General features: G+C 41.3%; 236 protein-coding genes, 1 other RNA gene, 2 pseudogenes, 1 riboswitch and 5 other annotated features (2 of these 245 cut by a window edge). Of the genes and pseudogenes, 195 read left to right on the top strand and 44 right to left on the bottom strand.

Going from position 1 to position 230,686, the window contains the following annotated elements; genetic code table 11:
• Window positions 1–874, bottom strand: partial view of a lactonase family protein gene (locus M2353_RS13090; RefSeq protein ID WP_216894796.1) — the 5' portion only. Its footprint begins 170 nt before the window's first position; 874 of the gene's 1,044 nt are visible here — the first part of the coding sequence; it begins with the start codon at window positions 872–874; its stop codon lies off the left edge, out of view.
• A 432-nt stretch (window positions 875–1,306) separates the two neighbouring features.
• Here M2353_RS13090 and ilvE point away from each other — a divergent pair, with 432 nt between their 5' ends.
• The 14 genes from ilvE to yihA all read left to right on the top strand — a co-directional run bounded on the left by ilvE (window position 1,307) and on the right by yihA (window position 19,656).
• Window positions 1,307–2,221 carry a branched-chain-amino-acid transaminase gene (gene ilvE / locus M2353_RS13085; protein ID WP_284725545.1) on the top strand — a complete coding sequence of 305 codons (915 nt, stop codon included), beginning with the start codon at window positions 1,307–1,309 and terminating at the stop codon, window positions 2,219–2,221.
• A gap of 8 nt (window positions 2,222–2,229) precedes the next feature.
• Window positions 2,230–2,477, top strand: a binding site (T-box leader).
• 122 nt (window positions 2,478–2,599) lie between these two features.
• Window positions 2,600–4,324 (top strand): acetolactate synthase large subunit, encoded by a 1,725-nt coding sequence (ilvB, locus tag M2353_RS13080; protein ID WP_008342854.1) that lies wholly within the window; start codon window positions 2,600–2,602, stop codon window positions 4,322–4,324.
• Window positions 4,321–4,839 (top strand): acetolactate synthase small subunit, encoded by a 519-nt coding sequence (gene ilvN, locus M2353_RS13075; protein WP_007501584.1) that lies wholly within the window; start codon window positions 4,321–4,323, stop codon window positions 4,837–4,839. The genes ilvB and ilvN overlap by 4 nt, the downstream gene beginning before the upstream one ends.
• Before the next feature lie 18 nt (window positions 4,840–4,857).
• Window positions 4,858–5,886 (top strand): ketol-acid reductoisomerase, encoded by a 1,029-nt coding sequence (gene ilvC, locus M2353_RS13070; RefSeq protein WP_007501581.1) that lies wholly within the window; start codon window positions 4,858–4,860, stop codon window positions 5,884–5,886.
• Window positions 5,873–7,426 carry a 2-isopropylmalate synthase gene (locus M2353_RS13065; RefSeq protein ID WP_008342850.1) on the top strand — a complete coding sequence of 518 codons (1,554 nt, stop codon included), beginning with the start codon at window positions 5,873–5,875 and terminating at the stop codon, window positions 7,424–7,426. Before ilvC ends, M2353_RS13065 begins: the two co-directional genes overlap by 14 nt.
• 18 nt (window positions 7,427–7,444) lie before the next feature.
• The gene (leuB, locus tag M2353_RS13060) at window positions 7,445–8,542 is read left to right on the top strand and encodes a 3-isopropylmalate dehydrogenase (protein ID WP_284725544.1); all 1,098 of its coding nucleotides are present in this window, start codon (window positions 7,445–7,447) and stop codon (window positions 8,540–8,542) included.
• A 42-nt stretch (window positions 8,543–8,584) separates the two neighbouring features.
• Window positions 8,585–10,000 (top strand): 3-isopropylmalate dehydratase large subunit, encoded by a 1,416-nt coding sequence (gene leuC, locus M2353_RS13055; protein ID WP_041090960.1) that lies wholly within the window; start codon window positions 8,585–8,587, stop codon window positions 9,998–10,000.
• A 15-nt stretch (window positions 10,001–10,015) separates the two neighbouring features.
• Entirely contained in the window at window positions 10,016–10,615 is a 600-nt protein-coding gene (gene leuD, locus M2353_RS13050; RefSeq protein ID WP_284725543.1) for a 3-isopropylmalate dehydratase small subunit, read from the top strand.
• Between the two features lie 123 nt (window positions 10,616–10,738).
• Window positions 10,739–11,746 carry a DNA damage checkpoint antagonist DdcA gene (gene ddcA / locus M2353_RS13045; RefSeq protein ID WP_284725542.1) on the top strand — a complete coding sequence of 336 codons (1,008 nt, stop codon included), beginning with the start codon at window positions 10,739–10,741 and terminating at the stop codon, window positions 11,744–11,746.
• A gap of 240 nt (window positions 11,747–11,986) precedes the next feature.
• Entirely contained in the window at window positions 11,987–13,261 is a 1,275-nt protein-coding gene (gene tig / locus M2353_RS13040; protein ID WP_017358146.1) for a trigger factor, read from the top strand.
• A gap of 251 nt (window positions 13,262–13,512) precedes the next feature.
• Window positions 13,513–14,778 (top strand): ATP-dependent protease ATP-binding subunit ClpX, encoded by a 1,266-nt coding sequence (clpX, locus tag M2353_RS13035; protein ID WP_017358145.1) that lies wholly within the window; start codon window positions 13,513–13,515, stop codon window positions 14,776–14,778.
• A gap of 139 nt (window positions 14,779–14,917) precedes the next feature.
• Entirely contained in the window at window positions 14,918–16,576 is a 1,659-nt protein-coding gene (gene lonB, locus M2353_RS13030) for an ATP-dependent protease LonB (protein ID WP_284725541.1), read from the top strand.
• A gap of 171 nt (window positions 16,577–16,747) precedes the next feature.
• Window positions 16,748–19,072 carry an endopeptidase La gene (gene lon, locus M2353_RS13025; protein ID WP_284725540.1) on the top strand — a complete coding sequence of 775 codons (2,325 nt, stop codon included), beginning with the start codon at window positions 16,748–16,750 and terminating at the stop codon, window positions 19,070–19,072.
• Window positions 19,069–19,656, top strand: a complete 588-nt coding sequence (yihA, locus tag M2353_RS13020; RefSeq protein WP_007501562.1) for a ribosome biogenesis GTP-binding protein YihA/YsxC — start codon at window positions 19,069–19,071, stop codon at window positions 19,654–19,656. The genes lon and yihA overlap by 4 nt, the downstream gene beginning before the upstream one ends.
• Window positions 19,657–19,900: 244 nt before the next feature.
• On the opposite strand, the gene M2353_RS13015 is transcribed toward yihA, so the two are convergent.
• Window positions 19,901–20,386 (bottom strand): hypothetical protein, encoded by a 486-nt coding sequence (locus M2353_RS13015; RefSeq protein WP_284725539.1) that lies wholly within the window; start codon window positions 20,384–20,386, stop codon window positions 19,901–19,903.
• Window positions 20,387–20,626: 240 nt separating this feature from the next.
• On the opposite strand from M2353_RS13015, the gene hemA reads away from it, so the two are divergent.
• The 8 genes from hemA (at window position 20,627) to ysxE (ending at window position 29,529) form a co-directional block, all read left to right on the top strand.
• Window positions 20,627–21,994, top strand: a complete 1,368-nt coding sequence (gene hemA, locus M2353_RS13010; RefSeq protein ID WP_024718410.1) for a glutamyl-tRNA reductase — start codon at window positions 20,627–20,629, stop codon at window positions 21,992–21,994.
• A 7-nt stretch (window positions 21,995–22,001) separates the two neighbouring features.
• A complete protein-coding gene (locus M2353_RS13005) occupies window positions 22,002–22,832 on the top strand; it encodes a cytochrome c biogenesis protein (RefSeq protein ID WP_008342830.1) in 831 nt (276 codons plus the stop codon).
• A 37-nt stretch (window positions 22,833–22,869) separates the two neighbouring features.
• A complete protein-coding gene (gene hemC / locus M2353_RS13000) occupies window positions 22,870–23,805 on the top strand; it encodes a hydroxymethylbilane synthase (protein WP_024718409.1) in 936 nt (311 codons plus the stop codon).
• Entirely contained in the window at window positions 23,802–24,593 is a 792-nt protein-coding gene (locus M2353_RS12995) for a uroporphyrinogen-III synthase (RefSeq protein WP_284725538.1), read from the top strand. Before hemC ends, M2353_RS12995 begins: the two co-directional genes overlap by 4 nt.
• Window positions 24,590–25,561: a porphobilinogen synthase gene (gene hemB / locus M2353_RS12990; protein ID WP_284725537.1), complete on the top strand. Its 972-nt coding sequence runs from the start codon at window positions 24,590–24,592 to the stop codon at window positions 25,559–25,561. The genes M2353_RS12995 and hemB overlap by 4 nt, the downstream gene beginning before the upstream one ends.
• 27 nt (window positions 25,562–25,588) lie before the next feature.
• A complete protein-coding gene (hemL, locus tag M2353_RS12985; RefSeq protein WP_061419819.1) occupies window positions 25,589–26,881 on the top strand; it encodes a glutamate-1-semialdehyde 2,1-aminomutase in 1,293 nt (430 codons plus the stop codon).
• Between the two features lie 331 nt (window positions 26,882–27,212).
• On the top strand, window positions 27,213–28,460 hold the full coding sequence (locus tag M2353_RS12980) for a LysM peptidoglycan-binding domain-containing protein (protein WP_284725536.1): 1,248 nt from the start codon (window positions 27,213–27,215) through the stop codon (window positions 28,458–28,460).
• A gap of 37 nt (window positions 28,461–28,497) precedes the next feature.
• Window positions 28,498–29,529, top strand: coding sequence for a spore coat protein YsxE (gene ysxE, locus M2353_RS12975; protein WP_251210924.1), 1,032 nt, complete (start codon window positions 28,498–28,500; stop codon window positions 29,527–29,529).
• Between the two features lie 79 nt (window positions 29,530–29,608).
• On the opposite strand, the gene M2353_RS12970 is transcribed toward ysxE, so the two are convergent.
• Window positions 29,609–29,797: a hypothetical protein gene (locus tag M2353_RS12970; RefSeq protein WP_003216497.1), complete on the bottom strand. Its 189-nt coding sequence runs from the start codon at window positions 29,795–29,797 to the stop codon at window positions 29,609–29,611.
• Window positions 29,798–29,966: 169 nt separating this feature from the next.
• Window positions 29,967–30,196 (top strand) — a binding site (T-box leader).
• A 59-nt stretch (window positions 30,197–30,255) separates the two neighbouring features.
• Between M2353_RS12970 and M2353_RS12965 the strand changes: the two genes are divergently transcribed.
• From M2353_RS12965 to pheA, 20 genes are all read left to right on the top strand, one after another.
• Complete coding sequence (locus M2353_RS12965; protein ID WP_284725535.1) at window positions 30,256–32,898, top strand: valine--tRNA ligase; 2,643 nt, start codon at window positions 30,256–30,258, stop codon at window positions 32,896–32,898.
• A gap of 65 nt (window positions 32,899–32,963) precedes the next feature.
• Window positions 32,964–34,268 carry a bifunctional folylpolyglutamate synthase/dihydrofolate synthase gene (locus M2353_RS12960; protein WP_284725534.1) on the top strand — a complete coding sequence of 435 codons (1,305 nt, stop codon included), beginning with the start codon at window positions 32,964–32,966 and terminating at the stop codon, window positions 34,266–34,268.
• Between the two features lie 149 nt (window positions 34,269–34,417).
• Complete coding sequence (locus tag M2353_RS12955; RefSeq protein ID WP_342394145.1) at window positions 34,418–35,149, top strand: prepilin peptidase; 732 nt, start codon at window positions 34,418–34,420, stop codon at window positions 35,147–35,149.
• Window positions 35,130–36,323: an SPOR domain-containing protein gene (locus M2353_RS12950; protein ID WP_284725533.1), complete on the top strand. Its 1,194-nt coding sequence runs from the start codon at window positions 35,130–35,132 to the stop codon at window positions 36,321–36,323. Before M2353_RS12955 ends, M2353_RS12950 begins: the two co-directional genes overlap by 20 nt.
• Before the next feature lie 177 nt (window positions 36,324–36,500).
• Window positions 36,501–37,070 (top strand): Maf family protein, encoded by a 570-nt coding sequence (locus M2353_RS12945; RefSeq protein WP_224558510.1) that lies wholly within the window; start codon window positions 36,501–36,503, stop codon window positions 37,068–37,070.
• Window positions 37,071–37,118: 48 nt separating this feature from the next.
• Complete coding sequence (gene radC / locus M2353_RS12940; protein WP_026050121.1) at window positions 37,119–37,793, top strand: RadC family protein; 675 nt, start codon at window positions 37,119–37,121, stop codon at window positions 37,791–37,793.
• A 90-nt stretch (window positions 37,794–37,883) separates the two neighbouring features.
• Entirely contained in the window at window positions 37,884–38,903 is a 1,020-nt protein-coding gene (locus M2353_RS12935) for a rod shape-determining protein (RefSeq protein WP_007501538.1), read from the top strand.
• A gap of 27 nt (window positions 38,904–38,930) precedes the next feature.
• On the top strand, window positions 38,931–39,830 hold the full coding sequence (mreC, locus tag M2353_RS12930; protein WP_007501536.1) for a rod shape-determining protein MreC: 900 nt from the start codon (window positions 38,931–38,933) through the stop codon (window positions 39,828–39,830).
• Complete coding sequence (mreD, locus tag M2353_RS12925; protein ID WP_008342803.1) at window positions 39,827–40,345, top strand: rod shape-determining protein MreD; 519 nt, start codon at window positions 39,827–39,829, stop codon at window positions 40,343–40,345. The genes mreC and mreD overlap by 4 nt, the downstream gene beginning before the upstream one ends.
• A gap of 54 nt (window positions 40,346–40,399) precedes the next feature.
• Window positions 40,400–41,083, top strand: coding sequence for a septum site-determining protein MinC (gene minC / locus M2353_RS12920; RefSeq protein ID WP_007501533.1), 684 nt, complete (start codon window positions 40,400–40,402; stop codon window positions 41,081–41,083).
• Between the two features lie 2 nt (window positions 41,084–41,085).
• Window positions 41,086–41,889 (top strand): septum site-determining protein MinD, encoded by an 804-nt coding sequence (minD, locus tag M2353_RS12915; RefSeq protein WP_017358134.1) that lies wholly within the window; start codon window positions 41,086–41,088, stop codon window positions 41,887–41,889.
• Between the two features lie 109 nt (window positions 41,890–41,998).
• A complete protein-coding gene (locus M2353_RS12910) occupies window positions 41,999–42,790 on the top strand; it encodes a peptidoglycan DD-metalloendopeptidase family protein (protein ID WP_284725532.1) in 792 nt (263 codons plus the stop codon).
• Complete coding sequence (locus M2353_RS12905) at window positions 42,783–43,652, top strand: M50 family metallopeptidase (RefSeq protein ID WP_024718398.1); 870 nt, start codon at window positions 42,783–42,785, stop codon at window positions 43,650–43,652. Before M2353_RS12910 ends, M2353_RS12905 begins: the two co-directional genes overlap by 8 nt.
• A gap of 66 nt (window positions 43,653–43,718) precedes the next feature.
• Window positions 43,719–43,792: a sequence feature (ribosomal protein L21 leader region), on the top strand.
• 12 nt (window positions 43,793–43,804) lie between these two features.
• Window positions 43,805–44,113 (top strand): 50S ribosomal protein L21, encoded by a 309-nt coding sequence (rplU, locus tag M2353_RS12900; protein ID WP_003216781.1) that lies wholly within the window; start codon window positions 43,805–43,807, stop codon window positions 44,111–44,113.
• A 14-nt stretch (window positions 44,114–44,127) separates the two neighbouring features.
• A complete protein-coding gene (locus tag M2353_RS12895) occupies window positions 44,128–44,466 on the top strand; it encodes a ribosomal-processing cysteine protease Prp (RefSeq protein WP_007501524.1) in 339 nt (112 codons plus the stop codon).
• A 12-nt stretch (window positions 44,467–44,478) separates the two neighbouring features.
• On the top strand, window positions 44,479–44,763 hold the full coding sequence (gene rpmA, locus M2353_RS12890; RefSeq protein WP_003216586.1) for a 50S ribosomal protein L27: 285 nt from the start codon (window positions 44,479–44,481) through the stop codon (window positions 44,761–44,763).
• Between the two features lie 277 nt (window positions 44,764–45,040).
• On the top strand, window positions 45,041–45,634 hold the full coding sequence (locus M2353_RS12885) for a sporulation initiation phosphotransferase B (protein ID WP_007501522.1): 594 nt from the start codon (window positions 45,041–45,043) through the stop codon (window positions 45,632–45,634).
• A gap of 21 nt (window positions 45,635–45,655) precedes the next feature.
• Window positions 45,656–46,942 carry a GTPase ObgE gene (obgE, locus tag M2353_RS12880; RefSeq protein WP_007501521.1) on the top strand — a complete coding sequence of 429 codons (1,287 nt, stop codon included), beginning with the start codon at window positions 45,656–45,658 and terminating at the stop codon, window positions 46,940–46,942.
• A 55-nt stretch (window positions 46,943–46,997) separates the two neighbouring features.
• On the top strand, window positions 46,998–47,441 hold the full coding sequence (locus M2353_RS12875; RefSeq protein ID WP_008342790.1) for an ACT domain-containing protein: 444 nt from the start codon (window positions 46,998–47,000) through the stop codon (window positions 47,439–47,441).
• An 18-nt stretch (window positions 47,442–47,459) separates the two neighbouring features.
• Window positions 47,460–48,338, top strand: coding sequence for a prephenate dehydratase (gene pheA / locus M2353_RS12870; RefSeq protein WP_039167032.1), 879 nt, complete (start codon window positions 47,460–47,462; stop codon window positions 48,336–48,338).
• Window positions 48,339–48,362: 24 nt separating this feature from the next.
• On the opposite strand, the gene M2353_RS12865 is transcribed toward pheA, so the two are convergent.
• A complete protein-coding gene (locus M2353_RS12865) occupies window positions 48,363–48,902 on the bottom strand; it encodes a transcription repressor NadR (protein WP_024718395.1) in 540 nt (179 codons plus the stop codon).
• Window positions 48,903–48,905: 3 nt separating this feature from the next.
• Window positions 48,906–50,054, bottom strand: coding sequence for an IscS subfamily cysteine desulfurase (locus M2353_RS12860; RefSeq protein ID WP_284725531.1), 1,149 nt, complete (start codon window positions 50,052–50,054; stop codon window positions 48,906–48,908).
• Window positions 50,055–50,146: 92 nt separating this feature from the next.
• Here M2353_RS12860 and nadB point away from each other — a divergent pair, with 92 nt between their 5' ends.
• The 5 genes from nadB to M2353_RS12835 all read left to right on the top strand — a co-directional run bounded on the left by nadB (window position 50,147) and on the right by M2353_RS12835 (window position 55,753).
• A complete protein-coding gene (gene nadB / locus M2353_RS12855) occupies window positions 50,147–51,718 on the top strand; it encodes an L-aspartate oxidase (RefSeq protein WP_284725530.1) in 1,572 nt (523 codons plus the stop codon).
• Complete coding sequence (gene nadC / locus M2353_RS12850) at window positions 51,700–52,563, top strand: carboxylating nicotinate-nucleotide diphosphorylase (protein ID WP_024718392.1); 864 nt, start codon at window positions 51,700–51,702, stop codon at window positions 52,561–52,563. The genes nadB and nadC overlap by 19 nt, the downstream gene beginning before the upstream one ends.
• Window positions 52,550–53,659 (top strand): quinolinate synthase NadA, encoded by a 1,110-nt coding sequence (gene nadA, locus M2353_RS12845; RefSeq protein WP_284725529.1) that lies wholly within the window; start codon window positions 52,550–52,552, stop codon window positions 53,657–53,659. Before nadC ends, nadA begins: the two co-directional genes overlap by 14 nt.
• A gap of 131 nt (window positions 53,660–53,790) precedes the next feature.
• Window positions 53,791–54,999 carry a SafA/ExsA family spore coat assembly protein gene (safA, locus tag M2353_RS12840; RefSeq protein ID WP_284725528.1) on the top strand — a complete coding sequence of 403 codons (1,209 nt, stop codon included), beginning with the start codon at window positions 53,791–53,793 and terminating at the stop codon, window positions 54,997–54,999.
• A gap of 133 nt (window positions 55,000–55,132) precedes the next feature.
• A complete protein-coding gene (locus tag M2353_RS12835; RefSeq protein WP_017367717.1) occupies window positions 55,133–55,753 on the top strand; it encodes a YhcN/YlaJ family sporulation lipoprotein in 621 nt (206 codons plus the stop codon).
• A 46-nt stretch (window positions 55,754–55,799) separates the two neighbouring features.
• On the opposite strand, the gene M2353_RS12830 is transcribed toward M2353_RS12835, so the two are convergent.
• Window positions 55,800–56,432, bottom strand: coding sequence for a LysE family transporter (locus M2353_RS12830; RefSeq protein WP_283933180.1), 633 nt, complete (start codon window positions 56,430–56,432; stop codon window positions 55,800–55,802).
• A 238-nt stretch (window positions 56,433–56,670) separates the two neighbouring features.
• Window positions 56,671–56,780, top strand: a riboswitch (TPP riboswitch).
• A gap of 126 nt (window positions 56,781–56,906) precedes the next feature.
• On the opposite strand from M2353_RS12830, the gene thiC reads away from it, so the two are divergent.
• A complete protein-coding gene (gene thiC / locus M2353_RS12825; RefSeq protein WP_284725527.1) occupies window positions 56,907–58,667 on the top strand; it encodes a phosphomethylpyrimidine synthase ThiC in 1,761 nt (586 codons plus the stop codon).
• Window positions 58,668–58,700: 33 nt separating this feature from the next.
• On the opposite strand, the gene M2353_RS12820 is transcribed toward thiC, so the two are convergent.
• Window positions 58,701–58,850, bottom strand: a complete 150-nt coding sequence (locus M2353_RS12820) for a hypothetical protein (protein ID WP_162835670.1) — start codon at window positions 58,848–58,850, stop codon at window positions 58,701–58,703.
• 192 nt (window positions 58,851–59,042) lie between these two features.
• Here M2353_RS12820 and M2353_RS12815 point away from each other — a divergent pair, with 192 nt between their 5' ends.
• A complete protein-coding gene (locus tag M2353_RS12815) occupies window positions 59,043–59,225 on the top strand; it encodes a hypothetical protein (RefSeq protein ID WP_008342761.1) in 183 nt (60 codons plus the stop codon).
• Window positions 59,226–59,457: 232 nt separating this feature from the next.
• On the opposite strand, the gene M2353_RS12810 is transcribed toward M2353_RS12815, so the two are convergent.
• Window positions 59,458–60,102 (bottom strand): serine/threonine protein kinase, encoded by a 645-nt coding sequence (locus M2353_RS12810; protein WP_017367714.1) that lies wholly within the window; start codon window positions 60,100–60,102, stop codon window positions 59,458–59,460.
• Window positions 60,103–60,328: 226 nt separating this feature from the next.
• Between M2353_RS12810 and M2353_RS12805 the strand changes: the two genes are divergently transcribed.
• The 7 genes from M2353_RS12805 to yajC all read left to right on the top strand — a co-directional run bounded on the left by M2353_RS12805 (window position 60,329) and on the right by yajC (window position 65,357).
• A complete protein-coding gene (locus M2353_RS12805) occupies window positions 60,329–60,841 on the top strand; it encodes an intercompartmental signaling factor BofC (protein ID WP_008342756.1) in 513 nt (170 codons plus the stop codon).
• 147 nt (window positions 60,842–60,988) lie between these two features.
• Window positions 60,989–61,594, top strand: coding sequence for a Holliday junction branch migration protein RuvA (gene ruvA, locus M2353_RS12800; RefSeq protein WP_017358123.1), 606 nt, complete (start codon window positions 60,989–60,991; stop codon window positions 61,592–61,594).
• Window positions 61,595–61,605: 11 nt separating this feature from the next.
• Window positions 61,606–62,610: a Holliday junction branch migration DNA helicase RuvB gene (gene ruvB, locus M2353_RS12795; RefSeq protein ID WP_007501501.1), complete on the top strand. Its 1,005-nt coding sequence runs from the start codon at window positions 61,606–61,608 to the stop codon at window positions 62,608–62,610.
• Window positions 62,603–62,803, top strand: coding sequence for a DUF2905 domain-containing protein (locus tag M2353_RS12790; protein WP_008342752.1), 201 nt, complete (start codon window positions 62,603–62,605; stop codon window positions 62,801–62,803). Before ruvB ends, M2353_RS12790 begins: the two co-directional genes overlap by 8 nt.
• A gap of 34 nt (window positions 62,804–62,837) precedes the next feature.
• Window positions 62,838–63,866 (top strand): tRNA preQ1(34) S-adenosylmethionine ribosyltransferase-isomerase QueA, encoded by a 1,029-nt coding sequence (queA, locus tag M2353_RS12785; protein ID WP_024718385.1) that lies wholly within the window; start codon window positions 62,838–62,840, stop codon window positions 63,864–63,866.
• 31 nt (window positions 63,867–63,897) lie between these two features.
• On the top strand, window positions 63,898–65,043 hold the full coding sequence (gene tgt, locus M2353_RS12780; RefSeq protein WP_008342748.1) for a tRNA guanosine(34) transglycosylase Tgt: 1,146 nt from the start codon (window positions 63,898–63,900) through the stop codon (window positions 65,041–65,043).
• A 47-nt stretch (window positions 65,044–65,090) separates the two neighbouring features.
• Window positions 65,091–65,357 (top strand): preprotein translocase subunit YajC, encoded by a 267-nt coding sequence (gene yajC / locus M2353_RS12775; RefSeq protein ID WP_003216659.1) that lies wholly within the window; start codon window positions 65,091–65,093, stop codon window positions 65,355–65,357.
• 49 nt (window positions 65,358–65,406) lie between these two features.
• Here the strand turns inward: yajC and M2353_RS12770 are convergent, their stop codons facing one another.
• Window positions 65,407–65,784, bottom strand: coding sequence for a TIGR04086 family membrane protein (locus M2353_RS12770; protein ID WP_007501492.1), 378 nt, complete (start codon window positions 65,782–65,784; stop codon window positions 65,407–65,409).
• A gap of 165 nt (window positions 65,785–65,949) precedes the next feature.
• Between M2353_RS12770 and M2353_RS12765 the strand changes: the two genes are divergently transcribed.
• Window positions 65,950–66,612, top strand: coding sequence for a DUF421 domain-containing protein (locus M2353_RS12765; protein ID WP_024718383.1), 663 nt, complete (start codon window positions 65,950–65,952; stop codon window positions 66,610–66,612).
• Window position 66,613: 1 nt separating this feature from the next.
• Here the strand turns inward: M2353_RS12765 and spoVB are convergent, their stop codons facing one another.
• Complete coding sequence (gene spoVB / locus M2353_RS12760) at window positions 66,614–68,167, bottom strand: stage V sporulation protein B (protein ID WP_284725526.1); 1,554 nt, start codon at window positions 68,165–68,167, stop codon at window positions 66,614–66,616.
• Window positions 68,168–68,283: 116 nt separating this feature from the next.
• Here spoVB and M2353_RS12755 point away from each other — a divergent pair, with 116 nt between their 5' ends.
• The 8 genes from M2353_RS12755 to dtd all read left to right on the top strand — a co-directional run bounded on the left by M2353_RS12755 (window position 68,284) and on the right by dtd (window position 77,760).
• Entirely contained in the window at window positions 68,284–68,580 is a 297-nt protein-coding gene (locus M2353_RS12755; RefSeq protein ID WP_003216788.1) for a post-transcriptional regulator, read from the top strand.
• A 41-nt stretch (window positions 68,581–68,621) separates the two neighbouring features.
• Entirely contained in the window at window positions 68,622–70,850 is a 2,229-nt protein-coding gene (secDF, locus tag M2353_RS12750) for a protein translocase subunit SecDF (RefSeq protein ID WP_284725525.1), read from the top strand.
• A gap of 199 nt (window positions 70,851–71,049) precedes the next feature.
• A complete protein-coding gene (locus tag M2353_RS12745; RefSeq protein WP_008342734.1) occupies window positions 71,050–71,538 on the top strand; it encodes a cation:proton antiporter regulatory subunit in 489 nt (162 codons plus the stop codon).
• Window positions 71,539–71,637: 99 nt separating this feature from the next.
• On the top strand, window positions 71,638–71,994 hold the full coding sequence (locus tag M2353_RS12740; protein ID WP_284725524.1) for a LapA family protein: 357 nt from the start codon (window positions 71,638–71,640) through the stop codon (window positions 71,992–71,994).
• Window positions 71,995–72,075: 81 nt separating this feature from the next.
• Entirely contained in the window at window positions 72,076–74,409 is a 2,334-nt protein-coding gene (gene recJ / locus M2353_RS12735; RefSeq protein WP_284725523.1) for a single-stranded-DNA-specific exonuclease RecJ, read from the top strand.
• A gap of 23 nt (window positions 74,410–74,432) precedes the next feature.
• Window positions 74,433–74,945: an adenine phosphoribosyltransferase gene (locus M2353_RS12730; protein WP_008342729.1), complete on the top strand. Its 513-nt coding sequence runs from the start codon at window positions 74,433–74,435 to the stop codon at window positions 74,943–74,945.
• A gap of 142 nt (window positions 74,946–75,087) precedes the next feature.
• Window positions 75,088–77,298, top strand: coding sequence for a RelA/SpoT family protein (locus M2353_RS12725; RefSeq protein ID WP_008342726.1), 2,211 nt, complete (start codon window positions 75,088–75,090; stop codon window positions 77,296–77,298).
• Window positions 77,299–77,316: 18 nt separating this feature from the next.
• Window positions 77,317–77,760: a D-aminoacyl-tRNA deacylase gene (dtd, locus tag M2353_RS12720; protein WP_008342725.1), complete on the top strand. Its 444-nt coding sequence runs from the start codon at window positions 77,317–77,319 to the stop codon at window positions 77,758–77,760.
• 93 nt (window positions 77,761–77,853) lie between these two features.
• On the opposite strand, the gene M2353_RS12715 is transcribed toward dtd, so the two are convergent.
• Entirely contained in the window at window positions 77,854–79,407 is a 1,554-nt protein-coding gene (locus tag M2353_RS12715) for an N-acetylmuramoyl-L-alanine amidase family protein (RefSeq protein ID WP_425332884.1), read from the bottom strand.
• Between the two features lie 164 nt (window positions 79,408–79,571).
• Here M2353_RS12715 and M2353_RS12710 point away from each other — a divergent pair, with 164 nt between their 5' ends.
• From M2353_RS12710 to M2353_RS12690, 5 genes are all read left to right on the top strand, one after another.
• On the top strand, window positions 79,572–79,742 hold the full coding sequence (locus M2353_RS12710; RefSeq protein ID WP_003216250.1) for a YrzK family protein: 171 nt from the start codon (window positions 79,572–79,574) through the stop codon (window positions 79,740–79,742).
• A 58-nt stretch (window positions 79,743–79,800) separates the two neighbouring features.
• Window positions 79,801–80,040: a binding site (T-box leader), on the top strand.
• Window positions 80,041–80,113: 73 nt separating this feature from the next.
• The gene (gene hisS / locus M2353_RS12705) at window positions 80,114–81,388 is read left to right on the top strand and encodes a histidine--tRNA ligase (RefSeq protein ID WP_072368032.1); all 1,275 of its coding nucleotides are present in this window, start codon (window positions 80,114–80,116) and stop codon (window positions 81,386–81,388) included.
• Between the two features lie 18 nt (window positions 81,389–81,406).
• Window positions 81,407–83,185 carry an aspartate--tRNA ligase gene (gene aspS / locus M2353_RS12700; RefSeq protein WP_026050119.1) on the top strand — a complete coding sequence of 593 codons (1,779 nt, stop codon included), beginning with the start codon at window positions 81,407–81,409 and terminating at the stop codon, window positions 83,183–83,185.
• A gap of 77 nt (window positions 83,186–83,262) precedes the next feature.
• Window positions 83,263–83,443: non-coding RNA, 6S RNA (ssrS, locus tag M2353_RS12695), on the top strand.
• Between the two features lie 92 nt (window positions 83,444–83,535).
• Complete coding sequence (locus M2353_RS12690) at window positions 83,536–84,300, top strand: tRNA threonylcarbamoyladenosine dehydratase (RefSeq protein WP_008342718.1); 765 nt, start codon at window positions 83,536–83,538, stop codon at window positions 84,298–84,300.
• A gap of 33 nt (window positions 84,301–84,333) precedes the next feature.
• On the opposite strand, the gene M2353_RS12685 is transcribed toward M2353_RS12690, so the two are convergent.
• Entirely contained in the window at window positions 84,334–85,599 is a 1,266-nt protein-coding gene (locus M2353_RS12685; RefSeq protein ID WP_008342715.1) for a replication-associated recombination protein A, read from the bottom strand.
• Window positions 85,600–85,806: 207 nt separating this feature from the next.
• Here M2353_RS12685 and cymR point away from each other — a divergent pair, with 207 nt between their 5' ends.
• The 8 genes from cymR (at window position 85,807) to M2353_RS12645 (ending at window position 92,625) form a co-directional block, all read left to right on the top strand.
• A complete protein-coding gene (gene cymR / locus M2353_RS12680) occupies window positions 85,807–86,226 on the top strand; it encodes a cysteine metabolism transcriptional regulator CymR (protein ID WP_008342713.1) in 420 nt (139 codons plus the stop codon).
• Window positions 86,227–86,244: 18 nt separating this feature from the next.
• A complete protein-coding gene (locus tag M2353_RS12675) occupies window positions 86,245–87,387 on the top strand; it encodes a cysteine desulfurase family protein (protein ID WP_008342711.1) in 1,143 nt (380 codons plus the stop codon).
• Between the two features lie 94 nt (window positions 87,388–87,481).
• A complete protein-coding gene (mnmA, locus tag M2353_RS12670; RefSeq protein ID WP_284725521.1) occupies window positions 87,482–88,600 on the top strand; it encodes a tRNA 2-thiouridine(34) synthase MnmA in 1,119 nt (372 codons plus the stop codon).
• A gap of 61 nt (window positions 88,601–88,661) precedes the next feature.
• Complete coding sequence (locus tag M2353_RS12665) at window positions 88,662–89,315, top strand: tetratricopeptide repeat protein (RefSeq protein WP_008342707.1); 654 nt, start codon at window positions 88,662–88,664, stop codon at window positions 89,313–89,315.
• Between the two features lie 19 nt (window positions 89,316–89,334).
• On the top strand, window positions 89,335–91,719 hold the full coding sequence (gene recD2 / locus M2353_RS12660) for an SF1B family DNA helicase RecD2 (RefSeq protein ID WP_284725520.1): 2,385 nt from the start codon (window positions 89,335–89,337) through the stop codon (window positions 91,717–91,719).
• Between the two features lie 90 nt (window positions 91,720–91,809).
• Window positions 91,810–92,268: a PRC-barrel domain-containing protein gene (locus tag M2353_RS12655; RefSeq protein WP_284725519.1), complete on the top strand. Its 459-nt coding sequence runs from the start codon at window positions 91,810–91,812 to the stop codon at window positions 92,266–92,268.
• 13 nt (window positions 92,269–92,281) lie between these two features.
• Entirely contained in the window at window positions 92,282–92,473 is a 192-nt protein-coding gene (locus tag M2353_RS12650) for a hypothetical protein (RefSeq protein WP_003216308.1), read from the top strand.
• A 20-nt stretch (window positions 92,474–92,493) separates the two neighbouring features.
• Window positions 92,494–92,625, top strand: coding sequence for a YrzQ family protein (locus M2353_RS12645; RefSeq protein WP_008342695.1), 132 nt, complete (start codon window positions 92,494–92,496; stop codon window positions 92,623–92,625).
• 38 nt (window positions 92,626–92,663) lie between these two features.
• Here M2353_RS12645 and M2353_RS12640 read toward each other — a convergent pair whose 3' ends face one another.
• From M2353_RS12640 to M2353_RS12625, 4 genes are all read right to left on the bottom strand, one after another.
• Complete coding sequence (locus tag M2353_RS12640; RefSeq protein WP_008342693.1) at window positions 92,664–93,314, bottom strand: amino acid ABC transporter permease; 651 nt, start codon at window positions 93,312–93,314, stop codon at window positions 92,664–92,666.
• 15 nt (window positions 93,315–93,329) lie between these two features.
• Complete coding sequence (locus M2353_RS12635; RefSeq protein WP_007501460.1) at window positions 93,330–93,983, bottom strand: amino acid ABC transporter permease; 654 nt, start codon at window positions 93,981–93,983, stop codon at window positions 93,330–93,332.
• Window positions 93,984–94,063: 80 nt separating this feature from the next.
• Window positions 94,064–94,873: a transporter substrate-binding domain-containing protein gene (locus M2353_RS12630; RefSeq protein ID WP_284725518.1), complete on the bottom strand. Its 810-nt coding sequence runs from the start codon at window positions 94,871–94,873 to the stop codon at window positions 94,064–94,066.
• A 14-nt stretch (window positions 94,874–94,887) separates the two neighbouring features.
• The gene (locus M2353_RS12625; protein ID WP_007501456.1) at window positions 94,888–95,616 is read right to left on the bottom strand and encodes an amino acid ABC transporter ATP-binding protein; all 729 of its coding nucleotides are present in this window, start codon (window positions 95,614–95,616) and stop codon (window positions 94,888–94,890) included.
• Window positions 95,617–95,867: 251 nt separating this feature from the next.
• On the opposite strand from M2353_RS12625, the gene M2353_RS12620 reads away from it, so the two are divergent.
• The 16 genes from M2353_RS12620 (at window position 95,868) to M2353_RS12545 (ending at window position 112,741) form a co-directional block, all read left to right on the top strand.
• Window positions 95,868–96,905: an AI-2E family transporter gene (locus tag M2353_RS12620; RefSeq protein ID WP_375805735.1), complete on the top strand. Its 1,038-nt coding sequence runs from the start codon at window positions 95,868–95,870 to the stop codon at window positions 96,903–96,905.
• A gap of 43 nt (window positions 96,906–96,948) precedes the next feature.
• Window positions 96,949–97,156: a binding site (T-box leader), on the top strand.
• 79 nt (window positions 97,157–97,235) lie between these two features.
• Complete coding sequence (alaS, locus tag M2353_RS12615) at window positions 97,236–99,872, top strand: alanine--tRNA ligase (RefSeq protein WP_284725517.1); 2,637 nt, start codon at window positions 97,236–97,238, stop codon at window positions 99,870–99,872.
• 89 nt (window positions 99,873–99,961) lie between these two features.
• The gene (locus M2353_RS12610) at window positions 99,962–100,228 is read left to right on the top strand and encodes an IreB family regulatory phosphoprotein (RefSeq protein WP_024718370.1); all 267 of its coding nucleotides are present in this window, start codon (window positions 99,962–99,964) and stop codon (window positions 100,226–100,228) included.
• A gap of 3 nt (window positions 100,229–100,231) precedes the next feature.
• Window positions 100,232–100,648 carry a Holliday junction resolvase RuvX gene (ruvX, locus tag M2353_RS12605; protein WP_003216519.1) on the top strand — a complete coding sequence of 139 codons (417 nt, stop codon included), beginning with the start codon at window positions 100,232–100,234 and terminating at the stop codon, window positions 100,646–100,648.
• A gap of 15 nt (window positions 100,649–100,663) precedes the next feature.
• Entirely contained in the window at window positions 100,664–100,948 is a 285-nt protein-coding gene (locus M2353_RS12600) for a DUF1292 domain-containing protein (protein WP_017358102.1), read from the top strand.
• A 156-nt stretch (window positions 100,949–101,104) separates the two neighbouring features.
• The gene (locus M2353_RS12595) at window positions 101,105–101,671 is read left to right on the top strand and encodes a biotin transporter BioY (RefSeq protein WP_024718368.1); all 567 of its coding nucleotides are present in this window, start codon (window positions 101,105–101,107) and stop codon (window positions 101,669–101,671) included.
• Window positions 101,671–103,128, top strand: coding sequence for an acyl-CoA synthetase (locus tag M2353_RS12590; protein ID WP_284725516.1), 1,458 nt, complete (start codon window positions 101,671–101,673; stop codon window positions 103,126–103,128). Before M2353_RS12595 ends, M2353_RS12590 begins: the two co-directional genes overlap by 1 nt.
• Window positions 103,116–104,204, top strand: coding sequence for an acetyl-CoA C-acyltransferase (locus M2353_RS12585; protein WP_019743021.1), 1,089 nt, complete (start codon window positions 103,116–103,118; stop codon window positions 104,202–104,204). Before M2353_RS12590 ends, M2353_RS12585 begins: the two co-directional genes overlap by 13 nt.
• Window positions 104,205–104,277: 73 nt before the next feature.
• Window positions 104,278–105,360 (top strand): endolytic transglycosylase MltG, encoded by a 1,083-nt coding sequence (gene mltG / locus M2353_RS12580; RefSeq protein ID WP_024718365.1) that lies wholly within the window; start codon window positions 104,278–104,280, stop codon window positions 105,358–105,360.
• Between the two features lie 212 nt (window positions 105,361–105,572).
• A complete protein-coding gene (locus M2353_RS12575) occupies window positions 105,573–106,238 on the top strand; it encodes an O-methyltransferase (RefSeq protein WP_008342672.1) in 666 nt (221 codons plus the stop codon).
• Window positions 106,235–107,164, top strand: coding sequence for a peptidase U32 family protein (locus M2353_RS12570; RefSeq protein WP_008342670.1), 930 nt, complete (start codon window positions 106,235–106,237; stop codon window positions 107,162–107,164). Before M2353_RS12575 ends, M2353_RS12570 begins: the two co-directional genes overlap by 4 nt.
• A gap of 20 nt (window positions 107,165–107,184) precedes the next feature.
• Window positions 107,185–108,453, top strand: coding sequence for a peptidase U32 family protein (locus tag M2353_RS12565; protein ID WP_284725515.1), 1,269 nt, complete (start codon window positions 107,185–107,187; stop codon window positions 108,451–108,453).
• A gap of 7 nt (window positions 108,454–108,460) precedes the next feature.
• Window positions 108,461–109,093 carry a uridine kinase gene (gene udk, locus M2353_RS12560; RefSeq protein ID WP_007501435.1) on the top strand — a complete coding sequence of 211 codons (633 nt, stop codon included), beginning with the start codon at window positions 108,461–108,463 and terminating at the stop codon, window positions 109,091–109,093.
• Between the two features lie 648 nt (window positions 109,094–109,741).
• Window positions 109,742–110,215 (top strand): transcription elongation factor GreA, encoded by a 474-nt coding sequence (gene greA / locus M2353_RS12555; protein WP_007501433.1) that lies wholly within the window; start codon window positions 109,742–109,744, stop codon window positions 110,213–110,215.
• Window positions 110,216–110,265: 50 nt separating this feature from the next.
• Window positions 110,266–112,008: a peptidoglycan D,D-transpeptidase FtsI family protein gene (locus tag M2353_RS12550; protein WP_284725514.1), complete on the top strand. Its 1,743-nt coding sequence runs from the start codon at window positions 110,266–110,268 to the stop codon at window positions 112,006–112,008.
• A gap of 67 nt (window positions 112,009–112,075) precedes the next feature.
• Complete coding sequence (locus M2353_RS12545; RefSeq protein ID WP_017367687.1) at window positions 112,076–112,741, top strand: YrrS family protein; 666 nt, start codon at window positions 112,076–112,078, stop codon at window positions 112,739–112,741.
• 142 nt (window positions 112,742–112,883) lie between these two features.
• On the opposite strand, the gene M2353_RS12540 is transcribed toward M2353_RS12545, so the two are convergent.
• The gene (locus M2353_RS12540; protein WP_024718362.1) at window positions 112,884–113,090 is read right to left on the bottom strand and encodes a YrzA family protein; all 207 of its coding nucleotides are present in this window, start codon (window positions 113,088–113,090) and stop codon (window positions 112,884–112,886) included.
• Between the two features lie 187 nt (window positions 113,091–113,277).
• Between M2353_RS12540 and M2353_RS12535 the strand changes: the two genes are divergently transcribed.
• The 7 genes from M2353_RS12535 to M2353_RS12505 all read left to right on the top strand — a co-directional run bounded on the left by M2353_RS12535 (window position 113,278) and on the right by M2353_RS12505 (window position 118,156).
• A complete protein-coding gene (locus tag M2353_RS12535) occupies window positions 113,278–113,919 on the top strand; it encodes a class I SAM-dependent DNA methyltransferase (protein ID WP_041506826.1) in 642 nt (213 codons plus the stop codon).
• Window positions 113,920–113,934: 15 nt separating this feature from the next.
• Window positions 113,935–114,630, top strand: a complete 696-nt coding sequence (gene mtnN / locus M2353_RS12530) for a 5'-methylthioadenosine/S-adenosylhomocysteine nucleosidase (protein ID WP_039167112.1) — start codon at window positions 113,935–113,937, stop codon at window positions 114,628–114,630.
• Window positions 114,631–114,676: 46 nt separating this feature from the next.
• Entirely contained in the window at window positions 114,677–115,600 is a 924-nt protein-coding gene (locus M2353_RS12525) for a PLP-dependent cysteine synthase family protein (protein WP_284725513.1), read from the top strand.
• Window position 115,601: 1 nt separating this feature from the next.
• Window positions 115,602–116,750, top strand: coding sequence for a bifunctional cystathionine gamma-lyase/homocysteine desulfhydrase (locus tag M2353_RS12520; protein ID WP_284725512.1), 1,149 nt, complete (start codon window positions 115,602–115,604; stop codon window positions 116,748–116,750).
• A 72-nt stretch (window positions 116,751–116,822) separates the two neighbouring features.
• Window positions 116,823–117,053, top strand: a complete 231-nt coding sequence (locus M2353_RS12515) for a YrhC family protein (protein ID WP_148943687.1) — start codon at window positions 116,823–116,825, stop codon at window positions 117,051–117,053.
• A 647-nt stretch (window positions 117,054–117,700) separates the two neighbouring features.
• Window positions 117,701–117,835, top strand: coding sequence for a YrzI family small protein (locus M2353_RS12510; protein ID WP_008342648.1), 135 nt, complete (start codon window positions 117,701–117,703; stop codon window positions 117,833–117,835).
• A 159-nt stretch (window positions 117,836–117,994) separates the two neighbouring features.
• Entirely contained in the window at window positions 117,995–118,156 is a 162-nt protein-coding gene (locus M2353_RS12505) for a hypothetical protein (RefSeq protein ID WP_154666048.1), read from the top strand.
• A 43-nt stretch (window positions 118,157–118,199) separates the two neighbouring features.
• Here M2353_RS12505 and M2353_RS20240 read toward each other — a convergent pair whose 3' ends face one another.
• Entirely contained in the window at window positions 118,200–118,325 is a 126-nt protein-coding gene (locus tag M2353_RS20240; RefSeq protein WP_008342643.1) for a YjcZ family sporulation protein, read from the bottom strand.
• A 267-nt stretch (window positions 118,326–118,592) separates the two neighbouring features.
• Here M2353_RS20240 and M2353_RS12495 point away from each other — a divergent pair, with 267 nt between their 5' ends.
• The 5 genes from M2353_RS12495 (at window position 118,593) to M2353_RS12475 (ending at window position 124,288) form a co-directional block, all read left to right on the top strand.
• Window positions 118,593–119,195: a class I SAM-dependent methyltransferase gene (locus tag M2353_RS12495; protein WP_342394144.1), complete on the top strand. Its 603-nt coding sequence runs from the start codon at window positions 118,593–118,595 to the stop codon at window positions 119,193–119,195.
• A 424-nt stretch (window positions 119,196–119,619) separates the two neighbouring features.
• Entirely contained in the window at window positions 119,620–120,834 is a 1,215-nt protein-coding gene (gene fdhA, locus M2353_RS12490; protein ID WP_284725510.1) for a formaldehyde dehydrogenase, glutathione-independent, read from the top strand.
• A 209-nt stretch (window positions 120,835–121,043) separates the two neighbouring features.
• Entirely contained in the window at window positions 121,044–121,988 is a 945-nt protein-coding gene (locus M2353_RS12485) for an ABC transporter ATP-binding protein (protein WP_284725509.1), read from the top strand.
• A gap of 19 nt (window positions 121,989–122,007) precedes the next feature.
• Entirely contained in the window at window positions 122,008–123,174 is a 1,167-nt protein-coding gene (locus M2353_RS12480; RefSeq protein WP_284725508.1) for an ABC transporter permease, read from the top strand.
• On the top strand, window positions 123,167–124,288 hold the full coding sequence (locus M2353_RS12475; protein ID WP_284725507.1) for an ABC transporter permease: 1,122 nt from the start codon (window positions 123,167–123,169) through the stop codon (window positions 124,286–124,288). The genes M2353_RS12480 and M2353_RS12475 overlap by 8 nt, the downstream gene beginning before the upstream one ends.
• 138 nt (window positions 124,289–124,426) lie before the next feature.
• On the opposite strand, the gene M2353_RS12470 is transcribed toward M2353_RS12475, so the two are convergent.
• The gene (locus M2353_RS12470; RefSeq protein WP_284725506.1) at window positions 124,427–125,320 is read right to left on the bottom strand and encodes a LysR family transcriptional regulator; all 894 of its coding nucleotides are present in this window, start codon (window positions 125,318–125,320) and stop codon (window positions 124,427–124,429) included.
• Window positions 125,321–125,449: 129 nt separating this feature from the next.
• Between M2353_RS12470 and M2353_RS12465 the strand changes: the two genes are divergently transcribed.
• The 5 genes from M2353_RS12465 to M2353_RS12445 all read left to right on the top strand — a co-directional run bounded on the left by M2353_RS12465 (window position 125,450) and on the right by M2353_RS12445 (window position 131,735).
• On the top strand, window positions 125,450–126,892 hold the full coding sequence (locus M2353_RS12465) for an alanine/glycine:cation symporter family protein (protein WP_284725505.1): 1,443 nt from the start codon (window positions 125,450–125,452) through the stop codon (window positions 126,890–126,892).
• Complete coding sequence (locus tag M2353_RS12460) at window positions 126,889–128,046, top strand: iron-containing alcohol dehydrogenase (RefSeq protein ID WP_284725504.1); 1,158 nt, start codon at window positions 126,889–126,891, stop codon at window positions 128,044–128,046. The genes M2353_RS12465 and M2353_RS12460 overlap by 4 nt, the downstream gene beginning before the upstream one ends.
• Before the next feature lie 236 nt (window positions 128,047–128,282).
• Window positions 128,283–129,032, top strand: a complete 750-nt coding sequence (locus tag M2353_RS12455) for a glucose 1-dehydrogenase (RefSeq protein ID WP_025207689.1) — start codon at window positions 128,283–128,285, stop codon at window positions 129,030–129,032.
• 371 nt (window positions 129,033–129,403) lie between these two features.
• Window positions 129,404–130,624, top strand: a complete 1,221-nt coding sequence (locus tag M2353_RS12450; RefSeq protein WP_284725503.1) for an MFS transporter — start codon at window positions 129,404–129,406, stop codon at window positions 130,622–130,624.
• A 70-nt stretch (window positions 130,625–130,694) separates the two neighbouring features.
• Window positions 130,695–131,735: a 2,3-butanediol dehydrogenase gene (locus M2353_RS12445; RefSeq protein ID WP_008342621.1), complete on the top strand. Its 1,041-nt coding sequence runs from the start codon at window positions 130,695–130,697 to the stop codon at window positions 131,733–131,735.
• A 40-nt stretch (window positions 131,736–131,775) separates the two neighbouring features.
• Here M2353_RS12445 and M2353_RS12440 read toward each other — a convergent pair whose 3' ends face one another.
• The 4 genes from M2353_RS12440 to M2353_RS12425 are packed head-to-tail and all read right to left on the bottom strand — an operon-like array spanning window position 131,776 to window position 134,818.
• On the bottom strand, window positions 131,776–132,489 hold the full coding sequence (locus tag M2353_RS12440; RefSeq protein ID WP_041090876.1) for an amino acid ABC transporter permease: 714 nt from the start codon (window positions 132,487–132,489) through the stop codon (window positions 131,776–131,778).
• A gap of 12 nt (window positions 132,490–132,501) precedes the next feature.
• Entirely contained in the window at window positions 132,502–133,200 is a 699-nt protein-coding gene (locus M2353_RS12435) for an amino acid ABC transporter permease (protein WP_008342617.1), read from the bottom strand.
• On the bottom strand, window positions 133,197–134,057 hold the full coding sequence (locus tag M2353_RS12430; RefSeq protein ID WP_039167149.1) for an amino acid ABC transporter substrate-binding protein: 861 nt from the start codon (window positions 134,055–134,057) through the stop codon (window positions 133,197–133,199). Before M2353_RS12430 ends, M2353_RS12435 begins: the two co-directional genes overlap by 4 nt.
• On the bottom strand, window positions 134,054–134,818 hold the full coding sequence (locus tag M2353_RS12425) for an amino acid ABC transporter ATP-binding protein (RefSeq protein ID WP_178930362.1): 765 nt from the start codon (window positions 134,816–134,818) through the stop codon (window positions 134,054–134,056). Before M2353_RS12425 ends, M2353_RS12430 begins: the two co-directional genes overlap by 4 nt.
• 144 nt (window positions 134,819–134,962) lie before the next feature.
• On the opposite strand from M2353_RS12425, the gene M2353_RS12420 reads away from it, so the two are divergent.
• The 15 genes and pseudogenes from M2353_RS12420 (at window position 134,963) to M2353_RS12350 (ending at window position 146,308) form a co-directional block, all read left to right on the top strand.
• A complete protein-coding gene (locus M2353_RS12420) occupies window positions 134,963–136,132 on the top strand; it encodes an acyl-CoA dehydrogenase family protein (RefSeq protein ID WP_284725501.1) in 1,170 nt (389 codons plus the stop codon).
• Between the two features lie 115 nt (window positions 136,133–136,247).
• Window positions 136,248–137,036, top strand: a pseudogene (gene blaBPU, locus M2353_RS12415) (BPU family class D beta-lactamase).
• 262 nt (window positions 137,037–137,298) lie between these two features.
• Window positions 137,299–137,955: a hypothetical protein gene (locus M2353_RS12410; protein WP_284725500.1), complete on the top strand. Its 657-nt coding sequence runs from the start codon at window positions 137,299–137,301 to the stop codon at window positions 137,953–137,955.
• Between the two features lie 381 nt (window positions 137,956–138,336).
• Window positions 138,337–138,573, top strand: coding sequence for a DNA-binding protein (locus tag M2353_RS12405; protein WP_284725499.1), 237 nt, complete (start codon window positions 138,337–138,339; stop codon window positions 138,571–138,573).
• Between the two features lie 43 nt (window positions 138,574–138,616).
• Entirely contained in the window at window positions 138,617–139,231 is a 615-nt protein-coding gene (locus tag M2353_RS12400; RefSeq protein WP_047946475.1) for a hypothetical protein, read from the top strand.
• 71 nt (window positions 139,232–139,302) lie between these two features.
• Window positions 139,303–139,920 (top strand): hypothetical protein, encoded by a 618-nt coding sequence (locus M2353_RS12395; protein WP_284725498.1) that lies wholly within the window; start codon window positions 139,303–139,305, stop codon window positions 139,918–139,920.
• A 1-nt stretch (window position 139,921) separates the two neighbouring features.
• Window positions 139,922–140,320, top strand: a complete 399-nt coding sequence (locus M2353_RS12390; protein ID WP_284725497.1) for a YxiG family protein — start codon at window positions 139,922–139,924, stop codon at window positions 140,318–140,320.
• 58 nt (window positions 140,321–140,378) lie between these two features.
• Window positions 140,379–140,723, top strand: coding sequence for a YxiJ family protein (locus M2353_RS12385; RefSeq protein ID WP_025207677.1), 345 nt, complete (start codon window positions 140,379–140,381; stop codon window positions 140,721–140,723).
• 452 nt (window positions 140,724–141,175) lie between these two features.
• Window positions 141,176–142,045 carry an alpha/beta hydrolase gene (locus M2353_RS12380; RefSeq protein WP_284725496.1) on the top strand — a complete coding sequence of 290 codons (870 nt, stop codon included), beginning with the start codon at window positions 141,176–141,178 and terminating at the stop codon, window positions 142,043–142,045.
• A gap of 71 nt (window positions 142,046–142,116) precedes the next feature.
• Window positions 142,117–142,473: a transcriptional activator HxlR gene (hxlR, locus tag M2353_RS12375; protein WP_029708013.1), complete on the top strand. Its 357-nt coding sequence runs from the start codon at window positions 142,117–142,119 to the stop codon at window positions 142,471–142,473.
• A 197-nt stretch (window positions 142,474–142,670) separates the two neighbouring features.
• Window positions 142,671–143,303 (top strand): 3-hexulose-6-phosphate synthase, encoded by a 633-nt coding sequence (hxlA, locus tag M2353_RS12370; RefSeq protein ID WP_284725495.1) that lies wholly within the window; start codon window positions 142,671–142,673, stop codon window positions 143,301–143,303.
• Window positions 143,300–143,857, top strand: coding sequence for a 6-phospho-3-hexuloisomerase (hxlB, locus tag M2353_RS12365; protein ID WP_284725494.1), 558 nt, complete (start codon window positions 143,300–143,302; stop codon window positions 143,855–143,857). The genes hxlA and hxlB overlap by 4 nt, the downstream gene beginning before the upstream one ends.
• 148 nt (window positions 143,858–144,005) lie before the next feature.
• Window positions 144,006–144,731: a DsbA family oxidoreductase gene (locus tag M2353_RS12360; RefSeq protein ID WP_284725493.1), complete on the top strand. Its 726-nt coding sequence runs from the start codon at window positions 144,006–144,008 to the stop codon at window positions 144,729–144,731.
• 94 nt (window positions 144,732–144,825) lie between these two features.
• Complete coding sequence (locus M2353_RS12355) at window positions 144,826–145,281, top strand: MarR family winged helix-turn-helix transcriptional regulator (RefSeq protein ID WP_202394234.1); 456 nt, start codon at window positions 144,826–144,828, stop codon at window positions 145,279–145,281.
• 10 nt (window positions 145,282–145,291) lie between these two features.
• On the top strand, window positions 145,292–146,308 hold the full coding sequence (locus M2353_RS12350) for a serine hydrolase domain-containing protein (RefSeq protein ID WP_284726004.1): 1,017 nt from the start codon (window positions 145,292–145,294) through the stop codon (window positions 146,306–146,308).
• A 5-nt stretch (window positions 146,309–146,313) separates the two neighbouring features.
• On the opposite strand, the gene M2353_RS12345 is transcribed toward M2353_RS12350, so the two are convergent.
• On the bottom strand, window positions 146,314–147,426 hold the full coding sequence (locus M2353_RS12345; protein ID WP_039167175.1) for a GntR family transcriptional regulator: 1,113 nt from the start codon (window positions 147,424–147,426) through the stop codon (window positions 146,314–146,316).
• A gap of 272 nt (window positions 147,427–147,698) precedes the next feature.
• Between M2353_RS12345 and M2353_RS12340 the strand changes: the two genes are divergently transcribed.
• The 4 genes from M2353_RS12340 (at window position 147,699) to M2353_RS12325 (ending at window position 152,886) form a co-directional block, all read left to right on the top strand.
• Window positions 147,699–149,324, top strand: coding sequence for a xylulokinase (locus tag M2353_RS12340; RefSeq protein ID WP_284725492.1), 1,626 nt, complete (start codon window positions 147,699–147,701; stop codon window positions 149,322–149,324).
• Window positions 149,318–150,022 (top strand): L-ribulose-5-phosphate 4-epimerase, encoded by a 705-nt coding sequence (locus M2353_RS12335; RefSeq protein ID WP_284725491.1) that lies wholly within the window; start codon window positions 149,318–149,320, stop codon window positions 150,020–150,022. The genes M2353_RS12340 and M2353_RS12335 overlap by 7 nt, the downstream gene beginning before the upstream one ends.
• Window positions 150,023–150,039: 17 nt before the next feature.
• The gene (gene araA, locus M2353_RS12330; RefSeq protein WP_256688535.1) at window positions 150,040–151,461 is read left to right on the top strand and encodes an L-arabinose isomerase; all 1,422 of its coding nucleotides are present in this window, start codon (window positions 150,040–150,042) and stop codon (window positions 151,459–151,461) included.
• A gap of 84 nt (window positions 151,462–151,545) precedes the next feature.
• Window positions 151,546–152,886: a sugar porter family MFS transporter gene (locus M2353_RS12325; RefSeq protein ID WP_007501378.1), complete on the top strand. Its 1,341-nt coding sequence runs from the start codon at window positions 151,546–151,548 to the stop codon at window positions 152,884–152,886.
• A 241-nt stretch (window positions 152,887–153,127) separates the two neighbouring features.
• Here the strand turns inward: M2353_RS12325 and M2353_RS12320 are convergent, their stop codons facing one another.
• Window positions 153,128–153,349 (bottom strand): hypothetical protein, encoded by a 222-nt coding sequence (locus M2353_RS12320; RefSeq protein ID WP_224558471.1) that lies wholly within the window; start codon window positions 153,347–153,349, stop codon window positions 153,128–153,130.
• Window positions 153,350–153,376: 27 nt separating this feature from the next.
• Window positions 153,377–153,694, bottom strand: coding sequence for a hypothetical protein (locus M2353_RS12315; RefSeq protein WP_058336779.1), 318 nt, complete (start codon window positions 153,692–153,694; stop codon window positions 153,377–153,379).
• Window positions 153,695–153,878: 184 nt separating this feature from the next.
• On the opposite strand from M2353_RS12315, the gene M2353_RS12310 reads away from it, so the two are divergent.
• Window positions 153,879–154,172, top strand: coding sequence for a CotD family spore coat protein (locus tag M2353_RS12310; RefSeq protein WP_008342559.1), 294 nt, complete (start codon window positions 153,879–153,881; stop codon window positions 154,170–154,172).
• A 54-nt stretch (window positions 154,173–154,226) separates the two neighbouring features.
• Here the strand turns inward: M2353_RS12310 and M2353_RS12305 are convergent, their stop codons facing one another.
• The 5 genes from M2353_RS12305 to M2353_RS12285 form a co-directional block, all read right to left on the bottom strand.
• Window positions 154,227–154,889 (bottom strand): ABC transporter ATP-binding protein, encoded by a 663-nt coding sequence (locus M2353_RS12305; RefSeq protein WP_243824328.1) that lies wholly within the window; start codon window positions 154,887–154,889, stop codon window positions 154,227–154,229.
• Window positions 154,882–155,427, bottom strand: coding sequence for a hypothetical protein (locus tag M2353_RS12300; protein ID WP_045034088.1), 546 nt, complete (start codon window positions 155,425–155,427; stop codon window positions 154,882–154,884). Before M2353_RS12300 ends, M2353_RS12305 begins: the two co-directional genes overlap by 8 nt.
• Before the next feature lie 21 nt (window positions 155,428–155,448).
• Window positions 155,449–155,949, bottom strand: coding sequence for a stage II sporulation protein M (locus M2353_RS12295; protein WP_024718785.1), 501 nt, complete (start codon window positions 155,947–155,949; stop codon window positions 155,449–155,451).
• Window position 155,950: 1 nt separating this feature from the next.
• Window positions 155,951–157,489: a hypothetical protein gene (locus M2353_RS12290; RefSeq protein WP_284725490.1), complete on the bottom strand. Its 1,539-nt coding sequence runs from the start codon at window positions 157,487–157,489 to the stop codon at window positions 155,951–155,953.
• Window positions 157,490–157,788: 299 nt separating this feature from the next.
• Window positions 157,789–158,115: an uberolysin/carnocyclin family circular bacteriocin gene (locus M2353_RS12285; protein ID WP_017358050.1), complete on the bottom strand. Its 327-nt coding sequence runs from the start codon at window positions 158,113–158,115 to the stop codon at window positions 157,789–157,791.
• 287 nt (window positions 158,116–158,402) lie between these two features.
• Between M2353_RS12285 and M2353_RS12280 the strand changes: the two genes are divergently transcribed.
• From M2353_RS12280 to M2353_RS12260, 5 genes are all read left to right on the top strand, one after another.
• Window positions 158,403–159,005 (top strand): GNAT family N-acetyltransferase, encoded by a 603-nt coding sequence (locus tag M2353_RS12280; RefSeq protein ID WP_349773989.1) that lies wholly within the window; start codon window positions 158,403–158,405, stop codon window positions 159,003–159,005.
• A complete protein-coding gene (locus M2353_RS12275) occupies window positions 158,959–159,513 on the top strand; it encodes a delta-aminolevulinic acid dehydratase (protein WP_178930353.1) in 555 nt (184 codons plus the stop codon). The genes M2353_RS12280 and M2353_RS12275 overlap by 47 nt, the downstream gene beginning before the upstream one ends.
• A 154-nt stretch (window positions 159,514–159,667) precedes the next feature.
• On the top strand, window positions 159,668–161,080 hold the full coding sequence (locus tag M2353_RS12270; RefSeq protein WP_284725489.1) for a polysaccharide deacetylase family protein: 1,413 nt from the start codon (window positions 159,668–159,670) through the stop codon (window positions 161,078–161,080).
• 460 nt (window positions 161,081–161,540) lie between these two features.
• Window positions 161,541–161,969 carry an NUDIX hydrolase gene (locus M2353_RS12265; RefSeq protein ID WP_284725488.1) on the top strand — a complete coding sequence of 143 codons (429 nt, stop codon included), beginning with the start codon at window positions 161,541–161,543 and terminating at the stop codon, window positions 161,967–161,969.
• Between the two features lie 20 nt (window positions 161,970–161,989).
• Window positions 161,990–162,391: an Imm1 family immunity protein gene (locus M2353_RS12260; protein WP_284725487.1), complete on the top strand. Its 402-nt coding sequence runs from the start codon at window positions 161,990–161,992 to the stop codon at window positions 162,389–162,391.
• A gap of 680 nt (window positions 162,392–163,071) precedes the next feature.
• Here the strand turns inward: M2353_RS12260 and M2353_RS12255 are convergent.
• From M2353_RS12255 to sigK, 4 genes are all read right to left on the bottom strand, one after another.
• Window positions 163,072–163,926, bottom strand: a complete 855-nt coding sequence (locus M2353_RS12255) for an LPO_1073/Vpar_1526 family protein (RefSeq protein ID WP_284725486.1) — start codon at window positions 163,924–163,926, stop codon at window positions 163,072–163,074.
• Window positions 163,910–164,134, bottom strand: a complete 225-nt coding sequence (locus tag M2353_RS12250) for a hypothetical protein (RefSeq protein WP_284725485.1) — start codon at window positions 164,132–164,134, stop codon at window positions 163,910–163,912. The genes M2353_RS12255 and M2353_RS12250 overlap by 17 nt, the downstream gene beginning before the upstream one ends.
• Before the next feature lie 596 nt (window positions 164,135–164,730).
• Window positions 164,731–165,882 carry a hypothetical protein gene (locus M2353_RS12245; protein WP_284725484.1) on the bottom strand — a complete coding sequence of 384 codons (1,152 nt, stop codon included), beginning with the start codon at window positions 165,880–165,882 and terminating at the stop codon, window positions 164,731–164,733.
• Between the two features lie 482 nt (window positions 165,883–166,364).
• A complete protein-coding gene (sigK, locus tag M2353_RS12240; protein WP_058014952.1) occupies window positions 166,365–167,093 on the bottom strand; it encodes an RNA polymerase sporulation sigma factor SigK in 729 nt (242 codons plus the stop codon).
• A 231-nt stretch (window positions 167,094–167,324) separates the two neighbouring features.
• Between sigK and M2353_RS12235 the strand changes: the two genes are divergently transcribed.
• The 4 genes from M2353_RS12235 (at window position 167,325) to M2353_RS12220 (ending at window position 170,380) form a co-directional block, all read left to right on the top strand.
• Entirely contained in the window at window positions 167,325–168,446 is a 1,122-nt protein-coding gene (locus M2353_RS12235; protein ID WP_284725483.1) for a response regulator aspartate phosphatase, read from the top strand.
• Window positions 168,447–168,612: 166 nt separating this feature from the next.
• Window positions 168,613–169,353, top strand: coding sequence for a polysaccharide deacetylase family protein (locus tag M2353_RS12230; protein ID WP_024718802.1), 741 nt, complete (start codon window positions 168,613–168,615; stop codon window positions 169,351–169,353).
• Window positions 169,354–169,424: 71 nt separating this feature from the next.
• Window positions 169,425–170,153 (top strand): SGNH/GDSL hydrolase family protein, encoded by a 729-nt coding sequence (locus tag M2353_RS12225; RefSeq protein WP_169476094.1) that lies wholly within the window; start codon window positions 169,425–169,427, stop codon window positions 170,151–170,153.
• A 77-nt stretch (window positions 170,154–170,230) separates the two neighbouring features.
• The gene (locus M2353_RS12220; protein ID WP_003217499.1) at window positions 170,231–170,380 is read left to right on the top strand and encodes a hypothetical protein; all 150 of its coding nucleotides are present in this window, start codon (window positions 170,231–170,233) and stop codon (window positions 170,378–170,380) included.
• A gap of 136 nt (window positions 170,381–170,516) precedes the next feature.
• Here the strand turns inward: M2353_RS12220 and M2353_RS12215 are convergent, their stop codons facing one another.
• Window positions 170,517–170,657, bottom strand: coding sequence for a sporulation histidine kinase inhibitor Sda (locus M2353_RS12215; RefSeq protein WP_003217327.1), 141 nt, complete (start codon window positions 170,655–170,657; stop codon window positions 170,517–170,519).
• Window positions 170,658–171,019: 362 nt separating this feature from the next.
• Between M2353_RS12215 and M2353_RS12210 the strand changes: the two genes are divergently transcribed.
• Genes M2353_RS12210 through M2353_RS12175 form a run of 8 tightly spaced genes read left to right on the top strand, consistent with a single transcriptional unit; the run spans window position 171,020 to window position 176,037 of the window.
• Window positions 171,020–171,541, top strand: coding sequence for a YqeG family HAD IIIA-type phosphatase (locus tag M2353_RS12210; protein WP_008356191.1), 522 nt, complete (start codon window positions 171,020–171,022; stop codon window positions 171,539–171,541).
• A gap of 2 nt (window positions 171,542–171,543) precedes the next feature.
• The gene (yqeH, locus tag M2353_RS12205) at window positions 171,544–172,644 is read left to right on the top strand and encodes a ribosome biogenesis GTPase YqeH (protein WP_284725482.1); all 1,101 of its coding nucleotides are present in this window, start codon (window positions 171,544–171,546) and stop codon (window positions 172,642–172,644) included.
• Window positions 172,645–172,665: 21 nt separating this feature from the next.
• Window positions 172,666–173,508, top strand: a complete 843-nt coding sequence (aroE, locus tag M2353_RS12200) for a shikimate dehydrogenase (protein ID WP_061419622.1) — start codon at window positions 172,666–172,668, stop codon at window positions 173,506–173,508.
• A complete protein-coding gene (gene yhbY, locus M2353_RS12195) occupies window positions 173,502–173,792 on the top strand; it encodes a ribosome assembly RNA-binding protein YhbY (protein ID WP_163116348.1) in 291 nt (96 codons plus the stop codon). Before aroE ends, yhbY begins: the two co-directional genes overlap by 7 nt.
• 13 nt (window positions 173,793–173,805) lie before the next feature.
• Window positions 173,806–174,375, top strand: a complete 570-nt coding sequence (locus tag M2353_RS12190) for a nicotinate-nucleotide adenylyltransferase (RefSeq protein WP_135009261.1) — start codon at window positions 173,806–173,808, stop codon at window positions 174,373–174,375.
• On the top strand, window positions 174,365–174,928 hold the full coding sequence (gene yqeK / locus M2353_RS12185; protein WP_284725481.1) for a bis(5'-nucleosyl)-tetraphosphatase (symmetrical) YqeK: 564 nt from the start codon (window positions 174,365–174,367) through the stop codon (window positions 174,926–174,928). Before M2353_RS12190 ends, yqeK begins: the two co-directional genes overlap by 11 nt.
• A 12-nt stretch (window positions 174,929–174,940) precedes the next feature.
• Window positions 174,941–175,297 (top strand): ribosome silencing factor, encoded by a 357-nt coding sequence (gene rsfS, locus M2353_RS12180; protein ID WP_008342502.1) that lies wholly within the window; start codon window positions 174,941–174,943, stop codon window positions 175,295–175,297.
• Window positions 175,294–176,037, top strand: coding sequence for a class I SAM-dependent DNA methyltransferase (locus M2353_RS12175; protein WP_135009260.1), 744 nt, complete (start codon window positions 175,294–175,296; stop codon window positions 176,035–176,037). Before rsfS ends, M2353_RS12175 begins: the two co-directional genes overlap by 4 nt.
• A 48-nt stretch (window positions 176,038–176,085) precedes the next feature.
• Here the strand turns inward: M2353_RS12175 and comER are convergent, their stop codons facing one another.
• Window positions 176,086–176,934 (bottom strand): late competence protein ComER, encoded by an 849-nt coding sequence (gene comER, locus M2353_RS12170; protein ID WP_008342498.1) that lies wholly within the window; start codon window positions 176,932–176,934, stop codon window positions 176,086–176,088.
• Window positions 176,935–177,024: 90 nt separating this feature from the next.
• Between comER and M2353_RS12165 the strand changes: the two genes are divergently transcribed.
• The 3 genes from M2353_RS12165 to M2353_RS12155 all read left to right on the top strand — a co-directional run bounded on the left by M2353_RS12165 (window position 177,025) and on the right by M2353_RS12155 (window position 180,609).
• Entirely contained in the window at window positions 177,025–177,654 is a 630-nt protein-coding gene (locus tag M2353_RS12165; RefSeq protein WP_284725480.1) for a helix-hairpin-helix domain-containing protein, read from the top strand.
• 65 nt (window positions 177,655–177,719) lie between these two features.
• Complete coding sequence (locus M2353_RS12160; protein WP_008356210.1) at window positions 177,720–178,289, top strand: ComE operon protein 2; 570 nt, start codon at window positions 177,720–177,722, stop codon at window positions 178,287–178,289.
• Window positions 178,282–180,609 (top strand): DNA internalization-related competence protein ComEC/Rec2, encoded by a 2,328-nt coding sequence (locus M2353_RS12155; RefSeq protein ID WP_342394159.1) that lies wholly within the window; start codon window positions 178,282–178,284, stop codon window positions 180,607–180,609. Before M2353_RS12160 ends, M2353_RS12155 begins: the two co-directional genes overlap by 8 nt.
• Window positions 180,610–180,648: 39 nt before the next feature.
• On the opposite strand, the gene M2353_RS12150 is transcribed toward M2353_RS12155, so the two are convergent.
• Entirely contained in the window at window positions 180,649–180,783 is a 135-nt protein-coding gene (locus tag M2353_RS12150) for a YqzM family protein (protein ID WP_008342491.1), read from the bottom strand.
• A 238-nt stretch (window positions 180,784–181,021) separates the two neighbouring features.
• On the opposite strand from M2353_RS12150, the gene holA reads away from it, so the two are divergent.
• Window positions 181,022–182,041: a DNA polymerase III subunit delta gene (gene holA, locus M2353_RS12145; protein ID WP_017358025.1), complete on the top strand. Its 1,020-nt coding sequence runs from the start codon at window positions 181,022–181,024 to the stop codon at window positions 182,039–182,041.
• A 135-nt stretch (window positions 182,042–182,176) separates the two neighbouring features.
• On the opposite strand, the gene rpsT is transcribed toward holA, so the two are convergent.
• Complete coding sequence (gene rpsT, locus M2353_RS12140) at window positions 182,177–182,443, bottom strand: 30S ribosomal protein S20 (protein WP_003217506.1); 267 nt, start codon at window positions 182,441–182,443, stop codon at window positions 182,177–182,179.
• Window positions 182,444–182,641: 198 nt separating this feature from the next.
• Between rpsT and gpr the strand changes: the two genes are divergently transcribed.
• The 12 genes from gpr (at window position 182,642) to mtaB (ending at window position 196,645) form a co-directional block, all read left to right on the top strand.
• Window positions 182,642–183,757, top strand: coding sequence for a GPR endopeptidase (gene gpr / locus M2353_RS12135; RefSeq protein ID WP_008342483.1), 1,116 nt, complete (start codon window positions 182,642–182,644; stop codon window positions 183,755–183,757).
• Between the two features lie 66 nt (window positions 183,758–183,823).
• Window positions 183,824–185,032, top strand: a complete 1,209-nt coding sequence (locus M2353_RS12130) for a stage II sporulation protein P (RefSeq protein WP_007501337.1) — start codon at window positions 183,824–183,826, stop codon at window positions 185,030–185,032.
• Window positions 185,033–185,045: 13 nt separating this feature from the next.
• Window positions 185,046–185,378 carry a YqxA family protein gene (locus M2353_RS12125; protein WP_017358024.1) on the top strand — a complete coding sequence of 111 codons (333 nt, stop codon included), beginning with the start codon at window positions 185,046–185,048 and terminating at the stop codon, window positions 185,376–185,378.
• A gap of 165 nt (window positions 185,379–185,543) precedes the next feature.
• Window positions 185,544–187,382 (top strand): translation elongation factor 4, encoded by a 1,839-nt coding sequence (gene lepA, locus M2353_RS12120; protein ID WP_284725478.1) that lies wholly within the window; start codon window positions 185,544–185,546, stop codon window positions 187,380–187,382.
• Between the two features lie 114 nt (window positions 187,383–187,496).
• The gene (gene hemW / locus M2353_RS12115) at window positions 187,497–188,636 is read left to right on the top strand and encodes a radical SAM family heme chaperone HemW (protein ID WP_284725477.1); all 1,140 of its coding nucleotides are present in this window, start codon (window positions 187,497–187,499) and stop codon (window positions 188,634–188,636) included.
• 81 nt (window positions 188,637–188,717) lie between these two features.
• A complete protein-coding gene (gene hrcA, locus M2353_RS12110; protein WP_008342473.1) occupies window positions 188,718–189,749 on the top strand; it encodes a heat-inducible transcriptional repressor HrcA in 1,032 nt (343 codons plus the stop codon).
• 63 nt (window positions 189,750–189,812) lie between these two features.
• The gene (gene grpE / locus M2353_RS12105; protein WP_008342471.1) at window positions 189,813–190,370 is read left to right on the top strand and encodes a nucleotide exchange factor GrpE; all 558 of its coding nucleotides are present in this window, start codon (window positions 189,813–189,815) and stop codon (window positions 190,368–190,370) included.
• Window positions 190,371–190,394: 24 nt separating this feature from the next.
• Window positions 190,395–192,236 (top strand): molecular chaperone DnaK, encoded by a 1,842-nt coding sequence (dnaK, locus tag M2353_RS12100; protein WP_007501326.1) that lies wholly within the window; start codon window positions 190,395–190,397, stop codon window positions 192,234–192,236.
• Between the two features lie 165 nt (window positions 192,237–192,401).
• A complete protein-coding gene (gene dnaJ / locus M2353_RS12095; protein WP_284725476.1) occupies window positions 192,402–193,535 on the top strand; it encodes a molecular chaperone DnaJ in 1,134 nt (377 codons plus the stop codon).
• Between the two features lie 22 nt (window positions 193,536–193,557).
• Window positions 193,558–194,493, top strand: coding sequence for a 50S ribosomal protein L11 methyltransferase (gene prmA, locus M2353_RS12090; RefSeq protein ID WP_017358022.1), 936 nt, complete (start codon window positions 193,558–193,560; stop codon window positions 194,491–194,493).
• 23 nt (window positions 194,494–194,516) lie between these two features.
• The gene (locus tag M2353_RS12085) at window positions 194,517–195,287 is read left to right on the top strand and encodes a 16S rRNA (uracil(1498)-N(3))-methyltransferase (protein WP_284725475.1); all 771 of its coding nucleotides are present in this window, start codon (window positions 194,517–194,519) and stop codon (window positions 195,285–195,287) included.
• Window positions 195,287–196,645: a tRNA (N(6)-L-threonylcarbamoyladenosine(37)-C(2))-methylthiotransferase MtaB gene (gene mtaB / locus M2353_RS12080; protein ID WP_284726003.1), complete on the top strand. Its 1,359-nt coding sequence runs from the start codon at window positions 195,287–195,289 to the stop codon at window positions 196,643–196,645. Before M2353_RS12085 ends, mtaB begins: the two co-directional genes overlap by 1 nt.
• 40 nt (window positions 196,646–196,685) lie before the next feature.
• Here the strand turns inward: mtaB and M2353_RS12075 are convergent, their stop codons facing one another.
• Window positions 196,686–197,615, bottom strand: a complete 930-nt coding sequence (locus tag M2353_RS12075) for a Na/Pi symporter (RefSeq protein WP_284725474.1) — start codon at window positions 197,613–197,615, stop codon at window positions 196,686–196,688.
• A gap of 182 nt (window positions 197,616–197,797) precedes the next feature.
• On the opposite strand from M2353_RS12075, the gene rpsU reads away from it, so the two are divergent.
• Both rpsU and M2353_RS12065 read left to right on the top strand, forming a co-directional pair.
• Window positions 197,798–197,971, top strand: a complete 174-nt coding sequence (gene rpsU / locus M2353_RS12070) for a 30S ribosomal protein S21 (protein ID WP_003152957.1) — start codon at window positions 197,798–197,800, stop codon at window positions 197,969–197,971.
• 14 nt (window positions 197,972–197,985) lie between these two features.
• Window positions 197,986–198,435, top strand: a complete 450-nt coding sequence (locus M2353_RS12065; RefSeq protein ID WP_007501319.1) for a GatB/YqeY domain-containing protein — start codon at window positions 197,986–197,988, stop codon at window positions 198,433–198,435.
• A 58-nt stretch (window positions 198,436–198,493) separates the two neighbouring features.
• Here M2353_RS12065 and M2353_RS12060 read toward each other — a convergent pair.
• Window positions 198,494–199,644, bottom strand: a protein-coding gene (locus tag M2353_RS12060) for an IS3 family transposase (RefSeq protein ID WP_178896435.1) whose coding sequence is annotated in 2 segments (ribosomal slippage) — window positions 198,494–199,371 and window positions 199,371–199,644 — 1,152 coding nt in all. Because the reading frame shifts where the segments join, the coding sequence is not laid out codon by codon here.
• Window positions 199,645–199,866: 222 nt separating this feature from the next.
• Between M2353_RS12060 and M2353_RS12055 the strand changes: the two genes are divergently transcribed.
• The 24 genes and pseudogenes from M2353_RS12055 (at window position 199,867) to M2353_RS11940 (ending at window position 223,701) form a co-directional block, all read left to right on the top strand.
• Window positions 199,867–201,180: an NfeD family protein gene (locus tag M2353_RS12055; RefSeq protein ID WP_007501318.1), complete on the top strand. Its 1,314-nt coding sequence runs from the start codon at window positions 199,867–199,869 to the stop codon at window positions 201,178–201,180.
• A 27-nt stretch (window positions 201,181–201,207) separates the two neighbouring features.
• Window positions 201,208–202,200, top strand: coding sequence for a flotillin-like protein FloA (gene floA, locus M2353_RS12050; RefSeq protein ID WP_008356247.1), 993 nt, complete (start codon window positions 201,208–201,210; stop codon window positions 202,198–202,200).
• Between the two features lie 31 nt (window positions 202,201–202,231).
• On the top strand, window positions 202,232–202,729 hold the full coding sequence (locus M2353_RS12045) for a hypothetical protein (protein WP_058336633.1): 498 nt from the start codon (window positions 202,232–202,234) through the stop codon (window positions 202,727–202,729).
• Between the two features lie 206 nt (window positions 202,730–202,935).
• The gene (gene yqfC, locus M2353_RS12040) at window positions 202,936–203,217 is read left to right on the top strand and encodes a sporulation protein YqfC (protein ID WP_003217398.1); all 282 of its coding nucleotides are present in this window, start codon (window positions 202,936–202,938) and stop codon (window positions 203,215–203,217) included.
• Between the two features lie 18 nt (window positions 203,218–203,235).
• Complete coding sequence (yqfD, locus tag M2353_RS12035) at window positions 203,236–204,426, top strand: sporulation protein YqfD (RefSeq protein WP_041090989.1); 1,191 nt, start codon at window positions 203,236–203,238, stop codon at window positions 204,424–204,426.
• Window positions 204,427–204,429: 3 nt separating this feature from the next.
• Window positions 204,430–205,389, top strand: coding sequence for a PhoH family protein (locus tag M2353_RS12030; RefSeq protein WP_008342419.1), 960 nt, complete (start codon window positions 204,430–204,432; stop codon window positions 205,387–205,389).
• A gap of 114 nt (window positions 205,390–205,503) precedes the next feature.
• Window positions 205,504–207,615: an HD family phosphohydrolase gene (locus tag M2353_RS12025; protein WP_396466850.1), complete on the top strand. Its 2,112-nt coding sequence runs from the start codon at window positions 205,504–205,506 to the stop codon at window positions 207,613–207,615.
• On the top strand, window positions 207,616–208,095 hold the full coding sequence (gene ybeY / locus M2353_RS12020) for an rRNA maturation RNase YbeY (protein WP_007501310.1): 480 nt from the start codon (window positions 207,616–207,618) through the stop codon (window positions 208,093–208,095).
• A complete protein-coding gene (locus M2353_RS12015) occupies window positions 208,073–208,459 on the top strand; it encodes a diacylglycerol kinase family protein (protein WP_024718818.1) in 387 nt (128 codons plus the stop codon). The genes ybeY and M2353_RS12015 overlap by 23 nt, the downstream gene beginning before the upstream one ends.
• A gap of 112 nt (window positions 208,460–208,571) precedes the next feature.
• A complete protein-coding gene (locus M2353_RS12010; RefSeq protein ID WP_008342410.1) occupies window positions 208,572–208,970 on the top strand; it encodes a cytidine deaminase in 399 nt (132 codons plus the stop codon).
• Entirely contained in the window at window positions 208,963–209,868 is a 906-nt protein-coding gene (gene era / locus M2353_RS12005) for a GTPase Era (RefSeq protein ID WP_007501305.1), read from the top strand. Before M2353_RS12010 ends, era begins: the two co-directional genes overlap by 8 nt.
• Before the next feature lie 147 nt (window positions 209,869–210,015).
• Complete coding sequence (locus M2353_RS12000; RefSeq protein WP_008342408.1) at window positions 210,016–210,159, top strand: YqzL family protein; 144 nt, start codon at window positions 210,016–210,018, stop codon at window positions 210,157–210,159.
• Between the two features lie 35 nt (window positions 210,160–210,194).
• A complete protein-coding gene (recO, locus tag M2353_RS11995) occupies window positions 210,195–210,965 on the top strand; it encodes a DNA repair protein RecO (RefSeq protein WP_284725473.1) in 771 nt (256 codons plus the stop codon).
• A 329-nt stretch (window positions 210,966–211,294) separates the two neighbouring features.
• Window positions 211,295–212,182, top strand: a complete 888-nt coding sequence (glyQ, locus tag M2353_RS11990; protein WP_003217487.1) for a glycine--tRNA ligase subunit alpha — start codon at window positions 211,295–211,297, stop codon at window positions 212,180–212,182.
• On the top strand, window positions 212,175–214,220 hold the full coding sequence (gene glyS, locus M2353_RS11985; RefSeq protein WP_284725472.1) for a glycine--tRNA ligase subunit beta: 2,046 nt from the start codon (window positions 212,175–212,177) through the stop codon (window positions 214,218–214,220). The genes glyQ and glyS overlap by 8 nt, the downstream gene beginning before the upstream one ends.
• A 166-nt stretch (window positions 214,221–214,386) precedes the next feature.
• Window positions 214,387–215,025 carry a transcriptional regulator CcpN gene (gene ccpN, locus M2353_RS11980; protein WP_024423017.1) on the top strand — a complete coding sequence of 213 codons (639 nt, stop codon included), beginning with the start codon at window positions 214,387–214,389 and terminating at the stop codon, window positions 215,023–215,025.
• 25 nt (window positions 215,026–215,050) lie between these two features.
• Window positions 215,051–215,872, top strand: a complete 822-nt coding sequence (locus M2353_RS11975; RefSeq protein WP_008342399.1) for a pyruvate, water dikinase regulatory protein — start codon at window positions 215,051–215,053, stop codon at window positions 215,870–215,872.
• A gap of 261 nt (window positions 215,873–216,133) precedes the next feature.
• Window positions 216,134–216,634: a YaiI/YqxD family protein gene (locus tag M2353_RS11970; protein WP_008342395.1), complete on the top strand. Its 501-nt coding sequence runs from the start codon at window positions 216,134–216,136 to the stop codon at window positions 216,632–216,634.
• Between the two features lie 33 nt (window positions 216,635–216,667).
• On the top strand, window positions 216,668–218,497 hold the full coding sequence (gene dnaG, locus M2353_RS11965) for a DNA primase (protein WP_008342393.1): 1,830 nt from the start codon (window positions 216,668–216,670) through the stop codon (window positions 218,495–218,497).
• 204 nt (window positions 218,498–218,701) lie between these two features.
• The gene (rpoD, locus tag M2353_RS11960; RefSeq protein ID WP_008342392.1) at window positions 218,702–219,823 is read left to right on the top strand and encodes an RNA polymerase sigma factor RpoD; all 1,122 of its coding nucleotides are present in this window, start codon (window positions 218,702–218,704) and stop codon (window positions 219,821–219,823) included.
• A gap of 301 nt (window positions 219,824–220,124) precedes the next feature.
• Entirely contained in the window at window positions 220,125–220,484 is a 360-nt protein-coding gene (gene cccA / locus M2353_RS11955) for a cytochrome c550 (protein WP_008342390.1), read from the top strand.
• 120 nt (window positions 220,485–220,604) lie between these two features.
• Window positions 220,605–221,321 (top strand): tRNA (adenine(22)-N(1))-methyltransferase, encoded by a 717-nt coding sequence (locus M2353_RS11950; protein ID WP_024718820.1) that lies wholly within the window; start codon window positions 220,605–220,607, stop codon window positions 221,319–221,321.
• Entirely contained in the window at window positions 221,314–222,435 is a 1,122-nt protein-coding gene (locus M2353_RS11945) for a Nif3-like dinuclear metal center hexameric protein (RefSeq protein WP_017367619.1), read from the top strand. The genes M2353_RS11950 and M2353_RS11945 overlap by 8 nt, the downstream gene beginning before the upstream one ends.
• 114 nt (window positions 222,436–222,549) lie before the next feature.
• Window positions 222,550–223,701 (top strand): annotated as a pseudogene (locus tag M2353_RS11940) (IS3 family transposase).
• A gap of 60 nt (window positions 223,702–223,761) precedes the next feature.
• Here the strand turns inward: M2353_RS11940 and M2353_RS11935 are convergent.
• Together M2353_RS11935 and vrrA are read right to left on the bottom strand one after the other, a co-directional pair.
• Window positions 223,762–224,706: a 4-hydroxy-3-methylbut-2-enyl diphosphate reductase gene (locus M2353_RS11935; protein WP_007501283.1), complete on the bottom strand. Its 945-nt coding sequence runs from the start codon at window positions 224,704–224,706 to the stop codon at window positions 223,762–223,764.
• A 156-nt stretch (window positions 224,707–224,862) separates the two neighbouring features.
• A complete protein-coding gene (gene vrrA, locus M2353_RS11930) occupies window positions 224,863–225,585 on the bottom strand; it encodes a VrrA/YqfQ family protein (protein WP_024718821.1) in 723 nt (240 codons plus the stop codon).
• A gap of 155 nt (window positions 225,586–225,740) precedes the next feature.
• Here vrrA and M2353_RS11925 point away from each other — a divergent pair, with 155 nt between their 5' ends.
• Entirely contained in the window at window positions 225,741–227,060 is a 1,320-nt protein-coding gene (locus M2353_RS11925; protein WP_024718822.1) for a DEAD/DEAH box helicase, read from the top strand.
• Window positions 227,061–227,069: 9 nt separating this feature from the next.
• Window positions 227,070–227,963, top strand: coding sequence for a deoxyribonuclease IV (locus M2353_RS11920; RefSeq protein WP_017358005.1), 894 nt, complete (start codon window positions 227,070–227,072; stop codon window positions 227,961–227,963).
• Between the two features lie 49 nt (window positions 227,964–228,012).
• Here the strand turns inward: M2353_RS11920 and M2353_RS11915 are convergent, their stop codons facing one another.
• Window positions 228,013–228,267: a DUF2624 domain-containing protein gene (locus tag M2353_RS11915; RefSeq protein ID WP_008342377.1), complete on the bottom strand. Its 255-nt coding sequence runs from the start codon at window positions 228,265–228,267 to the stop codon at window positions 228,013–228,015.
• 140 nt (window positions 228,268–228,407) lie between these two features.
• On the opposite strand from M2353_RS11915, the gene M2353_RS11910 reads away from it, so the two are divergent.
• The 3 genes from M2353_RS11910 to M2353_RS11900 form a co-directional block, all read left to right on the top strand.
• A complete protein-coding gene (locus tag M2353_RS11910) occupies window positions 228,408–229,289 on the top strand; it encodes a YitT family protein (protein ID WP_017367617.1) in 882 nt (293 codons plus the stop codon).
• A gap of 136 nt (window positions 229,290–229,425) precedes the next feature.
• Window positions 229,426–230,202: a metal ABC transporter ATP-binding protein gene (locus M2353_RS11905; protein WP_008342368.1), complete on the top strand. Its 777-nt coding sequence runs from the start codon at window positions 229,426–229,428 to the stop codon at window positions 230,200–230,202.
• A protein-coding gene (locus tag M2353_RS11900) for a metal ABC transporter permease (RefSeq protein ID WP_007501274.1) crosses the window boundary here: on the top strand, window positions 230,202–230,686 show its 5' portion. 376 nt of this gene lie beyond the right edge of the window; only the first 485 of its 861 coding nucleotides appear in the window; the start codon lies at window positions 230,202–230,204; its stop codon lies off the right edge, out of view. The genes M2353_RS11905 and M2353_RS11900 overlap by 1 nt, the downstream gene beginning before the upstream one ends.

Raw genomic sequence — 230,686 nt, 5'->3', positions numbered from 1 at the left:
TTCCTTCAGATGAAGCAATTTCAACGAGGCTTAGTTTGCCGTCATGATCTGCTTTGAAAATAGCAATGCTGTCATGTCCACGATTTCCTGCATACACAAAGTGACCGTCAGAAGACACATGAATGGCGCTGCCTTGATTATTCTCTGTGAAGTCATTAGGAATGGTTGCGATTGTTTGGATCTCTTCGAAATGACCATCTTCAAAGTAACGAAGTACAATGACCTCTGAGCTGAGCTCTGTCATCACATAGGCCACAGGCTTCGTTGGGTGGAATGTAATATGACGAGGGCCGCTGCCTGGTTTTGTTTCAAATGTATGGGCAAGCTCAAGTTTGCCGTTTTCTTTCTTATACGTATAAATTCCGTCTGTGCCAAGGTCAACAGCTACTGCAAATTGTTCATCAGGTGTCAAACCCATAAAGTGAGTGTGCGGTTTTTCTTGACGGTCTTCGTTTGGTCCAGTACCTTCATGCTGTGCCTGTGACAGCGTGCGGATCACTGAGCCGTTTTCAGCATCGATTTCATACATCTCTGCTGTTCCTTTATGATAGTTTGCTGTAAACGCCGTTTTCGTTTGGCTGTCCACGCTGACGTGACAAGGAGAAGCCCCATCGGCAAGCTCTTGGTTGATGAAACGAAGTGCGCCGGTGTCGGCATCAATTTGATACGCAGCAAGACCGCCTTGTGCTCCTTCTTTCACAACAGCATACACAAACTTTTGAGAATCTGAGACAGTTAAATATGTAGGATTTTCAAGTTCTGCAGCCACTTCTACTTGTTCAATCTGCTGCTTGTCCGTATTTAAAGTAAAAGAATAGATTCCTTTGCTGTCTCCTTTTGTATACGTTCCGATATAACCTCTGATGTTAGCCATGTATTGCCCTCCTTCTATTAGATGCTCTCATTCTATCACAAATTCATAGGAAAACGCTTTAGAAAGGCATGCTGAAGGTAAAAACAAACGCAATGAAATCTCACAATATTCTTCAAAAACCGTGTGAAAAAATATCACAAAAGCTTGTTCAAAAGAAAACCGTTCATGTAGAGTAAATAAATTGAAGAAAAAATACAAAAAATTTTAAGTTTTTTCATTCCTTGTCTAGCAAAGGTGTAAGCGTATACATTTTATTTTGATTAGTCTAAATTGTCTAATAATTTTAAAAATGCTGTTGACACTGTATGGAAAGCGGCGTAAGATGGGTTCAACAAAAGCAAACAGACACGCAGAGTAAGCGTAAGACACTTCAATATAAAGTGTCTGAAAATTCAACTACTTTTTGTTTGAAAGAGAGGGTGCTCACTGAAGATGGAAGACCAAAAGGAACAGTGGATCTTTTTAAACGATGAACTCGTGAAAAAAGAGGATGCGAAAATTTCAGTTTATGATCATGGCTTCTTATATGGTGACGGTGTGTTCGAAGGAATACGTGTATATAACGGAAATATCTTTCGAATGAAAGAACATTTAGACCGCCTGTATGATTCCGCTAGATCGATTATGCTGAACATTCCATATTCACTTGAGGAGCTCACTGAAAAAATGATTCATACAGTTGAAAGGAACGGCCTAAAAGATGCCTATATCCGCCTTGTTGTCTCAAGAGGAGCCGGTGATCTTGGCTTAGATCCAAACAACTGTGGGAGAGCCAACACAGTGATCATTGTAGAGCCGCTGGCCATCTTTCCAAAGCACCTATATGAAACAGGTATTGATATTGTGACAGTACCGACAAGGCGAAATCGTCCTGACGTACTAAGTCCAAAAGTGAAATCATTAAACTATTTGAATAACATCCTTGTCCGAATCGAAGCCCATATGGCCGGTGTGAGTGAAGCGCTGATGCTGAACGATCAAGGGTACGTGGCAGAAGGTTCTGCAGACAATGTGTTTATTTATAAAAAAGGTAAGCTCTATACACCGCCAGGTTATATCGGCGCTCTTGAAGGCATCACAAGAAATGCCATCATGGAAATCGCAGAAGACATAGGCTACGAAGTGAAAGAAGAACCTTTCACAAGACATGATGTGTATACAGCTGAAGAAGTCTTCCTGACAGGAACCGCTGCCGAAGTCATCGCTGTTGTAAAAGTTGATGGCCGTATCATTGGCGAAGGAAAACCAGGGTTCCACACAAACAAACTTCTTGAACAATTCCGCAAGCGAGTCGTTGAAGAAGGAGAAAAAGTAGTCTTTACCGATGAAAACATTCACGCAAGCTAAATAGATATCGATAAACGTTGAAGAGGACTAGTAGCTTTAGAGTCAGTATCTACAGAGAGCCGGTGCTAGCTGGAAACCGGTGTTACTTTCTAAAGTGAACTCACCTCTGAGTGTCTGCTTGAAATGATAGTAGGGCAGACCGAGTGACATTGCATCACTCGTTACCAAAATGGATGAAAGATGTCCATGAGACGGCAGCATGATTTGCCGTGAACAAGGGTGGTACCGCGAAAAACAAAGCTTTTTCGCCCCTTTGACCTAGTGAAAAGTAGTGTCATTGTGGGGTGAGAAGGCTTTTTTATATGGTCTCATATCTCTATCTTGAATGGAAAAGGGTGAAAGGACTTGACTGAAGCAAGACAAAGAGGAGGAAATCAAATGGGGACAAATGTACAAATGGAGACGGAAAAATCAAATGCACCACAAACGATGAACGGTGCACTCATGTTAATTGAAGCACTCAAAAGAGAAAAAGTAGAAGTCATTTTTGGTTATCCTGGCGGAGCCGTTTTACCGATCTACGATAAAATTTACGATTCTGGTTTATTTCATGTCCTGCCAAGACATGAGCAAGGAGCGATTCACGCAGCGGAGGGATACGCAAGAGTATCTGGTAAACCAGGCGTTGTTATTGCCACATCAGGACCGGGGGCAACAAACCTAGTCACAGGAATTGCGGATGCGATGATTGATTCACTACCTATGGTTATCTTCACTGGACAGGTGGCAACCTCAGTCATTGGATCAGATGCTTTCCAAGAAGCAGATGTACTTGGTATCACAATGCCAATCACAAAACACAGCTATCAAGTGAGACGTCCAGAAGAGTTACCGGGTGTCATTAAAGAGGCATTTCACATCGCAACAACCGGCAGACCTGGTCCAGTCTTGATTGATATTCCAAAAGATGTCGCTGGCATTGAAGGGACATTTGAATACGATCAGCCAATCGACTTGCCTGGTTATCAGCCGAAAATTGAGCCGAATTATTTGCAAATTCGCAAGTTAGTAGAAGCTGTAAGCAGAGCAAAGAAACCAGTTATTCTAGCAGGAGCTGGCGTTCTTCACGGCAAAGCGTCGGAAGAATTAAGGCAATATGTAGAGCAGCAGCAAATCCCTGTCGCTCATACATTGCTTGGGCTTGGTGGATTCCCAGCAAAGCATCCTCTTTTCCTAGGAATGGCGGGTATGCACGGCACATATGCAGCGAACATGGCACTACATCAATGTGACTTACTCATTTCAATCGGAGCGAGATTTGATGACAGGGTAACCGGCAACCTCAATCATTTTGCAAAGCATGCGAAGGTTGCTCACATTGACATCGACCCAGCGGAAATTGGTAAAAACATTCACACCCATATCCCAGTTGTTGGTGACAGTAAGCTAGTGCTTCAAGAACTGATCAAGCAGGACGGGAAACAAGGTGAATCAGACGAGTGGAAGAGCCAGCTAAATCAGTGGAAGGAAGAATATCCACTCTGGTATGTCGAAAACGAAGCTGAAGGCTTTAAGCCTCAAAAGCTGATCGAATACATTCATCAATTTACAAAAGGTGAAGCCATTGTGGCAACTGATGTCGGACAGCACCAAATGTGGGCTGCACAGTTCTATCCATTCGAAAATGCCGATAAATGGGTGACATCTGGTGGGCTTGGCACAATGGGATTTGGTTTACCGGCAGCGATTGGCGCGCAGCTAGCTGATCAAGAGGCAACGGTTGTAGCGATTTTAGGAGACGGAGGTTTCCAAATGACCCTGCAAGAACTTGCCGTTATCCGTGAGCTGAACCTTCCAGTGAAAGTGATTGTTCTCAATAATCACAGTCTTGGAATGGTAAGACAATGGCAAGAAATTTTTTACGAAGAACGCTACTCGCATTCTAAATTTTCAGAGCAGCCAGACTTCGTGAAATTATCTGAAGCTTATGGCATTAAAGGGATCAGAATCTCATCAGACGAAGAGGCGCAAGAAAAGCTAGAAGAAGCATTAACGTCTAGAGAGCCTGTTTTCATCGATGTCAATGTAGCGAGAGATGAGAAAGTATTCCCGATGGTAGCACCGGGGAAAGGACTTCATGAGATGGTGGGGGTGAAACCTTGAAAAGAATTATTGTGTTGACTGTATTAAATCGATCAGGCGTACTGAACAGAATCACAGGCCTTTTTACCAAAAGACACTACAATATTGAAAGCATTACGGTCGGCCATTCTGAGATTCAAGATGTATCACGCATCACGTTCGTCGTCCATGTAGACCAGGAGAAAGACATCGAACAGCTGACAAAACAGCTGAACAAACAAATCGATGTCCTCAAAGTAACGGATATTACAAACCAATCAATCGTTCAGCGAGAGCTGGCTTTGATAAAAGTCGTATCTGCACCAGCATCTAGAATGGAGATCACGGGGGTCATTGAACCTTTTAGGGCTTCTATTGTAGATGTGAGCAGAGAAAGTGTCGTCATTCAGGTGACAGGTGAGTCTTCAAAAATTGAAGCACTCATTGAATTACTTAAGCCATACGGCATTAAAGAAGTCGCCAGAACTGGCACCACGGCCTTTGCGAGAGATAATCAGCAAAAGCCGCAAACAAATAAAACAATTTCAATTGTCTAAACAAAAGGAGAGAGTCAAATGGTAAAAGTATATTATAACGGTGATATTCAAGAAAACGTATTAAACGGTCAAAAGGTAGCTATCATTGGTTACGGATCACAAGGTCATGCACATGCATTGAACTTAAAAGAGAGCGGCGTAGATGTCATTGTCGGCGTAAGAAAAGGCGGATCTTATACAAAAGCACAAGAAGACGGTCATCAAGTATTCACAGTAAAAGAAGCAGCAGCACAAGCAGATGTCGTCATGGTATTACTTCCAGATGAGCAGCAAAAGAAAGTATATGATGAAGAAATCAAAGATCAATTAGAAGCAGGGAATTCACTTGTATTCGCACACGGATTCAACGTTCACTTCCATCAAATTGTTCCGCCAAGTGACGTAGATGTGTATCTTGTGGCTCCAAAAGGTCCAGGACATCTTGTAAGAAGAACATATGAGCAAGGCGCTGGTGTACCTGCACTATTTGCTATCTATCAAGATGTATCAGGTCAAGCGAAAGACAAAGCACTTGCTTATGCAAAAGCAATCGGCGGAGCAAGAGCGGGCGTTCTTGAAACAACATTTAAAGAAGAAACAGAAACGGATCTATTCGGTGAGCAGGCAGTTCTTTGTGGAGGTCTTACTTCATTAGTAAAAGCAGGTTTTGAAACATTAACAGAAGCTGGTTATCAGCCGGAGCTTGCATACTTCGAGTGTCTGCATGAACTGAAATTGATCGTTGACCTTATGTATGAAGAAGGATTAGAAGGTATGAGATATTCCATCTCTGATACAGCGCAGTGGGGTGACTTCGTATCAGGACCACGCGTTGTGGATGCAAAAGTAAAAGAATCAATGAAAGCAGTCTTGACTGACATCCAAAACGGAACATTCGCGAAAGAATGGATTGTTGAAAACCAAGTGAATCGTCCACGTTTCAATGCGATCAATGCAAATGAAAATGAGCACCAAATTGAAATCGTCGGAAGAAAGCTTCGTGAAATGATGCCTTTCGTTAAACAAGGAAAGAAAAAGGAAGCGGTGAGCGTCGGTGCGAAAAATTAATTTTTTTGACACAACACTTCGAGATGGAGAGCAATCACCAGGAGTGAACTTAAATGCACAAGAAAAGCTAATCATTGCTAAGCAGCTTGAGCGCCTTGGGGTTAATATCATTGAAGCGGGTTTTCCCGCTTCATCCCGAGGGGATTTCTTAGGCGTACAAGAAATTGCAAGAACGATTAAGAACTGTTCAGTTGCAGGACTTGCACGATGTGTGAAAGGTGACATTGATGCTGCATGGGACGCATTAAAAGATGGAGCTCAACCAAGAATACACGTCTTTATTGCGACTTCTGACATTCACCTCAAGCATAAACTAAAGAAAACACGTGAAGAAGTGGTTGAACAAGCTGTTTCAATGGTGAAATACGCGAAAGAGCGCTTCCCAGTTGTTCAGTGGTCAGCAGAAGATGCATGCCGGACAGATCTTTCTTTCCTAGCAGAAATTGTAGAAAAAGTGATCGACGCAGGTGCAAGTGTCATTAACTTACCTGACACTGTTGGATACCTAGCACCAAAAGAGTACGGAAATATCTTTAAATATATGAAGGAACACGTTCCAAATATCGATCAAGTCATCTTGTCAGCACACTGTCATGATGATTTAGGAATGGCTGTAGCGAACTCACTTGCTGCCATTGAAAATGGAGCAGATCAAATTGAAACAGCTGTCAACGGTATTGGAGAGCGCGCAGGAAATGCTGCTTTAGAAGAAATTGCAGTTGCCCTTCATATTCGCAAAGACTTTTACCAAGTCGAATCAACCATTCAGTTGAATGAAATTAAGCGCACAAGTGATGTAGTGAGCAAATACTCAGGTATGATTGTACCGCGTAATAAAGCAGTCGTTGGAAACAATGCATTTGCCCATGAATCAGGTATTCACCAAGATGGATTCCTCAAAGAAAAAACAACCTATGAAATTATCTCTCCAGAGCTTGTAGGCGTCACAACAGATGTGCTTGTCCTTGGTAAACACTCAGGAAGACACGCGTTTAAAGACCGCTTAAAAACACTCGGCTTTAAATTGACTGAAGAAGAAATCAATAAGTTCTTCGAAACGTTTAAGAACTTAACAGAGAAGAAGAAAGAAATCACAGATGATGATTTGATCTCTATTATATTAGAAGAAAAAGTAGCAGATCGTAAAATTGGCTATGAATTTGAAAGTCTTCAAGTTCACTATGGGACAGAGCAAATGCCGACAGCAACAGTCTCTCTTAAAAATCAAGAAACGCAGGAAGTCATTCAAGAAGCAGCTACAGGTGCAGGCAGTGTAGAAGCTGTGTACAACACGCTTGAGCGCTGTATGGAGGAAAGAATTCATTTGCTAGATTATCGTATTCAATCCAATGGAAAAGGCAGAGACGCACTAGCGGAAGTATATGTCACTGTTTCAATAGAAGGAAAAGAAACAGCAGGACGCGGTGTAGCGCAAGATGTGCTGGAAGCATCGGCTAAAGCTTACGTCAATGCAGTGAATAGACATTTAATCTTTAAATCAAACCTAATAGAAATTGAGAAACATCACGCCATCTCATAAGAAAGGAGGAAGGGACTCATGAAAAAGAAAATTGCACTTTTGCCCGGCGATGGAATCGGACCGGAAGTCGTCACATCAGCCGTCGCTGTCCTGAAAGAGACAGCGGCTCAATTTCAACACGAATTTGAATTCGAAACAGCTCTCATTGGCGGTATAGCGATAGATGAAAAAAACAATCCGCTCCCTAAAGAAACAGTAGAAGTGTGCAAAAGCGCAGATGCGATTTTATTAGGAGCCGTTGGCGGACCAAAGTGGGATCAAAACCCGCCAGAACTTCGCCCAGAAAAAGGCTTGCTCTCCATTCGCAAGCAGCTGGACTTATTTGCGAACATCCGCCCTGTCAAAGTATTTGATAGCTTGAGTGAGGCTTCACCGTTAAAACAAGATCACATTAGCGGAGTAGATTTTGTCATCGTTCGTGAATTAACTGGAGGCCTCTACTTTGGCGAACCAAGTGAGCGCTACACGGATGATGAAGGAAAAGAAGCTGCGGTTGATACACTTCTTTATACAAAGGAAGAGATAGTTCGTGTATTAAAAGAAGCGTTCGACATGGCGTTAACGAGACGGAAAAAAGTAACGTCTGTGGATAAAGCGAATGTTCTCGCTTCGAGTAAACTATGGCGGGATGCGGTAGAAGAAGTTGCATCCCAGTATCCAGATGTCGCATATGAGCACATGCTCGTCGATAATGCCGCGATGCAACTTATTTATAAGCCCGCTCAATTTGATGTCATCGTGACAGAGAATATGTTTGGTGACATTTTAAGTGACGAAGCATCTATGATTACTGGCTCACTTGGCATGCTGCCATCTGCTAGTTTATCAAGCACCGGCCTTCATTTATATGAGCCGATTCATGGTTCAGCACCCGATATTGCGGGGCAAAATGTCGCAAACCCTCTGGCTACTATATTGTCAGCAGCCAGCTTGCTTAAAACATCCTTTGCTTTAGAAGACGAAGCGGCTGCAATTGAAGCAGCTGTGGAAGCGGTTCTTGCCTCTGGCAAACGAACAAAGGACCTAGTATCAAAAGAGGGGACTTATCAAACGACTGATGATATCACGAAAGCCGTTGTAGATGCACTCAAACAACGGACGAAAACCATTGTATAAATAGAAATCTTGTTGAATTAGGTAGAGGGAGGAAAAAGGGTTATGCCTCGAACAATCATCGAAAAAATATGGGATCAGCATGTTGTCAAAAATGGCGAGGGAAAACCAGACCTTTTATATATTGATCTGCACTTGGTGCATGAGGTGACGTCACCTCAAGCATTTGAAGGATTAAGACAAAAAGGGCGCAAGGTGCGAAGACCACAAAACACATTTGCGACGATGGATCATAACATTCCGACTGTGAATCGATTTGTGATCAAAGATGAGATTGCGAAGAAGCAAGTCAGTGCTCTAGAGCGCAACTGTGCTGAATTCGGGGTCCGTCTAGCTGACCTTCACAGTGTAGACCAAGGAATCGTTCATGTCGTTGGACCAGAGCTTGGTTTAACACTTCCGGGGAAAACAATCGTGTGTGGAGATAGTCATACATCTACTCATGGCGCATTTGGTGCACTTGCCTTTGGGATTGGCACAAGTGAGGTTGAGCATGTGCTTTCCACACAAACACTTTGGCAGCAGCGTCCGAAGACACTAGAAATTAGAGTAGACGGAACGCTTCAAAAAGGGGTAACAGCCAAAGATGTCATTTTAGCAGTCATTGGCGCACATGGCGTGAAGTTCGGTTCAGGTTATGTCATTGAATACACTGGGGAAGTATTCAGAAACATGTCAATGGATGAGCGGATGACCGTTTGTAATATGTCAATTGAAGCAGGCGCAAGAGCAGGATTGATCGCACCTGATGAAGTGACCTTTGAATATTGCCGCGGACGCAAATACGCACCGCAGGGTGAAGATTTCGAAGCAGCGATCAAAGAATGGAAAGAATTAAGAACAGATCCGGGTGCGACCTATGATAAAACCATTGTTTTAGATGGAAATCATATTTCACCAATGGTCACGTGGGGAATTAACCCAGGAATGGTGCTCCCTGTGGATGCAGCAATTCCAGGACCTGAAGATTTTGCACAAGAAGATGACCAAAAAGAAGCAAAACGTGCTTATGAATACATGGGGGTTCACCCGCATCAGCGTATTGAAGATATTACGATTGAGCATGTGTTTATTGGCTCATGTACGAACTCAAGAATGACTGATTTACGCCAAGCCGCTTCTATGATTGAAGGACAAAAAGTAGCTGATCATGTCAGAGCGATTGTGGTTCCTGGCTCACAAAGTGTCAAACTGCAAGCAGAAGAAGAAGGTCTTCATAAAATTTTCCTAGAAGCAGGATTTGAATGGAGAGAATCTGGCTGTAGTATGTGCCTCAGCATGAATAACGATGTGGTGCCAGAAGGTGAACGCTGTGCATCTACATCAAACCGTAACTTTGAGGGACGTCAAGGGAAGGGTGCAAGAACGCATCTTGTCAGCCCGGCAATGGCTGCAATGGCTGCCATACATGGCCGATTTGTCGATGTCAGGAAGTTTAATCAAGAGAAAACAGTCGTGTAAGGAGTTGTGTCATAGATGGAGCCTTTAGTCACTCATAAAGGAAAAGCCGCTGTGCTTAACCGTATAAATGTAGATACAGATCAAATCATTCCGAAACAGTTTTTGAAAAGAATCGAACGAACAGGATATGGCCGATTTGCCTTTTTTGACTGGCGATATTTAGCAGATGGCAGTCCGAATCCAGATTTTGAGCTCAATCAGCCGATTTATGAAGGAGCCTCTATTTTGATCGCAGGCGAAAACTTTGGCTGCGGGTCATCAAGGGAACATGCGCCTTGGGCGCTTGATGATTATGGTTTCAAAATTGTCATTGCCCCATCTTTCGCCGATATTTTCCATCAAAACTGTTTTAAAAACGGGATGCTTCCAATCCGCCTTGATTATGATGTGTGGAAAATGTTTGCTGCATCATATGAAAACAAAGGATATGAAATGACAGTTGATCTGGAAAAACAACAGATTCAAGACCATGAAGGGAATGTTACTCCTTTCGATGTAGATCCACACTGGAGAGAAATGCTCTTGAATGGCTATGATGAGATTTCATTAACATTGTTACTAGAAGATGAGATTCAAGCATTTGAGGAAAAACGTAGCAGCTGGCTGCGTGCATAAACAACGAGAAGCCGTCCCCGTGGTGTGACGGCTTCTTTTTTGCATGAAAACCTCTCGTTACTTGTGTTTACTAACCTTCGTTGGTAAACTGATAAAAAATATGCGCCCGAAAGGAACGTAAGCATGAAACATGACAAGAAGAAAGATAATGTCATTTTGTTTCCTGGTCTGAAAGAAAGACTGATTGAAAAAGGAATGGCAGCATTAAAAGATAAACAGTATCAAGAGGCGCTTCACTTATTTTCAGAAGCGAAATCGTATGATGACGATGAAGAATCCGATATTCATCTCGGTATGGCGATTTGTTTTCTAGAGCTTGGTGAGCGGCAGGATGCAAAGCGAGTATGTGAAAAGATGCTACATGAAGGATATGGACACTATTTCACTGTGCTTCAAGTGTATATGACCATCTTAATTCAGCTGAAAGAGTACGAGGAAGTCAAACAAACAATTGAGGCTGTCCTTGAAGAAAATCACCTTCCAGCAGAAAGCGCGGAGCATTTTTATAAACTGCTTGAATTTAGCAGAAAGATGATTGAATCACCAGAAGAGATTTTAGACGAAGACGAGGAAGGCAGCGGAGAAATCAATATAGATGATATGCTCGAGCGGCCAGAAGAGCAGGTGCAGTTCATCCATTCGCTGAAAGACCGAAACATCACGCCGCATATGGGTCTATTAAATACGATCCTACAAAAGCCTGATGGAAACCCTTTGGTCAAATCATTGATCCTGCAACTTCTGTCAGATCATGATGTGGCAAAGCCGGTTCATGTGACGAAGTTCGGTGATTCTTTAACGCTTGTTCCTTCTGAGGCTGTCAAGCCAGAGCAAATGCCACTGCTTCAGCAAGTTCTTCGAAAGCTCGATGACACTCTCGGCAATGAGAACCCAACCCTTTACCAAGGGGTTGAAGAGTTATGGCGCCGGCACTTATTTGTGCTATATCCATTTCTTCCTAAATATACGGATCCGAATCTTTGGGCTGCGGCACTTCATAAAGTCGGCTATGAAATGCATGGAATCGAGATTGACCTCGAAGAATTGCATTTATTGTATGATTTTAACGAACGAGAGCTGAGAGAAGCTTGTACAATGCTGAAAGATATTGAAGAAATTTCTTATTTGTAATTTGTCGATTTAGTTGAAAGACGGACTTGTTATGTTATAATATAATGGTTGTATTTGTGCATATATCGTGCGGTTGTAAGATTCCAACGGTTGAAAGACGTTATGTATAATCAAGTCAAATGTTGTATACATAAGACCGCTTCTTTAGCGGAGTGCGTGGTTTTTGATTGGACGAAGTCTTTATGATGCTTTAGAATGTAACAACGCACAATCTGAATAGATTTTTGGAGGGAAACACACATGTCAGTAAAATGGGAAAAACAAGAAGGTAACGAAGGTGTCTTAACAGTAGAAGTTGACGCTGAAACATTTAACAAAGCACTTGATGATGCATTTAAGAAAGTAGTTAAGCAAGTATCAATCCCTGGATTCCGTAAAGGGAAAGTACCACGTGGTCTTTTCGAGCAGCGTTTTGGAGTAGAATCTCTTTATCAAGATGCACTAGATATTCTTCTTCCAGTTGAATATCCGAAAGCAATCGACGAAGCTGGTATCGAGCCGGTTGACCGCCCTGAAATCGATGTTGAGAAAATCGAAAAAGGCGAAAGCTTAATCTTCACTGCAAAAGTAACAGTGAAGCCAGAAGTAAAACTTGGTGACTACAAAGGTCTTAACGTAGAAAAAGACGACACATCTGTATCTGATGAAGATGTCCAAGAAGAGTTAAAAGCTATGCAAAACCGTCAAGCTGAGCTTGTTGTCAAAGAAGAAGGCGCAATCGAAAACGGCGATACAGTTGTTCTAGATTTCGAAGGATTCGTTGATGGAGAAGCATTCGAAGGCGGAAAAGCTGAGAACTACTCTCTTGAAGTAGGTTCTGGTTCATTCATCCCTGGTTTCGAAGAGCAATTGGTTGGTCTTGAAGCAGGTGCAGAAAAAGACGTTGAAGTGACATTCCCAGAAGAATATCATGCTGAAGACCTTGCAGGTAAACCAGCTGTATTCAAAGTGAAAATTCATGAAATTAAAGCAAAAGAACTTCCAGCACTTGACGATGAGTTCGCTAAAGATGTTGATGAAGAAGTAGAAACGATTGCTGAATTAACTGAAAAAACGAAGAAACGTCTTGAAGAAGCAAAAGAAAACGAAGCAGAAGGCAAACTTCGTGAAGAGCTAGTAGCAAAAGCTTCTGAAAATGCGGAAGTTGACGTTCCTCAAGCGATGGTTGACACTGAGCTAGACCGCATGATGAAAGAATTCGAACAACGTCTTCAAATGCAAGGGATGAACCTTGAGCTTTACTTCCAGTTCTCTGGACAAGATGAAGATGCGCTAAAAGAGCAAATGAAAGAAGATGCTGCTAAACGCGTAAAATCTAATCTTACTCTTGAAGCAATTGCTGCTGCAGAAGACCTACAAGTGTCTGATGAAGAAGTGGAAGAAGAACTTTCAAAAATGGCTGAAGCATACAACATGCCAGTTGAAAATATCAAACAAGCGATCGGTTCTACTGAAGCAATGAAAGAAGATTTAAAAGTTCGTAAAGCAATTGATTTTCTTGTAGAAAACCGTTAATATGGTGCATAATAATAAAACAGGGCGCGAGTGACTCGTGCCTTGTTTTGTACAATTTTTGACTTATCATCGCTTCTTTTGGAAACGATAGTGTAAGTCGCATCTTTCTGTCATACATATCTCAATGTGCAGTGTTACAAACACATCATTACCGTCTTTTAGGAAAGTATGGTAAAATGCATACATACTGGACCCAGAAGGGTAGCTGACTGTTAGCTACAGGCAAGTGAAGAAGAATAAGGGGTGAAAGAATGTTTAAATTCAACGAGGAAAAAGGTCAATTAAAATGCTCGTTTTGCGGAAAAACGCAAGATCAAGTGCGTAAACTGGTCGCAGGACCTGGCGTATATATATGTGATGAATGTATCGAGCTTTGCACGGAAATAGTTGAAGAAGAGCTCGGTACTGAGGAAGAAGTTGAATTCAAGGATGTTCCGAAACCTCATGAAATCCGGGAAATTCTTGATGAATATGTCATCGGACAAGAGAATGCGAAGAAATCCTTAGCTGTAGCGGTTTATAACCATTACAAGCGGATTAATTCCAACAGTAAGATTGATGATGTTGAGCTTTCGAAAAGTAACATTTCTATGATTGGACCTACAGGAAGCGGTAAAACATTACTTGCTCAAACACTTGCACGTATTTTAAATGTTCCATTTGCGATTGCAGATGCGACGTCTTTAACAGAAGCAGGTTACGTTGGGGAAGACGTAGAGAATATTTTACTAAAGCTGATCCAAGCAGCAGATTATGATGTAGAAAAAGCTGAAAAAGGCATTATCTACATCGATGAGATCGATAAAGTAGCAAGAAAATCAGAAAACCCTTCTATCACTCGTGATGTATCTGGGGAAGGTGTACAGCAAGCCCTTTTGAAAATTCTTGAAGGAACAGTCGCTAGTGTACCGCCTCAAGGTGGACGTAAACATCCTCATCAAGAATTCATTCAAATTGATACAACAAATATCCTCTTCATTTGTGGTGGAGCCTTTGACGGCATTGAGCAAATCATCAAACGCCGCCTAGGTCAAAAAGTGATTGGATTCGGTGCGGAAAATAAAATTGAAGATCTTGAAAAAGAAGTCCTTCTATCAAAAGTTCTGCCAGAAGACTTACTTCGCTTCGGTTTAATCCCAGAATTCATCGGTCGTCTTCCGGTTATTGCAAGCCTAGAGCCGTTAGATGAAAAAGCACTTGTAGAAATCTTGACGAAGCCTAAAAATGCGCTCGTTAAGCAATATACAAAAATGCTTGAGCTTGATGATGTTGAGCTTGAGTTTGAAGAAGATGCTCTTAGCGAAATTGCGAAAAAAGCAATTGAGCGTAAAACAGGAGCTCGTGGTCTTCGCTCCATCATTGAAGGCATCATGCTTGATGTGATGTTTGATCTTCCATCTCGTGATGATATTGAGAAATGTGTCATTACTGGTGAAACGGTTGCTGATGGTGAGCCGCCACGTCTTGTCTTAAAAGACGGTACAGTCGTGAATAAAGATACAAAAACATCAGCATAAGCCCATTTGAATGACTCCTGAATCTTTTGATTCAGGAGTTTTTTATTTATCGTGGAAGTTGTGTTTATTCCGTCCAGCTCTAGGAAATACTAGCAGACAGAAACCAATACATAACGATAGATGAAGGAGGGAGCACCGATTGAGCTGGACAGGAATCGTATTATTCATACAACTGTTCTTTGGTATCGTCATCGGGTTGTACTTTTGGAACTTACTGAAAAATCAGCGCACACAAAAGGTGACGATCGATAAAGAATCGAAGAAAGAAATGGAAGCACTCAGAAAGATGCGATCCATTAAACTGAGTGAACCTTTATCAGAGAGAGTCCGGCCAAAGGGATTTCAAGATATTGTAGGGCAGGAAGACGGTATACGTGCACTTAAAGCTGCCCTGTGTGGACCGAACCCGCAACATGTCATCGTCTACGGGCCGCCTGGTGTTGGAAAAACAGCTGCTGCCCGTCTAGTGATGGAAGAGGCGAAGCGTCACGCTGATTCACCATTTAAAAAAGATGCAGTATTTGTTGAGCTTGATGCCACAACGGCAAGATTTGATGAACGAGGCATCGCAGACCCTTTGATTGGTTCCGTACATGATCCCATTTATCAAGGAGCAGGGGCCATGGGACAGGCCGGCATTCCGCAGCCGAAACAAGGAGCGGTCACACATGCTCATGGTGGCGTTCTCTTTATCGATGAAATTGGAGAACTGCATCCGATTCAAATGAACAAAATGCTCAAAGTGCTAGAAGATCGAAAAGTGTTTTTAGATAGTGCTTATTACAGTGAAGAAAATACGCAGATCCCGAATCACATCCATGATATTTTTCAAAATGGGTTGCCTGCTGATTTCCGACTGATTGGCGCCACGACAAGAACACCGGACGAAATTCCGCCGGCTATTCGATCAAGATGTTTGGAGATTTTCTTCAAGGATTTGGATCAGCATGAGCTGAAAATTGTTGCAGCTAAAGCAGTCGAGAAAATACAGAAGGAATTAAGTGACGAAGGACTGAACCTGTTAACATCCTATGTGAAAAATGGACGTGAAGCGGTCAACATGGTACAGATCGCCGCAGGTATGGCTGTCACTGAAAACCGAAAAGATATTACGATCGCCGATGTAGAATGGGTCATTCATTCAAGCCAGCTGACACCAAGATATGAACAAAAAGTACCGGAAAAGCCAAAGGTAGGAGTAGTAAATGGTCTTGCCGTGTATGGACCGAACAGCGGGGCTCTGCTTGAAATTGAAGTGAACATTTGTAAAGCGCTTGAAAAAGGCAGTATCAATATTACTGGTATTGCGGAAGAAGAAAGCATCGGCAATCAGTCGAAATCGATCAGACGGAAAAGTATGGCGAAGGGCTCAGTTGAAAATGTCTTAACCGTGCTTCGAAACTTAGGCATACGAACAAATGAATATGATATCCACATTAATTTTCCGGCTGGTGCCCCGATTGATGGGCCGTCTGCTGGAATTGCGATGGCCACAGCCATTTTCTCAGCCATTCATCAAATTCCGATTGATCATTTAACGGCGATGACCGGTGAGATTGGATTACAAGGTCAGGTGAAGCCGATCGGCGGTGTCATACCAAAAATCAAGGCAGCCAAACAAGCGGGTGTCAAAACAGTGATCATCCCTTATGACAATCAGCAGTCGATCTTAAAAGAGATTGAAGGGGTTACGATTGTGCCTGTGAAGCACTTCCAAGAAGTGCTGGATCAGTGTTTGGTCAATCCGCCAGATGAGAAGAAAGATGGACTAGAAGAAATGAAAAGGAAATCTGTTTAATCCCCATCTCATATGGGGATTTTTTAGTGAAATAGATCTTTTTTTCTTTTTCAAGATAAAAAGAAAGGGTATACTACGGTAAGATCATCATTTCTCAAGTCTTTTACATTGTACAAGACTGAAACAGGTATATTATAATGATTCATACTAGTGACGGAGGTGTCTATCAACATGGCAGATGAAATCAAAAAGAATGTTCCGCTCCTTCCGCTGCGAGGCTTGCTTGTTTATCCAACAATGGTCTTGCATTTGGACGTTGGGCGCGAAAAGTCTGTTCAAGCATTAGAACAGGCGATGATGAACGATCATATGATTTTTCTAGCAACACAGCGGGAAATTTCAATAGATGAACCAGGTGAAGAGGAAATTTTCAAAGTCGGCACCTACACAAAAATTAAACAAATGCTGAAGCTGCCAAATGGAACGATCCGTGTGCTCGTCGAAGGCTTAAATCGAGCGCAGATCGAATCCTACATGGAGCTAGAAGACTATACGTCAGTCGATATTAAAGAGTTGACAGAAGAAGAATTAAAGGACGCAGAAGCAGAAGCACTCATGCGCACTTTGTTAGATCACTTTGATCAGTACATAAAAATTTCAAAAAAAATCTCAGCTGAAACATATGCAACGGTGACGGATATTGAAGAACCTGGAAGAATGGCGGATATCGTCGCTTCCCACCTTCCTTTGAAATTAAAAGACAAGCAAGAAGTGCTGGAAACAGTCGATGTCAAAAAACGGTTGAATCGGGTCATCAGTCTCATTCACAATGAAAAAGAAGTGCTAGAGATTGAAAAGAAAATTGGCCAGCGTGTCAAACGTTCAATGGAGCGAACGCAAAAAGAATATTATTTACGCGAACAAATGAAAGCTATTCAAAAAGAGCTTGGAGACAAAGAGGGGAAAACAGGCGAAGTCAGTACGCTTATGGCTAAAATTGAAGAGTCCGGTATGCCAGATTCCGTTCGTGAAACGGCTTTAAAAGAACTGAACCGTTATGAAAAAATCCCTTCAAGCTCTGCTGAGAGTTCTGTCATTCGCAATTATATTGATTGGCTGATCAATCTGCCGTGGGGCACTTATACAGAAGATCGTCTAGATTTAAAGCTTGCAAGCGAAATTTTAGATGACGAGCACCACGGGCTTGAAAAAGTAAAAGAGCGGGTACTCGAATATCTTGCTGTTCAGAAACTGACAAATTCATTAAAGGGACCGATTCTTTGCTTAGCAGGACCTCCTGGGGTAGGGAAGACGTCACTTGCTAAATCCATTGCCAAATCACTCGATCGAAAGTTTATCCGTATCTCTCTTGGCGGTGTACGTGATGAATCTGAGATCCGTGGTCATCGAAGAACTTATGTAGGTGCGATGCCTGGCCGTATCATTCGCGGGATGAGCAAGGCGGGCACGATGAATCCGGTCTTTCTTTTAGATGAAATTGATAAAATGTCTTCTGACTTTAGGGGAGATCCGTCTTCTGCGATGCTTGAAGTGTTAGATCCAGAGCAAAATCATAATTTTAGCGATCATTATATTGAAGAGACATTTGATTTGTCTCAAGTCTTATTTATCGCAACTGCCAACAATTTAGCAACCATTCCAGGACCACTTCGTGATAGAATGGAGATTATCACGATTGCAGGGTATACGGAAGTTGAAAAAGCAGAAATTGTGAAAGATCACCTTCTGCCGAAGCAGCTAAAGGAGCACGGATTAAAGAAAGGGAACTTGCAGCTTCGTGAAGCAGCGATTTATGATATGATTCGCTATTACACGAGAGAAGCAGGAGTCCGCGGATTAGAGCGTCAGCTTGCGGCGATTTGCCGAAAAGCGGCAAGAGCAATTGTGGCTGAAGACCGCAAACGCATCACAGTGATGGAAAAGAACTTATCTGAATTCCTCGGAAAAAGACTTTACCGTTATGGTCAGGCGGAAACGACAGATCAGGTCGGCGTTGTCACAGGCCTTGCATATACCACAGTTGGCGGAGACACCTTGTCCATCGAGGTCTCACTCTCGCCGGGTAAAGGCAAGCTTTTGCTAACAGGTAAGCTCGGTGATGTCATGAGAGAATCTGCGCAGGCGGCATTCAGTTATGTTCGTTCAAAAGCAGATGAACTGAACATTGATCCTCAATTTAATGAAAAGCACGATATTCATATCCATGTTCCAGAGGGTGCGGTTCCAAAGGACGGGCCATCAGCTGGTATTACCATTGCGACGGCTCTTGTATCAGCACTCACAGGACGTCCTGTTTCAAAAGAGGTTGGCATGACAGGAGAAATTACGTTAAGAGGAAGAGTGCTTCCGATTGGCGGATTAAAAGAAAAAGCATTAGGCGCACATCGTGCAGGACTGAAAACGATTATTCTTCCAAAGGACAATGAGAAGGATATTGATGACATTCCTGAAAGTGTGAGAGAAGGATTAACTTTTATTCCGGTTTCACATTTAGATGAGGTGCTTGAGAAAGCGTTAGTAGGAGAGGGAAGATGAAAGTAACAAAATCAGATATCGTCATTAGTGCGGTGAAACCAGAGCAGTACCCGAGCGGGGGACTGCCTGAGATCGCACTTGCTGGACGATCAAATGTTGGAAAGTCCTCGTTCATTAACTCATTGATTAATCGGAAAAATTTAGCGCGTACGTCTTCTAAACCTGGAAAGACCCAGACGCTTAATTTTTACATTATTAATGATATGCTCCATTTTGTGGACGTCCCAGGTTATGGCTTTGCAAAAGTATCAAAAACAGAGCGCGAAGCATGGGGGAGAATGATCGAAACGTATATTACAATGCGTGAAGAGTTAAAAGCAGTCGTCCAAATTGTGGATCTGCGTCATAAACCATCCGCTGATGATGTGAACATGTATGAATTCCTTAAATACTATGGAGTTCCTGTGATCATTATTGCGACAAAGGCCGATAAAATTCCAAAAGGCAAATGGGAAAAGCATGCGAAAGTCGTCAAACAGACACTCGACATCGACCCATCAGATGAATTAATCCTTTTCTCTTCTGAAACAAAAAAGGGAAAAGATGAAGCCTGGAATGCGATCCTTGCGAAGATTAACAGTTAAAAGAAAGGCATCTGCACAAAGCAGATGCCTCAGCGTGAAGACAAACCCTCGCATTCGTTGTCAGTCCTGCGCGCTGGTGCTCACGAATGTCAAATTCGCTCCGCGCCAGTACTCGTCCTTCCTAGACTGCAAAGGTTTTCTATCACGCTGAAAAGAAGAAAAATGGCTAAAATCAAGTTCATTTTAGCCATTTATCAACATTCTAAGGCATCTGCACATAGCAGATGCCTTTTTATTGTATAAGTTATTTCCTTTTTAAAAATAATAAGAGGAGACTGACGGCAATCAATACATATGGCCAGTACAATTCAAAACCGGAAGTAGGGATCGAAAGTGTGCTAAGTTGCTTTGTAATTTGTTGAAAGAAATAAAGGAATAGACCGAGTGCAATGAGAACAACACTTTCTATTCGATATTCCTTTTTCTGTGATGATTTCATCAAAAGTGCGAGGCCGACGATGAACACAATCATCGTAAATGTATCTGGCCAGTGTTCTAATTTCGGCTGAAGGATAAAGTGTAGCGCAAGGCCTGTCATGAGCATACCGATAAACACATGAGAGGTTTCCTGCTCCTTCTTTCCTTGATATAAGAAAGCAAGGCCAAAAAGCAGTACAAGTGTATACCATTTCTCCTGATCTTCCCAAATGTCAAATTGATCTCCTGAGAGAATGGCATATAGCGCTACAGCCAGCAAAGTGAGCGGCAGCAAAATAGATTTCTTCTTCAAAGATGTCACCTTCTTATAAGCAGATCATTTGTCCGCACGCGCCAAATCTGGTAAATTGCTTGAAGTGATGATATGGCATTCGATGTCGAACATTTTTCTACTATATCACAACATTTTTGAAATCTGTTCACAATTTTTATCCAGTTAAAAATGAATATATGTTATAATCATTATAAATAATAAATTCTATATTGTAATTATTATAAATTAGACAGGGCGTTGGGGGTGCAAGCTGAAGTTATGCATATTCTTGTTGTGGGTTTAGATTATAAAACAGCCCCTGTTGAGATACGGGAACAGCTGAGCTTTGAACCGAGCGAGCTCGGAACAGCGATGTCCAAGCTTAAAGAAGAAAAAAGCATTCTAGAGAATATCGTCATCTCAACATGTAATCGAACAGAGATCTACGCAGTTGTAGATCAGCTTCATACTGGTCGGTTTTATATAAAAAGATTTTTAGCAGATTGGTTCGGTTTAGAAAAAGAAGATGTCTCTCCATATTTGAAGTTTTATGAAAATGATGGAGCGGTTGAGCATTTATTCCGGGTTGCCTGTGGACTTGATTCTATGGTCATTGGTGAAACACAAATACTCGGTCAAGTGCGCTCAAGCTTTAAAGTCGCTCAAGAGGAGAAGACCATTGGTACCGTTTTCAATTATTTGTTTAAGCAGGCGGTAACAGTTGCGAAGCGCTCTCATGCGGAAACAGATATTGCGTCTAATGCTGTATCTGTCAGCTATGCGGCAGTGGAACTTGCCAAAAAAATCTTTGGACGTCTTTCTGATAAGCATGTCCTTATTCTTGGTGCGGGTAAAATGGGCGAGCTGGCGGCTCAAAACCTTCAAGGTCAAGGGATTGGCCAGGTAACAGTCATCAATCGAACGTTTGAAAAGGCCAAAGAACTGGCCGGCCGCTTTTCAGGAGAGCCTAAGAGCTTGAATCAATTAGAAAAAACTTTATCTGAAGCGGATATTTTAATTAGCTCTACTGGGGCTAAACAATTTGTGATCACAAAGGAAATGGTCGAAAAAGCGAACAAACAGAGAAAAGGCAGACCTCTATTCATGGTGGATATTGCAGTACCACGTGATTTAGATCCAGCTATTTCTGAAGTAGAAGGTGCTTTTTTGTATGACATTGATGATCTTGAGGGCATTGTGGCAGCTAACCTGAAAGAGCGCCGTGCAGTAGCTGAAGAGGTGGAGCTTCTCATCGAAGCTGAAATTGTGGAATTTAAGCAATGGCTTAATACGCTCGGAGTGGTTCCTGTGATTTCTGCTTTAAGAGAAAAAGCACTCTCGATTCAAGCGGATACGATGCAAAGCATCGAACGAAAGCTTCCAAACCTCACAAATCGTGAAATGAAGCTGTTAAATAAACATACGAAAAGCATCATCAATCAAATGCTGAAAGATCCTATCTTAAAGGCCAAAGAAATTGCCGGGGAGCCGAATGCAGAGGAAAAACTTTTACTCTTTAAAGAAATCTTTGATTTACAGGTTGAAGATGAAGAGCAAAAGGCAGAGCCGATGCAGGTGGAGCAAGGGGCATTTCAGCTGTTTAAAACAAATATGGCACAAGGCCTTGCTACAGTTGCCAGTGAGTGATTAGGCGATGATGGAATCCATTGTAGCGAGACTAGGTGAAGCGACGATCTTGATCTATGCACTCAGCGTCTTGTTCTATTTCATAGATTTTCTTCAACACAACCGGAAGGCTGGAAAAATGGCTTTCTGGTTGCTTTCTATTGTCTGGCTGCTGCAAACAGTCTACATGTTTTATATTATGATGGAAACAGACCGATTCCCTGTGTTGAATGTAGCAGAGGGGTTATATTTTTATACGTGGGTGCTTGTGACATTGTCACTTGTTTTGACAAAAGTATTACGCGTTGAATTTATTGTCTTTTTTACAAATGTGATTGGTTTTTCCATGATGGCGATTCACACCTTTACACCATCTGATCTTCATTCTGCCGAACTGACGGGAAAGCTGACGAGTGAGCTGCTCGTCATTCATATTACGATGGCCATTTTATCATACGGCGCTTTTTCACTTTCATTTGCTTTTTCACTACTCTACCTATTTCAATATCGTTTGCTGAAAAAGAAAAAATGGGGAAAATGGCTTTTGAGAATTGAAGATTTATCAAAGCTTGATCATATGGCGTATGTCTTAAATATTATTGGCGTGCCGATGCTCTTGCTTAGTTTAATTCTTGGCATTATATGGGCATATATTTCGTATGATACGTTGTACTGGACAGATGCAAAGGTGCTCGGCTCGTTTATTATGCTGTTTTTATACGGCTTTTACTTATACATTAGACTGGTGAGAAATATGCAGGGCAAAATCGTGGCGCGATGGAATGTCGCTTCATTTCTTGTGCTGATGATCAATTATTTTCTGCTTGGTAGCTTATCAACCTTTCATTGGTTTCAATAATGATGAGTCTTAAGGGCATTGTCGGGAGGAAGACGGAATGCGTACAATTAAAGTAGGTTCTAGACGAAGCAAACTTGCGATTACACAAACAAAATGGGTCATTCAAAAGTTGTCTGAACTAAACCCTTCTTATTCTTTTGAAATTAAAGAGATTGTGACAAAGGGTGATCAAATTTTAGATGTGACCTTATCAAAGGTTGGCGGAAAAGGTCTGTTTGTTAAAGAGATTGAACAGGCAATGCTGAACCATGACATCGATATGGCAGTACACAGCATGAAAGATATGCCGGCCTCTCTTCCGGAAGGTTTAGTCATCGGCTGTATTCCTGAGCGTGAAGATGTGCGGGATGCATTGATTTCAAAGGATCATCTCCGTCTTCATGAACTGCCAAAGGGAGCGGTTGTGGGAACGAGCAGCTTACGGCGCAGTGCCCAGCTTCTTCAGGAGAGACCAGATCTTGAGATTAAATGGATCCGTGGAAACATTGATACGAGACTCGAAAAACTGAAAAATGAAGAATATGATGCGATTATTCTAGCGGCTGCCGGATTGTCTAGAATGGGCTGGAGTCAAGAAGTCGTGTCGGAATTTTTATCTCCTGATACTTGCCTTCCTGCTGTGGGGCAGGGCGCATTGTCGATAGAATGCCGGGGAGATGACGAAGAGCTATTGCAGCTGTTAGCTCAATTCACAAATGAGTATACAAAGAAAACGGTCCTTGCTGAAAGAGCTTTCCTTCAACAAATGGATGGAAGCTGTCAAGTGCCGATCGCTGGTTACGCAACGATGAATGAGCGTGATGAAATTGAATTGACAGGTCTTGTGGCATCTGCGGACGGGCATACGATTATTCGAGAAACCGTAACAGGTACTGACCCTGAGGCAATCGGAACAGCATGTGCGAAGCAGATGGCTGATAAGGGAGCAAAGGATTTGATCGACAAGGTGAAAAAGGATCTGTCTTCCCAATGACGATAGCCAAATCGCTTTACGGACAGACGGTGCTTGTCACTCGAAATGAACGTCAAGCGGGTGCGTTTCAGCAGAAAATTGAAGCGCTGAACGGCCATGCTGTTTTAACCTCTCTTATCAGGTTTGAGCCAACGCTGACAAAAGAAAAAGCGAAGGCATTTCTAGAAGACTTAGAAGCAAGCCATTGGCTTGTGTTTACGAGTGTAAATGGTGCGTCTTTTTTTCTCAGTTATATAGAGGAGCATCAATTACATCAAAGCTTATCCCACTTGAAAGTGGCGGCCGTAGGTGAAAAAACATCTGCCTATCTGATGCAGCACGGCTTAAAAGTGGATGTGGTTCCAGAACGTTTTATAGCAGAAGAACTGGCAGATGCTTTAATTGAACATGTACACCCAGAAGAATGTGTCTTTGTAGCAAAAGGTCACCTGTCACGAGATGTGGTGAAGAATACCCTCGTTCCGCTTGGCATTGACGTAAAAGAGTGGATTATATATGAAACAGTGAAGGATGAGGACGGAATTATCGCACTCAAGTCGGCAATGATGGAGCAATCATTTGATTTTATTACATTTACAAGCTCCTCCACTGTTCATTCTTTTATGCACGCTATGGAGGCTGATATCGATAGATTAGATGCATCAGACACATGTTTTGTGAGCATCGGTCCTCTTACACAAGAGGCACTGCTTCAATACGGGATTTCTTCTGAAACCCCAGATACTTATACGATAGACGGGATGCTTGATTTGATGTGCCGTTTATCTGAAAGGAAGTTGAACCAATGATGAAATTTAACAGACACCGCAGATTGCGTACAAGCGCAGGAATGAGAGAATTGGTGAGAGAAACATTTTTAAGTCCCTCTGATTTCATTTATCCCATCTTTTTTGTAGAGGGAGAGAATGTCCGGAAAGAAGTCCCTTCAATGCCGGGTGTCTATCACATTTCAGTTGATCTTGTGAAAGAAGAAGTCCAAGAGCTTGTTGACCTTGGGATTAAATCTATCATTGTTTTTGGGGTACCAGACCATAAAGACCATGTAGGCAGTGAAGCTTATCACGATCATGGGATTGTTCAAAGAGCAACGCTTGAAATCAAAAAGCATTTCCCAGAGCTTGTGGTCATTGCTGATACTTGCTTATGCCAATATACAGATCACGGACATTGCGGAATCGTTGAAGATGGAGAAATTTTAAATGATGAATCTCTTCAGCTCTTAGCGAAAACTGCTGTCAGTCAGGCTCGTGCAGGTGCAGATATCATTGCTCCATCAAACATGATGGATGGCTTTGTTATCGCAATTCGTGAGGCGCTTGATGAGGCCGGCTTTGTTCATGTGCCTGTCATGTCATATGCTGTGAAATATGCAAGTGCTTTTTACGGTCCGTTTCGTGATGCGGCGCATAGCACACCGCAGTTTGGAGATCGTAAAACGTATCAAATGGACCCTGCAAACCGCTTAGAAGCACTGAGAGAAGCGCAGTCTGATGTAGAAGAAGGCGCTGACTTCCTGATCGTGAAGCCGTCACTTTCATACTTAGATATCATGCGTGATGTGAAAAATGAATTTACACTTCCTGTTGTTGCGTACAATGTGAGCGGAGAGTATGCAATGGTGAAAGCAGCAGCTCAAAATGGCTGGGTTTCTGAAAAAGAGCTTGTTCTTGAAATGCTGACTAGCATGAAACGTGCAGGCGCAGAATTAATCATTACGTATCATGCGAAAGATGCAGCGAAATGGCTCTCAGAATAAAGAACGGATAGACAGGAGGACATTGAAATGGGACGTAGCTATGAAAAGTCAAAGCAAGCATTTAAAGAAGCGCAGCAGTTAATGCCGGGTGGTGTGAACAGCCCTGTGCGCGCATTTAAATCAGTTAATACAGACCCGATTTTTATGGAACGAGGAAAAGGCGCAAAAATATACGATATTGACGGAAATGAATATATTGATTATGTTTTATCGTGGGGACCGCTTATTTTAGGGCATACGAATGACCGTGTGGTTGAAAGCATTCAGCGAGTAGCTGAACATGGTACAAGCTTCGGTGCTTCTACTTTAGTTGAAAATGAATTAGCTAAGCTTGTATCAGAACGAGTTCCTTCTATTGAGGTCATTCGTATGGTCAGCTCTGGAACAGAGGCGACGATGAGTGCGCTTCGTCTAGCACGTGGTTTTACAGGCAGAAACAAAATTGTGAAATTTGAAGGCTGTTATCATGGCCACGGTGATTCTTTGCTCATTAAAGCTGGTTCGGGTGTGGCAACGCTTGGACTTCCGGATAGCCCTGGTGTCCCTGAAGGTACAGCAAGCAATACGATCACCGTTCCATACAATGATTTAGAAAGCATCAAAGTCGCTTTTGAAGAATTTGGAGACGACATTGCAGGTGTCATTGTAGAACCAGTTGCAGGAAATATGGGGGTTGTCCCTCCGCAAGAAGGTTTCTTGCAAGGATTGAGAGACATTACAGAGGAATATGGCTCTTTACTCATTTTTGATGAGGTCATGACAGGCTTCCGTGTGGATTATCATTGTGCACAAGGCTATTTTGGCATTACGCCTGACCTGACATGTCTTGGTAAAGTCATCGGAGGCGGCTTGCCAGTTGGTGCTTATGGCGGTAGAGCGGACATTATGAGACAAATTGCGCCAAGCGGCCCGATTTATCAAGCAGGAACGTTATCCGGTAACCCGCTTGCGATGACAGCAGGTCTTGAAACATTAAAACAGCTGACACCTGAGTCTTATGAAGAGTTTAGACGCAAAGGAGATCGTTTGGAAGAAGGCATTTCAAAAGCGGCGAAAGCACATGGGATTCCATTAACATTTAACCGTGCCGGTTCCATGATCGGATTCTTCTTTACAAACGAACAAGTCGTCAATTACGATACAGCGAAAACAGCTGACCTCGCTTTATTCGCTGAATTCTACAAGGAAATGGCTGATCACGGCATCTTCCTTCCACCTTCACAATTCGAAGGGCTGTTCCTCTCAACTGCTCATACGGATGAAGACATCGAGTATACAATTGAGACAGTTGAAAAGGTATTTCAAAAATTAGCTCAGTAACCAAAAGCCGATATGGAGACATATCGGCTTAGATCGTTGACAAAGGGTTAAAATGAACTTTATTTTAGCCCTTTGTCTTCTTTTCAGCGTGAAAGAAAACCTTTGCAGTCTAGGAAGGACGAGTACTGGAGCGGAGCGAATTTGACATTCGTGAGCACCAGCGCGCAGGACTGACACCGAATGCGAGGGTTTGTCTACACGCTGAGCCGATATGGAGACATATCGGCTTTTTGCTTTGCATAAAACCAATCATATTTTCACCGCCTCCTTCATACACCTGTATTGACATCTAATTTTATTTTGAAGGATTAGATGAAAGGAGGACACCGACTTGTCTCAAAACAATCGATTACAGTTTTCGGTAGAAGAGTCCATTTATTTCAAAAACGGACAGGAAGTCAGTGAGCTACTGTCAATTTCTCTCGATCCTGACATTCTCGTTCAAGAAGTGAATGATTATGTTTCCATTAGAGGTTCACTCGAGCTAACAGGAGAATACAACATAAATCAAGAGGGGCTAATGGGTGAATCCAGTTCCTATGCATCATACAGGCAGGCTGATGAGGTGAAGGTAAGAGAGGACGGAACGGCGGAGCTGCTGCATCAATTTCCGGTGGATATCACGATCCCCAAGAACAAAATTAGTCATTTAAATGATGTATTTGTGTTTATTGATGCATTTGATTACCAGCTGACAGAAAGTCGTTTGCTCACGATTCAGGCTGATTTGGCCATTGAAGGTCTGTTAGATGAAGGAACGCCTGAACCGCTTGTAGAAGGGCCATATGAATTTGTCCATCGTGCTGAAGAGGAATATGGCGATGTCACTTATGAATATCAGGCGCAGCCTGAATATGAAGAGCAAGAAATGCTGCCACGTGAAGAGCATGAAGAAAATGCAGAACAGCAGGCCGCTTTGCAACATGAAGCGCGAACTGAACAAGAAGAGGATGAAATAGACATCGAGACGGTGATGGTGGAAGAAACAGAAGAAGAGGAGGAATACGAGGAAGAAGAAGCCGTGGCGCTTGGGTATCGTTCCTTCCCAGAAGCTCAAGTACAAGAGCCGCCATTCTTTGACCCGCCTAAGCTGCTAGAAGAAGAGGAGCGGGATGATACGTTCTTTGAGGTGGAAGTGAGGAAAGCCCCTGAAGCAGAGAGCAAGGAGGAAGAAGAAGAGCCGCCAGCTTATCCAGCCTTTGAATCACCTACTTATCAGATGGAACAGACGCAGGAAGAGCGGGATGACAGCTATCAGTTCGAACGATTATATGAACGTGAAGCACCAAAGGTGTATGAATCAGCTCAAGAAACTGAGGAGTTTGAACATGACCAGAGAGAAGCGTCTGGCAGTGAGAATTCTCTTTATTTAACGAAGCTGTTCGCTAAGCAGGAGGAGGAAGATTTTTCTCGCATGAAAATATGTATAGTTCAGCAAGAAGATACGGTCGATCGTATTTGTGAGCGATATCAGTTGAATGTGCAGCAGCTCCTTCGAACGAATTCATTATCGGTGGATGCAGAGCTTGAAGAAGGGCAGATTCTTTATATTCCTGAGTATCAAAAAAGCAATGCATAGTATGAGATGATGGACCGAGAAAATGTGGTGAGAGAACGTGGATGAAATCCAATCTGTCCTATACGAATACGGGCTTGAGGCTGAATATATCGAACCTGTCAGTCCAGCTGTCGTTAGAGTGTATACAAAGCAGGGCGTATTTGCACTAAAGCGGGTAAAGCCCCATCGACACATGCAGTTTACAGAGCAAATGCTTGAACTAGAATCAAAAGGCTATCGCTCCTTTGTGCCGATTTATCGCACGAAGAGCGGTTCCTTTTTCTCAAATCATCGAGAAAGCCAGTACACGTATTATCTCATGCCATGGCTGACCAATGAAAAGAGAGAAGAGCAGGACGATAAACATGAATATTTATTTCAAGAGATTGCAAGACTTCATAAACGAACAGAAGTCATGATGGACATTACTGAGCAGGAAATAGAGGCTCACTACACCCAAATGAAAAGCAAATGGGAAACAGAGAAAGACATGTATGAACGATTTATCGAGCGGGCAGAACAAACATGGTATATGTCGCCATTTGAGCTGGCTGCTGCTATGTATTTTTCAGAAGCGATGTCTGCAAGTGAATTTGCACTTGAACGTTTAGAGGATTGGCATGAGGAAATGAAAGACCAAGAGACGACACGTATTGTGTTAAACCATGGGCAATTGTCAATCCATCATTTTTTGTACAATGATGTAGGTACAGGACATTTCACCAATTTTGAGAGGTCCAAAAAGGCTGCCCCCATTTATGACCTTTTGACCTTTTACTATCGCACATTCAAAACCTACCCTACTCCTTGTCCTGAATGCACATCTTTGTTTTATACGTATCAAAAGGGAAATCCACTTCGTGAGGAAGAGATTCATTTGTTCTTGAGCTACCTCGCTTATCCGCAGAGTTTGTTTGATACGGTGAAAGCCTATGAAGCAGGCGGACAGGATGAGATGGAAAGTTGTCAGGAGCTGTTAAGGGCGTATTGGCAAATGAAAAATTCTGAGCCGACCGTCATGAAAATACACGAAATTGAGCAGGCTAGACGCCTTGAAGAAGAACAAAATGCCTCGTCATCAGAAGAGTGACGAGGTTGTTTGCTGTTGCGCTATGAAATGTCTAACGAGGGACCTATACATAAGAGTGAGCCTGCAGCTTTCAGCTCTCTTAAAACCAATCAAGGTGAAAGGCACAGGCGAGAAATATAAGAATTCCTAAGATGAGGACGTCAAATGTTGTGGGAAAAATGATCGTGCGAAAGCCTTGAAATATGGCAATCGGGAGAACGACTTGGGAGGCAACTGCCCGAATTTGTCTAAGCCATGGGGGGAGTGTGTAAGGATTGATCTTTTTCAAAATAAAACGCCCTCCTTCTTTATTTTGTTATTATCATATGGGCAAAGAGGCAAAGGGTGCCTGCCCAATTTGTATAAAGAAGAAGAAAAGCGGAAAAGATGATTGACGAAAACAAAAGGCATTTAGTAATATTAATAAAAGATGAGTATAAGCTGATGAACGTGATATATCGTAAGCGTGGATCAGGAAGAGTACGAGCAAGACCCTAAAGAGAGGGAAACCAATAGCTGAAAGGTTTTCTAGGATGCACTTGTTTGGAAGGTCGCCTGTGAGCTTAATTTCTTGAAACATGTAGTAGAGAAATTCGGGAGATCCCCGTTATCCTTTAGAGAGTACGGGACACGTCTAAGTGTTTCGTGAAAAAAGGTGGTACCGCGAAAAAGCTTTTTCGTCCTTTTACAAGGATGAAAAGGCTTTTTTTATGTTTCATCAGCCGAAAAAATGTGGAGGTAACACAAATGGGAACAAATAATCAAGAAATGCCAACAAAGTACGATCCAAATGCGATTGAAAAAGACCGCTATACGTACTGGCTTGAAGGGAAATTCTTCGAAGCACAAAATGACAAAACGAAAGATCCATATACAGTCGTCATTCCTCCACCAAACGTGACAGGAAAATTACACTTAGGGCATGCTTGGGATTCAACCCTTCAAGACATCGTGACTCGTATGAAACGGATGCAGGGCTATGATGTTTTATGGCTGCCAGGAATGGACCATGCGGGTATTGCAACACAAGCCAAGGTAGAGGCGAAGCTTCGCGAAGAAGGTGTGAGCCGCTATGATCTCGGACGTGAAAAATTTGTAGAAGAAACGTGGAAGTGGAAAGAAGAGTATGCCGATTTTATTCGTAGCCAGTGGGCGAAAATGGGTCTAGGTCTAGACTATTCGCGTGAGCGTTTTACATTAGATGAAGGCTTGAATAAAGCGGTCCGCCAAGTGTTTGTTCAATTGTATGAAAAAGGATTGATCTATCGCGGAGAATACATCATTAACTGGGACCCAGCAACAAAAACGGCCCTTTCTGATATTGAAGTCATCTACAAGGATGTGCAAGGTGCGTTTTATCACTTGAGATATCCGCTTGCAGATGGATCAGGTTCGATTGAAATTGCGACAACAAGACCTGAAACGATGCTGGGAGATACGGCAGTCGCTGTACATCCTGAAGATGAACGCTATCAGCATTTGATTGGGAAAACAGTTGTTTTACCAATTACAGGCCGAGAGATTCCAATCGTCGGGGATGACTATGTTGATATGGAATTTGGATCAGGAGCTGTAAAAATAACGCCGGCTCATGACCCGAATGACTTCGAGCTTGGAAACCGTCATAACCTAGAGCGCATTCTTGTGATGAATGAAGATGGCACAATGAATGGAAATGCGCTTCAATACAAAGGAATGGACCGCTTCGAATGTCGTAAACAGCTTGTGAAAGATCTTCAAGAAGAAGGCGTTTTGTTCAAAATTGAGGACCACATGCATTCAGTTGGTCACAGTGAGCGTAGTGGCGCTGTAGTGGAGCCATATTTATCAACACAATGGTTTGTGAAAATGCAGCCGCTCGCAGATGAAGCCATCAATCTGCAAAAAGGTGATGAGCAAGTTCAATTTGTTCCAGACCGATTTGAAAAGACGTATTTACACTGGATGGAAAATATCCGTGACTGGTGTATTTCTCGTCAACTATGGTGGGGACACCGCATCCCGGCTTGGTATCATAAAGAAACGAAGGAAGTATACGTGGGACTTGATGCGCCAGAAGATATTGAAAACTGGGAGCAAGATAACGATGTACTTGATACATGGTTTAGTTCAGCGCTTTGGCCTTTCTCTACAATGGGCTGGCCAGATGCAGAAAGTGAAGACTTCAAGCGCTACTACCCAACCAATCTGCTTGTAACAGGCTATGACATCATCTTCTTCTGGGTATCTCGTATGATCTTCCAAGGTCTTGAATTCACAGGAGAAAAACCGTTCAAAGATGTCCTCATTCACGGTCTTATCCGCGATGAACAAGGGCGTAAAATGAGTAAGTCACTTGGCAACGGAATTGATCCAATGGAGGTCATCGACAAGTACGGAGCGGATTCATTGAGATATTTCTTAGCGACTGGAAGCTCTCCAGGTCAAGATTTACGTTTTAGCTTTGAAAAGGTTGAATCCACTTGGAACTTTGCGAACAAAATTTGGAACGCATCCCGTTTTGCTCTCATGAATATGGATGGTTTAACGTACGATGAGCTTGATTTGACAGGAGAAAAATCAGTTGCTGATCAATGGATTTTGACACGCTTAAATGAAACAATTGAAAGTGTCACACAGCTTGCTGACAAGTATGAATTCGGTGAAGTGGGCAGACATTTATACAACTTCATTTGGGATGATTTCTGTGATTGGTACATTGAAATGGCGAAACTTCCGCTTTATGGAGAAGATGAAGCAGCGAAGAAAACGACTCGTTCGATCCTTGCGTATGTATTAGATCAAACGATGAGACTTCTACATCCGTTTATGCCGTTCTTAACAGAAGAAATCTGGCAGCATCTACCTCATGAAGGTGAGTCCATTACTGTAGCGGCATGGCCTGAAGTGAAGCCGGAGCTTTCCAACGAACAAGCTTCTGCTGACATGAAACTGCTTGTTGAACTGATTCGTTCTGTTCGTAACATTCGCAGTGAAGTGAACACGCCAATGAGCAAACAAGTTGAGCTTTACATTAAAGCATCTACGTCTGATGTTCAGGAACGTTTAGAGAAAAATCGTTCATATATTGAGCGCTTCACGAATCCAAGTGTTCTTGAAATTGGCACAGATGTCCCAGCTAGTGATAAAGCGATGACGGCTGTTATTTCTGGAGCAGAACTCATTCTGCCGCTTGAAGGCTTAATCAACTTAGATGAAGAAATTGCTCGTCTGCAAAAAGAGCTTGATAAACTGACAAAAGAAGTGGAACGAGTTCAGAAAAAGCTTGGCAATGAAGGCTTTATGAAAAAAGCGCCTGAAAGTGTCGTAGAAGAAGAGCGTGCGAAAGAACGTGATTATGTCGCAAAACGCGAAGCTGTTCAAAAGCGTATTGAAGAGCTGAAAGCATAAGAGTGAAAAGACGGCTCCTAATGAATTGGAGTCGTCTTTTTTGAAAATTTCGTATGAAATGAGAGATGACATTGTTTACAACCTATCATGAAGCCATTGAATGGATTCATAGCAGACTCGCTTTCGGTGTCAAACCGGGACTTGAACGAATGAAATGGCTGATGGACAGACTAGACCATCCTGAACAAAAAATAAAAGCGGTGCATGTAGCTGGAACAAATGGAAAAGGATCAACGATAGCATTTACTCGATCCATTTTACAGTCAGCGGGCTATTCAGTTGGAACCTTTACCTCGCCATTTATTTTAACGTTCAATGAACGAATTAGTGTTAATGGGGAGCCGATTTTGGACGAAGAGTGGCTGAGTTTGGTGAACGAAATCAAGCCTTTAGTTGATGAATTAGATGATACAGAGCTTGGTGCAGCAACAGAGTTTGAGATCATTACAGCATGTGCGTTTGCTTATTTTGCCCATGTGCACCAAGTAGACTTTGTCCTCTTGGAAACAGGACTTGGCGGAAGACTTGATTCTACAAATGTGGCAGCGCCCATCTTAACAGCAATTACGTCGATTGGTCACGATCATATGGCCATTTTAGGCGACACACTTGATCAGATTGCAGCAGAAAAAGCTGGCATTATTAAAGCTGGGATTCCGATGATCACGGCCGTTCATCAAGCGGAAGCTCTTACTGTGATTCAACACAAAGCCGAAGAAAAGAATGCGCCGTTTATCTCGTTACATGATACTTGTACCTTTAAGGACCAACAGCCGACGGAAACAGGTGAACGCTTCACATTCACTACCCCAAAAAGGGAGTACTCGCAGCTAGAGACAGGGTTAATCGGAACGCATCAAATGCAGAACGCCTCCCTTGCCATTCTACTGATCGAATGGCTGGAGCAAGAAGGATATATCCATGTGCTAAATGAGCAAGTGTATGAAGGAATTCGGCAGGCGGTGTGGGCTGGAAGATTTGAAAAGATCCAAGATCAGCCTCTTGTTTATTTAGATGGTGCTCATAACGAAGAAGGAATGGACCGTTTAATCGAAACTGTACAAGCTCATTTTTCTAGTAAACAGGTTCATGTATGTTTTAGTGCGTTAAAAGATAAACCTTACAAACAAATGATCGAAAAGCTTGAAAGGATTAGTTCATCGATTCATTTTGTTTCCTTTGACTTTCCAAGAGCTGAGTCAGCGGAAAAGCTTTATGATTGCAGTCATTTAGAAGCAAAATCGTTTGATGAAGACCCTCGTGCAGTGCTTGACTTCATTCAGAAGAAAAGAGATGACCCTTCAGCAATGATTCTGGTGACAGGTTCCCTTTATTTTATCTCAGATGTACGAAGTCGTATTTTACAGTAAGGAAAAGACGCAAATTGCTTCTATGCAATGTGCGTCTTTTTTCTTTTGATATGTAGAAGAGGGGGGAAATCACTTTTTCGCAAGGTGATCAAAGGTGAATCGCTATGGTACAATCCGGTCTATTCTATTTCCGGAAGGAGTCACTCAATTTGATTGATTTTTTTATGTTTTTCACAGGCATGGTCATGGGGTCATTTTTTCATCTAGTTGGTGAGAGGCTTCCAATGAAGCGATCCATTCTTTTTCCTCGTTCACACTGCGGAGCTTGTAAAGAGCCGCTTTCTTTTCGCGACATGCTCCCGCTTTTTTCTTATATTGTATTGAAAGGGTCATGTAAGCATTGCGGAACCCGGCTCTCTTTGCTTTATCCAATGGTTGAGCTGTTGACAGGCGTCCTTTTTTTCCTCGTTTATAGACATGCTGGTTTCTCTTTTGAGGGCCTTTTTCTTGTGAGTCTATGTAGTTTATTCGTGATTGCTGTCGTGAGCGATCTTTTTTATATGAGAGTACCCAACGAGCTCTTTCTCTTCTTTTTTCCTCTTTTCGTCATATACCGCACGCTAGAACCGCTTTTTATTTGGTGGGAAGGAGCGGCATCTCTTCTTATTTGTCTTCTTTTGTTTTATAGTTTAGAATATTTCAAGCCAAATAGTATGGGGGGAGCGGATGTCAAACTATTTGGTGTATTTGCATTTTGCTTCGGATTTAAGCCGTTTCTGATCATTCTTTTTCTTTCCTCTGTCACGGGAATGGTTTACGCAAAGGTGTTTTCTTACAAGGCAAATGAACCCTTTCCTTTTGTTCCTGCCATCGCTTGTTCTTTCTGGTTTTATCTTTTTTGTGGTGATCTGTTAAACCCAATTGGTGATTTTTTTGGATGAGAAAATTGGCGAACACTTTTTGAACCTGCCGACAAAAGTCTTGTTCTTTTTTTTATTGGCTATGTTAAAGTGTGAAACAGAAAGAAGGACGGGTTACATTCGCGCTATTTCATTGGACAGAAAGGTCTTTCTTACAAACAATGTCAGAAAGCGGGGAATGACAGTGAAAAAAAGGCAGGCAAAAAAACAAGGGTTAAAGGTCAATATTAATGGCAAGGAAGAAATGCTGCATGAAGAAGAGCATCAGCCTCAAAAACAGCAAGAGGATCAAGTGACGTTTTCGAATTGGGAGGAAAAGAGGCAGTCGGAACAGGAGACAGCCGCTTCCGGGGAAGAACCGTCTAAACCTAAAGAAGAAGATTTTCAATGGGACGATGCGGCTGATCACATTTACCATTCGGATCCAAAGGTCGTCACACCTTATCAAAAGAAAAAAGGTTCTTTTGACCAGAAGTTCAATAAAAACCGCGGTCCCTTCAAACGAGTGATGACAACGATTGTGTTTGCAGTCGTTCTAGGGACAGGCCTCGGTGTATTTGCATTAAGTTTAAGTAAAGATGGGTCTGCCAATCCATCAGGAGGCGATCATATCAGCGTCTCAGCATCTGGAAGCGGGCCTTCGGCGAAAGCTGGGGGAGATGCACCACCGGCTGATCTTGCAGATACGTCAAAGGACAATGAAGGTGAAAAAAGCGCATCAGGTCATTTTTCAACCTTTGTGGTGCAGGCTGGAAAGTTTTCTTCTGAAAAAGGAGCAGATGACTTAGTTGACAGTTTAAAAGAGGCTGGATATGCAGGTAAAAAGGTATCAATGGATGATGGATATTATGTTATTGCCGGACTTGCCACAGAACAAGGAATGACAAGTGCCGTTGGGAAAAAATTGATCGATCAGCACTTTGAAGCATGGGGAGGAAAAGAGCTTTCGTTTCAAGTGCCGGATGAGCTGACAGGTTTAATAGAGAAGGCATCTGTCTTATCCTCTAAGGTGATTGCAGGAGAAGATGTGGATCAAAAAGAAGTCACTCAGTTGATTTCTGAGCTTGAAAATGCCAAAACAACCGACGCACCAGCTAAAAGCAGTTTGCTGAAAGCTGTACAGCTTTTAAATGCCCCATCTGCTGAAAATGGCTGGAAATCTCAGCAAGCGCTATTAGATCAACTAAATACGTAAAATCATGTTTTTAATAGCCAAACTAGTCAAAAAATGACTAGTTTTTTTCTTTTGCTTCCAACATAATGATGTAGGAACATGAAAATGGCATTTTCGTTAATTGTCGGTAAGATGTTCATTTGATAGGATGAATGGGTATCTTACTTCTTAGGCTAAACCCTGAAAGGATGAACAAACATGAACCAGTTAATACTCGCATCTCAATCACCTAGAAGAAAAGAATTGCTTGATTTAGCAGGGTTTTCTTATGACATTCAAGCAAGTGATTTAAAAGAAGAAATAAATCGAAACCTTTCTCCTGCTGAGAACGTCCAATGGTTGGCAGAACAAAAAGCAAATGATATTCAAAAAATACATCCCAAAGCTGTGATCATTGGTGCAGATACAATTGTTGCAATTGATGGCAAATGTCTTGGAAAGCCAAAAGACAAGGAAGATGCAGTCTCAATGCTTCAATTATTGTCAGGTAAGACACATCAAGTCTTGACTGGTGTCACGATTCAATCAGAGAATAGAAAAGAAACATTTTATGAACAGACAGACGTGACATTTTGGCCGCTTACACAAGATGAAATAGACCGCTATATTGAAACCGGTGAGCCTCTTGATAAAGCTGGAAGCTACGGCATTCAAGGAAAAGGTGCCCTGTTTGTACAAAAAATAGACGGTGATTATTTTTCCGTTGTAGGACTCCCTATTGCTAAAACAGTCAGAGTGCTTGAAACATTTGGTATTACCCCTTTTTGATGACGGGAAGGAATCAAAAAAGGAGTGTAGATCTTGAATCATTTCCCTATGCTGCTGAAGCATTTTCCTCATGATGAAAAGCCGCGCGAACGATTTGTCAAATATGGCCCAAGCAGCTTATCAAACCATGAACTTGTCGCGATTCTTTTGAGAACAGGCACAAAAAAGGAATCAGTTCTTCAAGTGTCTGCAAGACTTTTGCAAACATTTGGTGGTCTTCGTTCTGTGAAGGAAGCTTCGATTGAAGAACTGTCAAAGATTCGAGGAGTTGGAAAAGCGAAGGCGATCTCTCTTTTAGCTGCTTTAGAACTCGGCACTAGATTACACCATCAAACGACGGACAATCGTTATGTGATCCGCACGCCGGAAGATGGTGCGAATTTTGTGATGGAAGATATGAGATTTTTGACGCAGGAGAATTTCGTTTGTCTTTATCTCAATACCAAAAATCAAGTTCTTCATAAACATACTGTGTTTATCGGAAGTCTAAATTCGTCGATTGTTCACCCGCGCGAAATTTTTAAAGAGGCCTTTAAACGTTCGGCCGCTTCATTTATATGTGTGCACAACCATCCATCTGGAGATCCGACGCCCAGCAGGGAAGATATTGAAGTCACACAGCGACTTTTTGAATGTGGGAAGCTGATTGGAATACAGCTGCTTGATCATCTAGTGATCGGTGATCAAAAATTTGTGAGTTTGAAGGAAAAAGGGTATTTGTAACACTTTTTTTTTCAATGTTTTACGATATAATAGAGTTTATGAGTTTTTCCCTAAAGGGAATTTTGGTTTAAGAAAGGAAGATACATACATATGTTTGGAATTGGTACAAAAGACCTTGGAATAGATCTTGGAACAGCGAATACGCTTGTTTTTATTAAAGGAAAAGGCATTGTTGTGAGAGAACCTTCGGTCGTAGCTTTGGAAACTGATACGAAGTCTATAGTGGCGGTTGGAAATGATGCTAGAAACATGATCGGTCGTACACCTGGTAATGTTGTGGCACTGCGCCCAATGAAAGACGGAGTCATTGCAGACTACGAGACGACAGCAACAATGATGAAATATTACATTAATCAAGCATTAAAAGGTAAAGGGCTTTTTGCTCGTAAACCGTACGTGATGGTGTGTGTACCATCTGGTATTACAGCAGTCGAAGAGCGTGCAGTCATTGATGCAACAAGACAAGCTGGTGCTCGTGACGCATACCCTATTGAAGAGCCATTTGCTGCGGCAATCGGTGCTAACCTTCCTGTATGGGAGCCAACTGGAAGCATGGTTGTTGATATTGGCGGCGGTACAACAGAAGTAGCCATTATTTCACTTGGCGGTATTGTGACATCTCAATCGATCCGTGTTGCAGGAGACGAGATGGATGATGCGATCAGCAGCTACATTCGTAAAACGTATAATCTTATGATTGGTGATCGCACGTCAGAAGCGATTAAAATGGAAATCGGTTCTGCGCAGCCTGACGTACATGATGAGATGGACATTCGCGGCCGTGACCTTTTAACAGGTCTGCCAAAAACGATCTCTATTACGGCAGAAGAAATTGCAAAAGCGCTTCGCGATACGGTGGAAACAATTGTCGATGCGGTCAAAATGACACTTGAAAAAACGCCACCTGAGCTGGCAGCAGATATTATGGACCGTGGAATCGTTTTAACAGGCGGTGGTGCATTGCTGCGTAATCTTGACAAAGTCATTAGTGATGAAACAAAAATGCCGGTCATTATTGCTGAAGATCCGCTTGACTGTGTGGCGATCGGAACAGGGAAAGCACTAGAACATATTCACTTGTTCAAAGGAAAATCTAAAGATAATCGATAATTGGGCGTAAATAAAGAGGTGTAAGACATGCCGCAGTTTTTTATGAATAAAAGATTAATGTTGCTCCTTGTCTGTGTCATCGTACTGGTGGCCATGATTGGTTTTTCAGTGAAAAGCGGCAGAGGTGCTTCATGGCCGGAAAAATTAGTGGGGGATACGACAGGCTTTTTTCAAGGTGTCTTTCATAAACCATCACAATTTATTGCCGGTATTTATGGAAACGTACAAGATTTAAAGAACACATATGATGAAAACGAGCGTCTTCGAAAAAAACTTGATGGACAAACCCAATATGAGGCGAAACTTCAAGAACTAGAAGATGAGAACAAAAAGCTTCGCAAGCAGCTCGGATATGTGAACTCTATTCGTGACTACACGCCCATTCTTTCAACAGTCATTGCGAGAAACCCGTCCCTTTGGGATAGTTTTGTCATGATTGATAAAGGGAAAAAACAAGGCGTTGAAAAAGATATGGCGGTCACCAATGAGAGTGGTGCGTTAATTGGGAAAATTGAAAGTGATAAGCTCAACAATTTTACGTCGACTGTAAGGTTGCTAAGCTCTACAGATCAAAATAATAGAATTTCAACGAAAATTTTTGCGAAAAAGGGCAAAGAAGAACTCAATGGAATTATTAACGGTTATGACAGCAAGAAAAAAATGCTGACAATGAACATTTTAAAATCCGATGCTGATGGGGATGTCAAAAAAGGAGATCTTGTTGAAACATCTGGAGCAGGGGGCGTATTCCCGCAGGGCTTGACGATTGGAAAGGTAAGCGAAATTGAGCCGGACCATTACGGACTGACAAAAATTATTTATGTAGAACCAGCTGCTGAACTCAATAATTTAGACCGCGTGATTGTTGTGAATCGCAGCACAAGTACGGCAGATGCATCTCAATTAACGAAGGAGGAAGGCTCGTGAAACGTGTCCTTCTTGCTTTCGTCATGTTGTTTATTTTCGTATTTGACAGTATTTTTGTCGATTTAGTGAAGCTCCCATTTGTTTCAGACAATCAAATTTTAGCACCTCATTTCATCTTACTCGCACTTGTATTTATGACAGCTTTTGTGAATCAAAAATATGGTGTGATTTATGGATTTATCTTTGGACTTTTATATGATATTTCGTATACAGGTATTCTTGGTGTTCATATGTTTGGCTTTGGTGCGCTCTGCTATTTGTTAGCAAAAGCCTTCAAAGTTCTCCAAACGAATATGTTAGTCGTTGTCTTTCTATCGATGATTGCTGTTGCAGTGATGGAGTTTTATGTGTACGGCGTTCAAGCGACGATTCAACCAGGTATTATGCCTTTTAATACGTATGTCATCGAACGCTTTATTCCAACGATTCTTTTAAATACTGCTGCGTCTCTCATACTTGTTGTGCCGCTTAGGCTCTTTTTCATCAATGTGAAACAAGGACTGATCGACGAATAAAAGCAGGAGTTTGTCCAATTACGGCGAAATGAGTATGTTGTTGAGGTGAGCATCTTGAAAACTCAAAAACAGCAGTATGTGACAATAAAAGGTACAAAAAACGGATTAACATTACAGTTAAATGATGACTGTTCGTTTGAAGACCTTCTTTCTGGCTTGCGAGAGGTTCTTTTACTTGAGCAATATACAGATGGAAGAGAAGGACATAAAGTCAATGTGCATATTAAACTTGGTTTTCGATATTTAACAGAGGATCAAGAGGCGCGTTTAACTGAAGCGGTGTCTGAAAATGAACATCTCGTCATTCACTCTATTGAAAGTGACGTCATGTCAACTGAAGAAGCGAGACGTTTAAAAGCAGAGGCTGAGATTACTTCTGTAGCAAAAATTGTACGCTCTGGACAGGTGCTTTATGTCGAAGGAGATCTCTTATTAATAGGAGATGTCAACCCTGGCGGCACCATTCGTGCAGGGGGGAATATTTTTGTGCTTGGTGCGTTAAAAGGTGTAGCGCATGCTGGATGTAATGGAAACAAACAAGCTGTGATTGCGGCATCTCATATGATTCCAACCCAGCTTCGTATCGCACAGGTGTTTAACCGTGCACCGGATCAAAAAGAAGATGGAAATGAAATGGAATGTGCTTATTTAGATATAGATGGCAATATGATCATTGAACGCCTGCAGCAATTGGCTCATATAAGACCTAATCTGACAAGGCTTGAGGGAGGAATGTGAAATTGGGCGAGGCTATTGTGATTACCTCAGGAAAAGGCGGCGTTGGCAAAACAACAACATCTGCAAACTTAGGCACAGCACTAGCAATTCAAGGAAAAAAAGTGTGTCTAGTTGATACCGACATCGGCCTTCGGAACTTAGATGTCGTGATGGGGCTTGAAAACCGCATTATTTATGATCTAGTCGATGTAGTAGAAGGAAGATGCAAGATTCACCAAGCGCTTGTGAAAGATAAGCGGTTCGAGGATCTTTTGTATCTTTTACCTGCTGCTCAAACAAGCGATAAAACGGCGGTAGAGCCGGAGCAGATCAAAGAATTAATTCAATCATTGAAACAAGACTTTGATTATGTTGTCATTGATTGCCCTGCTGGAATTGAGCAAGGCTTTAAAAATGCTGTATCAGGTGCTGACAAAGCGATTGTTGTCACGACACCTGAAATCTCAGCTGTGAGAGATGCAGACCGAATTATCGGCTTGCTGGAACAAGAGGATATTGAACCGCCTCGTTTGATTGTGAACCGCATTCGTACACACATGGCGAAAAATGGCGATTCGATGGATGTGGATGAAGTTGTCCATCATTTATCAATTGATCTTCTCGGCATTGTAGCCGATGATGATGATGTCATTAAGGCTTCAAACAATGGTGAACCGATTGTCATGGATGCTAAAAATAAAGTTTCCATTGCGTATCGCAATATTGCTCGCCGCGTACTAGGTGAATCTGTTCCTCTTCAATCCTTTGAAGAAGAAAACAAAGGGATGTTTGCAAAGCTGAAAGCATTTTTCGGTGTAAGAGCATAATGATTCACGTGAGATGAGACCGATTCGATGAGAATCGGTCTTTTTGTTGCATATCATATGAGGTCGCCACATAAAATGTACAAACTGTTTGTATGTAAAGGGTGATCTTATGAAAAGAGTGGACGAGTATCGAAAGAAAATAGCGCAGCGCCGCAAAATGAAGCAGCCAGCTGCTGCCCCTAAGAAGGCAGCTTTCAAGAAGAAAGATGATATTCCGCCATGGGTCATGTTAACAGAAGAAGAAAAGCATTCTAGCTCGGCTTCCTACGAGTCAACGTCTCATCAGCCGAAAAAATTTCGCCATCCGTTATTTCATTCAAATACATTTGTGCTTAAATGTTTACTTTCTGCCTCTCTTGTACTGATTGCCGCTATTTCATTTAAAGGGCAGGCGGGGCCTTTTCAGCAGCTGAAGCCGATGATCAGTCAAACCTTTGAACAAGATTTTCAATTTGCCGCCGCCAACCGGTGGTTTGAGAAGACTGTCGGAAACCCACTTGCCTTTTTAACCGATAAAAAAGAAGGACAAAAGGACGTACAAGCCAATCAAGAGCTGGCTGTCCCTGCCTCTGGAAAAGTGCAGGAATCCTTTACGCAAAATGGTGCCGGAGTGAAAGTTGAAACATCTGCTGAAGCCATCGATAGTATGAAAGAAGGCTATGTCGTAGAAGTGAAAAAGAAAAGTGATACGGGGCTCACAGTCGTGGTGCAGCATGCAGATAACAGCTACAGCTGGTACGGGCAACTAAAAGAAGCTGATGTGGCTTTATACGATTTTGTCGATAAAGGGGAAAAAATTGGTCAAATTGCGCTTGATAAACAAGGCAAGGGGACATATTACTTTGCCATTAAGCAAAATGAACAGTTTATTGATCCCATTCAGGTGATGACCTTTGAATAGATGGCTGCTCATGCTGACAAAGGTCCATGTTCACCCGCTCCTTTGGATAGTCATGGCATTTGCCATGCTATCAGGTCAAATTAAGCCGCTGCTTTGTCTGCTCATCATCGTCTGTGTCCATGAGCTTGGACATGCAGCGGCTGCTTGTTATTATCACTGGCGGATTCGGCGGATTTTTTTACTGCCATTTGGCGGGGCGGTAGAAGTAGAAGAGCATGGGAACCGTCCGCTAAAAGAAGAGCTGGCGGTCATTTTATGCGGACCGCTTCAGCATGTCCCGCTCCAGCTCGTCGCCTGGCTTCTCATGGAAGCCTCACTTATCTCATATGACGTCTTTACGATGTTTACTTTTTATAATGTAGCGATTTTTTTAGTGAACCTTTTGCCCATTTGGCCACTTGATGGCGGGAAATTATTCTTTTTGCTCTTATCTGTTTTTTACCCTTTCCAACAGGCACATGCCCTTGCAATAAAAGGCTCTCTCATTTTTTTCGGTCTTTTGACAGCAGGGTTACTCTGTTTTGCTCCGCTGCAATTCAACGGCTGGATCCTGCTCACTTTTTTAGCCTACTCGCTTGTGATGGAGCACCGGCAGCGGCATTATATCAGGGTACGTTTTTTACTAGAACGTTATTACGGTAAAAAAGAGCAAAAGGTAGAGAAACTCATTCCGCTGAGAGCCAGTGCTGAGGAGAAAATATATGAAGTGATGGCGCGATTCCAAAGGGGCTGTAAGCATCCCATTATTATCGAACGGAATGGTGTGAAAATGAGCCAGCTCGATGAAAATGAATTGCTCCATGCTTATTTTTCAGATCGAAGAACCACCTCTTCCATGGAAGATCTTCTTTTGCCGTACTAATGGTGAAAATACATTGACATTCAGCGTCTAATTTGATATATTTTTTAATGTTATGGATATGTAGCACCCGTGCTACAACCGCGCGGAGCAGGTGTAAAGTGCCTATTGGCCCCCTGTATTCGGCGAGTCTGAGTTTATTAGGAGGTGCAGAGATGTACGCAATTATCGAAACTGGTGGTAAACAAGTAAAAGTTGAAGAAGGTCAAACTGTTTATGTTGAAAAACTAGCTGCTGAAGCAGGTGAAACAGTTACTTTCGAAAACGTATTGTTTGTCGGTGGAGACACTGTCAAAGTGGGTAACCCTTCAGTTGCTGGAGCAACAGTAACGGCTAAAGTTGAAAAACAAGGTCGCGGTAAGAAAATTACTGTGTTCAAGTACAAACCGAAGAAAAACAACCACAAAAAACAAGGTCATCGTCAACCTTACACTAAAGTTGTTATCGAAAAAATCAACGCTTAAGGCGTGTGAGTGATATGATCAAAGCAACCATTACTCGGTCGCCAGCAGATGAAAGCATTACGTCTTTTCAGATGACTGGACATGCCGAGTTTGCTGAAAAAGGTCAGGATCTCGTTTGTGCAGGTGTATCTGCTGTTGTTTTCGGGTCAGTCAATTCAATTATTGCACTGACAGGAATGGATCCACTGCTTGATATTGGAGATGAAGGCGGGTATTTCTCTTTTGAACTGCCAGCTGATACAGATCCAGTCACCTTTGAAAAAGCCCAGTTGCTTTTAGAAGGCATGGTCGTTTCCTTAGAAACAATTGAACGAGATTATCACGATTATGTGAGAATATCTACAAAAAAATAGGGGGTGAACTTCATGCTTAGATTAGATCTTCAATTTTTCGCATCTAAAAAAGGGGTAGGTTCTACAAAGAACGGACGTGACTCTGAGTCTAAACGTTTAGGCGCTAAACGTGCTGATGGTCAATTCGTAACTGGTGGTTCTATCCTTTATCGTCAACGTGGAACGAAAATCTATCCAGGTGAAAACGTTGGACGCGGAGGCGACGACACTCTTTTCGCTAAAATCGACGGAACAGTTAAATTCGAACGTTTCGGTCGTGACCGTAAAAAAGTGAGCGTATATCCTGCGGCACAATAATTGCTAAAAACTCCGGTCATTGACTGGAGTTTTTTTCACTATTCAGGGAGCTTTTACGCTTTTTACAAGTAGTACCGAAGATGATAAAAGAAGATGCACTCCATAAATATCAAAGAATGTTTGCTGACTTTGCCTCATTTTCTCCTATACGATCAGAAAAAACAACCTTTCCTCACATAACTAGTGTTTTTCTAAGCTGTCTTCTCTGTTATAATTCAGGGAGACATATTGATGATAAGACTCCTAAAAGAGAGACCAAACGATTGGGAGTGCGATAATGGAAGAGATACCAAGTAAACAAAACGAAAAATTAACTCACGTTGCATTAACGAATGAATTGATCCATTTGCTTAGTCGTTCAAGACACGACTGGATGAATAAATTGCAGTTAATCAAAGGCAACTTGACATTAGAAAAATATGACCGAGTGTTCGAAATAATAGAAGAAATGGTCATTGAAGCACAGCATGAATCCAAACTCTCAAATTTAAAAATTCCCCAATTGGCCTATTACTTTCTAACCTTTAATTGGGAGTCGCATTTTATCACCCTAGAATATGAAGTGCTTGGTGAAACCCGAGACTTATCAGCATATGAATCGCAGCTGCTAACGGTATCACGGGAGTTGTTTTCGATATTCGATCAATCAGTTTGCCAAAAAACTGAAAATCATTTAACGGTCACTTTCCAAACGGATCATGAAGAGAATGATGTGATCTTATATTTTGATTTCAAAGGAAAATTAACAAGTTTGGATGCGTTAAATGCGTTTCATGACGCAAACTATCCATGTATGAGTATAACGCAATTTCATGTGACGAATCACGAGTCCATGATTGAGCTTTGTTTGAGGCAAGAACGAGATATGTGATGCAGAGAAACGGAGGAAGTTATGTTTGTAGATCAGGTTAAAGTGTATGTTAAAGGCGGTGACGGCGGAAACGGTATGGTGGCGTTCCGTCGTGAAAAATATGTGCCAAAAGGCGGGCCAGCAGGCGGCGACGGCGGAAATGGTGCAGATGTAGTATTTGAAGTAGACGAAGGACTCAGAACGTTAATGGACTTTCGTTATAAGCGTCATTTCAAGGCGGACCGCGGTGAGCATGGAATGAGTAAAAACCAGCATGGTCGAAATGCGGAAGAAATGATTGTTAAAGTTCCGCCGGGTACAGTGGTGACAGATGCTGAGACGGAACAAGTACTAGCTGACTTGACAGAGCATGGACAGCGGGCTGTGATTGCCAAAGGTGGACGTGGCGGACGTGGAAATTCACGCTTTGCAACACCAGCAAACCCTGCACCACAGCTTTCTGAAAACGGTGAGCCAGGTAAAGAACGTGACGTCATCTTAGAATTAAAAGTACTTGCAGATGTTGGACTTGTTGGTTTCCCAAGTGTCGGGAAGTCAACGTTGCTTTCGATTGTCTCTTCTGCGAAACCAAAAATTGCGGATTATCATTTTACAACGCTTGTGCCAAATCTCGGAGTTGTTGAAACAGACGATAACCGAAGCTTTGTCATGGCGGATCTGCCAGGACTGATCGAAGGAGCGCACGAAGGTGTTGGCTTAGGTCATCAATTTTTACGCCACATTGAACGTACACGTGTCATTGTCCATGTCATTGATATGTCTGGACTTGAAGGGCGTGACCCATACGAAGATTACGTGACGATTAACGAAGAGCTTGAGCAATACAATATGAGATTGACAGAGCGTCCGCAAATCATTGTAGCGAACAAAATGGACATGCCGGATGCAGCTGACAATCTAGCGGCATTTAAAGAAAAATTAACAGATGACTATAAAGTGTTCCCAATTAGTGCGATCACAAGAGAAGGGCTTCGTGAGCTCTTATTTGAAATCGCCAATCAGCTTGAAACAACACCGGAATTCCCGCTCTACAATGAAGAAGAGCTCTCTGATAACCGTGTGATGTACAAGTTTGATGAAGGAGAAGCAGCATTTGAGATCTCAAGAGATCCTGATGGTACGTTTGTCTTAACTGGTAAAGCACTTGAGCGACTGTTTAAGATGACAGATTTCTCAAGAGACGAGTCAGTGAAACGATTCTCTAGACAGCTGCGCGGAATGGGCGTTGATGATGCCCTGCGTGAACGTGGTGCAAAAGATGGAGACATCATTCGTCTGCTTGAATTTGAATTTGAATTTATCGATTGATCAAAAGGAGGGTCCAGTTCATGGGCTCTCCCGTTTTTAAAAGGGGAGAAAACAGGTGAAAGAAGAAACGTTCTATTTAGTAAGAGAGGATGTACTTCCGGATGCGATGCGAAAAACGCTTGAAGTCAAAAAGCTTCTCGATCGCAAAAAAGCGGATTCAGTTGCTGATGCTGTTCAAAAAGCGGATTTAAGCCGCAGTGCTTTTTATAAATATCGAGATGCTGTTTTTCCATTTTATACTATGGTCAAAGAGCAGATCATCACATTGTTTTTCCACCTGGAGGATCGGTCTGGGGCTCTGTCTAGGCTGCTGCAAATTGTGGCTGACTCTGGCTGTAATGTGTTATCCATTCACCAAACGATTCCGCTGCAAGGAAGAGCGAATGTTACCCTGTCGATCAGTACGGCCGGCATGGCAGATGATATCAATACAGTCATGAATCAATTAAGAAAACTTGAATTTGTCGAAAAAGTTGAAATTCTAGGTTCTGGGGCGTAAAAGGAGAGATCATAGCAGATGAAGCAATTAACGGTAGGTTACTTTGGACCAGAGGCCACATTTACTCATTTGGCTGTCTGTTCTTGTTTTCCAAAAGAAGCAGAGCAACGGGCTTATGCAACCATTCCGCAATGTATGGATGCCGTGTCAAAGGGAGAAGTAGATTTGGCGGTCGTTCCACTTGAAAATGCACTCGAAGGATCTGTGAACTTAACGATTGATTATTTAATTCATGAGGACGCTTTGTCCATTGTGGGCGAAATGACAGCACCGATTCGTCAGCATTTGCTTGTCCATCCATCGAGAGCGGAGAGCTGGGAGACATTAGATGTGATTCAGTCACATCCGCACGCCATTGCGCAGTGTCATCAATTTTTGAAGAGGCAGTTCCCTGATATTCCGCATCGGCCAGTGGAATCAACAGGCTATGCAGCAAAATACATCAGTGAGCATCCAGATGAAGCTGTTGGTGCGATTGCGAATGAAATCGCCGCAAAAACGTACGGATTGACGATTGCGAAAAAAGACATTCATGATTATCCGCACAATCATACACGTTTTGTTATTTTACATAAAGAGGCGAAGGCATCGTTCCCAATGAATTCTGGTTTTTCTTCAAAGCCAAAAACAACCATTGTTGTCAGCCTGCCAAAGGATGATCAGTCTGGTGCATTGCACCGCGTGTTATCAGCTTTTTCATGGCGGAATCTCAATTTGTCCAAAATTGAATCGCGTCCGACAAAAACAGGCCTTGGACACTATTTATTTATCATTGATATCGAAAAAGAGATGGATGATGTACTTGTCCCTGGCGCCATTCAAGAATTAGAAGCGATTGGCTGTGAAGTGAAACTACTCGGCAGCTATCAAACATATGAATTAACGAATGAAAAATAGTGTCCTGCAGGGGACACTGTTTTTTTAGTCTTTAATGAGAAATCCAGCGTCATCAAGCGCTTGAATGGCTTGGTCAAGCTGCTTTTGGCTGTAGGAAGTAAGGGTATGTAAGTGTACGCCGTCTGTCAGCTCTGATAAGTAGGAGGCGCCAGTATTAGAAATATGATGAACGAAGTCAGCCACTTGTTTGCGCGTACTCACTCGAATAGAGGCCGTCAGCTCCCCGTAGACAGGGTGCTCAATCATCACGTCTTTCACCGTTACACCGTAGTCTACAATCAGTGTCAGCTCCTCTTCTGTACGATGAGGATCGTGCTTGCAAGCGATAATCTGTTCAATTTCAGTTTCCGGTGTATGCTGCGCCATATACACATAGCCTTGGCTTGTGGCAATAATGGGTTCGTTTTTTGCTTTGAGTAATGAAATATCTTGTACAATGACTTGTCGTGAGACAGCGGCTTTTTTGGCTAAAAAACTTCCAGTGAGTGGTGTATCAGTCTCTTTCAGCCACTTTAAAATGGCGTTTCTTCTTTCTTCGCCAATGAGTTTTCTCTCTTGTTCCACGTTTTATGCTCCTTTCTTCTCCTTTTGCAAGCGCTCAAATGTATGCAAAAGCTGATCGATGTCATCCTTTGATGATCCTCGTCCAAATGATAGTCGAATAAATTGAAGGGCATCACGATCTGATACATGTAATGCCTTTACAGCAGGGGAAGGGTGATGATAACCAGAAGCGCATGCACTTCCAGTAGATATACAAATTCCCTGCCGGTTACAAGCTAACATTACATATTGTCCTTCAAACCCTTCAAAAAAACAACCAATAATATGAGGGAGCGTGCGGCGCTGGTCATTTTCTTGCAGCATGCGGACAGGCAGCTGCCTTTTTTTTAGCTGCTGAAGAAAATAATCACGAAGCTGAATATCCAGCTGCTGCTGATGCTCTATTTTCAGCATGATTTGCTCGCTTGCGGCCACAAAAGCACCAATGCAAGGTACGTTCACTGTCCCTGGGCGTAGACCATTTTCCTGTACAGTATGTTGATATATAGGCTTCCAAGGGACATGTGCTCCCATATAGACAGCACCGGCGCCCTTAGGTGCATACACTTTATGACTCGAAATGGAGAGGGCATCAACCCCAAGTTCTTTAATCGATACATGCATTTTTCCGAATGTCTGCACTGCATCTGTATGAAAAAGAATATCTCTTTCTTTTAAGAGCGTCGCTAATTCAGCTAATGGCTGAATAATCCCAGTTTCTGAGTTGGCATGCTGGATGGATACTAGTCCGGTTTCAGGCAATAGAGCCTGTTTGAGAATCTCCTTTGTGATAATTCCTTCTTGATTCGGGTCTATGACCGTCACCTTCACACCGAGACGCTGCAAGGCATTGACCGCATGATGAACGGAAGGGTGCTCTACTGATGTGGTAATGACATGCTGTTTATGTGGAGGTAGCCCATTTATGATCGATTGAATCGCAAGGATATTGGATTCAGTTCCGCCACTTGTAAAGTAAATGCCATCAGGTTCGCCCTCTAGAATCGCTGCAAGTGATTGTCTGCTGTAAGACAAGATTTCATTTGCTCTTCCTCCTGCATCATGCAGGCTGCTCGCATTTCCGTAACATTCTTTGCTCAACTGCTGAAATACATGCAGTGATTCCTCAGAAACAGGTGTAGAAGCTGCATAATCTAAATAAATCAAATCCATCCATCTCCTGTGTGAAAATTTTTTCTTGTATTTATTGTAGTGTTGTGTAATGATATGTGTCAAGACAGGTGTAAATGACAGGAGGGGCAATTGTGTCATCTATTAAAAAAGTCATTGTGGTGGGGTCGGGCATTGCGGCTCTTTCCTTTGTGAATACGATCTCAGAGAACTGCCAAGTCATCATGATGACAAAAAAACAATTTTCCTCTAGTAATTCCATGCTCGCACAAGGGGGAATCGCTGCAGCCTTTTCCGCACATGATTCTGTCGATCAGCATGTGCAAGACACTTTAGCTGCGGGGTGTGGTCACAATGATGACAAAACTGTACAGGAGATCGTCCGTCATGGAAAAGATCTTGTAAAGAAGCTCGTAGAAGAGGGCTGCCCATTTGATCGAGATGAAACGGGAATCCCGCAGTTAGGTAAAGAGGGAGCCCATACGACCCATCGTATTCTGCATGCAGGAGGAGATCAAACGGGAAAAACCCTCGTGCAGTTTTTGAAAGGGAAGCTCGGCTCACACATTCATGTATACGAAAATCATCATGTCATGGATCTGTTAGTTCATGATGGGGTATGTACAGGTGTTGTGTGGAAAGACGAAAAAGGTCATGTACATACAATGACCGCAGATGCAGTTATATTATCCACTGGCGGCTGTGGATCCTTATATGAGACAAACACAAATGATCCGTCTGTGACAGGAGACGGTCTGATGATGGCCTATCGCGCAGGGGCACAGCTAGTAGATCTCGAATTTGTGCAATTCCATCCGACCCTTTTGACCACTTCAGGTAAAGCGATCGGGCTCGTATCAGAGGCAGTCAGGGGAGAGGGCGCCTATTTAGAAGATGAATCAGGCAGGCGGATCATGAAAGGAATCCACCCACAGAGCGATTTAGCGCCTAGAGATGTGGTGGCAAGGACCATTTTCCATGAGCAGCAACTCGGTCATTCCATTTATCTGAACATCCGTGATATTCCGCATTTTTCTGCACGTTTTCCTGCGATTGCTTCGATGTGTCAGCGTGCGGGAGTTGATATGGCAAGCGGAAGGCTGCCAGTTTCACCCGGTATGCACTTTTTAATGGGTGGAATTAAGGTGAATGAACATGGAGAAACAACAGTTCCATCACTTTTTGCCATTGGTGAAGCAGCTTGTACAGGTTTACACGGCGCCAATCGACTGGCAAGTAATTCGCTCTTAGAAGGTCTCGTTTTAGGAAACAACGCAGCACGGTATATTGAGCGGTTGCAAACCTGGCAAGATAAAAACCTTGCTCCTTCAATTCAAGAAGTATGGTCTGTCCCAACGGTGTCACTGGCTCAGCTCAGAAAATGGATGACGGCATATGCCGCAATTGTGAGAGATGAGAAAGGCTTACAGACTTTGCTCGATCATTTAGAACAAGTCTCTTTTCAGCAAATCAATGTGAAGAATATCACAAATGAACAGATCGAAATAACTAATCAATGGGCTTTAGCCATATGCCTTGTCAAATCTGCATTACTCCGAACAGAAAGCAGGGGCGGTCATTATCGCACAGATTATCCTAATCGGCATGATGCTTCGTGGCGAGCAAAACAGATTGTACATGAACAGGGCCATATTTATATCGTAAAAAATGAAAGGATTGGTGCCAAATGGAACGTTTACAGTTAAAGCAAATGCTCACTCATTTTTTAAAAGAAGATATTGGGTTTGGAGATGTATCCGCTGATGCCATCTTTGGAGACAAGAAAGGAACAGCTTACATCATGGCGAAACAATCAGGCGTATTGGCCGGGACGCAAGTCATTGATATGGGATACAAACTGCTGAATGAACAAGTTCAAACTGAGCTGTTTTTCCAGGAAGGTGATTGGATTCAGGAAGGGGCTGTACTGGCACAAATAACAGGCCCCGTCAACGACTTGCTGAAAGGGGAGCGGGTGGTGTTGAATATCCTGCAAAGAATGACAGGGATTGCTACACTAACGCATGAAGCAGTAGAGCGATTAGCTGATCCATCTATTACGATTTGTGATACGAGAAAGACGACACCCGGTTTGCGCATGCTGGAGAAGTACGCAGTAAAAGTCGGAGGCGGAAAGAATCATCGTTTCGGCTTATCCGATGGGGTGATGATTAAAGATAATCATATTGCGGCTTGTGGTTCTATCAGGGAAGCTGTGGAGAAAGCAAGAGCATACGCCGGTCATATGGTGAAAATTGAAGTGGAAATTGAATCAGAAGCACAGCTGATGGAAGCCATTGATGCCAAAGCAGATGTCATCATGTTTGACAACTGCTCTCCAGACGAAGTGAAGCGCTTTAAACAAATGACCCCTGAAACCATATTGACAGAGGCATCAGGCGGCATCACGTTAGAGAATGTGGCTAACTACCGGGGAACAGGTGTAGACCTTATTTCACTTGGATTCCTCACACATTCTGCTCCATCATTCGATTTTAGTATGAATATGGAATTCAGCCATAAAGGGGGAACGACTCATGTCCATGCTTGATGTGTTAGCAGCGCAGCATACAGCCATGATGCCAGATGAATATAAACGGCGCTCTTATGGTGAAATGAAAGAGAGAGTATTAGAGATTAAACGCGCCTTTGGATCAAAGCTTTTTATACCGGGTCATCATTATCAAAAAGATGAAGTCATCCAATTTGCTGATGTGACAGGTGATTCATTGCAGCTTGCACAAATTGCTGCTGACAATCACGAAGCAGAATACATTGTATTTTGCGGGGTTCATTTTATGGCAGAAACGGCCGATATGCTATCAAAAAAGAATCAGCACGTCTTTTTGCCAGATATGAGAGCAGGTTGTTCAATGGCAGATATGGCGAATATGAAACAAACAGACAGGGCGTGGGATAAGCTCACTGAGCTGTTTGGAGATACGATCCTTCCACTGACTTATGTAAACTCAACGGCTGATATTAAAGCATTTGTCGGCAAACATGGCGGATCGACTGTCACATCTTCAAACGCTAAAAAAGTATTGGAGTGGGCGCTGACCCAAAAAGAGCGGATTCTTTTTCTTCCTGATCAGCATTTAGGGCGTAACACGGCCTATGATTTAGGGATTCCGCTAGAGGAAATGGCTGTCTGGGATCAAATAGAAGAAAAGCTCATCACCGACCAACCGCTTCATCGAATCAAAATGATTTTATGGAAAGGTCATTGCTCTGTTCATGAGAAATTTACCATTGAGAATATTGAACAAACGAGAAAACGAGACCGTGACATACAGATTCTTGTTCATCCAGAGTGTACGCATGAAGTCGTAAAGGCATCTGATCTAGCTGGTTCAACTAAATTTATTATTGATACGATCAAGCAGGCACCAGCAGGAAGCAAGTGGGCCATTGGAACAGAAATGAATTTAGTGAAACGCATCATTGACCAGCACCCTGACAAACAAATCGAATCCCTTAATCCAGATATGTGTCCATGTTTGACAATGAACCGTATTGATCTGCCTCATCTACTATGGTCACTTGAAAGCATTGAAAAAGGGGAGCCGGTCGGTTTGATTCAAGTGAATGAAGAGACGACAAAAGAGGCATTGCTCGCTTTAAATAAGATGCTCACCATTAAATAATGAAGTGTCCCCTCCTATCAGAAAACAAGTTTTTATCATATCGGCTTGTAAATAGGCATAAATTTATGTTGAAACATATTGTACTTCTGACATAACCGCTACGTTCACGTTTTGCATAGGAGGGGAAAACGTTGAAAATTCATATTGTGCAAAAAGGAGACTCCCTTTGGAAAATTTCAAAGAAGTACGGAGTCGACTTTCAAGAATTGAAAAAATTAAATTCGCAGCTCAGTAATCCAGATTTGATCATGCCAGGAATGAAAATCAAAATTCCATCTAGTGGTGTTCCTGTGAAAACCGATCATCACAAAGCAAAAGAAATGCCAAAAGCAAAAGAACACCCGTATGTAAAAGAAAAGCCAAAGGATGTCGTGCAAGTTCAAGATACGAAGCCGAAGGAAAAGCCGAATGAACCGGTACCTTATGTGCCACCAGTACCAAAGATTGAACAGCCAGTTTTTCCACAAGTTGATGTAAACTATTATCAGACGAATCTCTACCAGCCATTCACGCCTCCTCCCAAAAAAGAACATCATGAGAAAAAAGATCACGTTCATGAAAAGAAAGATCATGTTCATGAGAAAAAGGATCATAAAGATCACAAGGACCATTTTCATCATGAAAATAAGGATCATTTCAAAGATGATGTGGCAAAGGGATATGATCCATTCATTCATATCCCACATCAAAAAGAGGAGGGAAAAGATATGGAACATAGTAATTACCCAAACCTTCCTAATTTCCCGCAAATGCCGAATGTTGGAGGGGCAGCAGTAGGGGGCATGGCTGAAAATAAAGAGCATCACCACCATCATCAAGAGTCATATGATCCTTATTATGGTTATGGTCATTACATGCCAGCAATGTATCCATATCCGCAGCAAATGGTACCCGCTTCTCCTATTTTACCGGGATCAGGCCTTTGTTATCCGGTACAGCCGTATTATCACCATCACATGATGCCGTACCCTTACCCGGCGGCTCAGCCTTATTATCCTGCGTATCAAGCACCGGCTTATTACGGTGAACATCATGAGCATCATGCAAATGATGGGCATCACTGGCACCACCATATGCATCCAAATGCAGGCGCAAATGTAAATGCAAATGCAAATGCCAATGCCAATCAAGGCTTTTATCCAAACGCTCCAAATGAAGCATATGGCAAGGAAGACTGCGGATGCGATGATGGTATGAAGCATCATCAACCATGGCCTGGACATTATCCAAACCCTGTTCCATATGGTCAAATGGGTGCTTATCCAGCTCAGCCTTATATGCAGCAGCCTTATCAAAACCCATCTGTTTTTGCAAGACCAGAAGAAGACGAAGAAGATTAATGACACAAGGGACGATCTCAATCGTTCCTTTTTTTGTTTATAACTGACAGCTTGTTTTTGTCCTCAACTGTACATGCTAAAACAGAGCCTGTTTTGCGCTCATGAGATTCAATTTGTACAGGGGGTTTTTCGTTTGAGACAAAAATGGCAAAAAACAATCGCCTTAGTGCTTCTACCTATTGGATTAACGGCATGTGGTACAAATAACAATGCGGGTGTAGATACACGTCATAATCAATCAGGCCAGCCAGTTGGATACCACTCCAATCAACAGGCAACAGACAACAATCAAGATCATCAAGGACCAGTTTCTGAGCTTATGGAGGGAATGAACGGAAGAAATACAACGAATGTTGATTATCGTTCACGCCCTACACAGGATCAAGTGAGAATGCCGCTTACTGGTGGAGATGGACGCTACAGTCATGGAGATATGAACTATCATAACCAAATGTCGTTCTCTGGCTACGATAAACAAGAGAATATCCAGCGTTCAAGAAAAATCGCCAACCGAGTGAACAAAATGAACCATGTGACAGACTCACAAGTTATGGTGACGGATGAAAATGTGTATATTGCTCTTAAAACAGATGGGCGCTTGACATCAGAGGGTGTATCACAAGTAGAAGAAGCAGCGACTCGTTATGCAGATGGAAGAGCTGTCCAAGTCATTAAAGACGAAGGCGCATTTACACGCTTCAGAGATATGAGAAAAACGCAATTTGAAACAGGTCAGACAGGCATGACCCGATAGGCTGGAATAAAAAAGGCTAAAGTTCATGACGAACTTTAGCCTTTCTTTAAAAATAAACTTTGATCCCGATATAAAATTCATAAAAGAAATAACAGCCAAATCCAAGTAATAAAATACCGGCAATAATGGATGTCCACTTAATCATTGTTCGGTTCATCACTTTTCTTGTTAGGGAAACAATCGTGAGAAGACCGATGTCATGAAGAAGAATCCCTGCCAAAATACCCGCAGCAGCCAATATAAATTCAGATGAATTTGTATTTTTATAAGCATCTGCCAGTACAGCACCAAACACAGATACCCAGAACACAAGGTTTCCAGGGGATACCGCGACGAGCAGCCCATTTCGGTATGTTTTAGCGAATGATTTATTCACTTTTTCTCCTGCTAAATGGATGTCTTGATCCGCATTTTTAATCGAATCGTAGGCAAGAATTATTAAAAAGATGGCACCGATCAGCCAGAGCGGAATTTGGATAAAGGGCAAAGATAAAAATTGAGCAAATCCAGCATATAAAGCCAAGATGAGCAATATATCGATGGTCATACCACCAGCGCCTACAGTTAATCCATGAAAGAATCCGTTTTTTAATCCCTGCTTTGTCATTTCAACCGTGATCGCTCCAACAGGTAGAGCAATTGAGAATCCAACGACGATAAATGTAAGAAATGTTTGCAATCGACTAGAACTTCCTTTGAATCATGTTTGTATAAAAATTCTCCGTTTAGATTAATTATACATAATAGGAGAAAAGGATCAATGATTATTTCTGATTTAATCGAAATGAGAGAGATAGATCGTGTATAGAAAGATGTATATCGTGAAGATCATGTATTCATTGTAGGGGAAAGGAACTATTTTCCTGAAACTTCTTTTTTTCATTTCTCAGCTATGCTACACTGTTGTGGAAATCAATATAAGTGACTAGGGGTGCCCGGAAATGCGGGCTGAGAGAGAAGACAAGCTTCTTAACCCTTTGGACCTGATCTGGCTCGTACCAGCGTGGGGAAGTTGAAGATGATACGTGTGCCATATGAATGGCATACATGTTTTTTTCTGACGACGAAACCAGGTTCTTTACATAGAATCTGGTTTTTTGCTGGTGCTGATTCCATCCTGACCGGTCACACGAAAAGAAGGAGAGAACAGCAAATGAATGAAAAGACAAATGTTCCATCAACGCAATCTTTATTATCAAATTTTGAAGGCAGTCGAAAGGTATATGAACAAGGTTCAAGACCTGACATTTTGGTGCCAAAAAGAGAAATCGTGCTCACAAATACAGTGACACAAGCAGGTGATATCCAAAATGAACCGATTCGTGTGTACGATACAAGTGGACCGTATACAGATGAGGAGGCTCATATTGATGTCACAAAGGGATTAAAGCGTCTGAGATCAAAATGGATTAAAGAAAGAGAAGATACTGAAAGCTATGAAGGGCGTCAAGTAAAGCCAGAAGATAATGGATATCGCTTGAATGGGAAAGAATCCTATCAAGCTGCCCATACAGATTTTCATCATGTGCCGCTCCGCGGGAAACAAGGTGCTTGTGTGACGCAAATGCATTATGCAAAAAAGGGGATCATTACGCCTGAAATGGAGTTTATCGCTTTGAGAGAACAGCTAAGTCCTGAGTTTGTTAGAGAGGAAGTGGCTAGTGGAAGAGCGGTCATTCCAGCGAATATTAACCACCCTGAAAGTGAGCCGATGATCATCGGGAAGAATTTTCACGTGAAAATTAATGCGAATATTGGCAATTCAGCTGTGACGTCGTCCATTGAAGAAGAGGTGGAGAAGATGACATGGGCAATTAGATGGGGGGCAGATACGATGATGGACCTGTCTACAGGAAAGGATATTCATACAACGAGAGAATGGATTATCCGCAATTGCCCAGTCCCAGTAGGAACTGTCCCGATTTATCAGGCACTTGAAAAAGTGAATGGAATCGCAGAAAATTTGACGTGGGAAGTATACCGAGACACATTAATTGAACAGGCAGAGCAAGGGGTTGACTACTTCACCATTCATGCGGGCGTCCTGTTAAGGTATATTCCGCTCACAGTCGACCGGGTCACAGGAATTGTTTCAAGAGGCGGAGCCATTATGGCAAGATGGTGTCTCGCTCATCATCAAGAGAACTTTCTGTATACCCATTTTGAAGAAATTTGTGAAATCATGAAAACGTATGACATTGCCTTTTCGCTTGGGGACGGGCTCAGACCTGGATCCATTGCGGACGCAAATGACGAAGCGCAGTTTGCAGAGCTGGAAACGTTAGGGGAATTAACAGAGATCGCTTGGAAACATGATGTACAGGTCATGATTGAAGGACCTGGTCATGTTCCAATGGATAAAATCAAAGAGAATGTCGATAAGCAGATGGAGATATGCAAAGAGGCACCTTTTTATACGTTAGGTCCTCTAACAACAGATATTGCACCGGGATATGATCATATTACATCCGCGATCGGTGCGGCGATGATTGGCTGGTACGGAACCGCCATGCTGTGCTATGTGACACCAAAAGAGCATTTAGGTCTGCCGAACAAAGAAGATGTAAGAGAAGGCGTCATCGCCTATAAAATTGCCGCACATGCAGCTGATGTAGCAAAAGGACATCCTGCTGCTCAAAAGCGTGATGATGCCTTATCGAAAGCGAGATTTGAATTCAGATGGCGGGATCAATTTCACCTGTCACTTGACCCAGAACGAGCGCTGGCATTCCATGATGAAACATTGCCTGCTGAAGGTGCTAAAACCGCTCATTTCTGTTCCATGTGTGGACCAAAGTTTTGCAGTATGAAAATTTCCCATGACATCCGCAACCAATCAGAAGAAGTGAAAAGAGAGATGGAGAAGAAGGCAAAAGAGTTTATCCATCAAGGCAGCCAAATCTATCAATCCTAAAAAAAACCTCGCACTCTCCTCTAGTGCGGGGTTTTATAAAACGGCTGAAATGGCTTTTCTCACGAGGTGGAAAAATGCTCTTACTGCAATCGCCATCGTTTCAATACTTGGGATGAGGGCATCTGTTAAATGAAACAGGACTGTTTGTCTCTCTGGAGATGTTCGTTTTTTCTTTTGTTTCATAAAGGCAGCCTCCTTTTCATTCAATATACTTCTTTTGAAGAGTATATAGATAGATATGTTGTGCGAATTTAAACAAAATTTAAACTTCTTGTGTTTAGAAGGAAAGAAGCAGGGGAAACGGATTGAATAGAGAATGAATGAAAAGAGCTGACCGATTCGGTTAGTGAACAAGACAGAGTGGAAGGTGATCTTATGATGAAAGTATTTAAGGTAACATTTCATATGAACAATGGGGAAGTGCTCGATTTCGAGCTAAAACGTCCAGCTACCTATGATGTGTATAAAAAAATTGAGGAAGCCAATCATTGGTTTAAGCTGAATAATGAAATCATTAACCTATTAAATGTGAATAGTATCCATGTAGAAACAGAATAAAACAGAAAGCCGCTCAAAGAGAGCGGCTTTCAGCGTGTAGACAAACCCTCGCATTCGGTGTCAGTCCTGCGTGCCGGTGCTCACGAATGTCAAATTCGCTCCGCGCCGGTACTCGTCCTTCCTAGAATTCAAAGGTTTTCTATCACGCTGAAAAGAAGACAAAGGGCTAAAATTAAGTTCATTTTAGCCCTTTGTCAACAATCTGAAAGCCGCTCTTTTCGAGCGGCTTTCATTATGCAGTAAAATCATTTCGGTTGTTCAGCTGACCTCGAGACAGCCAGTTTTTCTTATACAAATAGGCAATCACTTCAAGCCACAGACGCGGCGCTTTTTTAGGGAAAAAAGGTTTTTGATAATAGGCGTATGCAGCTTTTAAATCATCCCATTGATGACATGTTTTCGTTTGCGTGAAGCGGGCGACGTCAATGACCCTGACGCGGCCATCCTTTGTTAAAATTAAATTTCGCAGATGAATATCAGAAGGATTTAAACCTTTCGCGCGTGCTTCTTCCAATGCATCATCTACTTGTTCAATCATTTGTTTTTTGATCGGAATTCCTTTTGTCAGGCATTCATAGAAAGTATAACCTTTAATATATTCCATTAAAATATACTGATCCCCAGACTCGTAAATCTCAGGATAATAGGAGGAGCCGGAAAGTTTTTCATAAATTGCAGCCTCTTTGCGGGCGATGTTTCGATAAGAAGGAAAAAAGACTTTTAACGCCATTTTCTTGCCGTCTTTTTTGTATGAAAATACATAGGCACTTCTTCCTTTGCCGCACAGCTCAAGCTCAGCCGGTTTAAAGACGAGCTTATTAAAACGCTTTTCTTCTTGATACTGAATCGATTCGGCTAATCTTTTGACATCTGACATTGACTTCACCTTCTTTGGTTTCAGTTTATGCGGCTGAAAAACGAATGATGAAAAAACCATGTAATTCGGTAGAGCAATGGATTGTATAAAACATAACATTTACGCACGAAGGATACAACGAAAGACTCTCATTATGTGTCAAGACATCGATTTGGTTAATGTGTAGCAAAATGGGTCAAACTACATATGTCATGCATCGATCTTATGTTCTAAAGAGGTGTAAATAGTGAAAGTGAAAATAAAGTATTTCGTTACAGGACTTATCATGACAAGTGTACTCTTTTTCGCTGTTGATATGGAAGCAGCAGAACACTTGCAAAAAGAGTCAAAAACCATCAACGTTCAGCTTGAAAAGGTCTATCTAGACGGCGATGTAAGTATTGAAAGACAGCGGGCATCATTAGAAGACAAAGACACATTTTGGGCCCAGTATAAGGGCTGGACATTGGTAGAACAGCGAGAGGATTTTGCCCTTTTTAGAAAGCAAATTGACGATATATCGCCTTTGAGTAAAGCAAATGGATATATCGGATTATCAGAAGACGGCGTGATTTCTACGTTTCATGGAAGGCCTGACGGGTGGGCGGAGCCTATTCATCTCTTTTTTCAAATTGATACGTCCCGCTTGGAAAGTCATGTAGAGCAGCAGCTTGCACAAGGCATTCCATTTCGAACAAAAGATGAATTTGAGCATGTGCTTGAAGTCATGAAACCTTACCGAAATGAACAATCGTTTTAATCGTATGACAGCTTGCTGGTGTGAAGACCGCAAGCTCTTTTTCATGGGTTAACTATGAAAAAAGGCTGAGCGAACGTATGTTAACTTTTATTACGGTTTTCTCTTCGATTTATGTTACAATGGAGAACAGTCAAAGAGGTGAAAACGGTGATAGAGTTTGTAAAAGGGACCATTGATTATGTGTGCCCGCAATATGTTGTCATTGAAAACGGCGGAGTGGGATATCAAGTCTATACCCCAAATCCGTTTATCTATCGAGTAACAAAACAAGAAACGATTTATACGTATCATTACATAAAGGAAGACGCTTTTTCGTTATATGGATTCCAAACACGAGAAGAAAAAGCGTTGTTCACAAAACTGTTAAATGTCACAGGCATTGGACCGAAGGGTGCGCTTGCGATTCTTGCTTCCGGTGATCCTGGCGCTGTCATTTCAGCGATCGAACGAGAGGATGAAGCTTTCCTCATTAAATTCCCGGGTGTTGGCAAAAAAACAGCACGTCAGATCATTCTAGATCTGAAAGGGAAGCTCGCAGATGTGGTGCCTGAAATGATAGGAAACTTATTTAACCACGAGGATCATATCCAGATTGAAACGCAGCAAAGCGCTTTAGATGAAGCGGTTGAAGCCTTAAGTGTCCTTGGGTATGGTGATCGTGAAATCAAAAAGGTTCTTCCTTTATTAAAAGAAGAGAAGAATCTGACAACCGATCAATATGTGAAAAAAGCTTTACAAAAAATGTTGAAATAGGGTGATGTCTCATGGATGAACGGCTCGTCTCAACTGAAGCAGACAACCATGAATCAGCCATTGAGCAAAGTCTGCGTCCACAGACGCTTAGTCAATATATTGGCCAGCAGAAAGTAAAGGATAATCTCAGCGTATTTATTGAAGCTGCCCGAATGAGGCAGGAAACACTGGATCACGTCCTTTTATATGGACCGCCGGGACTTGGGAAAACAACGCTTGCGTCGATCATTGCCAATGAAATGAATGTTCAGCTGCGTACAACGTCTGGACCGGCGATTGAACGCCCTGGCGATTTGGCGGCGATCTTAACATCTCTTGAACCTGGCGATGTTCTGTTTATTGATGAAATTCATCGCTTGCAGCGTTCAATAGAGGAAGTGCTATATCCAGCGATGGAGGACTTTTGTCTAGATATCGTGATTGGAAAAGGAGATACAGCACGCTCTGTGCGGCTTGATTTACCGCCATTTACGCTTGTAGGTGCTACAACCCGTGTTGGGCTTTTAACAGCGCCGCTTCGTGATAGGTTTGGAGTTCATGCAAGATTGGAATACTATGAGCAAAGAGATTTGGCTCACATTGTAGCAAGAACAGCCGAGCTGTTTGAGATTGGGATCGACATTCGTTCAGCTGAAGAGATTGCAAGAAGATCTAGAGGCACACCGAGGGTCGCCAATCGTCTGCTCAGAAGAGTAAGAGATTTTGCGCAGGTGCTTGGAAATCATGCGATCACACAAGACATTGCAGAAGATGCTCTTGAGCGTCTGCAAGTTGACAGACTCGGACTTGATCATATCGATCATAAGCTGCTTTTAAGTATGATTGAAAAATTTAGAGGCGGTCCTGTTGGACTTGATACGATCTCAGCGACAATTGGAGAAGAATCACATACGATTGAAGATGTGTACGAACCATATTTACTGCAAATTGGTTTTCTGCAAAGAACACCAAGAGGGCGGGTCGTCACAAGAGAAGCGTATGAACATTTTCATATGGAGGTTCCGATTCGTGACTGAATTCCCTAAAATGTTGATGATTTTAGGTGGTGTCCTTTTTGCCGCAGGTTTAGTGTTTCAATTGGTTGGGAAACTTCCAGGCGATATTTTCGTGAAAAAAGGGAACGTAACGTTCTTTTTTCCTGTGATTACATGCATTGTCATTAGCATCGTCCTAACCATTTTACTCAATGTCTTCGGACGGATGAAATAACGTTAACTAGTTAACTACAGAATAGGTGAAGGAAATGAAGTTAGAACTATTTGATTTTGATTTACCAGAAAGATTGATTGCACAAGTGCCGCTTGAAAAACGAGATGCATCAAGACTGATGGTCTTACATAAACAAACAGGTGACATCACACATGATACATTCTCGCAAATCACAGATTACTTTCAAAAGGGTGATTGTCTCGTTTTAAACAATACACGTGTATTGCCTGCACGTCTGTTTGGAACGAAAGAGGATACGGGTGCTAAAGTGGAGCTGCTTCTTTTGAAACAAGAAGAAGGAGACAAATGGGAAACACTCGTGAAACCAGCAAAACGTGTGAAAAACGGAACAGTCATTACATTTGGTGATGGACGATTAAAAGCGGTATGTACAGAAGAACTGGAACATGGCGGAAGAAAAGTTGAGTTTCAGTATACAGGCATTTTTTATGAAGTACTTGAATCTTTAGGTGAAATGCCGCTGCCTCCGTACATTAAAGAGCAGCTTGACGATCGTGAGCGTTATCAAACCGTTTATTCCAAAGAGGTTGGTTCGGCTGCTGCGCCTACTGCCGGTCTTCACTTTACAAATGAACTGCTGGATGCACTGAAAGCAAAAGGAGTGCATATTGCGTTTATTACGCTCCATGTAGGGCTTGGCACATTTCGACCGGTCAGTGCTGAACGCATTGAAGAACATGAAATGCACGCAGAGTTTTACGAAATGAATGAAGAAACGGCAGAAGAGCTTAATCGCGTGCGCAAGGAAGGCGGGCGGATTATTTCAGTCGGAACAACTTCGACAAGAACGCTTGAAACCATTGCAAGTGCTTATGATGGTGAATTCAAAGCGTCAAGCGGCTGGACGTCGATTTTTATTTATCCAGGCTATACATTTAAGGCAATTGATGGCATGATCACGAATTTCCACTTGCCAAAATCGTCTTTAATTATGCTTGTCAGTGCATTAGCTGGACGAGAATACGTCCTAAAAGCGTACAATGAGGCTGTAAAAGAGGAATATCGATTCTTCAGTTTTGGCGATGCCATGCTGATTCAATAACATCATACAACAAAGACAGGAGGGCTCATTTTTGTCGCAATTACCGATACGTTATGAGTTCATTAAATCATGCAAACAAACAGGTGCACGTCTTGGACGCGTTCATACACCGCACGGCTCCTTTGAAACACCTGTATTTATGCCAGTTGGTACACTGGCTACAGTGAAAACAATGGCGCCTGAAGAGTTAAAAGCAATGGAAGCAGGCATCATTTTAAGCAATACGTATCATCTATGGCTGCGCCCGGGGCATGACATTGTCAAAGAAGCAGGCGGCCTGCACAAATTTATGAACTGGGATCGAGCGATTCTAACAGATTCAGGCGGTTTCCAAGTGTTTTCTTTAAGTGAATTTAGAAAAATTGAAGAGGAAGGCGTTCACTTCCGTAATCACTTAAATGGAGATAAGTTGTTCCTTTCTCCTGAAAAAGCGATGGAGATTCAAAATGCGCTCGGCTCAGATATTATGATGGCATTTGACGAATGTCCTCCGTACCCAGCAGAGTATGATTATATGAAACGTTCTGTAGAGCGGACAAGCAGATGGGCAGAGCGCTGCTTAACAGCGCACCAGCGTCCAGAGGATCAAGGGCTGTTTGGCATTGTACAGGGCGGAGAATACGAAGAGCTTCGTAAACAAAGTGCAAAAGATCTTGTTTCACTTGATTTCCCAGGCTATGCCATTGGAGGTTTATCTGTTGGTGAACCTAAAGACGTGATGAACCGAGTACTGGAGTTCACAACGCCATTTTTACCGGATGACAAGCCGAGGTACTTAATGGGTGTCGGCTCACCAGATTCATTAATTGACGGCGCGATTCGCGGTGTCGATATGTTTGACTGTGTACTGCCAACGCGAATTGCAAGAAATGGTACGCTCATGACAAGTGAAGGACGCCTTGTTGTGAAAAATGCTAAATATGAGCGTGATTTCAGACCAATCGATGAAAACTGTGACTGCTACACATGTAAAAATTACACACGCGCTTATATTAGACATTTGATCCGTACAAATGAGACGTTCGGAATTCGATTAACAACTTATCATAATCTTCATTTTCTGTTAAAATTAATGGAGCAAGTGAGAGAAGCTATCCGTGAGGATCGTTTAGGTGATTTTAGAGAAGAGTTTTTTGAGCGTTATGGCTTTAACAAACCGAATGCGAAAAACTTTTAACGCATAAACGAAAAGCTTTACAATGCTTTAGAAAGGGGTGAGATAGAATGGATGGTGGTATGGGTTCAATCATTATGATTGTTGTCATGTTTGCTGTGCTTTACTTCTTGTTAATCCGTCCACAGCAAAAGCAACAAAAAGCTGTGCGTCAGATGCAGCAATCTTTATCAAAAGGCGATAAAATCGTCACAATCGGTGGTTTACACGGTGAAATCGACTACATTGATGAATCAAAAGTGGTCATCAAAACAAGCGAAAACAACCGTTTAACTTTCGACCGACGTGCTATTAGAGAATTAGCTGACAAAGGTTAATCCTCCAATACATAGCGATAAAAAAAGAGCGATATCATTCGCTCTTTTTTTATTTGCCCCGAAGATTAACGCCAATCATTCCCCCTAGCATACAAATTCCCAAAAAGGCTGCATGATAGATGAATTGTTCTGGTGAAAAGGTTTCTCCAAACCCTAAATATTGAAATAAAAAGACAGTGAGTGAAAAGATAAAAGAGGTCATGGCGCCAATGAGCCAGCCTCGTTCCTTTGCTTTCCCTCCAGAAATCATTCCTCCTAGAAAAAGTGCCGCAAAGGACAAGATCATGATCATCCATTTAAACGATGATTCCTGCATACTTGTGAAGGTAAGCATCAGTGATACAAGTAAGCTTGTGACAATCATCACGACAAAAATAGCAATTAAGCCAGATAAAATGCCTTTTCCTATTTGTTTCGTTTCCTGCATGTGATTCGTCTCCTCTCCAATTAACCGAAGCTTGTCTTTTACTAAAATGTATTCACGGAGAAGAAAAAATAGACATGTTTCTCGTGATAAAAACCGAGGCTTTCTTTTCTACATAAATAAAGTGTTTTGACACAAGCTATGGTGGAGAAGGAGGGTTTACATCATATGCAGGACATCTTAATTATCTCCATGAGAACAATCATTTTATATTTTCTCATTTGGTTTATCTTTCGTTTAATGGGCAAAAGGGAGATTGGGGAACTGAGTATTTTAGATCTTGTTATTTTTATGATGATCGCTGAAATTGCGGTGCTCGCCATAGAAGAAGTAGAGGATCACATGTTACATACAGTATGGCCGATCCTGCTGTTAACCTTCATTCAAATCACCCTTGCCTATTTGTCACTAAAATTCCAAGGTGTCCGGCGTTTTCTCGACGGTAAGCCGGCCCTGCTCATCATCAACGGAAAAATAGATGAGGGTGCGATGAGAAAACAGCGATACAATTTTGATGATTTGCTGATTCAATTAAGAGAAAATAACATCGATAGTATCCAGGATGTCTCATATGCCATCTTAGAGCCTTCAGGAAAGCTCGCCGTTGTTGAAAAAGAAAACAAGCGCAAACATGCAGCGCTTGAGCTCCCGCTTATTGCAGATGGTGTGGTTCAGCATGATCATCTCAAGCAGATCAACCATGATGAACAGTGGCTGATAAAGGAGCTTGCCAAAAGAGGCTATCATGATATCGAGCAAATCTCTTACTGCAGCTTTAATCAGAAGAATTTTTATATTGATTTGAAAGATGAAATTATAAAGAAAAGATGAGCTACAGCAGCTTCCCAATAAACGGGATGCGGCGCAGCTCTTCTCGTTTCACTAGCCCAAGACAGATTAATAGAATGACATACAGCACGCACGTCAAAAAGATCATCATGACAAGCTCTAAAGGTGCGGAAAAGAGTCGTCCGCTCGCTTGATGTTTCATCCATAAGCTGACTGCCCCAGTGCCGATGATCACAAGGACGCAAAGTCCATATTCTTTTAATGGTAAATGAATAGGCAGCACTTTACCGACAGTTGCCGCATGGAGCAACGTGACAAGAACGATGCCAATGAGGATCGCAAGCGCTGCGCCCATAATGCCAAAGCTTGGCTGTGAAGCAAGAACAAAGATCATGCCTGTTTTCACAACAGCTCCTATCAAACTGTTGGTCATCGCTGCCCCCGCTAAATTTAATGCTTGCAGGACAGCCTGCAGCGGCCCTTGAAAGTAATAGAGCAAAAAGAAGGGCGCCATGAATTTTACATAGACAGCGGCATGAGATGAACCATACATGAAGAGGGTTAAATTTTCTGCATACACGAAAAGGATAATACATGAAATGCCCCCGCTTAATAAACAAAGGCGCATCGCCTGCTTGAGCCGGTATTCGACCGTTTTGCGTTTGTTCTGTTCCATCCCCTCACTAATCGCTGGAACTAGTGCGGTGGAGAGAGAATACGTGATAAAACTAGGAAGTGTCAAAAGGGTGAGCGCAAGTCCCGTCAATTCTCCATACTGCCTTGTTGCTTCCACAGCTGCATAACCGGCAATCGCAAGGCTTTGCGCGACTACAATCGGTTCTAAAAACCAAGAGATATTGCCGATGAAACGGCTGCCTGTCGTTGGCAGGGCAATACTCATGAGCTGCTTAAACGTATCCTTCCCATCATGAATTGCCTTGAAAAAACGTTTTCGGATACGGATGGTCTTTTTATAACGAAAGGCAATCAGTAAGTAAGCAAGTGAAATCATTTCCCCGATGACAGATGAAATCATAGCGCCTGCGGCTGCGTATTCAATTCCATAAGGCAAGAACGCTGTTGTACATACTGCCACGAGTGAAATTCTTGCGACCTGTTCTAGTACTTGCGACATCGCAAGCGGGCTCATTTGTTGTCTTCCTTGGAAATAGCCCCTTAACACACTAGAGATCGCAATAACGGGTACGACGGGTGTAATGGCAAGCAGAGGATAGACCGTTCTAGGGTCTGTCAGCATATTTTCCGCCATAATAGGGGCAAACCATAAAAAGAGCGGCGTGAAAATCAGGCTGAGTGTTCCTGTTATCGCAAGGGACATCACTAGAATGCGTTTTGTTTTCTGTTTGTCACCACGGGCTTCTGCTTCTGCGACTAGCTTACTAATAGCAACAGGAAGTCCGAATTGTGTCAGCGTCACGGCGAGAAAAAAGGTAGGCGCTGCCATCATATAAAGCCCTACGCCTTCTTCACCAATGAACCTTGCAATCACAATTCGATTGACAAAACCCAATATTCTTGTAATAAAACCTGCTAAAATTAAAATAATCGTCCCTTTTAAAAACGTTTGCTTCGTCAAATCACAGATCACCTGCCTTCTCAAACGACATAGAATCATATACAATAAGATATGCGTGTATATCGTCCAAGCATGACAAGTCTCTCGATAAAAAACTGAAAAGGGGGAGCCTCACAATGACACAACATCCGGCTGCTATATACAAAGACCATCTAAAGCCTTTTCTGTTCAGTAAGCTTGAAGAATTCATCGTTTTGGGCTATAAAGATGTAGATTTAGAGGAATTATGGTCATACTTAGAGAATAAGAAGTGGAAGAAAAAACAAGAGTATCCAATTCATGAAATGGTTGCAGATATTTTATCTGTGAAAATTGGCGAATTTATGAACTATGCAACCGTTCAGTCGTTCAAAACGTCTGCTTTTTTGGACAGTGAAGATGGCAAGAATATGCTGGACGAACTGTTGAAATAAGCCATCTAAATGGATTCAGGTGTTTAAGGAGGAAATACATAATGAAAAAAGGGCGCATACTTGCGTTTTTCTTAGTGGTTCTGTTAATCGGAACTGGTGTGGGCTTATTAACGAAGCCCGTTGCGAAAGATATGACGCTAGGGCTGGACTTACAGGGTGGATTTGAGGTTCTGTATGATGTACACCCAGTGAAAAAAGAAGACAAGATCACAAATGGTGTTCTCGTCAGTACAGTAGAGGCTTTAAACCGAAGAGCCAACGTGCTTGGGGTCAGTGAGCCGAACATTTCGATTGAAGGAAACAACCGTATCCGCGTACAGCTTGCGGGTGTAAAAGATCAAAACAGAGCACGGGAGATTCTATCGACTGAAGCACAGCTTTCCTTCAGAGATACGAATGACAAAGAACTCCTAAACGGATCTGATCTTGTTGAAAATGGTGCAAAACAAACATTCAATCAAACGAATGAGCCGATCGTGACGGTCAAACTAAAGGATGCGAAAAAGTTTGGTGACGTGACAAAAAAAGTAGCGGCGATGGCACCAAACAATCAGCTTGTCATTTGGCTTGATTATCATAAGGGAGATTCCTTCAAAAAAGAAGTCTCTAAATCAAATCATAAGTATGTATCTGCGCCGAATGTAAACCAAGAAATTAACAGCAGTGACGTACAAATCGAAGGAAACTTTACGGTTCAAGAGGCAAAAGACCTTGCGAGCATTTTAAATGCCGGCGCATTGCCAGTAAAATTAACCGAAAAATATTCAACATCTGTGAGTGCACAGTTTGGTGAGCAAGCACTAAACGAAACAGTCTTCGCAGGAATTGTAGGAATAGCATTTATCTTCTTATTCATGCTGTTTTATTACCGATTACCAGGTCTTGTTGCTGTCATTACACTGTCAGCTTATATCTATATCACACTGCAAGTCTTTGACTGGATGGGGGCGGTCATGACACTGCCTGGAATCGCTGCATTGATTCTTGGGGTAGGGATGGCTGTCGATGCCAACATTATTACGTATGAGCGGATTAAAGAAGAGCTTAAGCTCGGTAAATCTGTCCGTTCTGCTTTCAGATCGGGTAACCGCAGATCGTTTGCCACGATCTTTGATGCAAACTTAACAAGTATTATTGCCGGCGGGGTTCTATTCTTCTTTGGAACAAGCTCTGTCAAAGGGTTTGCAACCATGCTTATCCTATCAATTTTGACAAGCTTTATCACGGCTGTCTTCCTATCAAGATTCCTTCTTGGCTTACTTGTAGAAAGCCGTTATCTCGATCGCAGAAAAGGCTGGTTTGGTGTTCGTCAGAAAGACATCATTGATATTCATGAAACAACTGAAAATACTGAACCGAAAACACCATTTGATAAATGGGATTTCGTCAGCAAACGTAAAGGCTTTATGATTTTCTCAGCAGCCATTACCATTGCTGGAATCATTGTGCTGTCGATCTTCAAGCTCAATGCAGGTATTGACTTTGCAAGTGGTACTAGAGTTGATATTCAAAGTGACCATAAACTGTCAACAGAACAGGTGGAGCAAGATTTTAAAAAGCTAGACCTTGAGACAGACAGTGTTGTGTTATCGGGGCAAAAAGAAAATCAAGCAGTAGCTCGATTTGTCGGTGTTCCGAATAAAGAAAAAATTGCTGAAGTGAAAGATTACTTCAAAGATAAATACGGAACGGAGCCTAACGTAAGTACAGTGTCTCCGACAGTCGGAAAAGAGCTTGCGCGTAACGCATTATACGCTGTCATCATTGCTTCGATCGGGATTATCTTATATGTATCCGTCCGATTTGAGTATAAAATGGCGATTGCAGCGATTGTCTCTCTGCTTTACGATGCATTCTTTATCGTTGCCTTCTTTAGCATTACGCGCTTAGAGGTGGATGTCACCTTCATAGCAGCGATACTCACGGTCATTGGGTATTCGATCAATGACACGATTGTCACCTTCGACAGGGTGCGTGAGCAAATGAAGAAACGCAAACCGAAAACGATCGAAGATTTATCGTACATTGTGAATTTAAGTTTACAGCAAACCTTTACGCGTTCTGTGAACACTGTACTCACTGTACTTGTAGTGGTGATTGCACTTCTCATTTTCGGTTCAGCATCTATTACAAACTTCTCCATCGCCTTACTTGTCGGCCTATTAACAGGGGTGTATTCATCCCTTTACATTGCGGCACAAATTTGGCTGATATGGAAAGGCCGTGAGCTGAAAAAGCCGGCTAAAATAGATACAGAACAAGATATTTAAACGGAAAGACTGCCACCTTGGCAGTCTTTTTTTCATGCATCATATTTGTCATCGTCACAACAATAAGATGATATGTAAAAACATTTCGGGTTTCATTGATCTTGAAATGGTCTTTTGCTATAATGACATACGTTTAGATCAGTATAGAAAGCAAGTGTCCGTTTGGGGCATTTGGCTTTTATTCATTGGAGGGGCTGTTATGAAGGTTCGGGAAACTGAACTGCCAGGTATCGGTCACAAAGCCGAAATGATCACAAGAAATAATGAGAAGCTTGCCATTATCACACATGATGACGGCAGAAGAGAGATGTATCATTTTCAAGAAGATGATCACGAAGAATGTATTTCTGGTATCTTGCTGAGCGATGAAGAAGCAAGACAAATCTCGGCTATTTTAGGCGGCATGGTCTATAAACCAAAAGCGCTTGAGACAGTGGAGGTGGCCATTGATGAACTCATCATTGAATGGTTTAAGATTGAAAAGAACGCACCGGCTGTTAACCAGACGATCGGAGACCTGAGTGTTCGCCAAAACTATCAAGTGACAGTCATCGCCATTGTGAGAAAATCACATGAGAAAATTTTAAACCCAGGACCAGATACGGTGATTGAAGAAGGAGACACCCTTGTCATCTCTGGAGAAAGAAAAGAATTAAAGAGCCTCATTAAAGAAAAACTCAGCAGCTAAGCGCCCATGCTGATAGAAAACCTTCCGCCATGTTCTTTCGGTGTTTAAAAAGGACAAGAAAGAGGGAAGAATAAAAGAAAAAGCTTGGGGGATTTGTAGATGAATAAACAACAATGGACCATCATACTCGCATTTATTTTCGTATTAATTGTCTCAGTATTTGCTGTTATTAACGTGCGGCCTGTACAGGTAGACTACTTATTTGGAACGGCTGAATGGCCGCTGATCCTTGTCATTATCGGTTCTGTTCTTATGGGCGGACTCATTGTGGCTTTTGCGGGGATTTTCCAAATTGTGAAACTAAAACGTGAATTAAAAGCATTAAAAGCTGAACGTTCAGCCGCTGTGACTGCCCCTACTGCTTCTCCAAAAAAGGTAGACAAAGACGTTCAAAAGAAAACGAATGTCACACCTTTAAAAGAACAGCCAGCGTCTTTTGACCGGAAGGAAAAATAATCTTCCAGTACAATTTCATAAAATAAAAATTGAAACCCCTCAGTCCACTCTAGTATAATAGTGTGGTTGAGGGGTGAATTTATGTTATTATCCAAAATGCGTTGGGAATATGAACATCCTAGCGAAGAAAAAGTGAAATCACTCTCTGAAAATCTGAATATTTCAGCGCTGACTGCATCACTTCTTGTACAAAGAGGGCTCGAAGAAGTAGAAGAAGCGAGGTCTTTTTTATTTGATCAAAAAGCCGAATTTCATGATCCATTCTTATTAAAAGGAATGAAAGAAGCAGTAGAGCGCATCAACAAAGCGATCGAAGAGCAGGAATCGATTGTGATCTTCGGAGATTATGATGCAGATGGTGTGACAAGTACGTCTGTACTTTTACATACACTTAAAGAACGATCTGCGAAGGTAGACTTTTATATTCCAGATCGATTTAAAGAAGGATATGGGCCAAACGAACAGGCTTTCCGATATATCAAAGAGCAAGGAGCATCGCTTGTCATCACCGTGGATACAGGGATCGCTTCTGTAAATGAAGCACGTATTGCAAAAGAAATAGGATTAGACCTGATCATCACAGATCACCATGAACCAAGCGAGGAACTGCCTGAGGCACTTGCGATTGTACATCCTAAGCAGCCAGGGTGTGAGTATCCGTTTAAAGAGCTGGCGGGTGTCGGTGTGGCGTTTAAAGTGGCACATGCACTCCTCGGTAAACTCCCAGTAGAATTATTAGATCTTGCTGCAATCGGTACAATTGCGGATCTTGTCCCGCTGTATGATGAAAATAGATGGATTGCCAAAAAAGGTCTGATGCAGCTTCGTCAATCTAGACGGCCTGGATTAAAAGCTTTATTAAAAGAAGCAGGCGCCACTCTTGAAGAAGCAAATGAGGAAACGGTCGGCTTTCAAATTGCGCCAAGGCTGAATGCTGTTGGACGAATTGAGCAGGCAGATCCGGCTGTTCATCTTCTCATGACTGAGGATATGGATGAAGCAGAAGAACTCGCTCGTTTTGTACAAGAATTGAACAAAGAACGGCAGAAAATTGTGAGTACGATCACGGAAGAAGCCATTCAAATGGTCGAAGAGACAGGTGCTGACCAGTCTGCTATCGTCGTAGCAAAAGCTGGCTGGAATCCAGGCGTTGTCGGCATTGTTGCCTCAAAATTGACGGATACATTTTCTCGTCCGGCGATTGTGCTTGGAATAGATGAAGAAACGCAGATGGCGAAAGGGTCAGCCCGAAGTATTCCTGGCTTTGATTTATTTTTCCATTTGAGCAAGTGCCGTGACATCCTGCCGCATTTCGGTGGACACCCGATGGCAGCAGGAATGACACTTCGAGCGGATGATGTTCCTTTACTTAGGGAAAGATTGAATCAATATGCAAATGAAACGTTGACAGAAGAAGATTTCATTCCAATTCAACGGGTCGATGCAGTATGTAAAGTGGACGAAATGACGGTGCAAGCCATTGAAGAAGTGGGGCTGCTGTCCCCGTTTGGCATGCAGAATCCTAAGCCGTTCATTATGATTGAAGACGCCCAGCTTGAAGACATCCGAACGATCGGGGCCAATCAAAATCACATTAAAATGTCACTAAAAGACGAAGACAAGCTGCTCGACTGTGTCGGTTTTCACCAAGGCAAACTAAAAGAAGAACTTGTCCCAGGGAGTCAAATTTCTGTCGTTGGCGAGGTCTCGATTAATGAATGGAATAACCGAAAGAAACCTCAGCTCATGCTAAAAGACGCTAGAGTCGATGAATGGCAGCTGTTTGATTTACGCGGGAAAAAAGATTGGGAAAAGAAAGTATCAACACTTGATCCAGCAAAAACGATGGTCTTCTGTTTTGACGAAGAAACAAAAAAGCAATCGGAGCTGGTGGATATTCCGATTCATCTTATTGATGCAGAAAATGTATCCACGTTTGATGTGCAGGAAAAGTATGTGATCTTTGCCGATGTTCCTGCCGATGAACACTTGCTCAAGCTGCTTTTAGAAAATCAACAACCAGCAAGAATTTATACGGTGTTTCAGCGGAAAGAAGATCACTTTATGTCCTCATTCCCGAGCCGTGATCAATTCAAATGGTTTTATGGGTTCTTGTTCAAACGGGGAAGTTTTCCTATTAAAGAACAAGGCATGGAGCTTGCCAAACATAGAGGTTGGACAAAAGATACAATCATTTTTATGACAAAGGTGTTTTTTGAACTCGGTTTTGTTAAAATAGAGAATGGTGTGCTGTCAATAGTGCGTGATGCCCCTAAAAAAGATTTAACCGCATCATCGTCTTATACAGCAAAACAACGATTGATGGAACTCGATCAAACACTAACATATTCCTCAGCCAAAGAGCTGAAGGAATGGCTGAATAGCATGATGAGCGAAGTCTCACCTGTGCTTTGACGTACGAGGAGGAAAAGGAAAAGATGGATTTAAAACAATATGTGACAGTTGTACCTGACTACCCAAAGGAAGGTGTACAATTTAAAGATATTACAACGTTAATGGATAAAGGCGAAGTGTACCGTTATGCAACGGATCAAATCGTTGAATACGCGAAGGAAAGAGACATTGATCTGATTGTTGGCCCTGAAGCGCGCGGATTCATTATTGGCTGCCCTGTAGCATACGCACTTGGTGTAGGTTTTGCCCCAGTTCGTAAAGAAGGAAAGCTTCCTCGTGAAGTCATCAAAGTCGATTACGGTTTGGAATACGGTAAAGATGTATTAACGATTCATAAAGATGCAATTCGTCCTGGTCAGCGTGTACTGATCACAGATGATTTGCTTGCGACAGGTGGAACGATTGAAGCATCCATCAAGCTGGTTGAGGAATTAGGCGGCGTTGTGGCAGGGATTGCATTTTTAATTGAGCTGACGTATCTTGATGGCAGAAAGAAGCTTGACGGTTACGACATCTTGACGTTAATGCAATACTAATGGAGTTTTACGCAAAAAGCACTCAGTAAGAAGGGTGCTTTTTTCCTATCAAAAATCTTTTAGCGGACTTCTTCTCTTTACATCTATCGAATTTTTCTTGATAATAAACTACAATACAGTTTTCATTTAAAAAGGTGATTCCATGGCGAACGAACAAGTTTTAACGGCGCAGCAGGTCATTGATAAGGCAAGAGAATACCTGTCCGCTGAACATATTCAATTTATAGAGCGTGCATACGAATATGCTGAAAATGCTCACAAGGAGCAATACCGGAAATCCGGTGAGCCCTATATTATCCATCCTATTCAAGTGGCGGGAATTCTTGTTGATCTTGAAATGGATCCTTCGACCATTGCTGGCGGCTTCTTGCATGATGTTGTCGAAGACACGGATGTGACATTAGAAGATTTAAAAGAGCATTTTAACGAAGAAGTAGCCATGCTTGTTGATGGTGTGACAAAGCTCGGAAAGATTAAATATAAATCACAAGAAGAACAACAGGCTGAAAACCATCGTAAAATGTTTGTTGCAATGGCGCAGGATATTCGCGTCATCTTAATTAAGCTGGCAGACCGTCTTCACAATATGAGAACACTCAAACACCTTCCGCAGGAAAAGCAGCGAAGAATTTCAAATGAAACCCTTGAGATCTTTGCACCGCTTGCGCACAGATTAGGGATTTCAAAGATTAAGTGGGAGCTTGAAGATACAGCCCTCCGCTATTTAAATCCGCAGCAATACTACCGGATTGTGAATCTCATGAAGCGTAAACGAGCGGAACGTGAGGAATACTTGGACGAGGTTGTCAATGAAGTAAAAGACCGCGTGTCTGAGGTGAACATTAAGGCTGAATTCTCCGGCAGACCGAAACATATTTATAGTATTTATCGAAAAATGGTCATGCAAAATAAGCAATTTAATGAAATATATGATTTGCTGGCTGTACGTATTTTGGTTGACAGCATTAAAGACTGCTATGCGGTACTTGGTATTATTCATACATGCTGGAAGCCGATGCCAGGCAGATTTAAGGATTATATTGCGATGCCAAAGCCGAATATGTATCAGTCTCTTCATACAACGGTGATTGGTCCAAAAGGGGACCCGCTTGAAGTTCAGATTCGTACAGTGGAGATGCACGAAATTGCTGAATACGGAATTGCCGCACACTGGGCGTATAAAGAAGGCAAAGAGTCAGCAGAATCGACGGAAGAAGCCGTTTTCCAGAAGAAGCTGTCTTGGTTTAGAGAAATCCTTGAATTCCAAAATGAATCCACAGATGCGGAAGAATTTATGGAATCGTTAAAAATCGATCTCTTCTCTGATATGGTGTTTGTATTTACACCAAAAGGAGACGTCATAGAGCTGCCGTCTGGTTCAGTTCCAATTGATTTCTCATACCGAATTCATTCGGAAATTGGGAATAAAACAATCGGAGCCAAGGTCAACGGTAAAATGGTCACACTTGATCATAAGTTAAAAACAGGTGACATTATTGAAATTCTGACATCTAAGCATAGCTATGGACCAAGCCAGGATTGGGTCAAACTTGCCCAAACCTCCCAAGCGAAGCACAAGATCAGACAGTTTTTCAAGAAACAGCGCCGTGAAGAAAATGTCGAAAAAGGCCGAGAACTTGTGGAGAAAGAAATCAAAAACCTTGAGTTCGATGTCAAAGACATCTTGACCGCTGAAAATCTGCAAAAAGTGGCCGATAAATTTAATTTCTCAAATGAAGAGGACATGTATGCAGCTGTTGGTTATAACGGAATTACGGCACTCCAAGTGGCGAATCGTTTAACGGAAAAAGAAAGAAAACAAAGAGATCAGGAAGAGCAAGAGAAAACCGTTCAAGAAGTGTCTGTAGAGTCAAAACCATATCACGGGAAAAAACGAGAAGCTGGCGTGCGAGTGAAAGGCATTGATAACTTGCTTGTCCGTTTATCTAAGTGTTGTAATCCTGTTCCTGGTGATAGCATTGTTGGCTTTATTACAAAAGGCCGTGGCGTATCTGTTCACCGTGATGACTGTCCGAACGTGAAGACAGGAGAAGCGCAGGAACGGTTAATCCCGGTTGAGTGGGAGCATGAACAGCCTGCTCGAAACCGTAAAGAATACAATGTGGAAATTGAAATATTAGGATATGACAGACGCGGCTTACTTAATGAGGTGCTTCAAGCAGTCAACGAAACCAAAACGAACATCTCGTCGGTTTCTGGTAAGTCTGATCGTAACAAAGTGGCGACGATCCATATGGCGATCTTTATCCAAAATATTAACCATTTGCACAAAGTGGTAGAACGCATCAAACAAATCAAAGACATTTACTCAGTTCGCCGATTTATGAATTAGAAAGGAAGTATATCGTCTATGAGGCTTGTTGTTCAGCGTGTGACGAGTGCATCTGTGAAAGTAGAAGAAGAGATCACAGGTGCCATCAATGAAGGCTATATGGTGCTCGTTGGGGTTACACATGAAGACACAGAAGAAGATGTGCATTACTTAGCTGAAAAGCTCGCACACTTGCGTATTTTTGAAGATGAAAACGGGAAAATGAATCATTCTTTGTTAGATGTAAAAGGGAGTGTGCTGTCTGTGTCTCAATTTACCCTTTATGGTGATACGAGAAAAGGCAGACGGCCGAACTTTATGAAAGCTGCCAAACCGGATGTAGCGAATTCACTTTACGAATGCTTCAATGAAACGCTTAGAGAAAAAGGCATCCATGTTGAAACTGGACGTTTTGGGGCGATGATGGACGTCTCATTGACCAATTCGGGGCCTGTCACCATGTTGATGGACAGCAAAGAATAGAAAGACATTAGACTGTAGATAAACTCTTGCTGAGAGTTTGTTTAGAGTCTTTTTCTTTTGGTATCAAAAAAGAGGCGCAGCGGCCTCTTTTTTCTATCGGAAATATTGTTTTAATCCTTCTGTCATTCCTTCTGTCACTCGTTCTTGGTAAGAGGCGCTATAAATGATCGCTTCTTCTTGAGGATTGCTTAAATAGCCGAGTTCATATAAAAGGGAAGGGCGCTTGTTTTCTCTTAAAACAAAATAATCTCCAAATTTGACTCCTTTATCAGGGATCTGTGATCGTTTTGCGACTTCCGTATGAACGCTTGTCGCCAGACGTTGATCTTTGGATGCCTGATAATAATATGCGGTGCTCCCTCTGATACTTGGGTCCATAAAGCTATCATAATGAAGACTAATAAATGCATCTGCATTTCGGTAATGTGAAGTGGCAACCCTCGATTGAAGGCTGATGAATGTATCATCACTTCTTGTTAAATAGACATTTGCTCCAGAAGCTCTTAACTTACCCGCCAGCAAATGAGCGGTTTTGATCGTGATATTCTTTTCAAATGCACCGTCTGCGCCGATCGTGCCGCTGTCTTTTCCGCCATGACCAGGATCAAGAACAATTGTTTTGCCTTTTAAAGATCCAGTGCTAGACGATGAATCCTGCTGAGGTCTTGGTGCTTCGCTGCTATTTTTCTTTGTTTGAACGACCCAGCTCGCCACGTAGCCTGTTCCGCCGTTTGATAATGTCACCTCGTACCAGTCACCTTGCGTACGAACAATTTGATAAGCAGCTCCTTTTGTTCCTCTTTCTGCAATACCAGCAGAGGTAGAAGCGCTTTTTCTAATATTCGTTCCATCATAAACGATGTACGCTTTCTGATGAGATGACGAAGAGGATGAATTCTTTTCAGGTGCTGAACTTGTTCCTTGGCTTGAGACAATATAATAACTTGCAACCCAGCCTTTAATGCCTTTTGCTTCGATTTCATACCAGCCATTTTGCTCCCGTAAAATGGTGACTTGAGTGTTGCGGGAAAGTGAAGCGGCTACTTGTGCATTTGGTGCCGCCGATTTTCGAACATTCAAGCTTGATACGCCAACTGTGCCGGACTGTTTAGAACGAGCGGGCTCAGCTGAACTGGATGAAGAAGCGTTTTGTCCGCCGGAAATATAATCAGAGTGGACCCAGCCTTGCGCTTGTTTGTACGATATTTTTGTCCATTCGCCGCTTGTGTCCAGCTTTTTAGCGGAAGCGCCCTGCGGGAAAGTGCCAATGACTTGATAGGAAGTCCCTGGGCCTGTCCGAATGCGAAGGTCGGAGGCTGTTGACGTAATCGAACTGCTTCCTTGCGTACTTTGACCTTGCGTCTTTTGCTTAGCAGGCTTTTGTGCATCAGATGACTTGGTAATCAGCCATGAGACGACCCAGCCTTTTTGTCCGTTCGATAGCCCGATCTGTACCCATTCTCCTTGTTCAGTGAGAATGGGATAGCTTTCTCCTCGTTTCACAACTGCTGCGATCCCGTAGCTTAAACCAGGTCCGGTTCGCACATTGATTTCATCTGTTGCAACGACAGCTTGATCTGTTTGAGCCGTCGCATGTGTCATTGGCCAAGTGCTGGCAATGAGGATAAAACAGGTGAGCAGCAACATGATGTGATGGTGTGTTTTCAGATTCAAAACGGTGTTTTCCCCTCCCTTGTAAAACCGATGAATGTTAATTCGTTATGTAATGGATGAATTCCTTGCAGTTTCCCTAATAAAAATGAATCAATCTGTTTATACTAGATAAAAATGTGATAAAAGGATGTACAAACATGAGATTAAGCAGAAAATTAGGACGAGTGCAATATAATGGACATCGTGATATCGACCGCTGGCAGCACGACGAAATGGATCAACCAGGCTTCCTTGAAGAAACGGCATCTGAATACGGATGCACGTCAAAAGAAGAGCTGGAAAAGAAAAAGAGACACGGCAAGGGTTGACAGAGTGGCAGCACCGACCTTATTATAATATAAATCAACACACTTGAAAATTTAAAATGTGGAACTGATGATAGAGAATAGTAGGGTAAATTGCGTGAGCAGAGAGGAATCGCCTTAGGCTGAAAGCGAATCCGCATGGCATTTATCACGAAAGAACACTCTGTAGGTTTCCTGCTGAACACTCAAAAAATGAGTCATTAGGCGGAGAACGTGAATCTGCGTTAAGGATTTGAGCGGGAACATGGCTAGATCATGTTCCAACTAGGGTGGCACCACGGGTATAACTCTCGTCCCTACTATACACATAGTAGAGGCGGGGGTTTTTTATATGTCCACATAAAAAATGAATGATGGTCGTAGGAGGACGAAAAATGAGTTTTAATATTCCAAGAGGCACACAGGATATTTTACCGGGAGAATCAGAACGCTGGCAGTATGTTGAACAAATTGCGAGAGATACATGTGCAGCCTTTCAATACAAAGAAATCCGCACACCGATTTTTGAGCATACGGAACTGTTTGCACGAGGAGTAGGCGAGTCAACAGATATCGTTCAAAAAGAGATGTACACATTTGAAGACAAAAAAGGACGTAGCATCACACTTCGCCCAGAAGGCACAGCTTCAACTGTCCGTTCTTATGTTGAAAATAAACTGTTTGCACAGCCTTCACAGCCTACAAAGCTGTACTACATTGGACCAATGTTCCGCTATGAGCGTCCGCAAACGGGAAGATATCGTCAGTTTTATCAATTCGGAATTGAAGCGATCGGTTCAAAAGATCCTGCCATTGATGCAGAGGTCATTTCATTAGCGATGAGTGTGTATGAGAAAGCGGGTCTTTCCAACTTAAAACTCGTCATTAACAGCCTTGGTGACAAAGAAAGCCGTGCAGATTACCGTCAAGCACTTGTCGAGCATTTTGAACCAAGAATTGATGAATTCTGTCACGACTGCCAAATTCGTTTACATCAAAATCCATTGCGTATTCTTGATTGTAAAAAGGACCGCGATCACGAACTGATGGCAACGGCACCATCCATTCAAGATTACTTAAATGAAGAATCACGGACTTATTTTGAAAAAGTAAAACAATACTTAACCGATCTAGGCATTGAATATGTCGTCGATCCAAACTTAGTGCGCGGTCTTGATTATTACAATCACACTGCCTTTGAGATTATGAGTAATGCAGAAGGCTTTGGCGCGATCACAACATTAGCCGGCGGCGGCCGTTATGATGGACTTGTTGAAGGAATTGGCGGTCCTGAATCACCAGGTATCGGCTTTGCGATGAGTATTGAACGTTTTCTATCAGCGATTGATGCAGAGAAGATCGAGCTTCCTGTTCAAGACGGCATTGATTTATATATTGCGGCATTAGGAGATCAAGCAAAAGATTATGCTGTTGGCTTATTGAATCGCCTAAGAAAAGAAGGCATTTCAAGTGAAATGGACTATACAGGGAAAAAGCTAAAAGCACAATTTAAAGCCGCAGACCGCTTGAAAGCCAAGTTTATTGCAGTTCTTGGTGAAGATGAGCTGGCGCAGCAAATTGTAAATGTAAAAGATACGACAACGGGTGAACAAATTGAAGTGAAGCTTGATGAGCTGATTCAAATGATGAAAGCCCACCAGAAAGCGTAAAGAAGGAGTGGAATGTTTGTGTTTGGTAGAACTTTTTATTGTGGAGAAGTAACAGAAGACCAAATTGGTCAAACAGTTGTATTAAAAGGATGGGTACAAAAACGTCGTGACCTTGGTGGATTAATCTTTATTGACCTGCGTGATCGTACAGGCATTGTGCAAGTTGTCTTTCATCCAGACCAATCAAAAGAGGCTCTTGAGACAGCAGAATCGATTCGTAATGAATATGTCCTTGATATTAAAGGGACAGTGGTCGCAAGAGAAGAAGCCACGATCAACCCAAATTTAAAAACAGGTAAAATTGAAATTCAAGTCGACACAGTCACTGTTTTAAATGAAGCCAAGACGCCTCCATTTGTGATTTCTGATCAAGCAGATGAGGTATCAGAAGATGTGCGCTTAAAATACCGCTACCTAGATCTTCGCCGTCCTGCGATGTTTGAAACGATGAAAATGCGACATGAAGTCACAAAAGCATTCCGCCATTTCTTAGATGATCACGGCTTTCTAGACATTGAAACGCCAATTTTAACAAAAAGTACGCCAGAAGGTGCGCGTGACTATCTTGTGCCAAGCCGTGTACACGAAGGAGAATTCTATGCGCTGCCGCAGTCTCCGCAATTATTTAAGCAATTACTCATGGTGTCTGGGATGGACCGCTACTATCAAATCGCTCGCTGCTTTAGAGATGAAGACTTGCGTGCTGACCGTCAGCCGGAATTTACACAAGTCGATATTGAAATGTCCTTTATGAGCCAAGAAGACATCATGACGCTTGCTGAAGAGATGATGGCAAAGGTGATGAAAGATGTCAAAGGTGTTGACCTGACATTGCCATTACCTCGTATGACGTACGATGAAGCGATGAATTCCTATGGTTCTGACAAGCCAGATACCCGATTTGACATGAAGCTTGTCAACATTTCAGATACGGTAAAAGACTCAGATTTCAAAGTCTTCAGCGGTGCTGTAAACAATGGCGGAGCTGTCAAAGCGATTAATGTCAAAGGGGCTGCAGCAAACTACTCAAGAAAAGACATCGATGCACTTGGTGCATTTGCAGCGAACTATGGTGCAAAAGGTCTTGCTTGGCTAAAAGCTGAAGGGACAGAGTTAAAAGGACCAATCGCTAAATTCTTTGATGAGTCCAAACAAGCAGAATTAAAAGAACAGCTTCAAGTTGAAGAAGGCGACCTTTTACTTTTTGTTGCAGATAAGACGTCTGTTGTCCATGATGCGCTTGGCGCACTTCGTTTAAAACTTGGCAAAGAGCTTAAACTCATCGATGAGTCTGTCTTCAATTTCTTATGGGTAGTCGACTGGCCGCTCCTTGAAAAAGATGAAGAAGAAGGCCGCTTCTATGCTGCCCACCATCCTTTCACAATGCCAGTTCGGGATGATCTTGAATTAATTGAAACAAGTCCAGAAGATATGAAAGCTCAAGCGTATGATCTTGTGCTGAACGGCTATGAGCTTGGCGGAGGTTCTATTCGTATTTTTGAAAAGGACATTCAAGAGAAAATGTTTGGTTTACTTGGCTTTTCTAAAGAAGAAGCGTACGATCAGTTCGGCTTCCTTCTTGATGCATTTGAGCATGGTGTGCCTCCGCACGGCGGAATTGCGCTTGGGCTTGACCGCTTAGTGATGCTGCTTGCCGGCCGATCTAACCTAAGAGATACCATTGCGTTCCCGAAAACGGCAAGTGCAAGTTGTGTTCTCACAGATGCTCCTGGCACTGTAAGCGCAGCGCAGCTAGATGAACTGAGTTTGGCTATTAAAACAAAAGTAAAACAGTAAAATAGGCGCATGTTTATAGGCATGTAAACGCTTGAAAAAGGGACATGCCTATGATATGCTTTCATCAACCAATAAATAAAGTCCTGATACGTACGGTGGTTACCTAGTTTTGACCGAACATTTTTTTCTACGGGAGCTTGCCTTTCCTTTCTGCATAAATGCCTCTTCTGAGGACTTATAAAGTGAGGAAGAAAGCACCCACCTGCATGGTGCGGGGTTCAAAACGAAGGAAAAGCTGGCGGCGTGATCGGGACTTTTTTGTGTTTTTTTCTATTTGAGAAGGATGACGGAGAACTCTGAATATGATATGATTCTTTCGATTCATTTTAAATAAAGGTGGAGTGAGGCACTTGTTACATCAGTTTTCAAGAAACGAGCTTGCCATTGGCAAGGAAGGCTTAAATATATTAAAAAACAGTACAGTTGCAGTGCTTGGAGTAGGCGGCGTAGGTTCTTTTGCAGTAGAAGCTCTTGCTCGTTCAGGTGTTGGCCGTATTGTTCTTGTTGATAAAGATGATATTGATATTACAAATGTAAACCGGCAGCTGCCAGCTCTGCTATCAACGGTTGGTCAGCCTAAAGTTGACTTAATGCAGGCAAGAATTGCTGACATCAACCCAGAATGTGAAGTTGTTGCGCTCAAAATGTTCTATACAGAAGAAACATATGAACAATTCTTTGAGTATCCACTTGATTATGTCATTGATGCATCAGATACAATTCATTATAAAATTCATTTAATGAAAGAGTGCCTGAAACGCGATGTGAACATTATTTCGAGTATGGGTGCTGCAAATAAAACAGATCCGACACGCTTTAAAATTGATGACATCTCGAAAACACATACAGACCCAATTGCGAAAGTCGTCAGAACACGCCTGCGGAAGGAAGGCATTCGTAAGGGAATTGAAGTTATTTTCTCTGATGAAAGTCCGATTGTCATTCGTGAAGATGTGAGAAAAGAAGTTGGAAATGATGAAGCGAAAATTCGTAAGGCACAAATGCCGCCATCATCCAATGCATTTGTTCCATCTGTGGCTGGACTGATCATGGGTGGTCATGTCATTATGAAACTGTTAAAAGACATTCCGATTACACGTGTGAAAGATAAATAAATAGCCCGCCTGCTTAGAGCAGGGGGCTTTTTTTTATTTTTGCCGTCTTAAATTTTCATACACTTGCTTTAGTGCACCTTCAAATTTTCCAGTTTGCTTTGGTTCATAATATTGTTTGTTTTTCAGCGGATCAGGTAAATATTGCTGCTTCACCCAGCCATTTTCATAATCGTGCGGATATAAGTAATCGGCGCCCCTTCCAAGTGCTGCTGCTCCTTTATAGTGGGCATCTTTTAAATGAACGGGAACTTCACCAATTTTCCCCGTGCGAATATCATGCAGTGCCGCATCAATCGCTTGGTAAGCGGAGTTTGACTTTGGAGAAAGACACAGTTCAATCACGGCATTAGCGAGTGGAATTCGTGCTTCTGGAAAACCAACTCTCTCAGCTGTTTGAACAGCGCTTAACACACGTGGCCCTGCCTGCGGGCTGGCTAAGCCAATATCTTCATAAGCCATCACAAGTAATCGTCTCGAAATGCTTTCAAGGTCTCCCGCTTCAATGAGTCTTGCAAGGTAATGTAGCGCAGCATCTGCGTCAGATCCTCTGATGGATTTTTGAAAAGCCGAGAGGACATCATAATGGGCATCACCGTTTTTATCATGCGAGAAGCTCTTTTTTTGTAAACATTCTTCTGCTGCAGCTAGAGTGATCGTGATCTGTCCAGATTCATCCGCTTTTGTCGATAAGACGGCTAGTTCAAGCGCATTTAAAGCGGAACGCACATCTCCTCCGCATCCATTTGCAAAATGATTCATTGCCTCCTCATCAACTTTGACCGAATAACCGCCAAGCCCGCGATGTTCATCCTGTAAAGCTCGAGATAATGCAGCTTTAATTTGCTCTGTTTCCAGCGGCTTCAGCTCAAATATTTGTGTCCGGCTGCGGATGGCTGGGTTAATTGCATGATACGGATTAGCTGTTGTCGCGCCAATTAAAATGATCATGCCATTTTCTAAATACGGAAGAAGGAAATCCTGCTTCCCTTTATCGAGTCTGTGGACTTCGTCTAAAATCAAGATGACCTGACCACTCATTTTCGCTTCAGCGGCGACAGCTTCCATATCTTTTTTGTTATGAATCACCGCATTCAATGTACGGAAGGCAATGCTTGTACTGCCAGCAATTGCAGTTGCAATGGATGTTTTGCCGATTCCCGGCGGTCCGTATAAAATCATCGAGGACAAATGTTTTGCCTCGACCATTCGTCTAATAATTTGACCTTCCCCAACGAGATGCTCCTGCCCAATAATGTCTCCAATATGACTTGGGCGCATCCGATACGCTAAAGGTTTCATGATTATCTCTCCTAAAGCAATGTCTTGTTTGTATAGAGTACCGAAATTTCTTCAAATAGAAAAGGGATGCGTCCTCGTTTTGAGCTCAGAACCCGCAAATGAAAGTTGGCTAAAAGTATGATATAATTGCTTTTGGTCTATATAAGCGTATATGAAATCAGAAAAATAATTGATGACATAGAAATAGAAAACGCAGAGGTGTTTAACTTGAAAATTTCTACTAAAGGCAGATATGGTCTGACGATCATGATCGAATTAGCCAAAAAACATGGCGAAGGCCCTACATCATTAAAATCAATCGCTCAAAACAATGATTTGTCTGAGCATTATTTAGAGCAGCTTGTATCACCACTTCGTAATGCACGTCTTGTGAAAAGTATCCGCGGAGCGTATGGCGGCTATGTGCTTGCCCATGAGCCAAACGAGATTACAGCCGGTGATATTATTCGTGTATTAGAAGGACCTATTAGTCCTGTTGAAGTGATTGAAAACGAAGAACCAGCAAAGCGTGCACTTTGGATTCGTATTCGTGATGCAGTAAAAGACGTACTGGACAATACAACTCTTGAAGACTTGGCAAGCTATAAAGATGACGAGGATCAAGAGGCGTATATGTTCTATATTTAGATCAGAGGTGTACCGGAAATGGAACGTATCTATTTAGATCATGCAGCCACAACGCCGATGGATCAGCGAATTGTGGACAAGATGATGCCTTACTTTACAGAGATATTTGGCAATCCCTCTAGTATTCATTCATATGGGCGCGAGGCAAGAAAGTGGCTCGATGAAGCAAGGGAAGTCATTGCAGGAGAATTACACTGTAAGCAGCAGGAGATCATCCTCACAAGCGGGGGAACAGAGGCAGACAACTTGGCCATTACAGGTGTGGCAATGGCAAGGCAGCATGAAGGAAAACATATCATCACAACAAAAACTGAGCATCATGCAGTGCTGCATACATGCGAACGCTTAGAGAAGCTTGGTTTTGATGTGACGTATTTAGATGTGGATCACACTGGATTGATTCATCTTGATCAATTAAAACAAGCACTAAGAGACGATACAATTCTTGTGACCATCATGTACGGCAATAATGAAACGGGTGTGATCCAGCCAATTAAAGAAATTGGTCAACTTTTACACGAACACACTGCTTATTTTCATACAGACGCTGTACAGGCATTTGGGACAATATCAATTGATGTCACAGAACTTCATATCGACCTCTTATCTGCGTCCGGTCATAAACTAAATGGCCCGATGGGAACAGGCTTTTTATATGTGAATGAGCGTGTAAAACTTTCTCCACAGCTATTCGGAGGAGAACAAGAGAGAAAACGCCGTGCTGGCACTGAAAATGTGGCGGGAATCATTGGACTTGCAGAAGCAGTTCAATTAACAAAGCAAAATAGAAGAGAAAAAGCAGTGCATTATGGTAAGCTCAAAGAAGCGATGCTGCAAGTATTCGAAGAGGAATCACTCAATTTCTCTATCAATGGACATCCGAAAGAGACATTGCCGCATATTTTAAATGTCCACTTCCCGGGCGTTTCTATTGAATCGTTACTTGTGAACTTAGATATGGAAGGGATTGCTGTTTCGAGCGGGTCAGCATGTACGGCTGGATCTGTCCTTCCTTCGCACGTATTAAGCGCCATGTATGGTGAAGAAGCAAAAGAGCTGACATCCTCAGTCAGAATAAGCTTCGGTCTTGGAAATGAAGAGGAACATGTGAAGCAGGCGGCGCATAAGATAGCGGCTGTCGTGAAACGCCTAGCCAAATAAATGCTTCCCTTTGTTCGTGTGTGAAAAATGAAACAGCTAGGCACCTGAAGAACGAAACGCGCACGTTGTTTCATTGAAATTGGAGTTGATGAAGATGACAAAAAGACCTGAAGACACAAGAGTTGTGGTCGGTATGTCCGGAGGCGTCGATTCATCAGTTGCTGCGCTCATGTTAAAGGAGCAAGGCTATGATGTGATCGGCATATTTATGAAAAACTGGGATGACACAGATGAAAATGGTGTATGTACAGCAACGGAGGACTATGAGGATGTCATTCGTGTTTGTAACCAGATTGGAATCCCATATTATGCAGTGAATTTCGAGAAACAGTATTGGGACAAAGTGTTTCAATATTTTCTTGATGAATATAAAGCAGGCAGAACGCCGAACCCAGATGTCATGTGTAACAAAGAAATTAAGTTCAAAGCATTTCTTGAGCATGCATTGTCGCTTGGAGCGGATTATTTGGCAACAGGGCACTATGCCCGTGTCGACAGAACAGGCGATGAAGTGAAAATGCTAAGAGGTCTTGATACAAACAAAGACCAAACTTATTTCTTGAATCAGCTGACTCAAGAACAACTTGATAAAGTGTTGTTCCCAATCGGCGATTTAGAGAAAAAAAGAGTGCGTGAATTAGCAAAAGAAGCAGAGCTCGCAACAGCAACGAAAAAAGATTCTACGGGCATCTGCTTTATTGGGGAAAGAAACTTTAAAATGTTCCTTAGCCAATATTTGCCTGCACAGCCCGGTGTGATGCAGACAATGGACGGAGAAGTAAAAGGTGAACATGATGGACTCATGTATTACACGATCGGTCAACGCCAAGGACTTGGCATTGGCGGAAGCGGTGATCCGTGGTTTGTTGTTGGGAAGGACTTAGAGAAAAATATCTTATTTGTTGAACAAGGCTTCCACAATCCGCTTTTATACTCTGAAAGTATTTCAGCTGTTAACATCAGCTGGACTCGTCCTCATATTGTCGGCGAAAACGGTGAACTCACATGCACAGCGAAATTCCGATACCGTCAAGAAGACCATCATGTAAAAGTCAAAATGACAGGTGAGCAGGAAGCAATGGTGATCTTTGATGAACCCGTTCGTGCTGTTACTCCAGGACAAGCTGTTGTTTTTTATGATGGCGAAGAATGTCTTGGCGGCGGAACCATTGACGATGTCTTTAAAGATGGCCAAAAGCTGTCGTATGTGTAACATGTGTTAAAAACCTCAACGTCGCTGTTGAGGTTTTTTAATGAAAGGATGAAGAGAGCGAATGAATCATAACGAAATCGGTATTGAAGCTTTAAATCAAGGGAACATCGAACAGGCAGCTGAAGCTTTTACGAAAGCCATTGAAGAAAGCCCAAAGGACCCGGTTCCATATATCAACTTTGCGAATTTACTTTCAAGTGTTCATGAATTTGAACGTGCTTTGAACTTCTTTCAAAAAGCCATTGAACTTGATCATACAGCAGCTGCAGCCTATTACGGAGCAGGAAATGTTTACACGATGAAAGAAGACTTTATGAAAGCGAAAGACTATTTTGAGCAAGCGCTACAAGCTGGAATGGAAAACAGTGATTTGTTTTATATGTTAGGGCAGACACTGATGAAATTAGAGCAGCCAAAGCTTGCGATGCCTTATCTTCAGCGTGCAGTTGAGCTAAACGAAGAAGACAACGAAGCAAGATTTCAATTTGGCATGTGCTTAGCGAATGAACATCTGCTGGAGGAAGCGGTCGCAGTCTTTACTGAAGTGATTACGCGAGATCCGCAGCATGCAGACGCCTTTTATAATGCAGGCGTTGCGTATGCGTATTTAGAGAAAAAGGACGAAGCGCTTGAAATGCTAGGAAAAGCCATTGACGTGCAGCCTGATCATATGCTTGCATTGCATGCGCAAAAGCTGATTCAAGAGGCAGAATAACCGGAAGGAGGGAAGACCTGTGCAGGAACATCCAGATCAAATGAAGCTTGAAGACGAACCGTTTTTAAAAGGGACGGTTCAAGCCGTTATTTTCCATAACGAAAGTAATTTATACTCGGTGTTAAAAGTAAAAGTCATTGAAACATCAGAGAATTTAGAGGAAAAAACAGCATCTGTCACAGGCTACTTCCCAGCACTTCATGAGGATGAAACCTACACCTTCTATGGCAAGGTCACAAGTCATCCGAAGTTTGGCGAGCAGTTTCAAGCCACTCATTTTCAAAAGGAAGTCCCTACAACAAAGCAAGGCATCATTCATTATCTCTCTAGTGACTTGTTTGAAGGGATTGGAAAAAAGACGGCGGAAGAAATCGTCGGCAAGCTTGGCAATCAGACGCTTCATCAAATTATGCGTGATCCGTCTGTGTTGTATGACGTCCCTCGCCTGTCAAAAAAGAAGGCCGATAAGCTGGCTGCCGCACTTCAAGAGCATCAAGGGCTTGAGCAAATCATGATCAGCCTGAATCAATATGGTTTTGGTCCTCAGCTTAGCATGAAGATTTACCAAGTATACGAGAGTGAAACGTTGCAGAAAATTGAAGAAAATCCTTATCAGCTCGTCAAAGACGTCGAGGGGATTGGCTTTATTAAAGCAGATGAACTCGGCGCTAGAACAGGGATATCTGGAAATGATCCAGACCGCATTCGTGCAGCCCTTTTGTATACCGTTGAGACAGCAAGCCTGCAGGACGGTCATACGTACATACAAACGAAAGATCTGATCGTCGAAACCCGTAAACTGCTGAATCAAACCGGCAATGACTACAAAGTGACTGAAATGGACGTTGCCAATCAGATCATTGCACTTGGTGAAGGGAAAGAAATGATTATTGAAGATGAGCGCTGTTATCATCCGTCGCTCTTTTATGCGGAGCAAAGTGTGGCAAAACGCATTCAAAAAATTGTCGCTCAAACGGAATATGCAGATCAATTTCCTGAATCAGAATTTCTGCTTGCACTCGGTGAACTGGAGGAACGGCTTGGTGTCCAGTATGCACCAACCCAAAAAGAAGCCATTCAAAAGGCACTCATGTCTCCAATGCTGCTTTTAACAGGCGGACCGGGTACAGGGAAAACGACAGTCATTAAAGGGATTGTCGAGCTTTACAGCGATCTTCACGGCGTATCTCTTGACCCGGGTGATTATAAAAAAGATGAAGCATTTCCGTTCGTGCTTGCCGCACCAACTGGACGTGCTGCGAAACGAATGACCGAATCCACTGGACTTCCTGCTGTGACCATTCACCGGCTGCTAGGCTGGAATGGATCAGAAGGCTTCTCACATGATGAAGACCAGCCGATTGAAGGAAAACTTGTCATCATTGATGAATCGAGTATGCTGGATATTTGGCTGGCGAACCATTTGTTTAAGGCGATCCCAGATCATATTCAAGTCATTATGGTTGGAGACGAACATCAACTTCCATCTGTCGGACCTGGTCAAGTGTTAAGAGACCTGCTTGCTTCACAAGCTATACCGGCAGTGACACTAACTGATATTTACCGGCAGGCAGACGGTTCAACAATTGTTGAACTTGCGCATGATATGAAAAATGGTGTATTGCCAAAGGATATTACTGCACGCTCGAAGGATCGATCCTTTATTCAATGCTCTAGTGACCAAATGAAAGAAGTCATCGAGAAAGTGGTCAGCAATGCTGCGCAAAAGGGTTATTCAGCAAAGGACATACAAGTGCTTGCCCCGATGTATAAAGGAAAAGCAGGCATTAATGAACTGAATAAAATGCTTCAGCAAATTTTGAATCCTAAAAAGCCAAAAGGAAGAGAGATTCCATTTGGTGATGTCGTCTACCGGACAGGTGATAAGGTACTTCAGCTTGTCAATCAGCCGGAGAATAACATTTTTAATGGAGATATTGGCGAAATTGTCTCGATCTTTTATGCGAAAGAAAACACGGAAAAAGAAGATATGGCGGTCATCTCCTTTGATGGAAACGAAATCACGTTTACGAAAAAAGATTTTCATCAATTTACACACGCTTATTGTTGCTCGATTCATAAATCTCAGGGCAGTGAATTCCCAATCGTGGTGCTGCCAGTCGTGAGAAGTTATTATCGAATGCTTCGAAGAAATTTGCTTTACACGGCCATAACACGAAGTAAAAAGTTTTTAATTTTGTGCGGTGAGGAATCAGCATTAGAGTGGGGCGTGAAAAATAATGAAGACTCCCTCAGACAAACATCTTTAACCATGCGTCTTACTGAAACGGAAGAAATCATGGACGCTGAGCTAGCAGCCCTCCAAAAAGAACTTCCTTTCAGCGTACACGATGCCAATATTGGCATGGAGGGAATCACCCCGTTTGATTTTATGCAAGAGTAAATGGCTTCCTTCATGGAAGCCATTTCTTCGTATGAGTCATAGAGGAAACGCACACGATAAGACTGTTCCGAAAAGGTGGTTGATCACATTTTGAGAACATGTCGAGAGCTTGAAGGACTGACGATCTATACAGACGAGCTGTCTCATTCACTTGGGGCGATCAAAGATATTTGCTTTTTAGCCGGCGGCAGCTGCGGGGGATATGTTTTAGATGGGAAAAAGAAAGACTGTGCTTTCATCCCATTCTCAGCTGGCGACAAACTGACAGACAAAGGTCTATATGTGAGCTGCCAGAAGGGCATCGAGATAGATACCTCCGCCCCATCCTTCTTCTTTTCGAAATTAAAAAAGAAAATGATCCGTACGCCAGATGGTGAAACATTAGGTGTTTTGGAAGATGTATACTTTTGTACAAATTCGGGCATAATCGTAGCATATGAACTCTCGGACGGCTTCTTTACAGAGCTATCAGGGATTCGAAAGCAGCTGCATGCTGCCGGAACCTTGATGGATGTTCAAAAGGAAGCACTTGTTCTAAACCGAACGTAAAGAGGTGCTGAGTATGCTCATTTGCCCAAATTGCAAATGTAAAGACATCGGAAAAATTGGGGTCAATCAATATTATTGCTGGGGCTGTTTTATTGAATTGACACTGTCAAAAGGCAAAATATCTACTCACCAAGTGGAGGAAGACGGTACACTAAGCAGTTTAGATGACCTGTTTAGTGACGATGAACGTTCAATTCAACTATAAGTGTTAAGGGGGAATTTCGAATGGGCAAAATGACTTCTTCACTATTAACGCTTGGTGCAGGTGCACTCGCATATCACTTTGCAAGTCGATATGATATGCCATCTAAGCGGGATATGAAAAAGATGAGAAAACGAGTTATGCGAATGCTTTAAACAGAAAGGGACATCCATCATGAGCGGATGTCCTTTTTTTATGCCTGCCTGTACTCTAATCTCCGTGCAAGTATAGACAAGCTGAAGTTCACAACAAAATACATCATGGCCGCCAAGAGGAAAATAGGAAGTAAGTAAGATTGGCTTTGACCATTTAAAATCTGCGCGTGATGCAATAGTTCTGGAAGGGCAATCACAACGGCAAGCGATGTATCTTTTAAAAGAGAAATAAATTGACTGACAATCGGCGGGACCATTCGGCGTAATGCCTGTGGCATGATAATCATTTTTAATGTTTGAATATAGGTTAAACCAGAGGATCTGGCCGCTTCGATTTGTCCTTTATCAATTGATTTTAATCCACTGCGAATGATTTCTGACAGCATGGCAGATTCAAACACGGTTAAAGCCGCAATGGCAGAGGCCGTAATGCTCAGCTTAATACCGATTTCAGGTAGGGCGAAATACGTAAAAAAGATGATCAGCAAAAGCGGCAGGTTCCGAACGGTTTCAACAATGACCGCAAGCACCTTTGATAAAATAGGGATTTGTGCGAACCTCAATGTGCCAACGACTAATCCGATGATAAAGCTTAAAATGATGGAGATAAAAGCCACTTTTAAGGTGACAGCAAATCCTTCAAGTAAAAAGGCGAGATGATCGGGCTGGTAGGCACCTATAAAATCCATTGTGTTTCCTCCTTTCTAGTGGCTTCGGGCTAATCTTTTTTCTAAATAACCAACGCCTAGACTAAGCGGAATGGTCAATAGAAGATAGAACATGGCAACAAAGATGTATACATCAAATGTCACAAACGTTCTCGAAGCGATAAGGTCTCCTTGGTACATCAGATCAAACCCTGCAATGACACCTAAAATAGACGAGTTTTTCACAAGATTGATAAATTGATTCCCAAGTGGTGGAATGACAATTTTGATTGCCTGCGGCAGAATAATATATCGCATCGTTCCGCCATATGACAGACCAGAAGCTCTAGCTGCTTCCATTTGTCCAAGCGGTACAGCTTGTATACCTGCACGAATGGCTTCAGCGATAAAAGCAGACGTATAAATGGAGAGGGCAATGGTTCCTGCTGTAAAGCCATCTGCCACAATGCCAAGTACCGGTAAACCAAAAAAGAACACAAAGGTGATCAATAATAACGGAATATTCCGAATAAATTCCACGTAAGCCGTCCCTAACCAGTTGAGCGGCCTTAGTGGCGCAATTCTCATAATGGCAATGAGTGTACCGATGAAAAAGCTTCCAATCAACGCAATGACACTTGCACCAATCGTATATTTAAACCCTTCTAAATAAAGATGGAAGTTCTCAGTTAAAATGGAAAACCGCAGCAATCAGTTCACTTCCTTCCTAATCAACAGAGGAGCCGGCAAGCGGCTCTCCTGAGGGTGTTGAGATTAATCGAGTCAATTGATTATTCTTTGATCCATTTTTTATGAATCTTGTCATACTCTCCATTATCTTTTAATGCCTTTAACGCTTTATTAATGGCTTCTGTCAATTTTTCATCGCCTTTTTTCACAGCGATGCCATAAGGCTCATCGGTAAATGTTCCGCCAACGACTTCATAATTTGAATCTTCGTCTGCCATGCCAAATAAAATTGCATTATCAGTTGTCAGAACTTGCCCTTGATTTGATTTTAAGGCTGTAAAGGCTTCTTGGTAATTTTCAAATTCTAAAACGGATGCTTCTGGTGCTTTTTCGCGAATGTTTTGAGAAGAAGTGGACCCTTTCACTGCAAGCACCTTCGTACCTTTTTTAAGATCATCAATCGATTGAATGTCGCTGCCTTTTTTCACAAGCAGTGATTGTCCTGCTTCAAAGTAAACATCTGAGAAATTGACCTCTTTTTTACGCTCTTCTGTGATCGTCATTGTGGCAACAATGGCATGAATATCTCCTTTTTGCAGTAAAGGAATCCTTGTTTTAGATGTCACTTCTTTGAATTCTGCTTTTCCTTCATCACCGAGCATTTCTTTAGTGATCGCTTTTGCGATATCAATATCAAACCCTTCAATATCCCCGTTACTAGGATTTTTTAGACCGAATAAACGAGTATCGTTTTTCACACCGAAAACGATTTTTTTGTCTTTCTTAATGGCTTCTAATGAGCTGCCTTGTTTTGCATCAGTTGAGCCTTTCTCGGCAGATCCACAAGCAGCGAGAGCGATCATACAGCAAGTCATCAACAGTAATAGGCCAAAGCGTTTCATTTTTTTCATCAAATTCATTCCCCCTAGTGATTTAAAATACGGCTTAAAAAGAGCTGAGCGCGTTTCTCGCGCGGTTTTTCATAAAAGGCAGCTGGTGTAGATTCTTCAAGAATTCTTCCTTCATCAATAAACACAATGCGATCTGCGACTTCACGGGCAAATCCCATCTCGTGCGTGACAACGACCATTGTCATCCCTTCCCTTGCCAGCTGTTTCATCACATCTAGCACCTCACCGATCATCTCTGGATCAAGAGCTGATGTTGGTTCATCGAAAAGCATGACCTCAGGTTTCATTGCAAGTCCCCTTGCGATTGCCACACGCTGCTGCTGTCCTCCTGAGAGTCTAGAAGGGTAGGTGTCTGCTTTCTCAGGAATGCCAACTTTATTTAAATAAAATTCAGCTGTTTCCTTTGCTTCTTCTTTGCTCACTTTTTTAACCTTCATCGGCGCAAGCATAATGTTTTCAAGCACCGTCTTATGCGGATAAAGATGGAAGTGCTGAAACACCATCCCGATATTTTGCCTGATGAGATTGATGTTGGTTTTCGGATGCTGAACAGACACTTGATTGACAAGGACTTTTCCTTCATCAATGCTTTCAAGACGATTGATACATCTAAGCATCGTGCTTTTTCCAGACCCTGAAGGACCGATGATCACAACAACCTCACCTTTTTGAATATGTAGGTTAATGTCCTTAAGTACATGGAACTGGCCGTAATGCTTGTTGACTTCTTCGAATGTGATCATGAAGAACCTCCTCTTCTAATGATTGAGCTAAAGTGGATTCTAGCATAAATGAGGCAAAAATAAGAAAATAATGGAATATTTTCTAACGAGATTTTACAGCAAACAGTGACTTTGGATGGAGCCGTATGTTTCATGTGTATTCATTTTTAACAAAGTTAGGACAAATTTTATTTACATGGATAATTGCAGAAGTTGGTTAAACAATAAGAAGAGAGGTGAAAAAGGTGAAGAAACGTCCGATCGAGTTTCTAATGTATGCTGCAGGTGTACTGCTTGTCCTTGCGTCTTTACTCATTTTGGTTCAGCTCGACGAGTTATGGATGCCTATTTTTTTATTGCTCAAAGCGGTTTTGATCCCGCTTCTTATCGCTATTTTTATTTCTTATCTTCTTTATCCAATTGTTGAAAGACTACATAAGCGAGGTTTGCCAAGGACGGTCAGTCTCTTATTGATATATGTGCTGTTTTTTGGCGGTATTGGTTTGGCTGTGTATAAAGGGGCACCGGTTTTAATCGCTCAGTTAAATGAATTGTCGGAGCAAATTCCCATGCTTGCCGAAACGTATAATGGTGCTTTATCACATGTTCATCGTCATACAAGCCACTGGCCTGATGGACTACATGAACGGCTGGATCGTTTTATTGTCCAATCTGAGACGTATGCCGCAAATGGGGCAGAGCGGATGATTCTTAGCTGTAAAGTACTGCTTGATTACGCCTTAGTTGCTGCACTTATTCCTTTTCTTGTCTTTTATATGGTGAAAGATATGAACACGATGAAGCGGGCAGCATGGTATTTAACCCCGCCAAGCTTCCGAAAAAGGGGACATGCCTTTGTGAAAGCAGTGGATGACTCACTTGGGGATTATATTAGAGGGCAATTGCTTGTCTGTTCTTTAATTGGGGGAGCTGCTGCCATTGTTCTTTGGCTGTTTCATATTCCATATCCGCTTGTACTAGGTATGTTAATCGGTGCAACGAATGTCATTCCGTATTTTGGCCCGATTATTGGAGCGATTCCAGCTGTCTTTATTGCTTTTACCATCTCAGTGAAGTCAGTGATCATTGTGCTAATTACAGTAGCCGTGCTTCAATTTTTAGAAAGCAATGTACTGAGTCCGATCATTGTCGGGAGAAGCCTGCATATGCATCCTGTCGTGATCATGCTGGTGTTACTTGCTGGAGGTGAGTTGTTTGGCTTGATTGGGATGATTTTAGCCGTGCCGTCCGCAGCCATTATGAGGGTCATCATTGTGCAATATATTCACATGAGACGAAGCGTTCATTGACAAGACGAGCCGAGTTGTCTATAATAATTTCGATTCATACATATTGAATTCAATGACGGACCCGAGTACGTTAAAAAGCTGTTGCAGAGAGAGGCTTTGTTTGCTGAGAAAAGCCTTATCAGACCTTTAACGGAAGCTAGTCCCGAGTGCAGATAAACACTGCCGCTCTCTTCCGGCGTTATCGGATGTGAAGGTGATAGACGCATATGTCTATAATCAGGGTGGTACCGCGAGAGCATCTCGTCCCTGTGTAAGTAGTTTTTTGCTTGCATAGGGCGGGATGTTTTTTCGTTTGTGTGAAGATTGAGAATAAAAAAGGGAGGATTTATGATGAAAACTTTAACTTCAGCTCAAGTACGTCAAATGTTTTTAGATTTTTTTAAAGAAAAAGGACATGCTGTCGAACCGAGTGCGTCCCTCGTACCGCATGACGATCCAACACTTCTATGGATTAACAGCGGGGTGGCAACATTAAAGAAATACTTCGATGGCCGCGTCGTGCCTGAGAATCCACGTATTTGCAACGCACAAAAATCAATTCGTACAAATGACATTGAAAATGTAGGGAAAACAGCACGCCATCATACGTTTTTTGAAATGCTGGGCAACTTCTCTATTGGAGACTATTTCAAAGAAGAGGCAATCGAATGGGCTTGGGAATTCCTCACAAGTGACGAGTGGATTGGCTTTGATCCGAATCTGTTATCTGTAACGGTACATCCAGAGGATGAAGAAGCGTATGTTCTTTGGAGAGATAAAATTGGTGTCCCTGAGGAACGAATTATTCGTCTAGAGGGCAACTTCTGGGATATTGGCGAGGGGCCAAGTGGTCCGAATACAGAAATTTTCTATGATCGCGGCGAAGCATATGGCAACGACATGAACGACCCTGAATTATATCCAGGCGGAGAAAATGAACGTTATCTAGAAGTATGGAATCTTGTTTTTTCTGAATTTAACCATAATCCAGATGGTACATACACACCGCTTCCGAAGAAAAACATTGATACAGGAATGGGTCTTGAGCGTATGGTCTCTGTTATTCAAAACGTACCGACGAACTTTGATACAGACCTGTTCATGCCGATTATTCGTGCAGTAGAAACGATTTCAGGAGAAAGCTATGGGGAGTCAAAAGAAAAAGACACAGCATTTAAAGTCATTGCTGACCACATTCGTACTGTTGCCTTTGCCGTCAGTGACGGAGCACTTCCTTCTAATGAAGGCCGAGGTTATGTGTTAAGACGTTTGCTGCGCCGTGCTGTGCGTTATGCAAAAACGATCCATATCCACCGTCCATTTATGTATGACCTAGTTCCAGTTGTTGCGGAGATCATGAAGGATTTCTATCCAGATGTTCAAGCAAAAGAAGAATTTATTGCAAAAGTGATCAAAAATGAAGAAGAGCGTTTCCATGAGACACTGAATGAAGGGTTAGCCATTTTATCAGAAGTGATCAAAAAAGAACGAGACAATGGCAGCTCACAAATTTCCGGTATAGATGTGTTTAAGCTTTATGACACATATGGATTCCCGGTCGAACTCACAGAAGAATATGCAGAAGATGAGAACATGACAGTCGATCGTGAAGGCTTCCAGCTAGAAATGGAGAAGCAGCGTGAACGTGCAAGAAATGCCAGACAAGATGTAGGTAGTATGCAGGTTCAAGGCGGGGCTTTAGGCGATATTAAAGCAGAAAGTACGTTTGTAGGCTATGAAAATTTAACTGCAGATGCTCGTATTATCGAATTGCTTCAAAACGGTGAAATTGTCACAGAAGCTCACGAAGGGGAAACGGTGCAAATTTTATTAGATGAAACACCTTTCTATGCGGAAAGCGGCGGACAAGTGGCGGATAAAGGAACGTTAAAAAGTGCCGAAGCGATCATTGATATCAAAGATGTGAAAAAGGCGCCAAACGGCCAGCATGTCCACGAAGGAGTCGTCGTAAGTGGTACGGTTCAAAAAGGCATTGAAGTCACTGCAGAAGTCGAATCAGCGCTTCGAAAAGGCATTGTGAAAAATCACACAGCGACACATCTTTTGCACCAAGCGCTAAAAGATGTATTGGGCAGCCACGTTAACCAAGCGGGTTCACTTGTGAATGAAAACAGACTTCGCTTTGACTTTTCTCACTTTGGACAAGTAACAAAAGAAGAATTGTCACAAATTGAAAAAATCGTCAACGAAAAGATTTGGGAAGGCATTTCGGTTGCCATTGACCTGAAACCAATTGCTGAAGCAAAAGAAATGGGCGCAATGGCGCTGTTTGGCGAGAAGTATGGCGATATTGTCCGTGTGGTGCAAGTGGGTGATTACAGCATCGAGTTATGCGGAGGCTGTCACGTTCAAAACACTGCGGAGATCGGATTGTTTAAAATTGCATCTGAATCGGGTATTGGTGCTGGAACACGCCGTATTGAGGCTGTAACAGGTAAAGGTGCTTATGAAGAATTAAATGATCAGCTTGCGATTTTAGAAAAGGCAGCTAATGAACTGAAATCAAATACAAAAGATGTACCAAAACGCATCGCTTCCTTGCAGGCTGATTTAAAAGAAGTTCAAAGAGAAAACGAATCACTTCTTGCGAAATTAAGTCAAGCAGAAGCTGGCTCTATTTTAGAAAAAGTGATCGAAGTTGGCGGAGTGAACGTGTTAACTGAAAAAGTAAACGCCAAAGACATGAACCATTTAAGAACGATGGTTGATGACTTAAAAGCGAAATTAGGTTCAGCTGTCATCGTACTTGGCGCTGTTCAAAATGGAAAAGTCAACATTTCAGCCGGTGTGACGAAAGACGTCATTGAAAAAGGTCTTCATGCAGGAAAACTTGTGAAGCAGGCAGCTGAAATCTGCGGCGGAGGCGGAGGCGGACGCCCAGATATGGCACAAGCAGGCGGGAAACAGCCAGAAAAGCTTGAAGAAGCACTGGCAACTGTCGAAGAATCTGTCAAATCCGTTTTATAATCAGTCAATGTAGTGTAGAATAATGGTATTAGATGAGCGGTTAGAAAAAAGCTTGCTAGTAGAATGTTGGAAGAGAGGTGCAAGAAGCAGTGAGTTCATTTGATAAGACAATGAAGTTTAACTTCTCTGATGATTCAGCTGAAACCAATGTGAATGAAGTGCTCATAACAGTTTATGACGCACTCCAAGAAAAAGGATACAACCCGATCAATCAAATTGTCGGATACTTGCTGTCAGGCGACCCTGCTTATATTCCAAGACATCAGGATGCACGCAACCTAATTCGTAAACTAGAACGAGACGAATTAATTGAGGAATTGGTTAAATCGTACTTAGAAACACATAAAGAGGCGTAAAACATGAGAATTTTAGGCTTAGATTTAGGCACGAAAACCCTTGGTGTGGCAATCAGTGATGAAATGGGATGGACAGCTCAAGGGATTGAAACCATTAAAATTGATGAAGCAGGCGGAGACTTTGGTCTCAGCCGCCTGTCTGAGATCGTCTCGCAATATGGAACGGATAAAATTGTACTTGGTTTTCCAAAAAATATGAACGGTACGGTCGGTCCAAGAGGCGAGGCCAGCCAATCATTTGCGAAAGTGTTAGAAAACACGTACAATGTTCCTGTTGTGCTTTGGGACGAGCGTCTGTCAACGATGGCAGCAGAAAAAATGCTCATCTCTGCAGATGTGAGCAGACAAAAGCGTAAAAAAGTCATTGATAAAATGGCGGCTGTTATGATCCTTCAAGGGTACTTAGACAGCTTAAATTAAAATGAGGTGAATCAAATGGAACACGGAGAAAAGCAAATTACAATCGTTGATGATAATGGAAATGAGCAGCTTTGCGAAGTACTATTTACTTTTGAAAGCGACCATTTTAACAAATCATATGTTCTTTACTACCCAATTTCTGAACAAGATAACGAAGAAATTGAAATTCATGCATCAAGCTTCACACCAAACGAAGACGGTGAAGATGGCGAATTAGAGCCAATTGAAACGGATGAAGAGTGGGACATGATTGAAGAAACGTTAAATACGTTCTTAGATCAAGAAGACGAAGAAGAATAGAACGAATATAAGGCCTGTGAACATGATCTCTGTGATCTTTCTTCACAGGTCTTTTTTTACATTCTATATGTAAACTATTATTGAAATTTAGTTGACATATATCACTCGACCTTTTACGCTATTTTTATCAAAAACATCGAGTGAGGGGTATGAAAATTGAAAATTCACGATATGATGCAAATGGCATTCATGACAGCAGTTATTGGGATGTTAGGATTGATTCCGCCTATTTTTCTTGCGTTTACACCTGTACCAATCACCTTACAAACCGCAGGTCTTTTGCTTGCTGGAGGGCTGTTAAAACCAAAGCAAGCCCTGATTAGTTTACTTCTGTTTCTTCTAATAGTGGCAGCAGGCGCACCTCTTTTATCTGGAGGAAGAGGCGGAATAGGGGTCTTTTTTGGGCCAAGCGGTGGTTTTTTACTTGCTTATCCAGTGGCTGCCTTTATGATCAGCCTGTGGCTGAACCGGCTGAAGAAAGTGACGGCCTTACGACTATTTTTGATCTATGCGGTATGCAGTATCGGGATATTATATATAGGCGGAATTCCCTTTCAAGCCATGATGATGCATATAAAGATCACGCAAGCAGCTCTGTTCAGCGTCATTTATTTACCGGGTGATCTGATCAAAGCAGGGATATGTGCCGTCTTCACGGTGAAAATCATTCAAGCGATGTCATATCGAAAAAGGGACTTACATAGAGGGAGGCGAGCAGTTTGATGAGAATAACGGAAAGCTATGCAGCTCATGCAAAAGTGAAGCCAGATCAGATGGCGATCATAGATGAAAAAGAGCAGATCACTTATGAAGAATGGCATGAGCGTGTGAAGTCATCTGCACAATGGTTAAAAGAAACGCCTCATCAGCAAAAAAGAGTCGCTTTTTTAGTATCAAATGGTGTTCCGTTTCTCCAACTATTTGCTGGTGCAGCTTCTGCAGGATGGACAGCGGTGCCTCTTGATCCGCGGTGGAGTGATAAGGAATGCGCGGAAAAGCTCTTATTAAGCGAGGCAGACCTTGTCATTGTGGAAGATCGATATATCAAAAAAATTGAAAAGTACAAGCTGGATATGCCAGTGCTCTCTTTATCTGAATGGAAAGAAAGAATCAGCCTCAGCATAAGAGTTCAATCGAACAAAAGTGATACGGAGGAAGATCCTGCTTTTTATATGGGATTTACTTCAGGATCAACGGGATCGCCCAAAGCCTTTATAAGACGCCAGCAGTCATGGATCCAGAGCTTTCAAATGACAACATCCGTCTTTGGGATCACACATAAAGATCATGTACTGATTTTGGGCACACTTTTATCCTCTCATTTTTTATACGGTGCGATCAGCACACTTTATTTCGGTGGCACTGTGACATTGTTAGAAAAATTTGTGCCAGAGAAAGCAAAGAAAACCTTAGAGAAAGGAGACATTACGGCTATTTATACGGTTCCGACCATGACAGAATCGTTACTGCAAATGGATGCTTTCGGAAAGAATCCGCTTCTTGTCCTGTCGTCTGGTGCAGATTGGGGAAACTCTTCAAAAAAACAGCTCGTCAACCGCAATCCCCACATCACATTTTTTGATTTTTATGGAACATCAGAATTGAGTTTTGTCTCCTATTTATCTTCAGATGACTTTTTGCAAAAGCCTACTTCTGTCGGAAAGCCTTTTCCTTCTATTCAGGTTGAAGTCAGGAGGGCAGATCAAACCGTTTGCAAGCCAAATGAAATAGGGAGAATTTATGTGAAAAGCCCAATGTCTTTTTCAGGCTATTTACAAGATGAAAAGCCGCCCGAAGAGTGGCTGACCGTATATGACATGGGGTGGCTCGACGAAGATGGTTACTTGTATATGAGCGGCCGCGAGAATGGCATGATTGTCTATGGGGGACTGAATATTTTTCCAGAGGAAATTGAGCGTGTGCTGAATGAACAGCCAGAGGTGAATCGGTCAATCGTGATTGGACTTCCTGATCCTTATTGGGGCGAAATCCCTGTTGCCATTATTGAGAATGTACAGCAAACAAAAATCATTCGGCAAGCTGTAAAAGAAACATTAGCGGCATACAAAGTACCAAAAAAATGGCTCGTCACGGACAAAATGATCGAAACATCAGGAGGGAAAATCGCTCGTGCCAGTATGAAAAAGTGGGCGGAGGAACAATTATCATGCAAGCCGTGATCGTACAAGCGAAGCGGACGCCCTTCGGTGAGAAAAATGGAATGTTGAAGGATTACCGGCCAGAGCATCTAGCCGCGCCCTTGATCCAGCATTTTTCAAACGTGACCAAGCCAGATGACATCATTTTAGGCAATGTCGTCGGGGGTGGTGGCAACATTGCCCGTCTGTCCTCGTTAGAAGCAGGGCTTTCATTACATATTCCGGGTATGACCATTGATAGGCAGTGTGCTTCCGGTCTTGAAGCCATTAGAACGGCGTGCATCATGATTCAGTCGGGGGAGGGATCAATGTATATCGCTGGTGGAACGGAAAGCATTTCTCGGTCACCAATGAAAGAAAGGGCCCGCTTTTCTCCAGAGTGGATAGGGGACCCTCATATGGGGGAAGCGGCAGAGCTGACGGCGTCGAGATTTTCAGTTGCGAGACAAGAGCAAGATGACTATGCACTTTTAAGCTGGGAACGAAGTATAACCGCATTCAAGCAAGGAACGTATTCAGAAGAAATTGTTCCGATTAGCGGGATGAGTACAGATGAAGCGGCAGCTAAAATAAGACCGATTGCAAGCTTGATAAAGCGAGCAAAACCTGTCTTTTTACCAGGCAAAGGTACTGTGACTGTGACCAATAGCTGTAAAGAAGCAGATGGTGCAGCTGCCGTCGTTGTGATGGAAAGAGCAGAAGCGGAGGCAAAAGGCTTCAGCCCTATGCTGCGGTATATCGGGAGTGCCGTGACCGCTATGGACCCGCATTATCCTGCTGCTTCACCAATTGATGCAATCAAGAAACTTTTACATAAAGAACAGGTGAAGATAGAAGATGTTGCACTTTTTGAAATCAATGAAGCGTTTGCGCTCAAAGTAGTGCTCATTGCCCGGACACTAGGTATTCCTTATGACCGTATCAATAAAAGAGGCGGTGCGCTTTGTCTTGGTCATCCATATAGCGCCTCGGGAGCTGCTATGATGGTGAGACTGTTTTACGAAGCCCGCGCCTTACCGAATGGAAGTTATGTCATGGCTGCAATTGGCAGTGGAGGCGGTGTCGGTTTAGCCACACTATGGCAAGTTCTGTCATGACATGCATGAGCAAGTAATTGCCGAACTCCGTCGAATCATGTACTATAAAAGCTAGATGTGAGGAGGGCCATGCATGTTTTCAGAACAAAAGAAACGACCATTTTTTAAACGAAAAATGGGGATCGTCCTGTTATCTGTACTTGCTGTGATCATCATTGCAGCATTATCAGGTTTTTTATATGTAAAATCAGCACTCGGGCCGGTCGATCAAAAAAGCAAACAAACCATTAATATTCATATTCCAAATGGGACATCTGTCAGTGGAATTGCGAGCATTTTAAAAGAAAATGAGCTGATTTCAAATGACACGATTTTCACTTACTATGCAAAGTACAAAAAAGCGTCAGGCTTTAAAGCGGGCTATTTTCATCTCAAACAAACAATGGATGCGGATCAGCTAATTCAAAAGCTGACATCTGGCGGGACAGATTACGCATTTCAGCTTGTGATACCTGAAGGGAAACAGTTGTCTGATATTGCAACTATTATCGCAAACCAGACGAATTTTTCAGCGAAGGAAGTTGAAGCGAAGCTGGATGATCCAGCCTTTATTAAAAAATTGATGAAAAAATACCCGAAAACGGTGACATCACAAGTGAACGGGAAACAGGTCAAGCATCCGTTAGAGGGATATTTATTCCCGGCGACGTATCCGTTTTATCGTGAGGATGAATCACTTGAAACCATCATTGACACGATGATTAAACAAACAGATCAATATGTGAAAACGTATGAAAAGGACATGAAAAAGAGAAAGATGTCCATCCATGATGTCCTAACGATGGCATCCCTGATAGAAATGGAAGCAACCGAAAAAACAGACCGGTCAAAAATCTCAAGTGTGTTTTATAACCGGTTGAAAAAGGACATGCCGCTTCAAACAGATCCAACCGTTCTTTATGCGCTTGGCGAGCATAAGTCCCGTGTTTATTACAAAGATTTAAAAGTGAAATCACCTTATAATACGTATACAAACAAAGGACTGCCGCCTGGACCTATTGCCAATGCTGGAGAATCTTCTTGGAAAGCAGCACTCCATCCAGAGAAAACAGATTTTGTTTACTTCCTAGCAAAGAAAAATGGGGAAGTCGTCTTTACGAAAACGTTAAATGAGCACAACAAAGCGAAAGCGAAATACATCACAGGCAGCAACTAGCGCTCATGTGAGAGGAAAAAGACTGTAGACAATGGTGAAATTGCCTGCAGTTTTTTTCGTTGTTATATCCATTTTATAGATTCGCAATTACCACATCTTTGTGGTAAAATATATCGGGTTGTTTTTACTTAGATGAACGAAAGATTGACGAGAAAGAGAGCTGCAGCAGGCAGGACTCTTCTTTTTCAGGTCATGAAGGAGCTAGACATATAATGACAATCGAAGATGATCAAATAAATGATTATATTGAAGATTTAATTGAGCCGAGTCCTGATGCCATCGCTCAATTAGAGGAGTATGCGAAAGAGCATCATGTGCCAATCATGGAAAAGGTGAGCATTGAACTGTTATTGCAGCTGCTTTCTTTGAAAAAACCAAAGAAGATTCTTGAGGTTGGGACAGCGATTGGCTATTCAGCGATTCGAATGGCAGAAGCTCTGCCAGATGCTGAAATCTATACGATTGAGCGAAATGCGAAACGTTATGAGGAAGCGACACGAAATATTGAAGAATTACATTTCAAAGATAGAATTCACGTGTTTTTTGGCGATGCGATCGAATCAGCTAAAACGGTTCAGACGATGGCGCCCTATGATGTGATCTTCATTGATGCGGCAAAAGGCCAGTATCAACGCTTTTTTGAGCTGTTTGAACCGATGCTGTCCGATGACGGAATGATTATTACAGACAACGTATTATTTAAAGGCTTAGTTGCGACAAATTATGAAGAAGAAATTGAAGATAAACGAAAAAAACAATTAATAGGCAAAATTGATCGATACAATCAATGGCTGATGTCAAATCCTGACTACCAAACGTGTATCATTCCGGTTGGAGATGGGATCGCTATTAGTACAAAAAGAGGTGACCAATCATGAAAAAACCAGAATTGCTTGTGACGCCAAGCAAGGTGTCGGATGTACTGCCGCTCATTGAAGCGGGTGCTGACGCATTTTTAATAGGTGAACAAACATATGGAATCCGTCTTGCAGGTGAGTTTTCAAGAGAAGATGTGAAACAAACGGTTCAACTCGCACATGCACATCACAAAAAAGTATATGTCGCCATGAATGCGATTTTTCATAATGACCGTGTGGCACTGCTTGGAGATTATTTAACCTTTCTCGATGGGTTAAACGTGGATGGTGTCGTTTTTGGAGATCCGGCCGTGATCATGGCCGCAAAAGAAACAGGTGTCAACTTGAATCTGCACTGGAGTACAGAAACAACTGGGACAAACTATTACACTTGTAACTACTGGGGCAGAAAAGGCGCAACACGTGCTGTTCTTGCCAAAGAACTCAATATGGATAGCGTGATTGATATCAAAGAAAACGCCGAAGTGGAGATTGAAATTCAAGTCCACGGCATGACCTGTATGTTCCAATCCAAACGGACACTTGTTGGCAACTATTTTGAATATCAAGGCAAACAAATGGACGTGGAAGGCAGAAATATGGAAGAAGGTCTATTCCTTCACGACCAGGAGCGTCAAAACAAATATCCTATTTTTGAGGATGAAAATGGCACACACATTATGAGTCCAAATGATGTATGTATGATTGATGAATTAGAAGAATTTGTTGACGCAGGCATTGACTCATTTAAAATTGACGGAATTTTAAAGTCACTTTCTTATATGACAGAGGTGACATCCCTCTATCGAAAAGCCATTGATTTACTAGTGACTGATAAGGAAGCCTATGAAGATCAGAAAGATGAATGGGTGGAGCGTATTGAAGAGATCCAGCCTGTCAATCGTTCAATCGATACAGGGTTCTTCTTTAAAGAAACGGTTTATTAAGATAAAAGGAGGCAGAGGAAATGGCACTTTTAAAAGATGGAATTTCTGAAATGATCGATGGAAAACGTGTCATTACAAAAAAACCAGAACTGCTAGCGCCAGCAGGTAACTTAGAAAAACTAAAAATTGCTGTGCATTATGGAGCAGACGCTGTTTTTATTGGCGGGAAAGAATTTGGACTTCGTTCAAATGCAGATAACTTTTCAATTGAAGAAATGGCAGAAGGTGTCGCATTTGCGAACAAATACGGTGCTCGTATTTATGTGACAACGAATATTTTCGCCCACAATGAAAACATGGACGGGCTGGAAGAATATCTTCAAGGGATTGAAGGAGCGGGTGTAGCGGGAATTATTGTCGCTGATCCACTCATTATTGAAACATGCAAACGAGTAGCTCCAAAACTTGAAGTTCACTTGAGCACACAGCAGTCTCTTTCGAATTGGAAAGCGGTGCAGTTTTGGAAGGAAGAGGGGCTTGAGCGTGTGGTCCTTGCACGTGAAACAAGCGCTCTAGAGATTAAAGAAATGAAAGAAAAAGTGGATATTGAAATCGAAACGTTCATTCACGGGGCGATGTGTATTGCTTATTCTGGCCGCTGCGTGCTCAGTAACCATATGACAGCGAGAGATTCAAACCGCGGAGGCTGCTGCCAATCTTGCCGCTGGGATTATGATCTTTATAAACTAGAAGGCTCTGAGGAAGCGCCTTTATTCGGTGAAGAAGACGCACCATTTGCGATGAGTCCAAAAGATTTAAAACTCATCGAATCCATACCGCAAATGATCGAAATGGGAATTGATAGCTTAAAGATCGAAGGACGAATGAAGTCCATTCATTATGTAGCAACAGTTGTCAGTGTCTATCGTAAAGTCATTGATGCTTACTGTGCGGATCCAGACAATTTCGTCATTCAACAAGAATGGCTCGGTGAATTAGACAAATGTGCCAACCGTGACACGGCTCCTGCCTTTTTTGAAGGTGTACCAGGAACGGATGAACAAATGTTTGGCATTCACGGAAAGAAAACGACCTTTGATTTCGTCGGTCTTGTACTTCATTATGATGAGCAAGAACAAATTGTCACATTACAGCAGCGTAATTTCTTTAAAGCTGGCGACGAAGTTGAATTTTTCGGTCCAGAAATTGAAAATTTCACATGCAAGATTGAGACGATTTGGGACGAAAAAGGGAACGAACTCGATGCAGCTCGTCATCCACTGCAAATTGTGAAATTTAAGCTTGATCAAAAAGTATACCCTAGCAACATGATGAGAAAGGGGAAATAACCGGCACATGGGGAAAAAACCAGTGGTGATTGGAATCGCTGGCGGCTCGGGTTCAGGTAAAACGAGCGTCACCAATTCCATTTACGAAAAATTTAAAGGACATTCAATCCTCATGCTTCAGCAAGATTTATATTATAAAAATCAAAGTCATATGCCATTTGAAGAGCGCCTGCTGACCAATTATGATCATCCGCTTGCATTTGACAATGACCTGATGATTGAGCATGTAGAAGCGCTGCTAAAGTACGAGTCCATTGAAAAACCGATTTATGATTTTAAACTAAACACACGTTCAGAAGAGACGGTACATGTTGAACCCAAAGATGTCATCATCGTTGAAGGAATCTTTGCCCTTGAAAACGAACGTCTAAGAAACCTAATGGATATTAAACTGTATGTGGATACAGATGCAGATCTTCGGATCATTCGCCGTATTTTACGTGATACGAAAGAAAGAGGTAGATCGATTGATTCCGTGATTGAACAATATGTATCTGTCGTCAGACCGATGCACAATCAATTCATTGAACCGTCAAAACGATACGCGGATATCATCATCCCAGAAGGCGGTCAAAATCATGTGGCTATTGACCTCATGGTGACAAAAATTCAAACGATTCTTCAAAACCGCGGAGAGTAAATGGTGGAGAAGAACAAAGACCTTTACGACGTAAAGGTCTTTTCAACATCATGCTCTTGTAGTCAATACTTTAGTAATGGCTAGTCCGAAATCATCGGTGAGCATTGTAAGAAGCAGTCCTCTGAATAAAAGATTTGATATGATAGGAAAACAATGCTGCGAAATGGAGACAGGAAAATCACGATGGGATGCTGAAAGTTTCAGTTATTCCTGCTTTGTAAAAGTATATTAAAAAAACGACAAACAAATCATCACAAATTTTCAAACAATTCTTGATCAAAATGCAATTTTGTAATAATATAGCATAGACATATCGTACACTGACCATATTATGTATTGGAAGATGGAGAATGGATAAGCTATTCTTCTACATATGATCGAAATGGCCGAACGAGGTACAGGAGCTTCCTGTGCCTTTCCACAGTTTGTGCGATGAAGATAATATATCATCATGAGACCGCTGCTGTTCCTGCCTAATAAAAAGGCATAATAGTTGCATCTAAAAGGGACGCCATGTAAGATGGACTTTTACGAATATGGGACAGAAGGAATGAGGGCCGGAATATGTCCTCATTCTTGTATATTTCAGTCGTCACTCACATGCAGAAAGCTTGTATGATGAGGATTAATAGAAGGAGTGAATGATTCATGGCACAAGAGAAAGTATTTCCAATGACAGAAGAAGGAAAGCGCAAATTAGAAGAAGAGCTTGAATATTTGAAAACGGTTAAACGTAAAGAGGTTGTAGAGCGTATTAAAATCGCTAGAAGTTTTGGAGACCTCTCTGAAAACTCGGAATATGATTCTGCTAAAGAAGAGCAAGCGTTTGTAGAAGGTCGTATTACAACGCTTGATAATATGATTCGTAATGCCAAAATTATTGAAGATGAAGGTAACTCAAATATTGTTTCACTCGGTAAAACGGTGACATTCGTTGAATTACCGGACGGTGAAGAAGAGTCTTATACGATTGTAGGAAGTGCAGAAGCTGATCCGTTTGAAGGCAAAATTTCAAACGATTCACCAATTGCAAAAAGCCTTTTAGGCAAACAAGTAGACGACAAAGTCACGGTTCAAACACCTGGCGGAGAAATGTTCGTCCAAATTGTAAAAATTTCATAATTACGTTTATACGATCAACACCTCGTCCACAATAGGGACGAGGTGTTTTTATGCTGAAAACAAGAAGAATCCAATGGACAGGTGTCATTATTTTTATCTTATTGCTCGGTCTCCTATTTAGACTAGCGGAAATTCAGTTGTTTTTCACAGAATCTTTTTCAAAGCTTGATATTAATTTGATCCAAGAAAGTGTCAGGCAGCGGACAGAAGAAGTAGTCATTTCAGATGGACGCGGCGAATTTTTAGATCGAAACGGCGAGGCACTTCTCACAAAAGAAGAGCCTGCGGTCATCATATTTCCTTTCCTGCAATATGACCTCCCTCACTTAAAACAAACCGCTTCTATACTTGAGATGGAAGAAGATGAATTGAAGAGCCAGCTGACAGAAACGAAGAAACCACTCATTTTAAAAGATGATATCACGAAAAAAAAGCTAAAAGACATCAATGATATGAAATATTCAGGTGTTTACGGCGTATATATGAAAGAGAAGGACAAAAAAAGACTTGCCCTCCACACATTAGGTTTCACAAGCGAGAATCCAGAACTCTTGAGAAAACGTTATCCGGACAAAAAAGAGCTTTCAATCCGCACTGAGATCGGTACATTCGGTTTGGAAAGTACATTTGACGAATTTCTATTACCAGAGCAAGACACAAAATTGTTATATCATGTGGACGGAAGGGGAAACCCTTTGTTTGGGATGGACGTCAAATATACAGCAGAAGCTCATTCGTTTTATCCGCTGCAAGTGCAGACAACCATGGACGAAGACATGCAGAGGGAAATGGAGAATGTTCTCAAAGCACAAGGTGTTGAAAAAGGCGGAGCGGTTCTGCTCGACATTCAAAATAGCAGTGTGCTGGCGATGGCGAGTGTTCCAAATGTGACCAGCAAAAACCGGCATGAGGCAAGAAATTACATGCTGACCGCAATGGCTCCCGGTTCTGTATTTAAAACGGTCGTACTTGCCGCAGCGATTGAAAAAAACTTGAACCAGCCACAAACGATGTATGATTGTCGAAAGAATTTATATGGAGAGCCAGAAGGAAAGCAGGAAGTACTGAATCTGTCTGAAAGCTTTGCGCAAAGCTGTAATTATACATTTGCGACACTCGCTGAGCAGCTCATCCAAACAGATGATCAAATCCTTGAAAAGACAGCTTCAAAGCTGGGGCTTGTGGATCGAGCCGGCTGGGAAGGGGATGTATACCATAAGCAACAATTCAAACAGTTTGATCGTGAAGAAACAGGCAGTGTGTGGGGAGATAAAAGAGACAAGCATGTCAAAAAAGCCATTGCGCAAACGGCGATTGGTCAAAAAAATGTCAAAACAACCCCCTTACAAATTGCCAATATGATGGCAACGATTGCAAGGGGCGGAGAACGAAAAGAAGTGAGGATTGCAGATAAAGTAATGTATCAAAACGGAACAACGATGCTATCTTTTCAAAACAAACGACCTGATGGTGACAGTATTGACCGCTATACAGCTCAAACCTTGCAAAAGTACTTAAGGCAGGTGGTGACGTCTGACAAAGGAACAGGAAGAAGATTTCAAGACCTGCCGTTCCATATAGCAGGGAAATCAGGCACGGCCCAAACCGGCAGCAAAGATAAACAGGGAAATCCACTTTATCACAAGTGGTTTGCCGGATACTTTCCGGCAGAAAAACCAACATACGCTCTCGTCGTTGTTCACCTTGATGAGACAAGTGGCCGGGCTAAGACAAATGAAGCGTTTTATGATATTGTAAAAAAGGTCAATGAAATTGAAAAGAAACAGACATAGAACATCCCTTCATGTCATGTTAGAATAGTAACGACTTAGGGAACAGAGGCAAAGGAGTGCAGAGATTTTGAGTAGAAATTCTCGATTTGAACATCGTGATAAGCGCAGAAAGGCGAATATGGTGCTTAACATATTAATTGGTATCGTTGTGGTGCTTATTTTGGTTGTCGCATCGAGTTTGTTAATTTTTAATAAACCGAAAGATACAAATGTAGCAGACGAACCATCCAAAACAGCACCTGCATCGAGTGAAAATAAACAAAACTCAGAAGAAGATGTGAAAGATCAAAAGAAAGATACATCCGATGATGCGGATGCGAAAAAAGACGATTCATCTGACAAAAAAGACGATACAAAGAAAACAGATGATGAAGAAGAGCCAAACAAAGATGCGTTAAAAGATGCCACAGAAACAGATGGCGGTAAAACAAGTGACGTAGACAAAACATATGAAAACGATAACTGGGAGCCTGTAGGAACAGAGCAATCGGGATCACATACAGCAACCTATGATGCTAACTCAAAAGACTGGAAAGAAATGATCAAAGCCATGTCCTATGCGACAGGGATCTCAGAAGATCAAATGACTGTTATTTGGTTAGGAAATAACGGAGGACCTCAAGATGCAAAAGGAACCATCCGTGATAAATCAACAGGTGAACGCTACCGTGTAGAAATTACGTGGGTGGACGAAAAAGGCTGGAAACCTGTGAAGGTTGAAAAATTAAAATAAAATAAAAAAGATGCATGCAAAAAGGCTAAAATGAACTTCATTTTAGCCTTTTTCTTCTTTTCAGCGTGATAGAAAACCTTTGCAGTCTAGGAAGGACTAGCACCGGCGCACAGACCTGACTGCCTATACGCTGATCTTTTTTTTATGAGACATTCGCTTTAAAATGAACAACTGCTGTATACAAAATCTTATCATCAATGACAGTCGTTTGATGACTCACAGAATGAACAGTCAGCAAGATCGCCTGATTATGTTCAATTTGTTTTTGGATCTTTTGTTCAAGTTCTTTTAAAGACGTTGCTTCAAAAAATTCAATTTTGTCCTTTAAAAAATCCAGTTGAAAATCCATTTCATTCATCCCTCCATGCTCTAGATTCATCATAATCTCTCCCATTCAAAAGGGCAAATATTTTTCTACCCCACTCAGTATTTTTTAGTAGGAAAGAATCAGAAGATGTGGTAGGATAGGAACTGTTCGACGGAATAAAACATACTATACGGATAGGAATAAATAGATAAAGTGGAGGGAAAGAAAAATGGGACGTGAGTTTCTTTCTTTATTTGATCATTGGGCTGAATCTTATGATGACACTGTAAGTGGTCATGACGAGCAGTATAAAGAAGTGTTTCGCCGGTATCCGGCCATTCTAAAAGAGATTACTCGCCGTGCAGGTCAACATGTCATTGAGTTTGGAAGCGGCACAGGAAACCTAACGGCGGCACTGCTTCAAGCAGATAAGAAAGTGTTTGGCGTTGAACCTTCAGAGGCCATGAAGAAAGCGGCTCTTCAAAAAGGAATACCAAATGTATTTCATGACGGAGATTTTTTATCGTTTCCAGCCCCACCTTTTGAGCCTGATACGATCGTCAGTTCATATGCTTTCCATCATTTAACGGACGAAGAAAAAAAACAAGCCATCCACACCTATGGCAACATCCTTCCCTCAGGTGGTAAAATAGTCTTTGCTGATACAATGTTTCAAAATCAAGCAGCACATCAAGCTGCAACGAACAAAGCGAAAGCCGCTGGGTTCGATCAGCTTGCAGAGGATTTAGAAACGGAATATTATCCATCCATAGGTGTGTTAAAGCAAATCTTTGAAGAAGAAGGTTTTAGCACATCTTTTCATCAAATGAATGATTTTGTGTGGATCGTAGAAGCGAAGAAAAGGGAATGAAAGGATGTTTTTGATTTGAAAATCGCAGTGATAGGTGCAATGGAAGAAGAAGTGACGATTTTAAGAGACCAACTAAAGAATGCCACACAAGAAAACATCGCTGGGTGTGAATTTACAACAGGTGTTTATGAAGATAAAGAAGTGATTTTATTAAAATCAGGGATTGGAAAAGTAAATGCAGCGGTCAGCACAACACTTCTCCTTGACCGCTTTCAGCCAGATTATGTGATCAATACAGGATCAGCTGGCGGTTTCCATCACTCATTAAATGTAGGTGATATTGTCATCTCTACAGATGTTAGACATCATGATGTGGACGTGACGATCTTTAATTACGAATATGGACAAGTGCCAGGATTACCAGCTGCTTTCATCGCAGATGATCAGCTTGTGAAGCTGGCAGAGGAATCTGCTTCAGAAATCGATCATATTCAAGTGGCAAAAGGAACGATTGCAACAGGAGATTCATTTATGGATGATCCTAGTCGTGTCGCGTTTGTGAGAGAGAAATTTCCAGAGCTGTATGCAGTGGAAATGGAGGCAGCAGCAGTTGCGCAAGTTTGCCATCTATTTGAAACGCCATTTGTGGTCGTTCGAGCGTTGTCAGATATTGCTGGGAAAGAATCCAATATCTCTTTTGATCAATTTCTAGAGCAAGCAGCGATTCACTCAACAGACCTTGTCCTGCGTATGATAAAGCAAACACAATAAAAGAAGGGGTTTCCCCCTTCTTTTCCATACAAAGGAAGGGATTTATATGGCTGTCATACATGATATTACGGAATTAATTGGCCACACACCGCTTTTAAAACTGTCAGGGATGGGTGTGCCGGCAGGTGTTGATGTTTATGCAAAACTTGAAATGATGAACCCAGGCGGAAGTATTAAGGATCGCTTAGGTGATATGCTGATTAAAGAAGCGTTGGCATCGGGCAAACTGCGCCCAGGCGGAACCATTATTGAAGCAACTGCAGGAAACACAGGCATCGGGCTTGCGCTAAGTGCAAGAAAACATCAATTGCATCCGATCTTCTGTGTACCAGAACATTTTAGTCAAGAGAAACAACAGCTCATGAAGGCGCTTGGTGCAGAGATTATTCATACACCAAGAAAAGATGGGATGAAGGGTGCGATTGATCGAGCCCTTGAACTAGAGGCAAGCCTTGACAATGCTTATTGCGTCTTACAATTTAAAAACCAAGTAAATCCATTGACTTACTATAAAACACTCGGGCCAGAAATATGGTCCGACCTCCAGGGGAACATAGACGTGTTTGTAGCAGGAGCGGGCTCTGGCGGAACGTTTCAAGGCTGTGCTGCCTATTTAAAAGAGCAAAAAGAAGCGCTAAAAACAGTGATCGTGGAACCAGAAGGATCTATTTTAAATGGTGGAAAGCCGGGACCGCATAGAACGGAAGGAATTGGCCTTGAATTTATTCCAGATTATATGGAATCGACTTTATTTGACGAGATTTATACCGTCAGTGACGATGATGCTTTCCGAATGGTGAAAGAAGCAGCTGAAAAGGAAGGTGTTCTGCTCGGAAGCTCGTCTGGAGCCGCTCTATTTGCCACTTTAGAGGAAGCGAAAAAGGCATCACCTGGGACGGTGATCGTGACTATTTTTCCTGATAGCAGTGAGCGTTATCTAAGTAAAGGTATTTATGAGGGAGGAAAATAAAATGAAGCCAAAAACAATGATGATTCATAGTGGAATCACTGGTGATGAAAAAACAGGAGCCGTGTCTGTTCCCATTTACCAAGTCAGCACCTATAAGCAGCCTAAAGCAGGCGAGCACACAGGATATGAATATTCCAGAACTGCGAATCCAACAAGAACAGCACTGGAAACAGTCATTCGTGATCTTGAAGGCGGGGCAAACGGCTATGCATTCGGTTCAGGGATGGCTGCAATTACAGCTGTGATGATGCTGTTTAACAGCGGAGATCATATCGTACTGACTGACGACGTGTACGGCGGAACCTATCGTGTGATGACAAAGGTGCTCAACCGGATTGGCATTAAAGCCACATTTGTAGACACAAGTGATCCTGAAGCAGTGAAAAAAGCAATTTTACCAGAAACAAAAGCCGTCTATATTGAATCACCAACCAATCCATTGCTGAAAATGACCGATCTACAAACCATAAGCCGGATCACAAAAGAATCTGGCATCTTGATGATTGTCGATAATACGTTTTTTACCCCATATTTTCAAAAGCCGATTTCATATGGGGCTGACATTGTCTTGCACAGTGCCACAAAATATTTAGGCGGCCATAGTGATGTGGTGGGCGGACTTGTCGTGACAGCTACTGAAGAGCTTGGTGAAGAATTGCACTTTGTTCAAAACTCTACAGGCGGTATTCTTGGACCGCAAGATGCGTGGCTTCTAATGCGAGGGATGAAAACGCTCGGGCTAAGAATGGAAGCACATCAACAAAACGCGCAGAAAATCGCTGAGTTTTTAGAACAGCATCCTGCGATTACACGTGTCTATTACCCAGGTTTAAGCGCTCACCCAGGTCATGAGCTTGCAAAAACTCAAGCAACAGGCTTTGGCGGTATGATTTCTTTTGATATTGGAAAAGAAGAAAATGTCGACGTGTTTTTAAGCCAATTGAAATTGTTTACAATCGCAGAAAGCCTAGGGGCGGTTGAAAGTTTAATCTCTGTTCCTGCTCGCATGACCCATGCATCCATTCCAAAAGAGCGCAGAGAAGAGCTTGGCATCACAGATGGTTTAATCCGTATTTCTGTCGGTATTGAGGATATTGATGACTTATTACATGATATTGAACAAGGGCTCGACGCAGTAACGAATGGATAGATTTACATGCCCCTCGCTTTCTCCCACTATGGTAAGCTATCAATAGACATTGATAACGGGAAGGTGAAACAAGTGAAGAAAAAGTGGGATGGTTTAGTGACAGATTACAAGCAATACGCTTTTATTTTGCTTGCTGTTAGCACCTTTTTATATATTGGTACGATTTTACCGAATCAGCACCTAGAAGCATCACCAAAAATGCTGATGCTGGCAGTTGATTGTGTTTTCCTATTGGCTGCTTTTCTTTGCGTGAAACGTGCGATCTTTTTTCAAAAAAAGCTACAAGAACTAGATGAAGATTAAGCAAAAAGTCTCCTCATATGATGAGGAGACTTTCAGCGTGTAGACAAACCCTCGCATTCTTTGTCAGTCCTGCGTGCCGGTGCTCACGAATGTCAAATTTGCTCCGCGCCGGTACTCGTCCTTCCTAGAATTCAAAGGTTTTCTATCACGCTGAAAAGAAGACAAAGGGCTAAAATCAAGTTCATTTTAGCCCTTTGTCAACAGTCTGAAGTTTCCTCATGTGATGAGGAAACTTTTTTTAATTGCACTGGATAATCGGACAAGAATCACTGTAGAAATTTAGTCAAACACACAAAAATCATCTAATTTACTAAAAACAGGTTTACAAAATGGTGCTTGCTGGATATACTTACAAAGTAATTAAAAACGTAAAGGAGGCTGAAGAATATGTTATTCGTATCTACTTGTGATCAATTCAACAACCAATTTCATCATGTCATCAGCCTGTGGAAGAGCTCGTGTCCTTCCTTTACCTTTTACGGTTCACGCTACAAAACTGTTTAAGTAAACGAGGATTTCACGTATCATCCATCGCAGGTTAGAAGACACTGTCTTTTGATCTGCATTTTTGTGTGCCCGCAGGTCAACTGATAAAGAAGATCTGCGGGCTATTTCGCGTGCTGCGAACTGAAGGGAGGTGAGCGTATATGACAATCCATTTATTTTTTATCACATTGACGATCCAACGTAAATACAAGGACATTGAAACCGTTCTTTATGAACAACAAGTCGAAACGTTTTATGAAGAAATGAAGCAGAAACAACTAAAGTACATGAACTAAAAAGGACAATAAAAACATGAAAAGGAGGAGATTGACATGTTTATGATGCTTGCAATGCTTGATTGTTATACAAGGGAGAAGGACCAGGTTTAGACACGCTCCACATTGATCACCTGCACATATGATAACCGTAAAAGGAGATTGTGAGGTGATCAATGAATGTCGATGTCACCATATATGAGGTTTCCGTCAGTGGGGCACGGGTATGCGTCTATTCCGCATTCTTTAAAGCACGGATACGGCAATCCATACAGAATGCAAAGAGAGCAAGAAGAAATGCTCAGACGCTATATGTACAATTATCCAACCTATTGGTATTAAAGAAAAGGAGCAGGAAACGTTATCGTTTCCTGCTCCTTTTACATTAGCAAATCCAGCTTGCACCTATGATGATTAACAAAATGAACAGTACAACAAGCAATGCGAATCCGCCTGCAAAACCGCCACCGTAGCCACCGCAGTAGCCTCCAGAATAACCGCCAAAGCCCATAATCTAGCACCACCTTTATCTAATCAAGATACATTCATAAAATATGCAGCTCATGCAGAAAACGAAATCAATCTGAGCACAATTAATGAAAATGCCTATTTGTTTAAATATTTTTCATTACGTGCGAAACATTTTCAGAAAAGGTGCCGTCTAATAAAAGACAAAGAAATTAGGACTAGGTCTTAACTTTTGTTAGGCGAGAGCCGATATGAAAAGTAAGAAAATTCGTAAATAGTTTTATTTACTGGTGCAAAGCAGGTGTTGACATTGATTCAAAGCTGGATTGGAAAACAAATGAGGGAACCAAAGGGCTTGTTCTCAAAATGGGTTGCCCGCTATATGGAAAAAAATCATCATAATATCAATCAATGGACGATTCAACTCTTAAATATACAAGAAAACGACCGGATTTTAGAAATTGGTACTGGAAGAGGTATGACATTATCTAAAGTAGCGGAAAAACTTGACCGAGGAAAAGTATATGGAATCGATGCTTCGCGTCATATGGTAAAATACGCGAAAAGAAAACATAAGAGACTTGTCGAGCAGGAAAAAGCCGTTATCACACTTGGAAAAGCTGAGCAATTACCTTTTGAAGACAGATCATTCAATAAATTGTTCACAGTGCAGACCATCTATTACTTGCCAGATATCGAACAAGTCATGAAAGAGGTATATCGTGTTCTTCAAGTGGATGGAGAAGTATTCTTATCTTTTCAAAAGCAGGAACTAATGAAGGAACAAAAACGCTCACAGTCTCTTTCAACGTACAGTGAAGCAGACATCAGCTGTCTTTTTTCAGCGTATCACTTTAGAGACGTCTCTGTTTACCATTATGATACATACATCTGTATCAAAGCCTTAAAATGATGAAAATATTTCCCAGGTAATGAACAAGCACTCAAAAAAAGGCTCTTCGCCAGAAGGGCCTTTTTTGCATGTGGGAATTGATCATTCATCAATAAAAAAGACTCTTCACAAGAAGAGTCTTTTGCATTCATTTCATATGTAGGGGCCAGCCAGGTGTGTAAGGAATGATAGTATATATAAGGAATTTGTTTGTCGATTAAGGATACCTGTCTGGCTTATTCCTTATATCGACAATGTTCTGCAAATGTTTAGCTTTTTTTCAATATTTTCTTTTTTATTTGACTGGAAAATACATTTTTCTATCCTAGATAGACATTTGTCACTTATTTTTTGAGTCAATGTGCGGTTAAAAGAAGGAAAAAGCCCGAGAAAGAGAGAATTTTGGAGAGACTTCATTTTTAAACAAAAAGGGAGGAATGAAAACATGTCGGGAAACAAAGGTGTCGTTTACAAAGGAGCAGGAAATGTAGCAGTTGAGGATATTGGATACCCTGATTTGGTTTTAAGGGATGGCCCTGGTGTACCTAAAGCCAATGTTGGACGTAAGTGTGAGCATGGCGTCATTTTAAAAGTAGTGACAACAAACATTTGCGGGAGCGACCAGCATATGGTAAGAGGGCGCACAACTGCGCCTGAAGGACTTGTCCTTGGTCATGAAATTACTGGTGAAGTCGTTGAAGTTGGACGAGATGTAGAGTTTATCCAAAAGGGTAATCTCGTATCAGTTCCGTTTAATATTGCCTGTGGTCGCTGCGTCATGTGTAAGGAACAAAAAACCCATGTGTGTTTAAATGTGAACCCCGATCGACCTGGCTCAGCTTATGGTTATGTAGATATGGGCGGATGGGTTGGCGGCCAATCAGAGTACGTCATGGTGCCATATGCTGATTTCCAGCTGCTTAAATTTCCGGACAAAGATCAGGCGATGGAGAAAATACTTGATTTGACAATGCTTTCCGATATTTTCCCGACAGGTTTTCATGGTGCGTATTCGGCTGGCGTAAAACCAGGCTCTACTGTCTATATTGCTGGTGCAGGGCCAGTAGGTCTTGCAGCAGCGCATTCCGCTCAGCTCCTTGGCGCTTCTGCTGTCATCGTCGGCGATCTCAATGAACAAAGGCTCGAGCAGGCGAGAAGCTTTGGCTGCGAAACGATTAATTTACGAAAACATGATCGAATCGGTGAACAAATGACAAACATCCTTGGAGAGCCAGAAGTCGACTGTGCGGTCGATTGTGTCGGCTTTGAAGCTTCAGGTCATGGAGATCAAGGAGAAGCACCAGCCACCGTTTTAAATACAATTATGGATATTACCAAAGTTGGCGGTAAGCTTGGAATTCCAGGACTTTACGTCACAGAAGATCCAGGTGCTGTGGATGAAGATGCAAAAGTTGGATCTCTGAAAGTGCGAATTGGACTTGGCTGGGCCAAAGCCCATACCTTTGTGACAGGCCAAACCCCTGTCATGCAATATCACCGCAGCTTGATGAAATCTATTTTAAGCGGAAGAGCACAAATCGCCAAAGCCGTTAATGCAACCGTCATTTCCCTTGATCAAGCCCCTAAAGGATATAGCGATTTTGATTCGGGTGTGGCGAAGAAATTTGTGATTGACCCGCATGGCATGATTTCTAAATAATGATCCATCGAAAAAAACTTACAGGATTTTTCCTGTAAGTTTTTTTGTTTATAAATATAAAAAGACCTATACTGTTCTTCTGCATTTCATAACGTGGTAAAATGAGTAAATTGGAAAAAATGATCTTTAGTTGAAAGACATACCATAAAATAGTTGGCAATGATTGGACAGGGTTATGATAGATAGGAAGAATAGAGGAGAGATTGCGATTGCTAAAAGTACAAAACATCATCAAAAATTATGAAGGTAGACAAGTATTAAAAGGGGTTAGCTTCCACTTAAAACAAGGTGAATCATTTGGACTGTTGGGCCCTAATGGTGCAGGGAAATCAACCTTAATCGGTATCATGACAGGACTTATACATGCAACGAGCGGGACTATTACGATTGGAGGCATTGATCTACATAAAGAAACAAAGCATGCACAGCAATTGATTGGCATTGTTCCGCAAGAGATCGCTTTATATTTAGATATGTCAGCAAAAGAAAATTTAACATTTTGGGGGAAAATGTATGGACTTAAAGGAGAAGAATTAAAAAGCAGAGTACAAGAAATCCTTGAATTAATTGGTCTGGGCAATAGAGCGAATGATAAGGTGAAAGTATTCTCAGGAGGGATGAAAAGAAGAGTGAATATCGGATGTGCGATTTTGCATCGGCCAAAACTATTAATAATGGATGAGCCTACAGTGGGTATAGACCCGCAATCCAGAAATCATATATTAGAAACAGTTAAAACGCTAAATAGTGAAGGAATGACGATTATTTATACGAGTCATTACATGGAGGAAGTCGAATATCTATGTGAAAAAATAGCTATTATGGATCAAGGTTCTTTCATTAAGGTAGGTGATTTAAGTGAATTGGCTGAGCTTGTTGGAGAAAAAAGAGAAATCATTTTTACGATTAAATGTGAACAAGGACAAAAGGATATGGAGCGAGTGTGCCAATATATAAATGAATACCACCCACTGAATGACTTTATGGTGCAGGAAAATCAAATCAAATTATTTGATGACAATCCTCAGCATTTACTAAGTCAACTTATTCAAGGTGTAACCGCATTAAATGTTCAATTAATTTCAGCAGAAGTTGTAGAACCAAATTTAGAAAATGTATTCTTGTATTTAACAGGTAAGAAATTACGAGACTAGATCGAATAGAGGTGAGTATATGAGTATTTGGGTTGTACTGAAAGATCTATTATTGTTTTTTAGGGATAAGAAAAGCTTTTTTACACTTTTTTTTATGCCTATCATATTAATTGCTATATTAGGTGCAGCATTTGGAGACAACATGAAGAAAGATAGCGAAATTAGGATCAATTCATTTCGAGTAGGAATAACAGATCAAGATAAGTCCGCTACAAGTAAAATGTTTCTTTCAACATTGTCTAAGAGTGAACTCAGTGACATATTTGAAGTGAAGGTCACCTCGAAAAATCAGCTAGAGAAAGATTTAAATAGTAGAGACATTACAATGGGTACAATCATCAAGCCGAATTTTGAAAAAAGCATATTAAATCACGATCATGTGCAATTGAATATTTTGAAAGGACCTAATTCAAGCTTACAGGAAATGGTCCTAGAAAATGTGGTTTTGCAATTCTTTCAAAATTATCATATGAATCGTATTCTGGTGCCGTTGAATCAAGGTAAAGAAGTGGAGATCGTGTCTGATCAACTGAAAAAAGAACTAGTGAACGAAAGGAACATTCATATCAACAGCCAGCCGATTACATCCTTCCAATACTACGCAGGCGGGATGGGTGTGCTTTTTTTATTAATGACTGTTGTTTTCTTGGTTGGCAGTATGATAGAGGAAAAAGAAGAAGAAGTCTATAAAAGACTACTAGTATCAAAGTTAAGCAATACTAGTTATATCATTGGAAAGTTATTGGGCATTTTTTTAATGAGTATGATTCAACTTGCGGTCATTATTTTATTTACTAGTTTTGTCTTTAAGGTGAATTGGGGAGAGCCTTTTACTGTTGTTATGATCGGATTTAGTTTTATATTAAATGCTGCGGGTTTAGGGGTGTTGATTGGTTCTTTTATCAATAGAGAAAAAACGTTTAACAGTGTGGGGATTTTAGGAACTCAAGTGTTAGCTGCTTTAGGTGGGAGTATGGTGCCCTTATACTTATTCCCACAATGGGTGATGAATATCAGCTATTTTTTACCTAATTCTCTTGCACTTCAAATGTTTTTGAAAAGTATGGCAGGTGCTGATTTTAGTGAAATTCAAAGTGGATTATTACTTAGCTGTGGGATGGGACTAGCTTTCTTCATCATTGCTTTATTAAGAATGTCTTTTGAAAGGAAGCATCGCTATGCATAAAATATTAGCCATTATCACGTTAAAGTTAAAAGAAACATTAAAGTCTCCATTGGCTCTCATTTTTTTATTTGTTATGCCAATCATATTTAGTTTTATCTTTGGCAGCGCGGCATCAGATACAAAAAAACCCACAGTTGCTTTTGTTCAAAATCCTCAACAAGACGAACTCAATCAGGAAATATTAAAAGTGCTCAAAAAGAACACGACATTTCTTTGGATAAAGGCGTCTGAAATTGAAGCGGAAGAATTAGTATCTGATGAAAAGGTAATTGCGTCGGTTAAAGTCTCTGATCAATTAGAGTCCCATTTAAAAGAAAATAAAGAGATTTTTGATGTGACAGTTTATAAGAAAACTGAGGAATATGCAGTCTTATCTCCCTATTTAAAAGAGGCAGCAGCGATCATTTATCAGATCAATTACGGTGTGAAAGATCAGAGAAGTGCTTCTCTCACCACTGCATTGAATAAGTTAAATGAATCTGGCACCATTTCGTTGGTTGAAAAAAAACAAGATGGTCAAGCAAACCAGCAACCAAATTTAATACCGCTTGGCTTTACCATTATGTTTATGATGTTTGCGATTTCAAGCTCTTTGTCATCTATACATTTGGAGTATAAAAATTATACATGGCAAAGATTGCTTTCGAGTCCAATCCATAAAATATATGTACTTCTGGGCTATTTAATGGCATATTTCCTTCTTGGATGGATACAATTGGGTGTTCTTTTGACCATCTTATCTATTTTCTTTAATGTCTACTTAGGCAACCTGTTTCTTATTTTATTGTTCGGATCATTTGTTATAGGCCTTGTCGTAAGTTTAGGGTTTATGATAGCTACTTTATCTCAAACGAAAAAACAAGCTGAAATCTTTAGTGCAATTGTCATTGTAGGATCGTGCATGCTGGGTGGTATTTATTGGCCTCTAGATATCGTTCCAGACATTATGAAGAAGATTTCTTTGACTATACCGCAAACATGGATGATGTCTGGTTTTGGTGAGATCATGAGCGGCAATGTTAATCTTTCTATCTTATTATTAGATGCGACGGTTTTAATTGCTTTTACGGTGATCTTTATGATCATTGGTTTGAAGAGTATCAGATCCTATTAATCCTTTGTTCTTCTAAAAAGCCCTCTATAGCTATGTAGAGGGCTTTTTGTATACACGTGATTTACTTTAAATGATTGGATAACTTGTTAATATTTAATGGTGAAAGAAATTGAAGGCTGCCCAAATAAATATTTCAGATTACCCATTGAGAAGGATATAATCCTCTGTTAAATCAACAAACGCCTTCAAAGCAGGAGACATCCATTTATTTTTATGCCAGAATAGTTGGATTTTCGTTGTGAGACAGGGTCCCATCCAATTGATTTTAATCATATGGCCTTCTGTTATTTCTCTTTTTATAGAAATTTCGGGAAGTACAGCAATTCCTAAACCAGCCATTACACATTTTTTTATGGCTTCTACATCTGCTAGTTCTAGTTTACTTCTCGGTTTTGCTCCTGCCTGTGTCAAAGAGTGTTCGAAGGCGTAACGATAATCGCAGTCTTCAGTTAACAACAATCTTTGCTCGTCTAAATCGATAGGATATACTTTTTGTTTTTTGCTCAATGGATTTGTTGGACAGCATACAATGGCCATCGGTTCATCTTTTAATTCTCTTACAATTAAATGTGAGGATACGACAGGATTCATCGATAATAGGGCGACATCAATTTGTCCTTCCAGTAATAGATTTAAAACATCCTTTTCAGCTATTCCGGGACGGAAAATCAGTTCTACTTTAGGATACGTTGTTTGAAAGTCCGTTAAAATATGAGGAAGTCGATAGGTACATTGTGTTTCAGATGCACATATTCTCAAAATGCCGCTTGGCTCACTCATCCCGCCAACAGCCTCTAATGCTTCTCCTGTTAAACCTAAAATCTTATCCGTATAATCTTGAAACTTCATACCAGCTTCTGTTAAAATTACCCTTTTTCCAAGCCTTTCAAAAAGAGGGGTTCCTAACTCTTCTTCTAATGCAGCGATATTTGCCGTGATACTAGATTGAGCATAGCCAAGTATTTGTGCTGTTTTTGTAAAGTTTAATACTTTTGATGCTGTTTGGAACATCATCAGTTGCTTTATTTCCAACGTCAATTCCTCCTAAATCGGGTGAGCCGATTGATGCAATCAGAAAACTTCTATAGATAGATCATAACATTTTTACTATGATAAAAGTAGGCGCTTTCATTATTTAGAATGTTCAGATCTTATAGGGGGATGGCTTTGTTTGAAACGATTGTCAATTCAATAAATGACTTTTTATGGACATATATTTTAGTCGTTATGTTAATAGGGATTGGAATCTACTTTACGGTGAGAATGAAGTTTATGCAAATTGTCTTACTAAAAGAGATCTTCCGTTCTATTTTTGAAAAAGCCCCAAAAATAAAAGGGAGTCAAGACATTTCTTCAATGCAAGCTTTCTTTATCGGAGCAGCGACGAGGATTGGAACTGGAAATATGGCAGGTGTTGCTATTGCTATCACAGTTGGTGGTCCTGGAGCTATTTTCTGGATGTGGTTTGCAGCAGTTTTAGGGGGAGCTTCTGCATTTGTCGAAAGCACACTCGCTCAAATATATAAAGTGAGAACAAGTGATGGTTTTAAAGGGGGGCCAGGCTATTATATACAAAAGCAATTTGGACTGAAATGGCCAAGTAGGATCTTTGCCTTTTCTGTTATTCTTAGTTTTGGCTTAATTTTTAATGCAGTACAAACGAACACCATCACAAATGCCTTTCGATATTCATTTGGTATCAGTCCGATTGGTATGGGGGTATTCGTAACCATTCTTACGGCTTTCATCATTTTTGGTGGTGTAAAGAGAATTGCCCGCTTTACCCAAATCATTGTGCCAATCATGTCCTCGTTTTATATTATTTTAGCACTTTATGTGATTGTGACAAATATCGCTGATGTACCCGCAGCATTGGCAAGTATTATGAAAAGCGCGTTTGGATTAGAGCAAATGGTTGGAGGCGGAATCGGCGCTGCAATAATGAACGGTGTCAAACGCGGTTTATTTTCCAATGAAGCAGGAATGGGAAGTGCGCCAAATGCAGCAGCAGCTGCCCATGTTTCACACCCAGTAAAACAAGGGTTTGTTCAATTATTAGGCGTATTTTTTGATACATTAGTTGTTTGTAGTTGTACAGCATTTATTATTATGCTATCAACAGTAGAAACAGCAGGTGATTTGTCAGGTATTGAAATTACTCAAGCTGCAATGGCGCAGCATTTTGGTTCTTGGGCTAGTATTTTCTTAGCATTTGCGATCTTTACTTTTGCATTTAGCTCCATTGTAGGTGGCTACTATTACGGTGAAGCCAATATCGGTTTTATTCATCACAGTGTAACCGCACTATTCGTGTATCGAATCACTGTTTTAATGATGATCATGTTTGGTGCTCTCGCCAACTTACAAATCGTTTGGACGTTAGCGGACTTGTCGATGGCGATTATGGCTATTGTTAACTTGGTTGCCATTGCGATTTTAGGCAAATTTGCTTTTGCGGCTCTAAATGATTACATGGGACAAAGAAAGGTAGGAAAGAACCCTGTTTTTTACGCTTCTACCATTCCAGGTTTAAAAGGAATAGAATGGTGGGGAGCAGAAAAACAAGCGATTAAATCAACAAATGAAGGGGTAGAAAATCAATGATAAATTTTGAATATGATTGTCATACGAAAATGATCATGGGGACCGGTAAATCTAAAGATATTGCCTCTATTGTAGAGGACATTGTTTTGCCTAGTGCTACACTTATGATTGTGACTGACCCTGGTGTAAAAAGCGCAGGATTGGTGGCGCCTATTGAAGCGTATTTGCAAGAAGCTGGTTATTCCGTTGTCGTCTTTGATCAAGTATCTCCAAACCCAAGAGATCATGAATGTCTAACGGGTGCAGAGCTCTTTAGAAAAGTACAAGCATCAGCGGTTATTGCGATTGGTGGAGGCAGCCCAATGGATACGGCAAAAGCCATTGCTTTATTAGGTCCAAATGGCGGTAATCCTGAAGAGTATATAGCAGGGAAGAAGGCGTACACAAATGTATCACCCTTAATTTGTATTCCAACCACGGCTGGAACTGGCTCTGAGGTGACCCGCTCATCTGTGATTACGTTAGCTGCTTCACATAAAAAAATCACCTTAAAACATGCCTTGCTTCGACCAACTATTGCTATTTTGGATCCTGCTCTTACTTCTACTGTGCCAAAAAGTATAACAGCGGCAACAGGTGTTGATGCACTGGTCCATGCGATTGAAGGCTATACATGTAAAGAAACAAACCCTATTTCTAAGGCGATGGGGGCAAGCGCAATGAAAACCATTGTGACCTATTTACCGAAGGCGTATGAAGACGGGTCTGATTTAGAAGCAAGATACAAAATGCAGGAAGGCAGTTTACTCGCTGGCTTATGCTTCGGTTCCGCTGATGTAGCAGCCGTGCATTGTTTAGCCGAAGCGCTCGGCAGTCTTTATGATACGCCTCATGGTATCGCAAATGCTGTGTTTTTACCTTATGTCATACAATTTAATGCAGCTGAAAACAAATCATTGCACATAGAGCTTGCAAACATCATGGGCTTTGCAGATAAAACGGATGCAGATGATGTGGCGATTCAAAAATTAATGGATGGTATGTATACATTCACAAAGAATTTAGGTATTCCATCACTAAAAGAATTATCTTATGTAAAAGTAGAAGATTTTGAAAAAATGGCTGAACTAGCAGAACAAAACAACTCTACAAAAAGCAATGTTCGTGCCGTTACGAAAGCGGACTACTTAGATATACTAAAGGCTGCTTTTTAATATAGTCATACAGAAAAAGAGCCGAATAGAATGACTGAATGATAAACACAAACTTTCCCAGACTTTACACAAGAAGCAAACGACTATGTCGTCAATATGGAGAATTACAAATATACCACCCTCCTAATGTATGATTTAGGTGGTGGTTTTTCTATGTCCCATTTGACTAGGTATCATGTATACATGAGTGGTATGATAGACGACAACATCTCAAGAGAGAAAGGATAGGATAAACGATGAACTTTCACAATAAAACAGTTGTCATCACTGGCGCAGCCAATGGAATTGGTGAGTCGATTGCGTATGGCTATGCGAAAGAAGGGGCGCGTGTTGTGCTTGCGGATATTGACGAAGAGAAGGGCAAGCGCTTGGAAGATCAGCTGAAAAAGGAGTCCTTTGAGGCTTTTTTTAAAAAGACGGATGTGAAACAAGAGAAGGATATTCAAGACATCATGTCGGCTGCTGTGGCTCGTTATCAAACGATCGATATTCTCATCAATAATGCAGGGGTTATGTGTACAAAATCGCCTTATGAGCTAACGGTTGATGAGTTTGATCATGTGCTGCATACAAACCTACGAGGTGCTTTTTTATGTGCAAGGGAAGCGGCACGTTATATCAAAGAGAATCCAAACGGCGGTTCCATTGTGAATATTTCATCTACCCGTGCGACCATGTCAGAGCCTCATACAGAAGCGTATGCTGCATCAAAAGGCGGGATATCAGCACTTACTCATGCGCTGGCTGCTTCTTTTAGTCAGGATCACATAACAGTAAACAGCATTTCCCCTGGATGGATTGAAACGAAGGATGAGAAAAGCCTGCGAGAAATTGACCATCAGCAGCATCTTTCCAATCGAGTAGGAACGCCAAAGGATATTGTCAAAGCTTGTTTTTATTTAACAGATGAAGACAATCAATTTGTGACTGGAACCGATTTGGTTGTTGATGGCGGCATGACGAGAAAAATGATTTATGCGGATTAACATGAAAAAACATTGACGCCTTGACGGAGGCGCAGTACAATATAGAACAATTCAGCTGAAGATCGTGATGAAAAAAAGATAAAGCGCAAATAGAGAAGAGTATGTAATGGCTGCCTCACACAGAGAACTCCGTGAAGCTGAGAAGGAGCTGGGAAGCGTTACAGAACCAAGCCTCTTAGCTCTGCACCGGATTCATTGTGATGGTGATGCAGCGGCATTCTCCCGTTATAGAGAAGGGTTAGCGATAACCTGCTAAGGTTCATCTGGTAACAGGTGAATGAACTGAGGTGGCAACGCGGAGTCAATCCCGTCCTCAAGACAGAAATGTCTTGGGGGCGGGATTTTTTTATGACAAAAAGGAGGGCACCACGATGAAAAAACATTGGCGGGATATGAGCATGTTACTTGGAGCGATTGGTATTGCGAACATAGGAGAATGGATTTATATGATTGCTCTCCATCTGCTGATTTTTCAGGAAACGGGCTCCGTTCTTGCTGTAACAGCCGTCTATATGTTAAGACCTGTCTCGGCTCTTTTAACAAATAGCTGGTCTGGTAGCTTAATAGATAGACTGAATCAGCGGAATGTCATGATCAGTCTAGATCTATGCCGGGCCATTCTGATTGCTTGTTTACCCTTTGCCTTATTTTCAGGCCACTTATTGATCGTATATGTGATGCTATTTCTCATTCATATGGCACAAGCCATGTTTCATCCAGCTTCGATGGTGTATATGACAGCACTAATCCCGGCGGATAAACGAAAACGGTTTAATGCCATTCGATCTTTGCTTCAGTCTGGTGGATTTTTACTCGGACCCGCCGTAGCAGGGTTGCTTTTTCTCATTGGTACACCAGTCCTTTCAATTTATGTAAATGCAATCTGCCTTTTGATATCTGCTGTTTTGACGATGTGTTTACCGATTTTGTCAAAAGCAGCCGGGGCACAAAAGGGCTTTTCTCTCTCGGTATTAAAGGAAGATGCAAAACTTGTGTTTCGTTTCAGTCTCACATCCAGGCAAGTGATGGCCGTGTATTTATTATTTAGTGCCGCCATCACAGTGCTGCCGACTGCCATTGACTCACTTGAAGCAGCTTTTGCAAAGGAAGTGCTGATGTTGACCAATACCGAATATGGGTTTCTTGTCAGTGCAGCTGGGGCAGGGATTATCGCAGGGGCATGTCTCAATACGGTCATTGTCGAAAGGCTGCCTATTTCAGTGATGCTTGGTGCGGGGAGTTTGTTTGTGGCTTTTGGATACTTGATCTATGCTTTTTCAAGCACATTGACTGTCGCAGCAGCTGGCTTTTTTGTTCTCGCTTTCTTTTTAGCATTTGCAAACACCGGTTTTATGACTTTTTATCAAACGAATATCCCGGTAGAGGTTATGGGGAGAGTGGCAAGTTTTTATGCGTTATGTGAAGCTGTTCTGACGATGATGATGACAGGAATATGCGGCGCATTGGCGCATGTTTTATCGATACGTACTTCTGTCATGATTGGCTGCCTATGTATGCTTCTTATTTGTCTGTTGCTATGTTTTGTCATTTTTCGTCCATTGACTGTCAAAAAAATAGTGCATCTTACTTAGAAAATTAAAAAAATTATGTTATCATTATTTAAGTAAGTTAATTAAATTGATGAGAAAAGGAGTCTTACAAATGAAAGCACTACGCTGGCACGATCAAAAGGACATTCGACTAGAGGAAATTGACGAACCAACAGTTGCTCCAGGAAAAGTGAAACTGAAAGTAAAATGGTGCGGCATTTGTGGTAGTGATTTACATGAATATTTAGGCGGACCGATTTTCATTCCTGTGAATGAACCTCATCCACTTACAAAAGAAAAAGCACCCATTACACTGGGACACGAGTTCTCTGGTGAAATTGTAGAAGTTGGAGAAGGCGTGAGTAATTACAAAGTAGGCGATCGAGTGGTTGTTGAACCTATTTTTGCAACTCACGGGCACCAAGGTGCTTACAACTTAGATGAAAACATGGGCTTCTTAGGACTTGCTGGTGGCGGTGGAGGATTCTCTGAATATGTATCTGTCGATGAAGAATTACTTCATTTGTTACCAGACGAAATTTCATATGAGCAAGGTGCACTTGTTGAACCTTCTGCAGTTGCTTTATATGCGGTTCGTTCTAGTAAAGTGCAAGCTGGGGATACAGCAGCTGTGTTTGGCTGTGGGCCAATCGGTTTACTTGTCATTGAAGCATTAAAAGCAGCTGGTGCTACTGACATTTATGCAGTGGAATTATCAAAAGAGCGCCAAGAAAAAGCAAAAGAACTTGGAGCGATCATTGTAGATCCTTCTCAGTATGAAGATGTTGTTCAAGAAATCGCACGCCGCACAAATGGTGGAGTCGATGTTTCTTTTGAAGTGACAGGTGTACCTGTTGTATTGAAGCAAGCAATCCAATCAACTAGAATTTCAGGTGAAACAGTCATTGTAAGCATTTGGGAAAAAGGCGCAGAAATTATGCCGAATGACATTGTCATTAAAGAACGTACAGTCAAAGGAATCATCGGCTATAGAGACGTATTTCCATCTGTATTAAACTTAATGAGAAAAGGCTATTTCTCTGCAGATACACTCGTCACGAAGAAAATCAAGCTGGACGATGTGATCGAAGATGGCTTCCATGCATTAATCAATGAAAAAGATCAAGTGAAAATTTTAGTCAGTGCTGAATAAGTAGGACGATAAAGAGAATGGCAGATGCCGTTCTCTTTTTTTAACGTCCAAGAGATTTTCCGTACACGCTGACTCGTTTCTCTAACAAAGCAAAAGCGAGTTCAAAGAAAATACTAAGCATCCAATAGATCAAAGCAGAGACGAGATACGTTTCTAAAAACTTGTAGCCGTCATTTGCAATGATGCGAGAGATTCCCATGATTTCCAGTACACCAATTGTAAACGAAAGGGATGTGGCTTTTAATAGCTGAATGAGCTGATTGCCTAGGTTTGGCAGGGCAACCACAAACGCTTGCGGTAAAATAATGCGCATCATCGCCTGTCTGGTGGTCATGCCAACGATTTTCGCCGCTTCAAGCTGCCCTCTGTCTACCGCAAGGAGTGCGCTGCGGACCACTTCTGTTAAATGTGCGGCTGAATGCAGGCTGAAGGTGATAAGGGCAACGGTAAGCGGGGAGACCATATCCGGGTGAAAGGTCAACCCAAAAGTGCTATTCATTTTGGTCAGAACAAATGGAATGCCATAAAAGAAAGCAAACAACTGAACAATGAGAGGTGTTCCTCTAAAAAATGAGACATAGAGCGTGACCAACTGGCGGAGCACAGGGATACGAAAGAGGCGAATGAAAGCAAAAACAGATCCAATCAAAAGGCTCACAGCCATAGAAACAAGTGCAATCAATAAGGTAAAGGGAACGCCTTTTAGAATATGTGGTATTTGGTCAATCGCAAATGATATATCAATGGTTTGCATCAAATCGCCTCCTTAGCGTGACAGGCTGGTGCGGCCTTTCACAAATTTTCTTTCCAGTAGCATCGTGATCAGTTCAATACTGATGCAAATCAGCCAATACACAATTGCAATGATGACGTACACTTCAAACATCCCTATCCCGTAGTTATTGCCTAGGATGATTTTGACCTGTCCCATCATATCAATGAGTCCGATTGTAAATGCAATGGCGGTATCTTTCACGAGATCAATGGTGTAATTTCCGAGGTTCGGAAGTGCAATGAGAAAGGCTTGCGGAATAATGATCCTCATTAATGCCTGCGTATCTGTCATCCCAACAATGTAAGCTGCTTCAAGCTGATCTTTCCCAACAGAGGAATATGCACTGCGAAAGACTTCAGATAAATAAGCGCCCGTATGTAACGAGAATGTGATCATCACAAATAACACACGATCCCAATGATTGATTTGAATTCCGGCCATGAGTAAAAGCTGAGGCAGGCCAAAATAAATCAGAAATAACTGAACAATGAGCGGCGTACTTCGTGTAAATGACAAATAAATGACCGCCAATTGTTTCAGCACTGGAATTTGTTTGATTCGAATGCAAGCAAACAGCAATCCGATGATGATGGCAAAAAACAATGACACCACAATCATCAGAAATGTGAGTGGCAGGCGATCAACCACCTGTAAAAAGATTCTTAACCAATCTCCAGCTGTAAACGTCATGGCGTTTCCTTCCTTTCTTCATATTGATAGCCTTGCTCTGATATATAGTCAATATCTTGAAAGAAATCAACGCCAAACCATTTCTTCGCAAGGTCAGGTAATGTTCCGTCTTCTATCATCTCTTGTGTTACTCGGTCCAATTGTGATGCTAGTTTCTTTTGACTAGGCTGTAAGACAAGATAAATAGGTTCCTTTGAGACAATGCCGCCCACTTTGACTTTCAGGTGAAGATGTTTTTGAATCGTATCAAAGGTCGAAATATTCATAAAAGCCGCATCGGACCGTCCACTTTCGACTCGTTTTAAATTGAGTTCGTTTGAAGGGCTTTCAATGGTCGTGAGCGGAATTTTCCGATCATTTTCTTCATTATATTGATTTAATATGGAACGAAGGCCGCCGCTAGGACTGACGGGAGCGAGCTTTTTTGATGTCATATCGTCTAGAGATTGAATATCTTGCTCTGATTCATTCACAATTAAACCTGTCATCGAATAGCCGTATGGAACCTTAGGATAAAGAAAGCGTTTTTCACGTTCAGGATTACTAAAAAACCAATTAGCCGCCATTTCAAATTTCCCAGCGCCGATCCCAATTAAATTGGATTCTTCCTCGCCAAAGATATAATCAAAATGAATGTGTGGCAAACGTTTCTCGACTTCATTTAAATAATCGATGTTATAGCCGATCGGCTCGTTGCGGTCATTTGTGGCTAAAAAAGGCGGATTGACTTCTGCGCTTAGTGCGACTTTGACAATTTGTCTGCCATCATCTGTTGTCGTTTTCACACTGCTGCAGCCAATGAGAGAGAGGAGAAACAGAAGGATACTAGCGGCGGTGAATAAAGTCTTGCGCTTCATCTGTCTTCCTCCAATCCTTGCCACATCCCGCGATGAATTCTTGATAAAAATTGTTTCGTCCGTTCATGCTGAGGCTTCATCAGGACGTCTTCTGGTGAGCCTTTTTCAACGATTTCCCCATCTGCCATAAAGATCACTGTATCCGCTACATCTTTTGCAAACGAGATTTCATGCGTCACAATGACCATCGTCATTCCTTGGCTCGCAATATCTTTCATCATTTCAAGGATTTCTCCGACCATCTCTGGGTCTAGTGCGGACGTTGGTTCATCAAACAAAAGCACCGCGGGATTCATGGCAAGCGCACGGGCAATCCCAATCCGCTGCTGTTGACCGCCGGATAATTCACTTGGAAACGCATCTTTTTTATGAAGCAGCCCAATTCGCGTTAACAATTGCTCTCCGATTTTTTCCGCCTCTCTTTTAGACATGTTTTGAGACACAATCAATCCTTCTGTGATGTTTTCAAGTGCTCGTTTATTTTGAAACAAGTGATAATGCTGAAACACCATAGACGATTGCTGTCTGAGTTTTAGAAGATCTTTTTTTCGATATTGTTCAAATTGAATCGTGGCTTCTCCAACTGTCAGCGTTCCTTTGTCTGGGATATCAAGGCTGTTTAAACTGCGGAGAAGGGTTGTTTTTCCTGATCCGCTCGGTCCAATAATGGCGACCACTTCACCTTCTTGTACGGTGAAATCAATTCCTTTTAACACATGAGTTGACCCATAGGATTTATGTAGATTAGTAGCAGAAATCATAAAAGCATCACGTTCCTTTGACATATGTACTTAATATTGATAAAATTTAACACATTAAATCCTATAAGTAAAGTGTGTTTTAATAATACCTATTGGATAAATCGGATATGATAGATTGCGAGAAACAGAGGAGTTGGATACGTTTTGTCTAAAGCATTATTTGTCGATACAGATTTTCAAAAAAATTGGCTAGATCAACTAGAATCCCTTCGTGAAACGATCGAACAATCTGCAAAAGAACATGATGAGGGTGCCTATTTTCCTAAACAGAATATCGAATCATTAGTTAAACTGGGCTATACAACGTTGTCTCTGCCTGTTGAGTACGGGGGCGGGGGTCAATCTGTAAAGGATATGGTCCTTTTTCAAGAAACACTAGGAAGTATGGATGGAGCAACTGCCTTATCGATCGGCTGGCACCAAGGAGTTGTAGGTGAAATTTATGAAAAGAAACTATGGAATGAGAAGCAGCTGCAATTTTTTGCTGAAGAAATCAAAAATGGGGCTCTTGTGAACCGGGCTGTCAGTGAAGCGCAGACAGGTAGTCCAACAAGAGGAGGCAAACCTGGAACAACTGCAACGAGATCAGGAGATCAATGGGTGATCAATGGCCGGAAAACATTCACAACGATGTCACCAGCACTCACATATTTTCTCGTCGGTGTATGGATCGAAGAAAAAGAAGCGATGGGCTTCTTCTTAATTCACCGTGATACAAAAGGTGTTTCTATAGAAGAAACGTGGGATGTTGTTGGCATGAGAGGAACAGAGAGCCATGATTTAATTCTAGATCATGTGGAAGTTCCAGATGACATGTTGGTTGAAGTGCAAAAAGGACCTCGGGGCGGTACGTTAAACCCTTGGATCGCACATATTCCTTCCTGCTATTTAGGGATTGCACAAGCGGCAAGAGACTATGCTGTTCAGTATGCCATCACCCATTCACCGAACAGTATTAGCGGAACGATTAGCGAACTGCCAAATGTCCAAACACTGATTGGCGAAATTGATTTACTACTAAAGCAAGCACGCCATGTCATCTATTCAACGACAACATTGTATCAGCAGCCAGAGAAAAGAGAGCTGTTAATCAATGAATTCGGTGCTGTGAAGCATACAGTCGTCAATGATAGTCTACAAGTGGTCGATAAAGCCATGCGTTTAGTCGGTGCAAAAAGCTTAAGCCTTAGCTGCCCGCTTCAACGTTACTATCGAGACATTCGTGCTGGCCTTCATAACCCACCAATGGACGATATGACGATTTCGAAAATTGCAAAGCAAGCGATAGAAGAGAAAAAATTGAACGTACAATAAACAGAAAGCCGGATAAAACCGGCTTTTTTTATTGAAAAAGAGGACGAGCGGCTCTTATTTCTGATCAGTCATCATGCTACAATCGATTGCAATCATGAGCAAAGAGGGTGATTGTTTGCAAAAAAAGAAGATGAAATGGCTGATTGCTGGCGTGATGCTTGCAGCACTTTGTATGAGCAAGCCTGCATCAAGTGAAGGAACATCTCCAAAATGGTCCGTCGATGAATTCATGAAAGAGCGGGAAGGCACATTTGTGATTCAAGAAGTAAAAGAAAAATCACCATGGGTGTATAACAAAAAAAGAGCGAACAAGCGCTTTGCACCTCAATCAACGTTTAAAATAGCAAATGCCTTAATCGGACTTCAAACTGGCGCAGTTAAAGATGAATACGACATTAAATATTGGGACGGAGTAAAAAGAGAGATTGATAACTGGAATAAGGACCATACACTGGGCTCTGGCATGAGAGATTCAGTCGTCTGGTATTATCAAGCCATGGCACGTGACATCGGGGAAGAACGCATGGGCCATTGGATAAAAGCCATTCATTATGGGAATCAAGACATATCTGGCGGAATTGATCAGTTTTGGCTAAGCAGTACGTTGCGCATTTCTCCAGTAGAACAAGTCCATTTCCTTAAACAGCTATATGAAGAAAGTCTCCCATTTGACCTATCTGTTATGAGAACTGTCAAGCGAATGATGATACAAGAAGAATAGAAACACGCCACGCTATACGGAAAAACAGGCTCCGGATCAGGCATCGGCTGGTACGCAGGCTTCATCAAACATGAAAATAAAACCTACATTTTCGCTACAAATATCGAAGGCACCGGACTAGAAGCAAAAGAAATTACCTATCGTATTTTGAAAAAATATCATTTGGTAGAAGCATCCGTTTAGGATGCTTTTTTATATGTGAAAAAGGGGATATATAGATAAGTTGATGATATATGGGTTAGTTTGAAAGTATGGTATATTTATAGAAAAATATTGAAATTGACTAGAAACAAAAAATCTCTTCTTAAGCAATTATATAGGAAGTACAAGAGTTGGAATTATGAACAAAATAAAATTGAATGTTTTGACCAAAGAATTTAACAAAGATATCGGAAAAGATACAACAAATAAGGTGATTAAAATCTCATTAGGAGGCTTATAAGAAGTGCATTTGAAAAATATACAATTAATGTCAGATGACGATCGTGGGAACTTAGCCAGCCAATCCCTTTGTATGACTGAAATGTTTTTATACGAATTAGAAAAGAAATTTCAAACGAAAGATTGTGAGGCTATTGTTTTGATATGTGGGTCTTTTAAAGAATACAAATTAATTAGTACTTCAAAAGATGAACCAGACATCTTATTTTTAAAAAATACGTACGAGCTGGAAGTACCCTTCCGTTACAGTGAATTTGAAAATGCAACAAATAAGAAAAAGATATTAGCAGATACTTTGGAAAAAGCGATACTCTATCTTTGTGAACTGAAGAATTGGGACAGTCAGCTAGTCAAAGCAACATTTAAGAAAATGAAAGAGAAGGAATATAAAGCGGAGATTAAAGGGAGAACAAAACTAAGTCCCGATAAAAAAAGAAAAGCTTACCCACTTATCGAATTAGATTTAAAACAGTTTACTCTTTATCTTGTAGTTGAAGACAAAAAAAGAAATATCTTAGATAAAAAATTAATTGCTAAAACCGATACCTACTTAGAAGAAATTTCCTATCATATGAGAGAGCTTAAGTGGTTAACGGATCATGAAGTGGCACTTTTCAAACGTGCACATAAAACAGTTTATACAAGTATACGTTTATCGTGATAAAGCAAATTGAGAATAATATAAAGAACACAATATATAAAGAGGGTATTCTAAATGGGTATGGAAAGTCATTACAAAAATAAATCAAGATTTTATAAAAGAAGAGGATCTTCAAAATCTGAAATTCGTGGAATACCGAGATGGAAATTATTACGTAAGCAAGGGGAAAGAAGGTCACAATGCACCTGTTATGGACTTAGAGGTTGCTGACCCAAAAACGGCTAAAATGATATTTAACCCGATTGGTATGCTTGGCGAATACACTATTATAAGCATTCTTTCATTATATTTTAAAGGTATGTCAATGGAGGATATTATTAAATATGAAATATAGGCAGTTTACAGCGTAAAATGAATTTTGAGAAAGGAATGGTGTAATAAATGGCTGAACCAAAAATGCTAGACTGTTTAAATAAAATACGAAATGTCTTAAAGGGGACGATCACAAGAGAACAAGTGTCTGATTGGGCTGAAATTTACGTTTCTGCAGACGATCCAGAAATAGACGATAATGAAGTTTGGGATATGCTGATTCTTTTAAGTGGAATTGATTTGAAAGATTCACCTAATTCTTACTTACATTCTGTAGATGATTTGAATGACTGGTTAGAAGAATGAAGAATTAAAAAACTATTAGTTCGACAAGAGTGGAGGTAGTTGTTTGAAACGGCTTGAAGACTTATTTATTCGTTCAGAAAAAGAATTCAAATTCTATCAGAATTTAGTAGACCATGTGTTTGAAACAAGTAAAGAGCTGCCACAACAAGTCTTTCGTAAGACATTTGATTGTTTTTTGTTTCAAGAGTTTGATTGGGCATTGAGTGATGATATTTTACCAACCATAAAAGAGTTATCAACTGTTACACAAGATAGAGAATTTTTGACTGCAGTCCTTCAACCAGATCCAACCGCATATTATTTGAAGGAATTTGGTTATTATCATTGGCTGAAAGCGAGTGTGAACATTTCAGGTGAGGATTATGTAAATGCACTATGGATGCACCCAAAAGGTTCCATAGCGGATAATATAATCACGAATTCGAATATAGTTGTCTGGTTATCTCATTCTTTGCAGTGGGCGATTTGGGCAGATAGAGATATGGAAATTTGTATCATAGGGATGGTATCAACAAAAGATTCTGCAAAAAATATGTTATTAGAAGAAGGATGGAAGCCACTGGATCACCCTGTTTTAGCAAAATGGCTACAACTATTATTAAAGGATCAAAAAACATTCGATGACTATTTCACTCAAATGCTTTCTAGTTATGCATAATGTTCCAAGCGGTGGAATTGAGAATCAATGACTGATAATAGCCTTACCCGAAGATATGAAAGGAGCATAAAGTGAAACATTTGTTTATATCCGATCCAAAAGAATTTGAACATGTTCTATCGTTTGTTCATTCGCTCATTCACAGTACGAAGACATTCCCTGATCAAGTGTTGAAAACGAAAACCCCTCATTATTTATTCGAAGAATTCCATTGGTTGTTATCAGATGATGGCTGGGAAATGTTAAAAGGTTTAGCTTTGAATCATCATGATGACTATATACTCATGGCTGTATTAGATGAGCAGAAGAGCATGGATGATTATTATCATGATTTTGGTTATTATCCTTGGGTGAAAGTACCGTTAAACCTCACACCAAGTGATTACCTCGATCTCTTAACGGATTATCCGATAGAGAGTGTAAATGATAGCATAATGGGTATTGCTTCACGTGTGATATGGGTTTCCCCTTCTGCGAAATGGATCATTTATGGCGAAAGAGGTTATGAGATAGGAGTACTAGCGATTCATCAATTAGAACATATGAATAAACAATTGCTAAAAACGTGGAGAACTTTAGATGAGATTGTATTAGGCTGGATTTCAGTTGTATTTCCGAATCAAAAACTTCCTGATGATTTTAAAAAAGAACTGATTCGAAATTATACTAATTTTTGGGGGAGTGAATGAGATGTTTAGCAGTATTGAGAAATGGATCGATTATTTAGATGGTGTCTGTGATGTACTGGCATTCTCATTTGATTTTTTTCGTAAAGAACTAGTCATAAACATTAGTATAAGTGAAATAAATGATGCTCGGTATCATGAATTGCGATTTATGAATGTGGCGAGTCTTTATTATAATGGGGGTGAAGGTAATGATAGATTTGAAGAATTGATACAAGAAGAGATGAATTGGCAAATTTTTGAATGCAGTTACCATCCTAATGGGATAGGGAACTTTAAAAATGTACTTCTTGAAGAATTTGATTCAAATGCAAATTTTCTATTTAACATCAATGGGATGTTACTCGCAATAGAATCGAAAAACGTATGTTTCGATTCACAAGAATTTATTTGCAGTGTATAGGAAGATCTCATTAGCGTCTAAATAAGAATTAAAAACAATGAGAGATTGGAGAAAATCCATGAGATTCAGCCGTGATAAACAAGGTTTATTCGATGATGTAAAACAACGTTATCAATACTTATTAGATTCTGCTTATCCAGATGATATCATCTCTTTTGAAGAAGAAACTGGGATATCCTCAGATGATTTTTATATGTTTTTTTCACTTGTTGCAGGTAGCTTAAGTCTTGTGATCGATCATAAACGAATACCGAAAAAACAGTTAAACGTGCTGCGTCAGTCATTTGAAGAGCAATATCCTCAAATCAAAACATATCAACATATCCTTGATTGTTATCCTTTATTGCATTCCTATGTTCAATACCATGAAGAAACAAGAAAACGAATCATTGCACTTATTTAATAACCTTCTGGAGGACAAACGATGACATAGTTTTTAGATGAAAAAATCCAGAAACAAATCCCGATTTCAATATCAAGCATCTAAAGCAAATCAATGAATTTCACTACTTTAAAGAGTATAATGAACATTACGACTTGATCAACTGTATTGTAATGTACATCCCATATGATTCCCCGAACCTGCAAGCAGACATTCATCTGAAATTTACCAATGTCTCTTCTGGTCAAAATCAAAGATTTGGAGTTAACAAACGATTCCTATCTTTTTTTGAACGTTCAACTTTTGGATAGAGGCTGGGAATATTTGAAATACTTTGTCGAAGATTATGAAGAACAGTATTTCTCTTTTTACTGTCAAACAGTTCAAGTCATACAAGTCGTATCAAATGAATCGGGCTAGTCGCTCTACATATGTGCGAATCATGCTTCCCCATCCCAACACAGAAAGGTGCAATGACATTGAATCGAATCATGAAATGGCTCTTATTTGCGGCGGTCATCGCTGGATTATTGGTATGCGCATTCTTTGTGTTCCGTTTCAACCAGCCTAAGCCGACGACGAACATCCATTATGCAGACACACAAAATAAACAACAAACACTCGATATGTATATGCCAAAGGGAAAAGATGAAGACAAAAAGAAGAAGCATCCAGTCATGATCTATCTCCATGGCGGCGGCTGGACAGGCGGCGATAAGAATAGAGTCGCTTCAAAGGCTGATTATTTTACGGGTCAAGGGTATGTGTTTGTTTCAATGAATTACAGGCTTCACCCTGATGCCAACTTCGAGCAGATGGCAGATGATACGGCAAGCGCTATTAAATGGGTGAAGGATCATGCAGATGAATATCAAATCGATTCGTCAAAAATCAATGTCATGGGTCACTCAGCGGGTGGTCATTTGACAGCATTGGTTGCTACAGATTCGACTTACTTAAAACGTGTGGGGCTGTCGCCAAAAACGATCAATTCTATCGTGATTTTAGATGGGCCGTTAAACATCAATCAATTTATACAAGCCATTCCATCGTATAAAAAAGTCTTTGGCAAACACGAGAAGAACTGGACAAAGGCATCACCTGTCACTTATATGAATCAAACGAATGTACCGCCTGTTTATTTGGTCACAGGCTGGGAAAACCCTGAGGTGTACCGATTTGCAGAAAAACTGAACCATGATCAAGGCTCACGGTTTGTTTTTCGGGTTCATTCGCTGAGCCACAGTGATTTAAATAAATGGTTTGGATCTGACAGAGCGCCAAAAGAAGCGCAAGAGATGACAAAGGCTGTGATGGCTTTCGTCAAAAAACAAAATCAATAACAAAGACTGTATGCTAGGGCAATCCATTTTGCCGAAGTATATGATAAAGTGGTTTGAAATTAAAGGAGTGTATGTTGTTGTCATCACGTATGGAAAATAAAGTGTTCAATTGCGAAAAAGAGCTGACGCTGAATATTATCGGCGGGAAGTGGAAAATGTTGATCTTATGGCACCTTGGCAGAGAAGGGACAAAACGGTTTGGTGAGTTAAAGTCGTTAATGCCTGGAATTACGCAAAGAATGCTTGTCAATCAGCTAAGAGAATTAGAGGAAGATCACATTGTGCACCGGGAGGTTTATCCTGTCGTTCCGCCAAAGGTTGAGTATTCTCTCACAGAACTCGGAGAAAGCTTAATGCCAATTTTAGAGGCGATGTATGATTGGGGCAAACAATATCTCGACAGCAATTTCTTAAAAGATGATAAATAGAAATACCTACATGAGATACTGGTCGAAAGACAGTATCTTTTTTGTGCCCATATGCGAAAAAGTATAGTATGTAAAAAAAAAGTGCGTACTAGGATTGCGTTATTTCTGTTGTTATACTCGTTTCATGCAAGAAAGATTCAAGATGCATCATCCGCGGAGCTCTTGAATATGACATGATGAAACAGGAGTGAATGTAGATGAAATTACAATTAGCGTTAGATTTAGTGAATATACCAGAAGCGATCGAGCTGATCAAAGAAGTAGAAGCGTCTATTGATGTGGTGGAAATTGGGACACCTGTTGTGATCAACGAAGGGCTTCGTGCTGTGAAAGAAATCAAACAGGCGTTTCCGAATTTACGTGTGCTGGCGGATCTCAAAATTATGGATGCTGCCGGTTATGAAGTGCAGCAGGCATCCGAGGCTGGAGCGGATATTGTGACCATTCTTGCGGCGGCAGAAGATATGTCCATTCAAGGAGCGGTGAAGGAAGCAAAAGCAAGAGGGAAACAAATTTTAGTCGATATGATTGGGATCAAAGATATCGCCGGCCGCGCGAAAGAGCTTGATGAGCTTGGGGTAGATTATATTTGTGTGCACACAGGCTATGACCTGCAAGCGGTTGGTCAAAACTCATTTGCTGACCTCATGACCATTAAACAAGTGGTCAAACAGGCGAAAACAGCGATTGCAGGCGGTATTAAGCTTGATACATTACCTGAAGTCGTCAAATTAAACCCTGATTTGATTATTGTCGGCGGCGGTATTGCGGCTCAAGACAATAAAGCAGAAGTGGCTGCGCAAATGAAGCAGTTGATCGCACAATCATGAAAACAAGTGACTATGTGAGAGCGATTCTAAGCGAGCTTTCTGAGCACTCGCCCGCGATTCAAGACGAACAAGCAGAGCAGCTTGTCAAAAGCATTTTAGCGGCTCGAAAGGTCTTCGTCGCAGGGGCTGGCAGGTCTGGTTTGATGGGGAGATCGTTTGCGATGAGACTCACGCATATTGGTGTCGAAGCTTATGTGATCGGTGAAACGAATACGCCTGCTTTTACATCTGAGGATTTATTGATTGTAGGGAGCGGTTCTGGCCGAACAGAGACGCTGCTTGTGCTCGCGAAAAAGGCAAGGGCGATTGGCGGAAGCGTGGCGTCGTTCACGCTTTCAGCTGAGTCACCTATAGCTGATCTATCGGATGAAGTCATCTTACTGTCAGGTGCGCCAAAGGATCAACATGAAGGAAACCATCATACGATTCAGCCGATGGGCTCATTATTTGAGCAAACTTTGCTTCTTATGTACGATGCGATCATCTTGAGATTGATGGAAATGAAAGAGCTCGACACCCATAAAATGTACGGTCACCATGCGAACTTAGAATAGCCGTGATGAAAACCTTTCCTTTTTTGAAGGAAAGGTTTTTTTAATACATGGTACTTAAAAAGAAGGATCACTTGACATAAACGATAAGATGTAACTATAATAGTTACATCTTGAAAGAAAAAACGTAAGCAACGGAAGGAAGATGAAGATGAAAGTGCAAATTTGGTCAGATATCGCCTGTCCTTTTTGTTATATAGGAAAAAAACAGTTGGAAACAGCGCTTGAGCAATTCCCTCATAAAGAACAGGTAGAAGTAGAGTTTAAAAGCTTTGAGCTTGATCCGAATGCACCTGTTGCAGTGGATTATGATGTGCATGATATGCTTGTCAAAAAATATGGCATGAGCCGTAGCCGGGCCATCGCAATGAATGAACAGGTGAAACAGGCGGGCAAGGAGAAAGGAATCGATTTTCAATTCGATCCACTCGTTTTGACAAACACCTTTGATGCCCACCAGCTCGCACAATATGCTGGAAAAATGGGAAAAGGCGATCTTGTCATGGGAGAGCTGTTTCAAGCGTATTTTACAGATGGAAAGCATGTTGGTGATCGTCAAACCCTTTTAGATATCGCAGAAAAAGCAGGTCTTGATCAGAACGAAGTACAAAAGGTTCTAGACGGGCAAGAATTTGCAGACGATGTACGAGAAGATGAAAAAGAAGCAAGACAGCTCGGGATTTCTGCTGTGCCTTTTTTCTTGATCAATGATCAATATTCGGTTGCTGGTGCACAGCCAGCAGATACGTTCCTTCGTGCACTTGAAACGGCTTGGACAGAAGAGGCAGCGCAAACGGAGAAAGCGGCTGATACTTCATTTGAAGAAGCATGTGCAGATGGCGTATGTGCAGTACCTTCACCTAAAGAAGAAGTATAATCGGCATTTTCCCTATCTTTAATAAAAGATAGGGATTTTTGTTGATTAATAATTAATATACCTTTATACTTAAGTTATCTTAATTGTGAAGGTGATGACAGTGACATCCAAAACAACGATGATCCAAGAATTAAACCAAATCGAAGCGCGCATCCATCAAAAGCTCCGATTAGAGTTTGAAGAGTTATTTGTAGATGAGTTAACTGATAAGCAGCACATTGTCCTTGATTTCGTAGAGAGAAAAGGGGGGAGCTCACCTATTCAAATTGCTCAGCAACTAGGCATCACCCAAAGTGCTGTGAGCCAGTTGTTAAACACGCTTGAAAAAAAAGAATGGGTTCGCCGCAGCATCAACCCGCAAAATCGTCGGGAATTGCACGTTGAACTTTCTGAAAAGGCAAAGACGTACTTGGAGAATATGAGAAAGATAGAACTTGCGATCATTGAAAAATACTATTCAAAATTAAGCCTCGAAGAGATCAACACATTGACATCCATTTATACAAAGCTTGATCAATTGATTGTAGATCAAAATGAAGGGGAAGGATGATGATCCATTGATGATGCTCAAACAAGAAGTACAGCGAATTGCCTCTTCTTATACGGAGAAAAAGAAACAGGCACTGCTCGTGATCGGTCTGATTCATCAAGGAGAAAGACACGTTTTTCATTTCGGAGATCACCCCATACAGCAGCGCGTCCAGCCTGAGGAGGTCATTTTTGAAATCGGCTCTATTTCAAAAGTCTTTACGACAAGTATATTGGCAAGCATGATTCAAAAAGGGCAGATGATGCTAGACGATTCCATTTCACTGTATTGTCCCGAAATAAGAAAGAATCACCCCATCCAATTGGAACAGCTGGCAACCCATACGTCTGGACTTCCTTCACATCGTTTTCTCAGAGATTTACAACTAAGGTTTCTTCCAAAAGTGAGAAGAGATATGTACTGTCAATACTCCCTTGATGAATTAATGAAACTGTTACACTCGAAAAAATGGAATGAGCGAAAAGAATACCCATCTCGTTACTCCAATGTAGGGATGGGACTCCTCGGGTTGATCATGGGGTGGTCTCTTCACAAAACATATGAAGAGTTGCTGACTGAATATATCGTGGATGAGCTGAAACTATTGAACACCTTTATTACGATCAAGGAGGATGTCCAAGAGAAGATGATCCTCGGTCATCAAGAGAATGGAAAAGAGGTTCCTCCGCTTCAGATGCATGACTATCAAGGGGCTGGTGCGATTCGTTCGACGATCACTGATTTGCTTTCATTTCTCTCTGCGCATATGAGTGCAGACGTCGCTTCTCCATGGAAAATGACCCACGAGCCAAAGGTGAAGATAGGGAAAAACATGTCAATGGGACTCGGGTGGGTCATAGATGATACGGGATTGATTTGCCATAATGGTGCAACTTCTGGTTTCTCCAGCTTCATAGGCTTCCGCCCGCATTCAAAAACAGGAGTGGTCGTCTTGTCTAACTATCGCAATCGTATCACGCAAGATTCTCCTGACCGAATTGCCTATGATGTGATGAATATGCTTGAACAAGAGCCTAAAGCCAAATGAGCCTCCTATGAAGAGGGCTCATTTTTTCTTGCGTTCAGCGCTTTAATCGTTTCACCAGGAACGAGTTCAGGCTCATAAAATGTTTGATCAGGGAGATTCTTTTTCCCTTGTACTTTTTTAATCATCCAGTCTGCCGCATCTCGTCCCATTTGCTCTTGAGGGTGTGTCAGCGTTGTCAGTTTCACATGGGCATTTTTTTGGGCAATATACGAGTTATCCTGTCCGATAATGGAAAGATCATCTGGAATAGATAAACCCATTTCACTACATACATTTGCTACTTCTAACCCGACTTCATCGTTATAGCAAACAAGGGCGGTCAGCTCATGCTGGTGCGCTTGTAAAAAGGTTTTGATATGATCCCCCAAATACTGCTTCGATTCTGTATCGAAAAAAAGGACATGCTCTGGCAGGAAATTGAGCTTGGCTTCACCAAGTGCCTGAATATAGCCCTTCATTCGATATTTCCCTTGTAAATCATCTGTTTTTGAAATCAGTCCAATGTGCTGATGTCCAGAGGTGATCAGCTCCTTTGTCGCTAAATAGCTGGACTTCACATCATCCAAACAAAGGAAGGGAACCTCTAACTGCTCATAGTAGGCATTGATCATAATAAGCGGGACATCCTGCTCTTTAAAGGATAGGTAGTACGAAATGTTTGGATTATATAAGTTGCTTTTTGTCGGTTCGACAATTAATCCGTCCACACCAAAGGACAGCATCATTTCAAGCGCTTTTTTCTCTTGCTCCACATCGTTATTTGTACTCGCCAGTAACAAAGAATAGTTCTCTTCATTTAATCGGCTTTCGATGCCCCGAATGATCGACGGAAAAATGTAATCGGATATGTATGTGGTGATGACGCCAATCGTTTTCATATGAGCATGTCCAGCAGGTTTTGTTTGATATTGATTGGTGACAAATGTGCCCGAGCCTTTTTCGCTTCGTAAAAAACCTTCACTTGATAATTCCAAGATGGCTTTTCGCACCGTATGCCGGCTTACTTGATACATCTCTTGTAAGCTTGATTCGGTTGGAATACGCTCCCCGATCCGGTAATCCCCTGTCAGTATTTTGCTTTTTATATCATCCATAATGATCTGGTACTTCTTTTTCATCGTTTCACTTCTTTCACAGTTGATCCTCTACTCGGATTGAGAAGAACTTGTATGGACATATTTTAACATGGTTGCTTAATCAAAAACAGGCGCTTGCAGTGTCTACCGTCTAATCCTTAGAGAATATGAAAGTTTTTGTCTAATTATGTATGCACAACTATATTTATTATTGACATATGTACGTACAAATATTATATTGTTTTTGTGCACAGGTAAAGATGGATCAAACGAAATAGATATTTGAAACCGCTATCATCACGGGGGTGAACAAAATGAATCGTGAAGAGACGGCCAAAGCCATTAGAGAAGGCAGGACATCTTTGGGCATTGAATTTGGTTCGACACGAATTAAAGCCATTTTAATAGATGAAGAGTTTCAGCCAATTGCGCAAGGTGCATTTGAATGGGAAAGTTCTCTTCAAGAAGGAATATGGACGTACAACTTAATTGAGATCATTACAGGTCTTCAAGTGGCGTACCGTCAGATGAAAGAACAGGCTGCACAATTGTATGGGGTGACGATTCAAACCATTGGCTCCATCGGGATATCTGCGATGATGCATGGCTACGTCGCCTGTCATCATACAGGAGAGCTCCTCGTCCCGTTTCGAACGTGGCGGAATGGAACAACGACCGAGGCGAGTCAAAAGCTAACAGATGTATTCCAATTTCATATTCCAGAAAGATGGAGCATCGCTCACTTATACCAAGCGATACTAGGAGAGGAAAAACATCTGTCCCGGTTAGAGTATGTGACCACTTTGTCCGGCTACATTCACTGGCTGTTAACAGGGAAGCAGGCCATCGGAATTGGCGATGCGTCAGGAATGTTCCCCATTGATGAAAAAACGAAGGATTACAACGAAGTGATGCTTCATCAATTTGAAGCATTGATTGCAGAAAAAGGCTACCCGTGGAAGCTTCGTCATCTTTTGCCGCGCATCTATTTAGCAGGCGAAGAAGCTGGTGTGTTAACAGCAGCTGGAGCATCGATTTTAGACCAAGGCAAACAGTTGCAGCCAGGTATCCCTTTTTGCCCGCCAGAGGGTGATGCAGGAACAGGGATGGTCGCAACAAACAGTGTGGAAAAGAGAACTGGGAATATTTCAGTTGGGACATCTGTATTTGCCATGATTGTGTTAGAACAACATCTAAAAGGTGTGTACCCAGAAGTGGACCTTGTCACGACACCAGATGGCCTGCCAGTCGCGATGGTTCATGCCAACAATTGTACAAGTGACCTCAACGCTTGGATGAATCTATTCAGAGAAGCGTTTGAAGCAATGGGTCAGCCAGTTGAAACAGAAAGATTGTACGAAACCCTATTAAATCAAGCTTTAGAAGCAGATCATGATGGGGGCGGGCTTTTAAGCTATGGCTATTATTCTGGTGAAAATATTACGAGACTAAAAGAAGGAAGACCCCTTTTTGTTAGATCTCCTCAAAGCCGGTTTACCCTTGCTAATTTCATTCGGACGCATCTCTTCTCTGCATTTGGCGCAATGAAAATCGGGATGGATCGGTTAAAAGCACATGAACAAGTCAAGATTGATCGCTTACTAGGACATGGCGGTTTATTTAAAACACCGATAGTTGGGCAAAAAATGGTCGCTGCTGCACTCGGGACACCTGTATCCGTCGTATCAACGGCGGGAGAAGGCGGTGCGTTTGGGATGGCGGTCCTTGCTTCGTATATGCTCAATCACCAGCAGCAAACACTGAGCCATTTTCTCAAGCATCAAGTATTTGCCCATACATTAGAAGAGCTTATTGATCCTGATCCACTGGATGTTAAAGGTTTTGAGGAATTTATAAAGCGCTATCAAGAAGGACTCCCGATAGAAAAAGCGGCAGTAGAACATTTGACGCCACAGAAAGGAGCGGCACCTGTATGTTAGAGCGGTTAAAAGAAGAAGTGTTTCAAGCGAATCTAGATCTACCAAAGTACGGACTTGTGAAATTTACATGGGGCAATGTCAGTGCGTGCGATCGTGACAGTGGACTGTTTGTCATTAAGCCAAGCGGCATAGCGTATGACAAATTATCAGCAAAAGACATGGTCGTGGTCGATTTTAATGGTCAAGTGGTCGAGGGAGAATTCAATCCTTCTTCCGATACTGCCACACATGCTGTTCTTTACAAACACTTTGAGGAAATTGGCGGCATTTCACATAGCCATTCAATGTGGGCAACGGTATGGGCGCAAGCTGGACTTGATTTACCAGCAATGGGCACAACACATGCAGATACATTTTACGGACCTGTTCCGTGCGCTCGATTTCTCACAGAAGAAGAGGTGAATCGCGGGTATGAGGTGGAAACAGGACACTTGATCATTGAAACGTTTGAGAAAAGACAGATAGATGTCATGGCGGTTCCTGGTATTTTGCTACAAGGTCATGGTCCCTTTACGTGGGGAAAAGATGCAAAAAGTGCGGTAACGAACAGTGTCATTTTAGATGAAGTAGCGAAAATGAACCTGTTTGCAAAGCAATTGAACGAATATGCGGAGCCTCTTCCGCAGGTGATTTTAGATAAACATTATTTAAGAAAACATGGAACACATGCGTATTACGGACAAAAACCTTCAAGATAAAGAAAAGAGGGATTTCTATGTTAACAAGTCAGAAGAAAGAATGTTGGTTTGTCGTCGGGTCACAGCACTTATATGGGGACGAGGCACTGAAGCAAGTGAAGGCAGATGCGCAAAAGATAACAGATGCCTTAAATGAGAGCGGTTTGCTGCCTTATCCAATTATTCTGCAGGAACTGGCGGTCAGTGCGGATCAAATCACACAGCTGATGAAAGAGGTCAACTATCGTGATGAGGTCATCGGTGTGATGACTTGGATGCATACGTTTTCTCCAGCAAAAATGTGGATACGTGGTACGTCTCTTTTGCAAAAGCCTCTTTTGCATCTCGTCACGCAATACTATGAAAACATTCCGTGGGACACGATTGATATGGACTATATGAATCTCCATCAATCGGCACATGGAGACAGAGAGTACGGCTATATCAATGCACGTTTAAATAAGCAAAACCAAATCGTTGCAGGTCATTGGTCGAAGCAGGAGGTGAAGCAGCAAATCGCTGATTGGATGGACGTTGCGGCTGCCTATCATGAGAGCTTCCACATTAAAGTGGCTCGGTTTGGTGACAATATGCGCCACGTTGCGGTGACAGAAGGAGATAAAATTGAAGCGCAGATCCAGCTGGGATGGACCGTTGATTACTTTGGAATTGGCGATCTTGTGAACTATGTAAATGCTGTGGAAGAAGCAGAAGTTAATGCTCTGTTTGCTGAGTACTTAACATTATATGACGTGGATTATGGGAGCTATTCGGCGGAAGAATGGGAACAAAGTGTGAAAGTGCAGGCGCGATATGAAATTGCCATCAAGCGTTTTTTAGATGAAGGCGGCTACAATGCCTTTACGACAAACTTTGAAGATTTACATGGCATGAAGCAGCTTCCGGGTTTAGCCGTTCAGCGACTGATGGCAAAGGGATATGGCTTTGCGGGTGAAGGGGATTGGAAAACCGCCGCACTGGATCGTTTATTAAAGGTGATGAGCCATCATCAATCGACTGGTTTTATGGAAGATTACACATATGAAATGACTGCTGGTCAGGAAGCAGTGCTGCAATCTCATATGCTAGAAGTAGATCCTGCGCTTGCACATACAAAACCTGTCATTGTCGTGTCTCCGCTAGGCATTGGAAACCGGGAAGACCCAGCACGTCTTGTGTTTGATGGAAAAGCAGGCGAGGGCGTTGTTGTCTCCATTGCTGATTTTGGAACACATTTCAAATGGCTGATTCAAGAAGTGGAAGCCTTTGAGCCGCAGGAAGCAGCACCACATTTACCGGTGGCACGAGTCCTCTGGAAAATCAAACCGAACTTTCAAGATGGTATCAAAGCATGGATTAAGCACGGCGGAGGTCATCATACAGTCGTATCTCTCAATTTAACGGTTGATCAAATTGTTCATTTTGCAAAGCTTGTGAATGCAGAATATGTGGTTTTATAAAGAAGGGTGAAATGCATTCTACTGTGAACGGTAGAATGGCAGGGAGAAATGAAAGCGGTTTATTAAGTGAGGGGGGTCATCCACTTGGAGAAAAAAGTATCAAGTAAATTTATCTTCTTTTTCGGGTCCTTTGCAGGTATCTTATTTGGATATGATATTGGTATTATCGCAGGGGCAGAAGGGCACATTCAGGAAGAATTTCAGCTCAGCCCGTTATGGCTTGGCATCGTCGTTTCTTCATTAATGGGCGGGGCGATCATTGGTTCCATTTTAAGCGGTCTGATGGGGGATAAGTTTGGCCGCAGAAAGCTCATTTTGGTGTCATCGATTATCTTTTTTGTCGGTGCGCTTGGCTCAGCCATTGCACCAGAAGAAATCTCATTAACCATTGCCCGGATTTTCTTAGGAACAGCTGTAGGGACAGCCTCATCGCTCGTGCCTGCTTACATGTCTGAAATCGCTCCGGCCAAAATTCGCGGGAAATTGTCCGGCCTGAATCAGCTGATGATTGTGAGTGGATTATTGCTTAGCTATATCGTCGCATTTGTGTTTGAACCAATTCCAGACAGCTGGCGCTGGATGCTGGGAAGTGCTGCTTTATTTGCGATCGTGCTTTATATTGGCATGCTGAAACTTCCTGAATCTCCAAGATATTTAATTAAACACGGAATGGCTCATAAGGCACGTGAAGTATTAGGATCACTTCGTTCATCACGTGAAGAGATTGAAGCAGAAATGCAAGAAATTTTAGAAGTGGCAAAAGAAGAACGCTCAGGCATTCGTGAATTATTTCAAAAGAAATTCCGAATGGCTCTCTTTATTGGGGTCGGAATGGCGACACTCCAGCAAATACAGGGGGCGAACTCCATTGTGTATTATGCAACGAGTATCGCAAGAAATGTAGGTCTTGCTCCGCAAGTTGCCGCAGGTTTTACCGTCATTGTTGGTGTCATATTTGTTGTGACGACCGTGATCTTTTTACAATTCGTCGACCGGTTCGACCGCCGAACGATTCTCACAGTTGGGGGAACGGGGATGGCCCTGTCTTTCTTTGCACCAGCGGCATTAGGTGCGCTCGGAGTGAGTGAAGGCATATTAAACTGGGTCACATTGATTTCACTTTGCTGCTTTATTTTGTGCTATGCCTTCTCATGGGCACCGATCACATGGATTATCATTGGTGAAATTTTCCCACTTTCTGTTAGGGGTATTGGAGCAGGCATTTCATCTGCCTTTAACTGGACGGGATCATTAGCAGTTGGCCTTGTGTTCCCTATCTTGGCTGACCAATTCAGCTTTGGCGTCATTTTCTCCTCATTTGGGGTCATCTGCTTAATTGGCCTGTTGTTCACGCGCTTTGTATTAGTTGAAACAAAAGGAAGAAGCTTAGAACAAATCGAAACCGATATGGCTGCACGTGTCTAAAGGAAACCATCTATCCACACAGGATAGATGGTTTCAGCGTGTAGACAAACCCTCGCATTCGGTGTCAGTCCTGCGTGCCAGTGCTCACGAATGTCAAATTCGCTCCGCGCCGGTACTCGTCCTTCCTAGAATTCAAAGGTTTTCTATCACGCTGAAAAGAAGACAAAGGGCTAAAATCAAGTTCATTTTAGCCCTTTGTCAACAATCTGAACCATCTATCCACACAGGATAGATGGCTTTTTTAATCAAGTATTTGTTTCAGTTCATCTGGCAGTAAATCCATTAATTGATCAGATGAGGATACGTCCAGTACTTCAAGAAGCGCATAATATTTCGCATAAATTTCACTCAGCTGATCAGGATGATTTGCTTCATATCGATTCAAATGCAATTGTGTCAGTTCAAGTGCAATGTCCAGTTTGTTTCGTTCGATGGTTTGTGTTGTGTTGATCAAATCGTTCACCTCTAATTTTAAAGTTATTGAAAAATGTTATGGTGCAGTTCCGCAGCTGACCTTATATTCATGGTCTTCTATCTTTTTTGAATAACAGACGGAAGGTGTCATTCCTGTCTCGCTTTTCCAAGCCTGCCAATACACATCATACAGCTGACCATATTGAGGGTCTACATCGTCCTTTTTTTGCAAAATAGCAAAATAGCTTTGGTAAGGGTAGCCTTCTTGATAAATGGCATGCCGTATCGCGCCTCTTTCAGTCGCATTTGTAAAAACCATAGGCGACAGCAAGGGAAGGGTGATAACTACGACGAGCAGGATGAAAAATGAAAAAAGTTTATGTCTTGTCGTCATCAATGAATGTCCTTTCCTTCACAAGAGATCATTTGTATAATATGTTAAAATTGTCCTAATGTAAAGAAAGAGACTACTAGATCACAAGCGGATTTTTTCAAAAATAGACAAGCATCTAATCACTAATCGTGCCTCTGACATACGATAGAGTGTAAGTGAAAGACAACTTGAAGGGGTGTTGAGAATGAGCCGGAATCGATTAGACAATTTTTTCTTTGGGCCTCGCAGAGGGAATCATGGAGAAGTTGAAACGGTTGTATCCCCTACACGTCAAATTGTCAACACGACAACAAATGAACAAACGATTAGAAAAATTCATCCAACTCATATCACAAACGTCAATAAAAACATCAAAAGAATTGAAAACTACTACCCTGTGACGCAATCTACTCGAAATGAGTATATTGTGGAAGAATATGACTGTGGCAGTGATATCAAGAATCCTTGCTGCCGCCCGGTCAAACGCTGTAAGTGGTAGTTTAATAGTAAAAAAAGAAGTGAGGCATCCTGTGATGGGATGCCTTTTGTATGTTTAACGCTCATTTAGTTGTCCGTGATCAAGCTCGAAAAAACGATTTCCTAATTCTGAATAAAGGTAGCGCTGATGGCTTGTAAATAAAACACATTGATCAGAGAATTCTTCTTTTAATAAAGAAATAGACTGCATTTGAGATGCCTCATCAAGAGATGTAAAAGGTTCATCAAGAATGATTAGCTCTGGTGATCTGGCCGCCATACAATTAAAGAAAAGCTTATATCTCATACCTAGTGAATATTGTTTGACAGGCATCTTAAGTGCATGAGTTAAATCAAATGCATCACAAAGCGAGAGAAAGGTCTTTTTGTATACCTCTTTTTCTGACTGATTCATTTTCCATAGCGACTGTATAAGAGTCATATGCTCGATACCAGTCAGCGCATCATAAACCAAAGGCTTATCTGGGATGTACGCGACCAACCCTTTATAAAGAGCTGACCCAGGATGATGCTGTTCATTGAGTAAAACCGTTTCGGATACTGAAGGAAGCAGACCTGCGATGATCTTTAAAAGTGTCGATTTACCGCTGCCGTTTTTTCCGATAATACAAGCACGATCACCTTCTTTCAGATGAAAGGATACTTGATCAAGGAGGGGAGAGCTTTCTTCAGTTGTTTCATAACGAAAAGATAGCTGAGACACTTGCAAACTAGCCATTGATAAATCCTCCAATAACAAAAACAGTGGTCACCAGCATATACAAGATGACGGTCGCAAGGGCGGCTTTTTTTGACCCTTTAGCATAATAAATGATCCCATCATATAGGATGCGTAAAAGGTACAAGTTGATCAAAAACGAAACCGCTTGGATGAAGATAAAATAATGATCTAAATCGAGTACCATCACACAATAGATTGCTGCGCTATTCACTAATAGAAGAAACGCATTATAAAGCAAGATGACAAAATACATTTTGCGCAAAATAAACGTTTTATGAAAAAAGTACATATAAATTGAAGTCACGACAGTACCGAGAAAATTCAATATGAAATAAAGTGGGATTGTCAGTAAAAAGATAAACACAATGCTGGCTAATTGTTTTCCCGCAGATAATGGTTCCTCTACTAACAAATCAATAATGAAAAATGTTAAAAAAACAGTTGAAACAAATAAAGATAGTAAGACTAAGCCTATAACAGTTTTGGTCGATTGATGTTGGTTGAAAAATTGCTTAGGGCGTAGAAGTAGCTCCATAGAACCACATTCTCCTTTCTTCTAAGATAGATGTACATGGCTGACATATTCCTCTAAAAGAGAGGCAATCAACAAGAGCACTACAGCGGCAAAGATTAACTGAATCACAGTCCGAGTCAGCTTTCTTACATCAATGGCCTTACCTTTCATAAACCGGTAAAGATAAATAAATGGAAAAGCACTGACGATTGAAAATAGGATCAAACCAAGAACCTCAACAAAAGCATGTGGCATGAGGCCAGTGAATAACTGCTGCACTTCATGCTGAGCTATCAAAAACTGAATGAGTTTTCCAATGATATAGCCATTATAAAAAAGAATGCCAGCAGACATAATGCCGCCAGTAAAAGCCCCGATACCTAGAATGGCAAGCCCAACCTGTAAATTGTTTGAAAAAATAGAGAGAAAAAACATGTCTTCATCCTTTTTTAAATAAGGAATCTGATCATAAGGAAGGAGACTTCCAATGAGCAAAGCTACAATAAATACACTGGCATAAAGATAGCCGAGGCGTAGAATCAATCTATTCTCCGATAGAAAATATCTTATTTTTTTCAACATACTCAATTCCTTTATAAATGGTCTTGCGGCATAATATCCAGCAAATCACTGAAACGATCACAAAATATATAGCGAACAGCACGTTTACGAGCCCTGAGGATTGCTGCAATATAGGGAGAAAAGAGGTCAAAATCAAATAGTACATAAAAGGCAGAACAAGAAAGTTTCTTGCAAATGCCTGACCTTTATCGATGATCTCTAGTTCCTCATTTGTTGTCCCTATTTCATGCTCATGAATAAAATTGAGTTTCGTTGTGAATGGAAACAAGTAAAGCTGAATCAAAGGAAAAATGAAAAAGCCAACCCCTAATACCACCAGTTGAATGAGCATCTGAACATGAAACAGTTGATACACAGTCATAATAGATAGATTAATGAATAGTAAAAAGAGCGCTGGTATGGAAAATAAACAATAAAATAACTGGATTTTTGATAAGAAAAATTGCAAAAGAGATATTTGAGAAAGCTCGTAAAGCCAAATGTTCTTTTTTTCAGCACTTAAAGCAAAAATAGAAGGTGTCAGCATTCTCATCTCATAAGATTGATTCGCTAGTATCATAATATTGAGTGTGAATAGCAGCTGAATTTGCAAGGCTTGATGATCGATGATCGAGATCAATCCGGTAAAAACACCAATATAAAAGAAGGCTTCATATGACATGAACATATAATTAAAAAATTCTTTAGATAAGAGCCACCTTTTTTCTTTCAGCAGCTTGATGTCTTTTTGGATCAACACATTTTGTCTAAACAGCGAACCCTGAATTTTATGCAGTACTTGAAAGTACCAATAAAATAAATCCCGAAAATGCTTTGAGCTTTGGTCTTGATCTTTTTCCGTTGGAATCCATCGAACAGGACTTCTCATGACAAGCGCACTACCTAATAGCACAACAATCAATGTAATAGGTGAATGGAACAGAGCTTGAAATTGTAGAAAAACAGAGCCATCTGAAAATAAAGCATGATGCATTTGCTGAAGATCATGTTGATATAAAGAGATCAGCTTGTTTGAAAGAGTGATCCAAAACGAATCCTCTGCAAGCGATGAGATCGATTGAAATAGTTGCCGGAAGGTGTGATAAAAAGGGAAAATGATGTTTAATATGAGAACCCTTCCGAAAAAGAAAAAAAGCAAAGCGATGCTTGCAAAAAAGAGGACACGAATAGCCCCGATTTTTTTCACGACGATGTTATAGATATAAGCACCGAATATCTTATTGCTGATGATAAATAGGAAGATACTTGTCAGCATCACATTGACATGTTTTAACCAGAATGCCAGATCGTGTGTTTGAACAATATCATATTGGAACAAAAAATAGATCAAATAAGTGCTCAAACTCGTAAACACAAGCCAAATCAATTCTGAAAACAGAAGCGTTTGAAAAAGTTGTCTAGAGGAAACAGGTGCTAGCTGTATCAATTCTTTAAAAGGAAGAAGATGAGTTCTTCTATAAGATTCAATTCCTTTGACGATAGAAAATAGAAATAAAAACATCACAAAAGCACTTTCCCATTCTATTTGATAGACGGGGGAGTAAAGAAATGAAGATATAACGAATACAATCATGCATCCGAATATGATATCAAGAATACAAGAAAAAAATATGTACTGTTTTGAAGAAAACGACTTGAGAAATGGAATTTTTCGTATAACGAACTGAGCGATATTAGAATACTGTTGCTCCAGTCTAATGGATAGAAGTAGTGATAATAATGGATATAACATCTTCTCACCTGCACTAAAATTTAAATAGAAGGAGAACAGAGTCTCCTTCTATTGAGTCGTTAAATAAATTACCAAGCGATAACGGCTTTACGGCCTTTTTTCTTAATTTCGTTTTTAAGGTATTGACGAATTGTCTCTTTACCAGCCGCAGCAATAAGAGAAAGACCGCCTGAACCTACAGCAGTTAAAATGGAGACAATTGTAGTGACAGCTCCACCCGCTTCAACCACATTAAGAACTACAGCGGCAACACTGCCTGGAATACCAAATTCTTTTGCTAGATCAGCAACTGGCAGTACTTGTAGCGAGAAGGAAAAAAGAGCTAGCATAAGGAATCCTACTGCTAAAGCACCAAAAAGAACATGTAGTTTGATTTCATTTCTTGTTTCTGTCATATCAAATTCCTCCCTTTTTTGTCTTTTTATTACTATTCTATCTTATGATATGTTTTTGTTCATATCAATCCTTTTTTTTCTTTTTTTTATGAATTAGTTATAGGTTAATATAAAAAAAGTGAAAAGATAAGTGAGAAAAGAATCGTTTTGGATAGGAAATATCGAGTGAACATGATCAAAATGACCTTGTTTTCACAAAAACGAAAGAGAGCCTAAAAGTCTATAAGAAATGTGCTATATGTAAATGAACCAATATTCTTTGATCAAAAGCGCCTTTCAAGATAAAATTGGAAGTATCAATTCATTCTGATGGAGGCGATTTTCTGAATATTCGATTGTTAACACCAGAAGATGCTCAAGAATATGCGAACTTGAGATTAGAAGCACTCCGATTAAATCCAGAGAGTTTTGCTATGAGTTACGAGGAAGAGAAGCTAGATACGAAGAATAAATATAAGGCTCGTTTTGCCTCTACACAATCTATGTGGACATTCGGCGCCTTTCATCAAGGTCAGCTGGTCGGCTCGGTTACACTCATACAAGAAACCTTGCAGAAATTAAAGCACCGTGCCAATGTGGCAGCGATGTATGTAAAGGCTAATGGCCGTGGAAAAGGAATTGGGAAAGCGCTCCTGACAAAAGTTCTTTCTTTTGCGCGCGAAAGAAAAGATATCGAACAACTGTATTTAACAGTGGTCACAACAAACGACTCAGCCAAACATCTTTACAAGTCTGTTGGATTTAAGTCGTATGTGGTAGAGGAAAAAGCACTAAAAATAAATGGTGCTTATGTAGATGAGGAAAAAATGGTGCTATGTTTATCATCGTTTGGAGGGGATATAAATGAGCCAGCCAGTCATGCGCATCACATTGGCAGCCGGACCAAATAGTGAGCTGGAATCGTTTGCGCTTCGTGCATCACTTGAAAACTTTGGCGCAAAAGTCGATATGCATTGGATAGGCAGACCGAATGACCTGATTGATGTATTATCCGGGAGGAATAGAGGCGAGACGGATTTCATTCTTTTATCCTTTCACGGAGAAGAAGGAGCGTTTCTCATGCCGGAGTTAGGAGAAGATGTATACGAAGAGGGTGAGCCGAGAGGTGCTACTTTTGATGCGGATGACATAAAGCGGTATGCTTCGTTAAATGGAGTCCACATTATATGTACAGGCTGTACACTAGGTGAAAAAAAGGTGGCAGAAGCTTTTTTAGAAACAGGAGCGATATCCTATACAGCGCCCGATGACTACATCGATGGAAATGCGTCATTTATTTTTGTTCTCACCATGCTGTATGAGCTGGTGAACAACTCAAAAACAGTCAGAGCAGCTTTTGACCAGGCACGCTCTATTGATGAAGAAACAAAGTTATTCCAACTGTATATGCAAAAATAAGGGCTGAGCGATCAAGCCCTTTTTATATGTCTCTTGTGAAATATGTTGAAAATGTGACAAATGTGTTTTTTGCAAACTAAAAAGGGGCTGAGAAAAGTCTATCCTACAAACACACGCCATCCAGACATGACGGCATCACGAGAGGAGAATCATTGTGTCAATCAAAGGGAAGATCAGCCTCGTCCTATGTGGACTTGCAATCGTCATCGGAATCGCTGCGTTTTATCATAACCAGCAGGCAAGCGGGACAGAGAGAAAAAAAGTAGAACAAGATGCGAGCTACAAACAAGTTGAAATTGTCACACTTGTGAATGACGGGAAATTCATGAGATATGCTGTCAACTATCCGCTGTTTCATCAAGAAAAACTAGATCAGGAGATCAAAAGATTTGCAGAGACCGCGTTAGAAAGGTTTAAAACATCGTTTAGTCAAGCGAGTGATGTCAATGAAGAGAAACGATACGAACTAAACATCGATTATGAGATCATTCATTATGCCAAGCAAACAGTCGCAATCAAATTCAATACATATGAAGTGAAGGGCGGAAAGCAAGGCGTCAATCAAACGAAGGTGATGAACTTTGATTTCAAGAAACAGACATTTTTATCAATCAACGATATTTTTCTATCAAAGAAGGACAATCTTCAAAAATTATCTCATATGACTTTTGAGGAATTAAAAAAAGATCGAACGCTAGCTGAAAATCAGCCGCTGCTCAAACAGGGAACGTCTCCTGCGGCGAAGAACTATCAGTATTTTGCCATCAAGGATCGCTATATCGAATTCTACTTTCCAAGAGGACAAATCGCTCCAAATCATCAAGGCCCTCAAGTGTTAGCGATTAAGAAAACACTGCTGAAAGGAATATTAAAACCTGAATATATGAAGAAAGAAATGAACAAAAACGAGAAAAAAGAACCGATTCCAACAAGAAAGATTGTGAAACTGCCGAAAACATCCACATTTCATCCGAATCAAAAAGCCATTGCACTCACATTTGATGATGGGCCCAATCCATCAACGACCTCAAAAATTTTAACAGCATTAAAAGAGAACAAAGGACATGCCACATTTTTTGTATTAGGCAGCAGGGTTCAGTATTATCCCGATATGCTAGGTGAAATTAGAAAGGGTGGAAATGAAATTGGAAACCATTCCTATAACCACCCTTTGCTCACAAGACTTCCTTTAAAACAAGCGGTCAAACAAGTAGAAGACACGCAGCAAATCATTGAAAAAGCGAGCGGGTTCACACCGACTCATTTTAGGCCACCATATGGCGGGACAAACGGGCAAATCAACGAAGCTCTTCACATGAAAGTGACCCTTTGGGATGTGGATCCTGAAGACTGGAAATATCGAAACAGCCAATACGTCGCGAACTACATTCTAACTCATGCATCTAGCGGTGAAACGATCTTAATGCACGACATCTATGACACCTCAGCCAACGCAGCCGTCACGATTATCAAAGAACTCACCAAACAGGGATATCAATTATTGACGGTGTCTGAGCTTGAGCAGTGGAAGGAAGCGCGTGAGAAGAGAAGTGAGTCGAATAGGTAATACCCCTTTTGGTGTGAATCTTAGCGGATTCGCATCTTTTTTTAGGCAGGTCATGAAAATAAAGGGAAAATCTGTTATGGTGAATATGAAGGGGGACTTCAAGTGGTATTGATAAGATTTATAAGTCTCGTTATGCTGACAGTGGTTGGTTTGGCTTTTGTCATAAACAATGTACCTAGTTTGATGCTGCCCATCTATATACTTTCAATGATCGGGCTTATGTTCTGTCTCGGTCATATTGCGCTCCATTATCTACAGCGGATCAGATATTTGTTATACGATGAGAAACAATTGAAAGAGAATCAAATAAACAAACCTCCCGCTAAATGAAGGAGGTTTTTTACTTGTCTGTTTTTCAATGATTTTCTCGTTTGACTCCTTGAATTGTCTCAAAAGAGAGACGATGTTCCTCGTAAATCTGATTTGGACATATTTTCGACAATGGGTGAGGAGGATTCAGTTGAAGAGAGTAGACGTGGTGTCAGCTTTGATTTATGACATGGATGAACATATTCTCATGGTGAAAAATGTGAAAGATTATTGGGAGTTTCCCGGTGGTGCAGTGGAAAAAGGAGAACATCTGCAGCAAGCTGTGATCCGTGAGGTGAGAGAAGAAACAGGATATGTGATCAAAGTAAATGAACTTCATTCTGTTAGAGAAATACTTTTTCAAGATAACATGCATCACGCACTTATTTTTACGTTTTTTGCGGAAATCATTGGGGGAGAGATGAACATTTTAGATCCTGATCATGATATTGAAGAAGTAAAATGGGTAAGCACCCAAGATGCTGAAAAATTAAATCCACAGTTATTCAGCATGCTAAAATTAAATAAACAGACGCGTGCATTTTACACATTTGAAGGAAAGAGAACAAGGGATCAATAAATGAATAAGGAGAAAATGGAATGTTTTTGTATTATGGACCAACCGGTGCTCCAGTGGAAAATCCAGGAGAAGAATGGATGAAAGAAATCTTCTTCCATAAGGGTGAAGACTATTGGAAACAAGGGAATGGAGAATCTTCTATTGAAGTGGATGAAGATTGGGAAACGGAAAGTCTTGTTTTCTTTTATCATGAACCTTATGGCTTTTTTCTCATGAGATATCCAGATTTTTTGGTTCCTTTTAAAAAAGTAGAGAAGATAGAAACGATCAAGCATGTGGTTGCAGGAACTCCATTGCATGTGCCATCGTGCAGCTTCATCAATAGGGAGCAAGCTTATCAAATTGTTCATCTTTTTTTGTCAACAAAAACGGTTCCTGATCATGTTGAATGGGTCGAGTTAAGGGGAATTGATTTTCCTTAAAGGGTGTACAGATGAAAGGTTACATAGTTAAGATGATACTATGCATTTCCATGTAGGGTATGATGAACATGGTTTTGATTATAAAGGCGTGTTTTTTCTGAGATATCCCCGACAAACTTTATAAGTACTGTGCCGTTGTCTTGTTGGTGTATAAATTTTCGTTGATTTCGGTTGAACAGGTACCTTTCGACTTATTTCCAAAATTGAAGCACATACAATGTCTTTCTTGTTCATTTGTAAGTGCCTCATTAGAAATGTACATAATAAAACTTTAGCTTAAGCAGAGGAGTATTTTAAGAGATGATTGCTAAAAAAGGAAAAGTATAATTTGTTATAGATTAGTGCTTTTTTCTCGATAAGCAATCAACTTCTCGTAATAACTGTCCGATTCTTCTTTGAATGGTTTGTTCGAATATTTTGTTGAAGAACTGATTCGTTTTGTTCTAAATTTACCTCCGTCAAACTTGAAGAGCATTGTATTGGAGAACGCTATCAATTTTCATTTCTTTTTGGAAATAGAACGATTCAAGATCAACATTTTGTTCTTTGGCTACTAATTGTGTTTCTATCGAAAGAATAAGTAATGGGACTTTAATACGCTTATTCATCGATACAAGTCTTTTTTTCTCTAAATATAACATGCTTTTTTTATTGGATAGGAATTACTCATTGTAAATAATTTAATTAAGCCAATTATCTAAATCAGGATTTATGTTTGTTAGTCTACAAATGTTTGAATGTGCTATAGTAATTCCCACACTGGTCAATTCAAAATTCTTCATTGAGGTAGTATTCCAGTGGTTAGCTAAATCAGCCACTTTATGAGATAACTTTCCTACAGTTTCTATAACTTCTTCTTTTGTTTGAAATAAGTTTGGATAAGATAGGTGAAATACTTCTTCAAAAGATATTTCTCCTAAAGATACAGTTCCACAACCGGCATATTGAAGATGCAGATAGTTTGAATTTATTTGCAATTCTTCTATCTCTAGAGGTAGAGGTTCGTAGAATTGTTTAAGGAATTTCTGTAATTTCAATAAATTGTCTGCTTGATTGTAATGCACTCTTCGACAAAGGAATACCCAAGTGAGGATATTGACTTGGGTACTATTCAATTTTGGTAATACTGAGATGGATTCATTCAAAAGTATTTGTTTCAAATTTCTATCAGATTCCTTTACACGTGCAACTAATAAGTCTGTCAACATTTCCGCAAGATCTTTATCACCGTTTCGGGCGTATTCTTTTTGGACGTTATAGATTTGGTATTGGACATCCGGGTCTCTAAAAGATTCAAAAACTTTATCTTCAATTTTTTCTAATTTAACCATAAGATCATCTAGAACTTCATTTGCTCTCTGCTTCGCTACTTCACCAGCTTCAGCAGACAACTCATGAAAATTCTTTACAAAGACATCTTGGGCTATTTCCTTGGCATCGCTATAGGTAATACCATGATAGTGAACGTTTTCTCCTTGTAGATTTACTGAATTTTGTCCCCCGTTCTGCTTATATTTATTATTGTTGTTTAGCATTTTTTTTCTCCTTTTTTTGGCTAGTATGACAGTTTACATTATTACCCTGTATATTGGTTGAATTATCGCCTGAATTTTGTATATATGTACTACCTTTATCTGTGGAATCTGCTCTTCTATCAAAAATCAATTTGCCTATGCCACTTAAAATAACAACTCCAATCCCACTAAAAATCCATTCTTTATTATGATTAATCCAATGGATCATTTAAGTTCCTCACTTTCGTCTAATAATAGTCTTTTGTATACAGTAATTCGTTTTTGTAATATAAAAATTAAATATATTATATCATCTATGATAGAATGTTTTTCTTTAAAATTAATAAGGAGGAAAAGAAATGATGAAACATAAATTTGTGAGTACTGTTCGTTTATCTTTAACTCCAAATGAAATTGATTCGTTTGTTGACTAGATAAAACACTTAGTAAATTTATTTCAGAAAGAATTAGCTTCTTATGAAGGATAGAGTAAAATGTGTGGCTGCAGGATTGAAAGAAAAATATAGAGATCACCATATAGATGAAGTAAGGCAAAGCAGTAGGGGATTTCTAACAATTATGTGTAATTTCTCATTTGTAAGTATTTATACATACCTTGAAAGTGAAATTGCACATCTTTGTGTTTTGGACAAAAGAGTCTATTTCTGATTTTAAGACGTCAAATAATGAAATTTTGTTACTTTACATATCCTTACCGCTGGGAGCATGTAAGGATACGTCCTTTTTGTGTTTTTGAATGCACATAAATGTATGAGGATTTCATTATTAATGTCAAAAGAGGGGGCTATAAAAATGAAACAATGTCTATTGTACTGGTTCAGTTCTATATTTTTCATCCTTAATCCGTATTAATTGAGCTTCTCTTGTTGAGATGTATAGAATTTCGTTCTTATCAATAACCAATATTCCTTCTATCGGTTTTTCCGAATATGAAGAATGTATTAGTTCATATTTTAACGAAGTATCTGGTGTTACAGTTCGCATGAGCTTACCTATTTCTTTAGAAATTAAAGGAATAATTACAACGAATAATAATGTTAAGATAGTTAGTAAAGGTACCATAATAGATGTTTTTTTCTTCAAATACATAATAAAATTATTAATTTCTAATTTGTTTGTTTGAGCATAATTTTGAGTTGGATTTACAATTTCACTTTCGAGCCAAAACCGAGGATATATTTTAGCGTAAGAGTAACTAAATATAATTGTTGTTAGAATTAAAATTAAGAGATTAACTTTATTAGGAACACTGATGTTTAAGGAATCTTGATTATATATGAATATACTATTTGTAAGTACAATAATGGGTAAAATTTTTATGAAACGAATAAAAAATTTTTTGTTAGAAAAAAATTTTGTACTAAAGAGAAAGAGGAGAAAGAAAACTGTGAAAATGAAGAATTCTTCTTTGAAAAAATATTTAATTAAATAATTGATTATAAACCCATATAATAAAGCTGAAACAATAGACAGGAACATCTCTCTCATAGCTATTTTTATAAGAATAGCTATCATTATAGTTAAAAATGCTGGGAAAATCCAAAATAATGAAAGATACAATAAATTTGTTGGAGTAATTGCACCTGTAAAAATTATAGTTAGCAAAATATTGAGAAATAACCAAAGGATAATAAAGATAAACAAATCTTTTATTTGTTTTGATTTCAGCAACTTAATTATATGGAAAATATAGAATAAAGAGAGTATCCCTATAGAGCTTACTATTAGAACTGAATAAAAAGGAAAGGGGACTATAACCGTAACGATTTCTAACCATGTGTTGGTGTGTTCTAATTCACCACTAAAATAATAGCCATATAAAAATGCATAGCCGACTGAATAAATAAACAAGCTGCCACTAGTTAAGAGTAAAGAGGCAAATGAAGTTATTTTTAAGATGGAAACTACAACCAAAAATAAGTCTGAATTCATTAATTTATCTGGTAATCTTAACATGAGTTTCTCCTTTATCATTTAATTCACCCCTTGAAGAGTAGACTTCTTATAGGAGATTTAAATTTTTGTGTATGAAACTATGCGAGTATATCCAATAAATTATTTTAATGGATTTTAAGTGAATTTTGTTAATTTCGACAAAAAAAGACAAAAATTCTATTAATCGATTTTTAATTATTAGTTGTTTTAGTTGAATTACATCCATGTTATTAATAAATAATTGTATTAAAATAATTAGCCATTTTTTCAATGTATCATAATCAGGCTTATAATCTCTAAAATTTAGCTGATATAGAGTTTTAGATACAGTTTGTTATCAAGCTTATCAAGCGTATAAACGAGAAAATAAATTAGATATTTAATTGGCAATTGATTAGAAACTATTCTTATAACCAAATTCAGATGGAAAGAAAATAAAAAACAGACCTCATATGGTCTGTTTTTTATCCACTAACATGAAGGGTTCTTTTACAAAATTCAAATCACTTCCCCTTCTCCCGTTTCCGCTTCTCCTTCTCTGCCCGGTAAAACTCATGAAACATCTTCATCAGCGCTCGCTTCTCAATCCGGGATACATAGCTCCGCGATATCCCGAGCTCTTTGGCTATTTCCCGCTGTGTTTTTTCTTTCTTTAAGTCCAAACCGAACCGGCCGACGATCACTTCTTTTTCCCGGCCGTCGAGAATGTCGATATATTCTTTTACTTTTTCAAGCTCCATGTTGAGCTGAATGGTATCAATCACGTCCTCATTTTCTGATTTTAAGACGTCAATTAATGAAATTTCGTTGCCTTCTTTATCCTGACCGATGGGGTCATGCAGAGAGACGTCTTTTTTTGTTTTTTTGAGTGCGCGTAAATGCATCAGGATTTCGTTCTCGATACACCGCGCCGCATATGTCGCCAGCTTTGTTCCTTTTCCAGAGGAATAGCTTTCGATGGCTTTAATGAGTCCGATCGTCCCGATGGAGATGAGGTCTTCAGCGTCTTCCCCGGTATTTTCAAATTTCTTGACAATATGGGCGACGAGCCGAAGGTTATGTTCAATCAGCATGTTTCTTGCGTGTTCATCGCCCTCTGCCATAAGGGCTAAGTATTTTTTCTCATCATCTCCCGAAAGGGGTTGTGGAAAGGCATTGTTTTTGACATAGGACACTAAAAACACCAATTCTTTGACCATCAATCCCATCGCTGTAAATACTCCTGCCACGATTTTCACCTCCACCATGTTTAGGCCGTTGCCTATATCCTCAAATGTATGTGAAGGAAGGATTGTCTGTGTCTGTACGATGAAAAAATCATCTTATTTGAAAGAAACGTGCTTGTGTGCGTATGTTTTTGCTGCACCTCTCATATGTTTGCGGTTTCTTTGCGGTGCTTGGCGGTCTAGAAGCGTGCTAAAATATGTAATATTAGACCGAAAAGGAAGGGGTTTTTTCGGAACATGGGGAAGGTTCTTTCTTCACATGTCGGTATGAAAATTAATGAATGGTATCGAATGATACGGCAGTTCAGTGTTCCAGATGCGGAAATCTTGAAAGCGGAAGTAGAAGCGGAAATTGAACGTATGGAAGAGGACCAGCATTTACTGATTTATTATCAGCTCATGTGTTTTCGGCACCAAATTATGCTCGACTATATACACCCTTCAAAATATCAACCTTTCTCAGTATCTAACCTTGTCGATAAAATCGAAAATTCCAATCATGAGTTATCTGATATGCTGCATTATTACCATGCATTTTTTCGTGGCATGCATGAGTTTAGTCAAAAAGAATATTTGGAGGCCGTCAAATATTATCGCATGGCAGAAAAACAGCTGTCTATGGTATTTGATGATATTGAGCAGGCCGAGTTTCATTTTAAAGTAGCAGAAGCCTACTATATAATGAAACAAACGCATGTCTCCATGCACCATATTTTAAAAGCGCTTGAAATATACGATCAGCATGATGCATATTCCATTCGCATTATTCAGTGCCTCTTTGTCATCTCGGGAAATTATCAAGATTTAAAACGTAAAGATCGAGCACTGCCTCACTTGAAAAAGGCGAAACAACTCGCATCCGAAATTGATCACCCGCGCATCTATAGCTCAGCACTCTATAATTTAGGGAAATGTTACGGGGAGTTAGGTTATCGAGAAGAAGCAGAACGATATTTAACCGAATCGGCTGACCTCGCCAAAAAAGAGCTGCTTCCCACGCTCCCTCATACACTTTATACACTGGCCAAGCTGCTTTTTAGACAAAATGAGCAGACTGAAGCAAGGCGCATATTAGAGGATGGGAAATTGGCCGCAAAGGAGCATGAAGACCAGCTGTTCTGTCATATGTTTGAGTATCTGGATGCTTTATATGTTCAGGAAATCAATGAAGAACAACTGCAAAAAACCATTGATTATTTGGAAAAACTTAGCCTATACTCTTATATAGAGGATATCTCACTAGAAATTGCGACAGCCTTAGAAACCTCTCAACAATACCAGAAGTCCAACCAGTATTATCAAAAATTGCTATGGGCTCAAAATCAAATCCAAGAAGGAGAGTGTCTGTATGAATTCTAAGCAACGTTCGACAGTTGAAGAGAGAAACCAAACGTGAGACAAAAAGCGGGCCTGATGGGCCGGCTTTTTTTATGTGAAAAAGAAGCGTAGACGTTCACGAAACTTGAATGAATTCATCAGAAAGCGGGCAATTTAATGTGTAATGATGTTCTGTGGAGGCGGTCTGATGAAAGGGTTGCATATCTTGTTATGTATATTGGTAATATGCGCTTTTGTTCCTGGTAACATAGAGGCGCGTACATTAAAAAGAATCGACCTAGAAAAAACGGGACGAGCCTTTTGGGACATGAGAGAGGAACGGAAAAAGATTGCGTTAACCTTTGATGATGGACCTCATCCGGTATACACAAATCAAATACTAGATGTACTGAGAGAGCATGAAGTGAATGCCAGCTTTTTTGTCATCGGAAGCCGTATTCATGCATATCCCCTGCTCGCAGAGCGGATTGTGAGCGAAGGAAATGAGCTTGGCAATCACACGATGAACCATACGTATTTTGACCTTTTGTCATCGAAAGAAATCAAGCAAGAATTAAAAGAATCAGCGGCTCATATCGCTTCTCTCCAGCCTGGCGGACCCTTATTATTTCGTCCCCCGGGCGGGCGCTTGACGATGAAGTCATTCCGCATTCTTTCAAAGCAAGGATACGATGTCGTGATGTGGTCCTTTACGCAAGATCCGAAGGACTGGTCTAGGCCAGGTGCACACAAAATTGCCAGCCGTATTATTGAGAATATTCAGGGCGGTGATATCATCCTTTTACATGATGGCGGAGGAAATCGTAAGCAGACAGTAGAAGCGCTGAAGCAAGTCGTACCTGAACTAAAGAAAAGGGGCTATGAGTTTGTGAAAGTGAGCGAACTGGTGCACCATAACAGAGATTATCTGCCGGTTCAATTACAATAAGAAACAGTCATTCATTGAAACCAAAAGTCTTGTCGTTTACTATATGAAGAGGGCTTTTGGAGGTGAATGTTGTGAAGAAATTTGTTTTCCTTTTCATCCTGTTATGTGTTGCTGCTGGGTGCTCAAAACCAGTTCAGGAAAGTGTGATTGCATTTGGTGACAGTAACACAAGAGGATCGAACTGGGATTTTCGAGATTATCCAACATCTGAAAAATGGGTGAATCTCATGAAAAACGTCGAGCGCGGCCAAATCAAGGTACAGAATGCCGGAATTGGCGGGCAGACAACAGAAGATGCGAAGCTGCGCTTTGAGCAGGATATTTTAAAACAAAAACCAACTTACGTCCTCATCATGTTCGGTACAAATGATGCGGCGATTCTAGACGGGAAACATCCCCGTGTGACCAAAAAACGATTTAAAGAAAACTTATCCTACTTCATTTCTGAAAGTAGGAAAGAGGGAATTACCCCGATCCTCATGACGTGCGTGCCTGTGGTGGAAGGAGGCAAAAAGGGCTTGTATTATTATTCAAGATATAAGTCATCTTATTTTGCTGAGAGAGGCGGGGCGAGAGCTTGGCAAAACTCATACAATGACATCACAAGACAAGTAGCTGAAAAACAGCAAGTGCCGCTTGTCGACAATTGGAAAGCGTTCATCCGAGAAGCAGGTGAAGATAGTGACAACGCCTTGATTCAGTCTGGCCTCATTGACCCTTCTGGCAATCATATGACACCAAAAGGGGCAAGAATCATTTATAACGAAATCAAAGAGCGTGATGTCATTAAACATTTTTAAATGCAGGCATCTGCCTAAACAAGACGATCCATCTTGCATATTCTAACAGTATATCTTCCTAGAAGGAGGTAACTGATATGTGGGGATGTCCTTATCCTTACCCTGCGTGTTCGCCTTATCCAGCTCAAGGAGCAGGAATCGGTTACGCTTTTCTTGTTGTGTTCCTTGTCGTCATTTTGGTCGTAGGTGGAGGGTTATGGTTTTGGAATGAACAGCCTTGCAAATAAGACACCTCTTCTTTGATCAGAAGGGGTGTTTTTTACGGAAAATAGTAGTAAGCCTATAGCGCAAGTGATATAATATCAGTCACCTGAGTTTAAAAAAGGAGAGTGCTCGGGAGGCATGGTTCCTGGATATATGGAATTAAGAGGAAACAGAGAGCATATGCCCGAGCGAACGTCTTTTCATTTCTGTCTCAATTAATTCAATGAAGTCGCGATTTAAGTTCATTTCATTTGCTTTATAATACGATTCTATAAGTAAATCATCTGACAGCTTTTTCATACTAGAAACCCATATGATGGGAAAAACACCTCCCCTGAAAAAGTTGGCATAAAACTTGAGGAAAAGACATATCATCATAGGTTGATCGAATGTCTTTGAAGTACCTTTAATCTACCATGAATGGGAAACAAGAACAATCGTTCTGTTATCCACATGGTTAAGTGGATAACTTGTGGGTAGAGTGTTTATAATTGAATGAAAGCGTGATGAAATATAGGTGGATAATGTGTGTAAAATTATCCACACCTGTTGAAGGTCCTCATCATATGTCGAAAACTTTTTCATTGTATTCGATAGACAGACAAATTGTGATTTGATTCGACACAATCGCTGAAAAACCAATGGAAGAAAGGGTGCAAATTGTGCTAAAGAAGTATTTCTTACCGGATGAATTTGTGAAAAGTATTTTCCACATTTCGCCGCAAAAACTAAAAGAACGAAATGTAAAAGGAATTATTACGGATTTAGATAACACACTAGTAGAATGGGATCGTCCAAGTGCGACCCCGCGTTTAATTGAATGGTTTCAAGAGATGAAAGATCACGGGATACAGGTGACGATTGTATCGAACAATAATGAAAAAAGGGTCAAGCTTTTTTCTGAGCCGGTTCATATCCCGTTTATTTATAAAGCGAGAAAACCGATGGGAAGAGCCTTTAATAAGGCCGTCGCTGATATGCAATTGAAGAAAGAAGATGTGGTTGTCATTGGCGATCAGCTTATGACAGATGTGCTTGGCGGAAACAGGCATGGCTTCCATACCATTTTGGTTGTACCTGTTGCGGCATCGGACGGATTTTTCACGAAGTTTAACAGGCAGATTGAACGCAGAATTTTAGGAGCCTTAAAGCGTAAGGGCCACATTCAGTGGGAGGAAGAGTAATAATGGAAAAGGTTGTTTGTATTGGCTGCGGTGTAGCCATTCAGACGGAAGATAAAGATCAATTAGGATATGCGCCGGCAGCATCTCTATTGAAAGAAGATGTGATCTGTCAGCGCTGTTTTAGGTTAAAGAACTACAATGAAATTCAGGATGTATCTTTAACAGAAGACGACTTTTTAAATATTTTACACAGCATTGGCGAGACTGATTCTCTGATCGTCAAGGTCGTTGATATTTTTGACTTTAACGGAAGCTGGATTAATGGACTGAGCCGTATTGTTGGTGGTAATCCCATTTTACTTGTCGGCAACAAGGTAGATATTTTACCGAAATCCGTGAAAAAAGACCGTCTTGTTCAATGGATGAAGCGGGAAGCAAAAGAAAATGGGCTCAATCCGATTGATGTGTTTTTAATCAGTGCGAGCAGAGGACAAGGTGTGCCTGAGGTTATGGAGGCCATTGATCATTACCGTGAGGGCAGAAATGTCTATGTTGTCGGCTGTACAAATGTTGGGAAATCAACATTTATTAACCGCATTATCAAAGAGGTGTCTGGAGAAGAGAATGTGATCACCACATCCCAATACCCAGGGACAACACTTGATGCGATTGAAATCCCGCTTGATGATGGGTCTGCTTTATTCGATACACCGGGGATCATCAACCGCCATCAAATGGCGCACTATGTCGGCAAAAATGACTTAAAGATTTTAACGCCGAAAAAAGAATTGAAACCGAGAACGTTCCAGTTAAATGAAGCTCAAACGCTTTACTTTGGCGGACTGGCTCGATTTGATTATGTAAAAGGCGGCAGAACATCCTTTGTTTGCTACATGCCAAATGAACTCAACATTCACAGGACAAAGATGGAGAATGCAGATGACTTATATGAAAAGCATGCAGGTGAACTGCTTTCACCGCCACCAAAAGAGGGAATGGAAGATTTCCCGCCGCTCGTTCCGCACACTTTCACCATCGATCAGCCAAAAATGGACATTGTCTTTTCAGGATTAGGCTGGGTGACGGCAAATGATGCTGGGAAACAAATCAAAGTGTATGCGCCAAAAGGTGTGCACGTGTTTATGAGACGTTCATTAATTTAAATGTTCAGAGGGGGAGAGACCTTGAAACCTTTATACGGAGTAATCGGTAACCCTGTTGGCCATTCAATGTCTCCAGATATTCATAATGCAGCATTAAAGGATGCTGGAATTGATGGACATTATCATGGCTTTCAAGTAGAAGAAAACGACCTGAAAGATGCCATTAACGGTATGAAAGCCTTAGGAATCAGCGGCTTTAACGTCACTGTTCCGCACAAGGTAGACATCATGCAGTACCTTGACAAAATTGATGTGACAGCTGAACGTCTGCGTGCCGTCAATACAGTTCGCCTCGAAAATGGTCAACTCGTTGGGTACAATACAGATGGAGAGGGTTTTCTTCATTCATTGCTTGAAGCGTTGGATCAGCCGTTATCAGAGCTGTCATTTCTCCTGCTTGGTGCTGGTGGAGCAGCAAGAGCGATTTACACGACAATTGCTGAGTATGCACCGAAACAATTTGATATCGCCAACCGCACCATTGAAAAAGCTGAGGCTTTAATTGAAAGTGCCGATGGGAAAATCACATCTCGTGCCATTGCATTAAATACAGCAGAAGAGGGGCTTGGGGAATATGATGTCATCATCCATACGACCTCAATTGGTATGTATCCGAATGTTGAAGAAACCCCAATTTCTTTAGCGAACGCAAAAAAAACAGCGGTCGTTTGTGATATTGTGTATAATCCAATAGAAACAAAGCTGCTAAGCGAAGCAGCCGGGTTAGGTTTGAAAACAGTCGATGGCGTCGGCATGTTTGTTGGTCAGGCGGTAAGAGCCTTTGAACTGTGGACGGGCATTACACCTGACGCCCGAAAAATGAAGTCAATTGTCATAGAGAAATTAGGAGGAACACCATGTTAAAAGGTAAGCAAAAACGTTTTTTACGTGCGCAAGCACATCATTTATCACCTATTTTTCAAGTTGGAAAAGGCGGGGTAAATGACAATATGGTCAAGCAAATTTCCGAGGCGCTTGAAGCAAGAGAACTTTTGAAAATCAGCGTATTGCAAAACTGCGACGAGGACAAAACAGAGGTTGCAAAAGCACTTGTAAAAGGTGCAAAAGCTGAACTCGTTCAAACGATCGGAAATGTGATTGTCCTTTATAAGGAATCAAAGGAAAATAAACAAATTAAGCTGCCGTAAAGGTGGATATGATATGAAAAAAATAGGATTGTTCGGCGGTACGTTTGATCCCCCGCATAATGGGCATTTGCTGATGGCAAGTGAGGTGCGTTTCCAAGTAGGGCTTGATGAAATTTGGTTTATCCCAAATCACCAGCCCCCTCATAAAACGGGCCGAAAACGAGCAGAGAGTCATCACCGCGTAAAAATGGTGGAAAAAGCGATTCAGACAAATCCTCATTTTCGAGTTGAGCTTATTGAAATGGAGCGGGAGGGCCCATCTTATACAGTAGATACGGTTGAGCTGTTAAAGAAGCGCCATCCTGAAGATGAGTTCTTTTTTATGATTGGAGCGGACATGGTCGAGTATTTGCCGAAATGGCACAGAATCGATGATTTGCTTCAGATGATCACCTTTATTGGGATGAAAAGACCAGGTTATGAAGGAAATACGGCGTATCCTCTTTTGTTTGCAGATGTTCCGGCTTTTGATGTATCATCGACATTGATTAGGCAGCGAATGAAGCAGGGGCAACCTGTTGATTATTTGATTCCGAAAGCGGTTGAGTGTTATATAAAGGAGCATCATTTATATGAATCGTGAAGAAGCTTTAAACTGTGTCAAACAGCAGTTAACAGAGCATAGATATACACATACATTTGGGGTAATGGAGACGGCCATTTCATTAGCTGAACGTTTTGGTGCAGATGTGAAAAAAGCAGAGGTCGCGGCTATTTTCCACGATTATGCTAAATTTAGACCGAAAGAAGAAATGAAGTGCATCATCCAGCAAGAACAGATGAATCCTCTATTGCTTAAATATTCACCTGAGCTTTGGCATGCCCCAGTTGGTGCCTATTTGGTCAAAAAAGAAGTTGGAATTGACGACCAAGATATTTTAACAGCCATTGAATTCCATACATCCGGCAGACCGAACATGACATTGCTTGAAAAAGTTATTTATGTCGCCGACTATATAGAGCCAGGACGCCATTTTCCTGGTGTGGAGGAAGTAAGAGAGTTAGCAGAGCAGGATTTGGACCTTGCCTTGATTCAATCTTTAAAAAACACCGTCAGCTTTTTAATGAAAAAGAATCAGCCAGTTTTCCCAGATACACTTGCTACTTATAACTCACTTGTGCAAAAGAACAACTAAGGAGGAATTTTGATGGATGCATCATCAATTTTAAACATCGCAGCAGGAGCGTGCGATGATAAACGGGCAGAGGACATTATCGCCCTGAATATGCAAGGGATCTCACTTGTTGCAGATTATTTTCTCATTTGTCACGGGAATTCTGACAAACAAGTACAGGCCATTGCAAGAGAAGTGAAACACCTTGCAGAAGAAGGCGGCATCGAAGTTAAAAAGATGGAAGGCTTTGACGAAGCAAGATGGGTCTTGATTGATTTAGGAGATGTCATTGCTCATGTGTTCCACAAAGAGGAAAGAGGATACTATAACTTAGAGAAGCTTTGGGGAGATGCGCCGAGAGAAACGCTTTCGCTTGGCATTAACTCATGATTTATCAAGGGTTTGCAGGTGTGTATGATGAGCTCATGACACATGCCCCTTATGATGAATGGGTTCAGTGGATACAGCGGTATATCAAGCCGAATAGTGCGATTATCGATGTAGGTTGTGGAACTGGAGAAATCTCTCTTCGGTTAGCTGCAAAAGGTCACATGGTCACAGGAATTGACCTAAGTGAAGAGATGCTGGCATTTGCGCAGCAAAAAGCACAGGCTCATAAGCAGTCTATTCAATTTTTACATCAAGATATGAGAGAGCTTGAGGGGTTTGAACAAACTTTTCAAGCAGCGGTTATTTGTTGTGATTCTTTGAATTATCTAAAAAACGAAAATGACGTCAAAAAAACCTTTAAAAACATGTTTCAGCTTTTAGAGACAGGTGGGGTTTTATTGTTTGATGTTCATACCCCTTATAAAATGGAAGAGGTATTTCCTGGCTCTACTTATGCCGATCAAGATGAAGAAATCAGCTACATTTGGCAGAGTGATAAAGGAGATCATCCATATTCGATCATTCATGATTTAAGCTTCTTTGTAAAAGACGGAGACGTGTATGAACGTTATGATGAAACGCACGAACAACGTACATTTCCTTTTGAGACATATGCAGCGTTCCTTGAGTCCGCTGGCTTTGAACAGATTGAAGTGACCGCTGATTTTACAAATGAAGCACCTCAAGAATGTGCAGAAAGATATTTTATTTCAGCGAAGAAACCAAAAACCATCGTTTAATGGACGATGGTTTTTTTAAAACCCTTTTTTCGCTTGTTGCGAACATGTTTAATTTCTGAGATCATCAGTAAACACACTCGGTGGGTATTGATGCGCAACCGCTTCTACATCCTCATCGAACTTGTCATGAGTGTTCTGAAAAAGCTGATGGAACATATCTTGAACACCTGCTTCAAGTGCTTTAATGCCCTCGCCGGTGACGCCGCCTTTTACACACACCTTCTCTTGCAGTGTCGGCAGGGTATACACCCTTTTTTCAATCAAACGGCCAAGTCCTACAAGCATATCTTCTGATAAGGTGGTGGCTTCTTCTTTTGAAATATCCGTTTCTTCAACAGCGGCTTCAATCATTTTCTGAACAAGAAAGCTAATAAAGGCAGGACCGCAGCTGACAATATCTGAGGCTGCCCGTGTGATTGAATGATGAATTTCTATTGGTGTTGAAATGCGGGAAGCGAGTTGTCTGAGCGCTGCTTTTGTCGTGACATTGCATGATGAACCAAATGTTAAAAGTGATGCGCCTGATAATGCGCGGTTGGTGATGCTTGGGATCAGTCTGGCTGTTTGACAAGGAACAATGTCTTGAAGCTGTTCAGGATGAACCGGACTTGTAATGATGACAATGGTTTGCTGTTCTTTTAAAAGTGGGCTCAGCTCTTTTAAAAGCGGATAAATATCAAGTGGTTTGACACAAACAAAGATGAAATCTTTATCTGTTACAGCTCCTGAAAGCTGTTTCGTCACTTCGACCTCTGGGTGATTCTTTTTTATATTGAACGCTTTTTCGATGGTCCGATTTGTAATGGTGATGGATGAGGGATTGACTGCTTTTGATTCAATAAATGCCTCAGTAAGTATGGTACCCATGTTTCCTGTACCGATTAACCCTATATTCAAACGTTCTCCCTCCTTAGACGCATAGGATCTGTTATCTTCTAAACAGTATGTGAAGCAGCGTGAAAATATGATTGAAAGAAGCGTGAACAAGTGAAGCAGCTCATTTCGTTGAAAAAATACAGACTTTATCTGATAGCGGGCATCATCATCCTCCTCATCATCTGTTTCTGTTTTTTAGTAGGAAAAGAGAAAGGCAGCGCCGAGCCAAGTGAATTGAAAGAACAACATGAAACGCGGGTCACATTAGAAGAAAAACAAGAGAGTGCAGAAAAAGAGCCAACATCCATCGTAGTAGAGGTCAAAGGAGCTGTACGGAAGCCTGGCGTTTATGCATTTATGGCTGAGGACAGAGTTGAAGAAGCGATTAAAAGAGCAGGTGGTTTTACGAGCAAGGCAGATACAGTTGACATCAATCAAGCAGCAAAATTAGAGGACAGTATGATGATTTATGTACAAAAGAAGGGGGAAGGTGACAAGCAGGGACAAACAGCAGCGGCTAATACGCCGCCGGGAAATGAACAGAGTCAAGGGGTGAATGTCAATCAAGCTGATGCAGCGGATTTGCAGACCATTAACGGAATAGGCCCAGCCAAAGCGGAAGCCATCATTGCGTATAGAGAAGAACATGGAGAATTTCAGCAAATTGAAGATTTGCGGAATATTTCGGGTTTTGGAGAGAAGACCATTGAACGACTAAAAAATCAACTGACGGTTAAGTAGAATTGACGGTATAGAAGAAAGGCATGTACACTTAATACCATACATCATTCTGGAGGGATCAGCTCGTGGAGAGAATTTCATGGAATCAATATTTTATGGCTCAAAGCCATTTGCTTGCTTTGCGAAGCACCTGTGAGCGGCTAGCTGTTGGGGCAACGATCGTAAGAGACAAGCGCATCATTGCAGGTGGATATAATGGATCCATTGCCGGCGACGTACATTGTGCAGATGTAGGATGCTATGTCATAGATCATCACTGCGTTCGTACAATCCATGCGGAGATGAACGCTATTTTACAATGTGCCAAATTTGGTGCACCAACGGCTGATGCTGAAATATATGTGACGCATTTTCCTTGCTTGCAGTGCTGTAAAGCGATTATTCAAGCAGGTATTCGAACAGTGTATTATGCGAAGGATTATAAAAATCATCCATATGCTGTTGATTTATTTGAACAGGCCGGAGTTCAAACAGAACAGGTTGAACTAGATGAGATGATTATTGACTTAAAAAACCAAGAAAAATTAGCCTTTGTTGCGGATTTAATAGGCAAACTAAGTGAATCAGGACTTAGCGAAACAGAAATTCGTCAAATGCATGAAAAGGCGAATCAATTATTTACTTCCTATGTTTAAGTATTTGCCGTTCGGGGCGATTTCAGCAGCTGTTGGAATTGCTCTGGCCGCATATCATCTTCATTTGTATTTTCTCCTTTTTCTTCTTGTATGGCTTCTTTTCAGTCTGCTGAAAAAAACACCCCAGCTCTTTCTAATGGTCAGTTTGTGTGGAACGATCTATATGCTCATTTTTATGGTGCATCAGTCTTTTGAAACGGATCATTCCGTACAAGAAAAAGCATTTTCTGATTCGGTTGTGATTGAAACGATTCCGAAAATAGATGGCAATCGCTTTTCAGCGACTGTTTCATCAGAGAATCGTCGACTAGCGGCATTTTATACGATTCAAACGGAGCGTGAAAAAGAAGCGCTAAAAGATGTTGGGCCAGGTATGAGCTGTCATATGACAGGTGAGATGCGGTTGCCCAAACATGCAACCATACCGAATGGCTTTCAATATGATCAATTTCTAAAAACAAAAGGCATTGATGCTATTTTCCTAACGCAGTCTATGAAAAGCTGCACGAAACATGACAGCCCTTCACATTACCTTTCATCTATTAGGCAGAAGGGGTTGAAATTTCTAGAAGATCACGTTCCGAAGAGTTCTGTTGGGATTGTGCAGGCACTTATTTTTGGCGATCGTGATTTAATAGACCCTGATACATTAAGAGATTATCAAATGCTTGGCATCATTCATTTATTAGCCATTTCAGGACTTCATGTTCAAACATTGCTCGCTTGTCTATTTTGGTGTCTACTCCGCGCTGGCGTGACAAGAGAGACAGCGCGTATTCTTTTATTATCCTTTTTGCCGGTTTATGCTTGTTTAACAGGTGCTGCACCATCTGTGTTAAGAGCCTGTCTCATGGCTGGAATTTATTTAGTCATCACAAGCCTGCCAAAAGAAATGAAACAGCCTTCTGCGGTCGTGTTAAGTGCAGCGTTCTTGCTTTTATTAGCCATTCAACCACTTTATATATTTGATGTCGGTTTTCAACTGTCATTTGTGGTGACCTTATTTATTTTGCTATCCACTAGTATTTTATCAAAAGCAAAAAGTTCGGTGATGCAGTTATTCCTCATTTCCTTGATTGCACAGCTTGCTTCGCTTCCTGTTCTTTTATATTATTTTCAACAATTTTCCTTGCTGAGTGTTCCTTTAAATATGATGTTTGTTCCTTTTTATACAATGGTTGTCATGCCTCTGTCCTTATTCTTTTTTCTTTTATCTATCATTTATCTTCCGCTTGGACAAACACTGTTTCAGTTGCTTGATTGGGTGATCCAGTTTAGTCATCAATTGTCTGCACATATGGCTACTTACGATGGTCTTACTCTCATTTTTATGAAATCGACATGGTGGCATGTGCTCCTAGAGGTTTCCTCCATTGTTTTTCTATTCATTGTGATGGAATGTAAAACTTCTATCAAATCTTATCTTGTGCCTATTTTGATTCTCGTTTGTGTGCTGGCTGTACACTATTTCACGCCGAATTTTCTTCAAAAAGGAGAGGTCACAATGTTAGATGTAGGACAAGGGGATAGTTTGTTTATTCAGCTACCTTATCGAACTGGGCATATATTAGTCGATACAGGAGGCAGACTTTCTTTTGAAGAAGAGCCATGGAAAAAAAGACGTAAAGTATCTACAATTGGGGATCAAACGCTTATTCCATTTCTGCATTCTAAAGGCATAGCAAAACTTGATGTCCTCATCCTTACCCATGCAGATCAAGATCATATGGGAGAAGCGATGCGGTTAATAAAGCGAAATAAAGTCAAGCGCCTTGCAATCCCAAAAGGCTTTGCTCGAAATCCAGAGGATGCGCAGCTTTTAAAGGAAGCGGTTGATCAAAGGATTCCTGTAGATGAGTTGGAAAGAGGGGATCAGCTGAGAATTGGAGGACAAAAATTTGACGTTCTGCATCCTGCACGTGACCAGGTGACGAGTAAAAATAATGATTCACTGGTCCTCACCTTTATGCTTGGCGGCAAGCGTTTTATGCTGACTGGGGATCTTGAACAAGAAGGGGAACGAGACATCATTCAAGCTTACCCCAAGCTACGAGCGGATGTCTTGAAGGTTGGACATCACGGGAGTAAAGGATCAACAAGTGAAGAATGGCTTCAGCATTTGAACCCGTCATATGCACTGATTTCAGCAGGTGAACGAAATCGGTATCACCATCCTCATCAAGAAGTTTTGAAAAAATTAAATGAGCATCAAACAAAGGTGTATCGTACAGATATCGATGGAAGTGTGACCTATGAATTTCTTGAAGAGGATGGAACATTTTACGCTCATCCTCCATATGATATCTTACAAAATCAATAAAAAAACTGCCAAAACGGCAGTCATCTTGCATTCATGTAGTTAAGATCCAACGAGGTGTATCACTGTTGCCAAAATAAACATTGAGGCGAAAAATCCGAATGTGACGATAAAACCAACAGCTGAGTCGGTCACATCATTCCGCTTGCTTTGAACATTCTTTTCAAATTCATTCATTTTCATCCCTCCTGGCTATTTTTAGTATACTTGAACTCATTTGGAATTGCTAGAAGGTAAAGTAACCGTTTTCCATTTTCATGATCATTTTGTGAATATCGTCTGACTGTAAGCTGACCCGGGAGCTTACGTGAGACGTTTACTATAAATGAGGAGGCGGCACTTTCAGCTTCCTCTTTACTAATGTCTCTACACGCTTTAGGATAGAGGAGGAAGTGAAAGAGAGGGATTTAAGCGAATGGTCTTTGAAGTATGGAACAATTTAAAAAAAGGGGATATCCATCCCGTTTATTGCTTATATGGAAAAGAAACGTATTTACTTCAAGAGACAGCTGCAAAATTGAGACAAGCTGTCGTCGACGAAGAAACAAAGGATTTTAATTACTCTGTCTTCGATATGGAAGAGGTGCCGCTTGAGCAGGCTGTGACGGACGCAGAAACATTTCCGTTTATGGGAGAGCGGCGTCTCGTTGTGATCAAAAACCCTTATTTCCTCACTGCAGAAAAGAAAAAAGAAAAGATCGAGCATCAGCTTTCTGTGTTAGAAGCTTATTTAGAAAAGCCAGCACCCTACACGATTCTCGTGTTATTAGCACCATATGAAAAACTGGACGAACGTAAGAAAATCACCAAATTGTTAAAAAAGAAAGCGGCTGTGGTTGAGGCGAAAGAGTTAAATCCGAAAGAAACAACGGATTTCACCATTACATTAGTGAAAACAGAAGGAAAAACAATCTCGGCTGAAGCGGCAGAACAGCTTGTCATGTTATGTGGTGGGAGCCTGTCCTCACTTTTTCAAGAGGTTCGAAAGCTAAGTACATATATTGGGCAGCGAGAGGAAATTGAGCTGGCGGATGTCAATCAGCTCGTTGCACGAAGTTTGGAGCAGAATATTTTCGAACTGATTAACCAAATCGTGAACAGGCGCCGGTCTGAAGCGATGCAAATGTTTTATGATCTCCTAAAGCAAAATGAGGAGCCCATTAAAATATTGGCACTCATTTCAAATCAATTTCGGTTGATATTGCAGACAAAGTACTTTGCTCAACAGGGATACGGGCAAAAACAAATTGCGTCAAACCTGAAAGTCCACCCTTTTCGGGTCAAACTCGCGATGGATCAGGCAAGACTGTTTTCAGAAGAAGAGCTAAAGTACATCGTCAAAGAGCTCTCCACGATTGATTATGAAATGAAAACGGGTAAAAAGGACAAGCAGCTATTATTAGAATTGTTCCTGCTTCGGTTATTAGGGGCTTGAACATAAAAAAAACGACCTTCTCAAAAGAGGGTCGTTTTTGTTTAGATGTATAATTGCCAGTCTGTCCTTATGGCTGAGCCGTTCAGGACGGACGTACAGTTAAACAGGTGCCTCATCACTGAGGCGTTGCAAACATTATGCAGAAAGTCCGTTTACTTGTTTCGCAAGTCTTGATTTGTAACGCGCAGCTGCGTTTTTGTGTACAAGACCAGTTTTAACGGCTTTGTCAATGCGTTTTGCAGCAGAAGAAAGAGCAGCTTTTGCTTGCTCAGCATCGTTGTTAGCTACAGAAACTTCAACTTGTTTAATCGCAGTACGCATCGCAGACTTGATTGTTACGTTGTGTGCACGGCGTTCGTTATTCGTTTTTGTACGTTTGATCGCTGATTTAATATTTGGCATGTGTTTCACCTCCTAAGATACAACCTAAACACAATTGTCTTAAGGTTAAATCTTCACAATAGAACAAATTGTATTCTATCAAACACACCTTTAGAATGCAATATAAATGTAAAGTATTTTTCATTGATGAAGCGCTCGAATGTTTCTTGAAAGAGATGGAAAGACTACTGTTAATTACTTGATGGAAGGAGCCTTTTCATGAAGAAACAGAAACTCGATTTAAGCGCTTATCAAATCCGGACCGATTTGGCCGTTGAAACAAAAGAGATACTAGAACAAGAGAACGATCCGAATGTGGTCAAAAAGGACGGTATTCAAGGAATTGTTGAGAAGGAGAAGGAAGAGCACGGCATCCGCATCCGCACTGTGGAGATTACGACAGAAGGAGAAGAGTTGACCGGAAAAAAGGCAGGGACATACTTGACGCTTGAGGCGCAAGGAATTCGGGAGAAAGACTCTGAGATGCAAGAAAAAGTGGTTGAAGTTTTTGCCCATCATTTTGCTCAGTTTTTAAAAGATCACGGCATTCAGGCAGATGCGAGCTGTCTTGTCGTAGGACTCGGAAACTGGAATGTCACGCCGGATGCTTTAGGGCCGCTCACAGTTGAAAATTTGCTGGTGACACGCCACTTATTTGAATTACAGCCTGAGAATGTGCAGGAAGGCTATCGCCCGGTGTCTTCACTATCGCCTGGAGTCATGGGGCTGACTGGTATAGAAACAAGTGACATTATACAAGGTGTCATTGAACGATCTAAACCAGATTTTGTGATCGCCATCGATGCACTAGCTGCACGCGCAGTAGAACGGGTGAATACGACGATTCAAATTTCTGATACAGGTATACATCCAGGATCGGGTGTCGGAAATAAACGAAAAGAATTAAGCAAAGAGACCTTGGGGATTCCAGTCATTGCCATTGGTGTACCGACAGTGGTCGATGCAGTGACGATCGCAAGTGACACGATTGATTACGTGTTAAAGCATTTTGGTAGAGAACTGAAAGATGATAGACCTTCCCGATCTTTAGTACCAGCGGGTCTGACATTTGGGAAGAAAAAAGTGCTGAATGAAGAAGATTTGCCAGATGATGAAACGCGTCAATCCTTTTTAGGAATCGTCGGAACGCTTCCTGAAGAAGAAAAAAGACAGTTGATCCATGAAGTACTTGCGCCGCTTGGACAAAATCTAATGGTCACACCGAAGGAAGTGGATACATTCATTGATGACATGGCGAACGTACTCGCCAATGGGTTAAATACAGCACTTCATCAAAAAATCTCTCAAGACAACATGGGTTCTTATAATCATTAATCAGTTCTACTTTCTCTAGCTCGCTCATAGTGTAATTACTAGAAAGCGTGCTGGAGGGAGTAAATCATGAAAAAAAGACCTCGCCGTCCTCGACAGTTGGTCGTTGCGATTAATGGAACAAAAGTAGTGAAGAGTATTTTTTTGTTTATTGTCTCTCTGGTGGTTGTGTTTGTCATGTCAGGGGCTTTGACGTCTTTAAAACCTGAGCTTAGGCCTCAAGCATCATTATATGGTGTAGCAGATGAGCTGTCAGGGGCATTCTTTGCAACTCTAATGGGGATGGAAAATCAATATTTTGCCTCAGCAGTCCCTGAAGATCAAAAAGGCTTTCATTTCTCCGGGCTGTCACTCAAACTTGCCACAAGTATCAATTTAGAAGACCCCCGCAGTTTTCTAGGAAGAGAGCTGCCAGGCTTTGAACATTTTGATACAAAAATCATCCTAGCAGGTGAAGGTACAGACTATACGAATATGCCAATGGAATCGCCGCCTCCAAGTGAAGTCATCAAAGATGAAAAAGAAGCAAATCTAGCTGAGCTGGACAAGCTTGATGAAGATGAACCGAAAACGCCTGCAAAAGAGCCGGACCAGTCGACAGGAAAACGAAAAGCTGTGTACATTTATCACACACATAATACGGAATCATATTTACCATTTTTAAAAGGAGAAACAAACCCAAACAATGCGCGCCACTCAAAAGTGAACGTCACCCTTGTCGGGGAGATGTTTGGTAAAGCGCTCGATCAGCAAGGAATCGGGAACACAGTGGATAAAACAGAAATTGAAAAAAGACTGCTGAAAAAAGGGTTGAAGTACCCACAATCGTATAATGAATCCAGATTGGTTGTAAAAGAAGCTCTCGCTAAAAATGATGACTTAGATTACTTAATCGATATTCACCGGGATTCAAGAAGAAAGAAAGATACGACAGTAGAAATCAAAGGCAAGAAATATGCGAGAATCGCATTTGTTGTTGGGAAGAAGAATCAAAGCTATGAGAAAAACTTAAAGCTGGCGACAGAGTTCCACCATTTGATGGAGAAAAAATATAAAGGACTTAGTGTCGGTGTGTTTGCCAAAGGAGAAATTGGTGATAATGGAATCTATAATCAAGATTTATCTGACAAAGCCCTTCTATTAGAATTTGGCGGTGTGGATAATAATATGGAAGAACTGAAAAACGCATCCAATGCAGCAGCTGATGTGTTCAGTGAAATTTTCTGGGACGCAGAAAAGGTAGACGGCAAAGCAAAGGATGAGAAAAAACGGTCTTAAGGTGGTGGAGGATATGGGCTCATTTATCGGAAAAACCATTATTTTATCGCTCGTATTGCTATTCGGTGTCTTTTTAGGAATGCAGCAAGCCAATAATGGCATGCTGCAAATGAAAGGGTATCATGATCCGCAATTAAAAGGTGCCTTCACTGTCCAAACGAATGATGATCAAGAAAAAGAAGCTTCTATCCTCGGAACAGCTGTCACACAAAAAGACTTAGCAGAAAAACAAAAGCAGCTAGAAGAAATGGAGAGCTTTAATGCCTTCTCTAAGGCCGGAAAAGCATTATCAGATGGTATGACGCATGCAGCCCGTACACTTTATGATTGGGTGAATGGTAAATAAACTGTTGTAAGCATCATGTTGGATGTTATTTCATAAGATATCACACCTTTTCGTGAAAGCCGCTAACCGATGAGCGGCTTTTCTTGATTTCGATTGAATCTTTACAGCCCTATTGATATAATCTAACCTAGCGCAACCCGCGTTTTATAGTAGGAGTGATAGATTGTGACAGATAAAGAAAAACGATTAGAACGGCAATCAAGAATTCGAAATTTCTCCATTATCGCCCATATTGACCATGGGAAATCCACATTGGCTGACCGTATTTTGAAAAAAACAGCGGCGATTACGCAACGAGAAATGAAAGAACAATTACTTGATTCCATGGACTTAGAGCGTGAACGCGGCATTACGATCAAATTAAACTCTGTCCAGCTGAAATATCAGGCGAAGGATGGAGAAGAATATATTATGCACCTGATTGATACACCAGGGCATGTCGACTTCACCTATGAGGTATCTCGAAGCCTAGCTGCCTGTGAAGGTGCAATTCTTGTGGTGGATGCAGCACAAGGCATTGAAGCACAGACACTAGCGAACGTTTATTTAGCTCTTGATAACAACTTAGAAATCCTGCCGATCATTAACAAAATTGATCTGCCGAGTGCAGAACCTGAACGTGTAAGACAAGAAATTGAAGATGTCATCGGGTTGGATGCATCTGAAGCTGTTCTTACCTCTGCTAAGGCGGGCATCGGGATCGAGGATATTTTAGAACAAATCGTCGAAAAGGTGCCGGCACCAGCTGGAGATCCAGAAGCACCACTTCAAGCCCTCATTTTTGATTCTCTCTACGATGCGTATCGTGGCGTCATTGCTTACATACGAATTGTCGAAGGAACCGTCAAACCAGGTCAAAAAATCAAGATGATGGCGACAGGCAAAGAATTTGAAGTGCTTGAAGTCGGCGTATTTACACCGAAAGCAATGCCAACAGACGAACTCACTGTTGGAGATGTTGGCTATTTAACAGCTGCTATTAAAAATGTTGGCGATACACGTGTAGGGGATACGATCACAAGTGCGGTAAACCCTGCGAAAGAAGCTCTACCTGGATATAGAAAGCTGAACCCAATGGTGTACTGCGGCCTTTATCCAATTGACACAGCGAAATATAACGACTTGCGTGAAGCGTTAGAAAAGCTTGAATTAAATGATTCTTCACTTCAATATGAGGCAGAGACATCCCAAGCACTGGGCTTCGGTTTCCGCTGCGGCTTCCTTGGCATGCTTCATATGGAAATCATCCAAGAACGGATTGAGCGTGAATTTAAAATCGACCTTATTACGACAGCGCCAAGTGTTATTTACGATGTGTATATGACAGACGGAGAAAAAATCGTCGTAGATAACCCGTCCAATTTGCCTGATCCGCAAAAGATTGAGCGAATTGAAGAGCCATACGTGAAGGCAACAATGATGGTGCCAAATGATTATGTTGGTTCTGTGATGGAGCTTTGCCAAGGAAAGCGCGGCAATTTCATTGATATGCAATATCTTGATGCAAACCGCGTGAGCATTGTGTACGAAATTCCTCTGGCAGAGATCGTATACGAATTCTTTGATCAATTAAAGTCCAATACAAAAGGGTATGCATCCTTTGATTACGAGCTGATCGGCTATCGCCCATCCACTCTAGTGAAAATGGATATCATGCTTAATGGCGAAAAAATCGATGCGCTTTCCTTTATTGTTCACCGCGATTATGCATATGAACGCGGAAAGATCATTGTAGAAAAGCTGAAAGAACTGATTCCGCGCCAGCACTTTGAAGTACCAGTTCAGGCAGCGATCGGTCAAAAGATTGTTGCTCGGTCTACCATTAAAGCAATGCGCAAGAACGTACTAGCGAAGTGTTATGGTGGAGATATTTCCCGGAAAAGAAAGCTTCTTGAGAAGCAAAAAGAAGGGAAAAAGCGCATGAAGCAAGTGGGTTCTGTAGAAGTCCCACAAGAAGCATTTATGGCCGTGCTGAAAATGGACGACAGCACACCGAAAAAATAACATCCTCAAGGCAACCTGCTTTACAATGCTCGCCTTGACGTTTATAGTCGAAAACAAACGAAGAGGCCGCAGCGATAAACTGCGGCTCTTTACCTGTAAAGAAGGTGTCAACAAATGAAAGCAGCATACATTCACATTCCATTTTGTGAGCACATTTGTCACTATTGTGATTTTAATAAATTTTTCATTAAAACCCAGCCGGTCGATGAATACTTAGCGGCTCTTGAAAAAGAAATGCAGCACACGATCGATCAAAAAGGGGAGCAAGAACTAAAGACGATCTTTATTGGCGGGGGAACCCCGACATCACTGACAACCAGCCAGTTAGATAAGCTTATGGACAGCATTCACCGCGTATTAAAACCAACCAAAAACTTAATCGAGTTTGCAGTAGAAGCAAACCCAGACGAACTATCGCTTGAGAAATTGAATGTCTTAAAATCAGCAGGCGTTAATCGGCTGAGCTTTGGTGTTCAAACATTTGAAGATGACCTGCTCAAAAAAATCGGACGGGTTCATCAAAAGAAAGATGTTCTCACATCTTTCGAGCGAGCAAGAGCAGTTGGGTTCGACAATATTAGTCTTGATCTTATGTTTGGTTTGCCTCATCAAGAGAAGCATCATGTCATGCATTCACTAGAGACCGCTTTTTCATTAGGTGCAGAACATTATTCGGTTTATTCGTTGATTGTCGAGCCAAAGACGGTCTTTTACAATTTGATGCAAAAAGGGAAACTGCATTTACCACCGCAAGAACGTGAGGCTGAAATGTATGAGCTCGTCATGGATGAAATGGAGCGGCACGGACTCAAACAATATGAGATTAGCAATTACGCCAAACCAGGTTTTGAAAGCCAACATAACCTCACCTATTGGAGCAACGAAGATTACTTTGGTTTTGGCGCAGGAGCGCACGGGTATGTAGATGGCGTCCGCAATGTGAACGCTGGACCAGTGAAGCATTACTTAGAGCTCATTGAACAAACAGGGTTTCCATATAAGGAAACGCATCAGGTGACAAAAGCAGAACAGATCGAAGAGGAAATGTTCTTAGGTTTGCGGAAAATTGAAGGCGTGAAAAGTGCTCACTTTCAAGCGAAATTTGGAGCAACACCAGAAGCACTCTTTCCCGCCATTCTTGAAGAATTAGCAGAAAAAGGTCTCATTGAACAGGATGAGATTGGCATTCGTTTAACAAGAAAAGGAAAATTGTTAGGGAATGAAGTATTTCAAGCGTTTCTCGGTGAGTTATAATTGACATTTTAATTTGAGTTTGGTAATTTTGTTTATACAATTAGCACTCGTTGAAAGAGAGTGCTAACAGGGGTGATGATGATGTTAACAAATCGTCAGCTTTTGATTCTACAAGTCATTATTAATGACTTTATTCGTTCGGCGCAGCCAGTTGGATCAAGGACTCTTTCCAAAAAAGAAGACATTACATTCAGCTCTGCGACGATTAGAAACGAAATGGCTGATTTGGAGGAACTCGGTTTTATTGAAAAGACCCATTCTTCATCAGGAAGAATTCCTTCCGAAAAAGGATATCGTTATTATGTAGATCATTTGCTCTCTCCGCGAAAACTGTCATCTAAAGAGCTTGTGCTCATCCAGTCAGTATTTCAGGAGAAAATTTTTGAGCTGGAAAAAACAGTTCAAAAATCGGCGGAAATTTTATCAGATCTCACAAACTACACATCGATTGTCCTTGGTCCAAAGCTAAGTGAAAATCGATTGAAGCAAATTCAGCTTGTCCCTGTCCAGCCTAATAAAGCAGTAGCGATTATGATTACAGACAGCGGGCATGTTGAAAACAAAACCATTACCTTCTCTGAGCATCTTGATGTCTCCGATATTGAGAAGCTGATGAATATTTTAAACAGCCGCTTAGCCGGAGTCCCGATGGATCAGCTGAAGGACAGGATGTATAAAGAAGTAGTGATGCTCCTTCGTACGCATTTAAAAGACTATGATCATATTTTAGATGCGCTTGGTAACACATTCACTTCAACACAAAATGAATCAAAACTTTTCTTTGGCGGGAAGATTAATATGTTGAACCAGCCAGAGTTTCATGACATTGACCGCATTCGTTCACTCATGATGCTGATTGAACAAAAGAATGATGTCATGCAGCTGTTTCATCCAAATCAGCAAGGAATCACCATTAAAATCGGTTCAGAAAACAATTTGGAAGCAATGGAGAACTGCAGTTTAATCACAGCAACTTATGCGATTGATCAAAAATCACTCGGCTCCATCGCTGTCATTGGTCCAACCCGTATGGATTACGGGCGAGTCGTTAGTCTTTTGCATCATGTATCAAAAGACTTGTCAAACGCACTTTCCAATTTGTATGATGAGTAGGGTGATAAAAGGTGGGGGCACAGCCCCTTCGTATAATTGAATCTTTTGAGGGAGGTGAACACAATGTCAGAAGAAAAACAGACACCTGAGCAAGCAGCAGAGGTTGAAGCGCAAGAAGAAGCAGTTCAAGCAGAAACTGAGGAAGTAAAGCACGATGAACAGTCTGCCTTCCAAGAGAAGATTGATGAATTGCAGCAGCTTCTAGATGAAAAAGAAAACAAAATTCTGCGTGTTCAAGCAGATTTTGAAAACTATAAACGCCGTGCTCGAACTGAAGTGGAGACCGTGCAAAAATATCGTTCTCAACATGTTGTCAGCGACCTTCTCCCAGCTCTCGACAACTTTGAAAGAGCGCTTGGAATCGATCCAGACAATGAGCAGACGAAAAGTTTGTTAGAAGGTATGCAAATGGTTTACCGCCAGCTGGTAGAAGCGTTGAAAAATGAAGGCGTTGAACCAATTGAAGCTGTCGGCAAAGAGTTCGATCCAAACCTTCATCAAGCCGTCATGCAAGTTGAAGATGAAAACTACGATTCAAACATCGTTGTAGAAGAATTGCAAAAGGGCTATAAACTCAAAGACCGAGTTATTCGTCCATCAATGGTAAAAGTAAATCAATAACTACATAATGGGAGGTCATCGAATATGAGTAAAATCATTGGTATTGACTTAGGAACAACAAACTCATGTGTTGCAGTACTCGAAGGCGGCGAGCCAAAAGTTATTGCAAACGCTGAAGGAGCACGTACAACACCATCTGTTGTCGCTTTTAAAAATGGAGAGCGCCAAGTAGGTGAAGTAGCAAAACGTCAATCAATTACAAACCCAAACACTATCATGTCTGTTAAAAGACATATGGGTACAGATTATAAAGTAGAAGTTGAGGGTAAGAACTACACGCCGCAGGAAATCTCTGCAATCATCCTTCAACACCTTAAATCTTACGCTGAAGCTTATCTTGGCGAAGAAGTAACAAAAGCGGTTATTACAGTTCCTGCTTACTTTAACGATGCAGAGCGCCAAGCAACAAAAGATGCTGGTAAAATTGCTGGTCTTGAAGTAGAACGTATCATCAACGAACCAACAGCAGCTGCACTTGCTTATGGTTTAGATAAAACAGATGAAGATCAAACGATCCTTGTATATGACCTTGGTGGCGGTACATTTGACGTATCAGTCCTTGAGCTTGGAGACGGCGTCTTTGAAGTACGCTCAACTGCTGGGGACAACCGTCTAGGTGGAGACGATTTTGACCAAGTCATCATCGATCATCTAGTGGCTGAGTTCAAAAAAGAAAACGGCATTGATCTTTCTAAAGATAAAATGGCGCTTCAGCGTTTAAAAGATGCTGCTGAAAAAGCGAAAAAAGATCTTTCTGGTGTATCTTCTACACAAATCTCACTGCCATTTATCACAGCTGGAGATGCAGGTCCTCTTCACCTAGAATTAACGCTAACGCGTGCTAAATTCGAAGAGCTTTCTGCAGACCTTGTAGAGCGTACAATGACACCTGTACGTCAATCACTGAAAGATGCTGGTCTATCTGCTAGCGAGATTGATAAAGTTATCCTTGTTGGTGGATCAACTCGTATTCCTGCAGTACAAGAAGCAATCAAAAAAGAAACAGGTAAAGAGCCTCATAAAGGCGTAAACCCTGATGAAGTGGTTGCACTTGGTGCAGCAATTCAAGGTGGAGTTATCACAGGAGATGTCAAAGACGTTGTTCTTCTTGACGTCACACCACTTTCTTTAGGAATTGAAACAATGGGCGGCGTATTCACAAAGCTGATTGAACGTAATACAACCATTCCAACAAGTAAATCTCAAGTATTCTCAACGGCTGCTGACAACCAAACTGCTGTAGACATTCACGTCTTACAAGGTGAGCGTCCAATGGCAGCAGACAACAAAACATTAGGTCGTTTCCAATTGACTGACATTCCACCAGCACCACGCGGCGTACCACAAATCGAAGTATCTTTTGATATCGATAAAAACGGTATCGTAAACGTACGTGCGAAAGATATGGGTACTGGAAAAGAACAAAACATCACAATCAAATCTTCTTCAGGTCTTTCTGATGATGAGATCGAAAAAATGGTCAAAGAAGCAGAAGAAAATGCTGAAGCAGATGCGAAGAAAAAAGAAGAAATCGAAGTGCGCAATGAAGCAGATCAATTAGTGTTTACAACAGAAAAAACATTAAAAGATCTTGAAGGCAAAATCGATGAAGAGCAAGTGAAAAAAGCAAACGACGCGAAAGATGCACTAAAAGCTGCGATCGAAAAAGGCGAGCTTGAAGACATCAAAGCGAAAAAAGATGAGCTACAAACAATCGTTCAAGAATTAACGACAAAGCTCTATGAAGAAGCTGCAAAACAAGCACAAGCTCAGCAAGAAGGCGGAGCTGAAGGTGCTCAAAAAGCAGATGACAATGTAGTGGATGCAGAATACGAAGAAGTAAACGACGATCAAGAGAAAAAATAATCACCTTTACTTTTGAAAAAGACTGCTGAAACGTACTCGTCAGAAAGTCAAAGTCAGGATCTCTTGGCTTTGACTTTTTTCTTTTCAACGATGAAAAGGAATTGAAAAAGATCAATTTAAAATGATACAATCGTATTTATGTGAGAAAATCGGGAGTGTGAAGAGATGAGTAAGCGTGATTACTATGAAGTGCTTGGCGTGAGTAAGAGCGCCTCAAAGGACGAAATCAAAAAGGCATACCGCAAGCTTTCAAAAAAGTATCACCCTGATATTAATAAAGAAGCTGGCTCAGATGAGAAATTCAAAGAAGTAAAAGAAGCCTATGAAACCCTTTCTGACGATCAAAAACGTTCACATTATGACCAGTTCGGTCACACCGATCCAAACCAAGGATTTGGTGGCGGCGGATTTGGCGGTGGAGGAGACTTTGGCGGCTTCGGCGGATTTGATGACATCTTCTCTAGTATTTTTGGCGGCGGAGCCAGAAGAAGAGATCCAAATGCACCGCGTCAAGGAGCGGACCTTCAATATACAATGACCCTTTCATTTGAAGAAGCGGCATTTGGGAAAGAAGCAACGATCGAGATTCCCCGCGAGGAATCATGTGAAACGTGTCATGGATCAGGTGCAAAACCTGGAACACAGGCGAAGACATGCTCACATTGCGGCGGATCAGGTCAACAAAATGTCGAGCAATCCACGCCATTTGGTAAAGTAGTCAACCGCAGAGTATGTAACTACTGTAGCGGAACTGGTAAACAAATTGAACATAAGTGTTCAACATGTGGTGGATCTGGTAAAGTGCGTAAGCGTAAGAAAATCAATGTGACGATCCCAGCAGGTGTGGACGATGGTCAGCAGCTTAGAGTATCTGGTCAAGGTGAACCAGGTGTAAATGGAGGACCTCCAGGCGATCTATTTGTTGTTTTCCATGTGAGGGCGCATGAATTCTTCGAACGAGATGGAGATGACATCTACTGCGAAATGCCGCTTACCTTTGCGCAGGCTGCACTAGGTGATGAAATTGAAGTGCCGACATTACATGGGAAAGTCAAATTAAAAGTTCCTGCGGGCACACAAACGGGCACGAAGTTTAGACTCAAAGGAAAAGGTGTAAAAAATGTACGCGGTTATGGTCAAGGCGATCAGCATATCGTTGTACGCGTCGTAACACCGACGAATTTAACTGAAAATCAAAAAGATATCATTAGAAAATTTGCTGAAGTGAGCGGAAATAAACCGGACGAACAAGAAATGAGCTTTTTCGATAAGGTGAAACGCGCATTTAAAGGCGAGTAAGACGGATAAGGAGTTGGTAGTATTGAAGTGGTCAGAAATTAGCGTCCATACAACAAATGAAGCGGTGGAACCGATCACCAATATTTTGCATGAAGCAGGTGCAAGCGGTGTCGTGATTGAGGACCCGCTTGATTTAGTCAAGGAACGTGAAAATGTATACGGTGAGATCTACCAGCTCGATCCGAATGATTATCCTGAGGAAGGGGTCATCGTCAAAGCCTACCTTCCGATGAATAGCTTTTTGATGGAAACGGTAGATGAGATCAAAGAAGCCATCAATAATCTTCTTCTATACGATATTGACCTTGGACGAAATACACTGTCAATTTGTGAAGTAAACGAAGAAGAATGGGCGACTGCATGGAAGAAATACTATCATCCTGTGAAAATCTCTGAGAAATTTACCATCGTCCCAACATGGGAAGAGTACACACCCGTTCATTCTGATGAATTGATCATCGAAATGGACCCTGGAATGGCATTTGGAACCGGTACACATCCAACAACGGTTCTTTGCATTCAGGCGCTTGAGCGCTATGTGAAGGAAAACGACACGGTGATTGACGTTGGAACAGGATCTGGCATTTTAAGTGTTGCCGCTGCAATGCTCGGTGCAAAAGACATTCATGCATTTGATCTCGACACCGTTGCAGTGGAAAGTGCAAAGCAGAACATCGAATTAAATGGTGTGAGCGAGCAAGTAACGGTAAAACAAAATAATTTACTTGATGGGATTTCAGGTGAACGCGATGTGATTGTGGCCAACATCCTCGCAGAGGTCATCATGCGCTTTACAGATCAAGCGTATGATCTATTGAAGAAAGACGGTTACTTTATTACATCAGGCATTATCGGACAAAAGAAATTACAAGTCAAAACTGCTTTAGAAGAAGCCGGTTTTGAGATTGTTGAAGTGCTGTCAATGGAAGATTGGGTCAGCATCATAGCGAAAAAATAAAGCGAGTAGGTGTCAGGACACGTATGCAACGATATTTTATCGACCTCACAAAAGAAGAAGTGACGGAAAAGGGAAACATCGTCATAAAGGGTGAAGATGTTCATCACCTTGCAAACGTCATGCGGATGAAAGCAGGGGAGGACATCCTTTGCTTAACGACAGACGGCTTTGAAGCGCTCAGTAAAATTGATACAATAACAAAGGAAGAAGTGATTTGTCACTTGGAAGGCTGGACGAATCAGAATCGAGAACTTCCGATCAAGGTGACGATTGCAAGCGGTCTGCCAAAAGGGGATAAGCTTGAATGGATTATCCAAAAAGGCACCGAGCTTGGCGCAAGTGCTTTTATTCCGTTTCAAGCGACTCGTTCGATTACAAAACTTGACCAAAAAAAGTCATTAAAAAAACGAGATCGCTGGGAAAAAATTGCGAAAGAAGCTGCCGAGCAGTCTTACCGGAATACCATTCCGCGCGTTTATCCAGTATCAACATTTAAAGAGCTGATTCAACTGGCCGGTGAATTCGATAAATGTGTCGTTGCATACGAAGAATCATCGAAAGAAGGCGAGCAAAGCCGGTTTCAAACGGTGCTCCAACAGATGAAGGGCGAACAAACCTTATTAGTGGTTTTTGGTCCAGAAGGCGGTTTAGCAGAAAAGGAGATTGAAGAACTTGAAGCGCATGGTGCAGTCATTTGCGGGCTTGGACCACGCATTTTAAGAACAGAAACAGCTCCTCTTTACGCGCTTTCTGCTATATCTTATCAAACAGAGTTATTAAGAGGTGAATCATGATGGGAACAGTAGCGTTCCATACACTTGGCTGTAAGGTCAATCACTACGAAACAGAAGCCATCTGGCAGCTGTTTAAAGAAGCTGGCTATGAAAGAAAAGATTATGAATCAAAAGCAGACGTATATGTCATTAATACATGTACCGTCACCAATACAGGCGATAAAAAAAGCCGCCAAGTCATTAGAAGAGCCATTCGTCATAATCCGGATGGTGTCATTTGTGTAACAGGCTGTTACGCACAAACGTCTCCGGCAGAAATCATGGCGATTCCTGGTGTTGATATTGTGGTTGGCACACAAGACAGACATAAACTGCTTGGTTATATTGAAGAATACAGAAGAGAAAGACAGCCGATCAACGGAGTTAGCAATATCATGAAAGCACGGGTCTTTGAAGAACTAGATGTTCCTGCGTTTACTGACAGAACACGTGCTTCATTAAAAATCCAAGAAGGCTGTAACAATTTCTGTACATTCTGCATTATCCCTTGGGCTCGCGGATTACTGCGTTCTCGCGATCCAGAAGAAGTCATCAATCAAGCGCAGCAGCTTGTCGATGCTGGCTACAAAGAAATTGTATTAACAGGTATTCATACAGGTGGATACGGTGAAGATTTAAAGGATTATAACTTTGCTAAGCTTCTGAAAGAATTAGATGAACGTGTGGCGGGATTAAAACGAATCCGCATTTCATCCATTGAAGCAAGTCAAATTACAGACGAAGTGATTGAAGTGCTCGATCAGTCAGATAAAATTGTGAGACACTTGCACATTCCGCTTCAATCTGGCTCTAATACTGTACTGAAAAGAATGCGCCGTAAATACACAATGGAATTCTTTGCAGAGCGTTTAACGAAGCTCAAAAAAGCATTGCCAGGTCTTGCTGTCACTTCAGATGTGATCGTTGGATTCCCAGGAGAAACAGAAGAAGAATTTATGGAAACATACAATTTTGTCAAAGACCATCAATTCTCTGAGCTCCATGTGTTCCCTTACAGCAAACGGACAGGTACGCCTGCTGCAAGAATGGAAGATCAAGTAGATGAGAATGTGAAAAACGAACGCGTTCACCGCCTCATTGCTCTTTCTGATCAGCTTGCGAAAGAATATGCATCGGCATATGAAGGCGACGTCTTAGAGATTATTCCAGAAGAATCTTTCAAAGAACAAGACGGAACGCACAATCTGTATGTAGGATATACTGATAACTACATGAAGGTCGTATTTGAAGGAACAGAGGACATGATCGGCCGTTTGGTAAAAGTGAAGATTACGAAAGCAGGTTATCCTTATAACGAAGGACAATTCGTCCGTATAAGTGATGACGTGCAGACGGATCAAGTGAGAATGACCTCATAATGAATGAAAAACCGGCAGCCATTAGGCAAGCCGGTTTCTTTTATGTTGACCGATTCGGAAGAAGGAACAAAATCAAGGAATGAAAAGGGCGGATGAACGGGAAAAAGAGGAGAGAACTTGCAACATTAAACAGCAGACTAAAGTGCGCAATCTGCTGGGCAGGAGAGCTTGCTAAAAGCGCAACAAACTCTGTAATAAAGGCGAGAAAAGGAAGACATAAAAGAACACCTAGAACATTAAACACAACGTGTGCATACGCGGTTTGGCGGGCTGCATAACCGCCAGAGATAGCAGCCATCACGGCAGTAATACATGTTCCGATATTGGACCCTAAAACAAAGCTGATGCCTTCTTTTAGAGCGACAGTCCCTTCATTCATAAATCCCATCAAAATACCGATACATACAGAACTTGAATGAACAATGGCCGTGAGCACTGTACCAGAGAGAAGAGCTGTCCAATCTGAGTGCTGCATCATTTCAAGGAAACGCAGTGTCTCTGGCTGACTGGTCATCATACCTGCAATTTTTGAAAAACCTTGAATACAAAAAAAGATCATGCCAAGCCCAAATAAACTTTTTCCTGCATATCGAAAAGACTTCCTGCCCAAAATGATACATAAAAGACCAGCTGCAATCAGAACCCACATAAACACGTCCATCTTAATGGCAATAAATTCTGTCGTAAATGTTGAGCCGATATTCGTTCCAAGAATCATGGGTATGGATTTTTTAAACGTGAGAATGCCTGTACTCACAAAGCCGATAACGATGACCATAAACGCCGAACTGCTTTGAAGAACCCCTGTAAACACAATACTGACCAAGAATGCTTTGACTGGATGATCTGTAAAGAGAAGAAGAGATTTCTCAATACGAGACGACGTGAGCGCCATTAATCCTTTCCTAAGCAAACCCATTGCCCATAAAAAAATGAAAATAAGTGCACAAAAATAAATGATCGCCATCATAGAAAAGTCCTCCTCTTACCAATGAATATATGGACTTGTCTACCTGCTCATGACGAAAATATATTTCCAAATCACTTAGTTGACCTCAACCTAGGCTTATATTATAATGTCTAGGTACATGTTTTGCATGTATATCTTTTTTTAATGCAGTCGATTGGTGTATTCGGAGGGAGGGAAAGAGAATGTCAAAAACGGTCGTTAGAAAAAACGAATCGCTTGAAGATGCTCTTCGTCGCTTTAAACGCAGTGTATCCAAAACTGGAACATTGCAAGAAGCAAGAAAGCGTGAATTTTATGAAAAGCCTAGCGTAAAGCGTAAGAAAAAGTCTGAAGCTGCTAGAAAACGTAAATTCTAAAGAGGGTGGATTTTATGAGTCTTCTTGAGCAATTAAATTCTGATATGAAGCTTTTTATGAAAAACCGAGAGAAAGACAAGCTTATTGTCATTCGTATGGTAAAGGCTTCACTGCAAAATGAAGCAATAAAGCTTAAGAAAGACAGTTTGACCGGAGATGAGGAACTAACCGTCCTTTCCCGCGAGATTAAGCAACGTAAAGACTCCCTCCATGAATTTTCGAAAGCTAATCGCTTAGATTTAGTAGATAAAGTTCAAAAAGAGATTGACATTTTAGACGTTTATTTACCTGAACAGCTTTCTGAAGAAGAACTGCAGGCGGTTGTGAAAGAAACAATCGCCGAAACCGGTGCTTCATCGAAAGCTGATATGGGTAAAGTGATGAGCGCTATTATGCCAAAAGTAAAAGGTAAAGCTGATGGTGCTGTGATTAACAGACTTGTCAGCGAGCAACTGTCTCAATAAAAAAGTATCCTTCTCATGGGGACTGACCCCCGTTTTTGAGACAGGGATCAAAACACCTTTATACAGCCAATTGCCGATAGTTTATCGGTGATTGGTTGTTTAGTTTCGTTTGAATACGAATGTTGTTATAATAATAAATGTATTCTTTGACAGTGCGTTCTACGATGGTGGTCGTAGTGCGATCAATCCTGTTAAGATAGAACGTTTCAGACTTTAGTGAGGAATGAAACGATTCGATGGAGGCATTATCAGCGGGTGTCCCTTTACGGGACATGCTCATGGTAATGCCTTTTATATGAACAGCTTTCTGATACTCGTAAGATGTATACACAGAACCTTGATCGCTATGTAACACGCAATTCTCAGGCAGTGCTGGGAGCTGATTAAGTGTGTTTAAGATAAAGTCTGTGTCCTGCTTATCACCAATCGTAAAAGCAATCACTTCTCCATTATATAAATCCAATATACTGGAAAGGTACAATTGTTTCTGTCCATAAGGCAAATACGTGATGTCCGTGACTAGTTTTTCAAGAGGGCGATCAGACTGAAAATTCCGATCCAGTATATTACCGGCTACGGCATAAGGCTGCCCACTCTTCTTACGCTTTTTCATTTTAACCCGGCATTGCCACTGGTTTTTCTGCATGATACGTTGAACAGTTTTATGGTTAATACGCATTCTCATTTTTAGTATGGCTGTGATTTTCCGATAACCATATCGATATTTGTGCTTTCGGCACAACGTGCCGACCTGTTTCTCTAGTTGTCTTTTAGAATGAGTCTGAGTCAAATCCTTTTTCCATCTATAATACGAAGTACGTAAGATGCCTAAATGGACACAGATGTCCTGTACCGTCATCGTTTTGCACAATTCTTCTACCAGTTTGATTGACGTTTCCTTATCAACTTCCTTTCCAATTCGTTGTACTTTTTTAAAACTTCATTCTGTTGACTCAAATAGCGATTTTCTGCCCGCAGTCTCTCTAATTCGGAAGAGTACTCGGGGCCCTTTCCATAGGAATATTGTTTTCCAACAGGTTGTTCGAACCGGTGTGTATCCCCAGCTTTATGCCATCTCACCCATGTCTGAACCTGCGTCTTATTCTTGATATTCAATTCCTGCATGATCTCTTTCATAGGTACGCCTGCCAATCTCATTTCCACAGCCTTCTGTTTGACTTCAACCGGATAACTCACTCTTGTCCCCATAGAAAAAACACCTCCATGTTTTATTTCGGATCACAACGATCTGTTTTCAAACTTGAAGGTGTTTTTTATTTGTCTCATCTTAGGGGGTCAGTCCCCATGTTAGAAGGGTACTTTTTTTATGCCTCCATAAACCTGTCATATAAAAATGAAACCTATGATACATTTGTAACGTATGTAAAGGAACGGTAAAATGAAAGAAAGAGAGGGGGGATCACCAAATAGATGAAAAAAATGAAAATTTCTATTGCTCTCTTCAGTTGTTTTATAATATGCTTGTTATTAGGGGTTCAATTGACCGCGAAATCAGCAGATCAGAAAGTTCATGTAATCCCAATTGAAGATACAGTAGAAAAAGGACTTTCTAAATTCATTGAACGATCATTTGAGCAGGCAAAGTCGGAACGGGCGAAGCACATCATTCTCGACATCAATACACCAGGTGGTGCAGTCGATGCGGCGCTTGAAATAGCCGATACCATTCGTGCATCCGACATCCCAGTGACAGCGTTTGTGAATCATAGAGCGCTTTCAGCCGGGGCATTCATTGCCCTAAATGCCGATCAAATTTATATGACCCCAAACGGAAAGATGGGGGCTGCTGCGATCATTGACGGTGAAGGCAACGCTGCCGATCAAAAATCTGAATCTCTATGGCTTGCTGAAATGAGTGACGCTGCTGAAAAGCAGGGGCGTGATCCAAAATATGCTCTTGCGATGGCAGATGTAGATATAGACGCAAAAGAAGCTGGTGCACCAAAAGGAGAATTGCTGACCTTTAACACAGATCGGGCGCTTCAGTTCGGTTATGCAGAAGGAGAAGCGAAAAATATGGATGACTTGCTTCAGAAGCTGAACTTAGCAGATGCCTCTGTTCAATACGATGAAGTGAGCTTTGCTGAAAAGGTTGCGCGTTTTCTCACGCATCCGATCGTCATTCCTATCCTTTTATCCATTGCGAGCTTAGGGTTAATTGTTGAATTATATTCTCCGGGCTTTGGGGTCCCAGGCACCATGGGAGTCACAGCGCTTCTTCTATTCTTTTATGGTCATCTCGTGGCAGGTTTTGCAGGATATGAGACATTGTTCCTGTTTTTGGCAGGGATTGTGTTGATCATTCTGGAATTATTTTTGCCAGGGGGAATCGTGGGTGTCATTGGACTAATCTGTGTCGTTGTCAGCTTATTTTTAGCAGCTGGAAGCTTTACAGAAATGGCGATTTCCATCTTGATTGCCACTGCTGTTTCAATCATAGCAGTTATTTTATTGACAAAGGTGTTGGGGAAACGTATGAAATTTTTTAAAAAGTTCATTTTAACCGATTCAACCAATAAAGAAAGTGGTTATGTCTCAAATGAAACAAGAGATGATCTTGTAGGACAAATCGCAGTGACAGCAACAGCACTTCGTCCATCTGGTACGATTGTATTCGGAGACGAGCGCATTGATGTTGTGTCAGAAGGTGCTTTTATCGATAAGGATGAACAAGTAAAAATTGTGAAAGCGGAAGGCTCACGCATTGTCGTGAGGAAAGTATAGATATACTGATTTTATAGGAGGAATAAAATGGATCCATCTACTTTACTATTATTCGTGATTATCGCAGCAGGTTTGATCGTTCTATCGATCTTCTTCACCTTTGTACCGGTGATGCTGTGGATTTCTGCCCTAGCGGCTGGCGTAAGAGTGAGCATTTTTACACTTGTAGGAATGAGGCTTCGCCGAGTGATTCCAAACCGAGTGGTCAACCCGCTCATCAAAGCGCATAAAGCAGGTCTTGATGCGACGATTAACCAATTAGAAAGCCACTATCTTGCAGGTGGTAACGTTGACCGCGTGATCAACGCATTGATCGCAGCTCAGCGTGCGAATATCGAATTGAACTTTGCTCGCTGTGCGGCAATCGACCTAGCAGGCCGTGACGTACTTGAAGCTGTCCAAATGAGTGTAAACCCTAAAGTCATTGAAACACCATTTATCTCAGGTGTTGCGATGGACGGGATTGAAGTAAAAGCAAAAGCACGTATTACAGTTCGTGCAAACATTGACAGACTTGTCGGTGGTGCAGGGGAAGAAACGATCATTGCTCGTGTAGGTGAAGGGATTGTTTCGACAATCGGTTCATCAGATAATCATAAAAAGGTTCTTGAAAATCCTGATATGATTTCTCAAACGGTTCTTGGTAAAGGATTAGATTCAGGTACAGCATTTGAAATTCTCTCGATTGATATCGCAGATGTTGATATCGGTAAGAACATCGGGGCAATCCTGCAGACAGACCAAGCAGAAGCCGACAAAAACATTGCACAGGCGAAAGCAGAAGAACGCCGGGCAATGGCTGTTGCACAAGAACAAGAAATGCGTGCGAGAGTTGAAGAAATGCGCGCGAAAGTAGTAGAAGCAGAGGCTGAAGTACCACTTGCAATGGCCGAAGCACTACGTGAAGGTAATATTGGAGTTATGGACTACATGAACATTAAGAATATCGATGCTGATACGGATATGAGAGATTCATTTGGCAAAATGACAAAAGGTCCATCTGATAATGAAAACAAATAAGCATCCTCTCACGCTTTAAGGAGGGAGCCCATTGGACATTCTATTTGAAAATCCGTTACTAATAGCGATTATCATCGGTATTATCTCTGCAATCTTTGGGAAAATCGGTAAACAAGAGGAGAACGAACAAAAGAACCAGCAAAACAAACCGGCTCCTCAGCGTAAACCAGTGCCGCAAAAGCAAACAAAACAAACAAGTCCAGATCCGGTCGTAACGGACCAGCTTGACGATTTTGGCGATGTACATGATCATGGCGGGATGAAAAAACAAGGTTCACAGTCCTTACAGGATCGTTATACCGCTACACTTGCCGAAATGGAAGAAAGAAAAAGCGAGCTGAATAAAGAGTTTCAATCGCTTGAAAGAGAACTTACAAGGCCAAAAGCAGCATCTGCTGGAATGAAGCCAAAAATGATTGAGAAACTCAACCAAGATACGGTCGTTCAAGGGATGATCCTTGGTGAAGTATTTGGAGAGCCTCGTGCCAAAAAGCCGCATCGAACGATGAAACGACCATATAAAAGATAAAGAAGTAAGCCCCCTCATCCTTAAGGGGGCTTTTTTGTTGTGTAATGGAGACTTTTCTTAGTCAAAATGGTGAAACGGCTGTTTTACGGGATTCATTAGCATGATATGAACCGCTGAGGAATAGGATGATATAGAGGCTTTCTCATCAGTCTCACCATCTTTCAGTTTGATCTCATACACATGAGGTGGGAAGGGGTTCTTATTGAATGGGAAAAAGAAAAAATCAACTTAAAGCATGGCTGACAAGAACACTTGAAATCCCTCCGGACGTGATGATGGATCTTCCCCGTATTACGATGGTTGGCAGACTCCATATTTACATAGAGAACCATAAAGGGCTTTTACTTTTCAGTGATCAAGAGGTAAGGCTGATGCTCAAGCAAGGACAGTGCATTATTTCAGGAAAAGACTTTGTGATTAAAACGATTTTGCCAGAAGAGATCTTATTAGAGGGGAAAATCGATGAGGTCCGTTATATTGATTCTTAACTGACGGAGGGGAGAAACGTGAAGAACAAATGGTTTGCCTATTTTATTGGCAGAGTGGAAGTAGAGATAAGAGGAAGCGGTATTGAGCGGCTAATCAATGAGTGCACGAGACAGGGGATCACAATTTTTCAAGTGAGCCGCCGTCAAGACAGCGTGCGCTTATTTATTCGCCTCTCAGATGTACATGCCTTTAGAAAAGTGCGCAGACATCATGAGGTGAAATGTTCATTTCATCAAAAGAAAGGGTTCCCGTTTCTTCTTCTGTGGTCGAGAAGAAATATTGGATTTACCCTCGGGATGGCTTTTTTCCTAGTGACGATATTGGCTCTTTCAAATATGGTGTGGAAAATTGAGATTAAAGGTGCGAATCCAGAAACAGAACACCAAATGAGAAAGCATCTGGACGAAATAGGGGTACAAAAAGGGCGTTTTCAGTTTCTTATGGGGACACCTGAAAAAATACAAAAGTCATTGACGACCAATATTCAGAGCATTACATGGGTCGGAGTTGAACTGAACGGAACGACGTTTCAAATGAAAGTGGTCGAAAAAAATGAACCTGAAAAGGAGAAATATACGAGTCCTCAGCACATCGTTGCCAAGAAAAAGGCGGTCATCACGAGAATGTATGTAGAAAAGGGGGAACCGCTTGCCCAGGTCGATGAACATGTGAAAAAAGGGCAGATGCTCGTCTCAGGTTTAATTGGGAGTGAAGATCAGAAAAAAACAGTCGGAGCCAAAGCGAAAATCTATGGTGAAACATGGTACCGATCTGAAGTTTCTGTCCCTCTCCGAACATCTTTTGATGTCTTTACGGGTAAAATGAAGACAAAGCACAAGCTCTCCTTGTTTGGAGGCTCCATCCCATTTTGGGGATTTTCCTTTAAAAAAGATGATTTTCAGCAGCCGAAAACAGAAACAGAAGTTCACCCGCTTCATTTTTTGAATATGCAACTACCGTTCTCCTATGAAAAGGAAATCACACGAGAAAGTGAAAAAATAAATCGAGAATACACAAATAAAGAAGCGGTTCAAGCAGGGATTAAAATGGGTAAAAAAGAATTAGAAGAAAAGCTAGGTCAAACAGGTGAGGTGAAAAGTGAAAAAGTTTTGCACGAGACAACAGGGAATGGTAAAGTTAAGTTAATCATCCTTTACCAAGTAATAGAAGATATTGTTCAACCAACACCTATTGTTCAGGGAGACTAGAGAATGACAGAACATTTACTTGAGATTCAACAAAAATTGGATAGCCCAAACGAAGCCATTGCTTTATTTGGCAATCAAGATGCTTATCTGAAACTGATGGAAAACGAGCTGAATGTCTCCATTATCACACGTGGAGAGAAAGTGTATGTTTCTGGTCAGGAAGCATCGAGAGATACTGTAAGCCGTTTGATAACATCTCTCTTACATCTCATTCGTAAAGGAATTGAGATTTCTGAACGGGATGTCGTCTATGCCATTAAAATGGCGCAAAAAGACAAGCTCAATTATTTTGAAAATATGTATGAAGATGAAATTACGAAAAATGCCAAAGGAAAGTCGATCAGAGTCAAAACGATCGGCCAGCGTGAATATGCTGCGGCAATGAAAAAAGATGATCTGGTCTTTGGGATTGGCCCTGCTGGTACAGGTAAAACGTATTTGGCAGTGGTCAACGCAGTACATGCCCTCAAAAATGGACATGTCAAACGGATTATCCTGACAAGACCAGCTGTTGAAGCAGGGGAAAGTCTTGGCTTTTTGCCAGGAGATTTAAAAGAAAAAGTCGATCCTTATTTAAGACCGCTATATGATGCTCTGCACGATGTGCTTGGCAGTGATCATACGGAACGTTTAATTGAGCGCGGAGTGATTGAAATTGCCCCTCTTGCCTATATGAGAGGGCGGACGCTTGATGATGCATTTGTGATTTTAGATGAAGCGCAGAATACAACGCCAGCTCAAATGAAAATGTTTTTGACGAGACTAGGCTTTGGTTCTAAAATGGTCATTACAGGAGATATTACACAAATTGATCTGCCTAAAGGTATGCAGTCAGGTCTTGCGGCTGCAAAGGACATGCTTGCTGAGATCAAGGGTATCTCATTCATTGAATTAGATCAGACAGATGTGGTCAGACACCCGCTTGTGGCGAAGATCATTGGAGCATACGAAAAGCAAAAATGAACTGAGTGACCCGATCGCCTTAATCGGGTCATTTTGTTTCGATCGTGGTTTAAAGTAAAAAAGGAGGTACTTTCCTTGAGAAAGAATCAGAAAGGCAGTAAGCGAAAAAGACTGCTGTCTAAAAAAGAACCTCAAAAAATGGAGCGCTCACGCTATTTAAACGTACTGCTATACGCTGGTTTAGCGGCCATCATGTTTGTGGTGCTCTTCTTCCATGTAAAACCTGAATCGCTCGACCTAGATTTGTTTTCAGTGAGCGAACAGACCATCTATTCTCCGTCTACCGTTGATGATCAAGAAGCAACAGAAGAAAAGAAACAAGAAGCAACGGATCAAGTGGAAGACCAATATACACTCAAAAAAGCGTATTCTGATAATCGTGTTGACCTCATTTCATCCCTCTTTGAAGCCATTAAAGAAGAGAAGAAAGCAGCTGATGACAAAGAGAACCCGCCAACAGATCAAGAGATGGTGAAGCGTGTAAAAGAGAAACTCACAACCGATATGCAGGAAGCTGTTTCGGATCAATCGATTAAAGCACTGCTCCAAGCAAGTGACGAAAACCTTTCTTTTACAAAGGACTCCATCATCACAGTGGTCAATTCTCTCATGAGTAAAGAAATCACAGCTTCTAAGCTGCAAGATGAAAAGAAACAAGTGAAAGCAGAGCTTGAAAACAATTCGATTCCGTCAAAATATTTAAATGCAGCGAAAGAAATTGGTGAATTTGCGATTATTCCAAACTATGTATTTGACCCGGTCGCAACAGAGAAGAAAAGACAAGAAGCAGCTGATAATATCCAGCCAGTTCAAATTAAGCAAGGGCAAATTTTAGTGGAAGAAGGCGAGCTCATTGACCGTGAAGTGTATCGCAAATTAGAACTGACCGGCCTTTTAAACAGCTCCAATTTGTTTAAGCCTGTAAGCGGTCTTATCATCTTAATCGGTCTCTTCTTAGCGGCGATTGTCCACTCACTGGAATCGAGGAAAAAGTCGCTCGTCCATAAGAATAAATCGTTACTGCTGTACTCGCTCATTTTCACCATTATTTTAATCATCATGGAAGTATTCAGTCTCTTCCAGGAAACGAAGTATACGACCATCGGCTATGTCGTGCCTGTTGCACTTGGTACGATGCTGATTAAGCTGCTGATCAATGAGCGGCTGGCAATCTTCTCCGGTCTTGTATTTGCCCTTTGCGGCAGTATGATGTTTAATCAAGGAGTAACAGGTGTCTTTAACTATGTCATCTGTGCTTATTATTTAATAAGCGGGATGGCGGGAATTTTATTTTTGAGAAAACATAATGCGAGATCGAAAATTTTGCAGGCGGGGCTTTGGGTAGCTTTGGTGAATGTACTTGTCGTGCTGTCCATTACGCTGATTCAAAATTCTTCTCCATCAGGGCTTGAAATAGGTGTGAACCTCATCATGGCGATTGTGTCAGGGTTTGCATCGGCTATTTTGGTTATTGGGTTAATGCCAGTCTTTGAGAGCATGTTTGGCATTCTTTCGACCATGAAGCTTATTGAATTATCGAACCCGAATCATCCGCTGCTGAAAAAGATCTTAACAGAGACGCCAGGTACATATCATCATAGTGTCATGGTGGCGAATTTAGCGGATGCTGCATGTGAAGCAGTCGGTGCAAATGGATTGTTAGCAAGGGTTGGAGCTTATTATCATGACATTGGAAAAACGAAAAGACCACAATACTTTATTGAAAACCAAATGAACATTGATAATCCGCACGACAAGCTTTCTCCTCAGCTGAGCAAGAATATTATTATTGCCCATACGACAGATGGTGCTGAAATGCTGAGAGAAAAGAAGTTTCCAGAGGAACTTGTGGACATTGCAGAACAGCATCACGGAAAGTCCCTGCTGAAGTTCTTTTACTATAAGGCAAAAGAACGGGATGATCAGGTGACAGAAGAAGAATTTCGCTATCCTGGTCCAAAACCGCAATCAAAAGAAGCGGCCATTATTTCTGTAGCTGACAGCGTGGAGGCGGCGGTTCGTTCGATGCATAATCCAAACCCTGAGCGGATTGAAAAGCTTGTGAAAGGCATTATTTCAGATAAGATGCAGGATGGACAATTTAGTGAATGTGATCTGACATTTAAAGAATTAAATATTATTAGCCAAACAATTTGTACAACATTAAAGGGGATTTTCCATTCTCGGATTGAATATCCAGATGCCCCGAAGCAGAAGGTGAAGTAAATGACATTGTTAATCGATTTAATAGATGAAACAGGACAAGTATCGAAAGAGCAGCTTGAAGAAGTGGAAAAACTTCTTCAATTTGCTGCGGATGCTCTTGAAGTAAAAGATCAAGCAGAAGTATCAGTATCGATCGTTTCAAATGAAGAAATTCATCAAATTAATAAAGAATACCGAGGAAAAGATGCACCAACAGATGTAATTTCATTTGCCCTTGAGGAAGAAGGCGAAGGGGAAATTGAAATCATTGGAGCTGATGACATTCCGCCTGTACTTGGTGACATTATCATTAGTGTTGATCGTACGAAAGAGCAAGCAGAGGAATATGGACATTCCTTCATGAGAGAGCTAGGATTTTTAACGATTCATGGTTTTCTTCATTTGCTTGGTTATGATCATATGACAGAAGAAGATGAAAAAGAAATGTTCGCCAAACAGACAAAAATCTTGGATGATTATGGCCTTTCGAGATCATCGTAAGAAGCGAACGCCGCTTGTCCGTTTTTTTCGGAGTTTTTATTATGCATTTAGAGGAATATGGCGAACTTTCTTGAATGAACGGAATTTTCGGTTTCACACAGTCGCAGCCATCATCGTGGTGATTTGCGGCTTTTGGTTTCACATTCATCCGGTTGAATGGATGATCATTCTGCTTTTATGCGGCGGGATGTTTGCGTTAGAACTTGTGAATACAGCGATTGAACATACAGTAGATCTTTTCACAGAAGAGAAGCATCCTCTTGCTGAGAGAGCGAAGGACGCGGCAGCAGGCGCTGTTTGCGTTTACGCCGCCATTTCGGTTATGATTGGGTTGATGATCTTCTTACCGAAGATCATGCAATAGAACAATATTACTATTTATTAACATTTTTAGAAATGGGCGTGAAAATGTCACGTGAATTATGTAAAATATAAATGTGACAGTGGTACCATTTCTTCTGAAAGTGGGAACTAGAATGAACAAACAAGAGTTGATTTCAGAAGCAGTCAAAGCAAGAGATTTTGCATATGTACCCTATTCTAAATTCAAAGTCGGTGCAGCATTATTATCGCATGACGGAAAAGTGTATGGCGGCTGCAATATTGAAAATGCAGCATATGGTATGTGTAATTGTGCGGAAAGAACAGCACTTTTTAAAGCTTACTCAGAGGGCATCACATCTTTTCAAATGCTTGCAGTAGTGGCTGATACAGATCGACCTGTTTCACCATGTGGCGCATGCAGACAGGTCATTTCAGAGCTATGTGCACCTGATATGCCAGTGATTCTAACGAACTTAAAAGGACATATATACGAAACGACAGTAAACGAACTATTGCCAGGCGCATTTTCACCGGAGGATTTAAATGACTAACGAAAGCTTCAAATCAGGATTTGTATCAATTATTGGAAGACCAAATGTAGGGAAATCGACCTTTCTTAATCGTGTGATTGGACAAAAGATTGCGATTATGAGTGATAAGCCCCAAACGACTCGAAACAAAGTGCAAGGTGTTCTGACAACAAACACGTCACAGACGATTTTTATCGATACACCAGGAATTCATAAACCGAAGCACAAACTTGGCGATTTTATGATGAGGGTGGCTCAAAATACACTCAAGGAAGTCGACCTGATCTTGTTTATGATCAACGCACAGGAAGGCTATGGAAAAGGTGATGAATTCATCATTGAACGACTAAAGCAAACATCGACACCAGTGTTCCTTGTCGTCAATAAAATTGACCAAATTCATCCGGATGAATTGTTCCTTTTAATTGATGAATACCGCACACGTTACCCATTTAAGGAAATTGTGCCAATTTCAGCACTTGAAGGCAACAACATTGATACGCTTCTTCAGCAAATTGAAGGTTATCTTCCAGAAGGCCCTCAATTTTATCCGGCAGATCAAGTAACAGATCACCCAGAGCGATTTATTATTTCTGAGTTAATTCGTGAAAAAGTGCTGCATTTAACGAGAGAAGAGATCCCTCACAGTATTGCGGTTGCGATTGAATCGATCAAGCCAGATGAAAACGGCAAGATTCATGTTGCAGCGACCATCGTCGTAGAACGTGATTCACAAAAAGGGATTGTGATTGGTAAGCGCGGCAGCTTATTAAAAGAAGTGGGACAAAAAGCGCGCAGAGACATTGAAGCACTTTTAGGCTCAAAGGTGTATTTAGAGCTTTGGGTAAAAGTGCAGAAGGACTGGCGTAATAAATCCACACATCTTCGTGATTTCGGATTTAGAGAAGACGAATATTAAAAACCGATACAATTGTTAGTAGATCTGACAATGGTGCGGTTCGATTAGTAAAAATTGTTTATCATGAAATGGAGGTAGCCTGGTCAAGATAAAGTTAATATGTTGGATGTAGCGGTGCTGCTTCTAATAAAGAAAGGTGGGGTTTTTATGTTGAATTTTACATGGAACGTATTTTCACAAACAGGAAGCGTTGACACGTATCTGCTTTTCAAAGAGTTAGAAAAGGAGAACCTGGAAAGACCCGATGTACTTGAAGAAGAAATAGCACGACTTGATTTTCCAATCTTATAATTCTTGACCCCCTCCAATGCTCGGAGTGTAGACAAATGCTCATTAAAAGTGAAGGAATCGTCCTTAGAACAACAGATTATGGCGAAACAAACAAAATTGTCACGCTGCTCACTAGAGAACATGGGAAAATTGGTGTGATGGCAAGAGGCGCTAAGAAATCGAACAGCCGCCTGTCAGCCATAAGCCAGCCGTTTTTATACGGAACCTTCCTGATCCAATCATCAACAGGACTTGGAACGCTCCAGCAAGGTGAAATGATGGAAAGCATGCGAACCATTCGGGAAGATTTATTTCTGACCGCATATGCCGCATATATGACAGAATTACTTGATAAAGGAACAGAAGAAAAGAAGCCAAACCCTTACTTGTTTGAACTTCTTCTTCAATCTTTACGCCATCTCAATGAAGGCACAGATGCTGATATTATTTTATTTATCGTAGAGGTTAAAATGCTGTCAGTGATGGGGTTGAAGCCTGAACTGGACCAATGTGTACACTGCGGTCAAAAAGAAGGGCAGTTCCATTTCTCAATTAGAGATAACGGATTCATCTGTAGGCAATGCTTTTCTAAAGATCCATATAAACTGCCCTTATCCCCAGCAGCAGCAAGACTGCTCCGTGTGTTTCATTATTTTGATTTATCAAGGCTTGGTCAGGTTGACGTGAAACCACAGACGAAACAAGAAATTCGTCAAGTGCTCGATCATTATTATGAAGAGTATTCAGGTCTTTATTTAAAATCAAAAAAATTCATGAATCAAATGGAATCCATGAAAAAGCTAATGGACGGTGAAAACAAAAGTTGACATCTCTCGTGACTTTTTGTAAGATCATCTAAGATCAAATATGTTGCATTGACAGAAAGAAGTACTTACGTATCAGCCATAAAAGCGACCTTAGGGCGGTGTGAGCTAAGGATGGACACGTAACGAAAGGCATTCTTGAGCAACGTAAAACAAAGCGGCTGGGTGCTACGACACCAGCAAATAGGGTGGAACCGCGGGAAAAACTCTCGTCCCTATGTTTGCAAGGAACCTTGTGAGCATAGAGACGGGAGTTTTTGTGTTTTGCAAAAAGGTTCTAGGCCCCACCGCCATACATAGCGGATGGTGTAAAAAAGATGGAGGTGCGATCATTGAATATTCAAGACATGATTTTGACACTGCAAAAGCATTGGTCAAATGAAGGCTGCGTATTAATGCAGGCATATGACACAGAAAAAGGTGCTGGAACGATGAGTCCATACACGTTCCTCAGAAGCATTGGGCCAGAGCCATGGAAGGTAGCCTATGTAGAACCTTCAAGACGTCCGGCTGACGGCAGATATGGAGAAAACCCAAACAGATTGTATCAACATCATCAATTTCAAGTGATCATTAAGCCATCACCTGACAATATTCAAGAACTGTATCTAGAATCATTGAAGGCGCTTGGCATTGACCCGCTGAAACATGATATTCGTTTTGTTGAAGACAACTGGGAAAACCCATCTCTTGGCTGCGCAGGACTTGGCTGGGAAGTTTGGCTTGATGGAATGGAAATTACGCAATTTACGTATTTCCAGCAAGTCGGCGGTTTAGAATGTAAGCCAGTTTCTGTTGAAATCACATACGGAATTGAGCGTCTTGCTTCTTACATCCAGGACAAAGAAAATGTATTTGATCTTGAATGGACAGATGGCTTTACTGTAAGAGATTTATTCTTAATGGCTGAATACGAGCATTCTGTGTATACGTTTGAAACATCTAATACGGATATGCTGTTCGATTTATTTACAACATATGAAAAAGAGGCACATAGCCAAATGGACAAAGGGCTTGTTCACCCGGCATATGATTATGTACTCAAATGTTCTCACACATTTAACCTGCTTGATGCCAAAGGCGCGATTTCTGTGACTGAGCGAACAGGCTATATCGGAAGAGTACGTCAGTTAGCGAGAAAAGTAGCCAAAACATATTACGAAGAACGAGAAAAACTAGGATTCCCTATGCTAAAAGAGGAGGCGGCTTCTCATGAATAAACAAGATGTATTACTTGAAATCGGCTTAGAAGAGATGCCGGCTCGTTTCATGCCAGAAAGCACAAAGCAGCTAGGTGACAAAGTAAAAGCTTGGTTCGTAGCGCAAAATATTTCATTCGAAGACGTTGCTTTATTTAATTCACCAAGACGTCTAGCTGTACTCGTCAAAAGTGTTGCAGAAAAACAAGAGGACATCAAAGAAGAAGCAAAAGGACCGGCTAAAAAGATTGCTCAAGATGCTGAAGGCAATTGGACAAAAGCTGCCGAAGGTTTTGCCCGCGGACAAGGCGCATCAACTGATGATCTGTATTTCAAAGACATCAAAGGTGTAGATTATGTCCATGTCCAAAAGTTTCAAGAAGGTAAGCAAGTCAAAGACCTTCTTCCAGCATTGGGGGACATTGCCGCTTCATTGAGTTTTCCAAAGAACATGAGATGGGGAAGCGAGGATTTACGCTATATCCGTCCAATTAAATGGATTGTTTGCTTATTTGGTCAAGAGATCATTCCTGTCGAAATTGCAGGAGTGAAAAGCGGACGGGAGACTAGAGGACATCGTTTCCTAGGGACGACAGCCAGCATTAACACACCAGCTTCTTATGAGCAAACATTAAGAGATCAATTTGTCATTGTTGATTCAGATAAAAGAAAACAATTAATTACTGAGCAATTACATGCCCTTTCTTCCGAAAAAGGCTGGGTCATTCCAGTTGATCCTGAGCTTCTAGAAGAAGTGAACGATCTTGTTGAATATCCAACCGTTCTATTTGGTTCTTTTGAAGAAGAATTTCTTGCGCTGCCAGAAGAAGTGCTTGTCACGACAATGAAAGAGCATCAGCGTTATTTCCCAGTGAAAAATGAACAAGGGGAATTACTGCCGCACTTTATTACGGTCAGAAACGGGAACAGTGAGGCACTTGAAAATGTGGCAAGAGGGAACGAAAAGGTCCTTCGTGCACGTTTATCAGATGCGGCATTTTTCTATAAAGAAGACGAAAAACTCGTCATTGAAGACAACATTCAAAAGCTTGATAAAGTCGTATTCCATGAGAAACTTGGCACGATTGGCGACAAGCTGAAAAGAGTAACAGACATTGCCGTCCGCCTTGCTAGTCATGTGGGTGCTGATGAAGAAACGTCTAAACGCGCTGCAAGAGCAGCCAGTATTTCTAAATTTGACCTTGTGACTCAGATGGTCTATGAATTCCCAGAACTGCAAGGAATCATGGGTGAAAAATATGCTAGAGCACTTGGCGAGCATGAAGAAGTGGCAAAGAGTATCAACGAGCACTATATGCCGCGTTTTGCCGGTGACGATGCGCCGTCAACACTTATTGGGGCGATTGTTGCAGTGGCGGATAAGCTAGATTCTATTTGTTCATTCTTCTCAATTGATGTGATTCCAACGGGCTCTCAAGATCCTTATGGATTAAGAAGACAAGCGAGCGGTATCGTTCAAATCCTGCTCGACCGCCAATGGAATCTTTCATTTAAAGAGCTTTTAGCACTAGCTCAAGTAGAGACAAAACATGAAGCGGCTCTCATTGAATTTTTAACACACCGTTTGAAATATGTCCTCCAAGCAGAACATATCCGTCATGACGTGGTGGAAGCAGTCCTTGATGTTGAAAATATTGAACCATATGCGGTTGTGAAAAAAGCGGCTGTTCTTGAAGAGAGCGTGAAACAGGAGAGTTTCAAAGAAACGGCTGAGGCACTAGGCCGCGTCATTTCAATCAGTAAAAAAGGGGAAGACGCACAGATTCAGCCTGAACTGTTTGAAAATGAACACGAACAAAAGCTATTTGAAGCGTATCAGCAAGCGGAAAAAGCCGTCAACGAGTATATGGCAAAAGGTCAGTACCAATCAGCACTTGAAGCGCTAGATACATTAAAAGCACCAATTGTTCATTATTTCGACCATACCATGGTTCATGCGGATGATGAAAAACTGAAACAAAATCGTTTGGCACAAATGGTCAAACTTGCAAAAGTCATTCAATCATTTGCGAATATGAACAATTTAATTGTAAAATAAATACCTAAGAACGGTTGCCTTTTTCGAAGGGCAATCGTTTTTTACTCATTTAATTCACGGTTTTTGAGTGGATTTTTGTTTCATTCGGACGAAGATGCGCTATAATATGATGAGTTATGAAATTGATATACATAAAGTAAGGATTCGCTCTCTCTATTTAAAGGTGGTGAGTACAATCGAGTTAAATAAACGGCAAGAGCAGATTTTACAGATTGTCAAAGAGAATGGTCCGATCACTGGAGAGCATATCGCCGATCGGCTGAACTTAACAAGGGCTACCCTCAGACCGGATTTAGCCATTTTAACGATGTCTGGCTTTTTAGAAGCAAGACCAAGGGTCGGCTACTTTTTCACAGGCAAAACAGGCACGCAGCTTCTGGCAGATAAGCTGAAAAAACTTCAAGTGAAAGATTTTCAGTCCATTCCGGTCGTGATACACGAGAATGTTTCGGTTTATGATGCGATTTGTACGATGTTTTTAGAGGATGTGGGCACATTATTCGTTGTGGACGATCACTCTATTTTAACAGGCGTGTTATCAAGAAAAGACCTCCTTCGAGCAAGTATTGGGAAACAAGAGCTTCCATCTATACCTGTCCATATTATTATGACAAGAATGCCGAACATTACCGTTTGCCGCAAAGAAGATTTTATTATGGATGTGGCCAAGCACTTGATTGAAAAGCAAATAGATGCACTTCCTGTTATAAAAGATACGGATAAAGGCTTTGAAGTGGTCGGCAGAATTACGAAAACAAACATGACGAAAATACTTGTTAGCTTATCAGAGAACGAAATTATCTAATTACAGAAGACTGCGAGGGGATGTTATGAGTAATCGCGTAATTTTTGTTGTATCAGATTCAGTAGGAGAAACGGCAGAGCTCGTGGTCAAAGCGGCACTTAGCCAATTTGATGGCGGCTCATCCGACCATTCAAATATTAGAAGAATCCCATATGTAGAGGATGTCGGTACGATTAAAGAAGTGATTTCATTGGCGAAAGCAGATAATGGGATCGTTTGCTTTACTCTTGTTGTGCCAGAAATGCGCCAATTCTTAATAGAAGAAGCAGAAGCGAATGGCGTCGTGTACTATGACATTATCGGTCCACTTATTGATAAAATGGAGACGGCATATGGAAATGAAGCGAAACATGAGCCAGGTCGTGTACGTCAATTAGATGAGGACTATTTTAAAAAGGTAGAAGCCATTGAGTTCGCTGTGAAATATGATGATGGCCGGGACCCAAGAGGTATTCTAAAGGCTGATATTGTGCTGATTGGTGTATCGCGTACGTCTAAGACACCACTTTCTCAATACTTAGCACATAAACGCTTGAAGGTAGCAAACGTTCCGATTGTTCCTGAAGTTGATCCGCCAGAGGAGTTATTCTCAGTTGATCCAAAAAAATGCATCGGCCTGAAAATTAGTCCAGATAAACTAAATCATATCCGTAAAGAACGTTTAAAATCACTCGGTTTAAATGACCGTGCCATTTATGCGAATATCGAGCGGATTAAAGAGGAACTAGAATATTTTGAAAAAGTGGTTGACCGCATTAACTGTCAAGTTGTTGATGTATCGAATAAAGCAGTTGAGGAGACAGCAAATGTCATTCATCAAATGCTGACCAAAAGAGGTTCCGAATAAACTCAGGATGCTCCTCCTGGGTTTTTCCTATGGTGGGAAACGGGTAAACAAAAACAATGGCATATTTGCTGCATTTGTATTATAATAAAAAATTGTGATAAAATGATTGATTTTAGGTTTAAGTTAAGTCAAGAACGAATAAACTAATATTGGCAGAAGTCAAGTGATTCTGAACATAACTTTTCGACAAAATGAGTTTTACTGTTGATTGCTTTATGGGGGAAAAGTATGGTCTTTTTGCTTCTCTAAAGCAGGAATAAGGTGGAGGGATGGAGAATTAGTCACCTGAATGAACGTAAAAAAGAAAGGACGATTTATGTCGATGCAGATGCTTGTCCTGTAAAAGACGAAATCCTTTCTGTTGCATCTCAATTTCAAGTACCTGTGACTTTCATTGCTTCATATGAGCATTTTCAAACCAAACGATCACCACTTGAAGATTGGCGGTTTGTTGATACACATAAGGAAGCAGCAGATTTAGTCATTGCAAACTTAGCTGTCAAGCACGATATTGTTGTCACCCAGGATATTGGTCTGGCCTCCTTACTGCTTCCAAGACAAGTCATTGTTCTGTCTGAAAGAGGACGAATGTACACAAACGAAACAATTGATTTTGATTTGGAACGCAGGCATGTTTCCAGTAAACAGCGAAGAAAAGGTGTATACGGAAAAGGTCCCAAAAAGCTTTTAGAAGAGGATAAAAAGCGATTTATTGCCCAACTACAAAAAATCCTGTCGAATCATGAAGGATTTTTGAATTAAAAGGCGAATAATGTACGACGGAGTGTTATTAGGATGAGCAAACGTATACCAGATGAACTTTTGGAGCAAATCCAAAAAAACGCAGACATTGTCGAAGTGATTGGAGAATACGTACAGCTTAGAAAACAAGGTCGGAATTACTTCGGTCTTTGTCCATTCCATGGTGAAAATACTCCTTCATTCTCTGTTTCAGCAGATAAGCAAATCTTCCATTGTTTTGGCTGTGGTGCAGGAGGCAATGTATTTTCGTTCCTCAGACAAATGGAAGGCTACTCATTTATTGAAGCCGTTTCACATGTTGCTGATAAGTACCATATTGATTTGCCGGATCATGTAGCGAATGCGCAGATCAGTTCCTCACAACAAGAGGATACAGCAGATCATAAAATGATTGAGGCGCATGAGCTTCTTAAGAAATTTTACCACCATTTGCTGGTAAATACAAAGGAAGGTCAAAACGCACTCGATTATTTAAGGTCCAGGGGCTTTACGGATGAAACAATTGCCAAGTTTGAGATCGGGTATGCTCTCGACTCGTGGGATTTTGTGACCAAGTTTTTAGAAAAACGAGGGTTTGATCCTGCGATGATGGAGAAGGCTGGTCTTTTGATTCAACGAGAAAACGGCACAGGTTTTTTTGACCGCTTTAGAGATCGTGTCATGTTTCCAATTCATGATCATCACGGGACGGTCGTCGCTTTTTCTGGAAGATCACTTGGTGATCAGCAGCCAAAGTATATGAATAGTCCTGAAACGCCACTTTTTCATAAAAGTAAGCTGCTTTATCACTTTCATGACGCGCGTATGCATATTAGAAAACGCGAACGTGCAGTCCTTTTCGAAGGATTTGCTGACGTCATCTCGGCTGTCACAAGTGGTGTTGGCGAAAGTGTTGCAACAATGGGTACGTCTTTAACAGAAGAGCACGTAAAGCTTCTTAGGCGGAACGTTGAAGAGATCATTTTATGTTATGACTCTGACACGGCCGGGTATGAAGCGACCATGAAAGCATCAGATTTGCTTGGAAAAAGAGGATGTAAAGTTCGCGTTGCCATGATACCAGATGGACTTGATCCAGATGATTACATTCGTAAATATGGCGGCGAGAAATTTAGGAATGACATCATAGATGCAAGTGTGACATTAATGACATTTAAGATGAACTTTTTCCGAAGAGGAAAGAATTTGTCTGACGAAGGAGACCGCCTGACTTACATGAAGCAGGTTCTCCGAGAAATTAGCCGATTAAACGGTTCCTTGGAACAAGAGATTTACATGAAGCAGCTGGCTGGGGAGTTCTCCATTTCACTTGACTCATTAAAGGAGCAATTGGAGCTTTTTGAAAAGCAGCAGCGACAAGAAGCCAAGAGCTCGCAAGAAGAAAATGGACTTGAAAAGCGGCGTGCACATCTGTCAACACAGGTAAGACGAAAACGTCTAAGGCCGGCATATGAAAACGCAGAGCGAATGCTCCTTGCACATATGTTGAAAAATGATGACGTGATCCGAAAAGTGCTTGATAGGATAGGGTTTGAATTTAATATAGATTCGCACAGAGCGCTGGCAACATACATTTATGCATTGTATGAAGAAGGCAAGGAGCCGACCCCGCAGCATCTGATGAACCGTATAGAAGATGATGTGATTAATCAGCTCCTGACGGATATATTCATGATTCAAGTTGGAGACGAACTAAGTGAAGCTGAATTAAGTGATTATGTAAAAAAAGTGTTGAATCATCGGAATTTGTCAATGATAAAGGAAAAAGAACTAGAACGTGCAGAGGCGGAGAGGCAAAAAGATTTCTTCAAAGCGGCAACACTTGCAAAAGAAATTATTCAGTTGAACCGTTCGCTGAAGTAATACGTCTACTATTTATGACAAGACTTACGGCTGGCAATGAATCCTTTAATGGGAGGAGCATAAGACCGCAAGCATCTTGCCTTCATCATTATTTATTTTTATTCCTATTTGCTCATTCTGTTTGATAGAGAGAGAAAGGCAGAGCAGAAGCAAATCGCAAGTTACTTTAGAATTCGTTGCAAGCTTTGGAAGGAGGGATCCATAATGGCTGATAAACAAGCCCACGAAACTGAAACTGAATTAACCTTTGAACAGGTGAGAGATAAGCTCACTGAAACGGGTAAAAAACGGGGCGTTTTAACATACGAAGAAATTGCAGAGCGTATGTCTAGCTTTGAAATTGAATCAGACCAGATGGATGAATACTATGAATACTTAGGCGAACAGGGTGTAGAACTCATCAGTGAAAATGAAGAGACTGAAGACCCAAATGTTCAGCAACTGGCTAAGGCAGAAGAGGAATTTGACCTGAATGATTTAAGCGTACCACCAGGTGTCAAAATTAATGATCCTGTTCGTATGTACTTAAAAGAGATCGGGCGCGTCAATTTGCTATCTGCTAAAGAAGAGATTACGTATGCTCAAAAGATTGAAGAAGGCGATGAGGAATCAAAAAGAAGATTAGCGGAAGCGAACCTTCGTCTCGTTGTTAGCATTGCGAAACGTTATGTTGGTCGTGGTATGCTGTTCCTTGACTTGATTCAAGAAGGAAACATGGGGCTCATGAAGGCGGTTGAGAAGTTTGATTACCGCAAAGGATACAAATTCTCAACATATGCGACTTGGTGGATTAGACAGGCGATCACACGTGCGATTGCCGATCAGGCAAGAACAATCCGGATCCCGGTTCATATGGTGGAAACCATTAATAAATTAATCCGTGTTCAAAGACAGCTTCTACAAGATCTAGGTAGAGAACCAACGCCAGAAGAAATTGCGGAAGACATGGATTTAACACCAGAGAAAGTAAGAGAAATTCTTAAAATTGCGCAAGAGCCAGTATCTTTAGAAACACCTATTGGTGAGGAAGATGACTCGCATCTTGGTGATTTTATCGAAGACCAAGAGGCGACTTCTCCATCAGACCATGCTGCCTATGAGCTCTTAAAAGAGCAGCTTGAAGATGTATTAGATACGCTAACGGACCGTGAAGAAAATGTGCTGAGACTGCGTTTCGGACTAGATGACGGAAGAACACGCACATTAGAAGAGGTAGGAAAGGTGTTTGGCGTAACAAGAGAGCGTATTCGCCAAATTGAAGCGAAAGCTCTTCGTAAATTAAGACACCCAAGCAGAAGTAAACGATTAAAAGACTTCTTAGAATAGAAACCGGACGGATCTTGAGAGAGATCCGTTCTTTCTTCATCAAAATGAAAACGCTTTTTTGATCTGATTATATTTTACTGAATAACAAATGAATTTGCAACGTTCTTAGAGAAAAGATGTATAAAAAATACATCTAAATGTGCTAAAGGCTTCTTTTCTCATTTTGAATCATTTTTGTCTAATCTGTGAACTTGACCAAAGTTTTGTATCATAATTCGTTTACTTTTTGTAAAATTAAAGTAGAATTAGAATTGTTTGCATAGTCTCAAAGGGGTTTTTCACAAAGGGGAGGATGAAAGAAATGAAACGGAATCCACTTATACCATTCTTATTGATTGCCATTTTAGGTATTGGACTCACTTTTTTCTTATCAATGAAGGGGCTGAAAGATGAAGACAAAATTGCCTCTGGGGGCAAAGAGCAAAAGCAAGAAGAGACCGCAAATGCAACGCCGGAAGAATTGTATAAGCAGAACTGTATTAGCTGTCATGGGGAAAACTACGAAGGTGGCGCTGGTCCTGCATTAAAAGGTGTTGGCGACAAGCTTGAAGTAGCAGACATCAAGAAGAAAATTCAAGAAGGCGGAAATGGGATGCCGGGCGGGCTAATTCCGAATGAAAAGCTCGATGAAATGTCAGAATGGGTATCCAAAATTAAATAATAAAGCGCAAAAAGCTCTTTTTCATCAGAAGAGCTTTTTTCATTTGAAAACGACTTTTAAAAAGTCCATAATTTATATAAGATAGACAAGTATGAACATTAAAGAAAAGTAGTGATATGGATGAATGAAATGAATTTGTCAAAACGATTAAAAAGAGTCGCAGACTTTTTACCAAAAGAGGCGGTCTTTGCTGATATCGGCTCAGATCATGCCTATTTGCCATGTTATGCGATATTACATCATAAAGCATTGAAAGCCATTGCTGGTGAAATTACTGATGGACCGCTTCAATCTGCGAAGCAGCAAGTACATAGGCTTGAATTAGATGAGCAGATTTCAGTCAGAAAAGGCAATGGCCTTGAAGTGATTGAAAAAGGCGAGGTGAATGCTGTCACAATTGCAGGAATGGGCGGGGCACTCATTGCAAGCATTCTAAATGAAGGTAAACACAAGCTCACAGGGCAGGAGCGGCTTATTCTTCAGCCTAATATTCATGCCCATCATATTCGTTTATGGCTCTATCAAGAGGGGTATGAACTGATGGATGAAGTGATTTTAGAAGAGGATGGCAAAATATACGAAATCATCATTGCCGAAACTGGCGACAAAGATAAAGCCTATGAAGGCATGTCGATTGAAAAAGGCATGCTCGTTGGTCCGTTTCTTGCCAAAGAGCAAAATGATGTCTTCCGGCGCAAATGGATGAATGAGCTTCAGCACATGGAGCATATAGAAGGCCAGATTCAACAAGCAGCGCCGACGGAAGAGAACAAAGAACGTCTCAAAGAGCTGAATGCGAAAATAAAAATTCTAAAGGAGGTTTTGACTGTTGGCTAAAACAGTGAACGGGCATGAAATCATCCAATTATTTGAGCAATTTTCACCAAAGGCATATGCGGTGGAAGGTGATAAAATCGGGCTCCAGATTGGAACGCTGAATAAAAAAGTGACCAATGTCATGATCACCTTAGATGTATTAGAAAATGTGGTAGATGAGGCAATTGAGCGGAAGGTGGATCTCATTATTGCCCACCATCCGCCAATTTTCCGTCCATTAAAACATGTGGCGACAGATCAGCCGGCAGGACGGATCATTGAGAAATGCATCAAACATGATATTGCGGTGTATGTAGCACATACAAACCTGGATGTGGCTGATGGAGGAGTCAATGACTTGCTTGCAGACGCTTTAGAGCTCGGGGAAACAAAAGTGCTAGTTCCAACATACGAAGATCCAATTAAGCAGCTAGCCTTGTATGTCCCAGTGGAATTTGAAGAGGCCATCAGGACGGCTTTAGGAAATGCGGGAGCTGGCCATATTGGCAACTACAGTCATTGCGCTTTTTCAAATGAAGGGACAGGCAGTTTTCTGCCATCAGAAGAAGCTGTGCCATTTATTGGTGAGACGGGTAAATTGGAATTTGTGAAAGAAGTACGAATCGAAACCATTTTCCCAGCAAGTATTGAAAAACAAGTGATTCGTGAAATGATCAAAGCACACCCTTATGAAGAAGTGGCTTACAGTGTACACACGACAGATCTTCCTCCTATTCAAAAAGGCCTTGGTCGTATTGGTGAATTAAAAGAACCTATGACACTTAAAGACTTCACTCAATTTGTGAAAACGAAGTTAGATGTGAATGGAGCGCGTTTTGTAGGAGACCAGGAAGCGGTCGTGAAAAAAGTAGCTGTGCTTGGAGGAGACGGAAATAAATATATCCATCAAGCGAAAAGAATGGGGGCAGATGTGTACGTGACTGGTGACCTTTATTTCCATGTCGCTCACGATGCCATGATGCTCGGACTGAATGTAGTGGACCCAGGTCATTACGCAGAAAAGATCATGAAAGAGGGCGTGAAGACAAAGCTAGAATCGCTATGTACAGATAAAAAATATGATGTGCAATTCTTTGTATCAGAATCAAACACAAACCCGTTTCAATTTGTGTAAACAAAAACGTCAGAGCATAGGGACTGACCCCCTAAGATGAGACAAATAAAAAACACCTTCAAGTTTGAAAACGGATCGTTGTGATCCGAAATAAAACATGGAGGTGTTTTTTCTATGGGGACAAGAGTGAGTTATCCGGTTGAAGTCAAACAGAAGGCTGTGGAAATGAGATTGGCAGGCGTACCTATGAAAGAGATCATGCAGGAATTGAATATCAAGAATAAGACGCAGGTTCAGACATGGGTGAGATGGCATAAAGCTGGGGATACACACAGGTTCGAACAACCTGTTGGAAAACAATATACCTATGGAAAGGGTCCCGAGTACTCTTCTGAATTAGAGAGACTACAGGCAGAAAATCGCTATTTGAGTCAACAGAATGAAGTTTTAAAAAAGTACAACGAATTGGAAAGGAAGTTGATAAAGAAACGTCAATCAAACTTGTAGAAGAATTGTGCAAAACGATGACGGTACAGGACATCTGTGTCCATTTAGGCATCTCACGCACTTCGTATTATAGATGGAAAAAGGATTTGACTCAGAATCATTCTAAAAGACAACTAGAGAAACAGGTCGGCACGTTGTGCCGAAAGCACAAATATCGATATGGTTATCGGAAAATCACAGCCATACTAAAAATGAGAATGCGTATTAACCATAAAACTGTTCAACGTATCATGCAGAAAAACCAGTGGCAATGCCGGGTTAAAATGAAAAAGCGTAAGAAGAATGGGCAGCCCTATGCCGTAGCCGGTAATATACTGAATCGGAACTTTCAGTCTGATCGCCCTCTTGAAAAACTAGTAACGGACATCACGTATTTGCCTTATGGACAGAAACAATTGTACCTTTCCAGTATATTGGATTTATATAATGGAGAAGTGATTGCTTTTACGATTGGTGATAAGCAGGACACAGACTTTATCTTAAACACACTTAATCAGCTTCCAGCACTGCCTGAGAATTGCGTGTTACATAGCGATCAAGGTTCTGTGTATACATCTTACGAGTATCAGAAAGCTGTTCATATAAAAGGCATTACCATGAGCATGTCCCGTAAAGGGACATGCTCATGGTAATGCCTCCATCGAATCGTTTCATTCCTCACTAAAGTCTGAAACGTTCTATCTTAACAGGATTGATCGCACTACGACCACCATCGTAGAACGCACTGTCAAAGAATACATTTATTATTATAACAACATTCGTATTCAAACGAAACTAAACAACCAATCACCGATAAACTATCGGCAATTGGCTGTATAAAGGTGTTTTGATCCCTGTCTCAAAAACGGGGGTCAGTCCCATAGCAGCTCTGACGTTTTTTTATTTCTTTGTTTTCACGCGAGGTAATATCTTAGAAAGAGGAACCGTCCGTTCAATTTTCCATGTTGATTCATCATCAGGTTCGTAGTTTTCTAAGAAACGAATGACTTCTTTTGTAATAGGTGTAGGTGTGGAAGCACCTGCAGTAACGGCAACGGTTTTTACCCCTTGGAGCCATTCAAGCTTTAGCTCACTGAGATCACCAATTCGGTAAGCCTGCGTTCCTGCAATCTCCATTGACACTTGGGCCAGACGATTTGAGTTATTGCTTTTTGGATCGCCGACCACAATGGTCAGATCGGCTTGGCCTGCTTGCTGTGACACAGCTTCCTGACGTACCTGTGTCGCAAGGCAGATTTCTTGATGGTACTCGACGTGAGGATATTTTTCTTTAATGAGCTCCATCAGATCATGAACATCCCACTGAGACATTGTCGTCTGATTGGTGATGAGCAGTTTATCTGACGTTAAATCGAGCGCTTTAATATCAGCTTCTGTTTCGACAAGGTGCACTTTGTCAGGTGCAACACCGACGGCTCCTTCTGGCTCAGGGTGACCCTTTTTCCCGATATAAATAATGTCATATCCATCAGCTGTTTTTTCTGAAATGAGTTCATGTGTTTTCGTGACATCTGGACAGGTCGCATCAATGGCGACAAGGCCTTTTTCTTCTGCAATTTGACGGACTTCAGGAGATACGCCGTGAGCGGTGAAAATCACTGTGCCACTTTCAACCTGTTTTAAAATATCCAGACGGTTTGGTCCGTCCAGTGTGTAAATTCCATCTTCTTCGAAGGCATCTGTGACATGTTTGTTGTGCACAATCATACCTAATATATAAATTGGGCGTGGCAAGTTTTTATCAAGTGCGGCATTTTTAGCAATGACCATTGCATCGACAACGCCATAGCAATAGCCACGCGGCGAAATTTTAATTACATTCATTTATTCGTCCTCCTGTAGGGAAGTGCTGCTAGAGAAGAACAATATAAAAAGCCGTGAAAAACGGCTTTTGATCATTCTCTTCCTTCATTATAGCCAAAGTAAGCGCATATATCAAAGATTGTTATACATGGGAAACACTTCGCCTTTAAAAGATCACTAGACATATAGTTTCGGAATGGAACTACCCGATCTTTTTTTCGGTTTTGCTTCAGGAGCAGCTGATGTGTGTACAGTCCCTTTTTTGACAAGGATGTCCTCTGGTTCTTCTTCTTTTCCTTCTTCTATTTCATCATCAACCGGTGCTGTTTGTTCGTGTGGAACGTCTGTTTCTGCAGTGATTTCTTTTGGTTCTTCGTCTGCATCATTCGTATTTGTTTCATCATCATCTGCACTGCCAAGCTGGCTATAGAGTTTAATCATGGCAGGCAAATTTCTGACTAAAGGACCGTATTGCTGAATCATAGGCGTGAATTGCTGCGCCATTCCGAGTACTTTTTGAACATTTCCTAACATGCTGGAAAGGTTCGCAGGGTTTGCGAAGCTCTGGATTCCTTGTAATCCCGCACCACCTCCAGCTCCAGAGATCCCTGCTCCTCCAGCTCCAGGAAGAAACTTTGCCAGCATGCCCTTAATTCCGGCTCCGCCGCCTAGTGCACGGCTTTCGCCTCCAGGAATGCCACCCATCCCGCGTAGACCGCCGCCTTGTACAGACGGAGAGCGAGGCATCATTTGTTGAAATTGGTTGCCTTGCCCTTGAAAAGGCTGTTCGATCGGAGCCTGCTGTCTCCGTTGAAAAATTCCGGGCTGTCCGCCATTTCCAAGGTGCCGGCGTGAGGGGCGATGCGGCTGAAAATCGCCCATAGGCCTTTGCCCTAACATACTTGTACCTCCCTTACTGCATTCTCTTTCTCTTCATAGGTTATGCAGGGAAGTATCATTTGGTTTCCTGTGAGAAAAGCGGACATGGTTTTTTTGCTGAAAATCAGCTATAATGAAGAGATGAGCAAAAAGGCATTGCCTTAAGGAGTGAAAACATGAAAGAAACGAAATTTACGACATATGAATTAAAGTCTTTTATTATAGATGCTATTCATGAACTGGGCTTTTATGAGCCGACTGATATTCAAAAAAGAATCATACCTGCTGTTTTAAAAGGTGAAAGCGTGATTGGACAGTCTCAAACAGGGACAGGGAAAACCCATGCGTATTTATTGCCGCTTATTCATTCAATTGATCCAAGCAAAGAGCAAGTACAAGTGGTCATTACTGCACCAACACGAGAATTAGCGAATCAAATTTTTAAAGAAGCACAAACGATCTTAAAAAATACGCCTCCAGAAGAAGAAATCAAGGCAAAGCTTTACATTGGCGGAACGGACAAGCAGAAATCCATTCAAAAGCTAAAGAATCAGCCGCACTTAGTGGTCGGCACTCCTGGACGTATTGCTGATCTTATTCATGAGCAAGCGCTGAATGTGTACAAAGCAACATCTCTTGTCATTGATGAAGCCGACCTTATGCTGGATATGGGCTTTTTAGAAGATGTGGATCGTATTGGTTCACAAATGCCAGAACAGTTGCAAATGCTCGTGTTCTCAGCAACTATTCCAGAAAAATTAAAACCTTTCCTCAAAAAATATATGGATAATCCGAAATATGCACATGTTGAACCGAAACGCATTACGGCTGAAAACATTCAGCATATTTTAGTTCCATCTAAACAACGTGATAAATTAAAATTACTTCATGAAATGGTGACGAATGTACAGCCTTATTTAGGGATCATCTTTGCCAATACGAAATCAACTGTTGATGAAATTGCCTCATTCCTACAGGAAAAAGGAATGAAAATTGGGGTACTTCATGGTGGTTTAACGCCTCGTGAACGTAAAAAAGTGATGAAACAAATTGAAGATTTGGAGTTCACCTATATTGTGGCATCTGATCTTGCTGCCCGCGGGATTGATATTAAGGGCGTCAGCCACGTGATTAACTATGAGCTCCCATCCGATCTTGATTTTTATGTTCACCGTGTGGGAAGAACGGCTCGCGCTGGTTCATCTGGCATTGCAATGACCATTTATGATCTTGCTGATGAGGATGCACTCGTTCAAATTGAAAAAATGGGTGTTGTGTTTGAAAACAAAACGATTGTTCATGGCGAATGGCGAGATGCAGATGATCGTTTGAAGCGTCAAAGACGTAAAAAAGCACCAAATGAAATTGAAGAAAAAGCAAAACGTCTTGTCAGAAAACCGAAAGCCGTCAAACCTGGATATAAAAAGAAAATGACACGTGAGATGGATAAAATCAAAAGACAAGAACGTAGAAAGTCAAAGCGTAACGGAAAGTAGGGGGACACATTGTTGAAGATTGGATCACATGTATCCATGAGCGGAAAACATATGCTACTTGCAGCGAGTGAGGAAGCTGCCTCTTATGGTTCAAATACTTTTATGATTTATACAGGTGCACCACAAAATACGCGCCGTAAAAAAATTGAAGATCTCAATATTGAAGCTGGACAAGCGCATATGAAAGAGCATGGTATGACAGATATCGTCGTTCATGCACCGTATATTATCAATATTGGGAACACAGTGAATCCAGCGACATTTGAGCTTGGAGTGGACTTCCTTCGCTCTGAGATAGAGCGTACAGAAGCGCTAGGTGCAAGACAAATTGTTCTTCATCCAGGAGCGCATGTCGGAGCAGGTGCAGATGCAGGAATTCAAAAAATCATTGAAGGTCTCAATGAAGTCATTGTGAAGGGGCAGGAGGTTCAAATTGCGCTGGAAACAATGGCGGGAAAAGGATCAGAGTGCGGAAGAAGCTTTGAAGAGCTTGCCCAAATTATTGACGGTGTGACACATAACGAAGCACTTTCTGTTTGCTTTGATACGTGTCACACGCACGATGCAGGTTATCCCATTGTGAGTGATTTTGATGGAGTATTAGAAGAATTTGATCGAATTGTCGGGATCGACCGAATCAAAGTTCTTCATATTAATGATAGTAAAAATGTACAAGGCGCAAGAAAAGACCGACATGAAAATATCGGTTTTGGAGAAATTGGTTTTGATGCCCTGAGCTATATCGTTCATCATCCACAGCTTCAAGATGTGCCGAAGATTCTAGAAACGCCTTATGTAGGTGAAGATAAAAAGAACAAGAAACCACCTTACAAATTTGAAATTGCGATGCTGAAAGAAAAGCAATTTGATGAAGGTTTACTAGATAAGATTACGGGTCAATAAAAAGTGCATGCAATGTGATGAGGTGCCGCTAAATGCGGCCCTTTTTTGCCTAATTTGTGAATTGATTAAACAGATCATTGACGGTCTGTGCTGTCTGTTTAGACGTAATCGCTTCCACTTGCTTAAGCAGCCGGTTGCGCTCTGCATCATTAAAAATATTGACGTTTTTCCCATTCATAAGTTTGGCGACCTCTGCAGCCTGATTGGATGTTAAGCTGACCCCATACTGTTTTGCATACCTTAACAAGTCATTTGCTGTGATCTGATTCAGACGCTGCAACACAATTTTTTGAATTAAAATCAATTCCATTCCTCCCCTCTGTATCAATGTATGGGCGAAAACGGAAAATGTGCAAAAAATTTTATTTTACTCTGTGAAATGATAAAATAGTAAAGTGAATAAAATGTTCATTGAAAACTAAACATGTGTAGAAGGGAGAACGTATGGCAAATAGTAAACAGCATAAAAAGGAATCAGTGCCTCATTTTATTTTGAGAATTTTTCTGATTCTAGTAGGAGCTGCATGTGCAGCAGTCAGCATTGAATTATTTTTAGTGCCAAACAATATTATTGATGGAGGCATCATCGGTATTTCGCTTATTTTGGATTATCTTTTTACTGATAACCCATTCATTAATTTCGCGACGATTGTTGTCATTTTAAATATTCCATTTATGATATCAGGATACAAACATATTGGGAAAACCTTTTTGGTTTCCACTGTGATTGGGATTGTCAGCTTGGCCGTGATTGAATCTTCACTTCATCATGTAGAAGCATTTACGACGCAGCCGATTTTAGCTACTGTATTTGGAGGGCTGTTACTCGGGTTTGGCGTTGGGCTTGTGATACGGAATGGAGGCTCAATGGACGGAACGGAAATCTTAGGAATTCTTCTGACGAAAAAAATTCCTTTCTCCGTCGGTGAGTTTGTCATGATCGTCAATGTGTTCATTTTTATTTGGGCGGGCTTTGTCTTCGGACCGGAGCAAGCTATGTATTCTGTCATGACATATTATTTGGCAATGAAAACAATTGATGCTGTCATTCAAGGACTAGATGAAACAAAAGCTGTCATTATCGTTTCGGATTATTATGATGAAATTTCAGATGCGATCCTCCATCGTCTCGGCAGGGGAACCACCAAACTTAGAGGAAAAGGCGGTTATACCGATGAAGAAAAAGATGTCATTTACGCCGTCGTGACAAGACTTGAAATTACGAAGCTGAAATCTATCGTGTTTGAAATTGATGGTCAAGCCTTTATTACGATTATGGATACGCATGAAACAAAAGGCGGTAAATTCAAAACAGCCATTCATTAGCTTTTATTTTACTTTTTTATCTTTCTTTTATATAATGAAATGTATGTATGGAAAAAGAAAATGGCTTTTGCCATTTTCTTTTTGTTGTATAAATCGTAATCATTCTTTTTATATTGGATTAAAGGTGGAAAGATTTATGGCAAAGCCAATTATTGAAATGAAGGACATTTCGTATTCATATGGACAGCGAAATGTCATCGATCACATTCATTTAACAGTAGAGGAAGGAAACTTTCTAGCACTTGTTGGACCGAATGGATCTGGTAAAACAACCTTATTAAAATGCCTGCTTGGCTTAATTAAACCCCAGCAGGGAGAATTGAAGCTCTTTGGCACACCTGCTCAAAAATTTAAAGACTGGGATCAAATTGGATTTGTTTCTCAAAAGGCGAATAGCTTTAATACAGGGTTTCCTGCTTCTGTATACGAGGTCGTGGCAAGTGGTTTAACGGCGAAGATTGGTTTATTCAAACGCATGAGTAAGCAGGATAAGCTTCAAGTAGATGAGGCGATCCGCTCAGTTGGTATACAAGACTTAAAACACCAAAACATTGGTGAGCTTTCAGGCGGTCAGCAGCAGCGTACATTTATTGCCCGTGCACTCGTCAGTCAGCCGAAGCTGCTTATTTTAGATGAGCCGACTGTGGGTGTAGACCAAAGAACAGTAGAGGGCTTTTATCAGCTGTTAGAAACATTGAACAAAGAAAAAGGAATGTCTTTAATTCTCGTTACACATGATGTAGGAACCGTTTCTGACAAAGTCACGCATGTGGCTTGTTTAAATCAGACACTTCATTTTCATGGAGATGCGGAAACGTTTGATTCGATGGATGATCAGGCGCTTTCTCAGTTTTACGGGCATGACATTCAAGTGATTCATCACGATCATCACCATCATGGGGGACATGAATAATGCTATTTCCATTTTTTCATTATGAATTTTTACAAAATGCGTTTATCGCAGGTATGCTGATCGGCTTTATTGCGCCCTTACTTGGTGTATTTATTGTCGTGAGAAGGCTCTCTCTCATCGCAGATGCGCTTAGTCACGTATCACTTGCTGGGATAGCGGCAAGTTTATTCCTTGATAAAAAGTTTGGACTTTTGACAGGGGTTAGCCCGCTTTACTTAGGAATGGCTTTTTCTGTGGCTGGCTCATTGTTTATCGAACGTCTGCGCTCTGTGTATAAACATTATCAGGAGCTGGCGATTCCCATTATTTTATCGGGTGGTATTGGGATCTCTGTTATTTTCATTTCACTTGCAAATGGTTTTAATACAGATTTGTTCAGTTATTTGTTCGGAAGTGTCAGTGCGGTTTCAAGACTCGATCTTTGGATTATTGTTGGGATCTCACTTGTCGTTGTATTAGTGGTTGTGCTCTTGTATAAAGAATT

It is taken from the genome of Bacillus aerius, assembly GCF_029894105.1.
In the GTDB taxonomy this organism is placed as follows: Bacteria; Bacillota; Bacilli; order Bacillales; family Bacillaceae; genus Bacillus; species Bacillus altitudinis.
The sequence above is the reverse complement of the archived record's forward strand: the minus strand, read 5'-3'. Positions and strand labels throughout refer to the sequence as shown.

What these genes read in the sequence shown, in the direction of transcription:
- M2353_RS12430 (WP_039167149.1), bottom strand. Translation starts at nt 134,057, where the DNA reads ATGAAGCGCAAGACTTTATTCACCGCCGCTAGTATCCTTCTGTTTCTC.
- ilvB (WP_008342854.1), top strand. Translation starts at nt 2,600, where the DNA reads ATGGGGACAAATGTACAAATGGAGACGGAAAAATCAAATGCACCACAA.
- alaS (WP_284725517.1), top strand. Translation starts at nt 97,236, where the DNA reads ATGAAAACTTTAACTTCAGCTCAAGTACGTCAAATGTTTTTAGATTTT.
- M2353_RS12340 (WP_284725492.1), top strand. Translation starts at nt 147,699, where the DNA reads ATGAATCGTGAAGAGACGGCCAAAGCCATTAGAGAAGGCAGGACATCT.
- M2353_RS12065 (WP_007501319.1), top strand. Translation starts at nt 197,986, where the DNA reads ATGAGTCTTCTTGAGCAATTAAATTCTGATATGAAGCTTTTTATGAAA.
- grpE (WP_008342471.1), top strand. Translation starts at nt 189,813, where the DNA reads ATGTCAGAAGAAAAACAGACACCTGAGCAAGCAGCAGAGGTTGAAGCG.
- M2353_RS12385 (WP_025207677.1), top strand. Translation starts at nt 140,379, where the DNA reads ATGAGATTCAGCCGTGATAAACAAGGTTTATTCGATGATGTAAAACAA.
- M2353_RS12535 (WP_041506826.1), top strand. Translation starts at nt 113,278, where the DNA reads ATGGGACGTGAGTTTCTTTCTTTATTTGATCATTGGGCTGAATCTTAT.
- M2353_RS20240 (WP_008342643.1), bottom strand. Translation starts at nt 118,325, where the DNA reads ATGGGCTTTGGCGGTTATTCTGGAGGCTACTGCGGTGGCTACGGTGGC.
- M2353_RS12150 (WP_008342491.1), bottom strand. Translation starts at nt 180,783, where the DNA reads ATGAATGAATTTGAAAAGAATGTTCAAAGCAAGCGGAATGATGTGACC.
- M2353_RS12520 (WP_284725512.1), top strand. Translation starts at nt 115,602, where the DNA reads ATGAAGCCAAAAACAATGATGATTCATAGTGGAATCACTGGTGATGAA.
- ruvB (WP_007501501.1), top strand. Translation starts at nt 61,606, where the DNA reads ATGGATGAACGGCTCGTCTCAACTGAAGCAGACAACCATGAATCAGCC.
- leuC (WP_041090960.1), top strand. Translation starts at nt 8,585, where the DNA reads ATGCCTCGAACAATCATCGAAAAAATATGGGATCAGCATGTTGTCAAA.
- recO (WP_284725473.1), top strand. Translation starts at nt 210,195, where the DNA reads ATGCTCATTAAAAGTGAAGGAATCGTCCTTAGAACAACAGATTATGGC.
- yqeH (WP_284725482.1), top strand. Translation starts at nt 171,544, where the DNA reads ATGGAAAAGGTTGTTTGTATTGGCTGCGGTGTAGCCATTCAGACGGAA.
- araA (WP_256688535.1), top strand. Translation starts at nt 150,040, where the DNA reads ATGTTAACAAGTCAGAAGAAAGAATGTTGGTTTGTCGTCGGGTCACAG.
- rpoD (WP_008342392.1), top strand. Translation starts at nt 218,702, where the DNA reads ATGGCTGATAAACAAGCCCACGAAACTGAAACTGAATTAACCTTTGAA.
- leuD (WP_284725543.1), top strand. Translation starts at nt 10,016, where the DNA reads ATGGAGCCTTTAGTCACTCATAAAGGAAAAGCCGCTGTGCTTAACCGT.
- M2353_RS12435 (WP_008342617.1), bottom strand. Translation starts at nt 133,200, where the DNA reads ATGACGTTTACAGCTGGAGATTGGTTAAGAATCTTTTTACAGGTGGTT.
- M2353_RS12350 (WP_284726004.1), top strand. Translation starts at nt 145,292, where the DNA reads ATGATGCTCAAACAAGAAGTACAGCGAATTGCCTCTTCTTATACGGAG.
- M2353_RS12600 (WP_017358102.1), top strand. Translation starts at nt 100,664, where the DNA reads ATGGAACACGGAGAAAAGCAAATTACAATCGTTGATGATAATGGAAAT.
- M2353_RS11950 (WP_024718820.1), top strand. Translation starts at nt 220,605, where the DNA reads ATGAATGAAATGAATTTGTCAAAACGATTAAAAAGAGTCGCAGACTTT.
- M2353_RS12730 (WP_008342729.1), top strand. Translation starts at nt 74,433, where the DNA reads ATGGATTTAAAACAATATGTGACAGTTGTACCTGACTACCCAAAGGAA.
- yqfC (WP_003217398.1), top strand. Translation starts at nt 202,936, where the DNA reads ATGGGAAAAAGAAAAAATCAACTTAAAGCATGGCTGACAAGAACACTT.
- hxlA (WP_284725495.1), top strand. Translation starts at nt 142,671, where the DNA reads ATGAAATTACAATTAGCGTTAGATTTAGTGAATATACCAGAAGCGATC.
- M2353_RS12255 (WP_284725486.1), bottom strand. Translation starts at nt 163,926, where the DNA reads ATGCTAAACAACAATAATAAATATAAGCAGAACGGGGGACAAAATTCA.
- M2353_RS12640 (WP_008342693.1), bottom strand. Translation starts at nt 93,314, where the DNA reads ATGGATTTTATAGGTGCCTACCAGCCCGATCATCTCGCCTTTTTACTT.
- M2353_RS12755 (WP_003216788.1), top strand. Translation starts at nt 68,284, where the DNA reads ATGACACAACATCCGGCTGCTATATACAAAGACCATCTAAAGCCTTTT.
- M2353_RS12765 (WP_024718383.1), top strand. Translation starts at nt 65,950, where the DNA reads ATGCAGGACATCTTAATTATCTCCATGAGAACAATCATTTTATATTTT.
- hemW (WP_284725477.1), top strand. Translation starts at nt 187,497, where the DNA reads ATGAAAGCAGCATACATTCACATTCCATTTTGTGAGCACATTTGTCAC.
- M2353_RS12565 (WP_284725515.1), top strand. Translation starts at nt 107,185, where the DNA reads ATGGCACTTTTAAAAGATGGAATTTCTGAAATGATCGATGGAAAACGT.
- M2353_RS12245 (WP_284725484.1), bottom strand. Translation starts at nt 165,882, where the DNA reads ATGTTAAGATTACCAGATAAATTAATGAATTCAGACTTATTTTTGGTT.
- M2353_RS12305 (WP_243824328.1), bottom strand. Translation starts at nt 154,889, where the DNA reads ATGGCTAGTTTGCAAGTGTCTCAGCTATCTTTTCGTTATGAAACAACT.
- yhbY (WP_163116348.1), top strand. Translation starts at nt 173,502, where the DNA reads ATGTTAAAAGGTAAGCAAAAACGTTTTTTACGTGCGCAAGCACATCAT.
- nadA (WP_284725529.1), top strand. Translation starts at nt 52,550, where the DNA reads ATGTCCATGCTTGATGTGTTAGCAGCGCAGCATACAGCCATGATGCCA.
- M2353_RS12055 (WP_007501318.1), top strand. Translation starts at nt 199,867, where the DNA reads ATGAAAAAAATGAAAATTTCTATTGCTCTCTTCAGTTGTTTTATAATA.
- rpsU (WP_003152957.1), top strand. Translation starts at nt 197,798, where the DNA reads ATGTCAAAAACGGTCGTTAGAAAAAACGAATCGCTTGAAGATGCTCTT.
- M2353_RS12460 (WP_284725504.1), top strand. Translation starts at nt 126,889, where the DNA reads ATGATAAATTTTGAATATGATTGTCATACGAAAATGATCATGGGGACC.
- fdhA (WP_284725510.1), top strand. Translation starts at nt 119,620, where the DNA reads ATGTCGGGAAACAAAGGTGTCGTTTACAAAGGAGCAGGAAATGTAGCA.
- M2353_RS12030 (WP_008342419.1), top strand. Translation starts at nt 204,430, where the DNA reads ATGACAGAACATTTACTTGAGATTCAACAAAAATTGGATAGCCCAAAC.
- hemL (WP_061419819.1), top strand. Translation starts at nt 25,589, where the DNA reads ATGGGACGTAGCTATGAAAAGTCAAAGCAAGCATTTAAAGAAGCGCAG.
- M2353_RS12440 (WP_041090876.1), bottom strand. Translation starts at nt 132,489, where the DNA reads ATGCAAACCATTGATATATCATTTGCGATTGACCAAATACCACATATT.
- rpsT (WP_003217506.1), bottom strand. Translation starts at nt 182,443, where the DNA reads ATGCCAAATATTAAATCAGCGATCAAACGTACAAAAACGAATAACGAA.
- hemC (WP_024718409.1), top strand. Translation starts at nt 22,870, where the DNA reads ATGCGTACAATTAAAGTAGGTTCTAGACGAAGCAAACTTGCGATTACA.
- M2353_RS12770 (WP_007501492.1), bottom strand. Translation starts at nt 65,784, where the DNA reads ATGCAGGAAACGAAACAAATAGGAAAAGGCATTTTATCTGGCTTAATT.
- tig (WP_017358146.1), top strand. Translation starts at nt 11,987, where the DNA reads ATGTCAGTAAAATGGGAAAAACAAGAAGGTAACGAAGGTGTCTTAACA.
- mreC (WP_007501536.1), top strand. Translation starts at nt 38,931, where the DNA reads ATGCCGCAGTTTTTTATGAATAAAAGATTAATGTTGCTCCTTGTCTGT.
- M2353_RS12450 (WP_284725503.1), top strand. Translation starts at nt 129,404, where the DNA reads ATGAAAAAACATTGGCGGGATATGAGCATGTTACTTGGAGCGATTGGT.
- ddcA (WP_284725542.1), top strand. Translation starts at nt 10,739, where the DNA reads ATGAAACATGACAAGAAGAAAGATAATGTCATTTTGTTTCCTGGTCTG.
- M2353_RS12820 (WP_162835670.1), bottom strand. Translation starts at nt 58,850, where the DNA reads ATGAAACAAAAGAAAAAACGAACATCTCCAGAGAGACAAACAGTCCTG.
- rpmA (WP_003216586.1), top strand. Translation starts at nt 44,479, where the DNA reads ATGCTTAGATTAGATCTTCAATTTTTCGCATCTAAAAAAGGGGTAGGT.
- M2353_RS12960 (WP_284725534.1), top strand. Translation starts at nt 32,964, where the DNA reads ATGACATTGTTTACAACCTATCATGAAGCCATTGAATGGATTCATAGC.
- M2353_RS12315 (WP_058336779.1), bottom strand. Translation starts at nt 153,694, where the DNA reads ATGACGACAAGACATAAACTTTTTTCATTTTTCATCCTGCTCGTCGTA.
- vrrA (WP_024718821.1), bottom strand. Translation starts at nt 225,585, where the DNA reads ATGTTAGGGCAAAGGCCTATGGGCGATTTTCAGCCGCATCGCCCCTCA.
- M2353_RS12220 (WP_003217499.1), top strand. Translation starts at nt 170,231, where the DNA reads ATGTGGGGATGTCCTTATCCTTACCCTGCGTGTTCGCCTTATCCAGCT.
- M2353_RS12590 (WP_284725516.1), top strand. Translation starts at nt 101,671, where the DNA reads ATGAGAATAACGGAAAGCTATGCAGCTCATGCAAAAGTGAAGCCAGAT.
- M2353_RS12425 (WP_178930362.1), bottom strand. Translation starts at nt 134,818, where the DNA reads ATGATTTCTGCTACTAATCTACATAAATCCTATGGGTCAACTCATGTG.
- M2353_RS12275 (WP_178930353.1), top strand. Translation starts at nt 158,959, where the DNA reads ATGAGCCAGCCAGTCATGCGCATCACATTGGCAGCCGGACCAAATAGT.
- M2353_RS12815 (WP_008342761.1), top strand. Translation starts at nt 59,043, where the DNA reads ATGATGAAAGTATTTAAGGTAACATTTCATATGAACAATGGGGAAGTG.
- M2353_RS12725 (WP_008342726.1), top strand. Translation starts at nt 75,088, where the DNA reads ATGGCGAACGAACAAGTTTTAACGGCGCAGCAGGTCATTGATAAGGCA.
- thiC (WP_284725527.1), top strand. Translation starts at nt 56,907, where the DNA reads ATGAATGAAAAGACAAATGTTCCATCAACGCAATCTTTATTATCAAAT.
- M2353_RS12175 (WP_135009260.1), top strand. Translation starts at nt 175,294, where the DNA reads ATGATTTATCAAGGGTTTGCAGGTGTGTATGATGAGCTCATGACACAT.
- queA (WP_024718385.1), top strand. Translation starts at nt 62,838, where the DNA reads ATGAAGTTAGAACTATTTGATTTTGATTTACCAGAAAGATTGATTGCA.
- udk (WP_007501435.1), top strand. Translation starts at nt 108,461, where the DNA reads ATGGGGAAAAAACCAGTGGTGATTGGAATCGCTGGCGGCTCGGGTTCA.
- mnmA (WP_284725521.1), top strand. Translation starts at nt 87,482, where the DNA reads ATGACAAAAAGACCTGAAGACACAAGAGTTGTGGTCGGTATGTCCGGA.
- M2353_RS12885 (WP_007501522.1), top strand. Translation starts at nt 45,041, where the DNA reads ATGGAAGAGATACCAAGTAAACAAAACGAAAAATTAACTCACGTTGCA.
- M2353_RS12465 (WP_284725505.1), top strand. Translation starts at nt 125,450, where the DNA reads ATGGCTTTGTTTGAAACGATTGTCAATTCAATAAATGACTTTTTATGG.
- M2353_RS12130 (WP_007501337.1), top strand. Translation starts at nt 183,824, where the DNA reads ATGAAAAAAAGACCTCGCCGTCCTCGACAGTTGGTCGTTGCGATTAAT.
- M2353_RS12745 (WP_008342734.1), top strand. Translation starts at nt 71,050, where the DNA reads ATGAAGGTTCGGGAAACTGAACTGCCAGGTATCGGTCACAAAGCCGAA.
- M2353_RS12965 (WP_284725535.1), top strand. Translation starts at nt 30,256, where the DNA reads ATGGGAACAAATAATCAAGAAATGCCAACAAAGTACGATCCAAATGCG.
- M2353_RS12015 (WP_024718818.1), top strand. Translation starts at nt 208,073, where the DNA reads ATGGCCTTTCGAGATCATCGTAAGAAGCGAACGCCGCTTGTCCGTTTT.
- radC (WP_026050121.1), top strand. Translation starts at nt 37,119, where the DNA reads ATGCTGCTGAAGCATTTTCCTCATGATGAAAAGCCGCGCGAACGATTT.
- clpX (WP_017358145.1), top strand. Translation starts at nt 13,513, where the DNA reads ATGTTTAAATTCAACGAGGAAAAAGGTCAATTAAAATGCTCGTTTTGC.
- M2353_RS12935 (WP_007501538.1), top strand. Translation starts at nt 37,884, where the DNA reads ATGTTTGGAATTGGTACAAAAGACCTTGGAATAGATCTTGGAACAGCG.
- rplU (WP_003216781.1), top strand. Translation starts at nt 43,805, where the DNA reads ATGTACGCAATTATCGAAACTGGTGGTAAACAAGTAAAAGTTGAAGAA.
- M2353_RS13005 (WP_008342830.1), top strand. Translation starts at nt 22,002, where the DNA reads ATGATGGAATCCATTGTAGCGAGACTAGGTGAAGCGACGATCTTGATC.
- M2353_RS12945 (WP_224558510.1), top strand. Translation starts at nt 36,501, where the DNA reads ATGAACCAGTTAATACTCGCATCTCAATCACCTAGAAGAAAAGAATTG.
- ruvX (WP_003216519.1), top strand. Translation starts at nt 100,232, where the DNA reads ATGAGAATTTTAGGCTTAGATTTAGGCACGAAAACCCTTGGTGTGGCA.
- gpr (WP_008342483.1), top strand. Translation starts at nt 182,642, where the DNA reads ATGAAGAAACAGAAACTCGATTTAAGCGCTTATCAAATCCGGACCGAT.
- M2353_RS11905 (WP_008342368.1), top strand. Translation starts at nt 229,426, where the DNA reads ATGGCAAAGCCAATTATTGAAATGAAGGACATTTCGTATTCATATGGA.
- M2353_RS12625 (WP_007501456.1), bottom strand. Translation starts at nt 95,616, where the DNA reads ATGATCACATTCGAAGAAGTCAACAAGCATTACGGCCAGTTCCATGTA.
- M2353_RS12075 (WP_284725474.1), bottom strand. Translation starts at nt 197,615, where the DNA reads ATGATGGCGATCATTTATTTTTGTGCACTTATTTTCATTTTTTTATGG.
- recJ (WP_284725523.1), top strand. Translation starts at nt 72,076, where the DNA reads ATGTTATTATCCAAAATGCGTTGGGAATATGAACATCCTAGCGAAGAA.
- hemB (WP_284725537.1), top strand. Translation starts at nt 24,590, where the DNA reads ATGATGAAATTTAACAGACACCGCAGATTGCGTACAAGCGCAGGAATG.
- rsfS (WP_008342502.1), top strand. Translation starts at nt 174,941, where the DNA reads ATGGATGCATCATCAATTTTAAACATCGCAGCAGGAGCGTGCGATGAT.
- M2353_RS12310 (WP_008342559.1), top strand. Translation starts at nt 153,879, where the DNA reads ATGAGCCGGAATCGATTAGACAATTTTTTCTTTGGGCCTCGCAGAGGG.
- M2353_RS12125 (WP_017358024.1), top strand. Translation starts at nt 185,046, where the DNA reads ATGGGCTCATTTATCGGAAAAACCATTATTTTATCGCTCGTATTGCTA.
- hemA (WP_024718410.1), top strand. Translation starts at nt 20,627, where the DNA reads ATGCATATTCTTGTTGTGGGTTTAGATTATAAAACAGCCCCTGTTGAG.
- era (WP_007501305.1), top strand. Translation starts at nt 208,963, where the DNA reads ATGACTAACGAAAGCTTCAAATCAGGATTTGTATCAATTATTGGAAGA.
- M2353_RS12740 (WP_284725524.1), top strand. Translation starts at nt 71,638, where the DNA reads ATGAATAAACAACAATGGACCATCATACTCGCATTTATTTTCGTATTA.
- glyS (WP_284725472.1), top strand. Translation starts at nt 212,175, where the DNA reads ATGAATAAACAAGATGTATTACTTGAAATCGGCTTAGAAGAGATGCCG.
- M2353_RS12860 (WP_284725531.1), bottom strand. Translation starts at nt 50,054, where the DNA reads ATGGATTTGATTTATTTAGATTATGCAGCTTCTACACCTGTTTCTGAG.
- M2353_RS12910 (WP_284725532.1), top strand. Translation starts at nt 41,999, where the DNA reads ATGAAAAGAGTGGACGAGTATCGAAAGAAAATAGCGCAGCGCCGCAAA.
- M2353_RS12570 (WP_008342670.1), top strand. Translation starts at nt 106,235, where the DNA reads ATGAAAAAACCAGAATTGCTTGTGACGCCAAGCAAGGTGTCGGATGTA.
- M2353_RS12000 (WP_008342408.1), top strand. Translation starts at nt 210,016, where the DNA reads ATGTTGAATTTTACATGGAACGTATTTTCACAAACAGGAAGCGTTGAC.
- M2353_RS12480 (WP_284725508.1), top strand. Translation starts at nt 122,008, where the DNA reads ATGAGTATTTGGGTTGTACTGAAAGATCTATTATTGTTTTTTAGGGAT.
- holA (WP_017358025.1), top strand. Translation starts at nt 181,022, where the DNA reads ATGGTCTTTGAAGTATGGAACAATTTAAAAAAAGGGGATATCCATCCC.
- M2353_RS12675 (WP_008342711.1), top strand. Translation starts at nt 86,245, where the DNA reads ATGGAACGTATCTATTTAGATCATGCAGCCACAACGCCGATGGATCAG.
- M2353_RS12665 (WP_008342707.1), top strand. Translation starts at nt 88,662, where the DNA reads ATGAATCATAACGAAATCGGTATTGAAGCTTTAAATCAAGGGAACATC.
- M2353_RS12405 (WP_284725499.1), top strand. Translation starts at nt 138,337, where the DNA reads ATGGCTGAACCAAAAATGCTAGACTGTTTAAATAAAATACGAAATGTC.
- M2353_RS12285 (WP_017358050.1), bottom strand. Translation starts at nt 158,115, where the DNA reads ATGACAGAAACAAGAAATGAAATCAAACTACATGTTCTTTTTGGTGCT.
- floA (WP_008356247.1), top strand. Translation starts at nt 201,208, where the DNA reads ATGGATCCATCTACTTTACTATTATTCGTGATTATCGCAGCAGGTTTG.
- leuB (WP_284725544.1), top strand. Translation starts at nt 7,445, where the DNA reads ATGAAAAAGAAAATTGCACTTTTGCCCGGCGATGGAATCGGACCGGAA.
- M2353_RS12715 (WP_425332884.1), bottom strand. Translation starts at nt 79,407, where the DNA reads ATGTTGCTGCTCACCTGTTTTATCCTCATTGCCAGCACTTGGCCAATG.
- dtd (WP_008342725.1), top strand. Translation starts at nt 77,317, where the DNA reads ATGAGGCTTGTTGTTCAGCGTGTGACGAGTGCATCTGTGAAAGTAGAA.
- M2353_RS12810 (WP_017367714.1), bottom strand. Translation starts at nt 60,102, where the DNA reads ATGTCAGATGTCAAAAGATTAGCCGAATCGATTCAGTATCAAGAAGAA.
- M2353_RS12525 (WP_284725513.1), top strand. Translation starts at nt 114,677, where the DNA reads ATGGCTGTCATACATGATATTACGGAATTAATTGGCCACACACCGCTT.
- secDF (WP_284725525.1), top strand. Translation starts at nt 68,622, where the DNA reads ATGAAAAAAGGGCGCATACTTGCGTTTTTCTTAGTGGTTCTGTTAATC.
- ybeY (WP_007501310.1), top strand. Translation starts at nt 207,616, where the DNA reads ATGACATTGTTAATCGATTTAATAGATGAAACAGGACAAGTATCGAAA.
- M2353_RS12585 (WP_019743021.1), top strand. Translation starts at nt 103,116, where the DNA reads ATGCAAGCCGTGATCGTACAAGCGAAGCGGACGCCCTTCGGTGAGAAA.
- M2353_RS11925 (WP_024718822.1), top strand. Translation starts at nt 225,741, where the DNA reads ATGAAAGAAACGAAATTTACGACATATGAATTAAAGTCTTTTATTATA.
- M2353_RS12380 (WP_284725496.1), top strand. Translation starts at nt 141,176, where the DNA reads ATGACATTGAATCGAATCATGAAATGGCTCTTATTTGCGGCGGTCATC.
- M2353_RS12575 (WP_008342672.1), top strand. Translation starts at nt 105,573, where the DNA reads ATGACAATCGAAGATGATCAAATAAATGATTATATTGAAGATTTAATT.
- M2353_RS12335 (WP_284725491.1), top strand. Translation starts at nt 149,318, where the DNA reads ATGTTAGAGCGGTTAAAAGAAGAAGTGTTTCAAGCGAATCTAGATCTA.
- M2353_RS12710 (WP_003216250.1), top strand. Translation starts at nt 79,572, where the DNA reads ATGAGATTAAGCAGAAAATTAGGACGAGTGCAATATAATGGACATCGT.
- M2353_RS12620 (WP_375805735.1), top strand. Translation starts at nt 95,868, where the DNA reads ATGTATGCTGCAGGTGTACTGCTTGTCCTTGCGTCTTTACTCATTTTG.
- M2353_RS12505 (WP_154666048.1), top strand. Translation starts at nt 117,995, where the DNA reads ATGTCGATGTCACCATATATGAGGTTTCCGTCAGTGGGGCACGGGTAT.
- M2353_RS12510 (WP_008342648.1), top strand. Translation starts at nt 117,701, where the DNA reads ATGACAATCCATTTATTTTTTATCACATTGACGATCCAACGTAAATAC.
- M2353_RS12010 (WP_008342410.1), top strand. Translation starts at nt 208,572, where the DNA reads ATGAACAAACAAGAGTTGATTTCAGAAGCAGTCAAAGCAAGAGATTTT.
- greA (WP_007501433.1), top strand. Translation starts at nt 109,742, where the DNA reads ATGGCACAAGAGAAAGTATTTCCAATGACAGAAGAAGGAAAGCGCAAA.
- M2353_RS12995 (WP_284725538.1), top strand. Translation starts at nt 23,802, where the DNA reads ATGACGATAGCCAAATCGCTTTACGGACAGACGGTGCTTGTCACTCGA.
- M2353_RS12300 (WP_045034088.1), bottom strand. Translation starts at nt 155,427, where the DNA reads ATGGAGCTACTTCTACGCCCTAAGCAATTTTTCAACCAACATCAATCG.
- hisS (WP_072368032.1), top strand. Translation starts at nt 80,114, where the DNA reads ATGAGTTTTAATATTCCAAGAGGCACACAGGATATTTTACCGGGAGAA.
- M2353_RS12550 (WP_284725514.1), top strand. Translation starts at nt 110,266, where the DNA reads ATGCTGAAAACAAGAAGAATCCAATGGACAGGTGTCATTATTTTTATC.
- mltG (WP_024718365.1), top strand. Translation starts at nt 104,278, where the DNA reads ATGTTTTCAGAACAAAAGAAACGACCATTTTTTAAACGAAAAATGGGG.
- ilvE (WP_284725545.1), top strand. Translation starts at nt 1,307, where the DNA reads ATGGAAGACCAAAAGGAACAGTGGATCTTTTTAAACGATGAACTCGTG.
- hxlR (WP_029708013.1), top strand. Translation starts at nt 142,117, where the DNA reads ATGTTGTTGTCATCACGTATGGAAAATAAAGTGTTCAATTGCGAAAAA.
- mtaB (WP_284726003.1), top strand. Translation starts at nt 195,287, where the DNA reads ATGGGAACAGTAGCGTTCCATACACTTGGCTGTAAGGTCAATCACTAC.
- M2353_RS12645 (WP_008342695.1), top strand. Translation starts at nt 92,494, where the DNA reads ATGGGCAAAATGACTTCTTCACTATTAACGCTTGGTGCAGGTGCACTC.
- M2353_RS11910 (WP_017367617.1), top strand. Translation starts at nt 228,408, where the DNA reads ATGGCAAATAGTAAACAGCATAAAAAGGAATCAGTGCCTCATTTTATT.
- yajC (WP_003216659.1), top strand. Translation starts at nt 65,091, where the DNA reads ATGGATGGTGGTATGGGTTCAATCATTATGATTGTTGTCATGTTTGCT.
- M2353_RS12290 (WP_284725490.1), bottom strand. Translation starts at nt 157,489, where the DNA reads ATGTTTTTATTTCTATTTTCTATCGTCAAAGGAATTGAATCTTATAGA.
- hxlB (WP_284725494.1), top strand. Translation starts at nt 143,300, where the DNA reads ATGAAAACAAGTGACTATGTGAGAGCGATTCTAAGCGAGCTTTCTGAG.
- M2353_RS11975 (WP_008342399.1), top strand. Translation starts at nt 215,051, where the DNA reads ATGAGTAATCGCGTAATTTTTGTTGTATCAGATTCAGTAGGAGAAACG.
- M2353_RS12685 (WP_008342715.1), bottom strand. Translation starts at nt 85,599, where the DNA reads ATGAAACCTTTAGCGTATCGGATGCGCCCAAGTCATATTGGAGACATT.
- dnaG (WP_008342393.1), top strand. Translation starts at nt 216,668, where the DNA reads ATGAGCAAACGTATACCAGATGAACTTTTGGAGCAAATCCAAAAAAAC.
- M2353_RS12215 (WP_003217327.1), bottom strand. Translation starts at nt 170,657, where the DNA reads ATGAAAAAGCTGTCAGATGATTTACTTATAGAATCGTATTATAAAGCA.
- dnaK (WP_007501326.1), top strand. Translation starts at nt 190,395, where the DNA reads ATGAGTAAAATCATTGGTATTGACTTAGGAACAACAAACTCATGTGTT.
- M2353_RS12260 (WP_284725487.1), top strand. Translation starts at nt 161,990, where the DNA reads ATGTTTTTGTATTATGGACCAACCGGTGCTCCAGTGGAAAATCCAGGA.
- pheA (WP_039167032.1), top strand. Translation starts at nt 47,460, where the DNA reads ATGAAGCAATTAACGGTAGGTTACTTTGGACCAGAGGCCACATTTACT.
- nadC (WP_024718392.1), top strand. Translation starts at nt 51,700, where the DNA reads ATGGAACGTTTACAGTTAAAGCAAATGCTCACTCATTTTTTAAAAGAA.
- lon (WP_284725540.1), top strand. Translation starts at nt 16,748, where the DNA reads ATGGCAGATGAAATCAAAAAGAATGTTCCGCTCCTTCCGCTGCGAGGC.
- ilvC (WP_007501581.1), top strand. Translation starts at nt 4,858, where the DNA reads ATGGTAAAAGTATATTATAACGGTGATATTCAAGAAAACGTATTAAAC.
- yqeK (WP_284725481.1), top strand. Translation starts at nt 174,365, where the DNA reads ATGAATCGTGAAGAAGCTTTAAACTGTGTCAAACAGCAGTTAACAGAG.
- M2353_RS12630 (WP_284725518.1), bottom strand. Translation starts at nt 94,873, where the DNA reads ATGAAAAAAATGAAACGCTTTGGCCTATTACTGTTGATGACTTGCTGT.
- M2353_RS12250 (WP_284725485.1), bottom strand. Translation starts at nt 164,134, where the DNA reads ATGATCCATTGGATTAATCATAATAAAGAATGGATTTTTAGTGGGATT.
- cccA (WP_008342390.1), top strand. Translation starts at nt 220,125, where the DNA reads ATGAAACGGAATCCACTTATACCATTCTTATTGATTGCCATTTTAGGT.
- M2353_RS12155 (WP_342394159.1), top strand. Translation starts at nt 178,282, where the DNA reads ATGTTTAAGTATTTGCCGTTCGGGGCGATTTCAGCAGCTGTTGGAATT.
- hrcA (WP_008342473.1), top strand. Translation starts at nt 188,718, where the DNA reads ATGTTAACAAATCGTCAGCTTTTGATTCTACAAGTCATTATTAATGAC.
- M2353_RS12230 (WP_024718802.1), top strand. Translation starts at nt 168,613, where the DNA reads ATGAAAGGGTTGCATATCTTGTTATGTATATTGGTAATATGCGCTTTT.
- M2353_RS12390 (WP_284725497.1), top strand. Translation starts at nt 139,922, where the DNA reads ATGTTTAGCAGTATTGAGAAATGGATCGATTATTTAGATGGTGTCTGT.
- M2353_RS12540 (WP_024718362.1), bottom strand. Translation starts at nt 113,090, where the DNA reads ATGGATTTTCAACTGGATTTTTTAAAGGACAAAATTGAATTTTTTGAA.
- M2353_RS12190 (WP_135009261.1), top strand. Translation starts at nt 173,806, where the DNA reads ATGAAAAAAATAGGATTGTTCGGCGGTACGTTTGATCCCCCGCATAAT.
- obgE (WP_007501521.1), top strand. Translation starts at nt 45,656, where the DNA reads ATGTTTGTAGATCAGGTTAAAGTGTATGTTAAAGGCGGTGACGGCGGA.
- yihA (WP_007501562.1), top strand. Translation starts at nt 19,069, where the DNA reads ATGAAAGTAACAAAATCAGATATCGTCATTAGTGCGGTGAAACCAGAG.
- M2353_RS12475 (WP_284725507.1), top strand. Translation starts at nt 123,167, where the DNA reads ATGCATAAAATATTAGCCATTATCACGTTAAAGTTAAAAGAAACATTA.
- M2353_RS12445 (WP_008342621.1), top strand. Translation starts at nt 130,695, where the DNA reads ATGAAAGCACTACGCTGGCACGATCAAAAGGACATTCGACTAGAGGAA.
- M2353_RS11935 (WP_007501283.1), bottom strand. Translation starts at nt 224,706, where the DNA reads ATGAATGTAATTAAAATTTCGCCGCGTGGCTATTGCTATGGCGTTGTC.
- M2353_RS12360 (WP_284725493.1), top strand. Translation starts at nt 144,006, where the DNA reads ATGAAAGTGCAAATTTGGTCAGATATCGCCTGTCCTTTTTGTTATATA.
- M2353_RS12235 (WP_284725483.1), top strand. Translation starts at nt 167,325, where the DNA reads ATGGGGAAGGTTCTTTCTTCACATGTCGGTATGAAAATTAATGAATGG.
- M2353_RS12455 (WP_025207689.1), top strand. Translation starts at nt 128,283, where the DNA reads ATGAACTTTCACAATAAAACAGTTGTCATCACTGGCGCAGCCAATGGA.
- M2353_RS12355 (WP_202394234.1), top strand. Translation starts at nt 144,826, where the DNA reads ATGACAGTGACATCCAAAACAACGATGATCCAAGAATTAAACCAAATC.
- dnaJ (WP_284725476.1), top strand. Translation starts at nt 192,402, where the DNA reads ATGAGTAAGCGTGATTACTATGAAGTGCTTGGCGTGAGTAAGAGCGCC.
- M2353_RS12345 (WP_039167175.1), bottom strand. Translation starts at nt 147,426, where the DNA reads ATGAAAAAGAAGTACCAGATCATTATGGATGATATAAAAAGCAAAATA.
- M2353_RS12650 (WP_003216308.1), top strand. Translation starts at nt 92,282, where the DNA reads ATGCTCATTTGCCCAAATTGCAAATGTAAAGACATCGGAAAAATTGGG.
- M2353_RS12895 (WP_007501524.1), top strand. Translation starts at nt 44,128, where the DNA reads ATGATCAAAGCAACCATTACTCGGTCGCCAGCAGATGAAAGCATTACG.
- M2353_RS12085 (WP_284725475.1), top strand. Translation starts at nt 194,517, where the DNA reads ATGCAACGATATTTTATCGACCTCACAAAAGAAGAAGTGACGGAAAAG.